The following is a 195,808-nucleotide window of genomic DNA, read 5'->3' on the forward strand; positions in this document are numbered from 1 at the left end:
CACTCATCGTGCTGAGCTAGAGCGGCCGACTCGCGACTTCAGGCGAAGAAGACACGGCCACCTAATCGCCCCGTGCACACATCGCTGACTCAGCCTTGCTCCGGCTCCCGAGTAAGCGAGCCGGCGAGCCAAGCTGATTTGGCGCTCGAAGTAAGTCTTCCGTGCCGAGCTTCTTTAGCTCGGGCCTCACCTCCGGTGGGACCGCCAGTTGTGGCCATAACCAAATGGCACCGTCCCGCGGCGTCGACGTAACCGAGCCCCAAGCTGACGGGCACAGCCGAGTCTCTCGCTATAGCCATGGGGCTGTCCCACGCCGTTCGGCATGCCTACACGGATCCCCGCCGGCTCAACCAGACGTGAGCGCAAAGGCCGCCTCCGGCGCTAGAGCCGCTGTTCGTTTCCGCGCGGCGGAGACCCCGGTTGTTCGACGCCGCAACGGCCGGCCGTGCAATCGCCTACGTCCGGTGGCATCTTCTAGAGCTGAGCCGCGACAGCCCGGCGCCCGGCACAACGTCTGCCTACCGACAAGCCATGCTGTCCGCGTCAGCAAGCGCAGATGCATCACTGCGCCTGGCTCGCACAGGTCGCGGAGAGCGGCCGCGGAACCCGACCAGTTCACTTGGGTCGGCCCGCATAGCTGGATCGTGGCTCGCACAGCAATCGATTGGCCAGGCACATCGGAAGCAGCATGGCCGGTGACGCGTGGGCGAACGACCGCCCCTTGTGCCGTGGCGCCCCCTCCTCTGCGCGGAACGGTTGTTTGCTGAGCGAGCGCTACAAACGAACACTCCACCACAGACCCGTTACCACTCTGTCGTGACCTCGGGTGCGGCGGCAACAAGGCCGGCTGCCTTAGGTGGGCCGGGCTGCTGGAGCTAACCCATCTGACTTTCGGCCGCGGAAGAACCCCTCGGCACCGTTCAGTTGACTGTCTCGCGCACACCTCGGCCTTCGAGGTCATGGCAAGGGGCCGTTGTGGTCTAGGTCGGTCCGCTCGAAACGAGAGCCGATAGAAGTCAGTCCCTCATGGCCGTCGCCTCAAGCAATTCTTCCCTCTGCATGAATGCCTGCGCCGTCAGACGTCGGCCTCACGCACGAGGTAGCTGCGTGAACATACGTCAACGGAACCCAACGGACAGCAGCAAGTGAGCTGCAGGGGCAGGCATCTGCCAATCCGCTCCACCCCTGAGCCTCGCAGCAGATGCAGATCCTGTTGAGCATTCGTCTCTTCGCCGCGGCGACCACATCCGCCTTCCCACAGAGATGTGGCGGCCTTCGGCGTTCGATCACCCCGAACGCCGAAGGCGGGACTTCGACGATCAGGTCATGCCCGCGAGTTTGTCTGCAGCCCTGCCGATAGAGCCCCCGTCGCGGCTCGTCGACGCCGACGCCGACGCCGTTGGTGCTGTCGATGATGCGGGGCCGACCGAACTCGTACCTAGAAGTGAGCTTCGCTTGCCAAGGTGGCGACGTTTCACGTGAAACCGGGCTCCGGGCTCCGGGCTCCGGGCTCCGGGCTCCGGGCTCCGGGCTCCGGGCTCCGGGCGATTTTGGGGACCGTGTTTCACGTGGAACTGAGATGTGCCCGACCGGGTCGTCTGCTTCCAATTCGCCCGACGCGTCGGCCGGCATCAAATGCACCTGGGTCTCTCGGACATCTGTCAGGCCTAGGCGCAGTTGGGCACCCAAGTCCCTGCGTTGCCTGGGCGTGCTGACTTAGACCGTCCGACGCACTGGAAGTCCTGTACCAGACGGCGCCGCACTGCGGCTGATCACCCGTGCTTACTGACCGAGCGGCCATCTTCGCCAAGCCGCTCATTGTCCGTCGGCTGCATCGGAGGTTGTGTGGCGGACAGGTTGCCGGATCTACGCGCTCACGAGATCAGCGCTGTCCTGAGCGACTGACAAGGCATCGCGGGGGAATCTGTCTCAGCAGCCAAGCCATCGTCCCCACACTGCGGCGGTCTGTATCCGCGATTCATCCGCTGCGCTCCGGCCACGTCGCGCTGCGGGTTAGGTCGCTCGGCGACGTCAGTGCGGCCCACGGATGGCGCTGTGTCTGCTCTCGGTTCGGTGGAGCGTTCACGTGGGTCGCTTACTATCGTGCGCTCATTGCCGTTCCACGTGAAACGGCGGAGCCGGTGGGCGTGGTCGTGGGTGACCGCGTGAACAGGAGTTCGTCGTCCCTTCAGTGAGCGCATCGGTATGCCGAGGACGGGGCCTGACCCATCGCCGCTTGCGCCACGAGATCTCGCCATGTGTAGCGAAGTGGTTCCCAAGACACCGGAGCGGATGTTCAAGCGGAACGAGTCGTGTCGTGTCCGTTCTGGCTCGCCGGCCGCTGTGCGCGGCTGCTGGTGCGCAGATCGCATGCAACGGCGGCGCGGTCACCTTGAGGCGACGTCGGCGATCGCTCTTCGAGGAGAGCTGGGGGCGGAGCTGGACCAAGGCGGAATCGAGTCGGCGTTGTGTTTCACGTGAAACGGTGCACCTTCTCTGCGCAACAGACGACAAGAAGGATCCCGCCCCAAATGCGCTTACCGGCGTCCGGGTCATGCCCCTGTCATACAGACGACCGACTGAGGGATTAGGCCTTTCCTGCCAGCAGCAGCCAGCTCCTGGGTGCCGGAATCGGTGGTCGCTGTATCTCTGCTATCTAGAACTCAGCCTTCGCCATGAGACCAACGTGCCCTACGGCAGTCCCAGTCCTAACTTGGCCGGCGCCTCACACTCTGCTGTCTGGACGCGGCGAGGATTTCGGTTGAGGTAGACGCCCGGCCTGCGGCGCTCAGGAATCGGCTTCTCGTGGCTCGGCAACCAATCTTCGGAACTCTGGGCAAGCTGTGATCCGGCGGCCGGCGATCATACATTCGCTTGGAGACGACGCCACCGGTCGATCGAGCTTGCCCGCGCCCTTGCAGTGGCGCTCAGCGCTCGCCCTGTTGGCCCGAGTACCCCTCGGGGCGATGCGGGACGAGCGGATAGGACACCGTTGACAGGCGAAGTACTCGGCAGCTGTGGCACTGAACGGCCCCGGAGAAGATGCGGAGGTCGGCGTAGGAAGCAACGCCATACAGCTAAGACTGGGGACGGCGCCGGTCCAACGGAGCCTGTCTGGGAGCCCGTCCGCCGAAGTGTTACTTCAACGGAGGAGGGGCAGCAGGACCCTCAGTGCGAAGGGGTTCCTCTCGGCTTGGTCTCTTGATTCGGGCCTGAGTGTGCCGCTGCAGCTTTATATGCCGCCCGGAGTAGCCGCGGTGCAGAAGGACAAAACCATGTCCGATGGCCCCTAGGTCGTGCGTTGATGACGCCGCTTGAGCGCCGCGAGACTGAGGCTTCAAACGACTCGAGAATTCGGCAGGTCGAGCGATTTGGAGTCTCGCCCAGCAGTGAGTGGTGAGGTGCGTCGGCGCCAGGGTGATGTAGATGCCACCCACAGAACGGGGACTGTGTGCAAGGGCCGCGATGGGATGGCTTCATGTTCGTCGTCGGGGCTGACAGCGCTTGAGGCCAACACGCGCAAGGCGTACGAGAAGGGTCTGATCTCGGAGGAGGAACTCGGGAAATGCTCGAGCTGGACCTCATACGCGGCGACCGGGCTGCCCTTCTCGACGATCGTCGCTGTAGAGCGAGCGGATCACTGCTCATCCGAAGTCAGTAGCAGGACCGCGCGCTCTTCGTTTCACGTGAAACCTGCGTCCAGAACGCTCGGATCCATTCCCACCGAATTGACCCCCACCGGTTCGCTCTGCATTGCCCGTCGCGGGTGTCGGTCCTGGCGTTGCTGTGCACGGCGGCGCCGTCGCTGAACCCGACGCGCAACGCATCGGCTGGTGTTGCGGCGCTCATAAGGTTGCCGGCTGGCCTCTCGGCGCCGAGACCACGTCCATCAGGCTCTGACCGGGGCCGAGCACGTCGGACGACATCTCCGACGCCTTGGCAGGGTCGACCCCAGATTGCCTTACGGGAACCGGGGGCGATCCACGCACCTTCCCTTGACTCACCGGCAATCGAATCGAGTCGACTTCGAGGACTGGGCCGAGGTCGCGGATGATGGTGTGCCGTTGTGCTAGCGAGATCGAGTACGGGCAACCACAATCGGCTGAGCCGCCGCCCGTTTCTCGGATTGGCGCTTCTCTCACTCGTCAAGGTAAGCCGGACGTCAGAGCTCCGCTTGGCTCCCGCAGGGACGAAGCAAACGGTATCCCCACCCTTAGGCCGAGCACCTGACGCAAGTCTGGGTCCCGTTGAGTCCGTCAAGCCACGAAAGACGACCGGCAACTCGGACAGCATTCGGATGCAGCACAACATCGACCCACAGCTGGCCCACGCTCTCAGCACAGCCTGCTCAGCGTTTAGGCGTGCGGTCGAGGACTTGCATCGAGTCCTGCACGCGCGAGGCGTTAGGCCAGCGCCCAGATGGATCGCTCGGAGGAGGTAGCGCGGCAGGTGACTCGATCACGTCTCGGGCCCTGATCGAGACGGACCAGCCGATGCGTTCGAAACACCAATCCAGATGCCAGCTCAACATCGCGTCTGACGCGGATTACCCGCTGGTGCCTCGTGGCGTCCTACAGATGCGGGTCCTGACGCGACAACTCCGCAGCCGACGGAAAATGCCGCTGCCACACCAACGCCGGCAACACGGGCGGGAAGCTCACCACCGCTGCAGGAGATCATGGGAAACGCTTAATGCAGGTACAGAGTGATGTCCAGCTGACATGAGGTCGTCATCACCATATTGTCGCCGCATCACGGCGGGGAGGGGAGGAAGAGCCTTCAGAGCCCGCAGGCGCGAGAGAAACTCGCAAAATGGCCATAATGAACGGCCCAGAAGGCAAGATCGTGAGGCTGGAAATCCCAGGAGAATGGCTCTGACAGAACCGGATTTGGCCCCACCCGAGGGGAGAGCGCCTCGGTTTCACGCCGGAATCGAAGACGGCTCTTGAAACGACGGCGGGGCACGCGATGACTCGCGTACCCCGGTCTGGTGCTCGATGCGGCGGCTGGTTACTCCTCGCCGCCGGCGCCTTCCTCGTCTACACCGATCATGCCGACTATGCGCTCGAGGTCGTCCACCGTGGCGAACTCGATCGTGATCTTGCCCTTGTTTCGTCCTATGTCGACTCTGACTCGGGTGTCGAAGCGGTCGGACAACCGTTCGGCCAAGTCGTTGAGGGCTGGCGCGTGCACCTTCGGGCGGCGGCTCGGGGCGGCCTTCTTGGCGGGGCCGTCCGAGATGGCCAGCGATACCAGTTCCTCGGTGGCCCGTACGGAAAGGCCCTCGGCAACGATTCGCAGGGCGAGCTTCTCCTGGGCCTCAGCGTCTTCAAGACCGAGCAGCGCCCGTGCGTGGCCAGCCGAGAGGACGCCCGCGGCAACCCGGCGCTGTACGGGCGCCGGCAGGTTCAGCAGACGGATGGTGTTGGAGATCTGCGGGCGGCTGCGGCCGATTCGCTTGGCGAGCTCCTCGTGCGTGGCCCCGAACTCCTCGAGCAGCTGCTGGTAGGCGGCCGCCTCTTCAAGCGGGTTCAGGTTGGCCCGGTGGATGTTCTCAAGCAGCGCGTCCCGCAGCATGTCGTCGTCGCGTGTTTCACGCACGATCGCGGGGATCGACTCGCGGCCGATCGCCTGGGCGGCACGCCAGCGGCGCTCACCCATGACGAGCTCGTAGCGGCCCTCATCCAACTCGCGGACGACGATCGGCTGAAGGAAGCCGACCTCCTGGATCGAGGTCTTGAGTTCGTCGAGCGCTTCCTCGTCGAAGACGTGCCGGGGCTGCTTGGCGTTCGGCTCGATCGACGTGACCGGGATTTCGGCGAACCGCGCGCCCGGCACCGGGGCGAGGTCATCCGACGCTTGCTCCACGACGGGCGGTGCGGGGGGAGCGGCGACGATGTGCGTGGGCCGCTCGGCCGCGGGCGCCGACGTCTGAGGAGCAGGTGCATCCGCCGCCGCGCCGGCGCTGGGAGCGGCCGGTGCGGTCGGGATCAGAGCGCCCAGGCCGCGGCCCAGGCCGCCCCGTGGACGGTTCTTCATGCGGTGCCTCCCGTGTTGACGCCACGCATCGCGATCTCCAGGGCGGCCTCGAAGTAGCTGGTCGCGCCCCGTGAACCCGGATCGTAGGTCATCACGGACTGCCCGTAGCTAGGAGCCTCCGACACCCGCACGTTACGGGGGATGACGGCGTTCAGCACCTTGCTGCCGAAGTGGTTCCGCACGTCCTGCTCGACCGCGTCGGCCAGGCGCGTACGCCGGTCGTACATGGTCAGAAGGATCGTGGAGACATCCAGCGTCGGATTGAGGTGCTGGCGTACCAGATTGATGTTGTTGATCAGTTGGTTCAGGCCTTCCAGCGCGTAGTACTCACACTGGATAGGAATCAGGACCTCTTGCGCCGCACACAACGCGTTGACCGTCAGGAGGCCGAGCGAGGGCGGGCAGTCGATGAAGACGTAGTCGAACTGCTCCGGGTGCGCCGAGATGGCCCGGGCCAGCCGGGACTCGCGCGCGACCACCGAGACGAGCTCGATCTCCGCACCAGCCAGGTCGATCGTTGCCGGTACGCACCACAGGTTCGGAATGCCCTCGACCGCCTGCGCAACCTCCGACAGCGGGACGTTGTCGATCAGGCAGTCGTACACGTCGGGCACGCCGGCGTGGTGCGGCACGTTGAGGCCGGTCGACGCGTTGCCCTGCGGGTCGAGATCGACGACGAGAACCCGATTGCCATGCAGTGCCAGCGCTACGGCAAGGTTCACCGTCGTGGTGGTCTTGCCGACGCCGCCCTTCTGGTTCGCGACGCAGAGCACCCTCGGGTGGTCCGGACGCGGCATCGTAATCTCGCCGCTCGGGTTGAGGATCTGCACAGCTCGCAACGCTTCCATGGCCAAGGGCGGATCGTCTTCATCCCGGCTCGGCGTTTCACGTGAAACGTGTTCGTCCGGCCCCAATGGGGGCTCGACGGGAGCCTTAGGAGTACCAGAAACGGGTGAAGCGGACACTGGTGCCGCCGATATGGGCGACGCTGACGGGGTCCGCGCCGGCGGACTCGATCGGGGAGCGGGCGCCGATCGGCGCGGCTCACCGGTAGTGGGTTGCTGCGCGGGCGAGCCGTAGATCTGGCCCCCGCCGGGATAATTGCCACTCATACGAGGCGATGGCACGCCCTGTTCCCCGGTGTTGAATGCGCCACTATGACCGCCCATGCCTACCCCCGATGCGCGATCGCTGCCGAGAGATGACTTGGTTTCACGTGAAACACCGTACTCATGCACCGTTTTATCCCTGTTAGTGAGGAACGGGTCGGTCGGCGACACGTGCGTTCCGGCGGCAGAAGACCGGTCCACACTATCGACGCCCGGCCAGCCTACGGCCGTCGGCCGAGCCTCGCCATGGCCAACCGCCTGATGAGGCGAGTGCATCGTAGACACTTCCGCCTCCCCAAGCGACTCGATCACCACGGCCTCCGAAGCCACTTCCGCCCCAGCGTCGGCAACCTCACTCTCAGCAATCTTCGGGTCGATGGAATGCGGCCAAACCACCACGACCTCGATCGGTCCCTTGACCACGATGGGCGGCTTTGACGCGGCCGCTCCAGACCCTTTTCCCGTACGCCGAAAAGCCCGCGACAACCGCATCAACGCCGACTTCGCAGCTTCACGCGACGACGGTTCACCGGCGCCGGCCCGCCCTCGCCTCCGCCCGCCGGATTCGTCGCCGTCAAGCCCCGAGTCGGGCGCTGAAGGCTCATCGTCCCGGCCGCGCGTTCCCACGGGTGAGTCGTCTTCGACCTCGCGCATACCGGGACCGCTGGAGCGAGCACCATGCGAGCCGTCGTTGCGCCCCGTGGACGAACGAGCAGCAGGCGCGCGACCCTCATACAGCCCGGAGGACTGCGGATCAGGGTCACGCATCACCCCCGGTCGAAAATCACGCGGGTCGTGCAGGCGCGAAGGACCATCGTCGCCCGGGTAGGCAGGCCGAGAATCGCCATCGCCCGGCACCAGGAAGGAACGAGCGTCGCCCGAGGGTTGAGAGTCGTCGGCATCGTCGAGTCGAGACACCTGAGCGTCGTGCGCGCGGAAGGGCTGAGCGCCGTAGACGTCGTTCACCGCGGACAGTTGAGCGCCGTGGAACTTGTGCACGGGAGACGCCTGAGCATCGCGTACGTCGGAGGGCTGAGCGTCACGGACGAGGTGGACCGCGGACGGCCGAGCGTCTCGCACATCGCCTCGCAGCGGGGACGGCTGAGCATCGGGCACGCGGGACGACTGAGCATCGCGGGTGTCCTGCAAGCGAGAGGACCGAGACTCGCCCGGATGAGAAGGCTCAGCGTCACGTAGCCGGGGATCATCGCCCGAAACGGGAGAGCGGACATCAGCGACAGGTGACGACCGGGCGTCGCGCCTTCCGGCCTGGCGCGCACCGGAGCGAGCGAGCGTTCCGCCTTCGCCCTCAGCGCCCCGATGCCGAACCCGATCCTCACGCGCCCGTGGCTCACGACCGGCCGCCTCGGAAGCATTCGAATTCGGCTCACCGACAGAGGAACGCGTGCCATCCGTAGCGCTCGCGCTTCGGTCGGCCGCCCCAGCACCTGCCGGCCGGCCGTCCGCCTCCGACTGGAAGCGAGGCATCGTCACACTGCCGGCGTCGCCGGGAGATGGGCTGTCGAGGGCGGGACGAGGACCACCGCCCGGGGTGCCCTGGTCGGGACGCCTTGCTCTTGCGTTCCGCTTTCGCGCGCCCCGCCTCGACATCTAACCCCTCCGCGATCCTCCTCGCCCGGGAGCGCGCCTGCCCGGCCGTCCGGCCGTGTCGCGTCCCGGGCCGGCCGCCCGGGTGGACGGCTTCGGCCTCGACAGCACGACGACTTCGAGCACTGTCGTGGGCGGGTCGATCAGACCCTCGCCACACAGCCGGAGAACCGGTTCGGAGCCGCCCAGGGCAGCCACCGCACTCCGATGCTCCGCCGCTTCCTCGGCGGCCGAGGCGCCCTTGAGCGCCAGGAGCCTTCCGCCGACCCGGGCCAGCGGCAGGCACCAACCGGCCAACCGATCGAGCGGGGCGACCGCCCGCGCCGTGACGACATCGGCGCCGGCGGGGGGTCCGTCGACGACGTCCTCGGCGCGGCCCCGGACGACCGTGACGGTCGACTCGAGGCCGAGTGCGGTCACCGCCTCCGACAGGAACGCGGTGCGTCGTGCCAGTGGTTCGACCAGGGTGATGCGTAGATCCGGCCGGGCCACTGCCAGCACGATACCGGGCAAACCGGCACCAGAACCGACATCGACCACCGAAGCGCCGATAGGGATCATCTCGGACAGCACGGCGCAATTGACCAGGTGACGGTCCCAGATGCGGGGCGCCTCCCGAGGCCCGATCAGTCCGCGCACCACGCCGTCGGTGACGAGAAGGCGCGCATAGTCCACCGCCAGCCCGAAGCGGTCCCCGAAAACCTCGACCGCCACGTCCGCGATCTCGGCTGGGGGCTCCGCGTCGGCACCGGAGTCCACCGTTGGGGCAACCGGCGGGTCAGAAAGTGCAGATGCGGGCGGGACGAAGGGCTCGGCAGAAGCGGGCGGCGCTGCCGGAGACGGACGACCAGCGGATCGCGCCTTGCCCGGAAAGGCGATCGGACGACGTACGGGACGACGGGTTGGAAAAGACTGCGGCCCGGGCGATTCCTCACCCGGGCCGGCGTCTCCCGCGCCGTGGCGTGGGTTGGTCATGTCAGTCCGCCGCGCGCACCACGATGCGACGGTTGGGCTCGACGCCCTCCGACTCGCTCTGTACGCCGGTGATCGCGTTGACCACGTCGTGCACGCACTTACGCTCGAACGCCGACATCGGCTCGAGGCGTACGGGGTCGCCGTGCTCCTTGACCTTCTCGACCGCGTTGCGGGCAACCGCGGCCAGCTCCTTGCGGCGCGACGCCCGGTAGCCGCCGATGTCGAGCAGCAGGCGCGAGGGCGAACCGGTCTGCCGGAAGATCGCCAGGCGGGTCAGTTCCTGCAGCGCCTCGAGCGTGGCGCCCCGCTGGCCGACCAGCGGCTGCAGCCGGCCACCGACCACCTCGACCATCGGGCGGCCCGCCGACACGAGCTCGTCGATGTCGCCGTCGTAGTCGAGGATGTCGAGCAGGCCCTCGATGTAGTCGGCGGCGATCTCGCTTTGGCGGAACAGGTCGCCGTCGGAGGCGACGCTCTCGGACGCCTTCGTCTCCTCCGGCGTGGACGATGCCTCGTCGGAGACTGACGATTCGGGCGTGTCGGTGTCGGTCACGGTCTCATCTCCGTATTAATCGGTCCGGACCTGCGCGGTCCGCTGTTTCCCTCGGCGCCGGGAGCGGTGTGCCGGGCCGGGGGGAGGTATAGGCAAGGGGAGCGCTCGGGCGCCGCATAGCAATGACGACACCCGAGCCGCGATCATCCCTTGGGTTTGCTCGCCGGTCGGCCGCCCCGCTTGGGATTCACCGGTTTGGCACCGGGCTTGGGGGCGAGCGCCTTGGTGTCGATCACCGGCGTCTCCGGCTCGGGGGCCGGCTTGTTACGGCCGAACAGGCCACCGCTGCGGCCGGACTGCACCGGGCTCTTGGGGGCGTTGCCGCCGGCTGCGGGCTTCTTGACCGGCGGGCCGGACGGGCGGGCCGGCGACGAACCGGCCCGGCCGGCCATCGGCGGCGGCGGGAACTTGCGCAGCACCCACTGCTGCTGGCCCAGGGTGAACAGGTTGTTCGTGACCCAGTAGATGATCACACCGATGGGGAAGAGCGCGCCGGAGATGAGCAGCGAGGCCGGGATGCCGTAGAGCATCAGGCGCTGGATCATCTTCTGCTGCGGGTCCTCGGCCCAGCCGGTCTTGAGGATCATCTGACGGCTGGTCAGGTACGTCGTCGCCATCATGACCAGCACCAGGATGCCGGCGATGATCTTGACCGTGGTGCCGTTGGCCTGCAGCGCGTTGAGTTCTTCGGCGGTGGAGCCGAACTTGCCCGCGAGCGGCGCGGTGAACAGCGACGCGTGGGTGGCACTCTCGAACTGCTCGACGGTCCACCCGTACAGGGTCTTGCCCTGGTTGTCGGGGTTGAGGCGGCGCAGTGTGTGAAAGAGGCCGAGGAAGACGGGAATCTGCAGGAACATCGGAAGGCAGCCCATGAGGGGGTTGGCCTTCTCCGTCCGGTACAGCTCCATCATTTCTTTCTGGAGCGTCTCCCGGTCACCCTTGTGCTTCTCCTGCAGCTCCTTGACCTTGGGCTGCAGCGCCTGCATGGCCCGCTGGCTCTTGATCTGCTTGACGAAGACGGGGAAGAGGATGACCCGGACCGTCACCACGAGGAAGACGATCGCCAGGATCCAGGACCAGTTCGAGCCGATGAACCGGCCGTCGGGCACGCCGATGAAGTCCCAGAGGGCATGCCAGCGCAGAAGGATCCACGAAATGGCGTAGTAGATCCAGTCGAGACTCATTCAGGCTCCAGTCACATCGGCAGGACGGTGACGGATCGGGTCAGGTACCGGGTCGTACCCGCCAGGGTGGAAGGGGTGGCAGCGCAGGAGCCGCCAGACCGTCAGAGCTGTCCCCTTCACAGCGCCGTGACGCGTCAGCGCCTCCAGGGCGTACGCGCTGCACGAGGGATAGAACCGACAGCGGGCCGGCAGCACCGGACTCAGATAACGACGGTACGCGACCACCATCGCGGTCAGCACACGGGCAAGCAGGCTCATCGCGGCCGCCGGGGCTTGCGAGCCGACGCGACCGCGGCCTCCAGGTCGGTGCCGAGAGTGGCGTACGAGGCGTCGGCCGCGGCGGGAAGGGCCCGGACGACCAGCATCGAACCGTCGGGCAGCTCGCCGAGCACCGGGCGCACCAGATGCCGAAGACGACGCTTGACCTGATTACGGATCACGGCGTTGCCGACGGCTTTGGATACGACGAAGCCGGCGCGCGCCGTGGAGGCTTGCACCGGCTCCTCGAGAAGCAGATGAACGACAACCGTGCCCCGGCCGACTCGTCGACCGCCGCGAATTGCTGCGGCGAAGTCGGCGCTACGCCGCAGTCGCTGGGCCGCGGCCAGCACGACTACCTGGGCATTCCGGCCCGACAGCAGCCGGCTCAGGCCGACAGCTTGTCGCGGCCCTTAGTGCGGCGGGAGGACAGGATGGCGCGACCGGCACGGGTGCGCATGCGCAGCCGGAAGCCGTGGGTCTTGGCACGCCGGCGGTTGTTCGGCTGGTAGGTGCGCTTGCTCACGTCAAAACTCCGTCTTCCTACAACGTCCAGGGGGGCATCAAAGCTGCAAGACGCCACTTTAGCAGAGCGCGGCGGAGCAACCGCTCGACCCTACGCAGGGCGACCACGCCGGTCAACCATATCCTGTCCCGGCACGCCGTCTTGACGATAGCCCGGTCACCTGGACGGTCTTTCTACACAGGTAGTGAATCTTTTCCCGCAGTCGGGCGCTTGCCGGCCGATGGCAGAGTTGATGCTTCGGCGAGATCGCTGTTAGCGTGCCCGTTTGCTGGTCATCAGCGCTGCCCGCATACCACGACGAGTCGGCCAAAACCCGACAAGCAGGTAAATCGTTCGCCTCGGTGAACCTCGGAAAATCTCGGCGGGATCCGCACTTCGGTGTGGCCGTGACGGTCCGGGGAAGGCGGTGAGCCTGTACAACCGCGCCGTACAGGCTCCGGATCGTCTACCGACCATCCGGCCGGGGAACGTCCGCCGAGCGGTGCACAGGTTGTGGATAACCTGTGGACAGCCGGTGGCGCCGAGCGTCTTCAGCACGTTAAATGTGGTGCTGAGTTGGGGGAGCTGTCGAACGCCGGGAGGGTGACGGCGGCAAGGCGATGTGCCGGACAAGGTCCACCGGGGGTCGGTGGCGATGGGGGTGGCGCGGCGGTGGCCGATCAGGTCGACCTGGGCGGTGTGTGGAAGGCGACGCTGGATGAACTGGCCGACGAGATCTCGTCGCGTCAGCAGCGTGCCTATCTGCAGCTGACGCAGCTGCGCGCCATTGTCGAGGACACCGCGCTGCTGGCCGTGCCCGACGCCTTCACGCGCGATGTCATCGAGTCGCGCCTGCGCCCCGCGATCACCGAGACGCTGAGCCGGCGGCTGAACCGCCCCATACAGGTCGCGGTAACGGTCAAGCCTCCGGAGGACGGCACCGGTCTGCCCGGCACCGTCTATGGCACCCCGGTCGAACCGCCGCCCGACGAGGCCGCCGAGTCGCAGCCCCGGCACTACGCCGAGGCGCCCCGCCAGCCCGAACCGCCGCCCTACGACTCCTTTCCTCCCGGCTCGGCGCAGCGCTCCAGCTATCCCCGGAACGTTCCGGCCGCGCGCGGTGGCCAGGAGGCGCTCTTCGGCGACCCGATGCCCCCGTCGCCGGCCCCGATGAGCCGCGGCGGCGCTCCAGTGGCGCATGTCACTGAAAAGAATGAATCCAACGATGCGCCGGTGCATCGGATGGCATCCGATCAGTCCCAGTTGCGGGACAACCAGCGCCGCACCGACGAGCACCAGTCGCCCTACGGCGGCGGCAGCGACCCGCGCGACGACACCCTGCAGATGCGCGGCGGCGACAACGGCCCCGGGCGCTCGCCGCACGACATCCGCCCGTCGAGCAATCCGCGCGGCACCAACGACGGCAATCGCCTCAACCCGAAGTACATGTTCGAGACGTTCGTCATCGGCTCGTCCAACCGCTTCGCGCATGCCGCTTCCGTCGCCGTGGCCGAGTCGCCTGCGAAGGCGTACAACCCGCTGTTCATTTATGGCAGTTCCGGCCTCGGCAAGACGCATCTGCTGCATGCGATCGGCCACTACGCGACCACCCTCGGTCATGCGCGAAGTGTCCGTTACGTCTCCACCGAGGAATTCACCAACGACTTCATCAACAGCCTGCGCGACGACAAGACCCAGGCATTCCAGCGGCGTTACCGGGACGTCGACATCCTGCTGATCGACGACATCCAATTCCTGGAAAATCGCGAGCGGACGCAGGAAGAGTTCTTCCACACCTTCAACACCCTGCACAACGCGAACAAGCAGATCGTCATCAGCTCGGACCGCTCGCCGCGCCAACTGGCCACTTTGGAAGACCGCATGCGCACCCGCTTCGAGTGGGGCCTGCTGGCCGACATCCAGCCGCCCGACCTCGAGACGCGTATCGCGATCCTCCAGAAGAAGGCCGCGCAGGAGCGCATGTACGCGCCCGACGACGTCCTCGAATTCATCGCGTCGCGTGTCTCCAACTCGATCCGCGAACTCGAGGGCGCCCTCATCCGGGTCACCGCCTTCGCCAGCCTCACGCGTTCCCCGGTGCAGCTTTCGCTGGCCGAAGAGGTGCTGCGCGACTTCATGCCCGACGGCGCCGGCCCGGAAATCACCGCCGACCAGATCATGGTCTCCACGGCCGACTATTTCGGCGTCTCCCTCGAGGACCTGCGCGGCCATTCCCGCTCGCGCGTGCTCGTCAATGCCCGCCAGGTCGCCATGTATCTCTGCCGCGAACTCACCGAACTCTCCCTCCCACGAATCGGCCAGGCTTTCGGCGGCCGCGACCACACCACGGTCATGCACGCCGACCGCAAGATCCGCCAGCACATGGCCGAGCGGCGCTCCCTTTACAACCAGATCGCCGAACTGACCAACCGCATCAAACAGAACACCTAGAGCCTTTTCCAGTACGCGGGTGCGTAGCTGACAACCGCACCCGGCCCGTTCCCGCCGCTGGGAACCGGGCCGTCGTACTCCGGGCCGTTCCCCGCTTCCGGCGGCCCGGCCCCACAGCCGCGGCCGGCCCACCTCCGGGCATTGCCAACCGCACACAACTCATGACTCGACGCCGCTCGTACCCGAGTTGTCCACAACCCTCACGGCGATGCGGCCTCGCCGGCGGTCCGATGCTCGTGAAGTCCAGACACAGCCGCAGCTCCAACGGCGACGGTCGCTGATCTGTTCAGCGCAAACCCCGAGGCCGGAACAGGCTTAGCCGCGCCCGTCGCGACGTGGGCGGCGGTTTACCGAGTTCGTCACCGGCAGGACGGGGCCTGTGTACAACTGGCGGCCCGCCGAGGTCGAGTACAGACCGGCCCGTGATGATCGTGGGCGCCACTGCGCTGCTCGCAGCTCCGCGTACGACAGCACCGAACGTTATCCACAGCCGTCGGCTCGACGAACAGGCAGCTCAGGGCACAAATGGCCTGAACGTCGGGAGTAGCCGCCGGCCTCAAGCCCCCAGGCAACCTCGAGTTGCCCTAGTCGTCAACGACGTCGGCTAAACGAACTGCGCGGCTCCGGACACGTGTGGACCGAACGTCGGGCGTCACCGTCGGCGTCAATCCCACAGGCAACCTCGATGTGGCCCTCGTCGTCAACGACGTTGTCCGTCGGCTCAAGGAACTACGCGGCTGCGGACCCGACGGAGTAGACGTTAGGCACAACCGCCCGCACGTCGGCCGGCGATGTCACGTCACCCGGGCGTCGACCAGGCGTGCGGCGGACCGGGGAAGAAGTCCGGCGGTAGGTGCCCGCGGTCAGCCAGCAGCCGCACGAACTAGGCCCCTGCCAGCACGACAGTGTCGAACGCTGTGGATAAGTCCGGCTCGCCATCCGGGCCAGTCTCGTCGCCAACGCTGGAACGTTGTGCACAACCGCCAGCGAGCAGTTGCTGGCGCAAGCCGGCCCGACGTTGTCCACACCCGGCAGCTCAACAACTCGGCCGCCGTATGAGCTGGCTGACCAGGCGGTGCGCACAAGCACCCGCTCCACGCGCTAGGCAGCTGCCGGTTCAACCGGGCCCGGGCGTTGTGCACAATCGGCCGCTCCACGCGCTAGGCAGCTGCCGACGCAACCGGGCCCGGCGTTGTACACAACCGGCAGCTCGGCGAACTGGGCCGCTGCGAGAGCGAGGGATGCCGGGGGCTGTGCACGACCAACGGCTCGCGATTCCGGGGCTGTCGAGTCGGCCGTGACGGCCCTGTGCACAGCTGCGGGCTCATCGAACTGGAGGCCGGACAGGCTGTGTATAACCGCCGACTATGCCGTTGCACGACCTCGAACCGCCTGGTCAGAAGGCTGTGGACAACTGTGGAAAGAGCTTCGTGCCAGGGGCCCGAGGTTCTGTCGCGGGCTGTGTGCAGCCGGCCTGGGGGTGGGCCGGCTCGGTTGTCCACAGACGAACAGCGGGGCTTGGCGGGGGCGGCCGTTCTGTGTCGGGACCGGCGGTCAGAGCTGCGGGTTTCGCTCGCCGTGACAAGAGCTGAGCGGAGCGTTGTCCCCAGGTGCCGGGAGGTTATCCACAGGGTCAGCGGTCGCCCGTAAGCGGTAATTCTCCGAATTCCTCAGCATTTGTCCACAGGCTGTGGGTAACGGCCGTGCTCACGAAGCGGAGTTCTCCACAGGGGCCGGCGGTCGATGGCTCCGAAATGCCGGCTGTTCCGCCCGGAGATCGCCCCCGACGCCGCTCATCCCCAACCGTAGTTTGTCAACGGTGGGACGAGACGGCTTCGTGCCAACGTTGTCCACACCAATCCACAGGCGTTCACAGGGGTTTATCCCCAGCGGTGGACAACGGGTCGCTTCGCTCCCCACAGATGTGGACAAGGCCTGGGGAAATCGATGTGGACAAACACAGAGAGTCATCTGAGTTTCCACCGCCTGTGGACGCGTGTGGATTTCCTGTTGAAGACTCTGGGGACGACGGGCCGTTGGCGTACCGACGTTGTCCACAGACCTGGGTACAAAACCCGTGGATATCCGGTGGATAGCCGGTGGATAACGGTGGACAACCGTCGTTCGGCTCGGTGCCTGTGGACGCGGACGGGGGTTTGTACCCTGGTTGCCCACATGTGAATCACCGGTGGATAACCCTGTGACCTGCAGAAACTCGAGTTCTCCACACTATGCACAGGACCGATGAAGACGACTGTTATCTCTCTAGGAGAAAACTAAAAGCAATCAACGGCGTTGTGGAACTTGTGGATGGTTGCCTGACGGCTCGCCGGTGCTCCGGCTCCTCAAGAGCTCACCGAGGTCCAGAGGTGGTTCAGGCGGTCGATGAGCCCGAGCCCGGAGCAAGTCATGAGACCGAGCAAGTCGTGAAGCTCGAGCAAGTCGTGAAGCTCGAGCAAGTCGTGAAGCTCGAGCAAGCCATGAGACCGAGCACGTCGTGAAGCCGAGCAAGTCATGGGCCAGAGCAACCCACGGGGCAAGCGAGCAACTGAAGACGCGACGAAGGACGGATGTCAGCCGACGACTGACGAGCACTGCCGAGCGACACGACCGGCGTACGGGAACCTCGGTCCCGACGACTGGCACACTGCGACCCACCGGGGCGGGTCGCAGCCGGTCACCATGGTGGACGACACTGATTAGGCCCTGATCGGCTCGACGAATAAGGTTCGTGGGGGTCGACGACGCCCCGACAGAAAGCGACGCGGAGGACAGCATGAAGTTCCGGGTGGAGCGAGACGCACTCGCCGACGCCGTGGCGTGGACGGCGAAGAGCCTGCCCAGCCGGCCGTCGGTGCCGGTGCTCGCCGGCGTCATGCTGCGCGTCACCGACAGCCGCCTTCAGGTCTCCGGCTTCGACTACGAGGTCTCCAGCCAGGTCACCGTCGACGTGCAGGCCGACGCCGACGGCGCCGCCCTCGTGTCCGGCCGGCTGCTCGCCGAGATCACCAAGGCGCTGCCGGCCAAGCCGGTGGACATCGCCGCCGTCGGGGCGCATCTCGAGCTGGTCTGCGGCAGCGCCCGCTTCACCCTGCCGACGATGCCGGTCGAGGACTACCCGAGCCTGCCCGAGATGCCCTCGAGCGCCGGCACGGTCGACGCGGCCGCCTTCGCCGCCGCCGTCGCCCAGGTGGCCATCGCCGCCGGGCGTGACGAGACGCTGCCGATGATGACCGGTGTGCGCATCGAGCTCAACGGGTCGAGCATGGCGATGCTGGCCACCGACCGCTACCGCCTGGCCATGCGCGAGATGGAGTGGAACCCGGACGACCCGGAGATCAGCCTCAACGCGCTCGTCCCGGCCAAGACGCTCAACGACACCGCCAAGACCCTCGGCCCGCTCGGCGGTTCCGTCGTGCTCGCGCTCGCTCAAGGCAATGCGGGCGAGGGCATGATCGGTTTCGCCGGTGGCACCCGCCGCACGACGAGCCGGCTGCTCGACGGCGCGAACTACCCGCCGGTCCGCTCGCTCTTCCCGGCCAGCAGCAACGCGCAGGCCCAGATCGGTGTGGCCGCCCTCGTCGAGGTCGTCCGCCGTGTCGCGCTGGTCGCCGAGCGCACCACCCCGGTGCTGCTGAGCTTCAGTGAGGACGGTCTGGTCGTCGAGGCCGGTGGGACCGAAGAGGCCCGGGCCAGCGAGGCCATGGAGGCCACGTTCACCGGCGAGCCGCTGACCATCGGCTTCAACCCGCAGTACCTGATCGACGGTCTGCAGAACCTCGGCGCCCCCAACGCGCTCTTCTCGTTCGTCGACGCATTCAAGCCCGCTGTGATCTCCCCCGCATCCGAAAACGGCGAAATCGTGCCCGGTTACCGCTATCTGATCATGCCGATCCGGGTAACCCGCTGATACTGAAGGTTGTTCAGGGCCTACCTTGACCGGCGATCTGCCACATGTCACCGCTTTGGTCTCCAACGCCCTGAATAATCTTCAACGGGCAGGAAAGCAACGCTCATCTAGGGGGACACCATGCAGCTCGGCCTCATCGGTCTCGGCCGAATGGGTGGGAACATGCGCGACCGGATCCGCGCAGCCGGACACGAGGTGGTCGGCTACGACCACCACCCGGAGAACAGCGACGTGGCCAACCTGGCCGAACTGGTTTCGAAGCTCGCCGCTCCGCGAGTCATCTGGACCATGGTCCCGGCCGGCCAGATCACCGAAGACGCCATCACCGAGCTCGCCGGGCTGCTCGAGCCGGGCGACATCATCGTCGACGGCGGCAACTCCAAGTTCACCGACGACGGGCCGCGGGCCGAGCGCCTCAAGCCCAAGGGCATCAAGTACCTGGACGTCGGCGTCTCCGGCGGCATCTGGGGCAAGGACAACGGGTACGCCCTGATGGTCGGCGGTGACGCGGAGGACGTCGCCAAGGTGCAGCCGATCTTCGACGCGCTCAAGCCGGCCGGCGAGTTCGGCTTCGCGCACGCCGGCACGCACGGCGCCGGCCACTACGCCAAGATGATCCACAACGGCATCGAGTACGGGATGATGCAGGCGTACGGCGAGGGTTACGAGATCCTCATCGCGTCCGAGCTCGTCCACAACGTGCCCGCCGTGATCAAGAGCTGGCGTGAGGGTTCCGTCGTCAAGTCGTGGCTGCTCGACCTGCTCGACCGGGCGCTCGACGAGGACCCGACGCTGTCCGGCCTCAAGGGCTACGTCGACGACACCGGCGAGGGCCGCTGGACCGTCGACGAGGCGATCCGCCTCGCCGTGCCCGCTCACGTCCTAGCTGCCTCGATCTTCAACCGGTTCGAGTCGCGTCAGGATGACTCGCCCGCGATGAAGGCTGTGGCGGCACTCCGTCAGCAGTTCGGCGGCCACGCCGTCAAGCGCTGAGGCACACGTGTACGTACGCCGGGTCGAGCTGGCCGACTTCCGTTCCTACGAGCGGGTGGCGGTTGATCTCGAGCCCGGCGTGTCCGTGCTGGTCGGTCAGAACGGCATGGGCAAGACCAACCTGATCGAAGCGCTGGGTTATGTGGCCACTCTGGACAGTCACCGGGTGGCCACCGACGCTCCGCTGGTGCGGGCGGGCGCGGCGTCGGCCGTGATCCGGTGCGCGATCGTCCACGAGGGACGTGAGCTGCTCGTCGAGCTCGAGATCGTTCCCGGCAAGGCGAACCGGGCCCGGCTCAACCGTTCGCCGGTGCGCCGCCCCCGCGAGGTGCTGGGCGCGCTGCGCATGGTGCTCTTCGCCCCAGAGGACCTGGAGCTCGTACGCGGTGATCCGTCCGAGCGGCGCCGCTACCTCGACGATCTCCTGGTCGCCCGGCAGCCCCGCTACGCCGGTGTGCGCTCCGACTACGACCGCGTCGTCAAGCAGCGCAACGCCCTGTTGCGTACGGCGTATCTGACCCGCAAGGTCGGTGGCAACCGTGGTCAGGATCTCTCCACCCTCGCAGTCTGGGATCAGCACCTCGCCCATCACGGCGCCGAGCTGCTGGCCGGCCGGCTCGAGCTTGCCGCGTCCCTGGGTCCGCACCTGACCAAGGCGTACGACGCGGTCGCGGCCGGCCGGACCGCGGCGGCCATCGCGTACGCGTCCCGGCTCGGCGACGGCCTCACGCCGGACCGCCCGGCCCTCGAGCAGGCCCTTCTCGACTCGCTGCAGGAGAGGCGCCCGGCCGAGATCGAGCGGGGCACGACCCTGGTCGGCCCGCACCGCGACGACCTGACCCTGGCTCTGGGCGACCTGCCGGCCAAGGGTTACGCCAGCCACGGCGAGTCCTGGTCGTTCGCGCTGGCGCTGCGTCTGGCCGCGTACGATCTGCTGCGTTCGGACGGCATCGAGCCGGTGCTGGTGCTCGACGACGTGTTCGCCGAGCTCGACGGTGGGCGGCGCGAGCGGCTGGCCGCGCTGGTGTCCGACGCCGCTCAGCTGCTGGTGACGTGTGCCGTGCCCGAGGACGTGCCGGCCGCCCTGCGCGGCGCCCGCTTCGACGTGACGACCGGATCGGTGACCCGTGCCTAGCGACAACGACCGCGAGCGTCACGACGAACTCGTGCGCGAACGCCACCAGGGCCTGGCCCGCGAGCGCAACGCCGACCTGTCCCGCGGTCTGCGCGAAGACCTCGTCCGCGAGCAGCGCCCGCCGCGCGCCCGCGGTGACCGCCCCGACGCCCCGTCCACAGCGGAACGGTTTTATCCACAGGACGACCCCGACGGTCTGGCCCGCGAGGTGCTGGGCGCGGCCGACGACGGCTGGTACGCGGCCGAGGGCGCCCGAGATCGCGATGAGAAGCCCGCAGAGCCTTCCCCGGCAGTCGACCATGGTCCCGCCGGGGGAGAGGCCGTCTCGGAGGCTCAGGAGGGCGCTGAGGGCTCCGGGCCGCAGTTGGCGCGGGCCGTGCTCGATGCCGCCCTGGCGAAGCGCCGGGAGGCCGCGCGCAACCCCCGGCGGCGCTCCGGCGGCTCGGGTGAGGGCTCGGGCAAGCGGCTGCGCGGCTATTCGGGGCCCGGGCCCGACCCGCGCGACCCCGCCCTGTTCGGCGACATGCTGCAACGGCTGATGAAGGCACGCGGCTGGGAGCGCCCCCGGGCCGAGGCCACGGTCTTCGGCGCCTGGGAGAAGGTCGTCGGTCCCGACATTGCCAAGCACAGCCGCCCGATCAAACTGGACGCCGGTGTGCTGACCGTCGAGGCCGAGTCGACCGCCTGGGCCACCCAGCTGCGCATGCTCGCGGCCAAGCTGCTGCGCAGCATCGCGGTCGAGGTCGGCCACAACGTCGTCACCAAGCTCAACATCCACGGCCCGGCCGCGCCGTCGTGGGCCAAGGGACCCCGCCGCGTGCAGGGCCGGGGCCCCCGCGACACCTACGGCTGATCGAACGCCGGCGACCGGGTTTTGGGCGTCACCATTTACGCAGGTCGCCCGGGTGGGTCACGCGTCAGCGGCCAGCTCGGCCCGCCCGGGCCCTCGGCGTGAGCGACGGTCTGTACCCACCACCCCGCTACGACCTCCAGCCCTTGACCTTGATCTGGACGCTCTTAATAGTCCGCAAAAACGGCAAACCCTCGTTCGGCGCAGCGGCGGTAGAAGCCGGCCAGGATCGCCAGCTCGGAGCGGGCGAAAGTCCAGTGCGGGGCGTTGCCGGCTTCGTCGCGCAGGGCGGACAGGCGATGGTCGAGCCACCGGAGCTGCTGCTCGGCGAGCCGGCCGGCGGCGACCGCGTCCCGCATGACCTGCGCCACCGTGTCGAAGGTGACCAGGTCGCCGTGCCTTTCGTGGCCTTCGACGAAACGCTCGAGACCGCCGGCGATCCAGGCGCAGCCGTCCGGGTCGATCACCGGGTCCTCGTCCTCGGCCGCGGCGTCGGTGGCATAGAGGACGCCGTCGAGACCCAACAGAAGATCAACCAGTTCCGTGTACGCCGTGGCGCGCACCGTGCCCGTCTTGGCGATGTGCAGCGCCAACGCTCCGGTGGGCGCGGCGATCTCGGGCGCGTCGGCGATCGCCCCGAAGTCGACGAACTCGGCGGGAGCCACCGGGTCGTAGTACTGATTCGTCCGCGGCCAGTGGACCGCGACGTTGTCCAGCCCCTTGTCGTGCGCCATGTGGGGGCCACCCCTCCTCGACCTGCGTCGCGGCTTTCCGGCCACTACCGGCCCGCGCGGGCAGAGGTTACGACACAAACCCCAGCCACTGGGAGGCAGTGTCGCAGTGCGTGGCGGCGACCGGTGGAAGGCGCGCCCCGGTGGCGGGCCGCCGGATCACTTGCCATTGCGCGGGGCCCCCGTTCCGTGTAGGGGGAGACGCGGGAGCGACCCTCGACGCGTCTGTGGCAATCTCAGGCACCCGGAAGGGGTGCCGTACCCTCGCCAACTCGATTCGGCGGAGTAGAATCGATGGAGACCGGGAAAACCTCTGCGTGACGGTCACGGTTCGGGCCTGTCAAGGACGAAACGGACTTGCGTCGTCACGCTGCGCGGTTTTTCCAGCCGATCACGATCCGCGGGCCTGCCGCGGCGACCGGCGTGCACGGTTCCACCGGTGGTCCGCTCGCTCCTCCCCGCGGGTTGTCGCCTGTGGATCACCTTGCGTGCCGCCGCCCGCCGCGCGCCCGCTTACCCCGTGCGGGGGCCCGTCCGGGCCTCATCACGAGAAAGTGGCCGAGGGTGGCAGAGAACAAGGAATACGGTGCTGAATCGATCACCGTGCTGGAGGGCCTGGAGGCGGTACGCAAGCGTCCTGGCATGTACATCGGCTCCACCGGCGAACGCGGTCTGCACCACCTCGTCTGGGAGGTCGTCGACAACGCGGTCGACGAGGCGCTGGCCGGCTACTGCGACACCATCGACGTGGTTCTGCTGGCCGACGGCGGTGTCTCGGTCACCGACAACGGCCGTGGCTTCCCGGTCGACCTGCACCCCAAGCTCAAGAAGCCGGGCGTCGAGGTCGCGCTGACCGTGCTGCACGCCGGCGGCAAGTTCGACGGCAAGGCGTACGCGGTCTCCGGCGGTCTGCACGGCGTCGGCGTGTCGGTCGTGAACGCGCTCTCCCGCAAGATGTTCGTCGAGATCCAGAAGTCCGGCAATGTCTGGCGCCAGCACTACACGGCGTCCAAGCCGGGGCCGCTCGAGAAGGGCGAGACCACCGAGGGCACCGGCTCCATGGTGCAGTTCTGGCCCGACCCGACGATCTTCGAGACGGTCGAGTTCGACTGGCAGACGATCTATCGCCGGCTGCAGGAGATGGCGTTCCTCAACCGCGGGCTCACCATCAAGCTGACCGATCTGCGGCCCGAGTCGACCGACGACAACGGCGAGCCGCGCAAGGTCACCTTCATGTACGCCGGCGGCATCGCCGACTTCGTGCGCCACCTCAACGCCACCAAGAGCCCGATCCACAAGACGGTGGTCGAGTTCCAGGCCGAGGACAACGAGGCCCGCATGGCGGTCGAGGTCGCGATGCAGTGGAACGAGTCGTACGGCGAGTCGGTCTACACCTTCGCCAACCGCATCAACACCCACGAGGGTGGCACGCACGAGGAGGGCTTCCGGGCCGCGCTGACCGGTGTCGTCAACCGGTACGGCAAGGACAAGAAGCTGCTCAAGGGCGACCAGAACCTCTCCGGCGAGGACATCCGCGAGGGTCTGGCCGCGATCATCTCGGTCACCCTGGCCAACCCGCAGTTCGAGGGTCAGACCAAGACCAAGCTCGGCAACACCGACATGAAGAGCTTCGTCCAGAAGGTCGCGAACGAGCAGCTCGCCGACTGGTTCGACCGCAACCCGGCCGAGGCCAAGCAGATCATCACCAAGGCCGACCAGGCGGCCCGGGCCCGCATCGCCGCGCAGCAGGCGCGCAAGCTGGCCCGGCGCAAGTCGCTGCTCGAGTCGGGCTCGATGCCGGGCAAGCTGGCCGACTGCCAGTCGACCGACCCGCGGGAGTCGGAGCTGTTCATCGTCGAGGGTGACTCGGCCGGTGGTTCGGCCAAGCAGGGTCGCAACAGCCGCATCCAGGCCATCCTGCCGATCCGCGGCAAGATCTTGAACGTGGAGAAGGCCCGGATCGACCGGGTGCTCAAGAACAATGAGGTCCAGGCGCTGATCACCGCGCTCGGCACCGGCATCCACGAGGACTTCGACGCCGCCAAGCTGCGCTACCACAAGGTCGTGCTGATGGCCGACGCCGACGTCGACGGCCAGCACATCCAGACGTTGCTGCTCACCCTGCTGTTCCGCTTCATGCGGCCGCTGGTCGAGATGGGCCACGTCTATCTGGCCGCCCCGCCGCTCTACAAGATCAAGTGGAACAAGCGTGGCGACGACGCGCAGTACGCGTACTCCGACCGCGAGCGCGACGGGCTGATCGCCCTGCGTCAGCAGAAGAAGGCGAACGCGAAGCCGGACGACATCCAGCGGTTCAAGGGTCTCGGCGAGATGAACTTCCAGGAGCTGTGGGACACGACGATGGACCCGGCCACCCGGACGCTACGCCAAGTGACGCTCGACGATGCCGCCGTGGCCGACGAGCTCTTCAGCGTGCTGATGGGTGAGGACGTCGAAGCGAGGCGCTCGTTCATCCAGCGCAACGCCAAGGACGTGCGGTTCCTCGACATCTAGATGGCCGCCCGGCGACGCTGTATCCACAGCGTTGCCGGGCTTTCCACAGCGTTATCCACAGCAGGATGCGTAGTTTCGCCGTAACTGTCTGGTTTTACCTTGAGTAAGGGTTAACAGTGACTGACACTCCCGAAGCGCCCGACGGCGACGAGGCCCCGGACATCGGCGGCGTGGCCCAGCGGGTCGAGCCCGTCGGCCTCGAAGTCGAGATGCAGCGGTCGTATCTCGACTACGCGATGAGCGTGATCGTGGGCCGCGCCCTGCCCGACGTCCGCGACGGTCTCAAGCCCGTGCACCGCAAGATCCTCTATGCGATGTACGACTCGGGCTTCCGGCCCGACCGCGGCTACGTCAAGTGCGCCCGCGTCGTCGGCGACGTGATGGGCAACTACCACCCGCACGGCGACTCGTCGATCTACGACGCCCTGGTGCGCATGGGCCAGCCCTGGTCGCTGCGCTATCGGCTGATCGACGGCAACGGCAACTTCGGCTCGCCGGGTAACGACCCGCCGGCCGCCATGCGGTACACCGAGTCGAAGCTCTCGCCTCTCGCCATGGAGATGCTGCGGGACATCGACGAGGACACCGTCGACATGCAGGACAACTACGACGGGCGTACGCAGGAGCCGACGATCCTGCCCGCGCGCTTCCCCAACCTGCTGGTCAACGGCTCCGAGGGCATCGCGGTCGGCATGGCCACCAAGATCCCGCCGCACAACCTGCGCGAGATCGCGGCCGCCGTGCAGTGGGTGCTCGACCACCCCGAGGCCGACGAGCCCGAGACGCTCGAGGCGCTGCTCGAGATCGTCAAGGGCCCCGACTTCCCGACCTACGGCCTGATCGTGGGTCAGCAGGCGATCCAGGACGCGTACCGCACCGGCCGCGGCTCGATCCGCATGCGCGCCGTGGTCGAGATGGAGGAGGACTCGCGCGGCCGGCCGCAGCTGGTCGTCACCGAGCTGCCCTACCAGGTCAACCCGGACAACCTGGCCGAACGCGTGGCCGAGCTGGTCAAGGAGGGCAAGCTCACCGGCATCGCCGACATCCGGGACGAGTCCTCCGGACGTACGGGAATGCGGCTGATCCTGGTCCTCAAGCGGGACGCCGTGGCCAAGGTGGTGCTCAACAACCTCTACAAGCACACCCAGCTGCAGGAGACGTTCGGCGCGAACATGCTGGCGCTGGTCGACGGCGTGCCGCGCACGCTCAACCTCGCCCAGTTCATCCGCTACTACGTCGACCATCAGATGGAGGTCATCCGCAGGCGTACGGCCTTCCGCCTGCGGAAGGCCGAGGAGCGCGCACACATCCTGCGCGGTCTGGTCAAGGCGCTCGACGCGCTCGACGAGGTCATCGCCCTGATCCGGCGCTCGCCGACCGTCGACGACGCCCGCACCGGCCTGATCAACCTGCTCGACATCGACGAGGTGCAGGCCGGCGCCATCCTCGACATGCAGTTGCGCCGGCTGGCCGCCCTCGAACGGCAGCGGATCGTCGACGAGCTGGCGAAGATCGAGATCGAGATCGCCGACCTCAAGGACATCCTGGCCAAGCCCGAGCGGCAGCGGGCGATCGTCTCCGACGAACTCGGCGAGATCGTGCAGAAGTACGGCGACGAGCGGCGCACGCAGATCATCCCGTTCGACGGTGAGGTCTCGATGGAGGATCTCATCACGCGCGAGGACGTTGTGGTGACGATCACACGGACCGGTTATGCGAAGCGGACGAAGGTCGACCTCTACCGCTCGCAGAGGCGCGGCGGCAAGGGCGTCAGCGGCGCCACGCTGCGGCAGGACGACATCGTCTCGCACTTCTTCGTGATCTCCACGCACGACTGGATCCTGTTCTTCACGAACAAGGGCCGGGTGTACCGGGCCAAGGCGTACGAGCTTCCCGAGGCGGCCCGCGTGGCCAAGGGACAGCACGTCGCGAACCTGCTCGCGTTCCAGCCCGACGAGCACATCGCCCAGGTCATCCAGATCCCGAATTACCAGGTGGAGCCGTACCTTGTGCTCGCCACCAAGAATGGTCTCGTGAAGAAGACCCGGCTCGAGGAATTTGACTCCAACCGCAGCGGTGGCATCATCGCCATCAACCTGCGGGAGGACGACGAGTTGGTGGGCGCGACGCTGGCGGCACCGGAGAACGATCTGCTGCTCGTCTCCAAGAACGCTCAGGCGATCCGATTCAACGCAACCGACGAGGCGCTGCGTCCTATGGGCCGGGCCACCTCGGGTGTCATCGGCATGCGGTTCAGCGGCAGCGACGAACTCCTGGCCATGGAAGTGGTGCGGGAGGGTTTGGATGTGTTGGTAGCCACCAACGGTGGGTATGCGAAGCGGACGCCGATCGAGGAGTATCCCGTGCAGGGCCGGGGCGGCAAGGGCGTGCTCACCGCCAAGATCACGGAACGTCGTGGTGGACTGGTGGGCGCACTCGTGATCGACCCGGAGGATGAACTATTTGCCATCACCAGCAATGGTGGTGTCATCCGGACTCCCGTGAAGCCTGTACGGCGCACGCGGGATCGGAACACAATGGGGGTCAAGCTGATGGACCTCCCTGAAGGTGTAACCATCGTGGCGCTTGCTCGCAATGCCGACGAGCCTGACGAACAGGACTAGTTGATGCCGGAGACACAGGCGAAGTCGGGGGCCACGGGAGGCTCAGCGACTCCGAACGAGGCGGCCAAGAAGGACGGCGCCGCCCCGAACGGACGCGAAGCCGCGGCTCGTGCGGCGGCCCCCGCCGAAGCCCCGTCCCCGCCGAAGTTCACCAGGGCGCCGGGGATGGCCCCGCCGCCCGGTGAACCGTCCACCGACCAGGACGGCCCCGACTCGAAGCGGCCCGGAGGGGCCGTGAAGGGTTCGGCCAGCGTGCCCACCGTCACCAAGGGCAAGGGCGCCGCCCCCGGCAGCAGCTCCGGCCGGGTCAGCGTGCCGTCGGCAGCCAGCAAGCCCGGCACCACCACGGGCCCGCAGCAGCGGCCCGGCGGTGACACCGGCAGCGCGGCCAAGGCGGCCCGTCCGGCCGGCGGACCAGCCGGCCCAGGCGCGGCCACCGGCTCGGCCGCGGTCGGCGCGGCCCGGGTCACCGAGGCGGTCCGGTCGGCGCGGTCCACGGTCACGTCGGCGGCGGCGCGCGGACCCCGGCGGGCCCGGCTCAACCTCAAGCGGATCGACCCCTGGTCCGTGATGAAGTTCTCGTTCGCCGTGTCTGTGGTGCTCTTCATCGTGGTCGTCGTGGCCACCTCGGTGCTCTACCTCGCGCTCGACGCCATGGGCGTCTGGACCGAGGTCAACACCAGCCTCAAGGAACTGGTGACCGCCACCGGCAGCGAGAACTCCGGCTCCAGCGGCGGCTTCCAGATCACCGCGTGGGGTGTGATCGGCACGTCGATGCTGATCGGCGCGGTCAACGTGGTGCTGTTCACCGCGCTGGCGACGCTGGGCGCGTTCATCTACAACGTTTGCGCCGACCTGGTGGGCGGGGTCGAGCTGACCCTGGCCGAGCGGGACTGAACGACGCGTACAGGGTTCGGGAGCCACCCCCGTTTTGGTGGCTCCCAGCCCTGTGCGGTAACCTTCGGTGTCGCACTTGAGGGGCTATAGCTCAGTCGGTTAGAGCGCAGAGCTGATAACTCTGAGGTCGCTGGTTCGATTCCAGCTAGCCCCACGAGCAGCGGCGGCCCATGTCCGCACACACCGCGGACCTGGGCCGCTCGTCATATCTGCTCCGGGGGCCGAGCCCCCGGAAACCCCGCGTTACGGTGCCCGCTCTGGGCGAGCCGGTTGCGGTGGGGCGTTGCTCGTGGCCTTCGGCCACATCGGGGTCTGGGTCAAAATCTAGGATCTACTGGTGCGGCTGCTTTGGTTGCGTCGGGGTCTGGGGGTTGTTGTGGTTAAGAAGCTCCTGATTGTGGCTGGTGTGGTGGGGGCGGCTGCCCTTATCTTCAAGAGGGTCAAGGCGTCCAGCGATGAGCGGGCCCTTTGGCATGAGGCGACCACGGCGCCTGACCTGCGGTAAGCGGGCGGGTGCCTGGGGGCCCTAGCTCAACTGGCAGAGCACCGCCTTTGCAAGGCGGGGGTTAGGGGTTCAAGTCCCCTGGGCTCCACCGATACTTTTGCGAATCCCTCCGGGTTGCCGGGGGGATTTTTTGTGTCCTATGCGGACCTGGCCGGGGGCGATTGGGTCCGGGGTCACAGAGGTGGCGGGGGTTTGATCTACTGGCTCGGTGCGACGGCGGGCTTTGTTGACTCTGGTGGCCGGCGGGATGCTGGCGGGGTGTGGGTCCCGGACGGGTGCGCCGCCGACTACTGCCGCGTCCTCGTCGGCGCCGGCTCGGTCGCTGTCGCCGTCTGAGGTTGCCGTGGTCCGGGATGCGGTGGCCGGCGACTATGCGTGGTTCGAAGAAGTGGCTGATCTGCGCAAAGGTTTCTGCTTTGTCTGGGTGCGGGGGCTGCGGACGAATCAGGTGCTCGAGCGGATGGAAGCCAAGGAACTCGAGCGCATCGGGTGGCAGCAGATGGTGGGGGCCGGCGACGGGCAGCGCGGGGCCATCGAGAAGTACTACGTCGGGGTCACGCGGCTCGACGACGACTGGACGCTGATCATCGAGGACAACGGCGGGCTCGGCCGGGCCGACGAACTGCTGCGGTCGCTGTCGGACGGAACCACGATGATCTGCCTGTATCGGGCGGCCGACGGCAGCGGGCGGTTCCTGCTGATGGACGACCGGGCCGTGCAGCTCGACCTCGATCCGGCCTCGCCCGAACGGCGTACAGGAGTGCGGGCGGCCTCGCTGGCGAGCACCGTTTCGGAGGCCGGAATCGGGGGGTCCGGCGATTCCACGGCGGCGGCGTTTGCGCTGGCCGAGCGGCTTACCGGCGTACGGCTCAGCCTGGAATTGCTGCAAGATCGGACGTATCTGTTCAGCGAGGTACCAACCGGTCAGCGAAAGAGTCAATAGCCGTTCGGTTGTTGCAAGCCGGGCGTCGCCACGCCAACATCCACATGTGACGATGCGCACGGGCGACCTGCTCACCATTGGTGAAGCCGCGATCCTGCTGAGGTTCCCGCGGAGGCGAGTGCTGGACCTCTGCGCCCGAGGCCTGCTCCCGTACGTCAGCCTCGGCACGCATCGGAGGGTGCGCCGCGCCGACGTGGAGGCGCTGATCCACCCGGTGCTGACCCGCCTCGAACTCGAGCAGCTGTGGCTGCACCAGGCCATCGCCGCCCGGCTCACCGCCCAGCCGGCCGCGGTGCTGGCCACCGCCGAGATCAACATTCGCCGGCTGCGACGCCTGCACCCCGGCGGCAGCGAATGGGCCTGGCTCGACCGGTGGGAGGTGCTGCTGGCCGGCGACCCGGCGGCGGTGCTCGACGCGCTCACCTCCCCGGCGCAATACGCGATCCGGCTGCGTTCCGCCTCGCCCTTCGCGGGCGTACTGTCCGAAAGAGAGCGTCGCGCCGTGCTGGACGCGCTGGCCGAAAGCCGCCACGACCTGGCCCGGCCCATGCGGATGGACAGCCTCGAGCGGGTCATGCGCGCGGTCTGACCGCCCGTGTCTCGTCGATCACAAAACTAAAAAAGAACCTTATGTAATTCGCCGCGTCGGGCGGATAGTGAATCGGTTCCATGATTCGGTCGCGCGATGCGCCCGGGAGGTTCCGATGGCAATCACGATTCCCCACTTCACCACGACTGCGACCAAGGTCCGGGACGTCCTCGAGGCGATCCTCCAGACCCCGCTTCCCGTACGCCTGCGAGCCTGGGACGGCTCGACCGCCGGCCCTGCCGACGCGCCCGTCCTGGTCATCCGTCACCGCCGTGCGCTGCGCCGGCTGATGTGGCAGCCCAACGAGCTCGGCCTGGCTCGCGCGTACGTCGCCGGTGAGATCGACGTCGAGGGTGATCTCTACGACACGCTCAGCCGGCTGGCCGCGCTGCTCTGGCGCTCGCCCGACGTCAAGGACGTCCCGATCCGATCAATTGCGGGCGACCTCGTACGACTCGGCGTGCTCGGCACCCAGCCCAAGCCCCCGCCGGAGGAGATGATCGTCACCGGCACCCGGCACAGCAAGCGGCGCGACCGGCAGGCGATCAGCCACCACTACGACGTGGGCAACGACTTCTACCGCCTCGTGCTCGGACCGAGCATGGTCTATTCGTGCGCGTACTGGACCTCCGACCGGGTCGGCTACGAGCTCGCGGACGCGCAGCGCGACAAACTCGACCTGATCTGCCGCAAGCTCGGCCTGCGCCCCGGGCAGCGGCTGCTCGACGTCGGATGCGGCTGGGGCAGCCTGGCCATCCACGCCGCCCGCGAGTACGGCGTGCGGGTCGTCGGGATCACGCTGTCCACCGAGCAGGCCGAGTTCGCCCGCAAGCAGGTCGCCGAGGCCGGGCTGACCGAGCAGGTCGAGATCCGGGTCGAGGACTATCGCGATCTCGACGACGGGCCGTACGACGCGATCGCCAGCGTGGGCATGGCCGAGCACGTCGGCACCGGGCCCTACGCGGAATACGCGGCCATCCTCTATGCGCAGCTCAAGCCGGGTGGACGGCTGCTCAACCACCAGATCTCGCGCCTGCACCTGTCGCCGAAACAGCACCGCAGCTTCATCGACGCGTACGTCTTCCCGGACGGCGAACTGGCACCCGTCGGCACGACGATCACCATCCTGGAACAGGCCGGTTTCGAGGTACGCGACGTGCATGCGCTGCGCGAACATTACGGCCGTACGCTGCGCGCCTGGGTCGCCAACCTCGAGTCTGACTGGTCGACGGCCGTCCGGCTGACCTCGCCCGGACGAGCCCGGGTGTGGCGGCTGTACATGGCGGCGTCGGCGCTTGCCTTCGAACAGTCGCGCATCGGCGTCAATCAGGTCCTCGCCGTCAAAGATCACCGGGCCGGGGCGAGCGACATGCCGGCCACACGCAGTGATTACTCGGTCTGATCCGTTTCGGTCGTTTGAGCGGCCAGTCCTCATCGGCCGGTGACGCAACCGTTACGGGGGAACGAAAGCGGACGATATCCACTGACGTCGAGGTTGTCATGCGGAACGTAGGTGGGGCCGGTTACCCTGCGCTTCGTGAGCGAACGAAAACGGGCCGCTGCCGTGATCGTCCGGGACGGCCGTGTACTGATGGTGCACGAACGCAGTCGGCGATCCGGTGGCGGCGAGTGGTGGACCTTGCCCGGCGGCGGCCTCGAACCGGGGGAGACCGCTGAGGAAGCCGTGCGGCGGGAGGTCTTCGAGGAGACCGGCCTGGTGGTGAGCGATGCCCGCCACGTGCTCGAGATGCCGTACCCGTCCGGCATGACGTCGGTGTTCGCGGTGACGGTGGCCGACGGCGAGCCACGCATCGGCGCCGACGACGGTTTCGGGCCAGAGCTGCTGGGCCTGGACTGGTTGCCGGCCCCTGAGCTTCCAACCGAAACAACCGGCGGTGTCCCCGTGCCGCCGATGATCGTCGTCCTGCCGGCTTGATCGCTCGCTGGACGGCCGACGCCTCGGCCGGCCCGGTCCTGGTGTTCAATCCAAGTCGCCGCTCTTATGGGCCTGCGTGGTAGCCGCCAACGGCTTGGGCTGCCGTCGCCGAGGGCATCGAGACCGACGACAGGCCGGGAACGAGTTCGGGGGCGTGCACGGCCAGGCCGCAGCACCGGGGTGGCTCGGGTGGCGGCGTGCCGGGCTGTACATGTCGTAGATCGCCGCGGTGATGGCGGCCGGTCTCTGTTGCGGGGTGCTGTCGCTCCGCAGGCTGGGCTGGGCTGGGCCGGCGGCTGGGCTGGCGCTGGCTGGGCTGGCTGCGTTGTGCTGAGGGTCTTGGTCGGCCGGGCGCCTGGATGGAGGCCGGACCGCCTCGATGGGCTGGACCGCGCGGACGGGCTGACTGCTCAGGTAGGCCCGTTAAGTGCATGCCCGGCTGGATCGGATCCTGGCCCTGTGGATAACTCGGGCTGCCTGTGGATGACGGGGCCGATTGTCAGGCGGCATTGGTAGCGTCTGCAACGTCCGAAGCGCTCGCCAGGACGTGGGCGGCGGGAGCGTGCGCTACCGGACGGTCATGGCCCGCGGGCAGGGACGCGGTGGGACCGTCGGGAGTCGGGGAGAGAGACGCCGGTCGACGCTCGTGGGCTGCTGGAGAGGGCAGCGTGGAGTGGCTACGGACCGGTGGGTGGGCGTGCGTGCCGTGACCGGGAGAAGACGGGCGGGTATGCCCGCCAGTGGCGGAAGGCGCCGCGGTACGGCCGGCCGCGTGCGGTCCGGAGCCGTGCGGTGTGGCGGTGTGCGGTGCGGCGCTGTGCGGTGCGGAGCCGTGCGGTGTGGCGCTGTGCGGTGCGGCGCTGTGCGGTGCGGCGCTGTGCGGTGCGGCGGTGTGCGGTGCGGAGCCGTGCGGTGTGGCGCTGTGCGGTGTCGAACCGGGCGGTGTGGCGCTGTGCGGTGTCGAGCTGAGCGGTGACGCGGTGTGCGGAGCAGTGCCGTGCGGCGGGGCGGCGTGATGTGTCGAGCTGAGCGTTGTCGCGGTCTGCAGTGAGCCGTGCGGTGTGGCGGCGTGATGTGTCGAGCTGAGCGTTGTCGCGGTCTGCAGTGAGCCGTGCGGTGTGGCGGCGTGCTGGCTGATGTTGTGGGCGGCGGCGTGTGGTGGGGCTGCGGGGCGCGGGGTGGAGCGGTGTGCGGCGGTTGGGGCGTGGCCGATGCCGGCGGAGGCGCGCCGGTGCAGGGCTGTGCCGACCAAGTCGTCGGCGTTGGCCGCGGGGGAAGGCACGTGCGGGCTGCGGTCCGGTTGGCCCGAATCGCTGAGATTGGCGGTGGAGGTGGGGGAGGGCGGGGAGATCACGCCCAGTTCGGCTGTTGTGGGGAGGCGATCCTCGAGGCTGCCGCCGGAGAGCGGGGAGGTCTTGGCGTGTTCCGCGACGACGTCCGACGGCTCGGCGTGGCCAATCGCGGGCTGAGCCACGTCGGTGTGTGCCGATCCGGGCGGGTCAACTAACTTGGTGCTCGATTCGCGGTCGGCTGAGTCGGCGGGGGCGGCCGCGCCGGCTTCGCCACGAGACTGGGAAAGGTCGGCGGCGACTGCCCGGCGGCGTTCGGTCACAAAGTATCCGCAGGCGGCGGCGTACGCGACGGCCAGCACCAGACCGACGGCGCGGGTCGCGGACGTGTTCAGCAGCAGGATGCTGGTCAGCAAGGCCGACTCGGCCCACACCCCCAGCAGCACGGCGTTGGTGGTGTCGGAGCGGGACCAGCCGGCCGACGCGCGGCGGGCCTGGCGCTTGATCTCCTCGAGCAGCGAGTGACCGAGGCCGAGCGTCAGCGTGCCCAGCAGCAGCGTCGCGGGCAGGGACTGGTGGTCGCCACCGACGGAGGCGGCCAGGGCCGTGCCGCCGGCGAGTACTGCCAGCCCACTGACGGTTCCGACCCGTCCTTCGCGACGCTCCTTCACAACCTTCGACGGTCGGCAGCTAACGCCGTTTTCTGAGGAAGTGGGCGCGGACACGTCGCGGTCTGCGCTGGATCATGGCGGCACCGGAGGGCCCCGTACGTGGGAGGACTACCTGGCGTCGAGGTATTGAGCGAGGATTGCGGACGTGATGGGAACCCTGAAGCTCGAGCCCGCCCAGTCCCGCCCCGATCTGCTGGCCGCACCGGTCGCCAAGGCGCTGACCGTCTGGCCCGCGGACGCGCCGATCGATGCGGATCAGGTGCTCGTGGCTCCGATCGATGCCGGGCTGGCCGACACCGCCGCGTTCTGTGAGGCGTACGGCGTGGGTCTGGAAGCGTCGGCGAACTGCGTGATTGTCGCCGGCAAGCGGGACGGCGAGACCCGGTACGCGGCCTGCATCGTGCTGGCTACGACGCGCGCCGATGTGAATGGGGTCGTACGTCGGCGGCTGGATGTGCGTAAGTGCAGTTTTGCGCCGATGGACGACGCGGTGCGCCTGACCGGGATGGAGTACGGCGGGATCACGCCGATCGGCCTGCCGGTGGACTGGCCCATTCTGGTCGACGCGCGAGTGGCCGCCACTCCGCACGTGATCATCGGATCGGGCGTACGGCACAGCAAGATCTCGATTGCCGGACCGGCTCTGGGCGCCTTGCCGGAGGCCGAAGTGATCGAGGATCTGGCCAAGCTGATCGGCTGAGGCAGCTACGCCGGTCGATCCTGTTTCACGTGGAACATCATCGCCCGGCGTCGATTGCTTCGCGCCGGGCGATTTCTGTGAACGCCTCGATGAGGGTCGCCGGTTCCTGCGCGCCCTGGACGGCGTACTTTCCGTCGATCATCAGGAACGGGACGCTGGTGATGCCGAGTTCGCGCGCCTCGGCCAGGTCAGCGTTGACCGCGTTCGTGCCGGCCGCGGATGCGAGATAGGCGGCGGCGTCCAGACCGACCGATGCGGCAATCCCGGTCAGCACCGTACGGGATCCGATGTCGAGACCCCCGGTGAAGTGCGCGCGCTGCAGGGCCTCCAGCATCTCGGCCTGGCGGCCCTGACCGGCGGCCCAGGCGATCAAGCGGTGGGCGTCGAACGTATTGGCGGCGATCGCCCGGCCGAAGTCGAGGACCAGCCCGTCCGCCGCCGCGAGCGCCGTGACGTGGGCCAGCATCTGTTCGGCTCGGCCGCGGTCGCCGGTCTCGGCGATCAGCGCGTCCTTGATTGACAGGCCTGGGGGCACCGGCGAGGGGTCGAGCTGGAAGGCCCGGAATGTCACCGAGACCCGGTCGCTGAGCTGGCCGATCGCTCTCTCCAGGCGGCGCTTACCGAGATAGCACCAAGGGCAGACGACATCGGACCAGACCTGAATATCCACGAGGGGCTCCGTCAGAGCGGGCAGTGAAATCGGAACGGCAGGGAAATCGGAACGGGCACGGAAGCCAGCAGTGGTGAGGGGTGAAGCGAAGGAAGGCCGCGTGGTCAGGACTGGGTGGCGAGCTGGGCCGCCACCTGGCGCTTCAATCGACCCAGGATCGCCGTGCCGCCGCGGATCCGCAGGGGGCTGATCGCCTGAGCGAGACCCATGCGGGCGTACAGGTCGTCGGGCACCGCGAGGATCGAGGCGGTCGTCGCGCCCTCCAGACCCTCGGCCAGGATGCCGGCGAAGGCCCGCGTCGTCGGGGCCTCGGGCGGGCAGTCGAAGAACACCTCGACCGTGTCGTCGGGGCGTACGGTCGCTTTGAGGAAGAACTGGGTCTGGCACTCGGGCACCTGCTCCATGCCGTCGTGCCCGTCCAGGTCGGCGGGCAGCGCGGGCATGGCGTCGGCGAATTCGAGCATCATCTCGAGCACCACCTCGCGCGGCGCCGAGGCGAATTCATCGACGATCTCGGCGAGCTTCGGGGGCATGTCGGTCACGGCTCCGACCCTAACGCGTCCAGGAGCGGAGCTCAGGCGGCCGCCGACGTCGGGATCAGGGCCACATCGCTCAGGCTCAGGATGCCGACCACCTTGCGGTCCGAGTCGCAGACGAGCAACCGCCGCACCGACCTCTCTCGCATGGCCTGCACCGCCTCCTCCACGGTGGCCGACTGCTCGACCATGATCAGCTCGTGGGCGGTGATGTCGCCGAGCGAGGTTGTCTTGGGTGGCAGGTTCTCCGCGATCGCCCGCACCACGATGTCCCGGTCGGTGACCACGCCGATCATCGTCGGGCCGCGGGTCACCACCACGTCGCCGATGCCGCGGTCGCGCATCACCTGCGCGGCCTCGTCCAGCATCGTCGCCTCGGGCAGGTAGACCACCTGCCGGGTCATCACCTCGGCGACCGATGCGACAAATGCTCTGGCCATGCGCGTGCACCTCCCGTTGGGTCTGGAGTTACCCGTGTGAAGTAGCGATTACACGTGGTATGTCCGCCCTGTGCAACGACCGAACAAGAGTCGGCACGGGAAAGTGAGCCCACCGTCAGCATTCCCTTTACGGGGTGTCGCCATCGTCACGCTACCCACCACCTTGATCCGGTGGAAATGTGTTCCCCGCGAGAAAAATTGAGGTCGCGTTAAGGGGGCGGCGATGGCTTATCGAAGCTTCGTTGCTATGGGGGACAGCTTCACCGAGGGTCTGAACGACGCCTATCCGGACGGCAGCTTCCGCGGCTGGGCCGATCTGGTCGCGACCAGGCTCGCGGTCGACTCGGGGCCCGATTTCGGGTACGCCAACCTCGCGATCCGCGGCAAGGTGCTGCACGAGGTCGTGGCCGAGCAGCTCGAACCGACCTTGGCCATGCGGCCCGGCCTGGTCAGCATCGCGGCCGGAGGAAACGACGCTCTTCGCGTACGGGTCGACCCGCACGCCCTGGTCCACCAGCTCGACGGCGTGGTGCGGAGGCTGCGCGAGTCGGGCGCCGAGGTGATCGTCTTCCGGTTCGCCGACGTGACCGTCAACCTGCCGGCCATCCTCGGGCGGCGGGCCGCCGTGCTCAACGAAGGCGCGAGCATGCTGGCCCAGCGCCACGGCGCGCACCTGGTCGACCTGTTCGCCGACAAGGCTTTCCACCATCCGCAGATGTGGTCGTCCGACCGCCTGCACCTCTCGCCGGCCGGTCACCGCCGCACGGCGGGGCACGTGCTCAACGCCCTCGGCGTCGGCGTGGACGAGGACTGGATGCTGGTGCCGCCCGCCCCCGAGCCCACGCCGTGGCTGCTTGCCCGCGGCGCCGACCTGCGCTGGGCCCGCGAGCACCTGGCGCCCTGGGTGAGCCGGCACCTGCGCGGGCAGTCGTCGGGCCAGTCGATCTCGGCCAAGCGCCCCGGGCTGGCGCCCATCGGCACCGTCAAATAGGAGCTAGCGTGGCACCCATGTCTGTTGCCAACGATCCCTCGCCTGCGCTCCAGGCGTACGCGCATCCCGACAAGCTCGTCACCACCGCATGGCTGGCGTCCCACCTCGACACGCCCGGCCTCGTGGTCGTCGAGTCGGACGAGGACGTGCTGCTCTACGACTCCGGGCACATCCCGGGCGCGGTCAAGGTCGACTGGCATCTCGAGCTCAACGACCAGACCACCCGCGACTATCTCGATCCGGCCGCCTTCGCCGCGCTGTGCGAGGCCAAGGGCATCGGCCGCGACGACACGATCGTCTTCTACGGCGACAACTTCAACTGGTGGGCCGCGTACGCCCTCTGGGTCTTCAGTCTTTTCGGCCACCGCGACGTGCGCCTGCTCGACGGCGGGCGTCAGAAATGGGCGGCCGAGGGGCGCGAGCTGACCCGCGACCGCACCGAACGCCCGGCCGCGAAATACCCGGTTCCCGTACGCAACGACGCCGAGATCCGGGCCTTCCGTGACCAGGTCATGGCCCACATCAGCAGCGGACGCCCGCTGGTCGACGTGCGCTCGCCGCAGGAGTACACGGGCGAGCTGACCCACATGGCGGCGTACCCGCAGGAGGGTGCGCTGCGCGGCGGGCACATCCCGGGCGCGGTCAGCAAGCCGTGGAAGTCGGCGGCGAACGAGGACGGCACGTTCAAGCCGGCCGACGAGCTCGCCAAGATCTACCGCGCCGAGCTGGGTCTGGAACCGGGCGACGACGTCATCGCCTACTGCCGGATCGGCGAGCGGTCCAGCCACACCTGGTTCGCGCTGCGTTACCTGCTCGGATATTCGCAGGTCCGCAACTACGACGGATCGTGGACCGAGTGGGGCAACCTGGTGCGCGCCCCGATCGCGACGGGTTCGGAGCCGGGCGGCCTGAGCTAAAAAGATCGAAACGGGGCGGCGATGACCGCCCCGTTTTTGTCGCCCGTTCGCGGTACCTTCTCCGCCGTGAGCAACACGTTCCAGGTCGATCTTCGTGGCATCGTCGATCTCCTCAGCCATCATCTGTATGCCAGCCCGCGCGTCTACGTGCGCGAGTTGCTGCAAAACTCGGTCGACGCGATCACCGCCGCCGGTGCGCCCGGGCTGGTGTCCCTCACCACCGGCGCCGGTGAGCTGCGGGTCAGCGACAACGGCATCGGTCTGACCGAGGCTCAGGTGCACGAGCTGCTGGCCACGATCGGGCGCAGCTCCAAGCGCGACGAGCTCGGCTTCGCCCGCCACGAGTTCCTCGGCCAGTTCGGCATCGGCCTGCTCTCCTGTTTCCTGGTGGCCGACGAGATCCGGGTGCACACCCGTCGCGCCGGCGCCGAGCCGGTGCTGTGGACGGGCTATTCCGACGGGCGCTACGACGTCCGCCCCGGTGACGATCGCGAACCGGGCACGACGGTCACCCTGCTGCCACGCCGCGGCTCCGAGCATCTCCTCGCCGCCGAGACGGTGCGCGAGCTGGCCGGGCTCTACGGGTCGCTCCTTCCGGTCCGCGTCGAGGTCGACGGCGTCACGGTCACCACCGGCACGCTGCCCTGGCCGGACGGCGACCTCAACGCGTACGCGCAAGAGATCTTCGGTTTCCGCCCGCTCGACGTGGTGCCGCTCGATGTGCCCGGGGCCGGCCTCACCGGTGTCGCGTTCGTGCTGCCCACCCCGGTCAACCCGGCCGCCCGTGGCGGTCATCGCGTCTATCTGAAGCGGATGCTGCTGGCCGAGAGCGTCGAAGGTCTGCTGCCCGAGTGGGCGTTCTTCGCACGCTGCGTGGTCGACAGCACCGAGCTGCGGCCGACCGCGAGCCGCGAGGCGCTCTACGACGACGGTCTGCTCGCCGACACCCGCGAGGCCATCGCCGATCAGCTGCGCGGCTGGCTGGTCCGGCTGGCCTCGACCGATCCGCGCCGCCTGGGCGAGTTCCTCTCGATCCACCACCTCGGCGTCAAGGCGCTGGCCCTGCACGACGACGAGATGTTGCGCCTGGTCGAGCAGTGGGTGCCGCTCGAGACCAACATGGGTTTCGTCACGCTGGCCGAGTTCCGCGAGCGCCACGGCGTGCTGCGCTACGCGGCCGGAAACGACGAGTTCCGCCAGCTCGCGTCGGTCGCCGCGGCCCAGGATCTCGGGGTGATCAACGGCGGCATCGTCTACAACGCCGACATCGTCGAGCGGCTGGCCACTGTGGATCAAGAGGTGCGCGTCGAGCGCCTCGAGCCGTCCGACGTCGCCGCCCGGTTCTCGGCCGTCGACACCGAGACCGAGCTGCGCCTGCGCCCGTTCCTCACCGCCGCCCAGCGCCGCCTCGACCGGCTCGGCTGCGAGGTGGTGGTGCGCGGCTTCGACCCGGCGACCGTCCCCGCTCTCTATCTGGTGAGTCGCGCGGCCGCGTTCAACGAGCAGTTCACCCAGAGCCGCGACACCGCCGACGACCTGTGGGGCGGCGTGCTCGACGCGCTGTCCCGGGTCACGACGGTCGACCGCCCGCAGCTCGTTCTCAACCACCGCAACGCACTCGTACGCCGGATCACCGCGCTGGGCGACCCCGAGCTGGCCGGCCTGGCCGTCGAGTCGCTCTACGGCCAGGCTCTGATGCTCGGCCAGCATCCGATCCGCCCGGCCGATGCCGCCTTGCTCACCAGTTCGTTCATGGGCCTGCTGGACCGGGCCGTCCCGGGTTCGGAGCAGGGGGAGGCCAAGTGAAGACCGCCGAAGAACTGTGGGACCTCTACGAGCAAGCCCGCACGATGCCGCACGGCGCGGCCCAGATCGCCCTGGTCGAAGAGGTGATGCGGCACGCCGACACGGTCGGCGACCCGCGTCTGGCCTTCACGATCCGGCTGCTGGCGACCAACGCCTACACCTACGGTGGCGAGCCGGCCAAGGCCTTCGTCACGTTCGCCTGGGCACTCGCCGACTTCGACCGCAATCCCGGCAAGCATCACGCCCACGGCAAGCACACCCTGCTGTGGCACTTCAAGACCATGGTCAACGCGATGACCAACTTCCCCGAGATCCCGCTCGACCGCACCCGGGCCGTGCTCGACGACATGGAAAGGCGCTACCGGGAGGACGGCCACAGCCTGCAGGCCGTCTACAAGCACCGCTATCTTGTGGCCGACCACGTCGGCTCGCCCGATGCCGACGAGTGGTTCGCCCGCTGGCAGGCCGCGCCGCGCGACGACCTCTCCGACTGCATCGGCTGCGACCCGTCGTCGGTCGCCGCCTATTACAACGACCGCGACCGATACGACGACGTCGTCGCGACCGCTGAGCCGGTGCTGGCCGGCGAACTGACCTGCAGCGAGCAGCCGCAGGGCATCCTGCGCGAGCTGATGGTGGCCTATCTGCGCACCGGCCGCCCCGACGACGCGTCCGACGCCCACCGCCGGTCGTATCGTCTCGAGCGCGGGAACCTCGCCGACCTGTGGAACCTCGGCACCCACCTGGCGTTCTGCGCGCGCACCGGCAACGAGCACCGCGGTCTCGAGATCCTCCAGCGGCACATCGACTGGCTCGACAAGGCGCCCTCGCCGGCCGCCGAGATGCACTTCTCGGCCGACGCGGCGATGCTGCTGCGACGGCTCACCGAGCTCGGTCACGGCGACACGGTCATCCACCGCCGCGAGCACGGCGACATCACCGCGACCGCCCTCGGCACCCAGCTCGCGGCCCGGGCCACCGAGCTGGCCCGCAAGTTCGACCAGCGCAACGGCACCGACCACAAGAGCCGCTCGATCGCGGACGCCCTGGCCGCCGAGCCCTACGAAACGGTGCTGACCCTCTCACCGACCGCCCGCCGTGCCCCGGCCGCAATGAGCGAGCCGGTGCGAGCGCCGGAGGACAAGCCTGAGGTCCCGGCCGGGGCCGACGCCGCCGAGCTGCTCGACCTGGCCCGCCGTCACTGGCGCGACGACCGTGACGCTGCCCTCACCGCGACCCTCGAAGCGCTCGACGCCCGCTTTCCCACGCTCGACGACCCGCTGCTGCGGGCCCGCCGCGAGCTGATGCTCGGCAACCGGATGCGGGCGGCCGGGGCGAGCGAGCACTGGTCGCGGGCGGTCGAGCTGTTCGACCGGGCCGGCGCGGCCGGGGACGCCAGTGCGCTGCGGGCACGCATCGCCCTCGACCGCGGCTATTCCGGCGAGCCGGTCGACGAGGCGCCGATCCGCGCCGACGTCACCTGGCAGCAGGAGCACGGCGGCCCGTTCGAGCAGGCCAACGCGTGGGCCCGGCTGTCGATCCTGCACCTGATGAACGGTCGTCTCGACGAGGCCAACGAGGCCGGCGACCGCGGCGACGAACTGGCGGCGCGCACCGGCGATCCACGCATGGTCGCGATGCACACCATGCTGCGCGCCCGTAACCGGATGGCCGCCCACCGGCACGACGAGGCGCTGGCCGCGGCCCGCGAAGCGTGGGAGTTCTATCGGGCCCACGGTCCCGGCCGCCGCATCGCCGAGGCCGGCACGATCCTCGGCCACGCGCTCGACGACCCGGCCCAGCAGGTCGAGGTGTTCAGCGCCGTCATCGCCACGGGCGAGGCCGACAAGGCCCTGCCGTCGCGTCTGGGGCGGGGCAACGCGCTCCTGCAGCTGGGCCGGCCCGACGAGGCGATCGTCGACCTGGTCGAGGCCGTGGCCCTGTGCGCCGAGGCCGGTCTCGACGTCGCCGGTGCGTACGCCCGCAACGACCTGGCCAACGCGTACCGCCTGGCCGGCCGTCCGGTCGAGGGCGCCGAGGTGGCCGAGGAGGCGCTCGCGCTCTTCGAGAAGCTGGACGATGACGACGCCGCCGACAACGCGCGTTACCTTCTGGCCGGGCTGTACCGCCAGGTCGGCGATCCGGACGGCGCGCTCACCCTCTATCGCACGCTGATCGAGCGGCTGGCCGGCAATCCGGCGGGCCGCGGCCAGATCGCCGAGGACGCCGCCGGTCTGTTGTTCGACCTCGATCGCGACGCCGAGGCGGCCGAGACGTTCCTGGCCTCGGCCTCGGCCCTGCACGAGGCGGGCGACCTGATCGGCGAGCTGCGCGCGCTGCGCCGGTCGGTCGGCGCCCTGCACTACGCCGACCAGCCGGAACGGGGCGAAGAGGTGATCGCGCGGATCGACGAGAAGTTCGGCGCGCTGCCGGCCGAGCTGGCCGCCGAGCCCAACGCGGTCTTCCAGCATGCGATGACCGCGTACGAGGCCGGTAATCTTCTGATGTCCCGCGGACGCTACGCGGAGGCGGTGCCTCACCTCGGCCGCGCTCCCGAGCGGCTGGCGGCCATCGGCGCGATCGATCAGGCCGACCGTCTCGAGGGCATGCTGGGCGAGGCACTGCTGCGTTCGGGCCGGGCGGCCGAAGCCGAGGCGCTGCTGCGGGCGCTGCTCGAGCGCATGCCCGGCGACTCGTCGAGCCGCGAGGTGGCCCAGCGGGTCCACGAGGAGGCGCTGGCCGCCCTGGACGGCGATTCCACATCCTGAACGCCCGTTAAGGCCCCGGGTTGACAGCGCGTTAAAGTGACCTCGTGACAACGGTTGATCAGCAGCAGCGTCAGGGCCCGCCCGCGCCCCGGCGGCGTTCGCGCCGCGACGAGATCCTCGAGATCGCGGTCGGACTCTTCGCGGCCCGTGGCTATCACGGTGTCTCGATGGACGACATCGGCTCCGCGGCCGGGGTGACCGGGCCGGCGCTCTATCACCACTTCGCCGGCAAGGAGGCGATGCTGGTCGCCGCGCTGATCCCGGTCAGCGAGAGTTTGCTGCACGGCGGTAAGGCCCGCGTCGCTCAGCACCCCGAGGACGCGAGTGCCGCGCTGGCCGACCTGATCGAGTTCCACGTCGAGTTCGCGCTGAACAACCCGGCCGTCATCGCTTTGCACCTGCACGAGCTCGACCGCCTGCCCGAGGAGCCGAGGCGCCAGATCCGCCGTCTCCAGCGCCTCTATGTCGAGGAGTGGGTCGGCGTGCTGGCCACGCTGCGCCCCGAGCTCGACGCCCCCGAGGCGCGGGTGCTCGCCCACTCGGCGTTCGGCCTGATGAACTCGACTCCGTTCCTCGGCGGCGAGGTCGACCGCCGTCGTCGCGCCGCCCTGCTGCGCGAAGCCACCCTGCACGCCCTGATCGGGCGGTAAAGGCCGCGCCCTGATCGGGCGGTAAAGGCCGCCTCGCACGCTCCGACCGGGCTGCAGGCGGCGTAGAGAAGCCCCACAAGGGCGACCCACCCAAGAGAAGAGAAGGTCAACGATGATCGACTCGCTGCTCATCGCCAATCGGGGCGAGATCGCCCGCCGGATCATCCGGACCGCACGACGGCTCGGCATCCGCACGATCGCGGTCCACTCCGACGCCGACGAGGGCATGCCGTTCGTCCTCGAGGCCGACGAGGCGGTCTGCGTCGGCCCGGCCAACCCAGCCCAGAGCTATCGCAACGCCGAGGCGATCCTGGCCGCCGCGAAGTCCACCGGCGCCCAGGCCCTCCATCCCGGCTACGGCTTCCTGAGCGAGAACGCCGGCTTCGCCCGCCTGGTCGAACAGAACGGCCTGATCTGGGTCGGCCCGGGCGCCGACGCGATCGAGGCGATGGGCGACAAGATCAACGCGCGCAACCTGATGGCCGCGGCGGGCGTCCCGGTCGCGCCGGGCACGCAGGAACCGGTGGCCACCGAGGCCGAGGCGATCGAGGCCGCGGCCTCGATCGGCTACCCGGTGATGGTCAAGGCGGCCGCGGGCGGTGGCGGCATGGGCATGGCGGTCGCAAACGACGAGGACGCGCTGCGCCGCGAGCTGGAAAAGGTCCGCACGTTCGCCGAGCGGATGTTCGGCAGCGGCGACGTATTGCTCGAGCGTTACTTCCCCCGCGTGCGCCACGTCGAGGTGCAGATCCTCGGCCTGGCCGACGGCCGCGTGCTAGCCCTTTCCGAGCGCGAGTGCTCGGTGCAGCGCCGCAACCAGAAGCTGGTGGAGGAGGCGCCGAGCCCGGCCGTCGGCCCCGAGCTGCGCGAACGCCTCCTGGCCGCCGCGGTCAAGGCGGGCGAGGCGGTCGGCTATCGCAACGCCGGCACCGTCGAATGCCTGCTCGATCCGGCCACCGGCGAGTTCTTCTTCCTCGAGATGAACACCCGCCTGCAGGTCGAGCATCCGATCACCGAGCTGATCCACGGCATCGACCTGGTCGAGCAGCAGCTGCTCATCGCCTCGGGTCAGGCGACCACCGTCGAGACCACCACCCGCGGTCACGCCATCGAGTTGCGCGTCAACGCCGAGGATCCGAAACGCTTCCTCCCCGGCCCCGGCAAGGTCACCACCTGGGCCGAGCCCACCGGCGACGACATCCGGGTCGACTCCGGTTACGCCGAGGGCACCACGGTCGGCATGTCCTACGACTCCCTGATGGCCAAGCTGATCGTCTTCGGCGCCGACCGCGACGAGGCGATCGCCCGGGCCCGCACCGCGGTGGCCGGCTTCGAGATCGCCGGGCCCAAGAACAACCTGCCGTTCTTCGCCGAGCTGCTCGAGAACGACGAGTTCCTCTCCGGCGACTACGACACCGGCATCGTGTCCCGGATGAGGTGACGAGCCCGATGACATCCGTGAGCATCCGCGAGGTCGCGCCCCGCGACGGCCTGCAGAACGAGGACCCGATCCCGACCGACGCCAAGGTCCGGCTGATCGACGCGCTGAGCGGCACCGGCGTGCGGCGGATCGAGGCGGTCTCCTTCGTCCACCCGAAGGCGATCCCGCAGATGGCCGACGCCGACGAGGTGTGGGCCCGGGTCGACCGTCACCCGCAGATCCGATACTCGGCGCTGATCCCCAACACCCGGGGCGCGCAGCGGGCCCTGGCCGCCGGTTTCCGCGAGATCGAGGTCGTGGTGTCCGCTTCGGACACTCACAACCGCCGCAACCTCAACCGTTCGACCGGCGAGTCGCTCGACGACATCGCCTCGCTCATCCCGCTGATCCACGAGGCCGGGGCGACCGTCGAGGTGATCGTCGCGACCAGCTTCGGCTGCCCGTTCGAGGGTGACATCGACCCCGACCGGGTGGCGGGCATCGTGGCTCGCGTCCGCGCCGACGGCGCCGACCGGATTGCCTTCGGCGACACGACCGGCATGGCGACTCCGCGCCGGGTCCGCGACCTTCTTTCCGCCGTACGCCCGGACCTGCTGCATTTCCACAACACGAGGGGCACCGGTCTGGCCAACATCCTGACCGCTCTCGACCTGGGGATCACCGAGTTCGACGCCAGCCTCGGGGGGATCGGTGGCTGCCCGTACGCCCCGGGCGCCTCGGGCAACGTGGCGACCGAAGAGGTCGTCCACATGCTGCACGACATGGGCATCGACACCGGAATCGACCTCGATCGCCTGATCAGTACGGCCGAGATGGCCGAGAAGCTGCTCGGGCGCACTCTCCCGTCGGGCGTTCTCCGGGCCGGGCCGCGTTCCCGATTGGTGTGACCTCGCCCGAGCCGGCCCGCGATCAATTTTCCTATTTGCCCGCGTGACCCGCTCCCCGTCGTTTCGTTACCAATATCGAGTGGCCGATATCGCCGGTTCGGAAAAAACAACACCGGCGAGGCAAAAAGCGGCCGACACGACGAGGGGCGGATTCATGACGGGACCGGGGGCCGAGCGCGCATCGCGCGTGGCGTACCCGTCGCCGTCGGTTCCGCCTGCCGGTGACCCCACGTCCTTGCCGCCTCACATCCAGGGGGCGGAGCGGCGGCTGGGGAACCGTGCGCGGCACGTCGGATCCCGATGGGGTCTGCGTGTGCTCGTTGTCGGCGGTCTGGCCGGTACGGCCTGGCTGCTCACCGGCTCCGCGGCCCAGGCGGCGGACCGTGCCGACGGGCCGGACGGCTCGTTGCTCGGTTCCGTACTGGGCTCCGACGCCACCTCGCCGGTCTTCGGGCTCCTGCAGGCGGCCGCCCAGCCGCTGGAGATCACCCGACCGGCCTACCACGAACGCCACGTCGTGGCCGACATCCTCGACGTCCCGCGGCAGGTCCTGACCCGCCCGGCGGAGACGCGCGACGACGACGCCGACGACGCACCCCCGACCACTGTGGACGCCCTTCGCGGCGTCGACCGGGTGCGGGGGGAGGTCGACGCCCCCATCCGCCCTACCGGCGACACGGCGCCCGACCGCAACCGCTCTGAACAGCAGAGCAACGACGAGCTCCCGGCCGTCGAGAAGCCGCAGCATGCGGTGGACGAGCCGGTCGTCGTTCCGCGGGAAGAGGAAACTTTCCCGCGCGGACACCGGGAGCAACCGATTCGCCCGGCCCGGCCCGCCGCGGCCGCCGGCCACCACACCGTGGCCACGGCACGGCACGGCAAGGCCTCCTCGGCGCCGTCCGCCCACCGGCACCACCGCACCGCTCACGCGGTGATCGCGGAGCCGGCGACGGAGCCGGAGGACAACACCCCCGGGAACGACCGGCCGGCCGCGCCTCTGCGGCTGCACCTCGGGGACGTCAGCGGCACTCCGGCCAGCGGGCCGGGAGCTCCGACGGAAGGTGGCTCCGCGGCCTTCCTGCCGGCTGCGATCGTGAGCGGAACCATGGCGAGCCATGCGGCCGCGATCGCGTCCGATGTCGAGGCCCGGCGGCACGACGCCGAGGCACCGACCGTCTCACCTGACTGAGTGATGGCGTCCGGCGGTCCGCCCGACCGCCGGTGACACCGGCACGGCACCAGCTTCGGTGTCCGCGTTCCGGCCCCGATTCCCGAACCGCTTGCGAACAAGCGGCGAATCAACCACGCCTGAAATCACACGCACCGCACCGAAGCGCCACTTGGGCGCACGTCGACAAGCGGGGTCAGGGCACACAGAAACAGAGCCAGGGCACCGCTGCGCCCGAATGCAGTTCGAACACCTCCAACTGAATAAGTCACACCACTGCCGAAACATTATTGAAAGGCATTCCTTTTCTCATGAAGACTTGGGTTCGTAAGACTCTGAGCGTCGGTGTCCTGGCCGCCGGCGCCCTGCTGTTCGCCCCGGCCGCCGCGCAGGCCGACAGCAAGCAGGTCACCGGGGCCAACAACGGCATCCTGAACGGCACCCAGATCGCCGTGCCGGTCCGCGTCCCGGTCAACGTCGTCGGCAACTCCCTCGCGATCCTCGGCGCCGCCGACTCGCAGGCGGCCGGCGTCAACTTCACCGAGAGCGGCCGCCGGGGCGACGCCCAGGTCACCGGGGTCAACAACGGCATCGCGAACGGCACCCAGGCGTACCTGCCGGTCAGCGTTCCGGTGAACGTCGTCGGCAACACCGCCGCGGTGCTCGGCGCCGCCGGCTCGCGGAGCGTCGGCGTCAACCGCACCGAGAGCACCCGTACGGCCGAGGGTGGCTGGGGCGGCGACGCTCAGGTCACCGGGGCCAACAACGGCATCGCGAACGGCACGCAGATCTACGCGCCGATCGACGTCCCGATCAACGTCTGCGGCAACTCGCTCGCCATCCTCGGCGGCGCCTACTCCAACGCCATCTGCGCGAACGACGTGCGCGGCGACCGTCACTCCCACCGCGGTGGGCAGTGGCGCGACCGGGAGAGCCTCCAGGGTCACCGCGGTGGCCGGGGCGGCGCCGTCCAGGCGACCGGGGTCAACAACGGCATCCTGAACGGCACCCAGCTGTACGCGCCGATCAGCCTGCCGATCAACCTGTCGGGCAACTCGGCCGCCCTGCTGGGCAGCGCGAGCAGCCGGGCCATCTCCCGCAACGAGTCGGGTCACGACGACGACTTCGTGCAGGCCACCGGGTCCAACAACGGGATCCTGAACGGCAGCCAGGTCGCCGTGCCGATCAACGTTCCGGTCAACGTCTGCGGCAACGCGCTCGGCATCCTCGGTGCCGCGCACTCGGCCGCCGGCTGCGTGAACGACGACCGCGACTTCGGCCGTGACTTCGACGGCGGCGACTGGGACCGCGACCGTGACTGGGACCGCCCGGGTCACGGCCACGGCGACGACGACGAGTTCGACGGTGACCACGGCGACGTCGACGACGACAAGGACGACTACAAGGGTGCCGGTGGCGTGAAGCCGGACACCAACGACGGCTACGGCGACGTCCAGGACGACACCAACGACGAGGAGCCCGCGACCGACGAGGAGCCCGCGACCGACGAGGAGCCGGCGGCGGACGCCAACGACGGTTACACCAAGCCGGCCGCGGCCGGTTCGAACAGCGCCTCGAAGGGTGGCCGTGGTGGCCAGACCGAGGCCTCCCCGATCTCGAGCCTGACCGAGACCGTCGGCGGCGTCGGCAGCCTGGGCCTGCTCAACACCCTGCGCTGAAGCACGCTCTCCCACGGGGGATAGCGATGGACCGGGTCGCACCGGTCCCGGGTGCGACCCGACCGGCGCCACGAGGCGCCGGGTAACAACCGGTGCCCCTCCACGGCGCCGGGAGCAGTGAGAACGGCCGGGAGTCTCCGCATCCAGCGGGGCTCCCGTTCGTCGTTGCCGCGCGCTTTCAGATGGGCTAACCTAACGCTCGTTAAACTTTAACGACCGTTCAGGACGACCCTCGCAGGGAGGCGACGTGGCGACCGACGACGAGGCGCTTGCGCAGGCACGCAAGCGGGTGCTGGCCGGCGGCGCGGAGCGCTACCACGCGGCCAACGCCGCGAAGGGCAAGCTCTTCGCCCGCGAACGGATCGCGTTGCTGGTCGATGAGGGGTCCTTCGTCGAGGACGGCCTCTATGCCAACAGCCTGGCCGACGGACTGCCCGCCGACGGTGTGATCACCGGGATTGCCCGGGTCGACGGCCGCGAGGTCTGTCTGATGGCGAACGACTCCACGGTCAAGGCGGGTTCCTGGGGCGCCCGGACGGTCGAAAAGATCATCTGCATCATCGAGCGGGCCGTGCAGTACGGCGTCCCGATGATCTATCTCGTTGATTCGGCCGGCGCGCGCATCACCGACCAGGTCGACCTGTTCCCCGGTCGCCGCGGGGCCGGCAAGATCTTCCACACTCAGGTCAAGGCGTCCGGGGCCATCCCGCAGGCGTGCGCGCTGTTCGGCCCGTCGGCCGCCGGCGGGGCCTACATCCCGGCCTTCTGCGACATCGTCGCCATGGTCGACGGCAACGCGAGCATGTATCTCGGGTCCGACCGCATGGTCGAGATGGTCACCGGCGAGAAGACGACGCTCGAGGCGATGGGCGGCGCCCGCGTGCACTGCGCCGAGTCGGGTGTCGGCCATTTCCTCTGCAAGACCGAGCAGGACGCGCTCGACACCGTCCGGAGCTACCTCTCCTATCTGCCGTCGAACTGGGAGCACAACCCGCCGGCGGCCGAGGCCAAGGCGTCGCCCGGGACCGATCTGGGCGCCCTGGTCCCGGCCAGCGAGCGGCAGGCCTTCGACATGCGGCGGTACGTCAAGGGCCTGGTCGACGCGGGCTCGTTCTTCGAAATCCAGGCCTTGTGGGCCAAGGAGCTCACGGTCGGGTTCGCCCGCCTGAACGGCGAGGTGCTGGGCATCGTCGCCAACAACTCGATGTTCAAGGGCGGCGTCCTCTTCCCCGACTCGGCCGACAAGGCGTCGCGCTTCGTCCAGCTCTGCGACGCCTTCAACGTCCCGCTGCTGTTCCTCTGCGACGTGCCGGGGTTCATGGTCGGCTCGGTGGTCGAGAAGCAGGGCATCATCCGGCACGGCGCCAAGATGATCACGGCGATCTCCGAGGCCACGGTGCCCAAGATCTGTGTGGTGGTCCGGAAGGCGTACGGGGCCGGCCTCTATGCCATGGCCGGACCGAGCTTCGATCCCGAGGCCACCATCGCCCTGCCCACCGCCAAGATCGCGGTGATGGGCGCCGAGGCGGCCGTGAACGCGGTGTATGCCAACAAGATCGCCGCCATCGCCGACGACGAGGAGCGGGCCGCCTTCGTGGCCGAGCGCCGCGCCGAGTACGAGCAGGACATCGACATCATGCGACTGGCCAGTGAGCTGGTCGTGGACACCGTCGTCGAGCCGGGCGACCTGCGCGACGAACTCATCCGCCGCTACCGCGCCGCCCGCGGCAAGGAGCGCTTCTTCGCCCGCCGCCGCCACGGCGTCACGCCCGTCTGACAGGAGCACACCATGGTCGACTTCCGGCTCGACGACGAGCAGGAGGCGCTGCGCGTCACCGTCGAGGAATTCGCGCGCGAGCAGGTCGCGCCGGTGATCGCCGAGCACTACGAGAACAAGACTTTCCCGTACGACGTCATTCGTCAGATGGGCAAGATGGGCCTTTTCGGACTGCCGTTCCCCGAGGAGTCCGGCGGCATGGGCGGCGACTACTTCGCGCTGTGCATCGCCCTGGAGGAACTGGCCAGAGTGGACAGCTCGGTGGCGGTGACGCTCGAGGCCGCGGTCTCGCTCGGCGCCATGCCGATCCACCGTTTCGGCACGGCCGCCCAGAAGGAGCAGTGGCTGCCCCGGCTCACCTCCGGCGAGGCGCTGGCCGCCTTCGGCCTCACCGAGCCCGGCACCGGGTCGGACGCCGGCGGCACCCAGACCCGCGCGGTCTACGACGAGGCCACCGACGAGTGGGTGATCAACGGCACCAAGGCGTTCATCACGAACTCCGGCACCGACATCACCTGCCTGGTCACGGTCATGGCGGTGACCGGCACCAACCCGGACGGGTCCAAGGAGCTGTCCACGATCATCGTGCCGTCGGGGACCCCGGGCTTCACGGTCGCACCCGGCTACTCCAAGGTCGGCTGGTGTGCGTCGGACACCCACGAGCTGGCCTTCGACGACGTACGCGTTCCGGCCGCCAACCTGCTCGGCGAGCGTGGCCGCGGCTTCGCCCAGTTCCTGCGCATCCTCGACGAGGGCCGGATCGCGATCGCCGCGCTGTCGGTCGGGCTCGCCCAGGGCTGCGTCGACGAGTCGGTCCGGTACGCCCGCCAGCGCGAGGCGTTCGGCCAGCCGATCGGCAACTACCAGGCCGTCCAGTTCATGATCGCCGACATGGAGATGCGGGCGCACACCGCGCGGCTCGGCTACTACGACGCGGCCGCACGCATGCTCGCCGGCCAGGACTTCAAGCGGTACGCGGCGATCGCCAAGCTGAACGCCAGCAACGCCGCCATGGAGAACAGCCGCTGGGCGACCCAGGTGCACGGCGGATACGGCTTCATGAACGAGTCCGCGGTCGGCCGGTTCTATCGGGACGCCAAGATCCTCGAGGTCGGCGAGGGCACGTCCGAGGTGCAGCGCATGCTGATCGCCCGCGGGCTGGGTCTTTAGCGGCATTTGACCGCTGGGTTTGGGTCCGCAATCCGACAAGAGCGGATCTCTGCTCGCCGCGTTCCTGAACCCACCTTAAGTTCGGTGTCGTGGGGGCAAACGAGGGGTCAGGCACCACGCCGGACCAGGGCGGATTCGACGCCGTACTGCGCCGGGAACGCCTGCGGGCCCGGCTGACCCAGGAGGAACTGGCCTCCCGCGCCGCGGTCGGCGTGCGGACGGTCCGCGACCTGGAACGGGGCCGCGCGTCCCGGCCGCAGCGCACCACGGTCGAGTTGCTGGCCGCCGCGCTGGGCCTGGCCGGCGTCGACCGGGAAGTCTTCCTGGCGGCGGCCCGCGGACAGTCCACCGAGGAGCCGTTGCCGCCCACCGGGTTCCTCCGCGTGCTGCCGACCAGCGAGCTGATCGGCCGCGACGACGACCTCGACGAGATGACCGCCCAGCTCCGGGCGCCGGACGGCCCGCGCGGCATCACCCTGGTCGGCCTGGCCGGGGTCGGCAAGACCAGCCTCGCCTTCGTGGCCGCCCACCAGGTGGCGGCGGCCTATCCGGGCGGGGTGGCCGGCATCGTGGTCACCGACGGCTGCACGGTCGGCGAGATGCTCGGCAGCATCTCGGCCGAGTTCGGCGTCGGCCGTCCCGACGACCTGCCCGCGCTGTTCGCCGGCCGGGCCGCGCTGGTCTTCGTCGACGCCGTCGAACGGTCGGCCGACGCGACCGCCGAGATGCTCACCCACCTGCTCGAGCGCCTGCCGACGCTGCGGTTCCTGGCCACCGGCCGGCACCCGATCGGGCTCCCCCTGGAACGGGTCTGGCCGCTCGCGCCGCTCACCGCGCCGCCGCCCGAGACCTCGGACACCCTCGCGGACGTGGCGGCCTACCCGGCGGTGGCTCTGTTCCTGGAACGTCTGAGCCAGGTGCGCCGCACCGAGCCCGAACCCGACGAGGTCGCGCCGCTGGCCACGCTGGTCCGGCGGCTCGGCGGTCTGCCGCTCGCGATCGAGCTGGCAGCGGCCCGCGGCCGGGTGCTGACCATCCCCGAGATCCTCGACCGCTACGGCGACCGCGTGCTCGACCTGCACCGGCCCGGCTCGCGGGAGCCGCTGGTGTCGCTGCGGGACGCCGTGGCGGCCAGCTATCGCCTGCTCAACCCGGCCGAGCAGCGCGCGTTACGACGCCTGGCGATGTTCCGTTACCGCTGGTCGATCGGCCTGGCCGAGCAGCTCATCGCCGAACCCCGCACCGACGTCGTGCACCTGCTCGACCGTCTGCTCGAGCTGGGACTGCTCAGCGTGCGCGGAAGCCGTACGTTCCGGTTCCGCCTGCTCGACGTCGTGCGCGACTACGCCGCCGAGCGCGCGGCGGCCGAGGGCGAGCTGGCCGAGGGCCGGCGGCGGCACGCGCAGGTGCTCGCCGACCTGGCCCACGAGATCTGGCCCGACCTGACCGGCACCCGTCTGCCCGAGGCGGCCGGCCGGCTCGACGACGTGGCCGGCGACTTCGGCACCGCCCTGGCCTATGCGGCGGGGGAGGACCCGCACACCGCCTTGCGTCTCGCGGCCGCTCTTCCGCGCTGGTGGCGGTTCCGCGGGCGCGATGTGACCGGCCGCCAGTGGCTGCGCCGGCTGCTCGACGACCCGCGCACCGCCGACGCCGACCCGTCGATCCGGGCCTGGGCGCGCATCGGCCTGGCCCAGTTGGCCCGCGAGCACGGCGGCAGCGCGGAGGAGATCGAGTCGGCGACCGAGGCGCTGGCCGAGTTCCAGCGGCTCGACGAGGTCGCGGGGCAGCTCACGGCGCATGCCCAGCTGGCCGGACTGTGGATGACCGTCGGCGACTTCGAGCGGGCGCGCGGGCACGGCGAGGCCGCTCTGGAGCTGGCCCGGCGCGGCGGTCAGGCCCGTGACCTCGCCGTCGCCGAGAACAACCTGGTCTGGCACGAGATTCGCCAGGGCAACCTGCCGGCGGCGCGGGAACGGCTGGCCGTGGTCGACAAGCAGGCCGCGCGCTGCGGCGAGAAGCGGCTACGCGCGCTGGCCCAGGCCAACCTGGCCGAGGTGCAGCGCCTGGACGGGCGGCCCGAGGAGGCGGCACGGCTCGGGCGCCGGGCGATGACCAGGCTGATCAAGCTGGGTGACCCGGGGCACCGGCGACGGCTGCTGGCCACGATCGGGCTGGCTCTGGCCGAGGCGGGCCGCGTGGACGAGGCGGCCGTGGTGCTCGAGCAGCTCGGGCCCGAGGAGGACGACGACGCGCAGGACGGCCCGGCCGCGGTGGTCGAGGGGGCCGTCGCGCTGGGCCGAGGTGAGACGAAACGGGCGGCCGAGAGTTTTGCCCGCGCCGCCGAGGCGTACGACGGAACTCATGATCCTCGTGACGTCGTCGAGGCTCTGGTCGGACTGATCGTGAGCACGCCGGACGACGACGAACGGGAATCGGCCGTGCGCCGGCTGGCGGAGATGTGCCGCTCGGGCGGGATCATGCTGCTGCCGCGGGAGCGCGAGAAGCTCGGACCGCAGACGCTGGCCCAAGTGCTGGCCGGTTAGCGTGGGCCGGGCTGGAAGCCAGGGTCCTGGCCGGGCGTGGACGGTCGGCGTAGCGTGCCCCCCACGCGCCGACCGTCGCAACGCCCGCCAGTTAAGCGGCGAGAACGAAGCTCCCCCGTCAAGCCCCGCCGTCGCCTCGGTCGCGCCGCATCCCCCTGCGCCGATCACACTAGCCACATTGCGCATCGAAACTCGGGAGATTTGTCCGTTTGGACCCCCGCGTCGCCCGATTCTGCCGGTAGTTCTGCCGGTTTACCCCAAGCTTTCCGGAGCGGTGCTCACGGACGGCTTTGTGTCGACTTCGCCGGGTTGCCCCTCAGGCGGCGGAGCGCTCCTCATCCGTGCCGGCGGTCGCACAGGGGTTGACCGCATCGCGGATCTTGCGCAGCGAGCCGAGCATGTCGTCGAGCTCGGCCGGGCCCAGCTGACCGATGAACCACTGCTGGAGCAGCTCGAGGTGGCCGGGTAGAACCTCGTCGAGCCGGCGGACACCCTCATCGGTGACGACGGCGAACGAACTGCGCCGGTCGCTGGGACAGGCCTCGCGTCGCACCAGGCCGTCCCGGTCCATGCGGTCGACCACTCGGGTCACACCGCTGGTCGACAGGGAGGTCTGGCCGGCGAGGTCGGTCATCCGGAGGCGACGGCCGGGGGAGCGGGCGAGGCGCATGAGCACCTCGAACTCCACGGCGGAGAGGCGATGTTCCTCGAACTGGGCGGCGAAGCGGTTGGTCAGCCCCGTGAACGCCTCGGCGAAAAGGCCGAACGCGGTGAAACGGGGGTCATCGAGATCCGTACTCACCGGTACAGCTTACACCGAGCTATTGACACGGGGAATATTGCTTGGCATATAGTTGCTCCGTCACACAAACACCGACCACCTGTGTTCGAGAGAAGGAAAAGTCATGACCGAGTCCGTGGCCACCACCCGTGCGTTCGAGGGTCTCCAGATCCCGGCGGCCGGCACGTACGACCTGGACGCCGCGCACAAGCGGGTCGGCTTTGTGGCGCGACACCTCATGGTCAGCAAGGTTCGCGGTCAGTTCGCGGACGCCTCTGCTGTCATCACCATCGGCGAGGACCCGCTGACCTCCTCGGTCGAGGCGACGATCAACACCGCCAGCATCGAGACCGGCCAGGTCGACCGGGACAACCACCTGCGCAGCGGTGACTTCTTCGAGTCCGAGAAGTACCCGGCGATCACCTTCCGCAGCACCGGCATCAAGAGCCACTCGGGCGCCGAGTTCGTCCTCGATGGCGAGCTCACCATCAAGGACGTGACCAAGCCGGTCGAGCTGGTCGTCGAGTTCGAGGGCGCCGGCACCAGCCCGTACGGGCAGTCCGTCTTCGGCTTCAGCGCGACCACCGAGATCGACCGCGAGCAGTGGGGCCTGACCTGGAACATGGCCCTCGAGAGCGGCGGCGTCATGGTCAGCAAGAAGATCAAGATTGAGATCGAGGGCGAGGCCATCCGCCGCGCCTGATCCGCGAGGATCACACAAAGTCCACAGTCGAGCCGCCGCCCGGATTCCGGAGCGGCGGCTCGTCGTTTGTGTGGCGCGACCTCCGGACAAGATGGCAAGGTAGACCGAGCGCACGCATTCGCTCACAGAGTGGTGATCGACGTCCGTTTCGTCCCTGGCCGCCCCGGGAGGGTAAGTGGGCAACGATCTTGCGACCGTCGTCGCCTCCGAGGACCGGGGCACCTATCGGCAGAAGGTGCGCCGATGCCTCGACGTCTTCGGGCAAATGCTCGACCAGCAGGTTTTCGACAACCGCGACGACATGACCGGGCTCGAGATCGAACTCAACCTCATCGACGAGGCCGCCCGGCCCGCCATGCGCAACGCCGAGGTGCTCGATCGTCTCGGCGACCCGCTGTTCCAGACCGAACTCGGCCAGTTCAACCTCGAGCTCAACGCGGCCCCACGGTCGATCGCCGGCTGGGGCCTCGCCGACTACGAGAACGACCTGCTCGAAAGCCTGGGCCGTGCCGCCGCCAAGTCCGACTGCGGCCTTGTGATGATCGGCATGCTGCCCACTCTCACCCCTGGCGACCTCGTGCTCGAAAACCTCAGCGCCAACGCCCGCTACCGCCTGCTCAACGACGAACTGGCCGGCGCCCGGGGCGAGCAGTTCGAACTCGACATCCACGGAACCGAACGGCTACGCAGCGCCAGCGACTCGATCGTTCCCGAGGCCGCGTGCACGAGCGTCCAATGTCATCTGCAGGTGCCGCCCGACCGCTTCGACCGGTTCTGGAACGCGTCCCAGGCGATCGCCGGAATGCAGGTGGCGATCGGGGCGAACTCGCCGTTCCTGCACGGCCGACGGCTGTGGGCCGAAACACGCATCGCGCTGTTCCAACAGGCCACCGACACCCGGTCGGAAGAGCTCAAGGCCCAGGGCGTACGCCCCCGCGTCTGGTTCGGGGAACGCTGGATCACCTCGGTGTCCGACCTCTTCGAGGAGAACGTCCGTTTCTTCGCTCCGCTGCTGCCGTTCCTGGAGGACGAGGACCCGGTCGAGGTGCTGCGGGCGGGTGGCGTACCGCGGCTGGGCGAGCTGCGCCTGCACAACGGCACGGTGTACCGGTGGAACCGGCCCGTCTACGACGTGATGGACGGCCGGCCGCATCTGCGCGTCGAGAACCGGGTGCTGCCGTCCGGGCCGACCGTGGTCGACCTGCTGGCCAACGCGGCCTTCTACTTCGGGCTGGTCCGCGAGCTGGCTGAGGAGGAGCACCCGATCTGGTCGCGCCTGTCGTTCGCGGCCGCCCGCGACAACTTCCACGCCGGGGCGGTCGGGGGCATCGAGGCGACGGTCTTCTGGCCCGGCCTGGGCGAGGTCCCCGTGGCCGAGCTGGTGCGATCGGTGCTGCTTCCCAAGGCGTACGCGGGACTGGACCGTTACGGGGTCGCGCCGGCCGTGCGCGATCGGCTGCTGCGGATCATCGACGAGCGCTGCCGGCTGGGCCGCAACGGCGCGTCGTGGCAGACCGAGGCCGTCCGCGAGGCCGAGCGCCGCGGCTTGTCCCGAGACGAGGCGCTGCGCTCGATGCTGCTCCGATACTGGGAGCTGCACCGCACGAACGACCCGGTGCACACCTGGCCGACGGTCTGACTGCCAGTCCCGCGCCGACGGTCTGACCTAAGGTCCCGCGCCGACGGTCTCACCTAAGGTCCCGCGCCGACGGTCTCACCTAAGGTCCCGCGCCGACGGTCTGGCCTCAGGTCCCGCGCCGACGGGTCTGACCTCTGGTTCCACCGCGGGCTGATCTTGAGCCCGGCTTGATCGGCTGGGGTCAGGCCGGTGGCTCGGAACTCAGTCCTGCGCCGGTGGCTTGGGGGCGGCCGACTTTCGGGCTGGGCGCGGCTTGGACGGCTCGGGGGTGGCCGGAGCCGCCGGGGCCGCGGGCTTCGGGTTGATCTGGGCCACGGTCGGGGCGGTCGGCGGCGGGGTCACTGTGGACCGGCCGGGCTTGGAATCCGCGGCTGCTGAGGTGACCTTCTGGGGGCGTGGCCGGGGGGCCGGTCGTGCGGCCGCGGCGATCTCCGAGTCGATGGGGGCCGGCTTTCCGTTGGTTTGGTCGGCATTGTTCCGGGCGCCGTTGTCCTGGTCGGACGGTGCTGCCGGTTGCGCCGGCACCTTCCGACGGCCGAAAAGGCGGGGCTTGCGCGGCTCCGGCGTGAACGTCGGCCCGGATCGGTCGGTCACCGGCTCGTCCTCGGCCGCCGGCCTCGGGGTTCCGCCCGTCTCCGGGCTCCCGGAGGGCTGATCTGCGGACCCGCGGTTTTCCGGGGCGTGACCAGCGGCTCCACGACTGCCGGTGGGTTGGGCTGCGGACCCGCGGCTGCCGGTGGGTTGGGCTGCGGATCCGCGGCTGCCGGTGGGTTGGGCTGCGGATCCGCGGCTGCCTGTCGGCTGGGCTGTGGATCCACGGCTGCCGGACGGCAGGGCGGCGGTGTCGCTGTCGCTGTCGGGGTCGGTGTCGTGGACCCGGGCGGTGCCGGTGACGGTGGTGCCGGCCCGGCTGGAGCGCTGGTCCTGGATCGTGCGGGTGCCGGCCACCGCGAGCACCGAACCGGCCAGGCCGGCGAGGACGGCGTAGGGGGCGATCAGATAGGCCGACTCGATGGGGCCGAGCGCGCCGGTGAGGCGGGGCGCCAGGGCGAGGAACGCGAACGCGACCAGCAGCGGGCCGGCCAGACCCGAGGTCGCCGCGCCGATGCCGGTGTCGCCGCGGCGGGCGGCGGGCACCGCGGTCAGGGCGCCGACCAGGAAGGCCGCGGCCAGGGTGAGCAGGGCGCTCGGCCAATAGATCGTGCCGTAGAGCCCGCTGTTGGCCACCTCGGCGAACTGCCAGCTGGTCAGATAGGTCGCGGAATCGCGGTTGGCGGTCAGCTCGACCACGATGGCGGCGATCGCCAGGGCCCACAGCCACACGCCGGTGGCCATCAGGTTGGCCGCGACCGGTCTCGACGACACCGCCCAGAACGCGATGATGCCGCCCAGCACCAGCCCGGCCAGGGCGTATCCGCCCGCGATGACCTGCGGGCTGAAGGTGTCGAAGCGTACGGCGGAACGGGCCGGAAGCGCGATGAGCGCGACCGTCACCAGGGCGCCGACCGCCGCGCAGGCGGCCAGGGCGAAACGCCAGGAGCCGCTGGTGCGAGGCCCCGGACCGCCCCGATAGCGGCTGCCCAGCACGGCGCCGAAGACCGTGGCGCTGGCGGTGATCCAGGTGGCCCAGCCGAGACTGCCCAGCCATGCGCTGTCGTCGGCGGTCGGAGTGACCGGCCAGACGACCACGCCCAGGCCGTAGCCCAGGCCCAATTGCGCGGCGCCCGTGCCCGCCGCGGCACCGGCCGCGGTAGCTATGCGCGCTGTCCAGCCCTTGTCGGCCATGCGCCGCACTGTAGCGGTACCCGCCGATGCCTGCGAATCGGTGCTTCGCTGGTCGCGTGTGTTTCTCACCTGTAGCCACCTGGTGTGTTTGTCCTGCGGAGACCAGACATGCCCCGCAAGATTCGATACGTTGACCCATGCGGGTGAACGAGCCGGAGGAGAGGCGATGTCGGACGAGAGCGACGAGACGCGACGTTTCTCGCCTGACGACGCCGAGGACGCTGAGGCGGAACCCGGGAAACCGGGTTCTCCGAGCTCTCCCGACTCTCCGGCGGGATCCGGACGTCAGGACCCGGACGCGACCCAGGCCGGCGGCACTCCCGCCGATCTCGACGCGACCCAGGTCGGAGGCGAGAGGACGGTGGCCCGCGCTTCGGTGCCGCCGCCGGGCGCCGAGGACACGCTGGACGGCGTGCCGCGCCGCGACGACGACACTCTGGACGACGTACGCACCGTGCCGACGATCCGGGACGAGCCGACGGTAGTCGCCAATCAGCCCGGGTCCACCGCGGTCATGCCCCCGGTGGGCGACGACGACTGGGCGCCCAGCCGGGCCAACCCGGCCTGGTCGGGGCGGGCCGAGGTGCGTCCGCCGCAGCCCGGCCGCGGTTATCCCGAGGTCGACTGGGCCGCGGCCACCCCGGCCGGGCCGCGGGACCGCTGGTGGATGCCGATCGTGGTCGGCGTCGTCGCGCTGATCCTGCTCGGCGTGCTGGGCTGGGCGATCTATCTGATCCTGCAGTCGTCGGACGAGGAGACGCCCGCCCCGGTGACGAGCAGTTCGGCGACGCCGGCGGAGACGGTCACGACCCAGACGACGTCACCGAGCGCGACGCCGACCACCACCGCGAGTTCGGCGGAGCCACAGGCGTCCACGACAGATCCGAGCACGAGCGAGATCATCATTCCGGCGCTGCGGGGGCTGGCACTGACCGACGCGCAGGAGGCACTGCGGTCGACCGGGCTGAACTACCGGTTGATCTATCGCCAGGCTCCGGACGTTCCGGCGGACACGGTGATCGACAGTGACCCGGTGGAGGGGCAGGAAGTCCCACCGGACACGACGGTCACCCTGGTGATCGCGGCGGCTCAGCCGACGAACAACCCGACCGGCACGACCGAACCCACGGACGACACCGGGGCGGACGGCAACTAGCCGGTCAGCGGTTGGTCCGGACCGTACGGGCCTGAACAGTGCCGCTGACCAGGCCAGGCTGGCGTCCGTTGCGCGCCCGGGGGTCGGGCGCCTTGCCGACGGCGCGCAGGCCGCTGACCTGGACGAAGATCGATCGGCGCTCGACGGCGTCGCCCGAGGCGTTCAGTTCGTATCCGTCCAGCCAGATCCAGCCCTCGTACGTCGGCCAGTCGTGGACCCGGATGACACGGAACAACATCGGCGCCGCGAACTGGACGCTCGCTGCCTTTGTCACGTGTATCACATCACCGGACCGAGGAAGCACGTCATCTCCTGCCCTGAAACCTTGACACGAAAGCACCAAGTGTGCCCGGCATTAACGTCTTTGCAAGCTTTAGGCGATGCCAATCACCAAAAGCGTTGCGGAACGTCACCGTCACCGATCCCGGCACTGCTCGGAAGTGGATCAGTCCACCTCGGACAGCTTTGGAAATCGGTACCCCGTTGACGGTGGCGTATCGGTACGTTGAGCGGGACTCGGCCCATCGCCCGTTTGGGCTGAGTGACGCGAGCCATACCGAAAAGATTGCACCACGAGTCCGGTCGATGCAAGTTGCATGTCAGCCCTTAGTGATTACCGGTTGGTAGCTCCGGAAAACTTGAATCACTGAAAGATCGACAGGAGACTGGGCTTGTGAATCAACATCGCAGTCCTACCATTCGCCGCCGACGGCTCGGGGTCGAGCTGCGCCGGCATCGGGAGGCCGCCCGCGTCACGATCGACATGGTGGCCGAGCGGCTTGGTTGTTCGACGTCCAAAGTGTCGCGAATCGAGACGGGACATACCAGCGCTAGTCCGAACGATGTGGCTGCCATGTTGGACATTTATCTCGTACCGGACGAGGTCCAGCAAGAGCTTGTCCAAATTGCCCGAGAAGCGCGGCAAAAGGGGTGGTGGCACCCGTTTTCTACGGTTCTCACCGGTGCCTACGTTGGACTCGAGGCCGCCGCCCGGTCGGTGCGGGCGTACGAGTCGCAGGTCATTCCCGGTTTGCTTCAGAGCGAAGAGTATGCAATTGCGATGATTCGGGCCGCTCGACTGGGGGACAGCGACCAGGAAATCGAGCAGCGGGTGCGCGTCCGGATGGAAAGACAGTCGTTATTGATTCTGGACGATCCGATTGATCTTTGGGTGGTGCTCGATGAGGCGGTGGTGAGCCGGCCGGTGGGCGGTGACCAGGTCATGCGTGATCAATTAGCCAGATTGATCACGGCGGCGGAGTTGCCGAACGTCACGTTGCAGATCTTGCCCTTCGCGGCGGGCGCGCACGCCGGGATGGACGGCACGTTCGCCATTCTCGAGTTCGAGGAGGAGGGCGATGCCGACGTGGTGTTCACCGAGAATGCGACCGGCGGCCTCTTTCTCGAGAAGGCCGAGGAGCTCGGCAAGTACATCTCCATCTTCGAGACCATCCAGACGTCGGCCCTCCCACCGGAGGAGTCCATCGGGATGATTCAAAAGCTGGTAGAGGAGCCATTGTGGAAGTCGAAGCGAAGGGTTTCCGGATCGATCTGACCCGGGCGCAGTGGTTCAAGAGCACGCGAAGCGGGCCCAACTCCGACAACTGTGTCGAGGTGGCCTTCGTGGATGAGGCGATCGCGGTACGCGACTCCAAGAACCCGCACGGGCCGGCGCTGATCTTCACAGCAGCCGAGTGGGACGCGTTCGTCGGCGGCGCCAAGGACGGCGAGTTCGACCTGTAGGGCCTCGAGGCCCGTCGCAGTGCGGCCGGTCCTCCCGCATCGGCGCGGGAGGGCCGGCCGTAGTCATTTCTTCGCTCGCCTCGTTGAACGGCAAAAGCGCGGCCCGGACCGCGCAACACCGGCGGGGTCGCTTCCCCCGAGCGAGGCAAGGCAGACAGATGACGATTGGTTCGGAAAACCTCAGCAACTCCTCGACGGCGCAGGACCGCTTCAGCGGTGGAGTCAGCGCCTACCGGCAGAACCGGCGTGAAGCCGCTCTGGCCGCCGAGGCCGCGGACGGCGAACTGGTGTCGCGCAGCAGCTCCTCGGGCCTGCCCACCCGCTCGCCGGGCCGTTCGCACAGCATCGAGCCGACCAGCCCGCTCGACCGTGCCGCCAAGCTGCCGTCGCTGGACCTGCAGGGACTGACCGAGCCGGTGTTCCCGTCGAGCGGCTGGCCGGCCATCGACTCCGGCTCGTCGCAGTCGATGGCGGATCACCCGCTGTTGCGTGGACTTCTGCTCGAGCTGCCCGCCCGGGGCACACTGCCCACTTCGGACTGGCTGGACCGCTGGTTCGAGGCGGCGCGTTCGATCCTCGAGCTGCTCTATGTGCAGGAAGCCAAGAAGGGCTGACGGTCAGCGGGTGTTCACCGGCACCCGCGGCCGGCGCCCGATCGGCGCCAGGGCCTGCACACTGAGCCGGCTGTGCCGCAGCGCGCTCCGGATGCCGATCGCCAGCACGGCCACCCCCACCACCGTGATGGCGATGCCGGCCAGGTCGGCGCCCGGAACCTCCACCACACCGCCGGCGATCGGCAGGCTGAGCAGCGTCGCCAGCCCGGTGACCTGCAGTGGGACCAGGATCAGCGGATGAGCGGCGGCCGCGCGCAGAGCGGGCGGCACCGGGGTCTGCGGCGCGGTGGTGAAGGCGCCCGCACCCCGCCGCACCTGGCCCACCCGGCGCAGGCCGGCGGTCAGCACGATCAGGGCCGGAACGGCCGGGACGAGCGCCGCGGCCGGAGCCGCCGACTCGCCCGGCACCAGGGCGGTGACGATCGGGATGGCGACGAACATCGCCGCACCGGCGGCGATCAGCATGGTGATCAAGCCGGCCCGGCGCCGCAGAGCCGGCGCCGAGGGGGCCGACGGCAGCGCGTCCGCCAGCAGCCCGGCCGTGAGCCAGACCGCCACGAGGGCGCCGGTAAGGATGAGGTCCGCGACGATGTCCACATCGACAGCGTTCACCCGGCGACGGCGGGGGGAAACCGGGTTTCTACCCCACCCGGCCCGTAAGGGGTGACGTCGATTACCCCTGTGGCGACCCCGAGCGGGCCCTTCTGGAAAGTCCTAGACGGCGAAGGTGGTGACCGGTTCGGTGGCCGGCGCGGGCGGGGTGGCCTTCCACAGCCCACTTCGCTGGGCCGCGAGCCGGGCCAGGTAGGCCGGGTTGAGCAGCACGTATCGCTTCCAGAGGCGCTTCGGTTCGAGACCCAGTCGCCACAGCCACTCGAGGGCGTACTTCTGCATCCACGCGGGCGGGTTCTTGAGCAATCCGGCGTGATAGTCGAAGGCGGCTCCGACCGCCAGAAGTGGCATGTCAAGAAGCGGACGCATCGCGTACGTGAAGATTTCCTGCCGCGGACACCCGAGCCCGACGAGCACGATCCGCGCGCCCGAGCTCTTGATCCGCTCCGCGATCTCTTCCGCCTCGCCCGGGTGGTTGGTCCGGAACTTGGACGCCTCCACCCCCGCGATCTTCAGCGCCGGGAACATCTTTTCCAGGGCCGGCACCAACCGGTCGAGCGTCGGCTGGGTGGACCCGTACAGATAGACAGGAAGCCCCTCGGCCGCCGCCGCCTCCACGACCTTGAGCGTCAGCGTGGGCCCGTAGACCCGGTCGCCGAGCCCCGCGTGGTGGACCGTGTTCAGCGCCCACCGAACCGGCTGGCCGTCCGGCGTGACGAGGTCGAAGGAGTTGAGCCGGGCATTGTGCGCCTTGTCCTGCACTCCGGTCATGACCCCGTGCACGGCCAGCGCCGTGACCGCATAGGGCCGCCGCTCGCGGGCCGCCTCCATGATCCGAGCGGTCGCATCCGCATAGTTCGTGACGTCCACCAGCACGCCGAGCACACTGCGCTTGCCGGTCTGGTTAGCGGCCTCATAGGCACTCAAGGGATGCATCCTCGGTCTAGACATCACCGGCAATTTTCCGCCGCCGAGCATAGCCGCCCAACCCCAAGTCACCCGATAGGCGCACACCGAGTGGGCTTTATGAGCCCTTCTGATGTCCCGTTGCTCGCCTGACACATTGTTGGTACCACACCGTGATGATCACGCTAAGCAACCCCAACGCCGCATTTGACGCCCCACGCGAAGCAGACAGTCACCCCCCACGTGACAAACCGCACCCGCCTAATTCCGGCACGCCCAGACGTGGCAGCTGTGGCAGGCGCACCACACCTGGGGGTGTGACCAGCGCACCACCCGTAACCCCTGCCCGCAGCGCGACAGGCGCACTCGGGGTGACCACCGCAACGTGGGGTTCCCGGGGCTCGGCCCCGGGGCAGATATGACGAGGAGCCCCGGTCCGCGCATCTCAGCGGACAGGGGCTCCTGCGACTCGTGGGGATGGGGGGAGTTGAACCCCCACGTCCGTTAGGACACACGGACCTGAACCGTGCGCGTCTGCCATTCCGCCACATCCCCGTGGCTTTATGAAGCTGGCCCGGAGGCCTGCCTTTTTGTTACTGGCTGCGACAGACTACGCTGTCGCACGTCACCAAGCGAGTTGATATCGCCCGTGACGCCAGGGAAGACTAGCACGGCGTCTACGGGTGTCATACGAGGGTCAGAAGTGCCGGTCGCTCTTGCGCAACAGATGCGCAAGCGGCGGCCGGATACCATCATGTCCTCGGAAGCCGAGGAGGAGCCGGTGAGCGTGCTGCAGCGCTTTGAAAAGCGATTGGAAGGCCTGGTTGAAGGGGCCTTCGCCAAGGTGTTCAAGGGTGTCGTGCACCCGGTGGAGATTCTGAATGCCATGCAGCGGGAGGCCGAGGCGCACAAGGCCATCCTTGCCGGTGGCCGGACGCTGGTGCCCAACCGCTATGTGATCGACCTGTCGCCCTATGACCACAGCCGGCTGGCGCCTTATGCCGCCGCGCTGGCCCAGGAGCTCGCGCAGTCTCAGGCCGAGTTCATCGGTGAGCAGGCGTGGACGGTCTACGGCGACGTGATCGTCGAGATCGAGCGTGGTGACGGGCTCGACACGGGCATGTTCCGGGTCACCGCCGAGGTCTACACCGGCGGCGAGGTCGCCCCGGTGCAGCAGCCGGCGTATGACGCGGGGCCGCAGTACCCGCCGTACGAGCCGCAACAGCAGGGTGGCTATCCCCAGCACGGCGGCGGCGCGCCCAACGGCCGCGGCGGTGTGGGCCTGATCTCGGGTGACGGCCGCACCTATCCGTTGCAGATGGGCTCGACGGTGATCGGCCGCGGCGACCAGGCCAACCTGCGCCTGCCCGACGTCGGCATCTCGCGCCGGCACGCCCGGCTCGACTACGACGGCAACCAGGTCGTGCTGACCGATCTGGGTTCGACCAACGGCACCATGGTGAACGGCCAGCGCGTTTCGGCCGTGGCGCTCAACCCGGGCGACATGATCCAGCTGGGCACCACCACGTTGACGTTCCGAGTGGACGGCTAGTCACCTTGCCCGAATTCGTCCTCACCGTCGCCCGGTTCGGCTTCCTCATCCTTCTGTGGATCTTCGTGTTCACGGTGGTAGGAGTGATCCGCCGGGATCTCTTCGCTGGGGTCCGGTCCAAGAGCATCGTCGCCAGCCCTCGGGGGGTGGGTGGCGCGGTGCCCGAGGGCCGGCCCGCGAAGGCGAAGCGCGGTAAGGCGGCGAGGCAACTCGTGGTCACGGCCGGGCAGCTCTCCGGCACTCGCATCACGCTGAGCGAGGCACCGATTACTATTGGTCGTGCCGAGGATTCGACGCTCGTCATCACTGACGACTTCGCCTCGGCGCGGCATGCGCGGCTCGTTCCGCGGGACGGTCAGTGGTTCGTCGAGGATCTCGGCTCGACGAACGGAACCTATCTCGACCGCGGTAAGGTCTCCGGACCTACTCCCGTCCCCCTTGGCGTACCGATCCGTATCGGTCGCACTTCTCTTGAGTTACGGCCATGACCCTGACCCTGCGCTATGCCGCTCAGAGCGACCGCGGTCTGATCCGAGACCTGAACCAGGACTCCCTCTACGCCGGGCCGCGGCTCCTTGCTGTCGCCGACGGCATGGGCGGCATGGCCGCTGGTGACGTCGCGTCCAACATTGTCATCGCCGCGATGGCACCGCTCGACGAGGACGTCCCCGGTGACGCTCTGGTGGATGCGTTACGTCACGCGGTGGGGATCGCCAACCAACAGCTCCGGGACACCGTCGACGCCAATCCGCAGCTCGAGGGCATGGGCACCACGCTGACCGCGGTGCTCTTCTCGGGCAGCAAGTTCGGCATGGTGCACATCGGTGACAGCCGGGCCTATCTGCTGCGCGGGGGCGAGTTCGCCCAGATCACCAAGGACGACACGTACGTCCAGATGCTGGTCGACGAGGGCCGGGTCAGCCCGGAGGAGGCGAGCAGCCACCCGCAGCGGTCGCTGCTCACGCGGGCGCTCGACGGTCGCGACATCGACCCCGAGTACTCCGTGCGCCAGGTGCTCAAGGGCGACCGCTATCTGATCTGCAGCGACGGGCTGTCCGGCGTGGTCAGTTCGGACACCATCGGCCAGACGATGCGCGAGCTCACCGATCCGCAGGCGTGTGTCGAGCGGCTGGTGCAGCTCGCCCTGCGCGGCGGCGGACCCGACAACATCACCGTGGTCATCGCCGACGCGACCGACGCCGACATCGTCGAGCAGGCGCCGATCGTGGGGGGCGCCGCGTCGATCGACCGGGGCAACAACACGGTGGCCGACAGCTCGACCTCGGCCGCGCGGGCCGCCGCACTCCAGGCGCCGCGCCCGGCTCAGCCCCAGCCCGAACGGGACACCTACGCCGAGCCCGAGCCCAAGGGGCACCCGGTGCGGGCCACGCTGCTTGTGCTGTTGCTGCTGGGTGTGCTCGGCGGCGGTCTGTGGCTGGGCTATCAGTACACGCAGAAGCAGTATTACGTCGGCGCGACCGAGGCCGGGCAGCTAGCGATCTTCCGCGGCGTCCCGGGTCAGATCGCCGGCCTCGACCTCTCGAGCGTCAACGAGACCAGCCCGTCCCGCCTCGACGACCTCACCACGGTCGCGCAGGATCGGGTGAAGGAGGGCATTCACGCGGAGGACCGGCCGGACGCCCAGCGCATGCTGGCCGATCTGACCGACGAGACCCCGTCGAACCCGAACCTGAAGCCGCTCTGCACCACCGTCACCACGCCGCCGACGCCGGCGCCGCCGGTCCTGCCCAGCGGCGGCACCGGCAGCCAGACGGCCGTCCCCGGCAGCACGACCGCCAGGGGCCCCGCCACCGGCAGCACGCCCGCCGCCGGCACCCGAAGCGGCAGCACCGTCGCCGGCGCCAACGGGTCGGTGCCCAACTCCGTGCCCGCGACCACGCCGTCCGTTCAGGTTTCCGAGTCTGCGCCCGCTGCCGATCCGGTCGGGTGCCGGACCGTCAACTGAGCTTCGGCTCGACCATGTCTGGGGATCCTTCTTGACCGCGCCCGCCGTGCCTGCCTCGTCGCCCGCCTCCACGGGTGAGATGGCGCGTATCCCGGGAATGAAGACCCAGCGCAATGCCGAGCTGGGTCTGCTCGCGTTCGCCATGGTGCTGGTGGCGGCGTACGGGGCGACCGTGGAGGCCAGCCGCATCGGCGAGATCACCCCGACGTTCTGGGTGCCCGCCGCGCTGCTGAGCGTTCTGTTCGTCGGCCTGCACTTCGTGGTGCGCTACACCGCGCCGTACGCCGATCCGGTTCTCATCCCCGCGGTCGCGCTGATCAACGGGCTGGGCGTGGGCTTCCTGCGCCGGCTGGACATCGGCGACGCGCTCTCCGAGAAGCAGCCGATCCCGGGCATCTTCTCCGGCATCGGCGGCCGCCAGCTGGCTTGGACCCTGATCGCGCTGATCCTGGCGGCGATCCTGTTGCTGGTGGTCCGCGATCACAAGGTCGTCTCCCGGTACGCGTACACCCTGGGCCTGACCGGCATCGTGCTGGTGATGATCCCGGCCGTGCTGCCCGGCAGCATCTCCGAGGTGAACGGCGCGAAGCTGTGGGTCAGGATCGGCTCGTTCTCGATCCAGCCCGGTGAGTTCGCCAAGCTCGCCCTGGTCTCGTTCTTCGCGTACTACCTGGTCCGCAAGCGCGAGGTGCTGTCGCTGGCCAGCCGCCGGTTCCTTGGCATCGACTTCCCGCGCGGCCGTGACCTCGGTCCGGTCGTCACCGTCTGGCTGCTCAGCCTCCTGGTGCTGGTCTTCGAGAAGGACCTGGGCACCGCGCTGCTGTATTTCGGCCTGTTCATCGTGACGCTCTACGTCGCCACCGAGCGGGCCAGCTGGCTGATCATCGGTCTGCTGCTGTTCTTCGGCGGCGTCTACGTGGCCTACCTGCTCGGCGCCTCGGTCGGCGGCCCGTTCGCCAACTTCTACGACCGCGCCCAGGTGTGGCTCGACCCGTTCAACGACGACAACTACGAGCGGCTCGGCGGCAGCTACCAGCTGGTGCAGGGGCTGCTCTCGCTCGGCACCGGCGGCCTGTTCGGCTCCGGCCCGGGCGGCGGCTCGCCCCGGTTCGTGCCCGAGGTGCAGAACGACTTCATCTTCGCCGGCATGGGCGAGGAGATCGGTCTGTTCGGCCTGTCCGCGCTGCTCGTGCTGTACCTGCTGATCGTCCAGCGCGGCCTGCGTTCGGCGCTGGCCGTGCGTGACTCGTTCGGCAAGCTGGTCGCCGGTGGTCTGTCGTTCACCCTCGGTTTGCAGATCTTCGTCATCCTGGGTGGCATCACCGGGCTGATCCCGCTGACCGGTCAGACGACACCGTTCCTCTCGTCCGGCGGCTCGTCCCTGATGGCCAACTGGCTGCTGATCGCCATGCTGCTGCGGATCTCGAACGCGGCACGCGGCCCGGCGGCCAGCAGCGGCGGGGCGGATCGCGCCGGTGGCGGAGGAAAGAAAGCACCAGCTCAACTACACGGCGCCATGACGGAGGTGATCAAGCCGTGAACGCACCACTTCGACGGGCCGGCGTGGTCATCCTCGTCCTGTTCGGTCTGCTCTTCGCCAACTTGAACTGGGTCCAGGCGTACAAGGCGGACGACTACCGCACCAACGACTACAACCGCCGCGTGGTCGTCGCGCAGTACGAGCGCCCGCGCGGCGTGATCGAGGCCGGCGGTCAGGGGGTCGCGACCAACAAGGTCACCGACGACGCCCTGAAATACCTGCGCGTCTACCCGCGCAAGGAGGTCTACGCGCCGGTGCTCGGATACCGGCCCGTCGGCCTGGCCGCGACCGGCATCGAGAACGCCGAGGACGACTTCCTCTCGGGCGAGAGCGACAAGCTGTTCGCCGACCGGGTGAAGGACATGTTCACCGGCAACAACACCGGTGGCGGCAACGTGCTGCTGACGCTCAACACCAAGGCGCAGGAAGCCGCTTGGAAAGAGCTGAACAACAACGAACGCGGCGTCGACAAGGGCGCGGCCATCGCGATCGACCCGCGTACGGGTGCCGTGCAAGCCATGGTGTCGATGCCCAGCTTCGACCCGAACCCGCTGGTCAGCCACGATGAGAAGGCGGCCCAGGCGGCGTACAACAAGCTCAACAAGGACCCGGACCAGCCGCTGCTGAACCGCTCGACCGCCGAGACCAAGCCGCCCGGCTCGGTCTTCAAGGTGATCGTCTCCGCGGCCGCCCTCCAGAACGGTTATCAAACCGATACCCAGATCGAGGCCGGCCGCGAATACCGCGAGAGCGGCGCGGTCATCCGCAACTCCGAGGACGAAGTTTGCCCTGGTGGGCAGATCGATCTGAAGGAAGCGCTGACCGAGAGCTGCAACACCGGCTTCGCCCGGCTGGGCGTGACGCTCGGCCGTGACAAGGTGCTCGCCACGGCCAAGGCGTTCGGTTTCGAGGACGATCAGCTGACCGTCGGCGACCTCGAGGGCAGCGGGCTGCCGGTCGCGATGAGCGACACCGGCAAGATCGCCAACCCGGACGGCAGCGTCGACAAGGGCGCGCTGGCTCAGTCGTCGCTCGGCCAGCGCGACGTGCGGATGACTCCGCTGCAGGGCGCGCTGATCGCCGCGACGGTGGCCAACGACGGCAAGCAGATGCGCCCCTACCTGGTGCAGAAGCTCACCAGCCCGGATCTCCGGACGATCTACACCGCCGACCCGAAGCCGCTGCGCACGCCGATCAACGGCCAGGTCGCCACCGACCTGAAGGACATGATGGTCAGCGTCGTCGAGAACGGCACCGGCCGTCGCGCCCGCATCTCCGGCATGGAGGTCGGCGGCAAGACCGGGACCGCCCAGAACGCCGAGGGCGCCGATCCGCACGGCTGGTTCATCGGCTTCGCCTTCAACGACAAGGGCGAGGCGGTTTCGGCCGCGTGCGTCATGCTTGAGAACGTGCCCGGTGGCCATGCCAGCGCCGAGGCGGCCCGCATCGCCGGGCTCATCATGAAGGCCGCGGCGGGTCAGGGAGGGGACTGAGCATGATCAGCCCTGGGGTGACCCTCGGCGGCCGGTACGTTCTCGACGAGCGGATCGCCGGAGGTGGGATGGGCGATGTCTGGCGTGGCACCGACGAGGTGCTGGGCCGGACGGTCGCCGTCAAGATCCTGCTGCCCGCGCTGCTCGACGAGCCCGGCTTCGCCGAGCGGTTCCGGGGCGAGGCCCGCACCATGGCCACGATCAACCACCCCGGGGTCGTCGACGTCTACGACTACGGCAGCGACCAGCAGCTCGCGTTCCTGGTAATGGAGTACGTGGAGGGCGACGCGCTCTCCCGCACGCTGAGCCGGGTCGGCCGGCTGACCCCGGCGCGCACGATGGCGCTGATCGCCCAGGCCGCCGACGCGCTGCAGGCCGCCCACGCGAACGGCATCGTGCACCGCGACGTCAAGCCCGGCAACCTTCTCGTACGCCCCAACGGCACGCTGGTGCTGACCGACTTCGGCATCGCCCGCTCGGCCCTGGTCGGCCAGCTCACCGTGGCCGGCTCGGTGCTCGGCACGGCGTCGTACATCTCACCCGAGCAGGCCTCGGGCGCGGTCGCGACCCCCGCCTCCGACGTCTACGCGCTCGGCGTCGTGGCCTACCAGTGCCTGTCCGGGCACCGCCCGTTCGACGGCGCGACGCCGATGGAAATCGCGATGAAGCACGTACGGGAGACGCCGCGGCCGCTGCCCGGCGACATCCCGCCGCAGGTCCGCGCGATCGTCGACCGCGCCCTGGCCAAGGACCCGAACGCCCGGTGGCCCTCGGCCTCCGCGCTGGCCGCCGTGGCCCGGCAGGCGGCGGCCTCGCTGGCCAACCCGGCCCAGGCCCAGGCTCCCACCGGCGCACCGACCCGCCCGTCCGGCCCGGTCAGCCCCGCGCCCCACTACCAGTCGAACGGCCGCCCGGCCAGCGGCGTCCCGATGTCGGGCTCGCCGATGGCCGGCACGGCCCGTCCGCCGTATCCGCCGGTGCCCCGGCCCGTCTCGGGCGCGCGCGGCGCGGCTTCAGTACCTTCCGGGCCACCCGTTCAACCGCAGCCGTACCGTCAGCCGTATCAATCACAGCCGGCGCCGTCCGCCAAGCCGGACAGCTCCGGCGGGCGGCAGGTGCTGATTGTGCTGGCCGTTGTCCTGGCGTTGCTCGTCCTGCTCTGCATCGGGGTGATCTCGTTCCTCTACAACCAGCAGAGCGGCGCGCTGGGCAGGGGAAACACGACCGTCGTCGACACGGGCGTCACCGGAGGGGAGCCAACGGTGGCGTCGTACCGTCTAACCACACAGGCGGGCGCGAACCCCGGCTGGATCGAAGCTAACGAAGGACGACAGACGCTATGACGGCGCAGGCCCGCCTGCTCGGTGGCAGGTATCAGGTCGGCGAGCTCTTGGGCTACGGCGGCATGGCCGAGGTGCACCGCGGACGCGACCTCCGGCTCGGCCGTGACGTGGCGATCAAGATGCTGCGCACCGACCTGGCCCGGGACGCGACGTTCCAGGAGCGTTTCCGTCGCGAGGCGCAGAACTCCGCCGCCCTCAACCACCCCGCGATCGTCGCCGTCTACGACACCGGCGAGGAGATCTCGTCGGCCGGCGAGAAGCAGCCGTTCATCGTCATGGAGTTCGTCAACGGGCAGACCCTCAAGGAAGTGCTGGCCCAGGAGCAGCGCCTCCAGCCCCGCCGGGCCCTCGAGATCATCGCCGACATCTGCGCCGCGCTGGAGTTCAGCCACCGGCATGGGATCATCCACCGGGACATCAAGCCCGGCAACGTGATGATCACGCAGAACGGCCAGGTCAAGGTCATGGACTTCGGCATCGCCCGGGCCCTGGCCAGCGGCGCCACGACCATGACGCAGACCAGCGCGGTCATCGGCACCGCGCAATACCTGTCACCCGAGCAGGCCCGCGGCGAGTCCGTCGACGCCCGCTCCGATGTGTACGCCGCCGGCTGTGTGCTGTTCGAGCTGCTCGTCGGCCACCCGCCGTTCGTCGGCGACAGCCCGGTCAGCGTGGCCTACCAGCACGTACGGGAAGAGCCCCGGGCGCCGAGTGACATCAACCACGAGGTCTCGCCGGACCTCGACGCCATCGTGCTCAAGGCGCTGGCCAAGAACCCGATGAACCGCTATCAGAGCGCGCAGGAGATGCGGGCCGACGCGCTGCGCGCCGTCGCGGGCCGTCCGGTGCTGGCCACCCCGGTGATGTCCGAGGCCGAGACGATGGCGATGCAGGGCCCGCCGTCGCGGCAGTGGCAGCCGCAGGCCGCCACCACGATGCAGCGCCCGGTCGCCGGTGGCCCGCGTCCGCCCGAGAGGCGCTCGACGTGGGTGTGGGCTTCGCTGGCTGCTTTGGGCGTGCTGGTGGTGATCGTTCTCGGGGTCGCGCTGGCCAACACCCGCAACAACGCGAACAACACCGACGCCGGCGACATACCCAGTTCGGCCCCCGTGACGACGTACAAGATGCCGGATCTCGAGGGCAAAACCGACGCGGAGGCCACTGCGCTCCTGAAGGCCGCCGGCATCACCCGGGTCTCGACTCCCGACAAGCCGGAGATCCGCGAGGAATGCGACGGCACGGTCATCGTCCAGAACCCGAGGGCGGGCGCCACGGTGACCGCCGACACCACGGTCAGCTATCAGCTCTGCCAGAAGCCGAGCAAGGTCGAGGTGCCCGACAACCTGGTCGGCTCGACCCGCGACTCGGCCAAGACCACGCTCGAGAACCTCGGCTTCAAGGTCGACTTCGAGGAAGTGTCGAGCCTCAAGCAGGAAGGCACCGTGGTCAAGGTCGAGAAGGCCGGCCAGAAGGTCAATCCCGGCCAGACGCTCACCGTGCAGATCTCGAACGCCCGGCAGACCAAGATGCCCGACGTGGTGGGCAAACCGCTGGCGACAGCGCAGGGCGCCCTCGACAACGCCGGCCCGTTCAACGTCAACACCGTCCTCGTCCAGAACCCGGACGCGATCCCGGGCACCGTGGTCGAGCAGAACCCGAAGGCGAACTCGACGGTCACCAAGGGCGACAACGTCACCCTCACGGTGGTCGATGAGCCCGACCCGAACGAGACGCCCAACCCGGACGACACCGAGTCGCCGGGCACCGGCAACGGCGGCGGCACGGGCACCGGCTCGGGCTCCGGGACGGGCTCGGACGGCCTGATCGCCTACCCGCTCGGCCTCGCTGTCCGCCGCGACTGACCACCGACGACAAACGGCCGCTTCCGATATCGGAGGCGGCCGTTTCCTGTGCGGCTGAAGCCGTGCGTGATCGGCTATGCCGTGGCGAAGGCCGACCGGCGGCGGGTCTCGACCCCGGCGGCCAGCGGCGGGGCCTTCTCGAGCGCGGACGGCAGGCCGCAGGCGGCGAGCCAGTTCGCGAGCATGGTGTGGCCGCCCTCGGTCAGCACCGACTCGGGGTGGAACTGCACGCCCTCGATCGGCAGGTCACGGTGCCGCATGGCCATGACCACCCCCGATTCCGTACGCCCGGTCACCTCGATCTCGGCCGGCAGGGTCTCGGGCACGACGGCGAGCGAGTGATAGCGAGTGGCCGTGAACGGCTCGGGCAGCCCGGCCAGCACTCCGCTGCCCTCGTGGTGCACCTCCGAGGTCTTGCCGTGCAGCAGTTCCGGCGCCCGGGTCACGGTCGCCCCGAACGCGGCGCCGATCGCTTGATGGCCGAGGCAGACCCCGAACATCGGAACCTTCCCGGCGTACGCCTTGATGACGTCCATCGTGATGCCGGCGCGCTCCGGCGTCCCAGGGCCGGGCGAGAGCAGGATGCCGGCGGCGCCGAACGTGCCCACGTCGTCCACCGAGATCTCGTCGTTGCGCCGCACCTCGCAGTCGGCGCCGAGCTGACCCAGGTATTGCACCAGGTTGAAGACGAACGAGTCGTAGTTGTCGAGGACCAGGATGCGCACGTCAATCACCAGGGATCTGGCCGCCGGTCGGGGCGGCGTCGGAGGGATGCGGCTCGTTCGACTCGGTGTCGTACGGGATCTCGTCCGGCGCCTCGTGGTCGGGGCCGGTCGTGCTGGTCACGTCGGCGTCCCCGCCGTCCGCCGGGCCCTGCTGCTCGGTGCCGGTGCCGACCTGCACGTCGTCGAACGGCAGCAGCGGAGTGGCCCACGGGAACACCACGAACCAGAGCAGGGCGGTGGTGGCGGCGATCATGCTGAGCGAGCCGGCCAGCTTGCCCCAGAGGCCGCCGGGGAGCTTGCGCCAGATCCAGGCGTACATCGTGGTCAGGCCCCCTTGATCTCGGCCGGCATGCCGGCGTTGGGCAGGGCCTGGTCACGCTTGACGGTCGAGACCAGTTCGGCGTGGATGATGAGCCGCTCGTAGTTGTTGAACTTCGGGTTGCAGGTCGTCAGCGTGAGCAGCGACTGGGACGGCTTGGCCCTGGGCTTGCCGGGCACGGGCGCGACCACCTCGACGGCGCTCGGCTTGACGACCTGCTGCTGGTAGACCTTGTAGACGTACCAGTTGGAGCGGGTCTCGACGCCGATGACGTCGCCGTCCTTGAGCTCGTCGAGCCGCCAGAAGATCTTCTTGATCCGGTGCCCGGCCACCGAGAAGTTGCCGACCTGGCCCGGCTTGGCCGAGTCGGGGTAGTGGCCCGGGGCGTAGCGGATGTCGTCGGGCTGCACGCCGTCGACAACGACCCATTCCTTGTCGAACTTCGGGATGTAGAGGCGGCCGACGAGGTTGGATCCGGGTGCGACCGGGCCCTTGCTGGCGGCGGCCGGGGTCGGGCCCACGGTCGGGTCGTTCCACACGTCGTCGAGCTCGGTGTCGAGCGCGTTCTGCTCGTCCTGCACCTTGGCCGAGTTGCCGAAGACCTCGTAGCCGGCGAACAGCAGGACGATCAGGCCGAACGTGATCATCAGCTCGCCCGAGACCCGGATGCCGCCGCGGATGCGCGAGCCGAGGGTCGGGCGGGTCATCTCGGAGTAGACGCTCTTGTAGCCCTCACCGGTCTGCTCCGGCCGCAGCTTGACGACCTTCTCGCCACGTCTGGGTGCTTCCTGCACGGCCGCTTCCTCTGCCGGGGGCCTCGGACCGTCCGGGCCGGCGGGGGAGACCGAGGCGGCGCCCAGAGCGGCGTCGGGCTCGGCTTTCGCCTTCGCGGCCTGTGCGGCGACGCCGGGGACCGCGGAGAGGAGCGCGGTGGGTTCCTTGATCGGGGAGGACTGGTCGTCGGGCCGGGGCACCGCCGGGAGCAGGCCGGTCGGTGCGTCCGACGTACGGATGACGGCGGTCTCGCGCGCATCCGGCGCCGGGGCCGAGCCTGCGCGGGCGGCCGGTCCGGGGTTGACCGGGATGCTCGGCCGCACGGCATCGCCGAAGCCGGGCCCGTCGAAGCTCGGCCCGCCGGAGGGGTAGCCGCCGGTGTCGGGTCCGGTGGTGGCGGGCGGCCGGAACACCTGCGGCGAAGACCCGCGGTCACCGAAGCCGGATCCACCCTGCGGCGTGCCGTCGAAGAAGCCATTCGTTCCCGTACGCCCGTCAGCCCGCCCATCGTGAGCCGCCGACTCGCCGTAGGAGCCATTGCGGCCCGGCGCGGCGCCATAGGCCCCGCTGGGTTGCTGCGTCGCGTTGAAGGCGCCGCTGGGCTGCTGAGTCGCGTCAAATGCGCCGCTGGGTTGCGTCGTGGCGGTGTAGGCGCCGCTCGGCTGTTGTGTGGCGGTGTAGGCGCCGCTGGGCTCCTGCGCGGCGTTGAAGCTGCCGCTCGGCTGGTGTGTGGCGTTGAAGGCGCCGCTGGGTTGCTGTGTGGCGGTGTAGGCGCCGCTCGGCTGCTGCGTCGCGTTGAAGGCGCCGCTTGGCTGCTGCGCGGCGTTGGAGGAGTCGCCGGGCACCTGCGGGCCGCCGTAAGGACCGCTGGGAGCGGACGGGCTGCCGAACGGCGAGCGGACAGCCTGCCCGCCGGACGCGAAGGCCTGCTTACCGCCGCCGTAGGGCGAGCCCTTGGCCTGCCCATCGCCATAGGGCGACTCCGGGATCAGGCCGGGCGCCCCGGTGCTGTAGGGGCCGTCAGCGGGCTGCGACGGCCCGAAAGTGGAACCGGGAGCCGCGGCACCGGTGAAGGCCACACGAGCGCTCTGAGGGCCACCGAACGGCGTCTCGGCCGAGCGGGCGGCAACCGGAGCTCCGCCGCGGGCGGGGGAGCCGTCGTACGTACCCGAGAACTGCGCGCCGTTGACCGGGACGCCGTGCTCGTGCGGCCAGCCGGTCCCACCCCCGGGCGGAGATGACGCGAGCGACCCGATCGGCGGACGCGGCACGGGCGAGCCGGTCGGAATCGGGGCCGATGCCTTGCCGGTCGGCGGCTGCTGATCGGCCTGGGTGAAGAAGTCGAAATCCTGACGTCCCGGTGGCGCGGAGACCGCGCGCGCGGCGGCGCCCAGGGAACCGCCGGCCGCGATTCGCTGCTGCACCTCTTCGTCGGTGCGCAGCACGGCGGTCTCGGCGGCCGAGGGGGACGGCGGCGGCAGGGTTGGCGGCGGCAGGGTCGGCGGCGCGGACCGTGGCGCCTCGGGCCGGGAACCCAGGCCGATCGGCGGGGCCAGGGGACCGCCGGGCACGCCGTCGGGCGACGCGTCGGTGATGCGCGGGATGTAGGCCGTCTGAGCCTCGGCGTCCGGAGCGCGATGCCGCCCCGAGCCGGGCCCCCCGGCCGGACTGTCGGCCATTACCCGGCAACCCGCGCGGATCGGAGGTCACTCGACCCGTCGTACGCCCGCACTGTCACGTTCCTCTCGACGGTTTCCGTATAGCCGAGGCCGAAGTCCGCGACCGCATCCCTGAACTGTCGGACCCCTTCCGCGGACTCCAACGCGCGATGCATAGCTGTGGGTTCGCCGATAGCTGTGATCTTGAACGGCGGCGAGAAGACTTGGCCGTGAAGCAGCAGCGTGTTGCCGACACAGCGTACCGCGCTGGTCGAGATCACCCGGACATCCATGATCGACATTGCCTCGGCTCCACCGGCCCACAGCGCGTTCACGACGGCCTGCACATCGCCCTGGTGAACAACGAGGTCGTCGTTGTCGGGGGCATTGGCCGCGACGAAATCCTTGCTGCGGCGGGACGAGTCGTCGAGGGTGACGGTCAGCCCGCCGCCCTGCAGGGCGGTGAAGCCCGCGGGGCCGCGCAGGCCGTCGGCGGTCTTGCGGGCCGCTCCGACCGGGCCGTCGACCTCGGCCAGACGAGCCGTGTCCTGGTCGACCGCGGCCCGCAGCTGGGCCGCCGCTTTCTCGCGGGCCTCGAGCCGCACGCGCTTGTCGGCGATCAGCTGGGTGAGCTGGGGGCGGCGGTCGTCGCGCAGTGTCGTGCCGTCGGCCGTCGTGGCCGAGGTGGTGAAAAGCAGGCCCGCAGCGAGGGCGATCAATGGGACGCCGGCCGACCATTTACCCATCCGCAGGGTGGGACGATGGGGCCGCAGACCGCGCCACGCGCGGCGCAGAACAAGCCGCCACGAGGGCGTGCCGGTGGTGTATTCCACGTCCTCGTATCCCCCCGAAATATCCGCGCCGGACATTTTCCTCGCCCGGCGGGTGCCTGTCTGCCCGCTGCCTTGACTACGCTAGCTGTCGAACATTAATCGCCACGGGCAGCATTCGGGGTCTCCGGAGCCGCTCAGCGGTGGGGTTGTTCACCACTTGTTGCCCTTCAGGAGAGCACCGTGCCGAAGTCTCAGGTCCGCAAGAAGAAGGTCTACACACCGCCGACGGACATTCGTCCAGCGGCAGCAGCGGCGTCGAAGAAGCCCAGCCCGATGTGGCTGCCGATCAGTGCTGTGGCGCTGATCGTGATCGGCATCGCTTGGCTGGTCGTGTACTACCTGTCGTCCCAGCAGTACCCAGTGGAGTCGCTGCGGTACTGGAACCTGGCGATCGGTTTCGGGTGCATGGTCGCGTCGCTGGGCATCCTGTCCCGCTGGCGTTAGGCCGCAATGCCCGCTGACGCGCGGGTAGTGTGACTTGTCCGATAAGCGCACCCCGCGCCCTTGGCCGGGGTGCGCTTCGCGCCTATGGGCGTCCCCACTTGACCCGGTGGCGTGCGCCCATCTATTACTCGTGGGTAACATGGGCGCGGCGGACAGCCCGACCGAGGAGGCACATCGCTGATGGGTATCGCGCAGATAGTCGCCACCGTGCTGGCTGGCGCCATCACCGTCGTCGCGGTCGTGCTGGCGGTCCGCGCCGTGCTGACCATCACGGCGGTGATCCGGCTGGGCAAGCCCGACCCGGCCCGCTTCGCCGACAAGCCGACCCGTACGAAGACCATGCTGGTCGAGACCCTGGGTCACACGCGGATGCTCAAGTGGAGCGCGATCGGCGCCGCCCACTGGCTCGTGATGGTCTCCTTCATGATCCTGTTTCTGCTGGTCGTGGAGGCCTACTTCGAGGTCGTCGACCCCGAGGGCGGGCTCCCGATCATCGGGCACTGGGTCGTCTACGGCTTCGTCACCGAGTGGATCGGCATCCTCGGCCTGGCCGGCATCCTCTATCTGATCTTCGTGCGCCAGCGGAACATCCGGCAGAAGCGCAGCCGGTTCCTGGGCTCGACGATGTGGCAGGCGTACTTCGTCGAGGCGGTCATCCTCGGCGTGCTGGCCTGCGGTTTCCTGATCCGCGGCTTCAAGGTCGCCAACGACACCTTCGAATACCCCGGCTGGGCGACCCCGCTGTCGCACGGCGTCGGGTCGCTGCTGCCGGCCGCGCACGACGGGCCGACCTGGGTCGCGCTGGTCAAGCTGTTCATCTCGATGGGCTGGCTGATCACCATCGCGCTCAACCCGACGATGGGCGTGGCCTGGCACCGCTTCCTGGCCTTCTTCAACATCTTCTTCAAGCGCGCGCCCGAGAAGCCGGCCGGTTCCGGGCTGGGCGCGCTGCGGCCGATGATGAGCGAGGGCAAGCCGCTCGACTTCGAAGAGGCCGACCCCGAGAAGGACCAGTTCGGCGTGGCCCAGGTGGAGCAGTTCACCTGGAAGGGTCTGCTCGACTTCTCCACATGCACCGAGTGCGGCCGCTGTCAGTCGCAGTGCCCGGCCTGGAACACGGCCAAGCCGCTGTCGCCCAAGCTCCTCGTGCTGAGTCTGCGCGATCACGCGTACGCGAAAGCGCCTTATCTTCTGGCCGGCGGTGGCAAGGACCTGACCGGTGAGGAGAAGGCGACCGAGGCCCAACTGGCGCACATGGATGTGCTGGCCCTGGCCGAGGGCAACCGCCCGCTGATCGGCACCGAGGAAGAGCAGGGCGTGATCGACCCCGACGTGCTGTGGTCGTGCACCACCTGCGGGGCGTGCGTCGAGCAGTGCCCGGTCGACATCGAGCACGTCGACCACATCGTTGACATGCGCCGCTATCAGGTGCTGATCGAGTCGTCGTTCCCCAGCGAGGCCGGCGTGATGCTGCGCAACCTGGAGAACAAGGGCAACCCGTGGGGCGCGCCGCAGAACACCCGCGAGGACTGGACCAAGGGTCTGGACTTCGAGGTGCCGCGGGTCGGCGAGAAGGAAGACTTCGAATACCTGTTCTGGGTCGGCTGCGCCGGCGCGTTCGAGGACAGGGCCAAGAAGACCACCCGCGCGGTCGCCAAGCTGCTGCACGAGGCCGGTGTCGACTATGCGATTCTCGGCGAGGGCGAGACCTGTACGGGTGACCCCGCGCGGCGCATCGGCAACGAGTTCGTCTTCCAGATGCTGGCCCAGCAGAACGTCGAGACGCTGCAGGAAGCCAAGGTCAAGAAGATCGTCGCCACCTGCCCGCACTGCTTCAACACGCTCGGCAACGAGTACGAGCAGCTCGGCCTGAAGGTCGAGGTCGTGCACCACACGCAGCTGCTGCAGCACCTGGTCGCGACCGGAAAGCTCACCCCGGTCCAGCCGATCGAGGGCGACGTCACCTACCACGACCCGTGCTACCTGGGCCGGCACAACCGGGTGTTCGACGCCCCGCGTGAGGTGCTGGGCGCGGCGGCCAACGTGATCGAGATGCCCCGCAACTCCGAACGGTCCTTCTGCTGCGGCGCCGGCGGCGCGCGCATGTGGATGGAAGAGAAGATCGGCAAGCGGATCAACGTCGAGCGGACCGAGGAGGCCCTGGCGACCGGGGCCAAGACGATCGCCGTGGGCTGCCCGTTCTGCTACACGATGATCGGCGACGGGGTCACCGGCAAGGGCGAGCAGGAGAACGTCGAGGTGGTGGACGTCGCGACGGTCCTCCTGCGCTCGCTCAAGCAGGAGGTCTAGGGCCTTACGAGGGCGTGCCGGCGGTGGCCGCGGTGGTCGACGCGACGATGGCGACCATCACGGCCGCCTGGATCTCGTCGATCGCCTTCTTCACGGCCGTGGCCGCCCAGGCGCCCTCGCCGATCTCGCGCAGCCGGTCCTTGACGACCTTCCGGTCCAGGTCACCGAAGACCTTCTTGTCCAGGTCGGTCGCGGCGACCAGGGCACAGAGCGCAGCCGTACGCGGTTCGACCGCCCCCGTGCCGAGCACAGCCTGCCGCATCCGCTCGCGGGCCGCCGTCTCCTGGACGGGCTCGACGCCGTGAGCGGCGGGATACTTGGTGCGCGGGAAGACCCACAACACCTTGTCCTTCTCCGTACGCAGGATGCCCTCGGCCACCAGCTTGTCGAGCACCTGAGGCCGGGTGTCCTTGGCGAACTTCGACACCCAATGGCCGGGTTTGCGGGCTTTGTCCTCGGCGACGATCCGCATCAGGGCGGCGTCGACCAGAGGGTCACCGGTCGGGCTGATGTCGAGCGCGACCACCCTCTTGTCCACCACGTCGACCCGGCCGGCCAGCGCCAGTTCGAGCAGCAGCCCGCCGCCCAGACCGTGGTCCAGGTGGGTGCCGTCGGTCAGCGGAGTGCCGTCGTCGTCGTACGCCAGCAGCGTGAACTCTTCGACCAGGTTCATTCCCTGACATTTTCCAGATTCGGGTCGTGCCAATCCTCACTTCGGGTGGGCACGCCGGGTTCGCCCCGGTCCGGCACAATGAGGGCGAGGTGAACCGATCATGGACGGCCTGTTCCTGACCGCGGTGCTTCCGCTGGCGGCGTTCGCGCTGCTCACGGCGGGCAACGCGTTCTTCGTGGCTGCCGAGTTCGGGTTGGTCACGGTCGATCGGGCCGAGATCGCCGCCCGGGCCACCTCGGGTGATCGCCGTGCGCGCACGGTCCAGCACGCTCTGCACGAGCTCTCGTTCCAGCTCTCCGGCACCCAGCTCGGCATCACGCTCACCGCGCTGCTCACCGGCTATCTGGCCGAGCCCGCCCTCTCCAGGCTCTTCGACCCGATCATCGAGCCGGTCGCCGGCGACGCCACCGAGGGCGTCACCCACGCGCTGGCGCTGATCGTCGCGACCCTGATCTCGATGCTGTTCGGCGAGCTGGTGCCCAAGAACGCCGCCCTGGCCCGCCCGATGCGCGCGGCGCTGATGACCGCGGCCCCGTTACGTACGTTCTCCAAGCTCTTCAAATGGGTCATCGGTGGTCTCAACGGGTCGGCCAACTGGCTGGTCCGGCGGATCGGCATCGAACCCCAGGAGGAGCTGGCCAGCGCCCGCTCGCCCGAGGAACTGGGGTTGCTGGCCGCGATCAGCGCCGACGCCGGGGCGCTGCCCGCCGAGACCGCCACGCTCCTGCGCCGCACGATCCGCTTCGGCGAGAAACGCGCGGCCAAGGCCATGACCCCGCGCGTCGACGTGGTCGGGCTCAAGACCACGGCCAGCGTGGCCGAGCTGATCGCGGTCGCTCGCGAGACCGGGCACACCCGCTTCCCGGTCTACGAAAACACGATCGACCTGGTCATCGGCGTGGTCGGGGTGCCCGACGCGCTGGGGGTCCCGCCGGAACGCCGCGGCGCCACCCAGGTCGCGACGATCGCCCGCGAGCCGGTGTACGTGCCCGAGAGCCTCGGCCTCGACAAGGTGCTGGCCGCGCTGCGTGAGGCCAACGCCGACCTGGCCATCGTGGTCGACGAGTACGGCGGCACCGACGGCGTCGTCACGGCCGAAGATCTGATCGAGGAACTGGTCGGGGAGATCGCCGACGAGTACGACGTCGAGCCGGCCGAGACCTCGACCCAGGAGCTCACGGCGCCCGGCGGCGAGAAGTCGTACGTGGTCGACGGTCTGCTCCGCGAGGACGAGCTGATGGAGCAGACCGGATTCGCCCTGCCCGAGGGCCCGTACGAGACGCTGGCCGGTTTTCTGCTCTCCCGGCTCGGACACATCCCGACCGTCGGCGAGTCCTACGAAACGCTCGGGTGGGAGTTCACCGTGATGGCCGTCGACCGGCACCGCATCGAACAGGTGCGGGTGTCCGCGCCACCGGAGCCCGCCGATGACTGAGCTCCTGGTCACCTTTGCCCTGCTCATCGGCAACGGGCTGTTCGTGGGCGGCGAGTTCGCCCTCATCGCGTCGCGGCGCACCGCCCTGGAACCGCTGGCCGCGACCAGCAAGCGCGCCCGGTGGGCCTTATCGGCCATGAGTCAGATCCCGCTCATGATCGCGGGGGCCCAGCTCGGCATCACGGTCTGCTCGCTCGGCCTGGGCGCGCTGGCCGAACCCGCGCTGGCGCACTTCCTCGAGGGCCCGTTCCACGCCATCGGCCTGCCCGAGGGCGCCATCCACCCTGTCGCGTTCGTGCTGGCCCTGGGCGTCGTCGTCTTCCTGCACACGGTGATCGGCGAGATGGTGCCCAAGAACATCACGCTGGCCGGGCCGGAACGGGCCGCGCTCATCCTCGGGCCGTTCATGCTGGCCTTCTGCACGGCCACGAAACCACTGCTCAACGCGATGCGCTGGGCGGCCCGGCTGGTCCTGAAGATCTGGTCGATCGAGTCGACGGACTCGGTCAAGACCGTGTTCACGGCCGAGGAACTGGCCGGCATGGTGACGCAGGCGCGCAGCGAGGGACTGCTCGGCACGGAACAGTACGCGCGCATTCACGCGGCGCTCGGGCTGCACGGGCGTACGGCGGCCGACACGTTGCGGCCCTGGTCGAGCGTCACGACGATCGCCGACGACGTGTCCCCGGCCACGGTCGAGGCGGTGGCCACGCGTACGGGCCGGTCGCGATTCCCCGTCGTGCAGCGCGAAACCCGACGGGTGCTGGGCTTCGTGCACGTCAAAGACATTCTCGGGTACTCCGCCGAGCGCCGGACGATGCCGATCCCACCCGAGATCATCCGGCCGCTGGCGGTGGTCGGGCCGGAACGTACGCTGGCCGATCTGCTCCTGACCATGCGGCGCGACCGGTTGCACATCGTCCTCGTCAGCGACGGCCGCCGGCCGCTCGGCGTGATCACATTGGACGACGTGGTGCACGCGGTCGTCGGCGAACCGAGCCACCCGATCCTGCCCACCGCGACGGCACAGCCTCGGGCGGTTGGCTGACCGCGTACGGGTTGTTTATCGGATTTTCGGCGCTCGCATTCGACCGGCGGCCGACCATTTCGGACAATAAACCTATGTCTCGCAAACGGTGGTGGCTGGCTCTGGCGGGGTTGCTGGTCCTTGTCGGCGCGGTGGCGCACGCCCAGCAGCCATCTTCGGACCCGGCCTTCGCGGTGGTGAAGCCGTCGCTCGATCCGGCCCCGCCGGCACCGGACCCCATCTCCCCCCGCCTCGACAAATCGGGCGCGCTCGGGGCGCTGGCCGGCCTGCTTCCGGTGCGCGAGCCCGAGCCGACCCCCGAGCCGACCGGCAAGATCCGGGTCGCGGCCGGCCCGGTGACCGTCCGCTACACCTTCGACGGCGGCGTCGGACGGCCGATCACCGACCACCGCGGCGGGCACGAGCTGCGGCCCCTCGGGCAGAACGGCGGCTCGCTCCGGCTCGTACGGCAGGGCGCGGGTCTGGCCCTTTCCTACCCGACCCGGTGCCGTCTGGCCCGCGAACGGGACTGCCCCCGCGCGATCCTGGAGGGCGTCCGCGACGATTCGCTCAACCCCGGAACAAAGCCGCTCCGGTACGGGGCCTCGGTGCGAATGACCTACGCCGACCTGGCCGACGGCGCCAACGTGGTGCAGAAGGGCTACTCGGTCGGCAACATCAGCCAGTACAAACTGCAGGTCGACCACCGGCAGGGACACCCGAGCTGCGTGCTGGCCGGCGAGGGCCGCATCTATCGCGCCGAGCCCGCCATCGACGTGGCCGACGGCAAATGGCACTCGCTGACGTGCGCCCGAACCCGCGACAAACTGACCCTGGCCGTGGACGGCCACCCGGCCGCGGCGGTCACCGTCCCCGCCGACTTGTCCATCGCCAACGCCGAGCCCCTACGCGTAGGCGGCAAAGGCACAAGCAAAAGCAACGACCAGTTCGCCGGCGAAATCGACGACGTCTTCGTCATGATCGGCTGACGAACCCGGCCCAGCAATACAGCGACAGGGGTGCGCCTGTTCCCGCGCTCTGTCGCCGCAGCGGCCCAGTTCCGCGTTTCCATGCCAGCGACGGGCTGCTTGCGAGACTCGGCCCCGCCCGGCTTGCCGGGGGCCGAGCTCGCGCCCTGGCGGCGTTATCGGCTCGTCTCGGGTCGGTACAGAAAGTTTGCCTACAGTCTGGGGAATCCCATTTCAAGACGGCAAGCTTGATGTAGCCATGACCAAGGTTCTGATACGGATAGCCGCAGTGAGCCGTCGTCGACGGTCGCGTCCACTCGGCTCATTGTCTAGTATTGACAGACTAAAAGACAGAACTCGATCTTCCCGCTGTCAATGCCTCAGTGCGCTCGGTAGCCTGCGTAGATGATTTCTACTGATGCAGCTGGTACGTTTGCGCAGGTAGACGCTGGTCTTTTGGTTGCCGTAATGGTCGATACCAGAATGCGGCGAAATGGCGGCGAAGACGAGAGCCCGTATCGAGACATCACATTCGCTGTAAGTGTGATTTCGCTCTTCGTTTCCATGTCGCTTGCTTTAGGAATAACCCTTGATATAGCTCCAGCAAGTGAGCTGTTCCCCCTTTTCTTGCTGATGTTCACTTTGTTGGGGGCCTGGGTCCTACTGCTCGATGCCTTTTCCGCAGTGACCAAAGGATTGCGCTCTGCTGAACTGATCGCACTCTCTGGCACAGTTCTTGCGCTAGCTATGCCAATCATCTGGATAGCGATTTACAAAATCTAGAGCCCGGCCGAAAGGTCAACGGTTATGCCTACACCCGCGCCGCGTTGATCTATCAGCACACAACCGGGAACGCGGCGGACGCCGCGCCGACAACCTCAGCGGCCAGATCAGAAGGGACGTGATCGGGCACGACGGCCAAGAACAAGCGCTAGATAAGAACGAGGGCCAAGCTGGAGATATCTCCCGACCTGGCCCTCCACGTGGAGCGGGTGACGGGAATCGAACCCGCACTGTCAGCTTGGGAAGCTGATGTTCTGCCATTGAACTACACCCGCGGCGGGCACCACTGTACCTGATGGTGACCGCACGAAGAGCACTCCCCGGGCACTAACTCACCACCGCCAGCGGTCGGGCTAACTCGGCTCGCCAGGTGCGCGTCATGGGGGTCACGATCGGGAGGGCGGCCAAGGGCAGGGCGCCGGCGGGGCCGTGGGTGCGCAGGGTGGCGGTCTCGATTGTCAGCTCGAACAGGCGCCAGTCGACGTCGGGGGACGCGTGCAGCGCCACGGACAGGTCGGCGGTCACCCGTGGGTCGTGCACCCGGATGGCGCGGCCGGTCAGGAAGGCCTCGTCGTCGTTCTCTTCCGGGGGAAACGAGTGCAGGGCGTAGCGGCCGTCGCGTTCCAGGTCGCGACGTTTGGGTGAGTCGACGATGAAGCAGTAGAGGCCCTCGTCGGTGATCACCGGGGAGACCGGGTGGACGCGGGGGCCGCCATCGCCTCGTACGGTGGCCAGGTAGGCCAGGCCGGGACCGTACTGCTGCAGGAGCGCGCGAATGCCCGCCGCGAGCGTGGGCTCGGCGGTGGCGAAATCGGACCAGGAAGCCATGACGGTATTCTATCGAACATACGTTCGACACGCCCACTAAAACACGCCGAACGGGCAGCTAGGTATGGTGTCCCGATGCTGCTCTCCGACCGCGACCTGGTCTCCGAGATCAAGTCTGGTGACCTGTCGCTGGAGCCCTTCGAGCCGGCGCTGCTGCAACCATCCAGCATCGACGTGCGGCTGGATCGATTCTTCCGGGTGTTCAACAACCACCTCTACACCCACATCGACCCGGCCGAACAGCAGGACGACCTCACCGCCGAGCTCGAGGTGAACGACGGTGAGGCCTTCGTGCTTCACCCGGGCGAGTTCGTTCTGGCCTCGACCCTCGAAGTCATCACGCTGGGCGACCAACTCGCGGGCCGGCTCGAGGGCAAGAGCAGCCTGGGCCGCCTGGGGCTGCTCACCCACTCGACCGCGGGCTTCATCGACCCGGGCTTCAGCGGCCACGTGACGCTGGAACTCTCCAACGTGGCCAACCTGCCGATCAAGCTCTGGCCCGGCATGAAGATCGGCCAGCTCTGCATCTTCCGCCTGTCGAGCCCGGCCGAGCACCCGTATGGTTCCGCCGTCTACGGCTCCCGCTACCAGGGGCAGCGCGGCCCGACTCCGAGCCGCTCGGCGCACAATTTCCGCCTCTGGCCAACAAGCTGAAGCGAATTGAAGCGTCAAGTCGGCCAATCGAAGCGTCAAGCCAGCCGATCGAAGCGTCAAGCTGAAGGACGATCACAGCGACAAGCTGAAGGTCAACATCAGGCTGTCGTAGCGGGGTGGGTGGTGACGGACCGTCGCTCCCGCCGAGGGCCCGGGCGATCCGAGCAGGGCGCTGGCGCGCCCAAGACACTCGGCCCACCCGGGCGACGTGCGTAATGGGTGACGCCCAAAAGCCCACAAACCACCCCTACGCCGATGAGCGAAGCCCGAATAAGTTGCGGCCTCCTCGCGGACAGTCCAAATAGGCCTGAACGGGGTCGTTTGATCGCCCACAAATGTGGCCCGACGGTGGTGGATGTTTAGCGCGCCCGGCGTAACCCGTACGAAGTCTTGCGAAAACGATCAAAGCCCCACAAGTTCTAGAATGGACATATGACCCATAATATCCTTCACATCACTCGGCGGCCGGTGGCTGCTGCGGCGGCTGTTGTGGTTGCCGCGCTGACGGTCAACGTGATCAGCGCGCAGCCCGCGAGCGCCTCGTCGCACCGGCCGTGCTCGGTCGTCAAGCACAGCAACACCAACGGCGTGACCAAGGTCGGCACGGCGACGGCGACGGTCGGCACCGACGGCGTCAAGCTGACGACGGCCGTGGGCAAGGACGCGGACAAGGTTTCGTGGCGCGAGAACATGCGTCCGGTGCTCGCCAGCACGGTCAACGAGGTCTCGTACGAGACCGTCAAGCTGGACCAGGCCGGCGCGGGCGTGAACGACGCCGCGCTGCCCGCGTACCACATCTATGTGAAGACGCCGGCGGGCGAAGGCACCCTGATCTTCGAGCCGTACTACTACCTGATGGACCTCGGCGCCGGGAACCCGCAGCGCCAGCTCCGCACCGAGTGGGACGTGCTGCAGGGCAAGCTGTGGACGTCGTCGACGACGATCAACGGCCTGGCCAAGACCGCCGGTGGTCCCGCGACCAAGACGTTCGCGCAGGTCGCGGCCGACAACCCGAAGATGGTCGTCACCGGCATCGGCTTCGGCCTGGGCACGTACAACCCAGGCACGACGGCGATCCTCGACGAGCAGCGTTTCGCCACCAAGCAGTCCTGCTCCGAGCACCAGTGGTCGACCGGTTTCCGCACCGGCCAGTGGTGGCCGGGCTGGCTCCGCTGACGAACACCACCCGTACGGCAAAGGTCTGAAAACGCCACGAGAGCGGCTGAGCGATTCCCGCCCGGCCGCTCTCAGCGAACCGGGACGCCGTTCGCCACCGCGGTGGTCAGCACCTCGTGAATCTGCTGCGGGCTCAGCCCCCGCGTCGGCACCCGCACGATCCCGCCGCCGACCAGGCTGAACACCAGCTGACCGGCCAGGTGCTCGACATGCCGAAAGGCGTTCCACGCGTACGCGTGCCGGCTCTCCAGCGTCGACCAGGCCACCCCGCCGTCGCTGATCTCGACGGTCGCGGGCCCACCGCCGTCCCGAAGCGCTCGCCGAGCCCCGTGGTTGATCAGAAACATCGGCACGACCACCGCCAGAGCCACGCCGGCCAGCAGCAACGTGACGTTGAGGCCGTCCCCGTGCATCTGAAGCAACACGGCCAGCCCGAGCAGCGTCCACCCGCCGGCCCGGGCCAGCATCACGGGCCGTCGCGCCTCATGCCGCGCGGCCGCCGCGGCCAGGTTGGGGTCGCTCTGAGCGGTGATCTGCAAAAACACTCCCAAAAGGTAACTTTGCCGCCGGAGCGCAGCCATCCGTCGCCAGGCTGACCAGCCCCATCCCGCACGGCCGCCCTTGAGAGCTTTTCCGGTACCTTTCGGCTGGCAAGCGACTCGAAGGTGGCGGGTGTGAAGGCACTGAACGGTCCTCTGTTGCTGGATTTCGACGGGCCTACGCCGACGCCGTGATCACGTCGATGCGCGTGATCGTTGAGGCCTGGCTTTAGGGTGTGACGCTATGGGCGCAATCAAACCTTGGCACCTCCTGATCCTGATCAGCTGCTTCATCGCGGTCTCTGGCATAGCCGCCGCCATAGCGTTCGCACTGATCCAGCGACGCCGTAAGTGAGTCACGCCCGGCCGCAGCAAAGGCGGGGGCCCGCTTGCCCGAATGGATAAATCGGCAACAGGGGTGGCGGAGTTGCGCAACGCTGGATGGCGAAACAGTGGCGCCTATCTGTCGTTAGAACGCTAGAGTGCCTGCCATTCCTTGAATCAGCCGCGGGTTGGCCAATTCGATCTTGCCCACACGAGTGGAGTAACGAACGGTGCAGCAGAGGGTCATCTACGACGAGCGGTACCTGGGTTCCGGCTACGACGGGCGATCAGCCGTCCGTGTTCTCACTGCCGAGTCGACCGCTCTGAACCGCTCTGCTGGTTGGGCTCTCGAGTCTCTTCCGGATCGTGATTGCCTGTCGCTGCTCGACTTCGCCTTCGGGACCGGCCGAGTCACCAACGAGTTCGTCGCCGACTACCCGGACCGCTTCGGTCAGCATCGTCGCAACCTGCGGGTTGTCGCCTACGACGTGTCCGCCGTCGGGCTGGAAAAGGCGGCCACGGAACTCAGGGATGTTCACAAATTCACCGGCAAACCGCAGTTCGACACCAAGGCAGATGACGTTTACATCGCCGGCTCGGTCACCCGCCTGGCCGGGGAGATCGAGCTTTCGGTGGTCTTTGTCCACGGCAACGAGGATGCATCAGCGGACGAGGTCCGAATGCTGCTGGAAAAGGCGAATAATGGCGAATCCTTCGCTGTGACCACGTCCTGGTACAGCGGAATCGCCCACATTCCCACTGCGGCCCGCCGCGCCGAATTCTTCCGCATGCTCGGAAGCATCACGCACAGCCGGGGTGAGTTGCTGGTGGCGCCTTCGGTCTCCGGCGACCTCGTCGATCTTCAAGCCGAGTGGGCCGAGCGGCTCCGCACCGGGCAGGTCGGCGAGCTTCCGATCGAACAGCCGGGTGACGTGATCTACGAGACCGAGCTCGGGCAGCAGAACTTCTATCACGTGTTCGGGACCGACCTCTGGGAGCTGCTGTCGGCCAGCTGCGAAACCGGTCAGCGAGCCTGGCTCGAGGCGCTACGCATGCCTGACGACGAGTTCTCCTCGCGAGAAGCCGAGCAGGACAACTACCGGCGAGTGCGGGACTTCAACGCTCGGATCGGCCGCTGCCCGTGGAAGCTCGCGGATTACCAGCAGGTTCACACGGCGCTGGCGATCCGGAGTGGCCACCCGGGCGAGGCAGGCCTCTGAAGGGAAAGCTGAGCTGTGTGGTCAGCCGGCCGGTCGACGGATCGAGCTACGGTGCCAGGAAGTGGACCTCCGGATAGCGGGAGGACGGCCCGTGCAGCAGCGGCTGAGCATGTCCGCGCAGTTGCAGGTCGAGGAAGGCCGTGACGTAGGCGCGGGTGATCTCGCCGGCCCGCTCTCCGGACAGCGTTTGGATCGGCTGCCCGATCTGGTCGGCCAGCGGCGCGAGGTCGGTGAACGAACTGTGCGTAGTGCCGGTGACGCCTAGCCAGCGTTTCCAGCCGCGCAGCTGCTGCCAGGTTTCGGTCCAGCTGGGATCCGTCCCGGGGCCGTGGCCCTCGCTACTGATCATCAGGAACGGACGCCGGAACGGCGTGCTCAACGGCGGAAAGAAGCTCCCGTCCAGGTTCACCCCGGCGTCGACCCGGGGGTCGGTGAGCATGGCGCTCAGGGCGCTCGCTCCGCCGATGGAGTGACCTACCATGGCGATCCGGCGCGGATCGATCGACCGGCCACCGGACCAGGCGGGGGCACGGGCGAGTAGCCGGTCCAGGACGAACGAGACGTCCGCGGCCCGCCCGGCGGTCACCGCGGCACCGTCGACGTCCTGGCTGCAGGCCAGACATTCGGCGACCCGCCCGTCCGGGAAACTGACGCCGGAGGACTCATAGGTGTGGTCGATTCCGGCTACGACGTACCCGTGGCTGGCCAGATCTTCGGCCAGGCCGGTAAGGGTGGCCCGTGGGTCGCCGAGGCCGGGGGACAGCACCACCAAGGGAAGCTTGCGCGCTCCGGGCAGCAGCGGGGAGTCGATGTGGGCGTGCGTCCGGACCGTGGACAGGGCATCCGCCGGCACCCCGTCGATCCCGTCCAGGAAGAGCCGGGATTCCTCAGCCGTCATGTATTGCGCCGGCGCCCCCGCGACCCGGCGGCCCGGTCTTTGGCATTGATGGGGGCGGACGGTTTGTGGAAGTTTTTGCGGGGCGGCGTTACGTCTGTCTGAAATGCACACTGGGGCGGCGCGGGAGTGCATGCGTGTCTATATTTCCTGGTACTTGTCCTGGACTGGGAAGAGGTGTGCATGAACGTGCTTGCGAAGCGGGCTGTGTCGGCGGGTGTGCTGGCGGGGCTGATGACCGTGGTTGGGGTGTTGGCCGGCGCGGGGGTGGCCAACGCTCAGCCGGTTGAGTCGGGGACGTTTGAGATGAGCGGGGATGTGGGGGACTACATCACCGGTGGGCGCAGCTACAGCTATGACGCGGGGGCGGGGGACCAGCTCACTGTGCGGGCCGACAGTGATCTTCGGGGGATCTACCTGTCGATCAATGCGGCCAACGGGGACTGGTGGTCCATGGACCTCAAGGCGCCGCAGGGGAAGCAGCTCGTGGCGGGGGAGTATCCGAACGCCACCCGGGCTCCGTTCAGTGGGGCGGGGGCCGGCATCGACATCGGTGGGAACGGGCGTGGGTGCAACACCATTGAGGGGTCGTTCGTGGTGGCTGACGCCGCGTACGGGCCCAATGGCTATGTGGAGCGGTTCGATGCCACGTTCGAGCAGCACTGTGAGGGTGGGGACGCGGCCCTGCGCGGGCGGGTCGTCATCGGGAATCCGGCGCCGGCCACTCCGCTCGACTACACGGTGACCACGGCCGCGGATGGGCTGTTCAGCAAGCTGAACGGCAAGGCCACTGTGCACGGGACCGTGAACTGCAACGCCAGCACGACGGTGAACCTGACGGGGCTCGTCACGCAGGTGAAGCAGAAGACGATCATTCGTGGGCCGTTCAACGCTCAGGTCAACTGTGTGGCGGGGCAGGACGCGGCCTGGTCCGTGGTGGCCGACCCGACCGGCACCACGCCGTTCCAGAAGGGTAAGGCCGAGGTGACCGGCAGTGCCTGGGCGAACGACCCGAACTACGACGGGGTGACCGTGCGCAAGGAGCTTGCGGCGACGACCGTGACGCTGACGCGGGCGCCGGCGGCCGTCGAAGCGCTGATGTGATCGAGGGCGCGCGGGGGACTGCTGGTCACCCGCGCGCCACCTCGAGCGTCTTCGCGATCTCGCGCCACTCCTCGCGGGGCAGGTGGGCGCTCGGATCGGACGACAGCACCTGCAGGGCCACATGGTCGGCGCCGGCCTCGAGGTGAGCGTCGACCCGGGAGCGCACCGCGTCGGCGTCGCCCCAGGCCACGGCCCAGTCGACCAGGCGGTCGCTGCCCTCGCCGGTCAGGTCGTCGTCGGTGATGCCGTAGCGCCGCCAGCTGTTCGTGTAGTTCGGCAGCGACAAGTACGTCCTCAGGCGGCGCCGGGCGACCGCACGCGCCTGGGCAGGGTCGCTGCCCAGGAAGACCTTCTGCTCGGGGATCAGCAGGCGGCCGGGGCCGAGAATGGCGCGGGCGTCGGCGGTGTGCTCGGGCGGCATCAGGTAGGGCAGGGCGCCGGCCGTCAAGTCGCGGGCCGCGGCCAAGGCCTTCGGGCCCAGCGCGGCGATCATGCGCTCGGACGCAGGCACCCGGTGGAGCTTCTCGGTCAGGAAACCGCGCAACTGGGTCAGCGGCTTGACGTAGCTCTGGCCGACCGACGCCGCGGTGGGGGCGTGACCCGAGCCGACACCCAGATAGAAGCGGCCGGGATATTGGCTGCTCAGGCGCGCGTGGGCGGCGGCCAGGGTCTCGCCGTGGCTGTGCCAGATGTCGACCACGCTCGTGCCCACGACCAGCGACGTACTCGCGGCCAGGATGGCCTCGGGCAGATCGAGGTCGTCGGGCGGGCTGGCGCCGATCCAGACGGAACCGAAGCCGAGCGCCTCCAGTTCCTGCGCCGCCGCGGCGATCACGTTGGCGTCGGCCGGCCAGTCACGACGCGAACTCCAGGTGCCGTACCGCCCGAGATTCTCCACGTTTCCAATCGTACGATCGGGGGTGTGTATCTGATGATCTCGAAGTACCTGGTGCCGCTCGAGCAGGTCGACGCGGTCCGGGACGCGCACCTGGCCTTCCTGGAGGGTCTGGAGGCGCGGAACCTGGTCGTCACGGCCGGCCGCCAGGACCCGCCGAACGGCGGTGTGGTGCTGCTCAACGTCGATGACGAGACGCGCGCCCGCGAGATCATCGGCCAGGACCCGTACGTGCTGGGTCAGGTCGCCGAATACTCGGCCATCGGCTGGATCCCGACCCGCGGCGCTCTCAAGGACTACCCCCGGCCCTGATCGGGGTCGATGTCGTCCGCGGTGAGCAGGCCGCGCAGGGTCAGCTCGCGGGCCACCCCGGGCGGGCACTCGTCGACGATCACCGCCGTGCCCACATAGCCGCCACCGAACAGCGAGCGCAACGCCCGGGCCTGAGCTCCGGTCGCCGCCCAGTCGTCCACCACGAGCACCCGGTCGTCCGGACCGATCAACTCACGGCGTACGCCCAACTGCTGTTTCTGACCTCGATGGTCGGTGGGCACCTCGGCCCAGATCATCGGCTCGGCGATCGGCAGCCGGACCCCGGCCCGATAGGCCTCGACGAAGCCGACCCCGAGGGCCCGCGCCACGAGCGGCCCGATCAGGAACCCGGTGACCTCGGGCGAGACCACCACGGTGGGACGGTCGGCCCGGAAGAGGTCGGCCAGCGCGTCGCCCAGACCGGCGAGGATCGCGGGGGAACGCCACCAGCCCGAGCGGTCGCTGACGAGGTAACCCTGGCCCGGATCGGTCCACCGGAATTCCGCCCTCAGATGATCACGCAGATCGGTTGTCACGCGGACATCCTGTCACCGCGTGGGGGGCTTGTTCGGCCGCGCGGACAGAACCCGCTCAGACTACGGGTCAAGTTAGTGCAGTCTTTCGCCTCGATCGGGCATGCTGTTCCGCGTAGCCATGCCTAACCTGCCGCCGGGCCGACGCCCGCTGAGCCCTGGATCCCGCGCCGGCCTCGGCGCGGCCCTTGTGCTGCTCGCCGTCGTGTCCGCCGTGGAGCTGGCCGACACCAGCGACGCCAACTTCGCCGGGCTGTTCGCTGCCGTTCCGTTCCTGGCCGCGGTCTTCGCGTTCTGGCAGACCGTGATCGTCGTGGGCGTCCTCGCCACGATCGTCGGCATGGTGTTCGTCGGGGCGGCCGGCCCGCTCGACCTGAACGGCACGGTCAACATTCTCGGCATTCTGCTCGCCACCGGCATCGCCGCCGCCGTCGCCACGATGCGGCAGCGCCAGGCCGACAAGATCGCCGAACTGCAGCGGCTGGCCGCGGTCGCCCAGCAGGCGGTGCTGCGCCCGGTCGGCCCCCAGGTGGGCGCACTGGCGGTCGCGGGCCGCTACATCTCGGCCACGGCCGCGGCCGACATCGGCGGCGACCTCTATGAAGCGCTCGACACCCCGTACGGGGTCCGGATCATCATCGGCGACGTGCGCGGCAAGGGTCTGGACGCGGTGCGGCTGGCGAGCATCGTGCTCGGCTCCTACCGTCATGTGGCGTACGAGCGGGCCGATCTCAAGACCATGGTGGCCGACCTGGACCGGGCGGTGGCCCGCAGCGTCGGCGACGAGGACTTCGTGACCGCGGCCCTGGTCGAGGAGCGCGGCGGCACGCTGACGATCGTCAACTGTGGACATCCGGCGCCGTTGTTGTTGCGCCGTGGTCAGGTCATCTCGCTGGAACCGCCGGCCCCGGCGCCGCCGTTGGGCTTCATGCCCGAGGTGAGGCCGCGCGTCGAGCGGCTCGAACCGGGTGACCGGCTGCTGCTGTTCACCGACGGGCTGGGCGAGGCCCGGCGGGACGGTGAGTTCTTCCCGACCGCCGACCGCGCGTGGCGACTGCTGGGCCACGGCACGGTCGGCGACGGGCTGGCCTCGCTCGAGACGGCCCTGGTCGACTGGGTGCACGGCCGTCTCGAGGACGACATCGCGCTGGTGCTGCTGGAATACGCCGGCCGGGACGACGGCGCGACGGTGCCGATCCCGAGCTGGGAGGTCGGCGCCGCCGGAAGTTAGGCGGCGATCTCTTTCGTCTTCTCTTCCGAGGCGGCGGGCTGGGCCGGCTCGTCCTCGGGCGAAGTGGCGATCGGAGCTGGCGAAACCGGGACCGGCACTGGTTCGGGCTGACGATGCCGCCCGACGTAGTGGCGTGGCTGGTTCGCCTGTCGGGGCTCCGGAATGAGGCTCTTGAGCGTAGCGAACATGGCGCGCCCCCTTTGGCGGCTGGCGAAGACGAAAGCTTCGTGTCTATCCGGTGCAACGAGCCGCATCGCGCGCCGATACGTCAGGGGCGCATGGGAGTCGGCAAATAGCCGAACGGCCATCCTGTTGGCCACCCGATCGGAGGCGTTTGATGTTCGAACCGACGGACACACCCCCGCAACTGGGTGGTTGGTCACGAATCAACTCGCGGGTTGTCCCGCTCTACCGATCAGTAATACAGTGGGGTTACTGACGGGTAACTCCAGACCGGCGGCGTTCGGAGAGCGGGGCCAAGCACCATGACTCACTACAAGAGCAACCTTCGGGACCTCCAGTTCAATCTGTTCGAGGTCTTCGGGGCTGACAAGGCGTTCGGTCAGGCGCCGTACGAGGACATTGATGCGGACACCGCACGCGATGTGCTGACCGAGGTCAACCGCCTCGCCACCGAGGATCTGGCCGCCAGCTATGTCGAGGCCGACCGCAATCCGCCGGTCTTCGACCCCGCCACACACACCGCTCCGTTGCCGGAGTCGTTCAAGAAGTCGTTCGAGCAGTGGATGGCCAGCGAGTTCTGGCGCCTCGACCTGCCCAGCTCGCTCGGCGGCACGCTCGCCCCGCGCGCTTTCTGGTGGGCCCTGGCCGAGAACGTGCTCGGCGCCAACGCCCCGGTGTGGATGTACTCCTCCGGCCCCTCCTTCGCGTCCGTCGTCGACGCCGAGGGCACCGAGGAGCAGAAGAAGTGGGCCAAGCTCTTCGTCGAGAAGCTCTGGGGCTCCTCGATGGTGCTGACCGAGCCCGACGCGGGTTCGGACGTCGGGGCCGGCCGCACCCGGGCCATCCCGCAGGCCGACGGTTCGTGGCACATCGAGGGCGTCAAGCGCTTCATCACCTCGGGCGAGCACGACCTGACCGACAACATCATCCACTACGTGCTGGCCCGCCCGGTCGGCGTCGAGGGTGTGGGCGGCCCGGGCACCAAGGGCCTGTCGCTGTTCATCGTGCCGAAGTACCACTTCGACGCCGAGACCGGCGAGCTCGGTGAGCGCAACGGCGTCTACGCCACCAACATCGAGCACAAGATGGGCCTCAAGGTCTCGAACACCTGCGAGCTGACCTTCGGCGAGCACGGCACTCCGGCCAAGGGCTGGCTGCTCGGCGAGAAGCACCAGGGCATCCGCCAGATGTTCATGATCATTGAGTACGCCCGCATGATGGTCGGCACCAAGGCGATCGCCACCCTGTCGACGGGTTACCTCAACGCCCTCGAGTACGCCAAGAACCGCGTACAGGGCGCCGATCTGGTGCAGAACGACGACAAGGCCGCTCCCCGGGTCACGATCACCCACCACCCCGACGTACGCCGCTCGCTGATGCTGCAGAAGTCGTACTCGGAGGCCCTGCGCGCGCTGGTCATCTACACCGCGACGTGGCAGGACAAGGTGGCCATCGCCGAGGCGGCCGGCGACCTCGAGGCCGCGAAGGCCGCGAGCAAGGTCAACGACCTGCTGCTGCCGCTGGTCAAGGGCGTGGGCTCCGAGCGGGCGTACGAGCTGCTCGGACACGAGTCGCTGCAGACGTTCGGCGGCTCCGGCTTCCTGCAGGACTACCCGCTCGAGCAGTACGTGCGGGACGCCAAGATCGACACCCTGTACGAGGGCACGACCGCGATCCAGAGCCTCGACCTGATCTTCCGCAAGATCGTGAAGGACCAGGGTGTCGCGCTGGCCTCGCTGGCCACCGAGATGCAGGCGTTCGTCGAGAGCGAGGCCGGCAACGGTCAGCTCAAGGAGGAGCGGCTCGGGCTGGGCAAGGCGCTCGGTGAGATGCAGCAGATCCTCGGAGCCACGATGGGCTGGCTCGGCGCCGTGCAGGGCGGGGAGACTCGCGAGCTGTACAAGGTGGGCCTGAGCTCGCGGCGCGTGCTGCTCGCGCTGGGCGACGTGGTGCTGGCCTGGCTGCTGCTGCGTCAGGCCGAGGTGGCCCTCAAGGCGCTGGGCGGCGACGTCTCGGCCGCCGACAAGAAGTTCTACGAAGGCAAGGTGGCGGCGGCCCGCTTCTTCGTCCGCGAGGTGCTGCCCCGCGTCGGTTCCGACCGCCGCATCATCGAAAGCACCACTCTGGACCTCATGGACATCTCCGAAGACGTTTTCTGAGGTTGCCCCACGGTGAGGGGGAGCCGCCCCCGCTCCCCCTCACCCTCCATGCTTTACCCACTCTCCTGAAAAACGGCTGAGGCCGGCGGACAAGGGCGTCCGCCGGCCTCAGCCGTTTTTTGTCCGAAACAGAGGTCAGCCCCGGGCGGTATGGCGTTCCGTCAGGCGCATCGCGCGCGGCTCGGTGGCCGACCAGGAGCCGTCGGCGCGGTGCACGGCCAGGCCCGCGGTCTTCATGATCACGTCGATGCCGTCGTACTGCTCGTCGGGGATCAGCAACGCGGACACCTCCGACACCGTCGGGTTGTGACCGACCACGAGCACCGTACGAACCGTGTCCGGCACCTTGCGCAGCAGGTCGAAGACCTCGGTCGGCCCGCCGTGATAGAGGCTTTCCTCGTAGCGCACCTCGGGTGTTCCGCCTCCCTCGCGGGCCTGGGCCATCGCGATCGAGACGCCCTGCCACGTCTGGCGGGTGCGCGCCGCGGCCGAACAGAGCACCAGATCGGGGTAGAGGCGTTCGTCGGCCAGCCACGCCCCGGCGGCATCCGCGTCAGTCTCACCGGTGGTGGTCAGCTTCCGGTCGAAATCGACCTGCCCATCAGGCGTCTCCGCCTTGGCGTGGCGGAGCAGAACGAGCGTCCTCACGGTCATGTGTCCAGCTTGCCTGATTGAGGACGAGAGCGGGTGGGTAAACCCAGAGCGACGTATTGACCGTGGTGATGATCAAGGAGGCCCGGGATGGGCATCGGCGGAAGCATCTTCCTGCTGGCGTTGGGCGCGATCCTGGCGTTCGCCGTCAACGCGAACATCAGCGGGATCGACATCAACATCATCGGGTGGATCCTGATGGCGGCCGGCCTCATCGGCCTGGTCATCACGCTCTGGTTCTGGAACAGCCGCCGCCGCACGGTCGTGACCCGGCAGACCGCCGAGCCGGTGCCGGGCGCTCCCGTCTATCCGAACCAGCAGGTCCGCAGCGAGTACCGGGAGACCCGTCGCGACGACGTTCCCCCGCCCCCGCCGCCCGCTTACCAGTAACCCGCACCAGACTTGCGACGCCGGCAGCCGCTTCCCCCCAGCGGCCGCCGGCGTCGCGCTCGTCTGTCAGGCCTTGAGGGCGGCGCTGATCGACTCCGACAGCGGCGTCGCCGGGCGGCCCAGCAACGACTCCAGGTCGTCGCGGGGCACGAACAGCGCGCCGTTCGACGCGGCCCGGTCGGCGTCCGCGTAGACCGCCGCGGCCGCCTCGGGCAGTCCCACGCCGACGAGCATCTCGCGGTACTTCTCCTCGCCCAGGTCGGTGTAGGTCACCGGTTGCCCGGAGTGCTTGGCGATCTCGGCGGCCAGCTCGGACAGCGTGAACGCCTCGCCGCCCAGCTCGTACACCTTGCCCGCGTGGCCCTCGCCGGTCAGCACGGCCGCGGCGGCCTCGGCGTAGTCGGCCCGGGGCGACGCGCTGATCTTGCCGTCACCGGCCGCACCGAACATGCCGTGGGCCAGCGCCTGCTCGACGCTGTAGTTCTCGACGTACCAGCTGTTGCGCAGGAACACGTACGGGAGACCGGACTCTTTGATCATGTTTTCGGTGGCCAGGTGCTCCCCGGCCAGCGCCATGTCGGTGGTGTCGGCCTTGGGAGCGCTGGTGTAGACGAGGAGGCCCACCTGTGCCGCCTTGGCCGCGTCGACCACGTTGCGGTGCTGCTCGAGCCGCCGACCGACCTCGCTGCCCGAGATGAACAGGACCTTGTCGGCGCCCTCGAACGCCGCCCGCAGCGCCGCCGGATCGTCGTAGGAGACCTGCTTCACGGTGAAACCCAGGTCCGCGATCTTGTCGGTCTGGCGGCCGAGCCCGACGATCTCACTCGCCGGTACGCCCTTGGCGAGCAGCGACTGGATGGTGAGCCGGCCGAGGTGTCCCGTAGCGCCCGTCACGACGATGGTCATTTGTGGTCCTCCTGAATAGTTGATGCTTGAACCAACCTGCCCAACGTCGCAGCTCAGAGATCACTTCCCATTCGATAGAAGGCACCTTGAAGTGCAGTACTTACCCGAGGGATAGTGTCGGGATGGAAGTCAGCGCGTACGCGAAAGACTGCCCGAGCCGGCAGATCCTCGACCGGATCGGCGACACGTGGAGCGTTCTGGTCGTCGTGATGCTGGCCGACGGCCCCCAGCGCTATTCGGCGCTGGCCAGGCGCATCGAGGGGGTCAGCCCCAAGATGCTCACCCAGACCCTGCGCGGGCTGGAACGTGACGGCCTGATCGGGCGTACGGTGCACGCCGAGGTGCCGCCGCGGGTCGACTATGCGCTCACCGAGCTCGGCCGCAGCCTGCTCGACCTGGTCGGGGCGCTCGAGAAGTGGGCCGAGACGCACATCGACGACGTGCAGGCGGCCCGGGTCGCCTACGACAACCCGGGCGTACGGGTGGCTCCGACGGCTCGCGCTGTGCGGGCTCAGGCGTAGAGCGCGAAGTAGATCGCGATGTGGTGGCAGATCGCCGCGATCAGCGTGCATGCGTGGAAGAACTCGTGATGCCCGAACACCTCGGGCCACGGGTTGGGCCGGCGCAGGGCGTAGAAGACCGCGCCCACGCTGTAGATCACCCCGCCCGCCGCCAGCAGCACCAGGGTGGTGACGCCACCACGCTCCAGCACGTCGGGCAGGATCGCCACCGCGGCCCAACCGAGGGCCAGATAGAGCGGGGCCCCGGCCCAGCGCGGCAGGTGCGGCCAGATGGTCTTGAGCGCCACGCCGCCGAGCGCGCCACCCCAGATCAGGCTCAGCATCAGCGTCGCCTTGGCCGGCGACAACAGCTGGATGCAGAACGGCGTGTAGGTGCCCGCGATGAAGATGAAGATCATCGAGTGGTCGGCCCGGCGCATGATCTGGTAGCCACGTTCGCTCCAGGCCCGCCGGTGGTAGAGCGCGCTGATGCCGAACAGCCCGCACACGGTGATGCTGTAGACCAGGACGCTCAGAAAGGGCTCTATGCCCGGCCGGGTGAGGGCGACCGAACAGAGCACGATGCCGCAGACCAGCGCAACGAAGAACGCGTATTGATGAAGCCGGCCGCGCAACCGCGGCTTGCCGAGGTCGGCCGGCTCCATCCGGAACGGAGCGGAAGTCGTCACGACTTTCAGGTTACGGTATCGTAAGTTACTCGTCAGTATTTCCCGGGTGGTGAGCTGCGGCACTGGCAGGATGACGCCATGAGGCTGAGACGGGCCGGCGCCTCCGCGCTGCTGATCGAATGCCGCGACGGCGCCGAGGTCGAAGCCTGGCGACGCGAAGTGTGGGCCCGCCGTGACGCCGGTGACCTGCGGGTGCTCGACATCGTGCCCGGCGCCCGAACTTTGCTGCTCGACGGCGTGGACCCGGGCACGGACGCCCTGCTGGCCAGCTGGCCGCCGCCCGCGCCGCCGGTCGCCGGTGACCTCGCCGGCCCTCTGGTGGAGATCCCGACGGTGTTCGACGGCGACGATCTGGAGGACGTGGCCGCCCTCTGGGACATGTCCACCGACGGCGTGACCACGCGACTGACCGAGACCGAACTCACCGTCGCGTTCTGCGGCTTCGCGCCCGGGTTCGCCTACATGCGCGGTCACGGTCTGGCCGTGCCGCGGCATGACACCCCGCGACCCCGGGTGCCGGCCGGTTCGGTCGGGCTCGCGGGCGAATACTGCGGCATCTATCCCACGGCCTCGCCGGGCGGGTGGCGCCTGATCGGCCGCACTGCTGAAACCCTTTTCGACGTACGCCGCGAGCCCCCGGCCCTCCTCGCCCCCGGCACCCGAGTGCGCCTGGTGGCGGCGTGATCACGGTCGTTCGGGCCGGGCCCCTGACCACCATTCAAGATCAAGGGCGGCCCGCGTACGCGCATCTGGGTGTCCCCCGATCGGGAGCCCTCGACAGGCCGGCGCTACGCCGCGCGAACGCCCTGGTCGGCAACCCGGTCGACGCGGCCGGGTTGGAGACCACGCTGATGGGCTGCGCGCTGCGATTCGAACGTGCGGCCCGGGTCGCCGTGACGGGCGCGGTGGCCGTGGTCAGGGTCGACAAGGTGCCGGTCGAGGGCGTTATCGACGTCCCCGCGGGTGCGGTTCTCGACGTGGGCCGCGCGACCCGGGGCGTCCGGTCCTATGTGGCTGTTGCCGGTGGGCTCGACGTCGAACCCGTGCTGGGCAGCCGGTCGACCGACACGCTCTCGGGGCTCGGACCGCCCAAACTCGTGGACGGGATGACCCTCGCCGTGGGGGACGAATCGGGCACGACTGCGGTTGAGCCGGAGCCGGGCCTAGCTGATCAGCTCGAACTCGGAGTGTGGCTCGGGCCGCGCGACGACTGGTTCGAGGCCGGTGCGCTGTTCGCCAAGCCGTACGAGGTCAGCCCGATGAGCAACCGCGTCGGCTGCCGGCTCGCCGGGGAGCCGCTGCGACGATCCCGCCCCGATGAGCTGCCCTCGGAACCGGTGGTGCTGGGATCGATCCAGGTGCCGGCCGACGGTCAGCCACTGATCTTCCTGGCCGACCACCCGACCACCGGCGGCTATCCCGTGATCGGGGTGGTCGACGACGTGACCCCGCTCGCCCAGGCCCGGCCGGGCAGTACGGTGCGGTTCCATGCGCTCCATTGACCTCAACGCCGACCTCGGCGAGGGCTTCGGCCGCTGGACCCTGGGCGACGACGAGGCCCTGCTCGACATCGTGACCTCGGCCAACGTCGCCTGTGGCTTCCACGCCGGTGATCCGTCCACGATGTATCGCATCTGCGGCGCGGCCGTCGAACGGTCCGTCGCGATCGGCGCGCAGGTGGGCTATCGCGACCTGGCGGGCTTCGGCCGGCGGCGCATCGACTACGACCCCGACGAGCTGCGCGACGACATTTTGTACCAGATCGGGGCGTTGGAGGCTTTCTGCCGGGTTGCCGGGGGAAAGGTGGGCTATGTGAAGCCGCACGGGGCGCTCTACAACACCGCGGCCGTCGACGAAGGGCAGGCCGGAGCGGTGGTGGCGGCGGTTCGGGCGTACGACGCGGGCTTGCCGGTCTTGTGCCAGCCGGGGTCGACGCTGGCCCGTACGGCTGCCGGGGCAGGCCTGACGGTGGTGGGTGAAGGGTTCGCGGATCGGGGCTATCGGGCGGACGGGACATTGATGCCGCGGTCGCTGCCCGGGGCCGTGCTGCATGAACCGGACGTCGTGGTTCCGCGCGCGGTGCGGATGGCCGTGGACGGCGAGGTCGAGATCGGGGACGGCGGGGTGGTGCCTGCGCCGGTGGCCTCGATCTGCGTGCACGGGGACACGGCGGGGGCGGTGCAGTTGGCGTCGCGGGTGCGGGCCGGGTTGGCGGGGGCGGGGCTGAGGGTCGAGCCCTTCATCGCCGCAGCTTGAGCGCCGGTCAGTCCATGCCTCGCAGGATCAGGGGGAGCCGCGCCGGGCCGTCGGTGGTCACCACGATCGGGACGCCCCAGTCCTGGCGGGTCAGGTGGCAGGCGGCGAACTCGACGTCGATGTCGCAGGTCGCGGCCTGGGCCACCACCTGCAGGATGCCCTTGGGCACGTCGGGATTGATCACCAGGGGGCGGGACAGGTCGGTCGTCACGCCGGCGCCGGAAAGCAGCAGCTCGGGCGGGGAGGCCGAGACCTCGAGCCGGGTCGACGGGCCGAACTGGGTGTCCAGTTTCTGCCCGGGCGCGGGCGTGAAGACCACGTCGAGGGTGACCTCGCCCGGCGCGATCGCGGAGGCGGGGCGTTCGGTGCGGTGGCGTTCCCCGGCCACCGTACGCACGGCGCCGGGAGCCAGCCGGGTCAGCCGGTGCGCCGACGACTCGACCACCAGCACGTCACCGGCGGCGGTCACGAGCACGTCGCTCGGCTCGGCCAGCCCGGTGTCGATCGTGGACACCTCGTCGGCCTGCGGGTCGAAGCGGCGGATCGCCCCGTTGTACGTGTCCGCGACCAGCACCGAGCCGTCGGGCAGCGCGGCCACGCCCAGCGGGTGCTGCAGCAGCGCCTCCTTGGCCGCGCCGTCGACGTGACCGAAGTCGAACAGGCCCTGGCCGACGGCCGTGTGCAGGACGCCCGCCTCGATGTAGCGCAGCGCGGAGGTCTCGCTGTCGGCGATCCACAACCGGTCGCCGCCGACCGAGAGACCGGATGGCTGGGCCATCCACACGTCGGGGATCGGGCCGTCACGCAGGGACTCGACCGTCGTGCCGGCGTAGACCCCGACCGTGCGCTTGATCGGGTCGAACCACCACAGCTGGTGGATGCCGGCCATCGCGATGATCACGCGGTCGTCGTACCAGGCCAGGTCCCACGGCGAGGACAAGTCGGCGGCCAGGGCGTCGTGCGAGTGCTCGTCGACGGTCGAACGCCACGGACGACCCGAACCCGCGATCAACGTGATCTCGCCGTCGGCCAGGCGGAGGCCGCGGAGCTGATGGTTGACCGTGTCGGCCACCACCACGTCGTATCCGGCCGTGGACGCCACCTCGGCCGGGAGCAGGAGCAGGCCCTGCGGCTCGCTGAACGGGCCGCCGCGCTCGCCGCTGCCGAAACGGCGGACCAGCGTCTCGCCGTCCGCCTCGACCTCGACGACCGAGTGCCGCGCCGAGTCGCTGACCAGCAGGTGGCCGTCGGGCAGCTCGATCGCCTTGCCGGGGAAGCGGAACACGGTGTCGGCCGGGGCCGGCGGAACGTACGGGCCGTCGCCGCGATGCAGCGTGCCGTCGGTGGTGTGCTTGGCGATCAGCTCGTCGATCAGGCGGGACAGGCCCTCCGCGTGTCCCTCGCCGGCCATCGAGGCGACCAGATAGCCGGTCGGGTCGATCACCGCGAGCGTGGGCCACGCCTTCGCCGCGTACTGCTGCCAGAGATGCATGTCGCCGTCGTCGACGACCGGGTGGTGCACGCCGTAGCGCTCGACCGCGGCGGCCAGCGCCTTCGGGTCACGCTCGTGCTCGAACTTGGGGGAGTGGACTCCGATCACGACGAGGGCGTCGCCGTACTTCTCCTCGAGCGGGCGCAGCTCGTCGAGGACGTGCAGGCAGTTGATGCAGCAGAACGTCCAGAAATCGAGCAGGACGATCTTGCCGCGCAGGTCGGCGAGGGTCAGATCCTTGCCGCCGGTGTTCAACCAGCCACGGCCCCGCAGCTCCGGGGCCCGTACACGTCCAGTCATCGCACCATCGTGCCGCACCGGGGTCCCGGCACGGCACGAAGGTGGTCAGGATGACAACGTCAGGCGTTCGGCTTGAGGCACAGCACCTGGCTCTTGCCGTCCGAGGTCTGGTTGATCACGTACGGCTGACCCGGGTCGGCGCACTGTCCCTTGTCGGCCACGATGGACGACACCTGGTAGGTCCCCGAATCCGAGCACTCGGCCTTGACCGCCGACTCGCCCTCGCGCTTCACGCACTCGCCCTGGATCACCGACAGCGTCTTGTCGCTGCCGCCGGCCACCAGATAGACGATGCCGAACACGATGCCGAGCAGCAGAATTGCGCCCACCACGACCGAGATCAGGATCGGCAGCAAGCGGACGTGCGGCGTCTCCGGCTTGGCCGGCTTCTCCTCGACCTTGAAGCTGTCGAACCGGCCCTGATCGGCCTCGACGCCCGGCCAGCTGGTGGTCTCCTCCGGCGTCGGTGGCGTCACCGTGGCCCGGCTGGACGGACCGGGGAAGCCGCCGTCGTTGCCGGGACCGAAGTTCGGAGGCTGCTGTCCGGGCGGGCCGAAGCTGTTGGGCTGCTGCCCGGGCGGGCCGAAGACGTTCGACCGCGGCTGGGTGGCCGGGTCGAAGCCGTTGAGGCCCGGGGGCATCGGCGGCAGGGCCGGCGCCGGCACGAACGGCTGCTCGCGGCCCGCGATGTCGGTGGTCAGCTCGCTGTACGGCTCGGCGGGCCGCCCACCAGCGGGACGGTCGGAATAGGGCGAGCCGGGAGAGGCGGGCTCGGGTGCCGCACCGGGCAGCGCGGGGGCCGACGCCATGCCGGTGGGCGGGTTGCCGGGACCACCGGGAGCGGGCGGGGCCACCCGGGCACTCGCCGAAGCACGGGCACTGGCGCGCGCCGGCGACTGCGGGGCGACGCCCGGCACACCCGGCTCGCTGCCGGGTCCGTTGGGGTCATTCGAGCGGTTCCCGTACGCCGGGGAGCCGAACGCACCCGGCGAGGCCGGACGGTCGTCGCCGGGGCGACCGCCGAACGGGGAGTCGGACCCGAACGCCGGACGGTCCTCGCCGGGCCGCGGCCCGAACGGGGAGTCGCCACCGGACTGGCCGCCGAACGAGGGCTCCTCGTCACGCGACGACTCGTCCTCCTCGGCCGGGGCCGGACGGCCGTAGACGCGCGCCTGCGGCGCGGCGGCCGGCGGCGGGATTTCGGTGGCCTCGACCGGGCGGCCGCCCGTGGGCACCGAGGCGCTCGCCGTGACCGGCCGGGCCGAGCCGACGGCGCCGGGGTTCTCGGAGGGGTCGCGTGGAGCGGGCACGGAGCCGTTGCGGTCGGCGGCCGCGGGCGAGCCGATCGCCCCGAGCGCGGCGCCGGGCACCCGCTGCGGGTATCCGTTGTCGTCGGCCGGCGCGGGCCGCCTGTACTGCGCGTGGTCGTCGTGGTCGGACTGGTCGTCGCCGCCCTGAGCGAACGGGGACGCGGGCCGCGCCGCGCCATAGGCGGCACCGGGCTCGCGCGGGCCACCGAACGGCGAGGACGGCTGGTCGGACGAGCCCTCCGAACGCGGACCGAACGGCGAAGAGCCGGCGTTGTTGTCGTCGGACTGGCCGCCGCCGAACGCCGGACCGGGCCGGGCCGAACCGAACGCCGAGCCCTGACCGTCACCTTGCGCCGCCCCGAACGGCGAAGCGGAGCCGGAGTCGCCTTCGGGCCGGCCGAAAACGCCACCGGCCGGGCGGGCGGAGCCGCTGGCCGGTGAGGTCGGCCGAGCCGTGCCGAAGGTGTTGGAGTCGTCGTCGCCCCGGCCGAACGAGTCGTCCGGCCGCCCGGTTCCGGAGTCGCCGTCGGCGGAGCCGTACGGACTGCCGTCGGGCGCGCCGAACGGGCTGCCGTCGGGCCGGCCGTACGGGCCGCCGGTCGGACGAGCCGAATTGGGGTCGCCGTCGGGCTGGCCGAAGGGGCCACTTGTGGGGCGTGCGGAGCCGTAAACGGGCGAGTCGGCGTCGGGCCGGCCGTACGGGTCGCTTGCGGAGCGCGCCGAGCCGTAGGCGGGTGAGTCGCCGGTGGGCTGGTCGAACGGGCCGCTTGCGGGGCGCGCCGAGCCGTAGGCGGGTGAGTCGCCGTCGGGCTGCTGGCCGAACTGGCGAGCCGAGTTGGGGTCGCCTTCAGGCCGGCCGTACGGGCCCGAGTCGCCGAAGGGACCGTCGGCCGGGTGCGCGGAGCCGGAGGCGGGTGACGTCGGGCGGGCCGTTCCGAACGAATTGCCGGCGCGGCCGAAGGAGTCGGCCGGGCGGGCCGAACCGTAGGCGCCCGGGTCGGATTCCGATTGGCCCGGCTGGCGGGCCGCGTCGGAGTCGCCGTCGGACTGGCCGAACGGGCCACTCGCGGAGCCGAACGCCGGGGAGTTGCCTTCGGGCTGGCCATACTGGCCGCCGGTGGGGCGCGCGGAGCCGTACGCGGGCGAGTCACCCTCAGGCTGGCCGAACGGGCCGCCGGCAGGGCGCGAGGAGCCGTATGTCGGCGAGTCGCCCTCGGGCTGGCCGCTCGCGGGTGACGTCGGGCGGGCCGTGCCGAACGGGTCGGCCGGGCGCGCGGAACCGAAGGCCCCGGAGTTGTCGTCGGGGCGGGCCGAGCCGAACGCGGGTGACCCGTCGGAGGACGGGCCGAACTGGGCGGCCGGCCGGGCGGTGCCGTAGGACGAGCCGGCCAGCGGTGGCTGGCCCGAGGGCTCGCCGGAGTTGCGGCCGAACGGGTCGGGCAGGCCGCCGCGCTGGGAGTCGCCGGGCGGCGCGGTCTCGGCCGGGCTGCCGTCGGGGCTGCGGCCGAACGGGTCGGCGAAGGGCTCGGGACGACCGTACGGGTGTGGTGCGTTCTCGGGCGACGGAGCGGCCCCGGCGCCGCCGAACGCGCTGAAGTCGCTCGATGCGGTCGGTAGCTGCGGTGTGTCGAACGGGGGCTGCTGGCCGCGGACCGGGAGCTCGCCCGACGAGGGCGCGGTCGGCTGCTGCGGGAAGGGCGGGGCCTGCTCGGGTTCGCTGCCGGGGGTGCCGCGCAGGGGGAAGCCACTGCTGCCACCGCGGGTCGGGAAGGCCGTTGCGCCACCGCGCAGCGGGAAGCCGCCACTGTCGCCGGGACGGGCCGGCTGCGAGTCGTCGGGCGCGTCGGGCAAGCCGGTGGGGGCGTCGGGCAGACCCGTCAGGGTGGCGCCGGGCACGCGGACGCGCTGGGCGCCGAAGACCGAGACTCCGGGCGGGCGACCGGTGGACGGGTCGACCTGAGGGTCGGCCGGCTGCTGCGGCTCGGGCGCGCCACGACCGGCGGGCGCCGCGAAGCCGTTGAAGCCCTCGACGCTGTCGACCGTGCCGGCCGGGTTGGCGTTGCGCTGCGGCAGCGGGGCCCCGGTGCGCTGGATGAAGCTCTGGTCGGCGGGCGTGCGGGCCGGAGGCGCGGGCGGCGGGCCCCACGCGGCCGGAGGCTGCTCGGGCGCGGCCGGAGGCTGCTCGGACGGCGGAGCACCGAAGACGGACGACGGGCCGAACGGGGACGGCGACGCGGCCGGACCGTACGGGCTCTCGGTGCCGGGCGAGACCGACCCGTAGGGCGAGGCGGCGCCGCGCTGCGGCAGACCGTTGCCCTCGGGTGCGGGGGCGGGGTTGCGCTGCGGCAGACCGTTGCCCTCCTCGGGCGCGGGCACGCGTGCGGACCCGTAGGACGTGCCCGTCGCCGGGCGCGGGGCGTCAGGACCTTGGCCGAACGTGGGCACGGCGGGAACGACGAACGGCGATCCGCCGTTCGGGGTGGCTTGCGGCGGCGGCCCGTACGAACTGGGGAAGCCGTCGGCCGGTGGCGGGGCCGAAGCCCGAGCCGAGACCCGCTGACCGTCGGTATCCGGCGGGAAGCCGTCCGACGTAGGTCCGCCCGACGTGGCCTCGGCCGGTTGCGCACCGGCGTAGTGCCCCTCGGACGTCATGAGCGCCTCCTCATTCCATGCGGCCGTGCCAGCTTTGCACTGACGCCGGACAGACTCCGGCGTCGTGCCCAGCTCTGAGGCCAGGCCGTGCGAGGCACCCCGAATTGCTCCGGTCGAGCCCCGGCCTCGCGCCGACCGGCCGAGCCGGCTCGTTGGCCGTGCCCAACCGTACCGGGCGATGGCGGCCTGAGGAATCCCGGTGTACGCCACGAAGGGGACGACAAAAAGATCTTTAAGAGTGTCTTGAAAGTACGAACGGCCCGTCCGGAGGGGGTTCCGGACGGGCCGTGATGCGTAGCTGTCAGAAGCTCTTGCGCTGGGCGAAGATCGCGATCTCGTCACGCATCGACTGCGTGGGCGCGGTCATCCAGGCGCGGTCGATGGCCCGGTGCTGACGGTTGATCATCCGGCGCTGACGAACGCGGTCGGCGATGCTCATCTGTTCTGTCACTTCCCTCGAGCCGGGATCGCCGGCTCATCGTGGTGCACGTTCCGTGTAGGTCCATTGTGCGCCTGCACGGAACGTGCTGCCAACGATTTAGGGGGTGACGCGCAGCACCTGCCTAACGATCGTAGGTCAAGAAAAACTGCCGCCTAATAATTCCTAAGCCCAGGCGAGCAGTGTCCCCTCGGGGTCGGTCAGGAAGTCCCCGATGTCCCGCAGGAACCTGGAGCCCAGTTCGCCGTCGATGATCCGATGGTCGAAGGAGAGCCCGAGCGTGGTGACCTGGCGAATCTTGATCTTGTCTTTGTGCACCCAGGGCATCGGCCGGATCGCGCCGAAGGCCAGGATCGCCGACTCGCCCGGCGGCAGGATCGGGGTGCCGGTATCCACCCCGAACACTCCGACATTAGTGATGGAAAGGGTGCCACCCGCCATATCGGACGGCGGCGTCTTTCCGGACTTCGCCACCTGGACAAGTGTGTTGAGCGCCTCGGCCAGCTCCCGCAAGGTGAGACGTCCGGCGTCCTTCACGTTGGGAACGATCAGACCCCGCTCGGTCGCCGCGGCGATGCCGAGGTTGACGTACTCCTTGACGACGATCTCGTTGGTCGCGGCCGACCAGGTCGAGTTGACCATCGGATGACGCTTGACCGCGAGCAGCACGGCCTTGGCCACCAGGAGCAGCGGGGAGATCCGCACGTCGCGGAAATCACGCCGATCCTTCAGCTTCTCGATCGTCTTCATGGTGCGGGTCACGTCGACCGTCAGGAACTCGGTGACGTGCGGCGCGGTGAAGGCCGACGCGACCATGTTCTCCGCGGTCAGCTTGCGGACACCCTTGACCGGAATCCGCTGCTCCCGGCTCCCGTCGGCCGCGGCCGGAGCGGTGGTCACGGCCGGTGCCGCGACCGCCGGCTGAGTCGCGCCCGCGGCGGCCTGGTGTACGTCCTCCCGGGTCACCGACCCCAACGGCCCGGTGCCCGTGATCGTGGCCAGATCGACGCCGAGATCGCGGGCGAGCTTGCGCACCGGCGGCTTGGCCAGCACGGGCCCACTGATCCGCCCGACCGGAGCCGGCGGAGCGACCGGGACGACGGGCGCCGGCGGGACGACCGGAGGCGGCGGGGGCGGCGGAGCCACCGGTGCGGTTGCCGCGCCGGCTGAGGGCGTACCGACGCGGGGTCGCCTCTTGGCTGTTGTGGTCTTGGGCCCGTAGCCGACGAGCACCGCCGTGCGGCCACCCGGCGCCGGACCCCCGATCATGCCCGGCTCCACCGAGCCCTCGGCCGGCGCCATCTCGACCGCCGCCAGCGACTCGGCCGACGGCGCCGGACCGGAATGATCGGCCGGCAGTGGTCCGGCCGACGGGTCGGTGTCGATGGCCACGATCGGCGCCCCGACCTCGACCGTCGTGCCGGCCTCGACGTAGATGCGTGAGACGACGCCGCCCCACTTGGCCGGGATCTCGACCGCGGCCTTGGCCGTCTCGACCTCGACGATCGGCTGGTTGAGCTCGATCGTGTCGCCCACCTTGACCAGCCAGGCCAGGATCTCGCCCTCGGTCAGGCCCTCGCCCAGGTCGGGCAGCGTGAACTCCTTGATCCGCGACATCGGCGTCACCAGCCGAACGAACGGTCGACGGCATCCAGCACCCGATCGAGGTCGGGCAGGTACTCCTCCTCGACCCGGGCGGCCGGGTAGGGGATGTCGTATCCGGTCACCCGCAGCACGGGCGCCTCGAGCGAGTAGAAGCAGTTCTCGGTGATCCGCGCGGCCAGCTCGGCGCCGAGGCCGATGTTGCCCGGGGCCTCGTGCACGACGACGGCGCGGCCGGTCTTGCGTACGGAGGCATAGATCTTGTCGTAGTCGACCGGGGAGAGCGTGCGCAGGTCGATGACCTCGAGATTGCGCCCGTCCTCGGCGGCCGCGGTGGCCGCCTCGAGGGCCGTGCGGACCATCGGCCCGTACGCGAGAAGGGTCGCGTCACTGCCCTCACGAGCCACCCGGGCCTGGTGCAGCGGGTACGCCCCGGACAGCTCGCCCTCCAGGTCGACCTCGCCCTTCTCCCAGTAGCGCCGCTTGGGCTCGAAGAAGACGATCGGGTCGTCCGAGCGGATCGCCTGCTGGATCATCCAGTACGCGTCGGCCGGGTTGGAGCAGGTCACGACTTTGAGGCCGGGGGTGTGCGAGAAATACGCCTCGGGCGACTCGGAGTGGTGCTCGACCGCGCCGATGCCACCGCCGTACGGGATGCGGATGACGATCGGCAGACGCACCTTGCCCATCGAGCGGTAATACATCTTCGCGACCTGGGCCACGATCTGGTTGTAGGCCGGGAAGACGAACCCGTCGAACTGGATCTCGCAAACCGGGCGGTAGCCGCGGATGGCCAGGCCGACCGCGGTGCCCACGATGCCGGCCTCGGCCAGCGGGGTGTCGATGACGCGGTCCTCGCCGAAGTCCTTCTGCAGGCCGTCGGTGATGCGGAAGACGCCGCCGAGCTTGCCGACGTCCTCGCCCATGATGACGACCTTGGAGTCGTGCTCCAGCGAGCGGCGCAGGCCGTGGTTGAGGGCCTTGCCGATGGTGATCGTCTCGGCCATCAGTGGTCACTCCCCTCGAACGAGGCGTGGTAGTCGGCGAACTGACTGCGCTGCGCGTCGAGCTCGGGCGAACCGTTCGGATAGACGTGGTCGAACATGGAGATCGGCTGCGGGTCGGGCATCGCCAGCACCCGCTCGCGCAGGCTCAGGGCGAGCGTCTTGGCCGATTCGTCGACCTCGTCGAAGAAGCCGTCGTCGCCGAGCTGCTGCTTGGCCAGGAACGCGCGGAGCCGCGAGATCGGGTCCTTGGCCTTCCACGACTCGACCTCGCTCGCGATGCGGTAACGGGTCGGGTCGTCCGAGCTGGTGTGCGCGCCCATGCGGTACGTGTAGGCCTCGATCAGCGTCGGGCCCTGACCGTTGCGGGCGTGGTCGAGCGCGGCCCGGGTGACGGCGAAGCTGGCCAGCACGTCGTTGCCGTCGATGCGTACGCCCGGGAAGCCGTAGCCGGCGGCCCGGCGGTAGAGCGGGATGCGGGTCTGGCGCTCGAGCGGCTCGGAGATCGCGTACTGGTTGTTCTGGCAGAAGAAGACCATCGGGGCGTGGAACACCCCGGCCCAGACGAACGCCTCGTTGACCTCGCCCTGGCTGGTCGCGCCGTCGCCGAAGTAGGCGATCACGGCCTCACCGTCGGGCGTGCCGGTCTTGCCGTCCATGGTCACGCCCATCGCGTAACCCGTCGCGTGCAGGGTCTGCGAACCGATCACGATGGTGTAGCCGTTGAAGCGGTGCTCGTTCGCGTCCCAGCCGCCCTGGTCGACGCCGCGGAACAGGCCGAACGGCATGATCGGGTCGATTCCGCGGGTGTAGAGGACGCCGTGCTCGCGATATGTCGGGAACGCCATGTCCTGGGGTCGCATGGCCCGTCCCGAGCCGACCTGCGCCGCCTCCTGGCCCAGCAGGCTCGCCCAGATCCCCAGCTCGCCCTGGCGCTGCAGGGCGGTCGCCTCGGCGTCGAGCCGGCGGACCGTCACCAGGTCGCGGTACAGCTCGCGGTACTCGTCGTCGGTGAAGTCGACGGAGTACGTCATGCCGTCAGCGGTGGTGACGCTGTCGACACGTTCGCCGTCGGGGGTGAGCAGTTGGACGAAGCCGCCCGCGGGGGCATCGGCCCCCACCGTGCTTTCGCCGTTCGCCATCGAGTCTCCCTGTTCATCTCTGCGCCCGCGACGGGTGTTGCCCGTCCGCGCGGCGGACCGCTGGTCGCCGCGCCTGGCCCGGGTGAGGTTGCCGCGCGACGTATCGGCGCGGGCCTGGACCCCGCCGGGGAGTGACGACCCCCACCGCGCCCCGCTGGATCGGCGAAGCGACGGCGGCGGTGCCGTCGCCCCCATCCTGACAGAGAACGTGAGCCCCGTTACAGGTCAGGTCGATCACAGTCGAGAAATTCGCCCGTCATATCGGTGCCCTTATTTGTCCAAATAAGCGGCTTTCGTACGGTCACTACCGTACGAACGGCTGTTTTGTGCCGCTGCCGATATGCCCATGCGTCGTTCATCGGTTAACCGCGGCGGATCAATGTTGATCATTGCAGCCGGCCGCGCCCGTGGACGCCGACACTTGAGGGGGAGCCCGGCCGTGCCGGACCAGCGCGACGACGACCACCTCGTGCCGCCGATGAAGGTGATGCGCAAGCGGCTCAACGGGGTGTACCGGGCCGACACCGGATTTTCCGGTCCCACCCGTCGTTATGTGCTGATTGTGGCAATGCTGGTGGGGCTGGCCTCGGTGCCGACCCTCGCGGCCATTACCGCGGGCTCGCGCGAGCTTTCCGGCGGGCGCACGGACACGATGGACATTCCGTTCCTGCCGCCGCCCTCGTCCGGACCTGTCCGGCAGTATCCGTCGCAGATGCCGCCGTCGTCGGCGCCCGGTTCGGTGAGCGGCGCCGCTCAGGGGGCGTCCAAGAGCGCGGGTGCCGCCGTACGGGCGGGGGAGCTGCTCGGGCAGGCCGGCGCCCGCGAGCCGGCGCCGTCGGGTGACCGTTCGACCGGCGGCGACCGGGACTCCGGGCGCAGCACCGGCGGCTCCGGCCGCGGCGATGACGACCGCGGGGGCTCGGACCGCAGCGGCGGCCGCAGCAGTGACGGCGACCGTGGCGGCCGCGGTGACGGCGACCGCGGCTCGGGTGACGACCGTGGCAACTCGGGTGACGACCGTGGCAACTCGGGTGGCGACCGTGGCAACTCGGGTGGCGACCGCGGTGGATCTCCCGGGGGTGGGTCGCGTGACGACAAGCCGGGTGACGGTGGATCTTCCGGGGGCGGGTCGCGTGACGACAAGCCCGACGACGGCGGATCTTCCGGGGGCGAGGCGCCCGGAGGCGTACGGGACGGTGATGGTGTTCCCCCGACCGGCGACAAACCCGGCACCGGGCGTGACGACCCCGCGAACTGGGGTAGGAAGCCGTTCGTACCCGACCTGCCCCCGGTGCCCGACGAGTCGTCGCACGGGGACGAGCCGGACGACGACGAGGACGACGACCCGGGCGCGCCGACCGTGCCCGGCCTGCCCGAGGTGCCGGACGACCCGGACGACTCCGAGTTCTCCGGCCATCACGATCGCGAGCCGGCGGATCGGCCCCGCCACCGCCGGTGCGAAGAGAGCAAGCGCAGCAAGCAGACCCGCAGTTCCGAAGCCCGTCACCGGTCGCGTGACCGGTCCGAACACAGCCGGAGGTCAGCTGTGGCCGAACGTTCGAACAACATCCGCCCGTCCAGCATTCTGGATCGCAGCTTCTCCAACCTCGGAGGTGGCCACCACGGCCGCCGGCTCATTCCGGAGGCGCGCTCGGACGAGAACCAGAACCGCTCGTATCGCGGCAGCCACCGGGCGAGCAGCCTGCACCACGCCGACGAACAGACGGCCGAGCAGCAGCGCAGCTCCCGCGTCGGCCGGCACCACGCCGAGCACAGCGAGGATCTCTCCGGGCGCTGGTAGGCGCGCCGGCGAACCTCAGGCGTCGTCGAGCCGGTGGCGGTTGGCCTCGATCCAGGCGTCGATCGCTTCGGTGTCGTTGGGGTCAACGCCCTCGGAGATCAGCTGGGCCACCGCGGCCGTCGCCGGGCTGCGCTTCTCGCCCGTCGCGTAGAGCCGCGCGAACTCGGGGATCATCTCCTCGAGGACGTGGTCGGTCTGCTCGGCCGCGGCTGTGGGCAGGTTGCGCCGCCGGGTCGCATACGCCGACCAGGCGCGCGTCACCCGGGGCAGCATCGCGGCGTCGTCCATGTCGAGGACCGCACGCCGGTGCACCCAGTCGAGCAGGAACAGCCCGGCCACCGCGGGACTCCAGCGCATCGGGTCGGGATCGGGCAGGCTCGCCGCGTGGTCGAGGATCAGGCTCAGGCAGAAGTGCAGCGAGGCCAGTTCGTCGTCGGCCTGCACCCGGTCGAGCCCGAAACGCGCCGCCTCGGGTGAGGACAGGAATTCCCGTACGAGATCGGTGCTGTTGATCGCGGGCGGCTCGGACAGCGGCGGGACGGTGGCCGCGGGCAGCAGGGCCAGCCGCGCGCCGGCCAGGGCCCGGTCGGTGGCCAGCGAGCCCTCACCCGGCAGGTCGGTCAGGGCGTCGGTGATCTCGAGGTGCCGGTCGACCTCGCCGCGCAGGCGTCCCGGGTCTTCCTCGCGGAACCAGGTCAGCTCGTCGTCGTCACACATCTGGCGCACCTGCTCGAGGATGCGCTCGGCCGACGACCCGACGTAAATGTCCTTGGTGATGCCGATGTTGTGGTCGACCAGCGCGACGACCGCGTGCTCGGGACCGCCGGCGTCCTGATCCTCGTACGCGAAAGTCACCAAATAGGACGTCTGATCACCGAAGACATCCCCGTACGCGTAACAGCCCGTGTGCCGGACCCGGCCGAGCTCGACCGTCCACGCCGGCGCCTGTGAGCCCCGGCGCACCTGGGCCGCGCCCTCGGCGTCGGGCACGAGAGCCGCGAAGACCTCGCGGATGGTGGTGGCCGACGCCGTGCGCCGCCGGGAGGTCGCGGACAGGAATTCACCGACGAATCTGCGAACGGCGGACGCGCGGTCGTCGCGGGCCACCGAGTAGACACTGCCGAGCAGGGCGGTCCCCAGCATCTCGGCGTCCAGCGCGCAGTCGAGCTTCGCCACGTCGCGGGCCGCGTGCAGGACCGCCTCGTACGGAGTCTGGGGTGCGGGCATGTCGCGAGCCTACCCGCCACGGTGCGTACCGGGACTACTACGAACGCACGGCAGTGAGAGCTTCACGCGCTTGTGCGTAGGAGTTCAGCACCTCGCGCACCGGCGCCACCACGTACTCCCGTCCGACCTCGTTGACCGACACCCGTAGTCGCTGCTCGGCCCGGCGGCGGGCACGCCGGGCGCCCCACTCCACGGCCGGGCGCAGGATCAGCCAGAACAGCACCCCGAGCAGCAGGCCGCCGAGCAGCATCATGGTCGGCAGCGGCACGATGCCGATCTCCGGATTGTCCATTTCGGGCAGACCGAGCACACGGAGGACGTACCCGAAGATCAGCCAGCCCAGGCCGAACACGGCGGTGGCCAGGAAGAGCCAGTGCAGCGCCCCGACGACCCGCCACCACAGCGGGGTCCGGGCCATGCCCAGGTCGGTCGTGCCGATCGCCCGGTCGAGCGCGTCGGACAGGTCGGCCGACCGGGAGCGTGCGGCGTTGGTCAGGGCCGGCTTCCAGACCTCGGGCAGCGGCGCGGCCGCCCGGTCCGAGACCGCGCGTACGGCCAGGCTGACCGCGGACCGCTGAGCGGCGTCGGCCTCGGGCAGCGAGGTGCGCGGCACCAGCTCGGTCGAGGGGACGCGCGGCTCGGGCTTGTCGCCCGAGGTCTCCGCGGGCGGCTCGTCCAGGTGCAGCCGGCGCAGCGGGTCGGGACGCAGCCGGCGCAGGCCGCGGGTCAGGGGCCAGCCGGTCGCGGCCGCGGCCCGGTGCCGATAGGCGGCCGCGGTGGCGTCGGCGACCGCGCCGACCCCGGCCGAGACGGCGAGCGCGTCGGTGAGCTGGCGGACGGTGGCCCGGTCGACCTCGTCCTCGGCCGCGGGCGGGCCGAGCATGCCGGTCAGCGGCTCGCTCACGGTTTCCAGGTCGCCCGCGACGCGACGCAGCACGGCCTGCCGCTCGGCGACCGTGCTCTCGAGCGATCCGCGCAGGTCGGCCAGCATGCCGGGCTGTTTGGCCGAGGTGGCCAGCACCGGGGCGTCGCCCAGGCCGTCCTCGTCGAGCAGACGCTTCAGGTCGGTCAGCACCAGCTCGGTGTCCGCCGCGGACAGCCGGTCGGCCTGGTTGAGCACCACCACGGTGACCGCGGCGTGCGAGCGGAACTGGGAGAGATAGGCCTGGTGCAGGATCCGGTCGCCGTACTTCTGCGGATCGACCACCCAGACGATCAGGTCGACCAGGCCGAGCAGCCGGTCGACCTCGAGCCGGTGCCCGCGCTCGACCGAGTCGAAGTCGGGCAGGTCGAGCAGCACGAGCCCGCGCAGCGAGGCCTCGTCCTCACCGTCGAGAGCGCTCTCCCGAATGAACCGGTGCCGGGGCAGCACCCCGACCCAGTCGAGCAGCTTGTTGGCCGGCTCGAGCGGGCCCCAGACGCAGGCGTGCGCGACGCCGGTGGTCGGCCGCCGCACGCCGACCGGCGACAGCTTGAGCCGGGCCAGCGCGTTGAACAGGCTGGACTTGCCGCTGCCGGTGCTGCCGGCCAGCGCGACGACGGTGTGGTCGCGCGAGAGGGCCAGGCGGTTGCCGGCCCGCTCGACCAGCGTGTGCGCGGCCACCAGATCGCTGTCCGGAAGATGCGGGTCGACCAGTCGCAGGAACCGGTTCAGCGCGTCGAGCCGCTGCACCAGCCGCTCGGCGTCGACCCGGTCGCCACCCCGTACCTTTTCCACCAGGCTCATGCGCTCCCCGTCAACGCGAGTTCGGTACGGGCAGTCTCCACGTCGGCCGCGGCCTGCCGCAGCCGGGCCCCGGGTTCCTCGTCCACGCCGGCGGCGGCGAGCCGATCGGTGAACCGGGCCGCTTCCTCGTCGAACAACTTGCCCGCCCGCAGCAGCAGATCCTCGCGGGCCTGGGTGGCGAGCGTACGGATGGCCTGATCCCCGAAGATCGCCTCGAGCACCTTCTGGGCGGCGACCGCGCTGCCGGCGCCCGCGGCGAGCTCGAGCCCGGTCGGGATGAACGCGGTCGACGTGAACACGGCGATCATCACGGCCAGGCCCGCGCCATTGACCGCGTACGCCGCCCCGCGCGCCACGACACGCTTTTCCGCGCCCTCGGCCCGCACCAGGCCGAGCACCCAGTGCTGCCAGTCGCGCACCAGGCGGTCGGCCCGTTCGGGCAGGTCGGCCGACGATCGCTGTAGTTCCGGGTCGAGCAGGGCGGCCCCGGCCGGATGCGCCTGCCAGGCCGAATACGCCTGCTCGGCCGCGTCCGCCGCTATCCCGCGCAGCAGCGTGACCAGTTGCGACTCGAGCGCCACCTGGAGGTTGCGCCCCGGGGCGGGACGTCCGGTCAGCGCGGCCACGAACCGGTCGCGCATCCGGCCGACCCGGTTCTCCAGAGTCTTGAGGAACTCGCCGGTGCCGACGAACTCCTGCCAGCGGGCCAGCACCTCGCCGCGCAGCAGCCGGCCGTCGCGCAGGCCGTCGGCCATCGTCTGCCGGCCGGTGCGGTAGGCCGCGGTGACCCGGTCGCCCAGCGCCTTGGCCGCGCGGGCCTGCTCGTCAGCCGCGTCGGCCAGGCCCGCGACGGCCGGGCCGAGCGACATGAGCGCGCCGTCCAGCGTCTGGCGCACCACGGCCGCTCGGGCATCCGAGTCGGCCGCGAGCCGGTCGAACCAGTCGTGCAGCGGGCGGATGACGTCCTCGCCGATCAGGCCCTGGCCGTCGAGTCGCGTCTCGGGCAGCACGAACAGCGGCGCCGCGCCCAGTTCCCGGACGTTCAGCATGTCCTGCAGGTGGGTGGCGATCTCGGAGGCGGCCTCGGCCGGCACCCGGTCGAGCACCAGGGCGATCACCGTGCCGCGCAGGCGGGCGGTGGTCAGCAGCTCCCAGGGCACGGCGTCGGCGTACCGGGCGGCGGTGGTGACGAACAGCCACAGGTCGGCCGCGGCGAGCAGCTGGGCCGCGAGCTTGCGGTTGCGGTCGACCACCGAGTCGATGTCGGGCGCGTCGAGGAAGGCCAGGCCGGCGCCGAGGGCGGGGGCCGAGACGAGCTGGAGGGCGCCGGCGTCGTTGCTGGGCTCGCGGGTTCGCACCAGCCCGGGCAGCAACCGGCCCTGCTGGAACCAGGGCAGGTCGGCCGGGTTGCTGACCAGCACCGGCGACTTGGTCGTCGGGCGCAGCACCCCGGCGCTGCTCACGGGAGCGCGGACCAGGCTGTTGACCAGCGTCGACTTGCCGGCGCCGGTGGAGCCGCCGACGACGACCAGCAGCGGCGCGTCGAGCCGGGCCAGGCGGGGCAGCAGATAGTCGTCGAGCTGGGTGGTCAGCGCCGTGCCGATCCGCTGGGCCTCCTCGGCCGAGGGCATGATCAGCGGATACGCCGTGCCCCCGATCGCCGCGCGCAGGGCGCTGAGGGCCTCGGCGAGCCGGCCGATCGCGGGTGGCGCCTCGGCGATCTTCTGCGCATCGGCCTCACCCAGATCCGCGGGACGGACATCGGTGGTCTCCGATGTTGCTGGCTCGGGCTCAAGCGGCTGACGGGGCACGATGGATTCAGTACCCTCAGAGTGGTCCGCTGAATCGGCGGCCATCGCGCTGACCTGCGCTTTCTCATCCGCAGAGCTGGATTGCTCATCCGCAGAGCCGGCCTGGGGGGCGGTGGCGGGGTCTTTTATGGCGGCGGGTGCGGCGGACAGGGCCGACGGACCGACCGCGTCACCGTGCGTCGTCACGGGTAAAGAGTGCCCGATCTATGCATGCGGGACAACAGCGGCCGGTATGCCGTGACCGGACAGGTATCTACCGAAGTGCTGCTGCCCTGTGAGAACTCTGGCAGTTGCGCCGGGGAGACTCAACTTCACTTGACGATGTGCACGCCCGTGGCATCATTGAGTCCGTTGCACTCAACCTTCTCTGAGCAACCCCGAAGCGAGGAACCACCATGGCACGTGCGGTCGGCATCGACCTCGGCACCACGAACTCCTGCGTCAGCGTTCTGGAAGGAGGCGAGCCCACCGTTATCGCCAACGCGGAGGGCTCCCGGACGACCCCGTCCATCGTCGCCTTCGCCCGCAACGGCGAGGTGCTGGTCGGCGAGGTCGCGAAGCGCCAGGCAGTCACCAACCCCGACCGGACGATCCGTTCGGTCAAGCGGGAGGTCGGCACCAACTGGTCGATCGACATCGACGGCAAGAAGTACAACCCGCAGGAGATCTCGGCGCGGGTCCTGATGAAGCTGAAGCGCGACTCCGAGGCCTACCTCGGTGAGACGGTCACCGACGCGGTCATCACCGTGCCGGCGTACTTCAACGACGCGCAGCGCCAGGCCACCAAGGAGGCGGGCGAGATCGCCGGCCTCAACGTCCTGCGGATCGTCAACGAGCCCACCGCCGCCGCCCTGGCGTACGGGCTCGACAAGGGCTCCAAGGAGCAGACCGTCCTGGTCTTCGACCTCGGCGGCGGCACCTTCGACGTCTCCCTGCTCGAGCTGGGCGACGGTGTCATCGAGGTCAAGTCGACCTCGGGTGACAACCACCTCGGTGGCGACGACTGGGACCAGCGGATCATCGACCACCTGGTCAAGACGTTCCGCGGTGAGCACGGCATCGACCTCGGCTCGGACAAGATGGCCCTGCAGCGTCTGCGCGAGGCCGCCGAGAAGGCGAAGATCGAGCTGTCCGCCGCCACCACCACCAGCATCAACCTGCCGTACATCACGGCCGGCCCCGACGGCCCGCTGCACCTCGACATGTCGCTGAGCCGCGCCGAGTTCCAGCGCATGACCCAGGACCTGCTCGACCGCTGCAAGGGCCCGTTCGAGTCCGCGATCAAGGACGCCGACGTCAAGCTGGCCGACGTCGACCACGTCATCCTGGTCGGTGGCTCGACCCGCATGCCGGCCGTGGCCGAGCTGGTCAAGAGCATGACCGGCAAGGAGCCCAACAAGGGCGTCAACCCGGACGAGGTCGTCGCCGTCGGCGCCGCCCTGCAGGCCGGTGTGCTCCGCGGTGAGGTCAAGGACGTCCTGCTGCTCGATGTGACCCCGCTTTCGCTGGGCATCGAGACCAAGGGCGGCATCATGCACAAGCTGGTGGAGCGCAACACCACCATCCCGGCGCACCGCTCCGAGGTCTACACGACCGCCGAGGACAACCAGCCCTCCGTCCTCATCCAGGTCTTCCAGGGTGAGCGCGAGATGGCGGCGTACAACAAGAAGCTCGGCACCTTCGAGCTCAGCGGCATCGCGCCGGCGCCCCGCGGCGTCCCGCAGATCGAGGTCTCCTTCGACATCGACGCGAACGGCATCGTGCACGTGTCCGCCAAGGACCTGGGCACGGGCAAGGAGCAGAAGATGACGATCACCGGCGGCTCCGCGCTGCCGAAGGAAGACATCGAGCGCATGATGCGCGACGCCCAGGACCACGCGGACGACGACAAGAAGCGCCGTGACGACGCCGAGTCCCGCAACCTGGCCGAGCAGCTGCAGTGGCAGACCGAGAAGTTCCTGGCCGAGAGCGGCGACAAGCTGCCCGAGGAGAGCAAGAACAAGATCGGCGAGGCGCTGGGCGAGCTCCGCGGCGCGCTGGGCGGCACCGACATCGAGAAGATCAAGTCGGCCCACGAGCGGCTGTCGCAGGTCTCGCAGGAGGCCGGCTCGCAGCTGTACTCGCAGGGTGACGGCACGCAGGCGGCTCCCGGCGCCGACGGCACCCAGGGTGCGCCCGGTGGCGCGGCCGGTGCGGCCGGCGCGACCGGCACCCCGAACGCCGGTCCGGCCGCGGGTGGCGCCGACGACGTCGTCGACGCCGAGATCGTGGAGGACGACAAGAAGTGACTGCCACGGACGACGAGAACGACGGTCAGGCGACCGAGCGGGTCGTCATCCGGGACCGCCGCAAGATCGATCAGGCCGAGCCCAAGGCCACCACGGCCAAGGGCAAGGCCTCGGTCGGCGCACACCGCGCAGCCGAGCCCGAAGACGAGGCACCCGTGACGGACGAGAAGCCTGAGACGGTGGAGACGAAGCCGGCCCTGGGCGCCGAACTGGAGGCGCTCCGGTCCGAGCTCGAGGAGCGGACGCACGACCTGCAACGGGTCACCGCCGAGTACGCCAACTACCGCAAGCGGGTCGACCGCGACCGGGGCGCGGCGGCCGAGCAGACCACCGGTGCGGTGCTGACCGGACTGCTGCCGGTGCTGGACGACATCGACCGGGCTCGCGAGCACGGCGATCTGGTCGGCCCGTTCGCCTCGGTGGCCGAGGCGCTGACCACGGTGACCGGCAAGCTCGGGCTGGTGGCCTTCGGCGAGAAGGGCGACCCGTTCGACCCCAACCGCCACGAGGCGGTCGCACACCAGACGTCGGCCGACGTCACCGAGCCGACCTGCGTCGAGGTCATGCGCCGCGGTTACACGCTGGGCGAGCGGCTGCTGCGACCGGCAATGGTCGCGGTGGCCGACCCGGAGTGATCTCACACGTTCGTCCCGCCTGCCGCATCGCGGCAGGCGGGACCTGCCGCAGGAGGGGGGAGGCGGGATGAGCTCGAAGGACTGGCTCGAGAAGGACTTCTATGCCGTTCTCGGCGTGCCCAAGTCCGCTCCGACCGACGAGATCAAAAAGGCGTACCGCAAGCTCGCCCGCGATCTGCACCCGGACCGGAATCCCGGTAACAAGGAGGCGGAGGAGAAGTTCAAGGCCGCTTCCGAGGCGTACGACGTGCTGTCGGACGACAAGAAGCGCAAAGAGTACGACGAGATGCGCTCGTTGTTCGGCTCGGGCGCGTTCCGCCGCGGGGCCCGTTCCGGCGGTGGCGCCCAGTTCGACCCGTCCGACCTGTTCGGCGGGTTCAGCGGAGCCGGTGCGGCGGGAGGCGCCGGCGGCGACCGGCGCTTCGGCGGCGCCGGATTCTCGGACATATTCAGCTCGATATTTTCGGGCGGCGGCCCTGGAGGCGGCGCCGCACGCCGTGGCGGTCCCCGCCGCGGCCGGGATGTCGAAACCGAAGTGACGCTCGACTTTGCGCAGGCTGTGAAGGGCACGACGCTGCCGCTCACGCTGCGCTCGGCGGGCGAGTGCGAGACCTGTCACGGCAGCGGCGCGAAGCCCGGCACATCTCCGCGAACCTGTCCGCAGTGCGCGGGCAGCGGCCTGATCTCGCGTAACCAGGGATCCTTCAGCTTCTCCGAGCCCTGCCGCGACTGTCAGGGCGCGGGGACGATCGTCGACCAGAAGTGCCCGGAGTGCCGCGGCACGGGCGGGGTCACCAAGAACCGCACGATCAACGTCCGGTTCCCGGCCGGGGTCGCCGACGGTCAGCGCATCCGGCTCAGCGGCCGGGGCGAGCCGGGTGACCGGGGCGGGCCCGCGGGCGACCTGTACGTGCAGGTCATGGTGCGACCGGACGAGCTGTTCGGCCGTACCGGCGACGATCTGACCCTGGTCGTGCCGATCACCATCGCCGAGGCGGTGCTCGGCACGGATCTGCGAGTGCCGACGCTGGACGGCCCGGTCACCCTGCGGGTGCCGCCGGGCACGCCGAGCGGCCGCAAGCTGCGGGCGCGCGGCAAGGGAATCACACGTAAGGACGGGCCACCCGGAGACCTGATCGTCACGGTCGACGTGCAGGTGCCGGGCGGTGTCACCGGGGAGGCCCGGGACGCGCTGGAGCGGTTCGCCAAGCTGACCCCGCCCGCCGGGCGGGAGCGGCTGGAGGCTCGGGTGCGCCGGAACGCTGGTTAAGACGGACGGGGATCGGGAGGGAACATGCATGAAGAGATCAGCATCTCGGTCGAGCAGACCTCCGATGCGAAAGTCCTGATCATCTCGGTCGCGGCCCGCCTCGCCGGCATGCACCCGCAGACCCTCCGGCAGTACGACCGGCTCGGGCTGGTTCAGCCGGGCCGGGCCGGTGGCGGTGGGCGCCGCTACAGCGAGCGGGACGTGGCCCTGCTGCGTGAGGTGCAGAAACTCAGCCAGGAGGAAGGCGTCAACCTGGCCGGCATCAAGCGCATCATCGGCCTCGAGCAGCTGGTGGGCGACCTCCAGCAGCGGCTGGCCGAGCTCGAGCACGAGCTGTCCGAGGCGTACGCCCGGATCGCCCAGCTCGAAAGCCCGTACGGCCGACGTGACCTGGTGCGTCAGGAGCGCCCCTCGACCGCGCTGGTCGTCTGGCGTCCCCGCCGCGCTCCCCAGTAAGCGGCCGCGACAATGAGTTCGGGCTCCGAGCGCCGCCGGTGTGAACCGTCGTCGATCGAAGCCCGAACTGATCATCGCTGTCGTTTGCCTACCGCCGGTTGAACAGGCGTTTTGCTACCGCCGGTTGAACAAGCCCAGCCGCCGTGGGTGGCGCACCAGGCCGCCCTCGATCCAGTCCGAGTAGTCGAAGATCTCGGGGCGGCTCAACAGCACGCGGCAGTTGTGCGCCCAGATCGACATCGGCTCGTCGCCGATCTCCTCGGCCCGCTCGACGAACTTCTTGAGCCGGCGCTTGCGCTGACCGGTCGCGTTCTGCCGCACGCCGTCGGCGGCATAGATGTACATACAGTGCTGCGCGAACCGCCGCGCCGGACATTGACGATCCATGGCCAGCTCGAACAGGGTCGGCGCCAGCACATCACCGGAAATCAGAAGATCCCAATCAGGCGGCATGCCGCTCAGCGGCACCGCCTCGGGGTGGTAGGCCCATGCTTGAAGCTCCTCCGGCCGAGGATCGACCGGATTTGCGAACCCGTAGAAAGTCGACTCACGCACTGCCACGTCGCCGCCCGAGAAAATCCGATAACAGTCAGTTGTCGGGAGGGAACGGTAGCGCGAAGTCGATGTTCCGCGAAAGTGTCAAGGGCTCACAATCAGATACTGGCCAGTAGCTTAGTGCAGCCTGAGTGTCATTCCTCGGCCGCCAGGGGTCGCACCGGAGGCGGCAAGGGCGGCCGCCACCTGCGGATAAAGGTCTTGAACCACTCGTAATCGGGCAACCGGGCGAGCATCGGACCGGACACCACGGTGATCAACACGTACGCCGTCGCAAGCGGAGCAAGCCGGGGTTCGACCCCCGAGGCGACGGCCAGTCCGGCGATGACGATCGAGAACTCTCCGCGAGGCATGAGGGCCAGACCGGCGCGCAACCGGCCGGGCAGCGCGATGCCCACCCGCTTGGCCGCGAGATAACCGGTCAGCGCCTTGGTCAGCATCGTGACCACGGCCAGGCCCAGCGCCGGCAGCAGCACGGGCGGCATGGCGGCCGGATCGGTGGAGAGGCCGAAGAAGACGAAGAACACCGCGGCGAACAGGTCGCGCAGCGGCGACAGCATCTCGGTCGCGTGATGGGCCACCGGACCCGAGATCGCGATGCCGACCAGGAAGGCGCCGACCGCGGCCGAGACGTTCAGCTCCTCGGCGACGCCGGCCACGAACAGGGTCAGACCGAACACCCCGAGCAGCAGCGCCTCGGCGTCCCGGGCCGAGATGAGGGCGCTGATCTGCCGGCCGTAGCGGATGGCGACGACCAGGACGGCGAGCACGGTGACCACCGCGACGCCCAGAGCCTTGGCCCCGCTGATCAGCCCCACGCCGGCCAGCACCGCCGTGACCAGGGGCAGATAGAAGGCCATGGCCAGGTCCTCGATGACCAGCACCGAGAGGATCACCGGGGTTTCGCGGTTGCCGAGCCGGCCCAGGTCGCCCAGCACCTTGGCGATCACGCCCGAGGACGAGACCCAGGTGATGCCGGCCAGCACCAGGGCGGCCCGCCAGTCCCAGCCCATCGCGAAGGCGAAGGCGGCGCCGGGCAGCGCGTTCAACAGCGCGTCGATCACCCCGGCCGGGGCCGCGGCGCGCAGGTTGCTGACGAGCTCATCGGCCGAATACTCCAGGCCCAGCATGACCAGCAGCAGGATGACGCCGATGGCCGCGCCGATCTCGATGAACTCCTCGCTCGCCGAGAGCGGCACCAGGCCGCCGTGCCCGAACGCGAGCCCGGCCAGCAGATAGAGCGGGATGGGGGAGAGCCCGAAGCGGCGCCCGAGCCGCCCGAGCATGCCGAGCGCGAAGAGCAGCGCGCCGACCTCGATGAGAAGGAGCGTCGTTCCGTGCACTTACGTACCGAGGCCTAGTTGTCGGTGTCGCCGGCCAGGATGGCGGTGACGCCGTCCAGGCCCGAGCGGGTCCCCACCGCGACCACGACGTCGTTCGCCTCGAAGACGAACTCCGGCCCGGGCGAGGCGATCACCTCGCGATCGCGCATCACAGCCACGATCGAGGCGCCGGTGCGCGTGCGGGCGCGGGTGTCGCCCAGCTTGCGGCGCACGAACGGCGAGGTCGCGGGCAGGCCGATCTGCTCGGTGAGCAGCCCGGACGCCTGCTGCCGCAGCCCGGCCAGCTGGCCCAGCATGAGCGAGGCGCCGAGCACGTCGGCCAGCGCCTCGGCCTCGTCGTCGGTCAGCGGGATCGAGGCGAGGCACGAGTCGGGGTCGTCCACGTCGTAGAGCACCAGGTCACGACGGCCGTTGCGGTGCGAGACGACCCCGACCGTACGCCCCGAGGAAGTGACCAGGTCGTGGCGAACACCGATACCCGGCAGCGGAGTCTGTTCCACCCGTACACGCACGACAACCACGGTAACGCAAGGAAACGGCCGCCCCGCCTCGGCGATCGGTTCAGCGGCGCGTCGAGGGCGAACCCGCTCCGACGGCGACCGCGGCCTCGAGCGAGCCGGGCGTCCTGCGCGGCCGGGCCAGCAGGATCAGCGCGAGACCGAGCACGCAGAGGGCGAGATTGACCCCGTACGCGAGCCGGAAGCCGAAATGCTGGGCCAGGCCGAATGCCGGGGCGGCCAGCATCTGGCCGATCGGGAACGTGTTCGTGATCATCGTGGTGGCCCGTCCCGGATGGCGCGGCATCAGATCCTGCATGTACGTGATGCTCAGGCCGCCGACGGCCGCGATGAAGGCGGCGTTGAGCAGCTGGGCCGCGGCCAGCACCCAGACCGAGCCCGCCGCGGTCGCGATGGCCTGGTACGCGATCGCGCAGACCACCCCGGACAGGATCAGCGCGCGCAGCGGCAGGCGCGTGGACAGCGCGCCGAAACCGAGCATCAGCGGGATCTCGAGCGCGGCGCAGAGCCCCAGGATCAGTCCGGCGTCGCGCACCGAGCCGCCGAGGTCGTCGCTCACGAACAGCGGCATCGCCTGGACGCCCAGCACCATCGCGGTCTGCACGACGGTGAAGCCGGCCACGAGCAGCACGATCGTCCAGCGGCCGACCTCGGGCCCGGACGCCTCGACCCGCTCGGTGTGACCGGCGGGACGGCCCACCTCGGGCAGGAAGCGGAGCACGATCAGCGCGATCACCACGTACATGACCGCGGCCAGCCCGTACGTGTAGGTGAAGCCCCAGTCGGCCAGGATCAGCGCGGCCAGCGGCGGTCCGGCCACCCAGGCCACCGAGAAGAGAGTGCGCAGCGAGCTGATGCCCATGGCCGCCCGCTTCGGGTCGCCCTGCTCGAGCACCTGCCGGGCGTACGCGAAAGCCTGGGGGAAGAGGGTCCCGGCCAGCGCGGTCAACGTGACCGTGAGCGCGAACAGCAGCCAGTAGTCACGGACGAAGGCGGTCGCGGCGGCGCCCGCGAACCCGGCCAGCGCGCCGGTGATCAGCAGCTTGCGGCGGATCGGGCGACGGTCCGACACCCGGCCGACCAGCCACGACACGACGACCCCGGAGAGCGGCGCGACGACCAGGAACACGGTCGTCCGGACCGGGCCGGCGTGGATTGCGTCGCTGAGGAAGAGAGCGAGGTAGGGGCCGACGAACGAGGTGGAGATCCCGACCGCGACGAAGATCAGGGCGAGCGGGAGCAGGCGCCGCGACATGCTGCCGTGCGCCGCGGGTGGAACGGCCATGATTCGCTACGTTACGGGGCTTTCCGTGGTCATCGGGGGTGTCCGTGGCGACCGTCACGACCAGTTCAGCCCTCTGCGTTGTCGAGGTTGCGCCACCGGCATAGAGTTGAGTTGAGTACGCTCAAGTCTTCCGAGCAGGGGAGCACCGAGCAGGGGAGCAGATGAACGCCGAACGCTTGACCACCAAGAGCCGCGACGTCATCACGGGGGCGGTCGCCGACGCCGGTCGGCGCGGTCACGCCACCGTCGAGCCGTGGCACATGTTGCTTTCATTGCTGGACACGGGCGGCTCCACCGCGCCGGCGTTGCTGCGTGCGGTGGGGGCCAACCCCGCCGACGTACGCCGGGTCGCGCTGCGGGCCGTCGAGCAGCTGCCGTCCGCGCGTGGCGCCAGCACGGCCGAGCCCAGCCTCTCCCGCGAGTTCGTCAACGCGATCGGCGAGGCCGAGCTCATCGCCCAGCCGCTGCGCGACGAATACATCTCGACCGAGCACCTGCTGGCCGGCCTGGCCCGGGTCGGCGGCGCCGTGGGCAGCTCGCTCAAGGACGTCGGCGCCACCGAGGAGGCCCTGGTCGCCGCGTTCCCGCAGGTGCGCGGGGGTGAGCGGCGGGTGACCAACGCCGACCCCGAGCAGACCTACAAGGCGCTCGAGAAATACAGCGTCGACCTCACGGCGCTGGCCCGCGAGGGCAAGATCGACCCGGTGATCGGCCGGGACGCCGAAATCCGCCGCGTGGTGCAGGTGCTCTCCCGGCGCACCAAGAACAACCCGGTGCTGATCGGCGAGCCGGGCGTCGGCAAGACCGCGATCGTCGAGGGCCTGGCCCAGCGCATCGTGGCCGGCGACGTGCCCGAGACCCTGCGCGACAAGAAGCTGGTCTCGCTCGACCTGGGCGCGATGGTGGCCGGCGCGCAGTACCGGGGCCAGTTCGAGGAGCGGCTCAAGAGCGTGCTGGAGGAGATCCGCAACTCCAACGGCCAGGTCGTCACGTTCCTCGACGAGCTGCACACGGTCGTCGGCGCCGGCAAGGGCGAGGGCTCGATGGACGCCGGCAACATGCTCAAGCCGATGCTGGCCCGCGGCGAGCTGCGCATGGTCGGCGCGACCACGCTCGACGAATACCGCGAGCACATCGAGAAGGACCCGGCGCTCGAGCGGCGCTTCCAGCCGGTCGTGGTGGGTGAGCCGACGGTCGAGGACACCATCGGCATCCTGCGTGGGCTCAAGGGCCGTTACGAGGCGCACCACCGGGTGCAGATCACCGACGCCGCGCTGGTCGCCGCGGCCTCGCTCTCCGACCGCTACATCAGCGATCGGTTCCTGCCCGACAAGGCGATCGACCTGATCGACGAGGCCGCGTCCCGCCTCCGCATGGAGATCGACTCCCGGCCGGTCGAGCTCGACCAGCTCCAGCGCCAGGTCGACCGGATGCGCGTCGAGAAGCTGGCCCTCGAGAAGGAGACCGATCCGGCCTCCCGCGACCGGCTGGCCCGGATCGAGTTCGACCTGGCCAACCGGGAAGAGGAGCTCACCGCGCTGAACGCGCGGTGGGAGCGCGAGCGCGGCGGCCTCAACCGGGTCGGCGAGCTGAAGCAGAAGCTCGACGAGGCTCAGGCCGAGCTCGACCGCGCCCAGCGCGACACCGAGTGGGAAAAGGCGTCCCGCCTGCAGTACCAGGTGATCCCGGCGCTGGAGCGGGAGATCGAGAGCGCGGCCGCGGCGGAGGAGGAGAAGAGCGAGCCGCCGATGGTCAAGGAGGAGGTCGGCGCGGACGACATCGCCGAGGTGATCTCGTCGTGGACCGGCATCCCGGCCGGCCGGATGATGGAGGGCGAGACCACCAAGCTGCTGCGCATGGAGGAATCCCTGCGCGCCAAGGTGGTCGGTCAGACCGAGGCGGTCGCCGCGGTGGCCGGCGCCGTGCGGCGGGCCCGGGCCGGCATCGCCGACCCCGACCGGCCGACCGGCAGCTTCCTGTTCCTCGGCCCCACCGGCGTCGGCAAGACCGAGCTGGCCAAGGCGCTGGCGGGCTTCCTCTTCGACGACGAGCGGGCCATGGTCCGCATCGACATGAGCGAGTACGGCGAGAAGCACTCGGTCGCGCGGCTCGTCGGGGCGCCTCCCGGCTACGTCGGCTACGAGGAGGGCGGGCAGCTCACCGAGGCGGTGCGGCGCCGGCCGTACAGCGTCGTGCTGCTCGACGAGGTAGAGAAGGCCCACCCCGACGTCTTCGACGTGCTGCTTCAGGTGCTCGACGACGGGCGGCTGACCGACGGCCAGGGTCGTACGGTCGACTTCCGCAACGCGATCCTGGTGCTCACCTCGAACTTGGGCTCGCAGGCGGCCGACATCACGATGGGCGACGAGGAGCGGCGGGACGAGGTGCTCGCGGTCGTGCGGGCGCACTTCAAGCCCGAGTTCATCAACCGGCTCGACGACATGGTCGTGTTCCATGCGCTCACCCGGGACGACCTGGCCGCGATCGTCGACATCCAGCTCGGGCGGCTACGCACCCGGCTCGCCGACCGTCGTCTCACCCTCGAGGTGAGCCCGGCCGCGGTCGACTGGCTGGGGGAGCACGGGTACGACCCGATCTACGGCGCTCGCCCGCTGCGGCGGCTGGTGCAGTCGACGATCGGGGACTCGCTGGCCAAGGCGCTGCTGGGCGGTGAGATCCGGGACGGCGACACGGTCCGGGTCGACCTGGGCGACGCCAAGGACGGGCTGCGCGTTTCGCGCGGCTGACCCCGTACGGGAAAAGGCCCCGGGTTTGATCTCTCGATCGCCCGGGGCCCCTCGCGTGTTCAGTTGTATGGATTAAGTTGTGGCCGGCCGCTGCCGGTAGGCCTGGGTCATCAGGACGTCGGTGACATCCTGCTCTCCCTCGTCGGACCAGATCCGGATGCCGTCTCGGTGGAGCTGATATCGGACATCTTTGAATCGGGTCCTCGTGTCGTCATGGTGAACGACGGTCAGAGTGTCGGCGTGTGGCATGGGACTCACCGGTCCTTAACAGGTCTGGGGCCGCCGCGGTGTGGTCACGCGGCCGGCGTAACGGGACTTTCTCCCGGCTCGAACGGTCTGCCTCGGCTCTCATGGCGGGCGGGCGACTCGTGAATCGGGCAAGTGGCATCGCGGAAGATCGTTGCTGCCGCGTCGGTGCCACGGATGGAAGTGTAGGGACCACCTTCGACCCGTGTCGCCCCCTGAACGAGCGACCTATTTACGGATATTTCGGGCATCGCCGTCCGATGCTGCCATATATCGCTGGGCTGTGCGGCTCGGTCGCGCATATGGCGGCCGCCCGATACCGTGAATGGATCAAGATTTGGGGGCATTGCAAGATTTGGGGACATTGTGAGCTTTCCGAGCTACCCACCGGGTCCAGCGCGTACGCGCCCGACCGTCGTGACCGTGGCGGCCTACCTGCTGTACGGGGTGGCCGCGATCCAAGTGATCAACGCGCTCCTGACCTTCACCATCTCGAGCAGGCTGACCGACGCCGTCCGGGACGCGTACGCGGGCACCGAGGCCGAGGGCGCTGAATCGATCGTGAGCGTCGCCTTCATCGGCGGCGCGGTGATCAACCTGCTGCTCGGCATCGGGTTCGCCGTGCTCGGATACTTCGACTCGCGCGGCAAGAACGCGTCGCGGATCGTCACGTGGGTGATCGGAGGCATCTCGCTCTGCTGCCTCGGAGCCAACCTGGGCGGTACGGCGCTGGTGGGCAGCATGGACGCGGGTGGCACGACAACCGGGGCGCCGTCGCAGGACGAGGTGCAGCGGCGGATCGAGGCGGCCATGCCGTCCTGGTTCACACCGGCGACCACGACTCTGGCGGCCATCGGGCTGCTGGCCATTCTGGCTACGGTCATTCTGCTGGCGCTTCCGGCGGCCAATGAGTTCTTCCGCAAGCCCGCGGCCGCGGCCGCCTGGGATCCGTCGGTGCCTTATCCGCCCTATCCCTCTGGGCCTGGATATGGCGGTCCTCCGCCCGGGCCCGGCTACGGCGCTCCCGGTTACGGTCCCGGTCCCGGCTACGGTCCTGGTCCTGGTCCTGGTTACGGCCCTGGTCCTGGCTCCGGTCCTGGTTACGGTCCCGGGCCTGGCCCCGGGCAGCAGGGGCAGCCGGGGCAGCCCGCTCCCGGGCTGCCGCCCTATCCGGGGTCACCCGCGACTCCGCCGCCGGCTTCGGACCCGTTCGCCCCGCCGCCGGCCGGTGGGGAACAGCCGCCGCCGAAGCCTCCGACCGACCCGGCCTGACCGGGTTCGCACCCCGCTATCCGTTGCGCCCGGGTAGGTTCGGGCGCAACGGATCACCGCGGGGAGTCGTCGATGTCATACCCAGCAGTTCAGCCACCGCCGCCGGCGTCGGCCGTCGTCCCGTCGCCCGCGCCGTCCGGCCGCCCGCCGACGGTCGCGTTTGCCGCCGCCCTGCTCTGGCTGATGGCCGGCATCGGGCTGATCTACGCCATCGCGACCCTGGCCATCGTGCCCGGGACGATCAGCCGCTTCCGTGACGTCACCGGCAACACGCAGGCCTTCCAGCGCTTCGACGGCAACACCGACCCGGAGTATTACGTGGCCGTGGTCTGGCTGGGCGCCGCGATCGCGCTGGCCCTGGCGGTGATCGCCTTCGCGCTGTTCGTAGTGGTCGGGCTCTCCCTGCGCCGGGGCAGCAACGCGGCCCGCATCGCCACGCTGGTGTTCTGCGTGCTCGGCGTCCTGGGCGGCGCGGGCAGCGTGCTGACGCTGGCGGCCCAGCGAAGCGGCGACTCGGCCCCCTGGTCACTGGGCGCCCAGCTCTCGGAGGCGTACCCCGGCGGTTGGATCGGCACCAACGCCGCCCTGTCGGTGGCCCAGATGCTCGGCTACGCCCTGGTCGGAATCCTGATCCTGACCGCGCCGCGAGGCTTCTTCCGCCGGCCGGCCGCCTCCCATCCCGCTTTCGCGGGGCCGCAGCACTCCTCGGACATGTGGGGCAGCGCCCCCGGAATGGCTCAGCCGACGTCCGCTCAGGGTTTCGCGGGTGCGGGCCGGCCGGGATATCCCGCTCCGCCCGGACAACTGGTCGCGCCCGGTTCCGGGCACCCGTCGGGTCCCGGATATTCGGCTTCCGGTGAACCGGCTTCGGGCATCCCCGGGCCCGGTCACCCGGCTTCTGGTTATCCGGCGCCTGACCTCGCGGCCCCGGGCTATCCGGCGCCTGGCTATCCGGCTGCTTCTGGTTATCCGCCTCCGGGCTTCCAGGGGCCGGGCCAGCCGGGTCCGGGCTTCCAGACGCCCGGCCAACCAGGTCCGGGCTTCCAGGGGCCCGGCCAACCGGCAGCGGGCTATCCGGCTCAGGGCGGCTATCCGCCGCCTCCCGGCTATCCGCCCCCCGGCTATGCCCAGCCCCCGCGGGACGTTTCTCCCTACGCTCGTCCCGACGGCCATTCCCCGGACGCGCACTTCACCCCGTCGGCTCCGGCGGGCCAGCCGGTAGCGCCTCTGCCGGACCCCAATTCCCCGTACGCCCGGCCGGCGCAGACCCACCCCGACACGACGCCTCCTGGCCCGCACACGGCCTTCAACCCGGCGCCGCAGCATCCTCCGGCCGACCCCAACTCCCCGTACGCGCGGCCCGCTGACCCGGCCACCGCAGATTCTTCTTCCGCTTCGGTCGACTCGGCTCCGGTCACGCCCGAACCGACGACTAATGGCTCCGATCCGTCCGCGGCTGACCCTAATCAGACAACTTCGGCCGAGCCCCGTCCGCCCGCCTCTGCCTAGCGAGTGCTCCGCTCACCTCCGCCGAGGAGAGCGCCGGCTCTGGCGGCGGCGAGTAAGGCCGACGACCGTCAGCGGAACCCTGGCCGTCTCGGCTGAGCTGGAGCCCGCTCGCCTCGGTCTGGCGGGGCCGACCGCCTCGGTCTGGCGGGGCCGACCGCCTTGGTCTGGCGGGGGCCGACCGCCTTGGTCTGGCGGGGGCCGACCGCCTCGGTCTGGCGGGAGTCCGCTCAACTCGGTCTGCCGGAGTCGACCCCTCAACCCAAGGCGGCGCGCCTCCGCCTCGGGAGGGTGGCCGTCTCTGCCCTCGGGAGCCCGGTTGCCTCCGCCTGGCGGACCCTGACCACTTCGTAGGTGGATGCTGCCTGCTTGCCTGCGCGCGTGGGTGCCTGCTTGCCCGGCGCTGGCGGTGCTTCCTCGTCACCGTCTGGCGGGACCAACTGTCGGCGCCCCCAGGAGTTGGCCGCCTCTGCCTGGCGGGAGCCGGGCCGCTTCGCCGTGGAGCGCCGGCTCCGCGGCTGCGCAGGCCGACCTTGAGGCCCCGGCAGTCTTACTGACCGTGGCATCGAGACCCCCGAGTGGTCCACCGCCTGAGGCCGGCGTCAGAATCGACCGGCTGCCCTTGCCGGGTTGCGCCCGAGCGGGGTCTGTGGCGAGGGATGATGAGTTCCGGACACGGCGGGCTCCGGTTGTTACCGGCCAGTTACCCCTCATATTGATGGAGTGACCCCTCACATTGATGGGTATGGGTCACCCGAACGGGTAGCTTTGTTCTCCGGTGACGTCCCTCTATCGGCTGTCCGGATAGCGCGCCGGGGCCAGTTGGAGGGGGTTTTTCGCTAGATGGGTAAAGGTCCCATCGCACGATTCACAGGAGCTTCTCAGCACCTCGACCGGGTGATCTGTCGGGCACCCGGCATGTGACGCCGGACATAGGCGCTTTGAGCTGCATCGATGTTCCCGGCAACGGGCGAAAGGGACCGCCCGATCTGTAAGGTTTCTTTTTAGATTGACCCAATGCCGTGCGTCAATAGTTACGTTCCGCACCGCCGGGGCGAAAGGTTCCAGTTTCGTTCCAGCCAGTACGCTCGATACATGCAAGCACGCCACGACCTGCGTAAATTCATCACTGAATTGTCCGTCGCGCAGCGTGGCGCCGTGCTTTCATCGGGTCGTGAACTTTCGGTGCCGGGCCGCCCGGTCCGGGGGATCACGCGGGGTCGTTCGATGACGTCGCCAGGGCTGGTGCGGGCCTTGGTCGAAACGGATCAGCGACCCGAAAAAGATCGAGGAATTGACAATGTGGGGCGTCTCACTCCCGGGGCGGGGAGCGAGACCTCGACACGGATGGGCAGCGACCAGACGGCGGCTGAGGCGTTGCAGGAGGCAGAGACCGAAGTCGGTACGGCGGTATCGGTGGGTTCGAGGGCTCGGGTTGCCGGCCACTCCGGACCGGCCGACCCGGTGATCGACGTCGGCCTTACGGCCTGAAAGTTAGCCGGTTCGTTCCTGCGCACATGCAGGAGAATCGATGCAGTTGGTGGAAGGATGGAGATCGTGGGAACTGCGTTGGCGGAAATGACAATGCCTCAGATCTCGCCGCTAGCCGGCGAGCCAATTGAACGTGCCGACGCCGAGCGTCTGGCGGGTGTGCTTAAGGCACTCGCCGACCCGGCAAGGCTGCGGCTTCTCAGCCTTATTCAGTCCGCGACGGACGGTGAGGCCTGCGTCTGCGACCTGACCGCTCCGCTCGGGCTGTCTCAGCCGACGGTGAGTCATCACCTTCGGATCTTGACGGAGGCCGGTCTGCTCGAGCGGGAGAAGAGGGGCGTGTGGGCGTATTACCGTCTCGTGCCCACCGCAATCGCGACGATCGCGGACCTGTTGACCCCGCCTCGCAAGCGGGCCACCAAGAAGGCGCGCTGACCGCTTCGCAGGGAATCGCCTGGCGTCACCGGCATCACGTGGGGCGTGACGCCAGGCAGCAGACCCTCTCCACCTCCAGTCCACCCCCAGGGACCTTCAGGAGTAGCGGGTGAATTACGTCCACGGCGATCTGCGCGACCAGCTCGCGTTCGTGGGTTTCGATGTGGTCCAGGCCGGCCTGGTCGCCGGATCCGGTGGGAACCTTTCCGCCCGGATCCCCGACGAGGACGCCGCCTGGGTCACCGGCAGCGGATCGTGGCTCGGCCGGTTGAGCCGGACCGCATTCGCCGCCGTACGGATCTCGGACGGCTCGCCCGCGACGGTCGGCAGCCTGCCGCCGCCCGCGATCGAGCCGACCAGCGAACTGGCGTTGCACCTGGCGTTGTATCGGGCCCGTCCCGATGTCAATGCCGTCATCCACCTGCATCCGCAGACCGCACTCCTGCTCGATGCGCTGGGTGAGCACATTCGGATCGTCACCACCGACCACGCGTACTACCTGCGCCGGGTCTCGACGGTTCCGTTCCGGTTGCCCGGGACGACGGAACTGGCGGCGTTGACCGCCGCGATGGCCGCCGATGGCACCGACTGTCTCGTGCTGAGTCAGCACGGGTGCGTGGTGCTCGGCGACTCGATCGAGATCGCGCACAAGCGGGCGCGCAACCTCGAGGAAGCAGCGGAACTCACTTACCGGGCGCTCTCCGCGGGCCGTCTGGAAAACCTCCGCGACTGCCCCGAGCAGTTCCTCGGCCGCTTGTACGGCTCCGCAGCCGTCACCGTTTAGCCGCAAGCTCGCTGCCCCGCCCCCGACGGGCACGAGCCGACCAAGCCGGTCCCGATCCGATGGGTACGAGCCGGCCGAGCTGGTGCGGGCCCGATGGGCTCGAGCCAACCGAGCCGGTCCCGACCCGACGGGTACGAGCCGGCCGAGCCGGTCCGGGCCCGATGGGCTCGAGCCAACAGAACCGGTCCGGGCCCGCCCCCGGACCGCCGAGACACATCCCCACCAACGGCCATCAGGCCCACAAACACCGACGCCCGGCCGACCCATCAAGGGTTGGCCGGGCGTTCGTGCGTTGAGAGGGACCCGGCAGCAGGCGGGAGGGTCATTGAGTGAGACCCGGCGGCAGGCGGGAGGGTCGTTGAGCGAGACCCGGCAGCAGGCGGGAGGTCGCTGAGCGGGGCCCGGCAACAGGCGGGAGAGTCGTTGAGAGGGGCCCGGCAGCAGTCCGGGAGGTTGAGAGAGGACCCGGCAGCAGACCGGGGGATCAGTGGCGGCGGTGCGAGCGGGGGGTGCGGTCGTCGTCGTCATCCTCGTTGCGGGCCGCCTCGACCAGGCCGGCGATGCTGGCCGCGGCCACGACGCCGATCGCGGCGGCCGGCTCGGGCGGCGCGGCCGGGCCGGCCGTCTTCTTGTGCCGGCGTTCGCGCAGCACCTCGATGATGATGGGCAGGAGCGAGATCAGCACGATCAGCGCGACCACCGGCAGGATGTACCGGTCGATGTGGTCGCCGATGAGGTCGTAGATCTGCTGCGCCAGCACGCGCCCGACGATGATGATGCCGTCGGTCCACAGGATGGCGCCGACCACGTTCCACACGAAGAACTTGCGCGCCGGCATGCCGAGCGTGCCCGCCACCGGGTTGAGGAAGGTGCGCACGATCGGGATGAAGCGCGCCAGCACCACGGCCTTGGCCGGGCCGAACTTCTCGAAGTAGTACTCGGCCTTCTCGACGTACTCCTTCTTGAAGAGCTTCGACTCCGGCTTGTCGAACATGCGCGTGCCGTAGCGAGCGCCCAGCCAGTGACCGAGCTGGGCGCCCAGGATCGCGCAGACCGGGGCGCCGATCAGCAAGCCCACGAACGAGAGTTGGGTGCCCTGGCCGAAGATCGAGTCGGCCACCGGAGAGGCCGCGACACCGGCGAGGAACAGGAGTGAGTCGCCCGGGAAGAAGAACCCGATCAGCAGGCCCGTCTCCGCGAACATGATCACCCAGACCCCGATGAGGCCGAAGGTGTGCAGCAGATCCTTCGGATCCATGGGGTTGAAGGCGAGGTTCTCGCCGAGCGCGCGGATGTCCACGAGGAGTCAGGGTACCGCCAGTTACCTAAGCCTTTCGTGTCTGAATGTTGTGAGAGAGCTTTCCGGCCATTCGGATGAGGGCGACCTAGAGACGCGGGTCGACCGGCTCCGACTCGGTGGCCAGGATCGCGAACACCACCTCGTGGATGCGCCACAGCGGCGCCCCCTCGGCGAGCCGGTCGAGCGCGGCCAGCCCCATCCCGTGCTCGCGCAGCGCCATGTTGCGCTTGCGCCCGAGGTTGCGACGGCGCAGCCGGTCGAGCTGCTCGGGCCGGGTGTACTCCGGGCCGTAGATGATCCGCAGGTATTCCCGGCCGCGGCACTTGACCCCGGGCTGGATCAGCCGACCCTTGGCGCTCGTCGCCTTGAGCCCGGTCCAAGGCTTGACCACCATGCCCTCGCCGCCGGTCGCGGTCAGCTCGAGCCACCACTCGGTTGCGGCCGTCTCGGACGCCGGGTCACCCAGGTCGACGATCATGCGCCGGGTCGGGGTGAACAGCGCCGGCTCGGTCGCGACGAGGCGGTCGGCCAGAGCCAGATGCCAGCCGTGGTCGCGGTCCGCGTACGAGACCCCGGCCCCGGCCAGCACGGCGAACGGGGCGAGCGTGACCCCGTCGAGCCCGTCGGTCGGCTTCACGTACGCCCGGTACGCCGCCGAGTAGCCGTCGATCTCGGCCGACCGCAGCGACAGCCGGTCGCGCAGCTCCGCCACGTCGAACCCCCGCGCGGCGACCCGGTCGACGACGTCGAGCGCGGCCGGCAACGCGGCCCGTCCGGCGGCGCCGACTCCCGCATACCGGTCGCGGATCAGCCCGGCGGCCTTGGCCGACCAGGGCAGCAGCTCCGCGTCGATCAGCAGCCAGTCGGTCGCGAGGTCGTCGAAGAGCCCCGAGCAGGCGGCGCGCACCCGGGCCAGCAGCGGCCCGTCGAGTTCGGGTCCGAAGAACGGCCTGCCCGTACGGGTCCAGATCGCGTCCCCGTCGCCGGAGCGCGAGACCCGGACGACCGCCCGCGAGCCCATGTGCTTTTCCTCGCACACGACCCGGGTCACGCCGGCCGAACGCATGTCGTCGAACGCCGTCGCCGGATGTTCGAGATAGCCCTCCAGCGTCGACGTCGAGCACGGGGCCATGGTCGGCGGCAGCCACACCAGCGTGGCCGGGTCGAGCGCGAACCGGCTCATCACCTCGAGCGCGGCGGCCGAGTTCTCCGCGGCCACGGTGACCTGCCCATAGCCGTAATCCAGGTGCCGGCGTCCGGTGACGTCGGAAATGTCCAGTTCGGAATCGGGGCGCGGGGCCGGGGCCAGCGGGCGTACCGGCTCGTAGTACTCCCGGGCCGCCGGCACCGACACCAGCTCGCGCGACGGCCAGCGCAGCGCCGTCAGCGAGCCACCGAAGACACAGCCGGTGTCGAGACAGATCGTGTTGTTGATCCACTCTGGCTTCGGTGTCGGGACATGGCCGTAGACCACGGCGGCCGAACCGCGGTAGTCACGAGCCCACGGGTAGCGCACCGGCAGCCCGTACTCGTCGGTCTCGCCGGTCGTCTCCCCGTAGAGCGCGAAGCTGCGCACCCGCCCCGAGGCCCGCCCGTGGTACGCCTCCTTGAGCCCGGCGTGCGCCACCACGAGGTTGCCGCCGTCGAGCACGTAGTGGCTGACCAGGCCCTCGATGAACGCCCGGGCCGAGGCCACGAACTCCGGAGTCTCGGACTCCAGCTGCTCGAGGGTCTCGGGCAGCCCATGGGTGAGCTGCACGTTGCGCCCGTTGAGCTTGCGGGCCAGCTTCTGCTCGTGGTTGCCCGGCACGCACAGCGCGTTCCCGCTCGCGACCATGCCCATCACCAGCCGCAGCACACCCGGGGAGTCGGGCCCACGGTCGACCAGGTCGCCCACGAAGACGGCCTGCCGCCCACCCGGGTGCACGGCGTCGACCGGGCGCGACCCGGCATCGCGTACGAGGGCATAGCCCAGCCGCTCGAGCAGGGTCTCGAGCTCGGCCCGGCAGCCGTGCACGTCGCCGATGATGTCGAACGGGCCGGTCAGCTCGCGCTTGTCGTTGAACAGCCGCTCGTACCGGATCTCGGTGGCCGCGATCGCCTCGGGCCCGCGCAGCACGTGCACCTTGCGGAAGCCCTCACGGGCCAGCGATCCCAGGGATCGTCGCAGGTCACGATGCATGCGGGTGATCACCGGGCGGCCGAAGTCACGGTCGGCCCGCGCCTCGGTGCGTTCCCAGGCCAGGGCCTCGGGCACGTCGAGGACGATGGCCACCGGCAGCACGTCGTGCTCGCGGGCGACCCGCACCAGCTCGGCCCGGCCGTGCGGCTGCAGGTTGGTCGCGTCGACCACGGTGAGACGACCCGCGGCGAGGCGCTTGCCCGCGATGTAGTGCAGCGCGTCGAAGGCGTCGGCCGAGGCGGACTGGTCGTTCTCGTCGTCGGCGATCAGGCCGCGGAAGAAGTCGGACGAGAGCACCTGGGTCGGCCGGAAATGCGTACGGGCGAACGTCGATTTGCCCGAACCGGAAATGCCGACCAGGGCGACGAGCGCGAGCTCCGGAATCTCGATCATGTGGCGGACACCTCCGTCGTGAAGAGTGCGAGCTGGGTGGGGGAGCCGGTGACCTCGTCGACCTCACCGACCGGACGCAGGGACACCGCATAGCCGTACGTCGAAGCGACCCGGGCCGCCCAGTCGGCGAACTCGGCCCGGGTCCACTCGAAGCGGTGATCGGAGTGACGCATGCCGGTCAGGCCCTCGTAGTTGACGTTGTATTCCGCGTTGGGCGTGGTCACGACGACGGAGGCGGGGCGCGCGTGGCCGAACACGCTGGACTCGAGCGCGGGCAGCCGTGGCGGGTCGACGTGCTCGATGACCTCCATGAGCACGGCCGCGTCATAGCCGCGCAGCCGGTCGTCGCGATAGGTCAGCGCGGACTGCCAGAGCCTGAGCCGGGCCCGCTGCCGTTCGGGTATGCGGTCGAGCCGCAGCTTGCGCGCCGCGATCTCGAGCGCCCGGGCCGACACGTCGGTGCCGACGATCTCGGTGTAGCGCTTGTCTTTGAGCAGGGCGGTGAGCAGCGCGCCGCCACCGCAGCCGAGGTCGAGCACCCGGTTGGCGCCGGCCTCGGTCAGGGCGGCCAGCACCGCGTCGCGCCGCTGCTCAGCGAGCGACTGCCGCCGCGCGACGGGAAGCTCAGCATCTTCCTCGGCCGGCGGCTCCTCGGCGTCCTCCCCCTCGAGCTGCTGCAGGGCCGTGGTGGTCAGGGACCGCTTGTGGGCCAGATAGCGCCGGGCGATCAGCACCTTGTCGGGGTGACCGGCGAGCCACCCCGCACCCGAGCGCAGCAGCTTCTCGATCTCGTCGGGCGCCACCCAGTAGTGCTTGGCGTCGTCGAGCACGGGCAGCAGCACGTACAGGTGGTTGAGGGCCGCGGAGAGCGTGAGGTCGCCACTCAGCTCGAGGTCGACATAGCGGCTGTCGCCACCGAGGGCGGGCTCGAGCGGGATCGGGGTGGCCGTGACGGCCCAGCCGAGCGGCTGGAACAGCTGCGCGGCCAGCGAGGCCGAGCCGCGCAGCACCGGCACGCGGATCTGCAGCGGCAGCGGAGTGGCAGCCAGCTCGGGGCGATCCTTGGAAGCCCCGCGCAGCGCGCTGCGGAACACCTTGGCCAGCGCGCCGGCAAGCAGACTGGACGCGGCGTAGGGCCGGTCGTTGACGAACTGGCCCAGCTCGAACGCGTCCTGCCGGCCCCGCAACCGCTGCGGATCGACGTCGAGCAGCAGCGCCGCCGTGCATCGGTCCTCGGTCGCCTCGGGATACATCACATAGGCCGTGCCGGTGGGCACGTCGAACGAGTGCACCCGGTCGGGATGCTTGACCAGCAGGTAACCGAGGTCGGTAGCCGGCCGGCGCGTGGTCGTCAGGGTGAGCAGCACGCCCTAGATGATGGGCGCTCGTCCCGATCTTGGGCGACCTATTTGCCGTCCTGTGGACAACTCCGGTTCGCCGTTCGGGGCCTGTGGACAACGAAAACGCGGCGCCGGGATCTCAGCGATACTCGTCGTCGCCGTGCACGACCTCACTGCGGTCCTGCGCGTCCCACTCCGGTGTCTCGACACTCAACTCGGGAGAAACCTGTGCGTCGTCCGCATAGTCGGGATAGGCCTCGGTCGACTGCTCGGCCGCGTCCTCTGCCGGCGTCTCCAGGTCAACGTCTCGCGGATACGTCATGGGGCTCACCCTCCTGTAGCGATCCGGCCGAACTTGCCCCCTCAGCATGCGCGTAAACCGCCCGCCGGGAACGACGAACCGCGAGCAGGAGTCCGGCGAGCACCAGGGTGGCGCCGGCCAGCGCGGTCCAGCCCGCCCGGGGGCCGGTGATCGGCAGTGCGGCGGCGCACTTCACACCGGGCACGGTCACTGTGAGCGTGGCGTTGTGGTCGGTCCGGTGCGCGGCGGCGGCGTCGTAGTCGTAGAGGCGGTCGGGCACCGCGACGTTGCCGGGGTCGCCGCATCCGTCGCTGACTTCGACGGTGAACGGGAAGCTCGCCCGCTGACCCGGCCCGAGGTCATCGGTGAGCGGGCAGTAATACGTGTCGTCCGAGGCCCCGTCGCATTGGCCGGAGTCGGTCACCTCGACGTTGGCGGGCATCCGGACGGCCACGGGCAGCGCGTTGTTGCGGAACAGGCCGGGGCGGAGCGTGCCCGGCCCGAAGTTCATCAGCCCCGGCATGAACCGCAGCTGGTTGCCGAGGGCCGACTCCCGGGTGGCGCCGACGGCCGACAGATCGGGGAACCCCTTGCCGCCGACCATGAACGTCGTCGTGGTCGAGTTGTTCTCCGGGTGCACCTCGGCCTGGGGTTTGCCGGCCTGCCCGGTGGCCAGCGGCACGAGGGTGAGCGCGGCGCCCGTACCGGGAGTGCCGTAATCGCCGAGATCTTCGTCGTCCCACTCGGTTCTGGTCGTCCACTCGTGGGTCACCTCGGCCGAGCTTCCGGGGACGGTGTCGGCCGGCGACCGCAGCAGGATCGGCCGGCCGAGCGCGTAGGTGCGTCCGGGCGCGAGCTCGGTGTCGAAGGTGCAGACCACGACCAGGCCGTAACGGCAGTTTCGATACGCGGTCGGAACGAGCAGCCGGGATGCCGCCGCCAGCACCAGGACGACGCCCGTGGCCGCGGTCGCGCCCCCGTTGCGTACCTCCGGAATGATCTTGGCGGTGCGGCCCGGTGCGGCCTTGACCTCGCGGTCCTCGCCGGCCACGAGGTCGACTCCCTCGCCCACCCGGATCGTCGAGGTCGCCGTGCCGACTGCGCCGTCGCCGACCTGTGCGGTCACCGTCACGTCCGCGCTGTCGCCGGTCTTGGCGACCGCCTTGGGCGTCACGAGCAGCAGGGCGGCGACGTCGATCGACTCGGCGGTGCGGAACGTCGAGCCGAACGAGCACACGAACTTCGGCCCCGTACGCCGGCAGGGCGGTGCCGGCGGGGCGGAGGATCCCTCGTCCACCGGGTCGACATCGATCAGGTTGAACGTCGAAACGATGTCGACGTCGGCGAACCGGGTCGCGTCACCCAGGTCGACGGTCATTTCGAGGGTCTGCCGGGAGCCGGTCTCGACGTTGCCGGTGTGCACCCAGAGCGGTGTGATCTTCTGGGGGCCTCCCGGGGCCAGCGTGACCTGTGCGAGCCGGGGTTCCGCCGTGGCGTCCGCCGGTGCCGCGGCAGCGGGCGGCGGCAGCAGGACCAGCAGGAGAGCGGCCGCGAACACCCGGAAGAGAGATTGCATAGTCGGAGCGTAAATCGCCCTCTATGTCCCATGCGCCGGATTCCCTGGAAGGTTGCGGGGTCATTTCCCATCGCCGGAACGCCTACGGAATACTTGCGTGCTGGAGGACAGCGCGGTCCTGCCCTCTGTCTCCGGCAGTCAAAGCTAAGCAAAGAGCAAGGAGCGCACCGATGCCCATCGCTTCTCCCGAGGTCTACGCCGAGATGCTGGACCGCGCCAAGGCCGGGGCGTTCGCCTACCCCGCCATCAACGTGACGTCCTCGCAGACCCTCAACGCGGCCCTCCAGGGCTTCGCCGAGGCCGGCAGCGACGGCATCGTCCAGATCTCCACCGGCGGCGCCGAGTACGCGTCCGGCCCGACCATCAAAAACATGATCACCGGTGCGGTCGCGCTCGCCGAGTACGCCACCGAGGTCGCCAAGAACTACCCGATCAACATCGCGCTGCACACCGACCACTGCCCGAAGAACAAGCTCGACGGGTACGTCCGCCCGCTGCTCGCGCTGAGCAAGGAGCGCGTCGCCAACGGCCAGGCGCCGCTTTTCCAGTCGCACATGTGGGACGGCTCGGCCGTGCCGGTCGACGAGAACCTGCAGATCGCCGAGGAGCTCCTCAAGGACGCCGCGGCCGCGCACATCATCCTCGAGATCGAGGTCGGCGTGGTCGGTGGCGAGGAGGACGGCGTCTCGGCCGCGATCGACGACAAGCTGTACTCGACCGTCGAGGACGGCCTGGCCACCGCGGCCGCCCTGGGCCTGGGCGAGAAGGGCCGCTACATGACGGCCCTGACCTTCGGCAACGTGCACGGCGTGTACAAGCCGGGCAACGTCAAGCTGCGCCCCGAGATCCTCAAGGAGATCCAGGACGCGGTCGGCGCCAAGTACGGCAAGGAGAAGCCGTTCGACCTGGTCTTCCACGGTGGTTCGGGCTCGCTGCTGTCCGAGATCCACGGCGCCCTGGACTTCGGCGTGGTCAAGATGAACATCGACACCGACACGCAGTACGCGTTCACCCGTCCGGTCGTCGACCACATGATGAAGAACTACGACGGCGTCCTCAAGATCGACGGCGAGGTCGGCAACAAGAAGGCGTACGACCCGCGCGCCTGGGGCAAGCTGGCCGAGGCCGGCCTGGCCCAGCGTGTCGTCGAGGCCTGCGAGCACCTGCGGTCGAGCGGCACCACTCTCTCGAAGTAATCGAGAAGTAGTCGAACGGTTACGGCCGGTCCCCAAGAGGGGGACCGGCCGTCTTCGTGTTGCCGGGTTACTCAGAGGTATGTATACGATCGATCCTTCCCCGGTGAGGAGGATCAAGATCGTGCTCGGCATCGAGGGTTACGAACCCGAGTGGCACCATGATGCCGACGCGCTCGCGGCCGTTCACCGCACGAGGTTTGTGCGGCTCATCGGGCGAAAATTGCGATCAAGCTGGCTGATGTGGGACATGGCCGAGCGAGGCTGGTTCGCGGACGGCCCGGTGATCCTCGACTTTGGAACCACACACGTAGAGATTACGCATCGTAAGTTCGACGAGTGCGCGATCACCTGGGACCAGATCGACCTCAACGTCCCGATCGACTGGTACGAGCACTTCGACTGGCGCCCCGACCCGACCGCGGCCCTGCGGCACGCCCGCGGGTGCGTCCTGCGCGCGGTCAACATCATCGAGCTGGTCACGGTGGCCGAATGGCGGCCACGCATCCTGCACGCGGTCGAGTTCCTCTTCGACGGCGCCCGGCTCGCGATCTACAACGCGATGGACGAGAACGGCATCAACGACGTGCCCGAGACCGAGCTACCCGTGACCAACTGGCGGCGTGTGCATGTGGCCTGACCCGGCCGCGAGGGCGGCCATGGCCTCGTCGATCGAGTCGGTGACCACAACCAGATTCGACTGATCCCCGTACGGGCTCCGGGCCAGCAACGGACGCAGCAGCTCCTCCACCGGCAGCTGCCGCCAGTGCTCGACGCCGAGGAACACGAACGCACCGGACGGACCGTCGGTCTGGTAGAAGGTCTTCGTCGCGGCCTGGAAGATCTCCTGCACCGTGCCGGCCCACCCGGGCGCGAACACGATGCCGCCCCGCGAAAGTCGAAGGATCGAATCCTCCCGTACGGCGTTGGAGAAGTACTTCCCGATCTGCCCGGCGAACAGGTTGGCCGGCTCGTGACCGTAGAGCCAGGTGGGCAGGGCCAGGCCACCGTGCCGCAGGCGGCCCACCACGTCGGTCGCCGCGGTCGGCGGAGCCGGAAACTTCGCCCGTACGGCCAGAGCAGCGGCGGTGTACGGGTCGTGGTCGGCGAAATGCGGCGCCTCCGACAGCAGCTCGACGGCCGCGTGCAACTCCGTCGCCGGGCGGGTCGAGAAGTACGCGCCCAGGTTGGCCGCCTCCATCACGCCCGGCCCGCCGCCGGTCACCACCAGCCGCCCGACCGCGGCCAGCCGCCACGAGAGGGTCGCCGCCATTCGGTACGCCGCCGAACCGCGCGGCGCCGCGTGTCCGCCCATGATGCCGACCGCGCCGTCCCGGCCGCGCGCCTGCACCCAGGCCGCCAGCGCCTTGCCGAGCGCGTTGTCGACACCCGCGTCGTGCAGCCGCTGGGCGATCGCCTCGCGGATGTCGGGCGCCGCGCCGCCGTGCGCCACGAAATGGTCGTACACCTTGGTGTCGTACATGCCGGCGAAGCCCTCGGAAGCGAACCCGAACGACAGGTCCTCCGGCGTGTAGAGCGCCGCCGGATGGGTCGGGTAGGGCCGCGCGTCGAACGGCGGGATCACATGCGCCCCGCGCCGCATCAGGTCGATCTCGACGTCATCGGCCAGACGGCAACCCACGAACAGGGCGCCGGCCACGTCGACCTCGGTCAGATCGGGCGGATCGAGATCGAGCCGGAGTCCGAGAATCACCAGGTCGGCCAGCGACTTCCCGGCCAGATGGTGATCGAGCTCGGCCCGCGATTCGATCTCGGAGACGGTGGCGTCGAACGGGGCAGGGCCGCCGAACACAGGCTGTAAGGGGTCGCCGGGCATGAACGTAGGGTAGTCACCGTGCAAAACGCTGCGGGATCGCTCTACGGACTGGCCTACGGGGACGCGCTCGGCAAGCCCACCGAGTTCCAGGACTACGACACCATTGTCCGCCGCTACGGCCCGGCCGGCCCCCGCGAGCTGACCGGCCGTCCGGCGCTCGTCACCGACGACACCCAGATGGCCCTGGCGGTCGGCGAGGCGATGCCGGCCGCCCCCGAGATCACTCCGGCGGTGATGGAGCCGCTGCTGCGCCGGGCCTTCCTCGACTGGGCGGCGAGCCCCGACAACAACCGCGCCCCCGGCAACACCTGCCTGCAGGCGTGCGCCGCTCTGTCCGACGGGCGGCCGTGGCAGCAGGCGACGGTGGCCGGCTCGAAGGGCTGCGGGGCCAACATGCGCGTCACCCCGGTCGGCCTGCACCCCACCCTCGACGAGGACCAGCGCGCCGGCCTGGCCCAGCTGCAGGCCGGGCTCACGCACGGACATCCCACCGGGCTGGCGGCGAGCGAACTGACCGCGTACGCGTGCCGGTGGCTGGCCGACGGACTGGCCCCGGGCGACCTGCTCGAGGCGTTGCGCGAGCGTTCCGACAGCCAGCGCAAGATCTATCGCGAGGAGTGGCTGGGCGACCTGTGGCAGCGCTCCGCGATGGCCACGGCGGAAGAGTTCATCGCGCGCGGCTGGGACGAGACGGCCGCCGCCCTCGACCGGGTCCGCGACGCGCTGGCGGCCGGAAACTTCGCGGGTGACCCCTGCCTGGCCACCGGCGAAGGCTGGATCGCCGAGGAAGCGCTGGCCACCGCGCTCTACTGCTATCTGATCTCGCCCGACGAGCCGGTGGCCGTGCTGGGCCGGGGCGCGGCCTCGTCCGGCGACTCCGACTCGATCGCCTGCCTGGCCGGGGCTTTCGCCGGTGCGGCGCTCGGCCTGGACGCGTGGCCGGCCGCGTGGCGGCAGCAGATCGAATACACCGACCGGCTCGCCCGCCTCGCTCGGGCGTGGGACGGAGAACACTCGGCGAAACGTGGGTGATCTGGAGCGCCCCGCCGGAATGCATCGCCACCGGACCGGTTGAATAGGGTCATGCAAAACCTGCTTCCCGAGCCTCCCGCCACCAAGCTGCCCGTCGACGCCGAAGCCGACAAGGCACTAGCGGAGGCCACCGCGACCGGCACCACCGTCGCCCTCAAGACCGTTGCGGCCGCCTACCCGGCCTACAGCGGCGGCTGGGCGGCCCTCGCGGCCGAAGCGCTCGCCGCCGACGAGCCGGTGACCGCGTACGCGTACGCCCGCACCGGTTATCACCGTGGCCTCGACGCTCTGCGCCGCAACGGCTGGAAGGGCCACGGCCCGATCCCGTGGGCGCACGTGCCCAACCAGGGGTTCCTGCGCTGCCTGCACTCGCTGTCGCAGGCCGCGGCCGAGATCGGGGAGGCCGACGAGGCGGCCCGATGCGCGCAGTTCCTCCGGGACAGCGACCCGGCCGCGGCGGACGCTCTTACGTAGGGGAACTCTTTTCGTGGGCTTACTTACGACGTGGACAAGCGCAAACTGAGCCTGATGGCTCCGCTTCGCTTCGCGTGCGATTCGCCTTGTAACCGGTGAGTTGGCTCGCGGTTTCCTGCCACCCGCAAAAACCGACGGGCGTCAGAAAACCGAGAGCCAACTCACCGGCGGCGAATCGCGGGTATCCGACCTGATCTCGCCGTTCGCCGTGGGCGGGGAACTACAGGCCCTCGGCTACGGCGGCCGCGATCTTCAACCAAGCCTCTTTGGTGTTGTTGGAGAGGTGGCCGTAGCGGATGGGCTCGCCGGAATCGATCAGCTTCTCGTACGGGGCCAGCAGCACTGCCCTCGTACGGGCGGCGAAGTGGCGTTGGATGGCCGGCAGGTCGATGTCCTTGCGGGTGGGGGGCATCGAGACCACGCTGACGGCCTGACGCACCAGGCGCTGGCGTCCGCTCTGCTCCAGGTGGTCGAGCATGCGGGCGGCGGTCTCGGCCGAGTCGTTACGGGCCGACATGGTGATCACCAGCTGGTCGGTGGCGTCCATGGCCGCCTGCCAGTTCTGCGCGCGCACGTTGTTGCCGGTGTCCACAAAGATCAGCTTGTAGAACCGGCTCACGATCTCGCGGATCTCACCGAACGCGTCGGCCGTCAGCATCTCGCCCGCGGTCGCCGACTCGTCCGAGGCGAGCACGTCGAACATGCCCTCGCCCTGCGCCCGCACGTATTGCGAAAGGTCGCCGACCCGGCCGTGCGAGCCGCGGAAGAGATGCAGGTCGCGCATCATGTCGCGCACCGTACGGGCGTGGAAGTCCTGCTGGGCCCGCATGCCGAGGGTGCCCTGGGTCTCGTTGTTGTCCCAGGCCAGCACGTAGCCGCCGCGCTTCTGCCCGAACGTCATCGCCAGCAGCAGCACGGCCACGGTCTTGCCGGCGCCGCCCTTGGGGTTGACCACGGTGACCTGCCGCAGCCCGCCGAAGTTGCGCCGGACCATCTCGACGTCCTGCTTGAACTCCTGCTCGCGCTTGCCCGGGGCCAGCTTGACCAGGCCCATCGTGCTCTTGCGGAGGATCGCCCGGGCGCCCTGCGTGGCCACCGGGTCGGCCGGCTTGGCCATGCGGCGGCGGGCGAACTCCTCGGCCGTCGGCGTGCCGTCGGAGACCCACGGAAGATCCTGGAACGGGTCGGTGGACGGCGGCGCGGGGGTGGGCGCCGGCGGGTGGGCCATCGCGCGCGGATCCACGCTCGGCGGGTAGGGACCGGGCCGCTGCGGCGCGGGCTGCGGACCATAGCTCTGCGGCGGGTAAGGCGGCGGGCCCTGCTGCGGATAAGGCGGCGGAGCCGGCTGTGCGGGATAGACAGGCGGAGGCTGTGGATGCGCTTGCGGCGGTACGGCGGCGGCGCCGTGCGCGGCCGGCGCCTGAGAAGCCGGCCGATAAACCGCACCGTTCGACGGCTCGTCGCCGGTCGTCCACCCGTCGTCGGAACTCGGGTCGGAGGCGGCCGGCGGCGGCGCGCTGCGCTGCGTGGGCACCGCGGCGGTGCCCGGCCGGGACCGCTCGACCGGCATCGGGGCGGGGCCGGAGGAACCCGGCTCCGGCGCGACGGCCGGCGGGCCGGGACGGTGTGGCGGCTGCGACCAGGGCGAATCCGGCGAACTGTGCACACCGGACTCGGAACCGTCATCGACCGAAGAGGGGGATGCCGAAGAGGAGGCGCCCGGATGCTCCGCCGCGGCCAAAGGCTCCTGACCGGCGTGCGGTTCAAGATTGGGCCAGGCCTGCGTGGGTGGCGGATGGGCGGCCGGGCGCGGCGACGGCACTTGGATGTGAGCCGGCGGCGGAATCGGCACGGCCTGCGGCGGCGGCACCGGGATGCGGTCGCCCGGCCGATACATGCCCGGCGTGCCGTTCGGGCCCGGGGAGTGCGGCAACGGCACGGCCGGCGGAGCGTCGTGCGGCACGGGCCGCCCGTGCACCGGCGCCTCCAGTTCCTCCGGCGCCCACAACGGCTCCACGTCCCGGTCGGGCGGCGCGGGGTTGTTCGACGTGCCCGGGACGTAGACGCGGTCAGCGTCCTCGTCCTCCACCGGTACCACTGATGCAACCCTCCCCGGATGCTGCTCGTACTTGCGTACTACACAGTAGGTCAGCTCGCGTAGACCGCCCAGGCCCCGGCTTCGGTCCACCACGAGCGCTTGCGGTTCATCGAGCCGCCGACCCCGTCGTCGAGGAACTGGATCTCGCCGTCGCGGGGGAGCACCGACACCGCACGACCGCGCGCCCGGCGCACCTCGACCCGCATCTTGGAGCCGCGGAACCGCTGTTTGACCACCGTGGGCACGGCCACCGCGACCTCGACCTGGCCGTCGACCGCGTCGCCCTCGGCCAGCATGCGCATGCCCGCGAACTCCGCATAGCCCGCGCTGTTGCCGATCGCGCAGGCCAGGATCGGATCGTCGCCGTTGGACAGCACCGCGTCGTCGACCTCGACCCGGCCCCGCCACGGCACCGCGCGCCCGTCGTCGTCCATGCCGCCGACCAGCGCGCCGTCCACGGTGACCGAGCCACCGTCGTTGCGCAGCAGGTCGAGCCGCCGCACCGAGCCGCTCATCACCGCGGCCGCGACGGCTTCCGGCGTACGGGGAAGGCCGAGCTGGGCGGCGAGATCCGTCGTGTCGCCCGCGTCGAGCGGCAGAATCGCCAGCGGCGGCAGGTCGGGCACCGTGCGGCCGGCAACCAGGTCGTCCGGGCGCTTGCTGGGCGGCGGAGCGTAGCGGCGGACCAGCCGGCGCACCACGGCCCGCAGCTGCCCGTCGGTCGCCGAGGCCACCACCAGCCGCAGCTTGCTCTCGGCGTCGGGCCAGGTCAGCCCGTCGGGCCGGGCCGGCGCGTCGAAGCGGGCGATGACGTCGTCGATCTCCTGATCGGAACTCGCGGTGATCGTCTCGACGCGGGCGCCGGCCGCGGTGAGCGCGTCGGCGCACTTGAGCACCGGCACCCGCGGTGCGCACGCCGTGGCCGGGGCGCAGCCGCCGCACTCGTCGCCGCACGCGCCCCCGGAGCCCTGCCCCTCGGCCAGGCTGAGCAGCACCACGTCGTACATGTCAGGCCTCGCTCAGAACCGAGTGACGCTCGATGACCTGGTCGCGCGCGGGGCCGACGCCGACCACCGAGATGCGGGCCCGGATGCGCTCCTCGACATAGAGGACGAAGTCCTGCGCCTCCTTGGGCAGGTCGTCGAACGACCGCGCGCCGGAGATGGTCTGCTTCCAGCCGGGCAGCGTCTCGTAGATCGGGATCGCGTGGTGGAAGTCGGACTGGCTGATCGGCATCTCGTCGTGCCGGACGCCGTTCACCTCGTACGCGACACAGACCGGAATCTCGTCGAGATCGTCGTAATTGTCCAGCTTGGTCAGGACGAAGTCGGTGACACCGTTGATCCGCTGGGCGTACCGGGCCATCACCAGGTCGAGCCAGCCGATCCGGCGCGGGCGGCCGGTGGTCGTGCCGTATTCCTGGCCGACCTCGCGCAGGTGGTCGCCGAACTTGTCGTGCAGCTCGGTCGGGAACGGGCCCTCGCCGACGCGCGACGTGAACGCCTTGAGCACCGCGACCACCCGGTCGATGCGGGTGGGCGGGATGCCGGAGCCGGTGCACGCGCCCCCGGCGGTCGCGTTCGAGCTGGTCACGAACGGGTAGGTGCCGTGGTCGACGTCGAGCAGGGTGGCCTGGCCGGCCTCGCACAGCACGACCTTGCCCTCGTCGAGCGCCTCGGAGAGCTCGAGCGCGGTGTCACCCACGTACGGGCGGAGACGCTCGACGTAGGACAGCAGTTCGTGAACCACGTCGTCGACCTTGACGGCCTGCCGGTTGTAGATCTTGGACAGCACCTGGTTCTTGAACGACAGGGCCGCCTCGACCTTCTGCCGCAGGATCGACTCGTCGAAGAGGTCCTGCACGCGTACGCCGACGCGGTTCATCTTGTCGGCGTAGGTCGGGCCGATGCCGCGACCGGTGGTGCCGATCCGCCGCGCACCCAGGTAACGCTCGCTGACCTTGTCGAGCGAGCGGTTGTACGACGCGATGACGTGCGCGTTCGCGCTGATGCGCAGGCGCGACGTGTCGATGCCGCGCGCCTCGAGCCCGTCGATCTCCTGGAACAGCACCGCCAGGTCGACCACGACCCCGTTGCCGATCACCGGAACCACGCCCGGGGTCAGGATGCCGCTCGGCAGCAGGTGCAGCGCGTACTTCTCGCCCTTGATCACAACGGTGTGACCGGCGTTGTTTCCGCCGTTGAACTTCACCACGTAGTCGAGCCGGTCGCCCAGCAGGTCAGTGGCCTTGCCCTTGCCCTCGTCGCCCCATTGGGCGCCGACCAACACGATCACCGGCACTTGCTTGACGCCTTCCGTCGAACAGGTCGTACTCGGCAGAGGTCCGGGTACTGCCGAAGTTTACGCGACTGCCCTGCTGTGCGATGGGGGGAAGCGGAGCGCCGGTAGGATCGCCCGTCGTGCGCGTACTTCTGATCGGTTCCGGCGGCCGTGAACACGCCCTCGCCGTCGGCCTCGCCGCCGACCCCTCCGTCTCTTTCCTGGCCGCCGCCCCCGGCAACCCCGGCATCGCCCAGGTCGCCGAGCTCTACGAGGTCACGGCGACCGATCCGGCCGGTGTCGCCGCGCTGGCCGTCGAGCTCGCCGCCGACCTGGTGGTGGTCGGTCCGGAGGCGCCGCTGGTGGCCGGGGTGGCCGATGCCGTCCGGGCCAAGGGCATCGCCTGCTTCGGCCCGAGCGCCGCGGCGGCCCAGCTCGAGGGGTCCAAGGCATTCGCCAAGGACGTGATGGCCGCGGCCGGGGTGCCGACCGCTCGCTCGTACGCCTGCACCGACGCGGACGCCGTGAGCCGCGCGCTCGACGACCTCGGCGCCCCGTACGTGGTCAAGAACGACGGTCTCGCCGCCGGCAAGGGCGTGGTGGTGACCGACGACCGCGACGTGGCCGAGCGGCATGCGGCCGAGTGCGGCAAGGTCGTCATCGAGGAGTACCTCTCCGGCCCCGAGGTCTCGCTGTTCGTGGTGACCGACGGCACGACCGCCGTCCCGCTGATGCCGGCGCAGGACTTCAAGCGGCTGGCCGACGGTGACGAGGGTCCCAACACCGGCGGCATGGGCGCGTACGCCCCGCTCGGCTGGACGCCGAAGAACCTGGTGCCCCGGGTGCTGCTCGAGACGGTCGAGCCGACCCTGGCCGAGATGCGCCGCCGCGGCACCCCGTTCGCCGGCTTGCTCTATGTCGGACTCGCGCTCACCCCGGACGGCCCCAAGGTCATCGAGTTCAACGCCCGCTTCGGCGACCCCGAGACGCAGGTGGTGCTGGCCCTGCTCGAGACGCCGCTGGGCGGGCTGCTCAACGCGGCCGCCACGGGCACGCTGGGGGAGCAGCCGCCGCTGCGCTGGCGTGACGGCGCCGCGATCACGGTGGTGGTGGCCAGTCAGAACTATCCGGCCACCCCGCGTACGGGTGATGTGATCGAGGGCGCCGAGGTGCCGGGCGTGATCCACGCGGGAACGGCGCGGCGCGAGGACGGCGCTCTGATCTCCGCCGGTGGGCGTGTGCTCAGCGTGACCGCCACCGGCCCCGATCTGGCCTCGGCTCGTGACGCCGCCTACGCCCTGGTCGGCGGCGTGCGCCTGGACGGCGCCCAGTACCGCACAGACATCGCCCTGGGCGCGGTCGAGGGACGCATCAAGCTGTGACCGGAGGGGGCGCCGTTGGGCGCCCCCTCCGCGAGCGTCAGCCCTTGGGGATGTCGAAGAGCTTGGCCACGTTGGCCGCCAGGCCCAGGTCGCCCTTCGCCTTGATCTTGCCGGTCATGAACAGCATCATCGGGTTCGCGTCGCCCGAGACGACCTTGAGGAACGTGACGGCGTCCATGGTCATGGCCAGCTTCGGGTCACGGACCGGCTGGTTGGTGACCGTGCAGGCGCCGTTCTCGATCACCGTCTCGTAGGTGTCGCTCGAACCGCCGGCGCCGCCCGTGATGATCCAGTGGATCACCGCGGTCGTGTTGCCCGCCTTCTCGGGGCGGAACAGCGTCGGCATGCGGTTGAAGACCTCGTCGAGGATCTTGGTGCGGGAGTCACCGGCCATCACCTCGGCCAGCTTCGCGTCCGGCGTCGCCTTGACGAGCTGCGCGAACTCCTTGGGCCCGATGGAGGCGAGCGAGTCCGGGTTGAAATCAGTCATCGGTGAAGACCTTTCAGGCTGCGTCGACCTACTCGTCAGTAACTTTAGCGGCATTGCCGTCCGCCCGTGCAGTGTGCCACTCCCCAACAATCGTTGGACAGTCGGCTCGCCGCGCCCCTAGACTCCCCAACATGTCTTTGGGAGATGAGGGTGCGGCGCTCCGGGCGATGGCTCATCCCGTGCGGCTGCGCATCCTGTCCTTGCTCACCAGCGGCCCGCTCACGGCGGCCGAGGTGGCCCGTGAGCTGGGGCTGACCCACGCCAACGCGAGTTACCACCTGCGCAACCTGCACTCGGCCGGCATCGTCGTCGCCGCCGGCGAGGAGAAAATCCGGGGTGGTGTCGCCAAGCGTTATCGATACGATCCCGCTCGCGACACCGCGCCCGAGAACCCCGACCAGAGACGGGCGCTGTTCGCGACCCTCGGCAACGAGCTCGTCCGCCGTACGGCGCAGGGCAGCTTCACCTCGAAGGGCCTGCTCGGCGACGGCGAGTTCTGGGTCGACCCCGATCGGTGGCTCGAGCTGCGCTCGCGGTTCGCCGAGCTGGTCGACGAGCTGCATCGGGTGGCCCAGCCGCCTCGCACCCCCGGCACCATCCGTACGAGCACCACCGTCGCGATGTTCGAGATGGAGTCCCCAGAATGAGCGGCACCTTCGCCCCGCTGCGCCACGCCTCGTTCCGCTATCTCATCGCCGGTCGCACGGTCAACGCGCTCGGCAACTCCTTCGCCCCCATCGCGCTGGCCTTCGCCGTCCTCGACCTGACCGGCTCGGCCACCGACCTGGGCCTGGTGGTCGGCGCCCGCACCATCGTGAACGTCGTCTTCCTGCTGTTCGGCGGCGTGCTCGCCGACCGCATGCCGAAGCACTTGCTGATGGTCGGAGCCAGCGCGGCGGCAGCCGTGACCCAGGCCATGGTGGCCGCTCTCGTGCTCACCGGCACGGCCACCATCCCGCTCCTGATGGCGCTGGGCGCGATCAACGGCATGGTCGGCGCCCTCGCCCTGCCGGCGAGCTCCTCGATCCTCCCGCTGACCGTTCCGGCCGACATCCGGCAACAGGCCAACGCGTTCAACCGGCTGTCGCTCAACTCGGCCGCCATCCTGGGCGCGCCGCTGGCCGGGGTGGTCGTCGCGGCCAGCAACCCGGGCTGGGGCATCGCGGTCGACGCCGCCACCTTCGCCCTCGCCGCGCTGCTGTTCCTCCCGTTGCGCAAGGTCACGACGGCGGCCCGGCCATCGGCGCCGGCCGAGGGGGTCATCGGCGGCGAGCAGACGCCCGGCGAGGCGGCCGTCGAACCGTCCCGGCCCAACATCTTCGCCGATCTGCGCACCGGCTGGAGCGAGTTCCGCTCACGCACCTGGCTCTGGGCCGTGGTGGCCGCCTTCGCCGTGATCAACGCGGCCTGGGCCGGCGGCCTCTACGTGCTCGGTCCGGTCGTCGCCGACGACACCATCGGCCGCCGGGCCTGGGGTCTCGTGCTGGCCGCGCAGACCGGCGGCATGATCCTCGGCGCGCTGCTGGCGATGCGCCTGCGGATGCGCCGCCTCCTGCTCTTCGGCGTGATCAGCACCTTCGGCATGGCCCTGCCGCTGTTTCTGCTCGGGCTCTACCCGCAGGTCTGGGTGCTGATCGCCGGCGCGCTCGTGGCCGGTGTGATGTTCGAGCAGTTCGGCATCGCGTGGGAAACGACCATGCAGGAGCACATCCCGCCGGACAAGCTGGCCCGCGTCTATTCGTACGACATGGTGGGCTCGTTCGTGGCCATTCCGATCGGCGAGATCGCGGTCGGCCCGATCGCGCACGCGGCCGGGGTCAAGGCGACTCTGGTCGGCGCGGGCGTGCTGGTGACCCTGGCCGTGATCGGCATGCTGATCAGCCGTGACGTGCGCAGCCTGCGGCACAAGCTGCCGGAACCCGAAACCGGTGCCGTGAAAGAATCGGTCGCGTGAGCATCCCGAACGTCCTCGCCGCCCGTTACGCCTCCGCCGACCTCGTCGCGCTCTGGTCCCCGGAGGAGAAGATCCGGATGGAGCGCCGCCTCTGGCTGGCCGTTCTCCGGGCCCAGCGCGACCTCGGCGTGGCCGTTCCGCCCGGCGCCGTCGAGGCGTACGAGTCGGTGCTCGACCAGGTCGACCTCGAGTCGATCGCGGCCCGCGAGCGGATCACGCGCCACGACGTCAAGGCCCGCATCGAGGAGTTCAGCGCGCTGGCCGGCTTCGAGCAGATCCACAAGGGAATGACGTCGCGCGACCTGACCGAGAACGTCGAGCAGCTGCAGATCAAGGCGTCGCTCGAGCTGGTCCGGGCCCGGGTGATCGCCGCGCTGGCCCGGCTCACCGAGCGCGCGGTCGAATACTCCGACCTCGTCATGACCGGCCGCTCGCACAATGTCGCGGCCCAGGCCACCACGCTGGGCAAGCGCTTCGCCTCGGCCGCGGAAGAGCTGCTCATCGCGTACGAGCGTCTCGACGATCTGATCGCGCGGTATCCGCTGCGCGGGATCAAGGGCCCGGTCGGCACCGCGGCCGATCAGCTCGACCTGCTCGACGGTGACTTCGAGGCGCTGGCCGCGCTCGAGCAGCGCGTCGCTGGGCACCTCGGCTTCGAGCGGGTGCTCAGCAGCGTCGGCCAGGTCTACCCCCGGTCTCTCGACTTCGACGTCGTCTCGGCGCTGGCCCAGATCGTCGCCGGGCCGTCCTCGCTGGCCACCACGATCCGCCTGATGGTCGGTCAGGAGCTGGTCACCGAGGGCTTCAAGCCGGGCCAGGTCGGCTCGTCGGCCATGCCGCACAAGATGAACACGCGCTCGTCCGAGCGGGTCAACGGCCTGGCCGTGATCGTCCGCGGCTATCTGTCGATGGTCGGCGAGCTGGCCGGTGACCAGTGGAACGAGGGTGACGTTTCGTGCTCGGTGGTGCGCCGGGTCGCGCTGCCCGACGCGTTCTTCGCCACCGACGGCCTGTTCCAGACGTTCCTCACGGTGCTCGACGAGTTCGGCGCCTACCCCGCGGTGATCGCGCGCGAGCTCGACCGGTTCCTGCCGTTCCTCGCGACGACCAAGATCCTTGTTGCGGCCGTACGCAAGGGGGTCGGCCGCGAGGTCGCCCATGAGGTGATCAAGGAGCACGCCGTCGCCGTCGCGCTCGCGATGCGGGAAAAGGGCGCCGCCGTCAACGACCTGTTCGACCGGCTCGCCGCGGACGGCCGGCTCGAGCTGGGCCGGGCCGAGATCGACACCCTGGTGGCCGATCGGGCCGCGTTCGTGGGCGCCGCGCCGTCTCAGGTCCGTTCCGTGGCCGACCGCGTCGCGACGATCGTGGCCGCGCACCCCGAGGCGGCCAAGTACGCGCCCGCGCCCATTCTCTGAGAACGTGCCGCTGGGGCGCGGCGGAGATGATCATCACGCCGCGCCCCGGCGGAGCTCGTGCCGTGCGGCGGCGGGGCGGCTGCCGCACGGCCTCGATGGAGATCGATGAGCTGACCGTATGTGCCCACCCCGGCGCCGAACAGAACCCAGTTCGCACCTATCACGATGTGATGACCCCGCGTTTGCTTGAAGTTTCGATCGACACGGTGTCCGAGATCACCGCCGAGTTGGCTGCTCAGCGCCCCCGGCGTCGCGCGGCCGGCACCGGCCGAAAATCCCGTAGCGTGGCCCGCAAGGTAGGCTCCACGTGCTTACACCTATCAGTCAGGAGTGCCCGTGGCTCGCGTCGTGGTCGACGTCATGCTCAAGCCGGAGATCCTCGATCCGCAGGGCCAGGCGGTCGCGAATGCGCTGCCCAGGCTCGGCGTCAACGATGTCTCGTCCGTCCGCATCGGCCGGCGGATCGAGATCGAATTCGCGGGCGAGCCCGATCTCGACCAAACCCGTGAGATCGCCGACAAGCTGCTCGCCAACCCCGTGATCGAGGACTTCACCATCCACGTTCACGAGGACGCTACGGCGGAGGTCGCCTGAGCATGCGCATCGGTGTGGTCACCTTCCCGGGTTCGCTCGACGACGGGGACGCGGCCCGCGCCGCGCGCATCGCCGGCGCCGACGTCGTCCGCCTCTGGCACGGCGATCCCAACCTGCACAATGTCGACGCCGTGGTGCTGCCCGGCGGCTTCTCCTACGGCGACTATCTGCGCTGCGGCGCGATCGCCCGCTTCGCGCCGGCCATGGAGTCGATCATCGACGCCGCCCGGGGCGGTCTGCCGGTGCTCGGCATCTGCAACGGCTTCCAGATCCTCTGCGAGGCGCACCTGCTTCCCGGCGCGCTCACCCGCAACCAGCACCTGCACTTCCGCAACCGCGACCAGCACCTGCGCGTCGAGTCGACCAGCACCGCGTGGACCAACAACTTCACGGCCGGTCAGGAGATCCTGATCCCGGTGAAGAACGGCGAGGGCTGCTACGTCGCCGACGAGCGCACGCTCGACCAGCTCGAGGCCGAGGGCCGCGTGGTCGCGCGTTACATCCGCGGAAACCCGAACGGATCGCAGCGCGACATCGCCGCGATCACCAACGAGGCCGGCAACGTCGTCGGCGTCATGCCGCATCCGGAACACGCCGTGGAGTCGCTGACCGGTCCGTCGCTCGACGGCCTCGGCTTCTTCACCTCCGTCCTGCGGGCCCTGGCCGGGGCGTCCGCGGGCGTGAACGCAGGGGGACACCAGTAATGACGACGCAGCCGGACACGTCCGTCGCCCCGAAGCAGACAGGCTTCGCCGCGACCGATGTGCTGGTCAACGAGTTCGACGGCGGACCGGACACCGTCCAGCGCGCCCACAGCACCCCCGACGAACTGCAGCCACACACCGATCTCGGTCTCAAGGACGACGAGTACGACCGGATCCGGCAGATCCTCGGCCGCCGTCCCACCGCCTCCGAGCTCGCGATGTATTCGATCATGTGGAGCGAGCACTGCTCCTACAAGTCGAGCAAGGTGCACCTGCGCCAGTTCGGCGACAAGGCGCCGCGCGACACGCGCATGCTGGCCGGCATCGGAGAGAACGCCGGTGTCGTGCAGATCTCCGACGAGCTGGCAGTCACCTTCAAGGTCGAGTCGCACAACCACCCGAGCTTCGTCGAGCCCTACCAGGGCGCGGCCACCGGCGTCGGCGGCATCGTGCGCGACATCCTGGCGATGGGCGCCCGCCCGATCGCGGTGATGGACCCGCTGCGTTTCGGCGCGGCCGATCACCCCGACACCGCCCGCGTGCTGCCCGGCGTGGTCGCCGGCATCGGCGGATACGGCAACTGCCTGGGCCTGCCCAACATCGGTGGCGAGATCGTCTTCGACCCCACCTATCAGGGCAACCCGCTGGTCAACGCGCTGAGCATCGGCGTGCTGCCGGTCGAACGCCTGCAGCACAAGGAGGCGGCCGGTGTCGGCAACGTCGTCGTGCTGCTCGGCGCGCGCACCGGCCGTGACGGCATCGGCGGCGTCTCCGTGCTGGCCTCGGCGACCTTCGACGAGGAGGCCGAGCAGCGCCGCCCGTCGGTGCAGGTCGGCGACCCGTTCATGGAGAAACTGCTCATCGAGAGCTGCCTCGAGCTCTACGACGCCGGGCTTGTCGCCGGCATCCAGGACCTCGGCGGCGCGGGTCTGACCTGCGCGCTCACCGAGACGGCGGCCGCGGCCGGCACCGGCATGCGGGTGTGGCTCGAGCGGGTGCCGCTGCGTGAGGCGTCCATGTCGCCCACCGAGATCCTGGCCAGCGAGTCCCAGGAGCGCATGCTCCTGATCGTCACGCCGGAAAACCTCGACCGCGTGCTGGCCGTCGCCGAGAAGTGGGGCGTCTGGGCCACCGCGATCGGCGAGGTCACTCCGGCCGACGAGGACGGCTCGCCCGGCCGCCTGGTGATCACCTGGAACGACCACGTCGTGGTGGACGTGCCCCCGGGCTCGCTCGCCGACGACGGCCCGGTCTACGCCCGGCCGATCCGCGAGCCCGCCGACCTGATTCTGCTGCAGGCCGACAAGGCCGAGACGCTGCCCCGGCCGTCGACCGGCGACGAGCTGCGCGAGACCGTGCTGCGCATGATCTCCTCGCCGAACCTGTGCGACAAGTCGTGGGTCACCGAGCAGTACGACCGCTACGTGCTCGGCAACACCGTGCTGGCCCAGCCCGAAGACTCGGGCGTGCTGCGCATCGACGAGAACACCGGCCTCGGTGTCGCGCTGTCGGTCGACGGCAACGGCCGTTTCGCCCGCCTCGACCCGTACGAGGGTGCACGGCTCGCGCTGGCCGAGGCGTACCGCAACGTGGCGGTCACCGGGGCCGAGCCGGTCGCCGTGACCGACTGCCTCAACTTCGGCTCGCCCGAGGACCCGGCCGTGATGTGGCAGTTCGCCGAGGCCGTCCGCGGTCTGGCCGACGGCTGCCAGCAGCTGGGCACCCCGGTGACCGGCGGCAACGTCAGCTTCTACAACCAGACCGGCGCCGCCGCGATCCACCCGACCCCGGTGGTCGGCGTGCTGGGTGTCTTCGACGACGTCGCCCGGCGCATCCCGATGGGCTTCCCGGCCACCGGCGGCGAAGGTGACCTGCTCTTCCTGCTCGGCGAGACCTCCTGCGAGCTGTCCGGTTCCGAGTGGGCGTGGGTCACCCACGGCCACCTGGGCGGACGCCCGCCGAAGGTCGACCTCGAGGCCGAGCGCCGGTTGGGCCGGCTGATGGCCCACGCCTCGCGTGCCGGTCACGTCAGCGCCGCCCACGACCTCTCCGACGGCGGCCTCTCGCAGGCCCTCGTCGAGAGCTGCCTGCGCCGCAACGTGGGAGCCAGGGTGGCGCTGCCCGAGGACGGTCAGTCCGCGTTCGTGCACCTGTTCAGCGAGTCGGCCGGTCGTGCGCTGGTCGCGGTGCCGCGCGGGCAGGAAACGGCGTTCACGGCTCTGGCCTCCGAGTACGGCGTGCCCTGCGCCCCGCTCGGTGTCACCTCGGCCGAACCGGTTCTCGACGTCCGTGACCAGTTCAGCCTGCCGCTCGACGAGGCTCGCGCGGTCTACGAGGCGACGCTGCCTGCGCTGTTCGGCGGTGTGGCCGAGCTGGCCAACCGGCACGGCGACCCCGAGCACGCGGCCGACCCGACGGCGCCCGCCGGCCCCGACCGCGGTGACGCGGTGCTCGTCGCGGCGGCGTCCGGCGCGGCCATGGAGTCGGCGGCCCCGATCGAGGCCGACGGCATTCCCGCCGCGTCCGTGGCCGAGGTCAAGGAGCCGTCGCCCAACGACGACGCCCCGGCCTGATCTCAGCGCACAAAAGAGCCGGCCAGCGGAAACGCTGGCCGGCTCTTTTGGTGTTGATCAGTAGTCGTGGTTGCCGCGACGCGGGCCGGGAGTGTCCTGCCGGGGCGTCCCGCCGTAGGTGCCGCCGCCGCGCTGGCCCTGGTTGCCGGGCTGCGGCTGCTGGTCGTCGTAGCCGGTCTGCTCGTCGTAGCCACCGCGCTGGTCGTAGCCGGCGTCGTACCCGGCACGCTGGTCACCCTGGTAGCCGCCGGCCTGGTCGTACCCGCCGTACTGCTGGCCACCGGCCGGGCCGCCGTACTGGCCGCCACCTGGCTGACCGCCACCCTGCTGACCGCCGCCGTAGTTGCCGCCGCCGTACTGGCCGCCGCCCTGCGGAGCACCGCCCTGCGGGGCGTAGCCGGTGTTGTCCAGGCCCTCGCCGGGCGCGCCGCCCCACTGTCCGTAACCGCCCTGGTCGGCTTGTTCCTGTCCGTAACCGCCGGACTGGTAGCCGCCCTGGTCGTAGCCGCTGTGGTTGCCGCCCTGGTTCCCGCCGTACGGCTGGCCCTGGTCGTAACCGCCGTAGCCGCCCTCGTCGGGCTGGGCGTCGGGACGGTACATCCCGGTGGCCTCGCTGTACGCGCCGTAACCACCGGCCTGGGCGCCCTGCGCGCCGTAGGCGTCCTCTTCCGGCCGGCCGTACGAAGTGGACTCGCCGTACTGCTGGGTGCCCGCGCCGTACTGCTGGGTTCCTCCGCCGTACTGGTTGCCCTGGTCCCAGCCGCCGGCCGAGTTGCCGGCGAAACCGCCCTGCGGCGGCATCGGAACGCCGTACGGGTCGGGGAACTCGTCCTCGGCGGGCACCGGGCGCTGCAGCACCGTCGGAGCGTCGGCCATGGACGGGCCCCCGGAGAGCGGGGCGATCATGGTCGCGTCGTTGGCGCGGCCGCCACCGACCGGAGCCGCCACCCGGGTGGCGTCGCCGAACCGGCCCTGGCTCGGCGGCACGATCCCGCCGCCGCCGATGAGGCTGCTCGGGTCGTCGTCGTCACCGTCGTCGCTGTTGCGGCGGCGCAGCACCACCAGCACGATCGCGCCGATGCCGGCCGCGACCAGCAGGACGCCGATGATGATGTAGAGCATCGAGCCGCCCTCATCCTCGCCGGCGGCCTGGTCGGTCGCGGGGCCGGTGGTCGCCACCGTCTCCTCTGGGGCCGCTTCGGTGCTGACCTCGCTGGTCGGCGCGGAGGTGACCGTCGGGCTCGGCGAGGGCGTGGCCGACGGGGTGGCCGGGGCCTTGGACTTCAGCGTGAGAGCCACGACCACGCTCTGGCCGGCCTGCGCCTGCCGCTGCACGGTGGCGTCCTCGAAGCCCTCCTTGCCGGCGCCGATCGAAATCGTGCCGGCGGCGATCGGGTTGTTGTCCGACGAACGGAAGGAATACTGACCCGAGCCGTCCGACGTGGTCTGGAACTTGCGTTCGGTGCTGTCCTGCATGCCGACGAGGGCGCCCGCGACAGCCTTGCCGTCCTGGTCCTTGATGCGGCCGGAAACCTGCTGCACGGCCTCGGGCCGGTCGGGGCCCTTGATGGTGATCTGCTGGCTCGCCCGGTTCAGCTCGCCGTTGACCGTGGCGGTGATCGTCACGGTCGCCTGCCGCGTCTCGCCGGCGTTGATGTTGGGAGCCGTCAGCTGCACGGAGAAGTCGCGGCCGCCGTTGTCGACCTCGGCGATGCGCCCGCAGTCCTGGCCGTTGCAGTTGAGGCCGCCGCCGTTGACGCGGATGGTCGCCGCGGCGCGCCGGCCACCGTTGTCGTTGGTGTCGGCGACGCGGAACTTCATCTCGACGCTGGCTCCGGCCACGACGTCGGTCTGAAGGTCGGTGATCTGCACGTCCGGCGGACTGGCGAACGCCAGCGCGGGCGCGGCGAAGACTCCGCCCACGACCACCGCCAGTAACGCACCGGCCTGGGCCGCCCGGGTCCGTAGGTGCGTTCTCACCATCCACCGCCTTCCGGTCGCACGGTTGCCCGACCGCTTCTTCAGTGCCGGTTACATCCCGCGACTAAAACACCGTCGGCCACTATGCCTTGTCACACGTCCATCGCGCGACCCAGGGCCGCGTACCAATCTCGCTGAAGCGAGTCGTATCGTCCCGACGTGTCCCCTGCGCACAATAAATCCGAGTCCGTGATCCAGGCGTTGGACGCGCTGGACCGAGGCGTCGAACCCGAGAGATCAGTGCTGCGTGACGCGGTGCGAGCGCTGCTGACCGAGTTGTCCCGGAAGGCGCCCGGCCGATCGGTGGAGGTCCGGATTCCGCCTTTCGGTGCGATCCAGTGTGTTCCTGGTCCCAGACACACCCGCGGCACACCGCCCAATGTGGTCGAGACCGATCCGGTCACCTGGGTGCTCGTCGCCACGCAGCGTGTGAGCTGGGCCGATGCGCTGAGTGACGGACGCCTGCGCGCGAGCGGCATTCGCACCGACCTGACCGAATACCTTCCGCTCAGCGGAGAAGTCCCGGGCCGGTAAGGCAGGAAACCCCGTCGCTGAGCCCGAGCCGGAGCCCCGTGGCTCGCGTACACTGGGCGGTCGGAGCGGTCCAGCACGTTTTCCAGCAGCTCAGTCGAGCACAGCAGCTTGATCGAGCAGCGGCTTGGTCCAGCAAAGCAGCTCAGTCGAGCAGATCAGCATGAGGGAGCAACAGGTGCCCCGAGGCGACGGCCGGTTGACCGACGATCTCGATCCCCAGGAGCGCGGCCCCCAGGATGCCTGCGGCGTCTTCGGCGTCTGGGCCCCCGAGGAAGAGGTCGCCAAACTCACGTACTTCGGGCTTTTCGCTCTGCAGCACCGTGGCCAGGAGGCCGCGGGGATTGCGGTGAGTGACGGCTCGGGCGTGGTGGTCTACAAGGATCTCGGCCTCGTGTCGCAGGTCTTCGACGAGCCCACCCTGGCCAGTCTGCGGGGCCACCTCGCGATCGGTCACACGCGTTACTCCACCACCGGCGGCTCGAACTGGGAGAACGCCCAGCCGACGATCCGGGCCACCACGGCGGGCACGACGATCGCCCTGGCGCACAACGGCAACCTCGTCAACACGGCCGAGCTGGCCCGTGAGGTCGCCGAGCGGGGCCTGGAAGCCGACGTCGCCACCTCGGACACCGCCCTGGTCACCACGCTGCTGGCCAGCCGTCCCGACCTCTCGGTCGAGGCCGCCGCGCTCGAGGTGCTGCCCGGGCTGCGCGGCGCGTTCAGCTTCGTCTTCATGGACGAGAACACCCTCTACGCCGCCCGCGACGCCCAGGGCGTACGCCCGCTGGTCCTCGGCCGCATGGAGCGGGGCTGGGTGGTCGCCAGCGAGACCGCCGCTCTCGACATCGTCGGCGCCAGCTTCGTGCGTGAGGTCGAGCCGGGCGAGATGCTCGCCGTTGACGAGCACGGCCTGCGGTCCACCCGGTTCGCCGCGCCCGAGCCCAAGGGCTGCCTCTTCGAGTACGTCTACCTGGCCCGCCCCGACACGACGATCGCCGGCCGCAACGTGTATTCGGCCCGTGTCGAGATCGGCCGCCGGCTCGCCAAGGAGCACCCGGTCGAGGCCGACCTGGTCATCCCGGTGCCCGAGTCCGGCACCCCGGCCGCGATCGGCTACGCCGAGGCCTCCGGCATCCCGTACAGCGCCGGTCTGACCAAGAACGCGTACGTGGGCCGCACCTTCATCCAGCCGTCGCAGACGATCCGTCAGCTCGGCATCCGGCTCAAGCTCAACCCGCTGCGCGAGGTCGTGCGGGGCAAGCGCCTGGTCGTGGTGGACGACTCGATCGTCCGCGGCAACACGCAGCGCGCCCTGGTGCGCATGCTGCGTGAGGCCGGCGCGCTCGAGGTGCATGTGCGGATCTCGTCGCCGCCGGTGAAGTGGCCTTGTTTCTACGGCATCGACTTCGCCACCCGGGCCGAGCTCGTGGCCAACGGACTCGAGATCGATGGCATCCGCCGCTCGATCGGAGCCGACAGCCTGGGTTATGTTTCCCTGGACGGTCTGGTGCAGGCGACCGAGCAGCCGAAGTCCCGGCTCTGCATGGCGTGCTTCGATGGGCAGTACCCGATCGAGCTGCCGGCCGGCAACCTGATCGGCAAGCACCTGCTCGAGGGTGTCGGCAAGCGGGCTTCGATGCCGTCGGCCGACGACGAGGCGGCCACCGCGGCCGTGGCCGGGCTCGAGACGGAGTACGACGTGCGCGAGCTGGCCGGCCAGGGTGGCGCGTGACTTTGACGAACGAAGCAGCTTTAAGGGGAGAACCGTGACGCACGTGTCCGAGCGCAACAGTGCCGGGTCCAACGGCGCTGAGGGCGGCGACCGCCGGCCCTGGACGGCCGGTGGCGGCCGCGGGATGCGCAAGCGCACGGCGACGTACGCGGACGCGGGCGTCTCGATCGAGGCCGGCGACCGCGCGGTCGAGCTGCTCAAGTCGAAGGTCAAGAAGACCACCCGCCCCGAGGTCATGGGTGACCTGGGCGGGTTCTCCGGCCTGTTCAAGCTCAACACCGCGAAGTACAAGAGCCCGATCCTGGCCTCGTCGACCGACGGTGTCGGCACCAAGCTGGTGATCGCCCAGCAGCTCGACATCCACGACACGATCGGCATCGACCTGGTTGCCATGGTCGTCGACGACCTGGTGGCCTGTGGCGCCGAGCCGCTGTTCCTGCTCGACTACATCGCCTGCGGCGAGGTCGTGCCGGACAAGGTGGCCGAGATCGGCGCCGGCATCGCGGACGGTTGCCGTTACGCGGGCTGCGCGCTGCTGGGCGGCGAGACGGCCGAGCACCCGGGCGTGCTGCGTCCCGACGAGTACGACGTCTCCGCGACCGGCGTCGGCGTGGTGGAAGAGAGCGAGATCCTCGGCCGCGAGCGGGTCGAGGTGGGCGACGCGGTGATCGCGATGCGTTCCTCGGGTCTGCACTCCAACGGCTACTCGCTCGTGCGCCACGTGCTGCTCGGCGCCGGCCGGATGCGCCTCGACTCGGTGGTCGACGACTTCGGCAGCCAGCGCACGCTGGGCGAGGAACTGCTCACCCCCACCAAGATCTACGCCAAGGACTGCCTGGGCCTGATCGAGGAGACCGACGTCCGGGCCTTCTCGCACGTGACCGGCGGCGGCATCCCCGGCAACCTCAATCGTGTCCTGCCCGGGAACGCCGACGCGGTGGTCGACCGCTCGACCTGGCGCCCGCAGCCCATCTTCGACCTCATCCAGGCCAAGGGCCGGATCGAGGACAACGAGATGGAGGCCACGTTCAACATGGGCGTGGGCATGTTCGCGATCGTCTCTTCCGACGACGCCGACCGTGCGATGGCCTATCTCACCGGCCGCGGCGTCGAGGCGTGGCAGGTCGGCGAGGTCATCGACGGCACCGGTGAGGTGCAGATGATGGGGCAATACACCCGGGGCTGAGGCCTTGCTTCGCTATTGATCCGCATGTGTCGATATATGGCACATGCGGATCATTCGTTTACTCGGCTGGACCGCAGAGCCTAGCCTCTGACGTGAGTTCTTCACGCTTTCCGGTCGACGACGGGGGTACGGCAGTGGCGCACGCCTGGAGTGGGATGCACGGCATCGCGTCCGTTCCCACCTACGTCGTGATGCAGCCGACCACGCTCTGCAATCTCGACTGCGCCTACTGTTATCTGCCGTTCCGCGCCATGGACAAGCGCATGCCCGTCGAGGTGGCCCGGGCCGTGGCCGCCTCGGTCGAGGGCTGGGCCCACGAGGGCCGCTTCTCGGTCGTCTGGCACGGTGGTGAGCCTTTGGCGGCCGGCCGGGAGCATCTGGGCGCCCTGCTGGAGCCGTTCGGCCCGGGCGTCGAGCACCACGTGCAGACCAACGCCACGCTGATCGACGACGCCTGGTGCGAGTTCTTCCGCGACCACGACGTACGCGTCAGCGTGAGCGTGGACGGCCCCGAGGCGCGCAACGGCGAGCGGGTGACCCGGGGCGGCCGTCCGGCGTACGACCGGATCGTGCGCGGAATCGAGGCTCTTCGCCGGCACGACATCCCGTTCTCGGCGCTGTGCGTGGTCGGTGATCCGCGTCCCGGAGCCGCCAGCGAGCTCTACGACTACTTCCTCGGGCTGGGCTGCGACGTCCTCGGCATCAACGTCGAAGAGCAGGAGGGTGTGAACACCCGCGCCAACGGTCACGCCGCGGCCGACGTGACGGCGTTCTGGGCCGAGCTGGTCACCGCCTGGCGGGCCGACCCCCGCATCCACCTGCGCGAGGTCGAGTGGTCGCTGCGCTACGTGGCCGCGGTGCTCGACGGCACGGCCGACGCGCTGCTGCCCCGGCGGCTCGACCCGATTCCCACGATCGCCCACGACGGCTCGGTCGTGCTGCTCTCGCCCGAGCTGGCCGGCTTCTCCGATCCGCGCTACGGCGACTTCACCAGTGGCAACGTTCTGACCACGCCGCTGGGCGAGATCCTGGCCGGTGCCGCGTCCACGCCGTGGATAGCCGAGTTCCTGCGCGGCGTGGAGTCGTGCCGTGCCACCTGTCCGTACTTCGGTTTCTGCGGTGGCGCCCACGCGGCCAACCGCTACTTCGAGCAGGGCCGGTTCGATACCACCGAGACCGACCACTGCCGGAACAGCAAGATTCGCCTACTGGAGGGAGTGCTGGACCATGCCCGAGATTACGAGCCCTCGGCCGTCTGACGACCTGGGGTCAGATCCGGTGACGGCGCGGGTGCACGACACCCGGGCCGGGTTGGCCGCGCTCATCGAGGAGGCGGAGGACGCACGGCGGGCACGCGCGGAGAGCACGGCGGAAGAAGGCTCGGCGGTGTGCGCCTGGAACCACTTCGAGAACATCCCTACGTTCTACAACTGGAACAACCGACCCAGATGAAGGGCTCGACTTGGCTCCGCAGGCCCGGAAGAGGCCGGCAGCCGGCGAGTCACGAGTCCACGTAGGTTGGCTCCAGAATCGAAGCCCACGCGAGCGTCAGCCCGCGTGGGCTTCCATTGAACCGCAGGGTTGTGACCACGACACACATGCGAGCACGCGGAGAGCCGCGTGCTCTATGCGATACGGGTCAGCGCCTTGTAGGCGACCAGGAATCCTGGTCGTCGTCAGCGTCGTCCTCGTCATCGTCGACGAACTCATCTTTATCGTCGTCGAAATGACGGTCGGACTGACCGGCACCCGCCAGTTCGCGCTGCAAGGCGGTGAGGTCGGTGTTCGGGGAGTGGTACTTCAACTCCCGGGCCACCTTCGTCTGCTTGGCCTTAGCACGGCCGCGCCCCATGGCTCGACCCCCTCGCACAGAATTCGGGGCAGCCCGAAGGCGGGCCCCGATGACGTCAGGCATCTCTCGTGGGTCTTACGGTACATGGACGATGCCGTCTTCGGCACCTCGGGTTGCGTGTGACACTGCCGCGCGTCGCGGTTTTCCGTTCCGGAACGCACGGCAGGCACTAAACCGCTCTCTTTTCCGGTCCCGGGGCCCACCGTTCGGGTCCCGGATGCCGTCCGTTCAGCTGAGATAGATGGAGCGCAGCCGGCCGACCTCGGCCATGCGCTGCTCGGCGAGACGGTCGGCGGCGACGGCCGGTGCGACCCCTTCGCTGTCGGCCGTCTGCAGGATCCGGCGGGTCGTGTCGAAGATGCCGGTCGCGCGCAGCTTTGCCCGCTCGAAGTTGAAGCCCTCGATCTCGTCGGCCACCTGGATCACGCCGCCCGCGTTGACCAGATAGTCGGGCGTATAGAGGATGCCCCGCTCGGCCAGCGTCTTCTCGATGCCAGGGTGGGCCAGCTGGTTGTTCGCGCCGCCGGTGACGACCTTGGCCCGCAGCAGCGGCACGGTGTCGTCGTCCAGCGCGCCGCCCAGGGCGCACGGGGCATAGACGTCGAGATCAGAGGTGATCAGCGCCCGGGTGTCGGCCACGAGCTCGATCTGGGGATGGGTGGTGCGGGCCCAGTTCAGGGCGGCCTCGTTGACGTCGGTGGCGATCACGGTGGCGCCGTCCTCGATCAGGTGACCGGCGAGATACTTCCCGACCTTGCCCAGACCGGCGATGCCCACCGTACGGCCGGCCAGCGTGGGACGGCCCCACGTGTGTTCGGCGGCGGCGCGCATGCCCTGGAAGACGCCCCATGCGGTGAGGATCGAGGAGTCGCCGGCGCCGCCGTGCTCGAGGCTGCGACCGGTGACGTAGCTGGTCTCACGGGCGATCAGATCCATGTCGGGGACATAGGTGCCGACGTCGCACGCGGTGTAGTAGCGCCCGTGCAACGACTCGACGAAGCGCCCGTACGCCCGCAGCAGCCCCTCGGACTTGGCGCGGGCCGGGTCGCCCCAGATGACGGCCTTGCCGCCGCCCAGGTCAAGACCGGCCAGGGCGTTCTTGTAGGCCATGCCGCGGGAGAGCTTGAGCACGTCGGCCAGGGCCGCGTCCTCACTCTCGTACGGATAGAAACGGGTGCCGCCGAGTGCGGGCCCGAGGGCCGTGGAGTAGATCCCGATGATCGCCTTGAGGCCGGTCTGCCTGTCCTGGCAGAAGACGACCTGTTCGTGACCGCTGGCGTCGGTGCCGTCGGTGTCGAACACGCCCATGGCTGTTCTCCTGATCCTTGTCGAGGCCCTCGTGGGGCGGCGAGTGCCGGCGGGGGTGTGCCGGACATTTGCGAGCCTAGTCGGGCGTCCGGCGGCGGGATTACGTCCGCGCGGGAAGTTCCACCCGGCCGATTTCGTGAAAGGATCGCGCCGTGCCGTCACTGTTCGCGTCGTACCTGAGGGTTTACGAACCACTGACCGCCTTCGACCGCGACCGTCAGGTTTTCTGGCGCAAGTACGCTCGCGAGGGCCGTGCCCTGGGTCCCGTCGAGGGGCCGGTCCGGCAGCGCTCGGCCGTGCTCGAGGCGCTCGGCGCCGGCTGGACCCGGCTGCCCGACCTGCCCGACGAGGCGTACGTGCTGCAGTGGGGTGATTCGCTGCTGGTCTGCCCGTGGAACCTGCGCCTGCGCGTGGCCGAGGCCGCCCTCAACGCGCGCGACGGCGTGCCCAGCGTGCTGGCCGACGCGTTCGTGCCGCCGGTGCTGGCCGGCCAGGCCAAGGCCATCGTGGAGGACTGGCGCAGCGGGGCCAAGGTGCTCGAGCACGGCGTGCCCCGGGTGCACGAGCAGATCGCCACGTGGGGCGTGCCGTTGCGCTGGTTCGTGTTCGTCGATCTGGAGGAACGCGAGATCAACCTCGCCTCCGGCCAGCGCACGTTGCGTTACCGCACCGAGATCTCCAAGGCCCGCCGGCGTGCGCACCGCGCCGTCGCCGTGCTGCGCAAGTCGCTGGGCGACGCCCCGATCACCGAGGCGGTCGAGGAAGGCACCCGCTGGCTCGAGGAGTTCCATCCGCGCTCGATCGTGGAACTCGACTACGGCGGCCTCGTCAACCTCCTGCCGGATGACGTTCTCGCTGGTGACGATTCACCCGGACTGGTGGCGGCCGGACTTTCGGCACTCTCCCGCGGCGACGCCGACGACGCGTCCGCGGCGTACGAGAAGCTGGTCGATCGCTGGCGGGCCGTTCAGTTGCTGGAGCGGTGCAACTGAGTCGCGGCTGAGCTGCGGAGATGCGGACAGAAGGGCAGTTTTCGCCACCCGTGGGAACGCTCCCGAGGCGAATACTCTTCGTGATCGCCGCTCACCGAAGCGTGATAATCGGACTAAACGAGACACTATCTGGCGTAGAAAACACGCAAAAATCGGGCATGCTTCATCCGTCTATCTGGGGACCTTCGTCCGTTCGGCCCATGTCGGACATCGGGGACTAGCCGGACCATGAGAGACGCACCGGCCGGCGGGACCCCGGCCGTTGTCTATAGGTACCTGTGGAGGAGTGACCGATGGCATCGCGTACGCACGATCCTGAGCCGCTACTAACGCCGGCCGAGGTGGCGTCGATGTTCCGTGTCGACCCGAAGACCGTCACTCGGTGGGCGAAGGCCGGCAAGCTGAGTGCGATCCGCACTCTGGGCGGCCACCGTCGTTACCGGGAGTCGGAGGTTCGCGCCCTGCTGCAGGGGCAGATTCCCACGCAGCGTCAGGGCGACTGACGGACCTGGACTCACGTCGAGGCGAAAAATCGTTGCTAGGGGCGAGCGTCGGGGAAGACGATCGCCCCTTCTTCGTCTCTATCGATGGGCGATTTATGCGGGATCGACGGCAATTACGGTGATCCGATCGCGCCCGCCCAGCAGCTTGTAGCGGAGCATCCCGGCCAGACCGGCGATCCGGTACTTCCGGCCGAGCACCCCGGCGTAGTGATCGCGCTCATCGTCGCCGACGACGCGGGCCCGGCCCTCGACCGTCTCGCCGCGCACGTTGCCGCGGAAGTCGCAGGCGGCCACGGTGACCCGCGGATTGTTGCCGACCCGCTTCACCTTGTACGACTTGGACTCCGTCCAGATCGCCACGCCCTCACCGGCCGGTAGCACCCAGACGGGTGTCGGAACCGCCCGCCCGTCCTTACGAAATGTCGTCAGCAGGACGTACTTCTCGGAACCGAGTTGCCCCAGAGCGGTCATGCGCCAAGGGTAGTGACCATGCAAGAGCCACCGATAGGCGACGTGTTCGGCGAGATGATCCGGGACGCGTACGCCGTCCGCACCGGGGTGGGACCGCGGCCACTGGCCGGTGGACGGGTGCCGCGCCCGGTCATCGAGGTGATCGAGCGCGACGACGGCCTGATCAACGGGGCGCCGGTCGACCACTACCTGGACGAGCCCGGCGACTGGCAGCCGCACGACCACCGCGCGCTGCGGCTGTGCCGGGGTCACGTGCTCGACATCGGCGTCGGCGCCGGTCGCACCGCGATCGAGCTGCAGCGCCGGGGCATGGCGGTGACCGGCCTCGACACGTCGCACGGGGCGATCGAGGTGGCCCGGAAGCGCGGCCTGCGCGACACCGTGATCACCACCGTCGACGCGTACGCCGGGGCCAGCGCCCGGTACGACACCTTCCTGCTGCTCGGCAACAACCTCGGGCTGCTCGAGGGCCCCGAACGGGCGCCGGTCTTCCTGGAGGCGCTGGCCCGCCTGGCCAATCCGCGCGCCCGCATCATCGCGCAGGGCACCGACCCGTACGGCACCACCGATCCCGTGCACGCCGGCTATCACCGGCTCAACCGGGAGCGCGGTCGGCTCGGTGGCCAGCTGCGTCTGCGGCTGCGCTACCGGCTCCTGGCCACCGAGTGGTTCGACTACCTGAACTGCTCGGCCGGCGAACTGAAGTCGCTGCTCGAGGGCACGCGCTGGCGCCTGAAAGCGGTCGATACCGAGGACCATCCCTACTACCTCGCGGTCATGGAGCTGGCGGAGTGACCGGGCTCGGTCGCGACCAGGTGCGGACGAGCCGCCGCATCTCCCTGGTGCTGCGGCATCGTCCAGAGTCGGCCGGGCTGACCCTCGACGCGAACGGCTGGGTGCCGGTGGCCGACCTGCTCGCCGCACTCGGTCTGACCCGGGCCGAGCTGGACGCGATCGTCGAGCACAACGACAAGTCGCGCTTCGCGATCGCCCGCCGCGACGACGGCGCCGACTGGATCCGGGCCAGCCAGGGGCACTCCCGGCGCGTCGAGGTCGACCTGGACCTGCCGCCCGCCGAGCCTCCGGCCGTGCTCTTCCACGGCACGCCCGCGGCCAACCTCGAAGCGATCCTGCGCGAGGGCCTGCGACCGGGCAGTCGTCACCACGTGCACCTCTCCCCGGACGTGCCGACCGCGCTGGTCGTGGGTCGCCGCCGGTCGGCCGACGTGGGAGTGCTGCGAGTGTCCGCGGCCGAGATGGCCGAGGGCGGGCACGTGTTCCACCGCAGCGCGAACGGGGTGTGGCTGACCTCGGCCGTTCCCCCCGACTATCTCGCGATAGAACCGACAAATCGGTAGAACTGCTGGTTGATCAGCACTCCACAGTGGCCGAACGTCACGACTCGGCGTACCCGCCGTTAGCGTGGAAGCATGGCGAGGATCACCCGGCGTCAACTGACGAACCTCCTCGGCGCGCTGGGTCTCGCCGCCACCCTGGCCGGACTGGCCTTCGGGCTGCCGGCGATCGACCGGTCGCTGCCCTCCGAGCGCGCGATCGGCAGCAACGTGCCCTATCCGATCGGAGCCGGGGTGACGGTCGTGCCCCCGCCCGGCGCCACCCTCGACGTGACCGGCACGCGGCCCGGCGACAGCGAGGCAACCGTGCTGTTCCGGCTGGGCCCGGTCAAGTACGCGATCGTCGTGCGTCCCTTCGACGGTGACCTCGGCGCCGCGGCCGAGCGACTACGCAAGCGCATCATCGACACGACCGGCTATCAGGTCACCGGGGCTCAACTGCAGGTGAGCACGGCCGAGGGGCTGGCCGGATTGCAGGGCGGCTACACCGCTCCCGGGCGGGGCGGGCGGTACGCGGTCTTCGTCGCCGACGGTCACACCATCGAGGTGACGATCAGTGGCAACGATCTCGACCTCGGTCGCAGGCTGCCGCAGATAGAAGCCAGCACCCGTACGCTCCGGCAGGCGGGTGAGCGGCGGTGACGGCCTCGGTGGTGCGCCCGGCCCGGAGCCCGCGCGTCTCCGCCCTCGTACGGGTGCCGGCCTTCTGGGTGGTCCTCACGCTGCTGGCCGCGGGTGGCTGGCGGATGGCCGGGATGACCGGGCATTTCTTCGCGGCCTATCCGAAGGCCACCACCACCTCGATCCTGCTGTTCTCGCTGCTCGCCGTGCCGTTCTGGCTGTTCGTCTCGGAGCTCGACTTTCTCGAACGGGAACCGGCCGAACTGCTGGTGCTCGCGTTCGCCTGGGGCGCCCTGGTCGCCACCACAGTCTCGATCCCCGGCGGCGTCGCGCTGGAGAACCTGATGGCCAAGCTGGGCTCGCCGCACCTGGCGGCCGACTGGGGCGTCGCCTTCGCCGGGCCCACGGTCGAGGAGATCGCCAAGACCCTCGGCGTGGTGGCGATCGTGCTGGTTGCCCGATCGCAGGTCAACAGCGTGCTCGACGGGGTGGTCTACGGCGCGATGGTCGGCCTCGGGTTCCAGATCGCCGAGGACATCGTCTTCGCCGTCGGCGCGGTCGCGTTGGCCGGACAGGGCGACCAGGTGCAGCCGGTGATCGCGACGTTTTTGCTGCGCGGGTTTCTGGCCGGCATCTGGAGCCACACGCTCTTCGGCGCGCTGGCCGGGGCGGGCATCGGCTATCTGGTGGTCGGCAGCGGGCGGAGCCGTCCGCACCGGCTCGCGGTGGCGGCGCTGGCCGTGCTCGGGGCCTGGGCCTCGCACGTGCTGTGGAATTCGCCGCTGTTCGTGGACGGGCTGGGCAACGGCGCGCTCGCGCTCCTCGGCGTACTGCTGATCAAGGGTTTGCCGCCGTTGTTGCTGATCCTGCTGCTGGTCCGCCACTTTCAGGACCGGGAGGCCGATTACTACGTCGAGCGGCTGGCCGGCCTGACCGACCCCGAGCTGATCACCGCGGGCGAGTTGACCGTGCTCGGTTCCGGTTCACGGCGGGCGGCGGCCCGCCGGCTCGCGGAGGCTCGAGCCGGTCGAGAGGCTTCCGCCGCCGTACGCCGGTTGCAGCGTGCCCAGGCCCGGCTGGCGGTGGAACTCAGCCGGGCCGACGCCGGTTCGATCGCATCGGCCCGGGCCGCCGTCCGGGAACAGCGCGCGGTGCTGAAACGGCTCGGGCATCCCGAAGCCGTCGCGGGCCCGGTCTCGTGGCGGCACCGGGCCTCGACGATCGCCACCACAGCCGTGGCGATCGCCGTGCTCTGGGTCGCGCTCAGCGCCCTCGGCGGGGCCTGAGGTCAGACCACCGGCGGGTGACCACCATCGCCGTCGACGATCATGTCGGGAGTCCCGTCCTCGTCCAGATCGACCATCGTGATGTCGACCTTGCCGTCGCCGTCGGTGTCGAACTGGAACAGGTCGGGCTTGCCGTCCCCATCGGTGTCGGACACCCAGACGTCGGTCTTGCCGTCCCCGTTGGCGTCCTGCGCGATGAGATCGACACGCTCGTTCCCACGCGTCTCGACGGTCTCCTGCGGCTCGGTCATGCGGCCTCCCTGCATTGCGAACACGGTCGCAGGGAAGAGTAGGGCCCAAGTCACAGGACCGCGAGCCCAGCGTCGCCGGTAACGTTCATCGAATGGACATAGCGGCCGACAGCGTGCAAGACCTGTTCACCACCGGGGGCGGCGGATCGCTGGGCGAGCGCATGGGCATCAAGCTCACCGAGGCCTCGGCCGAGCGGGTCGTGGGCACCATGCCGGTCGAGGGCAACACCCAGCCGTACGGGCTTCTCCACGGCGGCGCCTCCTGCGTGCTGGCCGAGACACTGGGCTCGGTGGGCGCGGTCATGCACGGTCAGAGTGTCGACCGGCCGTTCGCGGTGGGCGTCGACATCAACGCCACGCATCACAAGGCCGCGCGTTCCGGCGTGGTCACCGGCGTCGCCACTCCGGTGCACCGCGGCCGCACCATGGCCACGTACGAGATTGTCATCACCGACGACAGCGGCGAGCGGGTCTGCACGGCCCGCATCACCTGTTTACTGCGCGGGGCTTAGTTTTCGCCTCCCGCCGCGCGAACCTTGACCACCCCACGTACCTTCTTTCACGTGACCGAGGTACCACAGCACGCTATCGACGACGCGGCACTCGTGCTTCAGAGTGCGCTGAGCGGCGACAGTGATGCTGTGGTCGGCACGTTCGACTCGGTGGTCGACCGCTCGGGCATCGTCGGGGCCTACGACGTCGCCTGGTGCCTCGCCGCCACCATGGTCGGCCGGGTGCCGTCGGGCGGGGCGTGGACGCTCGACTTCCCCGGCATCGACGACGCGCGGTACGACAAGCGCTGGGTCGCCCGCTTCATCAGCGCGTACGCCAACGGCGACATCCCGACCGCCGAGGCGCTGTTCGGCGCCGCGATCGCCGATGGGCAACTGCCCGACTGCCTGCTCGCGCTGGCCGGGTCGACCGTGGCGACCCTGCGCCACCGCGCCGCCTAACGCGCTTTGAGATAGAGCGCCTTCGCGTATTGCGCCGTCGCGGCCTCGTTGTACATCGAGGCCTCCTGCATATAGAACTCGTGGTCGGCCAGCGCCGCCTGCGCCTGCGACGTGCTCTTCCAGCGGATGCTCGCATCGATCTCGGAAAGCCCGCGCGCCTTGAACTGCCGGCGCATCGCCATCCGCCCCTTGCGGAACACCTCCTGAGCCTCCTCGGCGTGCTTCATGGCAACGAACGCCTTCTCGCTGAGGGCCTCCGCCATGGTCCAAGCAGCCTGCTCGGCCGCGTTCGTGAAAGTCAGCACGCCGTCCTCCTTGACCCGCGAGTGCTCTGACAAGATCGATGAATGTTGTTGCTGCTCGATCTGGACAACACTCTTATCGACCGCGCTGCCGCCTTCAAGGCCTGGGCACATGCCCGCTTCGGCGAATCCGAGGTGGCGTGGCTGGTCGCGGAGGATCGGGACGGCTACCGGCGGCGGGAGGAACTGGCCGGAGTGATCGCGTCGCGCTACCACCTGGACGCCGCCGACGTGCTGATCGACCTGCGTGCGGGCATGGTCGACCAGCTCGCGCCGGACCCGCTGGTGGCGGCCGCGCTGACCGGGGCCGCGTCGGCCGGGTTCGCGCCGGTCGTCGTCACGAATGGCACGGTCGCCCAGCAGGAGGCCAAGCTGCGCCGCACCGGACTGGACCGTCTGGTGGCCGGGTGGATCGTCTCCGAGGGCGCCGGCGTGCGCAAACCCGACCGGCGCATCTTCGAACTGGCGGCCGCCGCGGTGGGCCGGACCCTGGCCGACGGCGGCTGGATGATCGGCGACCACGCCGAATACGACATCGGCGGGGGGATCGGGGCCGGACTGCGTACGGGCTGGGTCTCGGCCGGTCGGGACTGGCCCGTCACGCTCGCCTATCACCCGACGGTGACCGCCCCCGACTGCGTCACCCTGCTGCGCGGGCTCGTTTAGACCTCGATCGGGACCGGGATCGGGCGGGGCGCCGGGCGCCAGAGGTCGCTGCGGGCCGTGCGGGTGGCGACGACCGTCCAAGCGGTCACCAGAACGACGAAGAACGCCACGGCCAGCACGGTCAGCAGCGCCGAGCCGGTGCGGGCAGCCATGCCGCCGGTCGCGGTCACGACCGTGCCGATGGGAAACGTGAAGCTCCACCACGTCAAGGAAAAGGGCAGACCGGCCCGTACGGTGCGGACTGTGATCGCCGCGGCGAGAGCGGCCCAGAAGAGGGCGAAGCCCAGCGTGGGCACGCCGAACAGCACGGCCAGCATCTGCGCGCCGGAGGCGTACGGGTCGGGCAGCACCCCCTCGGAGGCGCGACCCAGCAGGTGGAACGCGGTGACCGACTGACCGAGCGGCCCCAGCACGATCCACAGGGTCGGCACCATTCGCGCGGCGCCGACCTGGTGGCGCACCAGACGGGCCCAGATCTGCGAGATCACGATCACCGCGGCGAACAGGCTGATCCCGGCGAAGGCGTAGCAGGCCACCAGCAGATCACGACCGAAGGACACGTGCGGCACGAGCAGCGCGCCGGTCGCCGCGGACACCATCGGCGACACCACGGGCATCAGCCAGCCACCGAACGCCGCATCGTCCGCGGCGGCCAGACCGGGCCGGGTCATCATCCGGTACGGGACGGCGACCGCCACGATCAGGCCGAGCAGAGTTCCGGCGCTCCACAGCACGAGGTCGGCCGCGACGGCGAACGAGCCGGGGCCGAGCAGCAGCGTGCCCGCGCCCACGGTCATCAGCGCCATCGGCGGCGCGCCCCAGAACTGCATGAGCACCGGGTCGTCGAGGTGGCTGACCCCGCGCCGGGCGACGGCCGTGACGACGGCGACGAGCAGCAGGGCGGCCAGGAGCCACATCACGGTGGCGAAGGCGTGCAGGCCCGGCACGTGCACGGGCAGGGTGGCGGCCGCGGTGGCGACGATCCCGGTGCCCATGACGGAGGCGAACCAGTTGGGTCCGAACATGCCTCCACCCTGCGCCCCGAAAAGCCAGGCCAGTAGGGGTCGATCTCGCCTGAGGTCATAACCTCTTGTTATGCCTCTGCCGCCGCTCACCGCCGACCTGACCGGGTTCGACCTGCTGCTCAGCGTGGCCCGGCTGGGCAGCGTGGGCCGCGCCGCCGCCGACCACCGCATCTCGCAGCCGGCCGCCAGCGCCCGCCTGCGCGAACTCGAGCGGCGGGCCGGGCTGACCCTGCTGCACCGGACGCCGCGCGGCTCCACGCTGACCGCGACCGGCGCGCTGGTCGCCGACTGGGCCCGGACCGCGATCGACGCGGCCGACGCGCTCGCCGCCGGACTGGCCGCGCTGCGCGCCACGCACGAAAGCCGCCTCACGGTCGCCGCCAGCCAGACCGTCGCCGAATATCTGCTGCCCGCCTGGCTGGTCGCCCTGCGCGCCGCCCACCCCGGGCTGGCCGTCACGCTGCAGGCCGCGAACTCGGCCGACGTCGCCGCCGCGGTGCTCGCCGGCCAGGTCGAGCTGGGTTTCGTCGAAGGCCCCGACCTGCCGTCCGGCCTGCACGACGAGGTGGTGGCGACCGACCGGCTCACCGTCGTGGTCGCGCCGGGCCACCCGTGGGCCAAACGGCGCCGGGCGGTCACGGCGGCCGAACTGGCCGCCACCCCGCTGGTGTCGCGCGAGGCCGGTTCGGGCACGCGGCGCGCGTTCGACCAGGCGCTCGGCGACCTCACGGCGGCGGCCCCGCTGCTCGAACTGTCGTCGACCACGGCGATCAAGCATGCGGTGGCCGCCGGATCCAGCGCGGCCGTGCTCAGCTCGCTGGCGGTCACCGCCGAACTCGCGGCCGGCACTCTGATGGCGGTGCCGACCGCGGTGCCGTTGCAGCGCCGGTTGCGGGCCGTGTGGCGGGCCGCCGACCAGCTGATCGGCCCGGCCAGTGACCTGTACGCGATCGCCCGCCGGGCCTGACGGCTCCCGCTACGGCTTCAGGTCGATGGCGGCCGCGAACGATCCGTCCATCCGGAACGGCACCGACTCGTGCTCGTGGACGACGAGCCAGCGCCCGTCGATGCGGCGCAGACCGAGCGTCACCCGATACCAGAGAGTGAAGTCGTCGGTCGTGCCCTTGGGGCGTCCGCTCATCGAGTCGTAGCTGGTGGCGAACGCGACGTCGCCGTCGGCGGTGATCTCGAGCTGGGTGACCTGGCGGCGCGGCGGCGCCTCGAAGGTGGCCAGCCACTGCTCGACCGGGGCCGGGTCGTTGCCGTCGACGCGCTTGCCCAATGGCGGCGCCAGGTCGAACGTGACCACCTCGGACGCCGAAAAGGCCAGGAACGCCTTCACGTCGCCCTCGCTCAGCCGTGCGGCCCGCTGCTCGATGAGCTCTCGGATCTCCTGCATTGCTGGACTCCTTATTGGTTTCATCAACTTTCGCCCGGGACGTCGAAGCCGGGGCCGTGGTTTCGACATCCTGGTGAGCAAAGGAGATGACGCCGTGAAATATCTGATCCTCATCCAGTCGAACGAGCGCAGCCTCGCGATCTGGGACAAGATGACCGACGACGAGCGGACCGCCTTCGGGGTGGGCCACCTCAAACTGTCCGACGAGATGGGGTCGGCCGGGGTGCTGGTCGCCTCCGAAGGGCTGGCCGATCCGTCGCTGGCCCGGTTCGTCACGATCCGCGACGGCGACCCGGTTGTGTCGGACGGCCCGCTCGCCTCGGACGGCCCGCTTGCCTCTGATGGCCCCTTTGCGGAAGTCAAGGAACACCTTGCCGGCTTCTATCTGATCGACGTGGCCAGCGAGAAGGACGCGTACGAGTGGGCGGCCAAGGTGCCCGACGCGGCCACCATCGGGGTCGAGGTGCGGCCGGTGCTGGACATGAGCGGGTGGGAGTTCTGACCTCTTTCGAGGACGTCTTGCGGACCGCCGCGCCGCAGGTGCTGGGCGCGGTGGTGCGCCGCTACGGCGACTTCGACATGAGCGAGGACGCGGTGCAGGAGGCGCTGCTGGCCGCGGCCGGACAGTGGCCGGTCGAAGGCCTGCCCGACAACCCGCGGGCGTGGCTGATCCGGGTGGCGTCGCGGCGCCGCATCGAGCTGCTGCGCAACGAGGAGGCCCGCCGCCGCCGCGAGACGCTGCCGCCGGACCCCGCTCCGGAGGTGCGCGGCGACGACGAACTCACCTTGCTGCTGCTCTGCTGCCATCCGGCCCTGACCCCGGTCTCCCAGGTGGCGCTGACGCTGCGGGCCGTGGGCGGCCTGACCACAGCCGAGATAGCCCGCGCCCTGCTCGTGCCGGAAAGCACGGTGGGCCAGCGGATCAGCCGCGCGAAGAAGAAGATCCGCGACGCCGGGGCCCGCTTCGTGATGCCGGCCGCCGACGAGCTTTCGAACCGGCTGACCGGCGTACGGCAGGTCCTGTACCTGATCTTCAACGAGGGCTACACGGCCAGCTCAGGCACGTCGCTGCACCGCGTCGAATTGAGCACCGAGGCGATCCGCCTGACCCGCCAGCTGCACGCGGCCCGGCCGGACGACGGCGAGACGGCCGGCCTGCTGGCCCTGATGCTGCTGACCGACGCCCGCCGCCCCGCCCGCACCCGCCCCGACGGAGCCTTGGTGCCGCTGGCCGACCAGGACCGCACCCGCTGGAACCGCGCGGCGATCGCCGAGGGCGTCGAAATCATCACCGCTGCCCTGCGCGACACCGCAATAGGCCCGTTCCAACTGCAGGCGGCCATCGCCGCCGTCCACGACGAGGCCACAACCGCCGCCGACACCGACTGGCCGCAGATCTTGTCCCTCTACCGCCTGCTCAACACCCTGGCCCCCGGCCCGATGGTCACCCTGAACCGAATCGTGGCGCTGTCCGAGGTAGACGGCCCGCTGGTCGGGCTACGAGCCCTGGCGGAAGCCGCCACCGACCCGGCCCTGGCCAACCACCACCGGTTGGCCGCCGTCCGGGCCCACTTGCTCGAACGCGCCGGCGATGTGGTCGCCGCCCGAGACGAATACTTGCAGGCGGCCCGCCTGACCCTGAGCCTGCCGGAACGCCGCTACTTGGAATCCCGGGCCGCCCGGCTGCGCTGACCAACCGAGGCAATCGATCGATGATTCGCTATTGATGTCGGATCGAGGACAGAGTCGGCTCGGCGACACCACTACCTTCGGTAATGAGATCGTCACAAGTCACGACGAGGGCGAGATCATGCCGACCGATACTGCGAACCCCGCAATGACCGTCCGAGGGAAAGCCACACGGCAGCCCCGGCGTTATGTTGCGCCGATGACCGCCAGCGCTCGCACCGTCGCCGCCGCACTGCACGATCGAGTTGCCGGACTCGGCGCGAGTCGGCTCAACAGCCTGCTGTATTTCTGCCAGGGCCACCATCTGAGCGATCTCGGCGAGCCGTTGTACGCCGAGCCCTTGTTCGCGGTGGCCGGCGGTGCCGTTGTCGAAACGTTTGCCAGTGACGAGTCGGACGAGTTGGTGGGGGAGCAGGTGAACTCCGTCGGCTATGTCGTGTCCCGTTACGGCAAGCTCAGTGCCGGCGACCTGCGCACTCTGGTTCGCGCCGGCGACCCGTGGAAGCTTGCTGCTGCCCGGCCGGAGGATCCGCGGATCGAATGGGTCTGGCTGACCGACTGGTTCACCCGGGCTGCGGCCGCGCTGGAGCCCGATGAGCCGCGTCTGAGTCGTGAGCAGATCGAGAAGCTCGCCGAGAGAATTGCCGTGCAACCGGCCGATTCGGCCCCCGGAGCTCCTTTGACCCGCGAAGGAATCCAGGCGCGTATCGATGCGGCGAGGAAACGAGCGGGCGGTGGCTGACAGGCCGGCACCCTGGACGCTGCTCAAGTTCGACACGTGCCTGGACGACTGGGCCGCGCTGGAGAAGCCGCCGCCGGATCTACTCATCATCATCAACACGTGGCTTCTGGACCTGCTGGATGATGCGCTGGTGGGTCAGCGAATGAGCAACATGCCGGGGTGGCGATTCGCTGTCATTCCGGGCAGCTACAACGGAGCCGACATGGTCACCTGCATTTTCCGGGTGGACGAGGCGAAGCGCGTGGCGACCTGTAGCTACTACGGCTACCAGGCGCCGCCGTTCGGCCATGCGTAAGTGCCTATCGGCGGCGCAGGCCGGCTCGGCTTGTGATTACTCGGTAGCCGTTTTCGAATTCGAGCAGGGCGCTGTTTCGGGTGCCTCGGATCAGGATTCGGCAGGGCTGGCCGGAACGGTCGACGCCGTCTCCGAACCAGGGGACCCGGGTCTGGACTCCGGGGTACGTCAGCGTTCGGTGGCGCCACGTCCAGACGTACGGGAAAGGGGTCATGGTCGGCGTGGGGGCTTTTTGCGGGGGGCGGCTGACCGTGGGGGCTCGGTGCGCATGTGGTCGCGTACGCGGGAAAGGGCTTGACCCAGATTGGTGACGTCGGCGTCGGTCAGCTGGTCGAACAGGAGGCGTCGGACCACCTCGACGTGGCCGGGGAACACGCGGTCGATGCGGGACCGGCCGGCGTCGGTGATGGTGACCAGGGTGGCGCGCTCGTCGTCGGGGTGGGGGGCTCGGGTGATCAGGCCGGCCTTTTCCATCTGGGCGGCCTGATAGGTGAGGCCGCTCCGGCTGTAGACGACGCCGTCGGCCAGCTCGGTCATGGTGAGCCGGCCATTCGCGGCCAGGAGGCGCATCAGCAGCTGGAACTGGATGTCGCTGAGGTCGCCGTCGGTGCGGAGCTGCTGCTCGACGGCGTGCTGGAGCAGGTTGACCGATTCGACCAGCGCCAGGTAGGTCCTCAGCTCGTGGGGTTGCAATCCGGGCACGCGATCAGGCTACCGCTGGGGAATCGCCTGATCGGGGGCCCGGCTGACGTGCACCAGAGCGTTTCTTGCGGTAGGACAGGCAACGGCACAAGCGGTAAGAGAACGGGCGCGGGGCCCGCCGACCTCGACGTTATGACGGACGCAACGAGCCGGCGGACCCCGCTGAGACCCGCCCGGGCGTACCGGGCGGGGTCACGGCCGCAGCCACACCGCCTCATCTCGGTGTGACTCGAGCGGCCCCGGGTAGTCGAGGCCACGCCGGACCTCGTCCGGCAGACGCCAGGGTTGGTGCACGGCGCCGCCCTCGACACCCTTGAGTTCGGGTACGTAGCGCCGAACGTACACGCCCTCGGGATCGAATCGTTGTGCTTGGCGAATCGGATTGAACTTCCGGTACGGCCTGGTGTCGTTGCCGGTGCCCGCCACCCACTGCCAGTTGCCCGAGTTGTTGGGCACGTCCCCGTCGAGCAGCCAGCGGAAGAACCACTGCACTCCGGGCCGCCAGTCGACGCCGAGATGCTTGGTCAGGAAGGCCGCGGTGATCAGGCGGGCCCGGTTGTGCATCCAGCCCTCGGCGCGCATCTGACGCATCCCGGCGTCCACGATGGGGACTCCGGTCGTGCCCTCCTGCCAGTGCTGCAGCGCGTCGGCGTCGTCGCGCCACTCGGTGTCGCCGGAGGGCCGGATCGGTTCGGTCGACAGCTTCGGCATCGACAGCGCGACCTGGTAATAGAAGTCACGCCAGCACAGTTGCCGCGCGTACTCCTCGGCGTCGTGCTTGATCGCGGCGTTGGCCAGTTCCAGGGGCGAGAGGCAACCGAAGCGGAGGTACGGGCTGAGCCGGCTGGTGCCGTCGGCGGCCATGTCGTTGTGCAGGTCGGGGTAGGGCCCGATGTGCCGCAGCCAGGTGGCGAACATCCGGCGCGCCTCGGTCTCGCCGCCGTCGGCCGCGTCCGGGGACTCGCCTTCGGGCAGCGGGGGCAGCGGGCCCGGCGTCACGCCGTCCGGCAGGGTGAGCCGGCTCGGGGTGGCTACCTCTTCGCGCCACTGGGCCGCCCGCCAGGAGCGGTGGTATGGGGAGAACACCCGGTACGAGTTGCCGCCTCCGCCCGGCCGCAGCACGCCGGGGTCGACCACGGTCAGGCCGGGGAAGAGCTTGAGCGACATCCGGTGCCGCTCGCACTCCTCCTCGAGCCGCTTCTCGCGACGCCGGGCGTACCGGCTCACGTCGGCCGCCATCCCGATGCCCTCGGCGTTGACCGAGCGGGCCAGCTCGATGGTCTCGCGCACCGGGTCGCCGGTCCGGATCACCAGGTCGCCGCCCAGGCCGCGCAGGGTGGCGCGCAGGTCGGCCAGGGCCTGGTGCAGGAAGCGGGAGCGGTTGGGCGAGAGCCGGCCGAGCGCCGGGTCCAGCACGTACAGCGGCACGACCCGTTCGGCGTTCGCGCAGGCGGCGGCGAGCGCGGGATTGTCGCGTACGCGAAGGTCCCGGGTGAGAAGGACGACGGCGGTCCGCACGTCAGGCCGCCAGCCCGACCGGGGTGCCCGGCTTGGTCAGCAGGCTGCGCACGGCCACCGCGGCGCGTTTGCGGTTGGGGACGGTCGCGCGGCCGGCGAAGAGGTCGTAGTCGTTGGCTTCGATCTCGCCGAGGATGCCGCCGTAGAGCGCGTACGCGGTCCGCATGCAGGCCTGCGAGGCGGGCTCGAGCATCACGATCCCCGGGGCGGCCGCCGCGTAGTGCTCGCGGGCGACCCCGATCTCGTACCGGATGAGCTCTTTGATCTCGGGGGTGGCCTGCCCGCGCTCGAGGTCGGACCGGGTGACGCCGAAGCGGCCGAGATGCGACTCGGGCAGATAGACCCGGCCCCGCTCGAGGTCCTCGGCGACGTCGCGGATGAAGTTGGTGAGCTGGAACGCGAAGCCGAGCTGCCGGGCGGGTTCGCGGGCGGCGGCCGGATCGCGCGACCCGAGGATCGGCAGCATCATCGTGCCGATCACGGCGGCCGAGCCCTCCATGTAGTCGAGCAGGTCGTCGTACGTCCGATACCCGGTCACCGTGAGGTCCATCGCCATGCAGCGCAGGAACGTCGCGAAGTCGTCGACGTCCAGGTCGAACACCGCGATGGTGTGCAGCACCGCCGGCAGCAGCGGGTCGTCGACCGGCTCGCCGCGCAGGCCCGCGACGAACGCGTCGGACCACTCGCTCAGCTGCCGGGCCCGCTCGTCCGCAGGAAGTTCCCAGGTTTGATCGACGATCTCGTCGGCATACCGGGTGAATCCGTAGAGCGCGTGCACGTGCCGTCGTTTCCAGGTCGGGAGAAGTTTGGTGGCCAGGTAGTACGTGCGGCCGTGCCGCTTGTGCAGCACGCGGCAGCGCTCGTAGGCAGCGGCCAGATCGATGTCCACGAGAAAGCCTCCGGAGAAAATCGACGCACGAATCGACGCAACTTCAAAGTAAGGGTACGGTACCTCTCGTGGCCAATGACACGCTCCAGGGAAAACGGCACCGGGGCATCCCCCGACAGGGCGCGTCGCCGCACGCGCTGATGGACGCGATCGAGGGCACGCTGGCCGACTTCCTGGCCGCGCAGACCGGGACGCTCGACTCGATCGATCCCGCCCTCGGCCGTTTCGCCCGCACCGCCCGTGACCTGGTGCTCGCCGGCGGCAAGAGGTTGCGGCCGGTGTTCGCGTACTGGGGCTGGCGTGGCATCGCGGGTCCCGACGCGCCGATCGAGCCGGTGCTGCCGGCCTTCGCGGCCCTCGAGCTCATGCACACGTTCGCGCTGGTGCACGACGACGTCATGGACGAGTCGGACACCCGCCGGGGCATGCCGACCGCGCACCGCATCTTTGCCGGGCAGCACGAGCACGACTTCAGCATCGGTGACCCGGAGCGATTCGGCTCGGCGTCGGCCATCCTGATCGGCGACCTCTGCCTGGTCTGGGCCGACCAGCTGCTGGCCCGTTCCGACGCGCCACCCACCGTCCGCGCTTGCTACGACCGCATGCGGGTCGAGGCGATCGCCGGGCAGTACCTCGACGTCCTGGGCGAGAGTCAGCCCGGCGCCTGGTCGGTCGAGCGCGCGCTGCTGGTCGCCCGGCACAAGACCGCCAGCTATACCGTCCAGCGCCCGCTGCAGCTCGGGCTCGCGTTGTCCGGCCACACCGACGCCGACACCGAATCCGCGTACGGGAAATACGGGCTCGCGGTCGGTGAGGCGTTCCAGCTTCGCGACGATCTGCTCGGCGTGTACGGGGATCCGGCCGTCACCGGCAAGCCGGTGAGCGACGACCTGCGTACCGGAAAGCCCACCACCCTGCTCATGCTCGCCCGCAAGCTCGCCACCCCGGCGCAGCGGGCCGAGCTGACCCTGAACCCCGCCGGAGCCGTCAACCCCGCCGTCGGCTCCGGCGGGCTGAACCCGGCCGAGGTTGAGCGCCGCGCCCAGGTCATCACCGAGACCGGCGCGCCCGCCCGGCTCGAGGCGATGATCCAGGAGCGGGTCGCCGACGGCATCGCCGCCCTGGCCGGTGCCCCGATTTCCGAAGAAGCGCGGGCCGCGCTCATCGAGCTTGCCGTCCGTGTGACGCACCGACCGGCATGATGTCCTTCCGGAGGTGCGATCCATGAGAACCGTGACAGGACCGACCGAGCGGGTGGTCGTCGTCGGCGCCGGGCTCGGCGGGCTCGCCTGCGCCCTGCATCTGGCCGCGGCCGGACGCCAGGTGACGGTGGTCGAACGCGAATCCGTGCCCGGCGGCCGGGCCGGCCGGCTCTCCGTCGACGGGTATGACTTCGACACCGGGCCCACCGTACTGACCATGCCCGAGCTGATCGCCGAACCGCTCGAGGCCGTCGGCGAGAACTTGTCGGACTGGCTCGAGCTCACGCCGCTCGACCCGGCCTACCGGGCCTATTACCCCGACGGGTCCACGCTGGACGTGCGTACGGACACGGTCCGGATGGCGGCCGAGATCGCGCGCGTCTGCGGCGCCCGGGAGGCCGACGGCTACCTGCGGTTCGTCGATTTCGCCCGGCAGCTGTGGAAGCTCGAACGCGATCACTTCATCGATCGCAACCTTGACACCCCGCTCGACCTGGTCAACCTCAACCTGCTCAAGCTGCTCGGCATGGGCGGGTTCCGCCGGCTCCAACCCAAGATTAACCAGTACTTCCGAGACCCTCGTACGCAACGGATCTTCTCGTTCCAGGCGATGTACGCCGGCTTGGCCCCGCAGGACGCGATGGCCATCTACGCCGTGATCGCCTACCTCGACTCGGTCGCCGGGGTCTACTTCCCCAAGGGCGGCATGCACGCCGTCCCGCGGGCCCTGGCCGGCGCGGCCGAGAAACACGGCGTGACTTTCCGGTACGAGACCACGGTCACCGACGTCGAAACGGTGAATGGCCGGGCCACCGCGGTCGTCACCGCCAACGGCGAACGCATCCCGGCCGACGTCGTCGTCCTCAACCCCGACCTGCCGATCGCCAAGCGCGACCTGCTGCCCCCGGCCCGGCAGCGCCGCCTCAAGTACTCGCCGTCGTGCGTGGTTCTGCACATCGGATCCCGGCAGGCCTACACCAAGACCGCCCACCACAACATCCACTTCGGATCGCGCTGGCAGGGCACCTTCGACGAGATCATCGACCGCGGCCAGTTGATGAGCGACCCCTCGTTGCTGGTCACCAACCCGACCTACACCGACCCATCGCTCGCCCCGGCCGGACGGCACAGTTACTACGTGCTCGCTCCCACCCCCAACTTGGTCGCCGGGCCGATGGACTGGCGTGGCGGCCTCGGCGAAAGGTACGCGGCGTCGCTGGTCCGCACCCTGGAACAGCGCGGCTACGTCGGATTCGGCGCCGGCATCGAAGTGCAGCAGATCATCACCCCCGCCGACTGGGAGGATCAGGGCATGGCGGCCGGCACCCCGTTCGCGGCGGCCCACACGTTCGCCCAGACCGGCCCGTTCCGCCCGGCCAACCTGCACCCCGGCCTCGAGAACGTGGTCTTCACCGGCTCGGGCACCCAGCCCGGCGTCGGCGTGCCCATGGTGCTGATCTCCGGCAAGCTCGCGGCGGCCCGCGTCACCCGGGCGACGTCGTGACCGCCCGCGAATCCCACCTGGTCGAACTGGTCGACGCCGAGGGTGTGGCGCTCGGCTCGGCCACCGTCGCCGACGCCCACACGGCGCCCGGCCGGCTGCACCGGGCGTTCTCGGTCTTCCTCCGCGACCCGTCGGGCCGGGTGCTGCTGCAACAGCGCGCGCCGGCCAAGACACGCTTCCCGCTGCGCTGGGCCAACACGTGCTGCGGCCACCCCCAGCCCGACGAGGCGGTGCCGGTCGCGGCCGCCCGGCGTCTGATCGAAGAGGTCGGGGTGGCCGACGTGCCGCTGACCGAGGTGGGCGTGTACGCGTACTACGCCGAAGACCCGGCCACCGGGCGCGTCGAATACGAGTACGACCATGTGCTGGTGGGCGACCTGCCCGTCGGCGTACGCCCCTCGCCCGACCCGGACGAGGTGGCCGACCTGCGCTGGGTGTCGGTGCCGATGCTGCTCGGCGAACTGGAGAGCCAGCCCCGGGCGTACGCACCCTGGCTCCTCGGCGTGACCCAGCGACTCGCCGCCTCCACCGGGGCAGTCGAGGCCAGTCCCGCCCGGCCCGATGGTCGTTGAGGGCCTGACCGCCGGGGCCGTGGCCCGCCGCCTGGGGGTGGCGGTCACGACGTTGCGTACGTGGCACCAGCGCTACGGCCTCGGACCGAGCGAGCACGTGCCCGGCCACCACCGGCGCTACACGGAACAAGACCTCGACCGCCTGCAGGTGATGCGGCGGCTGACCGCCCAGGGGGTCGCGCCCGCCGAGGCCGCCGCCTGGGCCCGCCGTACGCCCCTGGAGAGCATCGACGGCCTGCCGCCCCCCACCGCGCGTCACGGAGGCGGGCACGCCATCCCTCTCGGCCCCGCCGAGGCCGCCACCCGCGGGCTGGCCCGGGCGGCCATGCGCCTGGACGGCGCCGGAATGCGCGACATCCTCGAGATGGTGGTCGCCGAACGCGGGGTGGTCGGCGCCTGGAACGACGTCGTCATGCCCGTCCTGCTCGGCATCGGCGAACGGTACGAGGCCACCAAGCGGTTCATCGAGGTCGAGCACCTGCTGTCCCGCGCGGTCACCGAGGCGCTGGGCGCGGTGCGCCGCCCCGACGGCTCCGTCTCACCTCAGGTCCTGCTGGCCGCGGCCGACGAGGAACAACACACGCTGCCCCTGGAGGCCCTGGCCGCCGCCCTGGCCGAAGCAGGCGTGCCCACCCGCCTGTTCGGCGCCCGCGTGCCCCCCGCAGCCATGGCCGACGCGATCGACCGCATCGGCCCCGCCGTGGTCGTCCTGTGGTCGCAGACCCCCGTCTCCGCCGACCCGAGCCAGCTCGAACGCGTGGCCACCCGCCCCCACCCGCCCCTGCTCGTGGCGGCGGCCGGCCCCGGCTGGCCCGCCGAACTACCCCCCGGCGTGGTCCAGCTCACCGACCTCCCTTCAGCCGTACAAACCATCGCCGCCGCCGTGGCCTGACGTTTCCCCAGGTCAGAGCGCCGCCGCCCGGAAGGGGATACCGGTTTGGTCAGGAGGCGGGGGATCACGTATGCTTTCCAAGCCTCAAGCGGGGGCCCGGTTGGGGTCAAAGCTGCAAAGCATTGCAGACATGCAATACTTGCGGAGTTGCCCTCATCGTCTAGTGGCCCAGGACGCCGCCCTTTCAAGGCGGTAGCACGGGTTCGAATCCCGTTGGGGGTACTGGTAAGTTAGCGGCCAACACGGTTCGCTAGACTGACCGGAGCAGTAAAGAGCACCAAAGCAGTAAAGAGCTAGGTCCTGTGGAGCAGTTGGAGTGCTCGCCGCCCTGTCAAGGCGGAGGTCGCGGGTTCAAGTCCCGTCAGGACCGCAAGCAACACAAGGCCAGGTAGCTCAGTTGGTACGAGCGTCCGACTGAAAATCGGAAGGTCGGCGGTTCGACCCCGCCCCTGGCCACCAGGCTCTTCGCCGGGCACTGAGCACCGTCCACCTGCGGAAACGCACGGTGGACGTTTTGCTTTCCGGGCCATGTTGCCTCAATCGGGGCGGTTGCTCACGAATTGCTCGCAGCGGCTTTCGAGCGGCGCGCGCCGAGACGCAGTCGCCCTTAGAAGCCGCTTGGTTTCCGGCGATGACCGGTCTGCCGGCATTGGTCAGAAGGGCAGTTCGCCGATGGTCCCGTCGGTCACCGTGAAGGGGACGTAGTCTCCCCGCTCGGGGTTGCGGGCGAGGAACTTCGCTGCGCGGCAGCGGCTGACCCAGGCGAGGACTTCGCTGCGTGTTCCGTCTATGTCGATGTGGGCCCCCGGCTGGTCGTCGTCGCCTTGCCAGATCGCCGTGAACTCCCCGGCGTGGAGTTCACGGACAAAGACGGTTCCCGTTCCATCGCGTGGGGCGGATGCACCGTACATTTCTTCATCCTTACGACTGTGCGGTGGTTCCGTGGCCGATTCGGGGCAGCGTCGTGGTCGTTTGCGCCGGGATACGACCATGGATCTGTGAGTGGCGATGACTTCACCCGCGCGTAGAGCGCTTCTGGCGTTGGTCGGCTTCTGGGCGGTCGGCGTTGTGATGTTGGTGGGGTCGTTGTTCGGCTCGGTCGGCCTGGACCGGTTCCGGCACGCCCCTACCTGTTCTCCGAGCCAGGTGTTCACCTCGGCGGACTGCCGGATCACGGTCGACGCGACCGTGACTGCGTTGACGAGCCGGCAGGTCACGGTGGATGTCGACGGCCGCCGGGTTTCCCCTGAGGCAGACCTGCACGGGCCGCTGCCCGACAACGTGGCGGGCCTTCCGGTGCGGGTGACGTTCTACCAGGGCGTCGCCGTTCACATCGAGGGTGGCGAGCTGAACTTCGACACGGCGGGCGCCCCTGTGGATCGTGTCAATGACTTTCGAGCCGCCGGCTTGTTCTTTCTGATCGGCGGCACGGCCCTGGTCGGTGTCGGCGCACTGGCCCGGTCCGTCCGCCGCGCAGCCCCACCGGGGTAATTCACGCGTGCGTCGGGGGCTGCAGAATGCAGAACTCGTTCTCGTCGGGGTCGGCGAAGACGTGCCAGGTCCAGCCGTCTTCGGCGATGGGCTCGGTGGTGACAAGGCGGGCGCCCAGCGCCAGCACTCGAGCGGTTTCTGCCGTCAAGTCGGGGACTCGTAGGTCCAGATGCAGGCGGTTCTTGGTTTGTTTCTGCTCCGGCACTCGCTGCAACAGCAGCTCGAGGCCGTTGCCGTCGGCGGGCAGCAAGGTTCGATACGGGCCGGCCGAGGCGGGCTCCGCCCGGTAGCCGAGCACGTCGCACCAGAAAGTGGCTGACCGATCCAAGTCTTGGCAGTCCAGCACCAGGGCCAGGACTACGTCGGGTCGGCTGCCGAAGCGGGTGGGGCCACTGGTCATGGACGCACGTTACGGGTTCGGCGGCCAAGCGTACGTGCTTGAGGACCTCCGGAATCCCAGCCTTCCGGCGATGCCCGCGGCACCGGCCGAAGCCGATGCCGCGGGCACCGTCAGCGAGGAGGCCGCGAGAACGACAGACACCAGCCCTGTCTGCCACCGCTCCTCACGGCCGCCTCCTTGTGAACCCTCTTCCGCGAAGGCCAGAATCGGCTGGGGGGTGGCGGCGGATAAGGATTTCTACCGGGGCAATGCGGCTTCGATCCGGTCCAGCGCGGCGAAGTCGCCGAGACGCCTGCTCACGTACGCGATGGCCAGTCCCCGGCCCGGATCGGCGTATCCGGCCGAACCGCCCAGCCCGCCGTGACCCCACGTGCCGTCCGGCTCGATCTGCACACCCAGACCCCAGGTCGTGTCCGAGCCGATGAACAGATCCGGGCCGACGAACTGCGGAACCGCGACCGCCGGAAGCGAACCGTCGAGAATCGCCGCGTAGAAACGGGCCACCCCGGTCGCGGTCGCGTGCAGATTGACCGCCGGAACCGCGGCGCGCCGCCACAGATCGCTGTTGATGACGTCCAGATCCCGGGCGCCGGACGGGTTGCTGACCGCGCGCCACTTCATCGACCCCGGCTCGCCGGCGTTGCGGGCGGGCCAGTCGGGGCCGTCGAACTCGAGTTCGGCGCAGCGCGCGATGTCGGCATCGGACAACGCGAACCCGAAATCGAATCCGAGCTCGTCGGCGATGAACTGCGCGGGCGTCCGGCCGTCGACCCGGCGCACCAATTCCCCGAGCAGATGCCCGTACGTCAAGGCGTGCTCGGCGGCCACCGTTCCCGGTTCCCACTCCGGCTCGGCCGCGGCCAGGTCGGCGCAGAGCAGATCCCAGTCGGCGAACGCGGACGACGTACGGGGAACGGGAAAGGAGGGGAGGCCGGAAGTGTGTGACAAGACCTGGCGTACGGAAGCCGGGGTTCGAAAAGACGGCCAGTAAGCGGACATCGGCGCATCGAGGTCGACCAGACCGCGGCCGGCCAGAATCACCACCGCCATGGCGATGACCGGCTTCCCGGTCGAATAGACCTGAACCAGCGTGTGCTGATCCCAGGGCCGGGTGCGGGCCGCGTCGCGCCAGCCCTCGACCACCTCGACCACCGGCTCACCGTCGCGCAGAATCGTCAGCGCCGACCCTCCGCGCGGATCGGTCGCGAACGCGTCGCCGACAGCCTCGAAACCCGGTGCGATCAAGCCATCCATGAGCGGCACGCTAATGCGCTAACGGTCGCGAACCAACAACCTCAGATTCGGTACGCCGTGAGCGCCGGCCACCCGCAGGCTCTGCCCGGCCTGCCGGTCACCGACGACAATCATGTGCCGATTACGGGGCAGCCCCGCCGCGGCCCGCACGATTACCGCGGCCGCGCCGTCGTCCAGCGAGCGCAGAGCGGCGAGATTCAAATGCACATCAGGATCCAGGCGTACGGCCTCGGCCAGCGCGTCCCGCAGAGCGCCGGCCCGGCTCACGTCCAGTTCGCCCGCGACCCGAATACCCGGAGGCACGTGCTGCCGGCAGATTCGCACCATGGCGTCCTCGTGATAAACGGCCGCGGTCACCGTACGGGGATGGGTCCGGGCGGCGTACGCCAAAGTGACCGGATCGAACGCCTCCCGGTCGTACTCGCAAAGCGCGGTGAGCCCGCCGTCCGCGAAAAGCTTGGCCACCTCGTTCTCGAAGGCCAGTAATTGTTCCGCGCCCGCCTGCGGCCGCGCCGCCCAGCACATGTCGAGAGCGACCCGCAGACCGCGGGGCGACCGATCGCGCTCGGAGGCCAACCGGCGCACCATCGCCGAAGCGTCCGGCGCCCCACCCGGACCCCACAGCTCCTGGACCGGCAGCACCAACTCACCTGCCTGCACTCCGCGTTCCCGAAGGTCGGAGGCCACCGGGGCGTCCGTGAAGCAGAGCACCCGCTCGCCGAGCTGCAGACCCCGGTCGGCGAAGGCGGCGAGAAGGTCGAGCCGCTCCTCGGTATCGGTGTAGGTCAGACAGGCGTGGTCGCCGGGCTCGAGCCGATCCACCGTTTCCATCGCCGGGATGTACCCGGGTATCCGAGCCACCATGCTCGGCTCCGAGTTTCGGCGCTCCGGGTGCGGGAACCCGACTGTCATGCAGATCCTCAACCGGCTCGAAGAGGCCCGCTCACTCGACGGCGTCACCGAGAAGCTGCAGGCGGCGGTGAACGCGGTGGCCAAGCCACGCCGGCTGCGTGACCTGCTGCACGGCACCTGGCTGGGTCATGCTCTGCATCCGGTTCTGGTGCAGCTTCCCGCGGGCTCGTTCATATCGGCCGCCGTGCTCGACCTCGTTCCGGGAGGGCACAAGGCGGCGACCACGCTGATCGGCGTGGGCACGGCGAGTGCCGCACCGGCCATCGCCGCCGGCTGGGTCGACTGGTCGGAGCTGACCAAGGACCGTCAGCGCGTGGGGCTGGTGCATGCGGCCGCGAACGCGGTGGGGCTCAGCCTCTACGGTGCGTCCCTCGTCGCCCGCCTCCGCGGACGCTCCGGGCGGTCGCTGAGCTTCGCCGGGCTGACGGTGATCGGGGTGGGTGCCTATCTGGGCGGCCATTTGTCGTACGCCCGTGGTGCCGGTATCAGCCATGCGGCGACGGAGCTGACGCGAGTGCCGTCGTCGTGGACGTCGGTCGGCTCGCTGGCCGAGCTGCCGTCGCGCAAGCCGGTGACACGAACCGTCGGGGATGTACCGATCCTGTTGTGGCGCGACGGCCAAGACGTGACGGCGATGATCGAGCGCTGCAGCCACGAGGGCGGACCCTTGGGCGAAGGCGAGGTCACGCCGGAGGGCTGCGTTGTCTGCCCGTGGCACGGAAGCACCTTCCGCCTTCGCGACGGCGTGGTCGTCCACGGACCGGCCTCGGCCGACCAGCCTCTGCTCCGCGTTCGGGTGCTGGATGGCCTGGTGGAGATCGCTCAGCCCTGAGGATTTTCCGGTTTCCCCGCGCTGAGCTGCTCATATGCGAGACAGTGGTACCCGATTTGGAGGCCAGGCAACGCGCGTGTAATGTTTTGCGAGCCGGCAGGGAAACGGGCGAGGCAGCGGAGAGATCCGCTACGGCCGTCCTGCCAAATCCTTCGAACTGCGGATCGCAGCGATGCTGCGCGCTTCAGGACGTGGGGTACTAGGACGAAGCGGCACCAACCGGGAGAAACCGGTTGACACGGCCAGGAAGACCTAGTAAAGTTGAGCGAGTGCCCCGGAGCGGTTGGCCGGGTGTGGTTGTTCTTTGAGAACTCAACAGGGTGCTTGATAAGCCAGTGCCAATTAGTTATACCCCGGCCGGCTTGCTTCCGCTTTATTGCGGGGGGAGTTTGGTTTGGGATTCCTTTGGCAGCATTTATGTTGCCGGGACAGTTTTTCAACAGTTTTTGTTGGAGAGTTTGATCCTGGCTCAGGACGAACGCTGGCGGCGTGCTTAACACATGCAAGTCGAGCGGAAAGGCCCTTTCGGGGGTACT

General features: G+C 69.7%; 173 protein-coding genes, 7 tRNA genes and 1 rRNA gene. 110 read left to right on the forward strand and 71 right to left on the reverse strand.

Annotated elements, in window-relative coordinates; genetic code table 11:
• Positions 1 to 5,010 precede the first annotated feature (5,010 nt).
• The 8 genes from ACZ3I4_RS27445 to rpmH all read right to left on the reverse strand — a co-directional run bounded on the left by ACZ3I4_RS27445 (position 5,011) and on the right by rpmH (position 12,252).
• Positions 5,011 to 6,039: a ParB/RepB/Spo0J family partition protein gene (locus tag ACZ3I4_RS27445; protein ID WP_465384895.1), complete on the reverse strand. Its 1,029-nt coding sequence runs from the start codon at positions 6,037 to 6,039 to the stop codon at positions 5,011 to 5,013.
• Positions 6,036 to 7,208 (reverse strand): ParA family protein, encoded by a 1,173-nt coding sequence (locus ACZ3I4_RS27450; RefSeq protein ID WP_465385057.1) that lies wholly within the window; start codon positions 7,206 to 7,208, stop codon positions 6,036 to 6,038. The genes ACZ3I4_RS27445 and ACZ3I4_RS27450 overlap by 4 nt, the downstream gene beginning before the upstream one ends.
• 1,551 nt (positions 7,209 to 8,759) lie before the next feature.
• Positions 8,760 to 9,470: a 16S rRNA (guanine(527)-N(7))-methyltransferase RsmG gene (gene rsmG / locus ACZ3I4_RS27455; protein ID WP_465384896.1), complete on the reverse strand. Its 711-nt coding sequence runs from the start codon at positions 9,468 to 9,470 to the stop codon at positions 8,760 to 8,762.
• A 262-nt stretch (positions 9,471 to 9,732) separates the two neighbouring features.
• On the reverse strand, positions 9,733 to 10,284 hold the full coding sequence (locus ACZ3I4_RS27460) for a Jag family protein (RefSeq protein ID WP_465384897.1): 552 nt from the start codon (positions 10,282 to 10,284) through the stop codon (positions 9,733 to 9,735).
• A gap of 143 nt (positions 10,285 to 10,427) precedes the next feature.
• The gene (yidC, locus tag ACZ3I4_RS27465) at positions 10,428 to 11,468 is read right to left on the reverse strand and encodes a membrane protein insertase YidC (RefSeq protein ID WP_465384898.1); all 1,041 of its coding nucleotides are present in this window, start codon (positions 11,466 to 11,468) and stop codon (positions 10,428 to 10,430) included.
• A complete protein-coding gene (yidD, locus tag ACZ3I4_RS27470; protein WP_465384899.1) occupies positions 11,469 to 11,726 on the reverse strand; it encodes a membrane protein insertion efficiency factor YidD in 258 nt (85 codons plus the stop codon).
• Entirely contained in the window at positions 11,723 to 12,079 is a 357-nt protein-coding gene (rnpA, locus tag ACZ3I4_RS27475) for a ribonuclease P protein component (RefSeq protein ID WP_465384900.1), read from the reverse strand. The genes yidD and rnpA overlap by 4 nt, the downstream gene beginning before the upstream one ends.
• A 35-nt stretch (positions 12,080 to 12,114) precedes the next feature.
• Entirely contained in the window at positions 12,115 to 12,252 is a 138-nt protein-coding gene (gene rpmH, locus ACZ3I4_RS27480; RefSeq protein WP_111650962.1) for a 50S ribosomal protein L34, read from the reverse strand.
• 651 nt (positions 12,253 to 12,903) lie between these two features.
• On the opposite strand from rpmH, the gene dnaA reads away from it, so the two are divergent.
• From dnaA to ACZ3I4_RS27505, 5 genes are all read left to right on the forward strand, one after another.
• The gene (gene dnaA / locus ACZ3I4_RS27485; protein WP_465384901.1) at positions 12,904 to 14,682 is read left to right on the forward strand and encodes a chromosomal replication initiator protein DnaA; all 1,779 of its coding nucleotides are present in this window, start codon (positions 12,904 to 12,906) and stop codon (positions 14,680 to 14,682) included.
• A 2,776-nt stretch (positions 14,683 to 17,458) separates the two neighbouring features.
• Positions 17,459 to 18,592: a DNA polymerase III subunit beta gene (dnaN, locus tag ACZ3I4_RS27490; RefSeq protein WP_465384902.1), complete on the forward strand. Its 1,134-nt coding sequence runs from the start codon at positions 17,459 to 17,461 to the stop codon at positions 18,590 to 18,592.
• Positions 18,593 to 18,712: 120 nt separating this feature from the next.
• On the forward strand, positions 18,713 to 19,585 hold the full coding sequence (gene gnd / locus ACZ3I4_RS27495; protein ID WP_465384903.1) for a phosphogluconate dehydrogenase (NAD(+)-dependent, decarboxylating): 873 nt from the start codon (positions 18,713 to 18,715) through the stop codon (positions 19,583 to 19,585).
• A 7-nt stretch (positions 19,586 to 19,592) separates the two neighbouring features.
• On the forward strand, positions 19,593 to 20,720 hold the full coding sequence (gene recF, locus ACZ3I4_RS27500; protein WP_465384904.1) for a DNA replication/repair protein RecF: 1,128 nt from the start codon (positions 19,593 to 19,595) through the stop codon (positions 20,718 to 20,720).
• A 211-nt stretch (positions 20,721 to 20,931) separates the two neighbouring features.
• Positions 20,932 to 21,573 (forward strand): DciA family protein, encoded by a 642-nt coding sequence (locus tag ACZ3I4_RS27505; RefSeq protein WP_465385058.1) that lies wholly within the window; start codon positions 20,932 to 20,934, stop codon positions 21,571 to 21,573.
• Between the two features lie 164 nt (positions 21,574 to 21,737).
• On the opposite strand, the gene ACZ3I4_RS27510 is transcribed toward ACZ3I4_RS27505, so the two are convergent.
• Entirely contained in the window at positions 21,738 to 22,304 is a 567-nt protein-coding gene (locus tag ACZ3I4_RS27510) for a hypothetical protein (protein ID WP_465384905.1), read from the reverse strand.
• 561 nt (positions 22,305 to 22,865) lie between these two features.
• Here ACZ3I4_RS27510 and gyrB point away from each other — a divergent pair.
• The 10 genes from gyrB (at position 22,866) to ACZ3I4_RS27560 (ending at position 32,309) form a co-directional block, all read left to right on the forward strand.
• A complete protein-coding gene (gene gyrB, locus ACZ3I4_RS27515) occupies positions 22,866 to 24,815 on the forward strand; it encodes a DNA topoisomerase (ATP-hydrolyzing) subunit B (protein ID WP_465384906.1) in 1,950 nt (649 codons plus the stop codon).
• 116 nt (positions 24,816 to 24,931) lie between these two features.
• Positions 24,932 to 27,439, forward strand: a complete 2,508-nt coding sequence (gyrA, locus tag ACZ3I4_RS27520; protein WP_465384907.1) for a DNA gyrase subunit A — start codon at positions 24,932 to 24,934, stop codon at positions 27,437 to 27,439.
• 3 nt (positions 27,440 to 27,442) lie between these two features.
• Positions 27,443 to 28,336, forward strand: a complete 894-nt coding sequence (locus ACZ3I4_RS27525) for a DUF3566 domain-containing protein (protein ID WP_465384908.1) — start codon at positions 27,443 to 27,445, stop codon at positions 28,334 to 28,336.
• An 80-nt stretch (positions 28,337 to 28,416) separates the two neighbouring features.
• Positions 28,417 to 28,490, forward strand: a tRNA-Ile gene (locus ACZ3I4_RS27530).
• 222 nt (positions 28,491 to 28,712) lie between these two features.
• Positions 28,713 to 28,841, forward strand: coding sequence for a DLW-39 family protein (locus tag ACZ3I4_RS27535; RefSeq protein WP_465385059.1), 129 nt, complete (start codon positions 28,713 to 28,715; stop codon positions 28,839 to 28,841).
• Positions 28,842 to 28,856: 15 nt separating this feature from the next.
• A tRNA-Ala gene (locus ACZ3I4_RS27540) sits at positions 28,857 to 28,929 on the forward strand.
• Positions 28,930 to 29,184: 255 nt separating this feature from the next.
• Complete coding sequence (locus ACZ3I4_RS27545; RefSeq protein WP_465384909.1) at positions 29,185 to 29,784, forward strand: DUF6461 domain-containing protein; 600 nt, start codon at positions 29,185 to 29,187, stop codon at positions 29,782 to 29,784.
• A 52-nt stretch (positions 29,785 to 29,836) separates the two neighbouring features.
• Positions 29,837 to 30,373 (forward strand): helix-turn-helix domain-containing protein, encoded by a 537-nt coding sequence (locus tag ACZ3I4_RS27550; RefSeq protein ID WP_465385060.1) that lies wholly within the window; start codon positions 29,837 to 29,839, stop codon positions 30,371 to 30,373.
• A gap of 115 nt (positions 30,374 to 30,488) precedes the next feature.
• Positions 30,489 to 31,775: a class I SAM-dependent methyltransferase gene (locus ACZ3I4_RS27555; RefSeq protein ID WP_465384910.1), complete on the forward strand. Its 1,287-nt coding sequence runs from the start codon at positions 30,489 to 30,491 to the stop codon at positions 31,773 to 31,775.
• Positions 31,776 to 31,886: 111 nt separating this feature from the next.
• Positions 31,887 to 32,309 carry an NUDIX domain-containing protein gene (locus ACZ3I4_RS27560; protein ID WP_465384911.1) on the forward strand — a complete coding sequence of 141 codons (423 nt, stop codon included), beginning with the start codon at positions 31,887 to 31,889 and terminating at the stop codon, positions 32,307 to 32,309.
• Between the two features lie 499 nt (positions 32,310 to 32,808).
• Here ACZ3I4_RS27560 and ACZ3I4_RS27565 read toward each other — a convergent pair whose 3' ends face one another.
• A complete protein-coding gene (locus ACZ3I4_RS27565; RefSeq protein ID WP_465384912.1) occupies positions 32,809 to 34,269 on the reverse strand; it encodes a hypothetical protein in 1,461 nt (486 codons plus the stop codon).
• 148 nt (positions 34,270 to 34,417) lie between these two features.
• On the opposite strand from ACZ3I4_RS27565, the gene ACZ3I4_RS27570 reads away from it, so the two are divergent.
• Complete coding sequence (locus ACZ3I4_RS27570; protein WP_465385061.1) at positions 34,418 to 34,969, forward strand: YbaK/EbsC family protein; 552 nt, start codon at positions 34,418 to 34,420, stop codon at positions 34,967 to 34,969.
• Positions 34,970 to 35,006: 37 nt separating this feature from the next.
• Here ACZ3I4_RS27570 and ACZ3I4_RS27575 read toward each other — a convergent pair whose 3' ends face one another.
• The 3 genes from ACZ3I4_RS27575 to ACZ3I4_RS27585 form a co-directional block, all read right to left on the reverse strand.
• Complete coding sequence (locus ACZ3I4_RS27575) at positions 35,007 to 35,639, reverse strand: DsbA family oxidoreductase (protein WP_465384913.1); 633 nt, start codon at positions 35,637 to 35,639, stop codon at positions 35,007 to 35,009.
• A 104-nt stretch (positions 35,640 to 35,743) separates the two neighbouring features.
• Positions 35,744 to 36,181 (reverse strand): SufE family protein, encoded by a 438-nt coding sequence (locus ACZ3I4_RS27580; protein WP_465384914.1) that lies wholly within the window; start codon positions 36,179 to 36,181, stop codon positions 35,744 to 35,746.
• 32 nt (positions 36,182 to 36,213) lie between these two features.
• A complete protein-coding gene (locus tag ACZ3I4_RS27585; protein ID WP_465384915.1) occupies positions 36,214 to 36,615 on the reverse strand; it encodes a CBS domain-containing protein in 402 nt (133 codons plus the stop codon).
• A 223-nt stretch (positions 36,616 to 36,838) separates the two neighbouring features.
• Between ACZ3I4_RS27585 and ACZ3I4_RS27590 the strand changes: the two genes are divergently transcribed.
• From ACZ3I4_RS27590 to ACZ3I4_RS27645, 12 genes are all read left to right on the forward strand, one after another.
• Positions 36,839 to 37,606 (forward strand): SGNH/GDSL hydrolase family protein, encoded by a 768-nt coding sequence (locus tag ACZ3I4_RS27590; protein ID WP_465384916.1) that lies wholly within the window; start codon positions 36,839 to 36,841, stop codon positions 37,604 to 37,606.
• Positions 37,607 to 37,623: 17 nt separating this feature from the next.
• Positions 37,624 to 38,523, forward strand: a complete 900-nt coding sequence (locus ACZ3I4_RS27595; RefSeq protein WP_465384917.1) for a sulfurtransferase — start codon at positions 37,624 to 37,626, stop codon at positions 38,521 to 38,523.
• Positions 38,524 to 38,589: 66 nt separating this feature from the next.
• On the forward strand, positions 38,590 to 40,329 hold the full coding sequence (locus ACZ3I4_RS27600; protein ID WP_465384918.1) for an HSP90 family protein: 1,740 nt from the start codon (positions 38,590 to 38,592) through the stop codon (positions 40,327 to 40,329).
• Positions 40,326 to 43,097 carry a tetratricopeptide repeat protein gene (locus ACZ3I4_RS27605; protein ID WP_465384919.1) on the forward strand — a complete coding sequence of 924 codons (2,772 nt, stop codon included), beginning with the start codon at positions 40,326 to 40,328 and terminating at the stop codon, positions 43,095 to 43,097. The genes ACZ3I4_RS27600 and ACZ3I4_RS27605 overlap by 4 nt, the downstream gene beginning before the upstream one ends.
• Positions 43,098 to 43,141: 44 nt before the next feature.
• Complete coding sequence (locus ACZ3I4_RS27610) at positions 43,142 to 43,747, forward strand: TetR/AcrR family transcriptional regulator (protein ID WP_465384920.1); 606 nt, start codon at positions 43,142 to 43,144, stop codon at positions 43,745 to 43,747.
• A 112-nt stretch (positions 43,748 to 43,859) separates the two neighbouring features.
• Positions 43,860 to 45,188: an acetyl-CoA carboxylase biotin carboxylase subunit gene (locus tag ACZ3I4_RS27615; RefSeq protein WP_465384921.1), complete on the forward strand. Its 1,329-nt coding sequence runs from the start codon at positions 43,860 to 43,862 to the stop codon at positions 45,186 to 45,188.
• 8 nt (positions 45,189 to 45,196) lie between these two features.
• Positions 45,197 to 46,075 carry a hydroxymethylglutaryl-CoA lyase gene (locus ACZ3I4_RS27620; RefSeq protein WP_465384922.1) on the forward strand — a complete coding sequence of 293 codons (879 nt, stop codon included), beginning with the start codon at positions 45,197 to 45,199 and terminating at the stop codon, positions 46,073 to 46,075.
• Between the two features lie 313 nt (positions 46,076 to 46,388).
• Positions 46,389 to 47,264 (forward strand): hypothetical protein, encoded by an 876-nt coding sequence (locus ACZ3I4_RS27625; RefSeq protein ID WP_465384923.1) that lies wholly within the window; start codon positions 46,389 to 46,391, stop codon positions 47,262 to 47,264.
• A gap of 290 nt (positions 47,265 to 47,554) precedes the next feature.
• Positions 47,555 to 48,922, forward strand: a complete 1,368-nt coding sequence (locus tag ACZ3I4_RS27630; protein ID WP_465384924.1) for a chaplin family protein — start codon at positions 47,555 to 47,557, stop codon at positions 48,920 to 48,922.
• A 247-nt stretch (positions 48,923 to 49,169) separates the two neighbouring features.
• Complete coding sequence (locus ACZ3I4_RS27635) at positions 49,170 to 50,699, forward strand: acyl-CoA carboxylase subunit beta (protein ID WP_465384925.1); 1,530 nt, start codon at positions 49,170 to 49,172, stop codon at positions 50,697 to 50,699.
• 12 nt (positions 50,700 to 50,711) lie between these two features.
• Positions 50,712 to 51,869 carry an acyl-CoA dehydrogenase family protein gene (locus ACZ3I4_RS27640; protein WP_465384926.1) on the forward strand — a complete coding sequence of 386 codons (1,158 nt, stop codon included), beginning with the start codon at positions 50,712 to 50,714 and terminating at the stop codon, positions 51,867 to 51,869.
• An 89-nt stretch (positions 51,870 to 51,958) separates the two neighbouring features.
• Positions 51,959 to 54,415 (forward strand): ATP-binding protein, encoded by a 2,457-nt coding sequence (locus tag ACZ3I4_RS27645; RefSeq protein WP_465384927.1) that lies wholly within the window; start codon positions 51,959 to 51,961, stop codon positions 54,413 to 54,415.
• A 316-nt stretch (positions 54,416 to 54,731) separates the two neighbouring features.
• On the opposite strand, the gene ACZ3I4_RS27650 is transcribed toward ACZ3I4_RS27645, so the two are convergent.
• Positions 54,732 to 55,217 (reverse strand): MarR family winged helix-turn-helix transcriptional regulator, encoded by a 486-nt coding sequence (locus ACZ3I4_RS27650; protein WP_465384928.1) that lies wholly within the window; start codon positions 55,215 to 55,217, stop codon positions 54,732 to 54,734.
• 103 nt (positions 55,218 to 55,320) lie between these two features.
• On the opposite strand from ACZ3I4_RS27650, the gene ACZ3I4_RS27655 reads away from it, so the two are divergent.
• Complete coding sequence (locus ACZ3I4_RS27655) at positions 55,321 to 55,899, forward strand: YceI family protein (RefSeq protein WP_465384929.1); 579 nt, start codon at positions 55,321 to 55,323, stop codon at positions 55,897 to 55,899.
• Between the two features lie 175 nt (positions 55,900 to 56,074).
• On the forward strand, positions 56,075 to 57,538 hold the full coding sequence (locus tag ACZ3I4_RS27660; RefSeq protein WP_465384930.1) for a glutamate-cysteine ligase family protein: 1,464 nt from the start codon (positions 56,075 to 56,077) through the stop codon (positions 57,536 to 57,538).
• A 201-nt stretch (positions 57,539 to 57,739) separates the two neighbouring features.
• Here the strand turns inward: ACZ3I4_RS27660 and ACZ3I4_RS27665 are convergent, their stop codons facing one another.
• Positions 57,740 to 59,323 (reverse strand): Hansenula MRAKII killer toxin-resistant protein 1, encoded by a 1,584-nt coding sequence (locus ACZ3I4_RS27665; protein ID WP_465384931.1) that lies wholly within the window; start codon positions 59,321 to 59,323, stop codon positions 57,740 to 57,742.
• 166 nt (positions 59,324 to 59,489) lie between these two features.
• On the opposite strand from ACZ3I4_RS27665, the gene ACZ3I4_RS27670 reads away from it, so the two are divergent.
• A complete protein-coding gene (locus ACZ3I4_RS27670; protein ID WP_465384932.1) occupies positions 59,490 to 60,479 on the forward strand; it encodes a PASTA domain-containing protein in 990 nt (329 codons plus the stop codon).
• A gap of 4 nt (positions 60,480 to 60,483) precedes the next feature.
• On the opposite strand, the gene ACZ3I4_RS27675 is transcribed toward ACZ3I4_RS27670, so the two are convergent.
• The gene (locus ACZ3I4_RS27675) at positions 60,484 to 60,783 is read right to left on the reverse strand and encodes a hypothetical protein (RefSeq protein ID WP_133873763.1); all 300 of its coding nucleotides are present in this window, start codon (positions 60,781 to 60,783) and stop codon (positions 60,484 to 60,486) included.
• 369 nt (positions 60,784 to 61,152) lie between these two features.
• Here ACZ3I4_RS27675 and ACZ3I4_RS27680 point away from each other — a divergent pair, with 369 nt between their 5' ends.
• From ACZ3I4_RS27680 to ACZ3I4_RS27690, 3 genes are all read left to right on the forward strand, one after another.
• Positions 61,153 to 62,034, forward strand: coding sequence for a helix-turn-helix domain-containing protein (locus tag ACZ3I4_RS27680; RefSeq protein WP_465384933.1), 882 nt, complete (start codon positions 61,153 to 61,155; stop codon positions 62,032 to 62,034).
• Positions 61,998 to 62,222: a DUF397 domain-containing protein gene (locus ACZ3I4_RS27685; RefSeq protein ID WP_465384934.1), complete on the forward strand. Its 225-nt coding sequence runs from the start codon at positions 61,998 to 62,000 to the stop codon at positions 62,220 to 62,222. The genes ACZ3I4_RS27680 and ACZ3I4_RS27685 overlap by 37 nt, the downstream gene beginning before the upstream one ends.
• A gap of 158 nt (positions 62,223 to 62,380) precedes the next feature.
• On the forward strand, positions 62,381 to 62,836 hold the full coding sequence (locus ACZ3I4_RS27690; RefSeq protein WP_465384935.1) for a hypothetical protein: 456 nt from the start codon (positions 62,381 to 62,383) through the stop codon (positions 62,834 to 62,836).
• Between the two features lie 3 nt (positions 62,837 to 62,839).
• On the opposite strand, the gene ACZ3I4_RS27695 is transcribed toward ACZ3I4_RS27690, so the two are convergent.
• The 3 genes from ACZ3I4_RS27695 to ACZ3I4_RS27705 all read right to left on the reverse strand — a co-directional run bounded on the left by ACZ3I4_RS27695 (position 62,840) and on the right by ACZ3I4_RS27705 (position 64,909).
• A complete protein-coding gene (locus tag ACZ3I4_RS27695) occupies positions 62,840 to 63,448 on the reverse strand; it encodes a hypothetical protein (RefSeq protein WP_465384936.1) in 609 nt (202 codons plus the stop codon).
• A 102-nt stretch (positions 63,449 to 63,550) separates the two neighbouring features.
• Positions 63,551 to 64,318 carry a WecB/TagA/CpsF family glycosyltransferase gene (locus ACZ3I4_RS27700; RefSeq protein ID WP_465385062.1) on the reverse strand — a complete coding sequence of 256 codons (768 nt, stop codon included), beginning with the start codon at positions 64,316 to 64,318 and terminating at the stop codon, positions 63,551 to 63,553.
• 508 nt (positions 64,319 to 64,826) lie between these two features.
• Positions 64,827 to 64,909: transfer RNA gene (locus tag ACZ3I4_RS27705), tRNA-Leu, on the reverse strand.
• 199 nt (positions 64,910 to 65,108) lie between these two features.
• Between ACZ3I4_RS27705 and ACZ3I4_RS27710 the strand changes: the two genes are divergently transcribed.
• The 7 genes from ACZ3I4_RS27710 (at position 65,109) to pknB (ending at position 74,110) form a co-directional block, all read left to right on the forward strand.
• Positions 65,109 to 65,906, forward strand: a complete 798-nt coding sequence (locus ACZ3I4_RS27710; RefSeq protein ID WP_465385063.1) for an FhaA domain-containing protein — start codon at positions 65,109 to 65,111, stop codon at positions 65,904 to 65,906.
• A gap of 5 nt (positions 65,907 to 65,911) precedes the next feature.
• Entirely contained in the window at positions 65,912 to 66,394 is a 483-nt protein-coding gene (locus tag ACZ3I4_RS27715; protein WP_133873756.1) for an FHA domain-containing protein FhaB/FipA, read from the forward strand.
• Positions 66,391 to 67,872, forward strand: a complete 1,482-nt coding sequence (locus ACZ3I4_RS27720) for a PP2C family protein-serine/threonine phosphatase (protein ID WP_465384937.1) — start codon at positions 66,391 to 66,393, stop codon at positions 67,870 to 67,872. Before ACZ3I4_RS27715 ends, ACZ3I4_RS27720 begins: the two co-directional genes overlap by 4 nt.
• Before the next feature lie 79 nt (positions 67,873 to 67,951).
• Positions 67,952 to 69,412, forward strand: coding sequence for an FtsW/RodA/SpoVE family cell cycle protein (locus ACZ3I4_RS27725; RefSeq protein WP_465385064.1), 1,461 nt, complete (start codon positions 67,952 to 67,954; stop codon positions 69,410 to 69,412).
• Positions 69,409 to 70,905, forward strand: coding sequence for a peptidoglycan D,D-transpeptidase FtsI family protein (locus ACZ3I4_RS27730; RefSeq protein ID WP_465384938.1), 1,497 nt, complete (start codon positions 69,409 to 69,411; stop codon positions 70,903 to 70,905). Before ACZ3I4_RS27725 ends, ACZ3I4_RS27730 begins: the two co-directional genes overlap by 4 nt.
• 2 nt (positions 70,906 to 70,907) lie before the next feature.
• Entirely contained in the window at positions 70,908 to 72,248 is a 1,341-nt protein-coding gene (locus tag ACZ3I4_RS27735) for a serine/threonine-protein kinase (protein ID WP_465384939.1), read from the forward strand.
• Positions 72,245 to 74,110, forward strand: a complete 1,866-nt coding sequence (pknB, locus tag ACZ3I4_RS27740; RefSeq protein WP_465384940.1) for a Stk1 family PASTA domain-containing Ser/Thr kinase — start codon at positions 72,245 to 72,247, stop codon at positions 74,108 to 74,110. Before ACZ3I4_RS27735 ends, pknB begins: the two co-directional genes overlap by 4 nt.
• Before the next feature lie 74 nt (positions 74,111 to 74,184).
• Here the strand turns inward: pknB and ACZ3I4_RS27745 are convergent, their stop codons facing one another.
• The 4 genes from ACZ3I4_RS27745 to ACZ3I4_RS27760 are packed head-to-tail and all read right to left on the reverse strand — an operon-like array spanning position 74,185 to position 78,419.
• Positions 74,185 to 74,835 (reverse strand): aminodeoxychorismate/anthranilate synthase component II, encoded by a 651-nt coding sequence (locus ACZ3I4_RS27745; RefSeq protein WP_465384941.1) that lies wholly within the window; start codon positions 74,833 to 74,835, stop codon positions 74,185 to 74,187.
• A 1-nt stretch (position 74,836) separates the two neighbouring features.
• Complete coding sequence (locus ACZ3I4_RS27750; protein WP_465384942.1) at positions 74,837 to 75,154, reverse strand: hypothetical protein; 318 nt, start codon at positions 75,152 to 75,154, stop codon at positions 74,837 to 74,839.
• 5 nt (positions 75,155 to 75,159) lie between these two features.
• Positions 75,160 to 77,607, reverse strand: coding sequence for a class E sortase (locus ACZ3I4_RS27755; protein WP_465384943.1), 2,448 nt, complete (start codon positions 77,605 to 77,607; stop codon positions 75,160 to 75,162).
• Entirely contained in the window at positions 77,607 to 78,419 is an 813-nt protein-coding gene (locus ACZ3I4_RS27760; RefSeq protein ID WP_465384944.1) for a DUF881 domain-containing protein, read from the reverse strand. The genes ACZ3I4_RS27755 and ACZ3I4_RS27760 overlap by 1 nt, the downstream gene beginning before the upstream one ends.
• A gap of 180 nt (positions 78,420 to 78,599) precedes the next feature.
• On the opposite strand from ACZ3I4_RS27760, the gene ACZ3I4_RS27765 reads away from it, so the two are divergent.
• Both ACZ3I4_RS27765 and ACZ3I4_RS27770 read left to right on the forward strand, forming a co-directional pair.
• Complete coding sequence (locus ACZ3I4_RS27765; protein WP_184954305.1) at positions 78,600 to 78,863, forward strand: cell division protein CrgA; 264 nt, start codon at positions 78,600 to 78,602, stop codon at positions 78,861 to 78,863.
• Positions 78,864 to 79,043: 180 nt separating this feature from the next.
• Complete coding sequence (locus tag ACZ3I4_RS27770; RefSeq protein ID WP_465384945.1) at positions 79,044 to 81,173, forward strand: (Fe-S)-binding protein; 2,130 nt, start codon at positions 79,044 to 79,046, stop codon at positions 81,171 to 81,173.
• 4 nt (positions 81,174 to 81,177) lie between these two features.
• Here ACZ3I4_RS27770 and ACZ3I4_RS27775 read toward each other — a convergent pair whose 3' ends face one another.
• Positions 81,178 to 81,846: a GOLPH3/VPS74 family protein gene (locus tag ACZ3I4_RS27775; protein ID WP_465384946.1), complete on the reverse strand. Its 669-nt coding sequence runs from the start codon at positions 81,844 to 81,846 to the stop codon at positions 81,178 to 81,180.
• A 100-nt stretch (positions 81,847 to 81,946) separates the two neighbouring features.
• Between ACZ3I4_RS27775 and ACZ3I4_RS27780 the strand changes: the two genes are divergently transcribed.
• From ACZ3I4_RS27780 to ACZ3I4_RS27795, 4 genes are all read left to right on the forward strand, one after another.
• Positions 81,947 to 83,281: a hemolysin family protein gene (locus ACZ3I4_RS27780; RefSeq protein WP_465384947.1), complete on the forward strand. Its 1,335-nt coding sequence runs from the start codon at positions 81,947 to 81,949 to the stop codon at positions 83,279 to 83,281.
• Complete coding sequence (locus tag ACZ3I4_RS27785) at positions 83,274 to 84,329, forward strand: hemolysin family protein (protein ID WP_465384948.1); 1,056 nt, start codon at positions 83,274 to 83,276, stop codon at positions 84,327 to 84,329. The genes ACZ3I4_RS27780 and ACZ3I4_RS27785 overlap by 8 nt, the downstream gene beginning before the upstream one ends.
• A gap of 74 nt (positions 84,330 to 84,403) precedes the next feature.
• The gene (locus ACZ3I4_RS27790; protein WP_465384949.1) at positions 84,404 to 85,297 is read left to right on the forward strand and encodes a LamG-like jellyroll fold domain-containing protein; all 894 of its coding nucleotides are present in this window, start codon (positions 84,404 to 84,406) and stop codon (positions 85,295 to 85,297) included.
• Between the two features lie 384 nt (positions 85,298 to 85,681).
• The gene (locus ACZ3I4_RS27795; protein WP_465384950.1) at positions 85,682 to 86,059 is read left to right on the forward strand and encodes a hypothetical protein; all 378 of its coding nucleotides are present in this window, start codon (positions 85,682 to 85,684) and stop codon (positions 86,057 to 86,059) included.
• A 201-nt stretch (positions 86,060 to 86,260) separates the two neighbouring features.
• Here ACZ3I4_RS27795 and ACZ3I4_RS27800 read toward each other — a convergent pair.
• Both ACZ3I4_RS27800 and ACZ3I4_RS27805 read right to left on the reverse strand, forming a co-directional pair.
• A tRNA-Gly gene (locus tag ACZ3I4_RS27800) sits at positions 86,261 to 86,334 on the reverse strand.
• Positions 86,335 to 86,386: 52 nt separating this feature from the next.
• A complete protein-coding gene (locus ACZ3I4_RS27805) occupies positions 86,387 to 86,887 on the reverse strand; it encodes a pyridoxamine 5'-phosphate oxidase family protein (RefSeq protein ID WP_465384951.1) in 501 nt (166 codons plus the stop codon).
• A 75-nt stretch (positions 86,888 to 86,962) separates the two neighbouring features.
• On the opposite strand from ACZ3I4_RS27805, the gene dcd reads away from it, so the two are divergent.
• On the forward strand, positions 86,963 to 87,541 hold the full coding sequence (gene dcd / locus ACZ3I4_RS27810; protein WP_465384952.1) for a dCTP deaminase: 579 nt from the start codon (positions 86,963 to 86,965) through the stop codon (positions 87,539 to 87,541).
• A 432-nt stretch (positions 87,542 to 87,973) separates the two neighbouring features.
• Entirely contained in the window at positions 87,974 to 88,717 is a 744-nt protein-coding gene (locus tag ACZ3I4_RS27815) for a hypothetical protein (protein ID WP_465384953.1), read from the forward strand.
• Between the two features lie 71 nt (positions 88,718 to 88,788).
• On the opposite strand, the gene ACZ3I4_RS27820 is transcribed toward ACZ3I4_RS27815, so the two are convergent.
• Positions 88,789 to 89,262, reverse strand: a complete 474-nt coding sequence (locus tag ACZ3I4_RS27820) for a YcxB family protein (RefSeq protein WP_465384954.1) — start codon at positions 89,260 to 89,262, stop codon at positions 88,789 to 88,791.
• Positions 89,263 to 89,810: 548 nt separating this feature from the next.
• Here ACZ3I4_RS27820 and ACZ3I4_RS27825 point away from each other — a divergent pair.
• Complete coding sequence (locus tag ACZ3I4_RS27825) at positions 89,811 to 90,800, forward strand: hypothetical protein (protein WP_465384955.1); 990 nt, start codon at positions 89,811 to 89,813, stop codon at positions 90,798 to 90,800.
• Positions 90,801 to 90,846: 46 nt separating this feature from the next.
• Here ACZ3I4_RS27825 and ACZ3I4_RS27830 read toward each other — a convergent pair whose 3' ends face one another.
• Positions 90,847 to 91,698 (reverse strand): alpha/beta hydrolase family protein, encoded by an 852-nt coding sequence (locus tag ACZ3I4_RS27830; protein ID WP_465384956.1) that lies wholly within the window; start codon positions 91,696 to 91,698, stop codon positions 90,847 to 90,849.
• Between the two features lie 180 nt (positions 91,699 to 91,878).
• Here ACZ3I4_RS27830 and ACZ3I4_RS27835 point away from each other — a divergent pair, with 180 nt between their 5' ends.
• Entirely contained in the window at positions 91,879 to 92,799 is a 921-nt protein-coding gene (locus tag ACZ3I4_RS27835) for a hypothetical protein (RefSeq protein WP_465384957.1), read from the forward strand.
• Between the two features lie 25 nt (positions 92,800 to 92,824).
• Here ACZ3I4_RS27835 and ACZ3I4_RS27840 read toward each other — a convergent pair whose 3' ends face one another.
• Positions 92,825 to 93,697 carry a TIGR03620 family F420-dependent LLM class oxidoreductase gene (locus ACZ3I4_RS27840; protein ID WP_465384958.1) on the reverse strand — a complete coding sequence of 291 codons (873 nt, stop codon included), beginning with the start codon at positions 93,695 to 93,697 and terminating at the stop codon, positions 92,825 to 92,827.
• Between the two features lie 33 nt (positions 93,698 to 93,730).
• Between ACZ3I4_RS27840 and ACZ3I4_RS27845 the strand changes: the two genes are divergently transcribed.
• Positions 93,731 to 94,006, forward strand: a complete 276-nt coding sequence (locus ACZ3I4_RS27845; RefSeq protein WP_465385065.1) for a YciI family protein — start codon at positions 93,731 to 93,733, stop codon at positions 94,004 to 94,006.
• Here the strand turns inward: ACZ3I4_RS27845 and ACZ3I4_RS27850 are convergent.
• Complete coding sequence (locus ACZ3I4_RS27850; RefSeq protein ID WP_465384959.1) at positions 93,991 to 94,542, reverse strand: phosphoribosyltransferase family protein; 552 nt, start codon at positions 94,540 to 94,542, stop codon at positions 93,991 to 93,993. The two genes, ACZ3I4_RS27845 and ACZ3I4_RS27850, sit on opposite strands and share 16 nt — an antisense overlap.
• Before the next feature lie 100 nt (positions 94,543 to 94,642).
• On the opposite strand from ACZ3I4_RS27850, the gene ACZ3I4_RS27855 reads away from it, so the two are divergent.
• Positions 94,643 to 95,770: a PP2C family protein-serine/threonine phosphatase gene (locus ACZ3I4_RS27855; RefSeq protein ID WP_465384960.1), complete on the forward strand. Its 1,128-nt coding sequence runs from the start codon at positions 94,643 to 94,645 to the stop codon at positions 95,768 to 95,770.
• Positions 95,771 to 96,255: 485 nt separating this feature from the next.
• Positions 96,256 to 98,112 carry an acyl-CoA dehydrogenase gene (locus ACZ3I4_RS27860; protein WP_465384961.1) on the forward strand — a complete coding sequence of 619 codons (1,857 nt, stop codon included), beginning with the start codon at positions 96,256 to 96,258 and terminating at the stop codon, positions 98,110 to 98,112.
• Positions 98,113 to 98,247: 135 nt separating this feature from the next.
• Here ACZ3I4_RS27860 and ACZ3I4_RS27865 read toward each other — a convergent pair whose 3' ends face one another.
• The gene (locus ACZ3I4_RS27865) at positions 98,248 to 98,766 is read right to left on the reverse strand and encodes a SixA phosphatase family protein (protein ID WP_465384962.1); all 519 of its coding nucleotides are present in this window, start codon (positions 98,764 to 98,766) and stop codon (positions 98,248 to 98,250) included.
• An 87-nt stretch (positions 98,767 to 98,853) separates the two neighbouring features.
• Here ACZ3I4_RS27865 and ACZ3I4_RS27870 point away from each other — a divergent pair, with 87 nt between their 5' ends.
• Positions 98,854 to 99,153, forward strand: a complete 300-nt coding sequence (locus ACZ3I4_RS27870; protein WP_465384963.1) for a DUF6458 family protein — start codon at positions 98,854 to 98,856, stop codon at positions 99,151 to 99,153.
• A gap of 66 nt (positions 99,154 to 99,219) precedes the next feature.
• Here the strand turns inward: ACZ3I4_RS27870 and ACZ3I4_RS27875 are convergent, their stop codons facing one another.
• Complete coding sequence (locus ACZ3I4_RS27875; protein WP_465384964.1) at positions 99,220 to 100,059, reverse strand: SDR family oxidoreductase; 840 nt, start codon at positions 100,057 to 100,059, stop codon at positions 99,220 to 99,222.
• A 122-nt stretch (positions 100,060 to 100,181) separates the two neighbouring features.
• Between ACZ3I4_RS27875 and ACZ3I4_RS27880 the strand changes: the two genes are divergently transcribed.
• Positions 100,182 to 100,580 carry a winged helix-turn-helix transcriptional regulator gene (locus tag ACZ3I4_RS27880; RefSeq protein ID WP_465384965.1) on the forward strand — a complete coding sequence of 133 codons (399 nt, stop codon included), beginning with the start codon at positions 100,182 to 100,184 and terminating at the stop codon, positions 100,578 to 100,580.
• On the opposite strand, the gene trhA is transcribed toward ACZ3I4_RS27880, so the two are convergent.
• Positions 100,571 to 101,248 carry a PAQR family membrane homeostasis protein TrhA gene (trhA, locus tag ACZ3I4_RS27885; RefSeq protein WP_465384966.1) on the reverse strand — a complete coding sequence of 226 codons (678 nt, stop codon included), beginning with the start codon at positions 101,246 to 101,248 and terminating at the stop codon, positions 100,571 to 100,573. The two genes, ACZ3I4_RS27880 and trhA, sit on opposite strands and share 10 nt — an antisense overlap.
• A gap of 78 nt (positions 101,249 to 101,326) precedes the next feature.
• Here trhA and ACZ3I4_RS27890 point away from each other — a divergent pair, with 78 nt between their 5' ends.
• From ACZ3I4_RS27890 to ACZ3I4_RS27900, 3 genes are read left to right on the forward strand one after another with little or no spacing between them, the layout of a single operon-like run.
• Positions 101,327 to 101,932 (forward strand): 5-oxoprolinase subunit B family protein, encoded by a 606-nt coding sequence (locus ACZ3I4_RS27890; RefSeq protein WP_465384967.1) that lies wholly within the window; start codon positions 101,327 to 101,329, stop codon positions 101,930 to 101,932.
• A complete protein-coding gene (locus ACZ3I4_RS27895) occupies positions 101,929 to 102,750 on the forward strand; it encodes a 5-oxoprolinase subunit C family protein (RefSeq protein ID WP_465384968.1) in 822 nt (273 codons plus the stop codon). Before ACZ3I4_RS27890 ends, ACZ3I4_RS27895 begins: the two co-directional genes overlap by 4 nt.
• Positions 102,746 to 103,504, forward strand: coding sequence for a LamB/YcsF family protein (locus ACZ3I4_RS27900; protein WP_465385066.1), 759 nt, complete (start codon positions 102,746 to 102,748; stop codon positions 103,502 to 103,504). The genes ACZ3I4_RS27895 and ACZ3I4_RS27900 overlap by 5 nt, the downstream gene beginning before the upstream one ends.
• Before the next feature lie 7 nt (positions 103,505 to 103,511).
• On the opposite strand, the gene ACZ3I4_RS27905 is transcribed toward ACZ3I4_RS27900, so the two are convergent.
• The 6 genes from ACZ3I4_RS27905 to pdhA form a co-directional block, all read right to left on the reverse strand.
• Positions 103,512 to 105,296 carry an NHL domain-containing thioredoxin family protein gene (locus tag ACZ3I4_RS27905; RefSeq protein WP_465384969.1) on the reverse strand — a complete coding sequence of 595 codons (1,785 nt, stop codon included), beginning with the start codon at positions 105,294 to 105,296 and terminating at the stop codon, positions 103,512 to 103,514.
• 59 nt (positions 105,297 to 105,355) lie between these two features.
• Positions 105,356 to 109,258, reverse strand: coding sequence for an LppU/SCO3897 family protein (locus ACZ3I4_RS27910; RefSeq protein WP_465384970.1), 3,903 nt, complete (start codon positions 109,256 to 109,258; stop codon positions 105,356 to 105,358).
• Positions 109,259 to 109,559: 301 nt separating this feature from the next.
• Positions 109,560 to 109,697: a hypothetical protein gene (locus ACZ3I4_RS27915; RefSeq protein ID WP_465384971.1), complete on the reverse strand. Its 138-nt coding sequence runs from the start codon at positions 109,695 to 109,697 to the stop codon at positions 109,560 to 109,562.
• A 165-nt stretch (positions 109,698 to 109,862) separates the two neighbouring features.
• Complete coding sequence (locus ACZ3I4_RS27920; protein ID WP_465384972.1) at positions 109,863 to 111,314, reverse strand: dihydrolipoamide acetyltransferase family protein; 1,452 nt, start codon at positions 111,312 to 111,314, stop codon at positions 109,863 to 109,865.
• Between the two features lie 5 nt (positions 111,315 to 111,319).
• Positions 111,320 to 112,309: an alpha-ketoacid dehydrogenase subunit beta gene (locus ACZ3I4_RS27925; RefSeq protein WP_465385067.1), complete on the reverse strand. Its 990-nt coding sequence runs from the start codon at positions 112,307 to 112,309 to the stop codon at positions 111,320 to 111,322.
• Positions 112,306 to 113,445 carry a pyruvate dehydrogenase (acetyl-transferring) E1 component subunit alpha gene (gene pdhA / locus ACZ3I4_RS27930; protein WP_465384973.1) on the reverse strand — a complete coding sequence of 380 codons (1,140 nt, stop codon included), beginning with the start codon at positions 113,443 to 113,445 and terminating at the stop codon, positions 112,306 to 112,308. Before pdhA ends, ACZ3I4_RS27925 begins: the two co-directional genes overlap by 4 nt.
• A 439-nt stretch (positions 113,446 to 113,884) precedes the next feature.
• Between pdhA and ACZ3I4_RS27935 the strand changes: the two genes are divergently transcribed.
• Entirely contained in the window at positions 113,885 to 115,246 is a 1,362-nt protein-coding gene (locus tag ACZ3I4_RS27935; RefSeq protein ID WP_465384974.1) for a hypothetical protein, read from the forward strand.
• A gap of 15 nt (positions 115,247 to 115,261) precedes the next feature.
• On the opposite strand, the gene ACZ3I4_RS27940 is transcribed toward ACZ3I4_RS27935, so the two are convergent.
• The 3 genes from ACZ3I4_RS27940 to ACZ3I4_RS27950 are packed head-to-tail and all read right to left on the reverse strand — an operon-like array spanning position 115,262 to position 119,830.
• Positions 115,262 to 116,473: a hypothetical protein gene (locus ACZ3I4_RS27940; protein WP_465384975.1), complete on the reverse strand. Its 1,212-nt coding sequence runs from the start codon at positions 116,471 to 116,473 to the stop codon at positions 115,262 to 115,264.
• 37 nt (positions 116,474 to 116,510) lie between these two features.
• Positions 116,511 to 118,199, reverse strand: a complete 1,689-nt coding sequence (locus tag ACZ3I4_RS27945; RefSeq protein WP_465384976.1) for a GTPase — start codon at positions 118,197 to 118,199, stop codon at positions 116,511 to 116,513.
• Positions 118,196 to 119,830 carry a GTPase domain-containing protein gene (locus ACZ3I4_RS27950; RefSeq protein ID WP_465385068.1) on the reverse strand — a complete coding sequence of 545 codons (1,635 nt, stop codon included), beginning with the start codon at positions 119,828 to 119,830 and terminating at the stop codon, positions 118,196 to 118,198. The genes ACZ3I4_RS27945 and ACZ3I4_RS27950 overlap by 4 nt, the downstream gene beginning before the upstream one ends.
• Before the next feature lie 575 nt (positions 119,831 to 120,405).
• On the opposite strand from ACZ3I4_RS27950, the gene dnaK reads away from it, so the two are divergent.
• The 4 genes from dnaK (at position 120,406) to ACZ3I4_RS27970 (ending at position 124,659) form a co-directional block, all read left to right on the forward strand.
• Positions 120,406 to 122,298 carry a molecular chaperone DnaK gene (gene dnaK / locus ACZ3I4_RS27955; RefSeq protein WP_465384977.1) on the forward strand — a complete coding sequence of 631 codons (1,893 nt, stop codon included), beginning with the start codon at positions 120,406 to 120,408 and terminating at the stop codon, positions 122,296 to 122,298.
• Positions 122,295 to 122,933, forward strand: coding sequence for a nucleotide exchange factor GrpE (grpE, locus tag ACZ3I4_RS27960; protein WP_465384978.1), 639 nt, complete (start codon positions 122,295 to 122,297; stop codon positions 122,931 to 122,933). The genes dnaK and grpE overlap by 4 nt, the downstream gene beginning before the upstream one ends.
• Positions 122,934 to 123,000: 67 nt before the next feature.
• Positions 123,001 to 124,203, forward strand: coding sequence for a molecular chaperone DnaJ (gene dnaJ / locus ACZ3I4_RS27965; protein ID WP_465384979.1), 1,203 nt, complete (start codon positions 123,001 to 123,003; stop codon positions 124,201 to 124,203).
• A 24-nt stretch (positions 124,204 to 124,227) separates the two neighbouring features.
• On the forward strand, positions 124,228 to 124,659 hold the full coding sequence (locus ACZ3I4_RS27970) for a heat shock protein transcriptional repressor HspR (RefSeq protein ID WP_465384980.1): 432 nt from the start codon (positions 124,228 to 124,230) through the stop codon (positions 124,657 to 124,659).
• A 114-nt stretch (positions 124,660 to 124,773) separates the two neighbouring features.
• Here ACZ3I4_RS27970 and ACZ3I4_RS27975 read toward each other — a convergent pair whose 3' ends face one another.
• The 4 genes from ACZ3I4_RS27975 to ACZ3I4_RS27990 form a co-directional block, all read right to left on the reverse strand.
• Positions 124,774 to 125,220: a hypothetical protein gene (locus tag ACZ3I4_RS27975; RefSeq protein WP_465384981.1), complete on the reverse strand. Its 447-nt coding sequence runs from the start codon at positions 125,218 to 125,220 to the stop codon at positions 124,774 to 124,776.
• A gap of 128 nt (positions 125,221 to 125,348) precedes the next feature.
• The gene (locus ACZ3I4_RS27980; protein WP_465384982.1) at positions 125,349 to 126,557 is read right to left on the reverse strand and encodes a cation:proton antiporter; all 1,209 of its coding nucleotides are present in this window, start codon (positions 126,555 to 126,557) and stop codon (positions 125,349 to 125,351) included.
• A 14-nt stretch (positions 126,558 to 126,571) separates the two neighbouring features.
• Entirely contained in the window at positions 126,572 to 127,069 is a 498-nt protein-coding gene (locus ACZ3I4_RS27985) for a cation:proton antiporter regulatory subunit (RefSeq protein WP_465384983.1), read from the reverse strand.
• Positions 127,070 to 127,118: 49 nt separating this feature from the next.
• Complete coding sequence (locus ACZ3I4_RS27990; RefSeq protein WP_465384984.1) at positions 127,119 to 128,360, reverse strand: sugar efflux transporter; 1,242 nt, start codon at positions 128,358 to 128,360, stop codon at positions 127,119 to 127,121.
• A 161-nt stretch (positions 128,361 to 128,521) separates the two neighbouring features.
• Between ACZ3I4_RS27990 and clpB the strand changes: the two genes are divergently transcribed.
• The 6 genes from clpB (at position 128,522) to ACZ3I4_RS28020 (ending at position 136,841) form a co-directional block, all read left to right on the forward strand.
• Entirely contained in the window at positions 128,522 to 131,107 is a 2,586-nt protein-coding gene (gene clpB, locus ACZ3I4_RS27995) for an ATP-dependent chaperone ClpB (RefSeq protein WP_465384985.1), read from the forward strand.
• 669 nt (positions 131,108 to 131,776) lie between these two features.
• Complete coding sequence (locus ACZ3I4_RS28000; RefSeq protein ID WP_465384986.1) at positions 131,777 to 132,625, forward strand: hypothetical protein; 849 nt, start codon at positions 131,777 to 131,779, stop codon at positions 132,623 to 132,625.
• Between the two features lie 72 nt (positions 132,626 to 132,697).
• Positions 132,698 to 134,134, forward strand: a complete 1,437-nt coding sequence (locus ACZ3I4_RS28005) for a hypothetical protein (protein ID WP_465384987.1) — start codon at positions 132,698 to 132,700, stop codon at positions 134,132 to 134,134.
• Between the two features lie 1,092 nt (positions 134,135 to 135,226).
• Positions 135,227 to 135,622 carry a hypothetical protein gene (locus tag ACZ3I4_RS28010; protein ID WP_465384988.1) on the forward strand — a complete coding sequence of 132 codons (396 nt, stop codon included), beginning with the start codon at positions 135,227 to 135,229 and terminating at the stop codon, positions 135,620 to 135,622.
• A gap of 57 nt (positions 135,623 to 135,679) precedes the next feature.
• Positions 135,680 to 136,057, forward strand: coding sequence for an ArsR/SmtB family transcription factor (locus ACZ3I4_RS28015; protein ID WP_014440216.1), 378 nt, complete (start codon positions 135,680 to 135,682; stop codon positions 136,055 to 136,057).
• A 109-nt stretch (positions 136,058 to 136,166) separates the two neighbouring features.
• A complete protein-coding gene (locus ACZ3I4_RS28020; protein ID WP_465384989.1) occupies positions 136,167 to 136,841 on the forward strand; it encodes a class II aldolase/adducin family protein in 675 nt (224 codons plus the stop codon).
• 484 nt (positions 136,842 to 137,325) lie between these two features.
• Here ACZ3I4_RS28020 and ACZ3I4_RS28025 read toward each other — a convergent pair whose 3' ends face one another.
• The 5 genes from ACZ3I4_RS28025 to ACZ3I4_RS28045 all read right to left on the reverse strand — a co-directional run bounded on the left by ACZ3I4_RS28025 (position 137,326) and on the right by ACZ3I4_RS28045 (position 143,933).
• Positions 137,326 to 138,141: a DedA family protein gene (locus tag ACZ3I4_RS28025; protein WP_465384990.1), complete on the reverse strand. Its 816-nt coding sequence runs from the start codon at positions 138,139 to 138,141 to the stop codon at positions 137,326 to 137,328.
• 85 nt (positions 138,142 to 138,226) lie between these two features.
• A complete protein-coding gene (locus tag ACZ3I4_RS28030) occupies positions 138,227 to 140,716 on the reverse strand; it encodes a polynucleotide kinase-phosphatase (RefSeq protein ID WP_465384991.1) in 2,490 nt (829 codons plus the stop codon).
• Positions 140,713 to 142,083 carry a 3' terminal RNA ribose 2'-O-methyltransferase Hen1 gene (locus ACZ3I4_RS28035; RefSeq protein WP_465384992.1) on the reverse strand — a complete coding sequence of 457 codons (1,371 nt, stop codon included), beginning with the start codon at positions 142,081 to 142,083 and terminating at the stop codon, positions 140,713 to 140,715. Before ACZ3I4_RS28035 ends, ACZ3I4_RS28030 begins: the two co-directional genes overlap by 4 nt.
• Positions 142,084 to 142,195: 112 nt before the next feature.
• Positions 142,196 to 142,378 carry a hypothetical protein gene (locus ACZ3I4_RS28040; RefSeq protein WP_465384993.1) on the reverse strand — a complete coding sequence of 61 codons (183 nt, stop codon included), beginning with the start codon at positions 142,376 to 142,378 and terminating at the stop codon, positions 142,196 to 142,198.
• Complete coding sequence (locus tag ACZ3I4_RS28045; protein WP_465384994.1) at positions 142,356 to 143,933, reverse strand: hypothetical protein; 1,578 nt, start codon at positions 143,931 to 143,933, stop codon at positions 142,356 to 142,358. The genes ACZ3I4_RS28040 and ACZ3I4_RS28045 overlap by 23 nt, the downstream gene beginning before the upstream one ends.
• 170 nt (positions 143,934 to 144,103) lie before the next feature.
• Between ACZ3I4_RS28045 and fbaA the strand changes: the two genes are divergently transcribed.
• Both fbaA and ACZ3I4_RS28055 read left to right on the forward strand, forming a co-directional pair.
• Complete coding sequence (gene fbaA, locus ACZ3I4_RS28050) at positions 144,104 to 145,129, forward strand: class II fructose-bisphosphate aldolase (RefSeq protein ID WP_465384995.1); 1,026 nt, start codon at positions 144,104 to 144,106, stop codon at positions 145,127 to 145,129.
• Positions 145,130 to 145,232: 103 nt separating this feature from the next.
• Complete coding sequence (locus ACZ3I4_RS28055) at positions 145,233 to 145,766, forward strand: hypothetical protein (RefSeq protein ID WP_465384996.1); 534 nt, start codon at positions 145,233 to 145,235, stop codon at positions 145,764 to 145,766.
• Here ACZ3I4_RS28055 and ACZ3I4_RS28060 read toward each other — a convergent pair.
• Entirely contained in the window at positions 145,728 to 146,963 is a 1,236-nt protein-coding gene (locus ACZ3I4_RS28060) for an LOG family protein (protein WP_465384997.1), read from the reverse strand. The two genes, ACZ3I4_RS28055 and ACZ3I4_RS28060, sit on opposite strands and share 39 nt — an antisense overlap.
• An 18-nt stretch (positions 146,964 to 146,981) precedes the next feature.
• On the opposite strand from ACZ3I4_RS28060, the gene ACZ3I4_RS28065 reads away from it, so the two are divergent.
• On the forward strand, positions 146,982 to 147,995 hold the full coding sequence (locus ACZ3I4_RS28065; protein WP_465384998.1) for an ADP-ribosylglycohydrolase family protein: 1,014 nt from the start codon (positions 146,982 to 146,984) through the stop codon (positions 147,993 to 147,995).
• A 51-nt stretch (positions 147,996 to 148,046) separates the two neighbouring features.
• Positions 148,047 to 148,469 carry a DUF3151 domain-containing protein gene (locus tag ACZ3I4_RS28070; protein ID WP_465384999.1) on the forward strand — a complete coding sequence of 141 codons (423 nt, stop codon included), beginning with the start codon at positions 148,047 to 148,049 and terminating at the stop codon, positions 148,467 to 148,469.
• A gap of 220 nt (positions 148,470 to 148,689) precedes the next feature.
• On the opposite strand, the gene ACZ3I4_RS28075 is transcribed toward ACZ3I4_RS28070, so the two are convergent.
• From ACZ3I4_RS28075 to ACZ3I4_RS28085, 3 genes are read right to left on the reverse strand one after another with little or no spacing between them, the layout of a single operon-like run.
• The gene (locus ACZ3I4_RS28075; protein WP_465385000.1) at positions 148,690 to 150,567 is read right to left on the reverse strand and encodes a MinD/ParA family ATP-binding protein; all 1,878 of its coding nucleotides are present in this window, start codon (positions 150,565 to 150,567) and stop codon (positions 148,690 to 148,692) included.
• A 50-nt stretch (positions 150,568 to 150,617) separates the two neighbouring features.
• Complete coding sequence (locus ACZ3I4_RS28080; RefSeq protein ID WP_465385001.1) at positions 150,618 to 151,574, reverse strand: diacylglycerol kinase family protein; 957 nt, start codon at positions 151,572 to 151,574, stop codon at positions 150,618 to 150,620.
• Between the two features lies 1 nt (position 151,575).
• On the reverse strand, positions 151,576 to 152,868 hold the full coding sequence (locus ACZ3I4_RS28085; protein ID WP_465385002.1) for an adenylosuccinate synthase: 1,293 nt from the start codon (positions 152,866 to 152,868) through the stop codon (positions 151,576 to 151,578).
• Positions 152,869 to 152,987: 119 nt separating this feature from the next.
• On the opposite strand from ACZ3I4_RS28085, the gene purD reads away from it, so the two are divergent.
• Positions 152,988 to 154,229, forward strand: coding sequence for a phosphoribosylamine--glycine ligase (purD, locus tag ACZ3I4_RS28090; protein WP_465385003.1), 1,242 nt, complete (start codon positions 152,988 to 152,990; stop codon positions 154,227 to 154,229).
• 37 nt (positions 154,230 to 154,266) lie between these two features.
• Here the strand turns inward: purD and ACZ3I4_RS28095 are convergent, their stop codons facing one another.
• Complete coding sequence (locus ACZ3I4_RS28095; RefSeq protein WP_465385004.1) at positions 154,267 to 154,719, reverse strand: SCP2 sterol-binding domain-containing protein; 453 nt, start codon at positions 154,717 to 154,719, stop codon at positions 154,267 to 154,269.
• Positions 154,720 to 154,850: 131 nt separating this feature from the next.
• On the opposite strand from ACZ3I4_RS28095, the gene ACZ3I4_RS28100 reads away from it, so the two are divergent.
• The 6 genes from ACZ3I4_RS28100 to purL all read left to right on the forward strand — a co-directional run bounded on the left by ACZ3I4_RS28100 (position 154,851) and on the right by purL (position 161,962).
• On the forward strand, positions 154,851 to 155,366 hold the full coding sequence (locus ACZ3I4_RS28100; protein ID WP_465385005.1) for an ArsR/SmtB family transcription factor: 516 nt from the start codon (positions 154,851 to 154,853) through the stop codon (positions 155,364 to 155,366).
• Entirely contained in the window at positions 155,363 to 156,673 is a 1,311-nt protein-coding gene (locus tag ACZ3I4_RS28105) for an MFS transporter (protein ID WP_465385006.1), read from the forward strand. Before ACZ3I4_RS28100 ends, ACZ3I4_RS28105 begins: the two co-directional genes overlap by 4 nt.
• Positions 156,670 to 158,091 (forward strand): adenylosuccinate lyase, encoded by a 1,422-nt coding sequence (purB, locus tag ACZ3I4_RS28110; protein ID WP_465385007.1) that lies wholly within the window; start codon positions 156,670 to 156,672, stop codon positions 158,089 to 158,091. The genes ACZ3I4_RS28105 and purB overlap by 4 nt, the downstream gene beginning before the upstream one ends.
• Before the next feature lie 336 nt (positions 158,092 to 158,427).
• Entirely contained in the window at positions 158,428 to 158,685 is a 258-nt protein-coding gene (gene purS / locus ACZ3I4_RS28115) for a phosphoribosylformylglycinamidine synthase subunit PurS (protein WP_465385008.1), read from the forward strand.
• Positions 158,682 to 159,389: a phosphoribosylformylglycinamidine synthase subunit PurQ gene (gene purQ / locus ACZ3I4_RS28120; RefSeq protein ID WP_465385069.1), complete on the forward strand. Its 708-nt coding sequence runs from the start codon at positions 158,682 to 158,684 to the stop codon at positions 159,387 to 159,389. The genes purS and purQ overlap by 4 nt, the downstream gene beginning before the upstream one ends.
• On the forward strand, positions 159,389 to 161,962 hold the full coding sequence (purL, locus tag ACZ3I4_RS28125) for a phosphoribosylformylglycinamidine synthase subunit PurL (RefSeq protein WP_465385009.1): 2,574 nt from the start codon (positions 159,389 to 159,391) through the stop codon (positions 161,960 to 161,962). The genes purQ and purL overlap by 1 nt, the downstream gene beginning before the upstream one ends.
• 57 nt (positions 161,963 to 162,019) lie before the next feature.
• Here the strand turns inward: purL and ACZ3I4_RS28130 are convergent, their stop codons facing one another.
• Positions 162,020 to 163,945: a carboxypeptidase regulatory-like domain-containing protein gene (locus ACZ3I4_RS28130; RefSeq protein ID WP_465385010.1), complete on the reverse strand. Its 1,926-nt coding sequence runs from the start codon at positions 163,943 to 163,945 to the stop codon at positions 162,020 to 162,022.
• Between the two features lie 156 nt (positions 163,946 to 164,101).
• On the opposite strand from ACZ3I4_RS28130, the gene ACZ3I4_RS28135 reads away from it, so the two are divergent.
• The 5 genes from ACZ3I4_RS28135 (at position 164,102) to amcA (ending at position 168,846) form a co-directional block, all read left to right on the forward strand.
• Positions 164,102 to 164,476: a sterol carrier family protein gene (locus ACZ3I4_RS28135; protein WP_465385011.1), complete on the forward strand. Its 375-nt coding sequence runs from the start codon at positions 164,102 to 164,104 to the stop codon at positions 164,474 to 164,476.
• Positions 164,477 to 164,651: 175 nt separating this feature from the next.
• On the forward strand, positions 164,652 to 166,208 hold the full coding sequence (purF, locus tag ACZ3I4_RS28140) for an amidophosphoribosyltransferase (RefSeq protein ID WP_465385070.1): 1,557 nt from the start codon (positions 164,652 to 164,654) through the stop codon (positions 166,206 to 166,208).
• A gap of 34 nt (positions 166,209 to 166,242) precedes the next feature.
• Positions 166,243 to 167,394, forward strand: a complete 1,152-nt coding sequence (gene purM, locus ACZ3I4_RS28145) for a phosphoribosylformylglycinamidine cyclo-ligase (RefSeq protein WP_465385012.1) — start codon at positions 166,243 to 166,245, stop codon at positions 167,392 to 167,394.
• 155 nt (positions 167,395 to 167,549) lie between these two features.
• Entirely contained in the window at positions 167,550 to 168,653 is a 1,104-nt protein-coding gene (gene amcB / locus ACZ3I4_RS28150) for a cyclophane-forming radical SAM peptide maturase AmcB (RefSeq protein WP_465385071.1), read from the forward strand.
• Positions 168,622 to 168,846, forward strand: a complete 225-nt coding sequence (amcA, locus tag ACZ3I4_RS28155) for a multiple cyclophane-containing RiPP AmcA (RefSeq protein ID WP_465385013.1) — start codon at positions 168,622 to 168,624, stop codon at positions 168,844 to 168,846. The genes amcB and amcA overlap by 32 nt, the downstream gene beginning before the upstream one ends.
• Before the next feature lie 187 nt (positions 168,847 to 169,033).
• Here the strand turns inward: amcA and ACZ3I4_RS28160 are convergent, their stop codons facing one another.
• Positions 169,034 to 169,246, reverse strand: coding sequence for a DUF3073 domain-containing protein (locus ACZ3I4_RS28160; RefSeq protein ID WP_250032080.1), 213 nt, complete (start codon positions 169,244 to 169,246; stop codon positions 169,034 to 169,036).
• A gap of 228 nt (positions 169,247 to 169,474) precedes the next feature.
• The gene (locus tag ACZ3I4_RS28165; RefSeq protein WP_465385014.1) at positions 169,475 to 170,554 is read right to left on the reverse strand and encodes a Glu/Leu/Phe/Val family dehydrogenase; all 1,080 of its coding nucleotides are present in this window, start codon (positions 170,552 to 170,554) and stop codon (positions 169,475 to 169,477) included.
• Positions 170,555 to 170,706: 152 nt separating this feature from the next.
• Here ACZ3I4_RS28165 and ACZ3I4_RS28170 point away from each other — a divergent pair, with 152 nt between their 5' ends.
• Positions 170,707 to 171,546 carry a DUF8083 family protein gene (locus ACZ3I4_RS28170; protein ID WP_465385015.1) on the forward strand — a complete coding sequence of 280 codons (840 nt, stop codon included), beginning with the start codon at positions 170,707 to 170,709 and terminating at the stop codon, positions 171,544 to 171,546.
• A gap of 293 nt (positions 171,547 to 171,839) precedes the next feature.
• Entirely contained in the window at positions 171,840 to 172,049 is a 210-nt protein-coding gene (locus ACZ3I4_RS28175; protein WP_014687221.1) for a BldC family transcriptional regulator, read from the forward strand.
• A gap of 93 nt (positions 172,050 to 172,142) precedes the next feature.
• On the opposite strand, the gene ACZ3I4_RS28180 is transcribed toward ACZ3I4_RS28175, so the two are convergent.
• Positions 172,143 to 172,520 (reverse strand): PPOX class F420-dependent oxidoreductase, encoded by a 378-nt coding sequence (locus ACZ3I4_RS28180; RefSeq protein ID WP_465385016.1) that lies wholly within the window; start codon positions 172,518 to 172,520, stop codon positions 172,143 to 172,145.
• Positions 172,521 to 172,538: 18 nt separating this feature from the next.
• Between ACZ3I4_RS28180 and ACZ3I4_RS28185 the strand changes: the two genes are divergently transcribed.
• The 4 genes from ACZ3I4_RS28185 (at position 172,539) to ACZ3I4_RS28200 (ending at position 175,782) form a co-directional block, all read left to right on the forward strand.
• Positions 172,539 to 173,315 carry a class I SAM-dependent methyltransferase gene (locus tag ACZ3I4_RS28185; protein WP_465385017.1) on the forward strand — a complete coding sequence of 259 codons (777 nt, stop codon included), beginning with the start codon at positions 172,539 to 172,541 and terminating at the stop codon, positions 173,313 to 173,315.
• Entirely contained in the window at positions 173,312 to 173,878 is a 567-nt protein-coding gene (locus ACZ3I4_RS28190) for an RNA 2'-phosphotransferase (protein WP_465385018.1), read from the forward strand. The genes ACZ3I4_RS28185 and ACZ3I4_RS28190 overlap by 4 nt, the downstream gene beginning before the upstream one ends.
• Before the next feature lie 72 nt (positions 173,879 to 173,950).
• Complete coding sequence (locus tag ACZ3I4_RS28195; RefSeq protein WP_465385019.1) at positions 173,951 to 174,517, forward strand: hypothetical protein; 567 nt, start codon at positions 173,951 to 173,953, stop codon at positions 174,515 to 174,517.
• A complete protein-coding gene (locus ACZ3I4_RS28200; protein ID WP_465385020.1) occupies positions 174,514 to 175,782 on the forward strand; it encodes a PrsW family intramembrane metalloprotease in 1,269 nt (422 codons plus the stop codon). The genes ACZ3I4_RS28195 and ACZ3I4_RS28200 overlap by 4 nt, the downstream gene beginning before the upstream one ends.
• A 2-nt stretch (positions 175,783 to 175,784) precedes the next feature.
• Here ACZ3I4_RS28200 and ACZ3I4_RS28205 read toward each other — a convergent pair whose 3' ends face one another.
• Positions 175,785 to 176,033: a hypothetical protein gene (locus tag ACZ3I4_RS28205; protein ID WP_465385021.1), complete on the reverse strand. Its 249-nt coding sequence runs from the start codon at positions 176,031 to 176,033 to the stop codon at positions 175,785 to 175,787.
• 92 nt (positions 176,034 to 176,125) lie between these two features.
• Between ACZ3I4_RS28205 and ACZ3I4_RS28210 the strand changes: the two genes are divergently transcribed.
• Entirely contained in the window at positions 176,126 to 176,545 is a 420-nt protein-coding gene (locus tag ACZ3I4_RS28210) for a PaaI family thioesterase (RefSeq protein ID WP_465385022.1), read from the forward strand.
• Positions 176,546 to 176,596: 51 nt separating this feature from the next.
• On the forward strand, positions 176,597 to 176,986 hold the full coding sequence (locus ACZ3I4_RS28215) for a hypothetical protein (RefSeq protein WP_465385023.1): 390 nt from the start codon (positions 176,597 to 176,599) through the stop codon (positions 176,984 to 176,986).
• On the opposite strand, the gene ACZ3I4_RS28220 is transcribed toward ACZ3I4_RS28215, so the two are convergent.
• A complete protein-coding gene (locus ACZ3I4_RS28220; protein WP_465385024.1) occupies positions 176,983 to 177,291 on the reverse strand; it encodes a hypothetical protein in 309 nt (102 codons plus the stop codon). The genes ACZ3I4_RS28215 and ACZ3I4_RS28220 overlap by 4 nt on opposite strands.
• A gap of 42 nt (positions 177,292 to 177,333) precedes the next feature.
• Here ACZ3I4_RS28220 and ACZ3I4_RS28225 point away from each other — a divergent pair, with 42 nt between their 5' ends.
• Positions 177,334 to 177,954 (forward strand): HAD family hydrolase, encoded by a 621-nt coding sequence (locus ACZ3I4_RS28225; protein ID WP_465385025.1) that lies wholly within the window; start codon positions 177,334 to 177,336, stop codon positions 177,952 to 177,954.
• On the opposite strand, the gene ACZ3I4_RS28230 is transcribed toward ACZ3I4_RS28225, so the two are convergent.
• A complete protein-coding gene (locus tag ACZ3I4_RS28230; protein ID WP_465385026.1) occupies positions 177,951 to 178,979 on the reverse strand; it encodes a TDT family transporter in 1,029 nt (342 codons plus the stop codon). The two genes, ACZ3I4_RS28225 and ACZ3I4_RS28230, sit on opposite strands and share 4 nt — an antisense overlap.
• A gap of 70 nt (positions 178,980 to 179,049) precedes the next feature.
• Between ACZ3I4_RS28230 and ACZ3I4_RS28235 the strand changes: the two genes are divergently transcribed.
• On the forward strand, positions 179,050 to 179,946 hold the full coding sequence (locus ACZ3I4_RS28235; RefSeq protein ID WP_465385027.1) for a LysR family transcriptional regulator: 897 nt from the start codon (positions 179,050 to 179,052) through the stop codon (positions 179,944 to 179,946).
• Positions 179,947 to 179,955: 9 nt separating this feature from the next.
• Here the strand turns inward: ACZ3I4_RS28235 and ACZ3I4_RS28240 are convergent, their stop codons facing one another.
• Positions 179,956 to 180,378 carry a YybH family protein gene (locus ACZ3I4_RS28240; RefSeq protein WP_465385028.1) on the reverse strand — a complete coding sequence of 141 codons (423 nt, stop codon included), beginning with the start codon at positions 180,376 to 180,378 and terminating at the stop codon, positions 179,956 to 179,958.
• Between the two features lie 94 nt (positions 180,379 to 180,472).
• Between ACZ3I4_RS28240 and ACZ3I4_RS28245 the strand changes: the two genes are divergently transcribed.
• The 4 genes from ACZ3I4_RS28245 to ACZ3I4_RS28260 all read left to right on the forward strand — a co-directional run bounded on the left by ACZ3I4_RS28245 (position 180,473) and on the right by ACZ3I4_RS28260 (position 183,104).
• On the forward strand, positions 180,473 to 180,880 hold the full coding sequence (locus ACZ3I4_RS28245) for a YciI family protein (RefSeq protein WP_465385029.1): 408 nt from the start codon (positions 180,473 to 180,475) through the stop codon (positions 180,878 to 180,880).
• The gene (locus ACZ3I4_RS28250) at positions 180,868 to 182,070 is read left to right on the forward strand and encodes an RNA polymerase sigma factor (protein ID WP_465385030.1); all 1,203 of its coding nucleotides are present in this window, start codon (positions 180,868 to 180,870) and stop codon (positions 182,068 to 182,070) included. The genes ACZ3I4_RS28245 and ACZ3I4_RS28250 overlap by 13 nt, the downstream gene beginning before the upstream one ends.
• A gap of 196 nt (positions 182,071 to 182,266) precedes the next feature.
• A complete protein-coding gene (locus tag ACZ3I4_RS28255) occupies positions 182,267 to 182,809 on the forward strand; it encodes a Panacea domain-containing protein (RefSeq protein WP_465385031.1) in 543 nt (180 codons plus the stop codon).
• Positions 182,802 to 183,104 (forward strand): hypothetical protein, encoded by a 303-nt coding sequence (locus ACZ3I4_RS28260; protein ID WP_465385032.1) that lies wholly within the window; start codon positions 182,802 to 182,804, stop codon positions 183,102 to 183,104. Before ACZ3I4_RS28255 ends, ACZ3I4_RS28260 begins: the two co-directional genes overlap by 8 nt.
• Before the next feature lie 210 nt (positions 183,105 to 183,314).
• On the opposite strand, the gene ACZ3I4_RS28265 is transcribed toward ACZ3I4_RS28260, so the two are convergent.
• From ACZ3I4_RS28265 to ACZ3I4_RS28275, 3 genes are all read right to left on the reverse strand, one after another.
• A complete protein-coding gene (locus ACZ3I4_RS28265) occupies positions 183,315 to 183,806 on the reverse strand; it encodes a MarR family winged helix-turn-helix transcriptional regulator (protein ID WP_465385033.1) in 492 nt (163 codons plus the stop codon).
• Between the two features lie 192 nt (positions 183,807 to 183,998).
• Positions 183,999 to 185,324 carry a cryptochrome/photolyase family protein gene (locus ACZ3I4_RS28270; protein WP_465385034.1) on the reverse strand — a complete coding sequence of 442 codons (1,326 nt, stop codon included), beginning with the start codon at positions 185,322 to 185,324 and terminating at the stop codon, positions 183,999 to 184,001.
• A gap of 1 nt (position 185,325) precedes the next feature.
• A complete protein-coding gene (locus ACZ3I4_RS28275) occupies positions 185,326 to 186,213 on the reverse strand; it encodes a phytoene/squalene synthase family protein (RefSeq protein WP_465385035.1) in 888 nt (295 codons plus the stop codon).
• Between the two features lie 68 nt (positions 186,214 to 186,281).
• On the opposite strand from ACZ3I4_RS28275, the gene ACZ3I4_RS28280 reads away from it, so the two are divergent.
• From ACZ3I4_RS28280 to ACZ3I4_RS28310, 7 genes are all read left to right on the forward strand, one after another.
• The gene (locus ACZ3I4_RS28280; RefSeq protein WP_465385036.1) at positions 186,282 to 187,415 is read left to right on the forward strand and encodes a polyprenyl synthetase family protein; all 1,134 of its coding nucleotides are present in this window, start codon (positions 186,282 to 186,284) and stop codon (positions 187,413 to 187,415) included.
• A gap of 22 nt (positions 187,416 to 187,437) precedes the next feature.
• On the forward strand, positions 187,438 to 188,919 hold the full coding sequence (gene crtI / locus ACZ3I4_RS28285; RefSeq protein ID WP_465385037.1) for a phytoene desaturase family protein: 1,482 nt from the start codon (positions 187,438 to 187,440) through the stop codon (positions 188,917 to 188,919).
• Positions 188,916 to 189,491 carry an isopentenyl-diphosphate Delta-isomerase gene (idi, locus tag ACZ3I4_RS28290; protein ID WP_465385038.1) on the forward strand — a complete coding sequence of 192 codons (576 nt, stop codon included), beginning with the start codon at positions 188,916 to 188,918 and terminating at the stop codon, positions 189,489 to 189,491. Before crtI ends, idi begins: the two co-directional genes overlap by 4 nt.
• Positions 189,481 to 190,383: a MerR family transcriptional regulator gene (locus ACZ3I4_RS28295; protein WP_465385039.1), complete on the forward strand. Its 903-nt coding sequence runs from the start codon at positions 189,481 to 189,483 to the stop codon at positions 190,381 to 190,383. Before idi ends, ACZ3I4_RS28295 begins: the two co-directional genes overlap by 11 nt.
• A gap of 149 nt (positions 190,384 to 190,532) precedes the next feature.
• Positions 190,533 to 190,605: transfer RNA gene (locus ACZ3I4_RS28300), tRNA-Glu, on the forward strand.
• A gap of 74 nt (positions 190,606 to 190,679) precedes the next feature.
• A tRNA-Asp gene (locus ACZ3I4_RS28305) sits at positions 190,680 to 190,753 on the forward strand.
• Positions 190,754 to 190,765: 12 nt separating this feature from the next.
• Positions 190,766 to 190,842, forward strand: a tRNA-Phe gene (locus ACZ3I4_RS28310).
• A 194-nt stretch (positions 190,843 to 191,036) separates the two neighbouring features.
• Here ACZ3I4_RS28310 and ACZ3I4_RS28315 read toward each other — a convergent pair.
• Entirely contained in the window at positions 191,037 to 191,294 is a 258-nt protein-coding gene (locus ACZ3I4_RS28315) for a hypothetical protein (protein WP_465385040.1), read from the reverse strand.
• Positions 191,295 to 191,391: 97 nt separating this feature from the next.
• Between ACZ3I4_RS28315 and ACZ3I4_RS28320 the strand changes: the two genes are divergently transcribed.
• On the forward strand, positions 191,392 to 191,874 hold the full coding sequence (locus ACZ3I4_RS28320; protein ID WP_465385041.1) for a hypothetical protein: 483 nt from the start codon (positions 191,392 to 191,394) through the stop codon (positions 191,872 to 191,874).
• 1 nt (position 191,875) lies between these two features.
• On the opposite strand, the gene ACZ3I4_RS28325 is transcribed toward ACZ3I4_RS28320, so the two are convergent.
• The 3 genes from ACZ3I4_RS28325 to ACZ3I4_RS28335 all read right to left on the reverse strand — a co-directional run bounded on the left by ACZ3I4_RS28325 (position 191,876) and on the right by ACZ3I4_RS28335 (position 194,359).
• Positions 191,876 to 192,274: a VOC family protein gene (locus ACZ3I4_RS28325; RefSeq protein WP_465385042.1), complete on the reverse strand. Its 399-nt coding sequence runs from the start codon at positions 192,272 to 192,274 to the stop codon at positions 191,876 to 191,878.
• A gap of 237 nt (positions 192,275 to 192,511) precedes the next feature.
• A complete protein-coding gene (locus ACZ3I4_RS28330; protein ID WP_465385043.1) occupies positions 192,512 to 193,528 on the reverse strand; it encodes a serine hydrolase domain-containing protein in 1,017 nt (338 codons plus the stop codon).
• Between the two features lie 18 nt (positions 193,529 to 193,546).
• On the reverse strand, positions 193,547 to 194,359 hold the full coding sequence (locus ACZ3I4_RS28335) for an MEDS domain-containing protein (protein ID WP_465385044.1): 813 nt from the start codon (positions 194,357 to 194,359) through the stop codon (positions 193,547 to 193,549).
• 79 nt (positions 194,360 to 194,438) lie between these two features.
• Here ACZ3I4_RS28335 and ACZ3I4_RS28340 point away from each other — a divergent pair, with 79 nt between their 5' ends.
• Positions 194,439 to 195,272, forward strand: a complete 834-nt coding sequence (locus ACZ3I4_RS28340; protein ID WP_465385045.1) for a Rieske 2Fe-2S domain-containing protein — start codon at positions 194,439 to 194,441, stop codon at positions 195,270 to 195,272.
• A gap of 446 nt (positions 195,273 to 195,718) precedes the next feature.
• A 16S ribosomal RNA gene (locus ACZ3I4_RS28345) occupies positions 195,719 to 195,808 on the forward strand; the annotation flags it as partial.

The sequence above is a fragment of the Actinoplanes sp. NPDC021490 genome (genome assembly GCF_055562135.1).

Excerpts from the sequence above, each read along its gene's own strand:
- ACZ3I4_RS27510 (WP_465384905.1), bottom strand. The coding sequence starts at position 22,304 with ATGGCGCACGACAAGGGGCTGGACAACGTCGCGGTCCACTGGCCGCGG.
- ACZ3I4_RS28100 (WP_465385005.1), top strand. The coding sequence starts at position 154,851 with ATGTCTTTGGGAGATGAGGGTGCGGCGCTCCGGGCGATGGCTCATCCC.
- amcA (WP_465385013.1), top strand. The coding sequence starts at position 168,622 with ATGCCCGAGATTACGAGCCCTCGGCCGTCTGACGACCTGGGGTCAGAT.
- amcB (WP_465385071.1), top strand. The coding sequence starts at position 167,550 with ATGCACGGCATCGCGTCCGTTCCCACCTACGTCGTGATGCAGCCGACC.
- ACZ3I4_RS27790 (WP_465384949.1), top strand. The coding sequence starts at position 84,404 with ATGTCTCGCAAACGGTGGTGGCTGGCTCTGGCGGGGTTGCTGGTCCTT.
- ACZ3I4_RS27615 (WP_465384921.1), top strand. The coding sequence starts at position 43,860 with ATGATCGACTCGCTGCTCATCGCCAATCGGGGCGAGATCGCCCGCCGG.
- ACZ3I4_RS27720 (WP_465384937.1), top strand. The coding sequence starts at position 66,391 with ATGACCCTGACCCTGCGCTATGCCGCTCAGAGCGACCGCGGTCTGATC.
- ACZ3I4_RS27890 (WP_465384967.1), top strand. The coding sequence starts at position 101,327 with ATGAGGCTGAGACGGGCCGGCGCCTCCGCGCTGCTGATCGAATGCCGC.
- dcd (WP_465384952.1), top strand. The coding sequence starts at position 86,963 with ATGCTGCTCTCCGACCGCGACCTGGTCTCCGAGATCAAGTCTGGTGAC.
- ACZ3I4_RS28105 (WP_465385006.1), top strand. The coding sequence starts at position 155,363 with ATGAGCGGCACCTTCGCCCCGCTGCGCCACGCCTCGTTCCGCTATCTC.
- gnd (WP_465384903.1), top strand. The coding sequence starts at position 18,713 with ATGCAGCTCGGCCTCATCGGTCTCGGCCGAATGGGTGGGAACATGCGC.
- ACZ3I4_RS27750 (WP_465384942.1), bottom strand. The coding sequence starts at position 75,154 with ATGTACGCCTGGATCTGGCGCAAGCTCCCCGGCGGCCTCTGGGGCAAG.
- ACZ3I4_RS27865 (WP_465384962.1), bottom strand. The coding sequence starts at position 98,766 with ATGACCGTGAGGACGCTCGTTCTGCTCCGCCACGCCAAGGCGGAGACG.
- fbaA (WP_465384995.1), top strand. The coding sequence starts at position 144,104 with ATGCCCATCGCTTCTCCCGAGGTCTACGCCGAGATGCTGGACCGCGCC.
- ACZ3I4_RS27940 (WP_465384975.1), bottom strand. The coding sequence starts at position 116,473 with ATGCCCGCACCCCAGACTCCGTACGAGGCGGTCCTGCACGCGGCCCGC.
- ACZ3I4_RS28225 (WP_465385025.1), top strand. The coding sequence starts at position 177,334 with ATGTTGTTGCTGCTCGATCTGGACAACACTCTTATCGACCGCGCTGCC.
- pdhA (WP_465384973.1), bottom strand. The coding sequence starts at position 113,445 with ATGGCGAACGGCGAAAGCACGGTGGGGGCCGATGCCCCCGCGGGCGGC.
- ACZ3I4_RS27690 (WP_465384935.1), top strand. The coding sequence starts at position 62,381 with ATGACGATTGGTTCGGAAAACCTCAGCAACTCCTCGACGGCGCAGGAC.
- ACZ3I4_RS28165 (WP_465385014.1), bottom strand. The coding sequence starts at position 170,554 with ATGGGCGTGTTCGACACCGACGGCACCGACGCCAGCGGTCACGAACAG.
- ACZ3I4_RS28185 (WP_465385017.1), top strand. The coding sequence starts at position 172,539 with ATGCAAGAGCCACCGATAGGCGACGTGTTCGGCGAGATGATCCGGGAC.
- ACZ3I4_RS27585 (WP_465384915.1), bottom strand. The coding sequence starts at position 36,615 with ATGGCCAGAGCATTTGTCGCATCGGTCGCCGAGGTGATGACCCGGCAG.
- ACZ3I4_RS27755 (WP_465384943.1), bottom strand. The coding sequence starts at position 77,607 with ATGGCCGACAGTCCGGCCGGGGGGCCCGGCTCGGGGCGGCATCGCGCT.
- ACZ3I4_RS28010 (WP_465384988.1), top strand. The coding sequence starts at position 135,227 with ATGCAAGCACGCCACGACCTGCGTAAATTCATCACTGAATTGTCCGTC.
- ACZ3I4_RS28340 (WP_465385045.1), top strand. The coding sequence starts at position 194,439 with ATGCAGATCCTCAACCGGCTCGAAGAGGCCCGCTCACTCGACGGCGTC.
- ACZ3I4_RS27870 (WP_465384963.1), top strand. The coding sequence starts at position 98,854 with ATGGGCATCGGCGGAAGCATCTTCCTGCTGGCGTTGGGCGCGATCCTG.
- ACZ3I4_RS28180 (WP_465385016.1), bottom strand. The coding sequence starts at position 172,520 with ATGACCGCTCTGGGGCAACTCGGTTCCGAGAAGTACGTCCTGCTGACG.
- ACZ3I4_RS28015 (WP_014440216.1), top strand. The coding sequence starts at position 135,680 with ATGGAGATCGTGGGAACTGCGTTGGCGGAAATGACAATGCCTCAGATC.
- crtI (WP_465385037.1), top strand. The coding sequence starts at position 187,438 with ATGAGAACCGTGACAGGACCGACCGAGCGGGTGGTCGTCGTCGGCGCC.
- ACZ3I4_RS28255 (WP_465385031.1), top strand. The coding sequence starts at position 182,267 with ATGACCGCCAGCGCTCGCACCGTCGCCGCCGCACTGCACGATCGAGTT.
- ACZ3I4_RS28130 (WP_465385010.1), bottom strand. The coding sequence starts at position 163,945 with ATGGTGAGAACGCACCTACGGACCCGGGCGGCCCAGGCCGGTGCGTTA.
- ACZ3I4_RS27990 (WP_465384984.1), bottom strand. The coding sequence starts at position 128,360 with ATGGCCGTTCCACCCGCGGCGCACGGCAGCATGTCGCGGCGCCTGCTC.
- ACZ3I4_RS27970 (WP_465384980.1), top strand. The coding sequence starts at position 124,228 with ATGCATGAAGAGATCAGCATCTCGGTCGAGCAGACCTCCGATGCGAAA.
- ACZ3I4_RS27445 (WP_465384895.1), bottom strand. The coding sequence starts at position 6,039 with ATGAAGAACCGTCCACGGGGCGGCCTGGGCCGCGGCCTGGGCGCTCTG.
- ACZ3I4_RS27950 (WP_465385068.1), bottom strand. The coding sequence starts at position 119,830 with ATGCCCTCGGCCGAGGAGGCCCAGCGGATCGGCACGGCGCTGACCACC.
- ACZ3I4_RS27915 (WP_465384971.1), bottom strand. The coding sequence starts at position 109,697 with ATGAGCATCGCCGACCGCGTTCGTCAGCGCCGGATGATCAACCGTCAG.
- ACZ3I4_RS27655 (WP_465384929.1), top strand. The coding sequence starts at position 55,321 with ATGACCGAGTCCGTGGCCACCACCCGTGCGTTCGAGGGTCTCCAGATC.
- ACZ3I4_RS27770 (WP_465384945.1), top strand. The coding sequence starts at position 79,044 with ATGGGTATCGCGCAGATAGTCGCCACCGTGCTGGCTGGCGCCATCACC.
- ACZ3I4_RS28235 (WP_465385027.1), top strand. The coding sequence starts at position 179,050 with ATGCCTCTGCCGCCGCTCACCGCCGACCTGACCGGGTTCGACCTGCTG.
- ACZ3I4_RS27525 (WP_465384908.1), top strand. The coding sequence starts at position 27,443 with ATGCCGGAGACACAGGCGAAGTCGGGGGCCACGGGAGGCTCAGCGACT.
- ACZ3I4_RS28005 (WP_465384987.1), top strand. The coding sequence starts at position 132,698 with ATGTCATACCCAGCAGTTCAGCCACCGCCGCCGGCGTCGGCCGTCGTC.
- ACZ3I4_RS28295 (WP_465385039.1), top strand. The coding sequence starts at position 189,481 with ATGGTCGTTGAGGGCCTGACCGCCGGGGCCGTGGCCCGCCGCCTGGGG.
- ACZ3I4_RS27450 (WP_465385057.1), bottom strand. The coding sequence starts at position 7,208 with ATGGGCGGTCATAGTGGCGCATTCAACACCGGGGAACAGGGCGTGCCA.
- ACZ3I4_RS27775 (WP_465384946.1), bottom strand. The coding sequence starts at position 81,846 with ATGAACCTGGTCGAAGAGTTCACGCTGCTGGCGTACGACGACGACGGC.
- ACZ3I4_RS27905 (WP_465384969.1), bottom strand. The coding sequence starts at position 105,296 with ATGACTGGACGTGTACGGGCCCCGGAGCTGCGGGGCCGTGGCTGGTTG.
- ACZ3I4_RS27875 (WP_465384964.1), bottom strand. The coding sequence starts at position 100,059 with ATGACCATCGTCGTGACGGGCGCTACGGGACACCTCGGCCGGCTCACC.
- ACZ3I4_RS28160 (WP_250032080.1), bottom strand. The coding sequence starts at position 169,246 with ATGGGGCGCGGCCGTGCTAAGGCCAAGCAGACGAAGGTGGCCCGGGAG.
- ACZ3I4_RS27815 (WP_465384953.1), top strand. The coding sequence starts at position 87,974 with ATGACCCATAATATCCTTCACATCACTCGGCGGCCGGTGGCTGCTGCG.
- clpB (WP_465384985.1), top strand. The coding sequence starts at position 128,522 with ATGAACGCCGAACGCTTGACCACCAAGAGCCGCGACGTCATCACGGGG.
- ACZ3I4_RS27910 (WP_465384970.1), bottom strand. The coding sequence starts at position 109,258 with ATGACGTCCGAGGGGCACTACGCCGGTGCGCAACCGGCCGAGGCCACG.
- ACZ3I4_RS27620 (WP_465384922.1), top strand. The coding sequence starts at position 45,197 with ATGACATCCGTGAGCATCCGCGAGGTCGCGCCCCGCGACGGCCTGCAG.
- dnaN (WP_465384902.1), top strand. The coding sequence starts at position 17,459 with ATGAAGTTCCGGGTGGAGCGAGACGCACTCGCCGACGCCGTGGCGTGG.
- ACZ3I4_RS27805 (WP_465384951.1), bottom strand. The coding sequence starts at position 86,887 with ATGGCTTCCTGGTCCGATTTCGCCACCGCCGAGCCCACGCTCGCGGCG.
- ACZ3I4_RS28095 (WP_465385004.1), bottom strand. The coding sequence starts at position 154,719 with ATGACTGATTTCAACCCGGACTCGCTCGCCTCCATCGGGCCCAAGGAG.
- ACZ3I4_RS27630 (WP_465384924.1), top strand. The coding sequence starts at position 47,555 with ATGAAGACTTGGGTTCGTAAGACTCTGAGCGTCGGTGTCCTGGCCGCC.
- ACZ3I4_RS28070 (WP_465384999.1), top strand. The coding sequence starts at position 148,047 with ATGCAAAACCTGCTTCCCGAGCCTCCCGCCACCAAGCTGCCCGTCGAC.
- ACZ3I4_RS27860 (WP_465384961.1), top strand. The coding sequence starts at position 96,256 with ATGACTCACTACAAGAGCAACCTTCGGGACCTCCAGTTCAATCTGTTC.
- ACZ3I4_RS27855 (WP_465384960.1), top strand. The coding sequence starts at position 94,643 with ATGCTGTTCCGCGTAGCCATGCCTAACCTGCCGCCGGGCCGACGCCCG.
- ACZ3I4_RS27920 (WP_465384972.1), bottom strand. The coding sequence starts at position 111,314 with ATGTCGCGGATCAAGGAGTTCACGCTGCCCGACCTGGGCGAGGGCCTG.
- ACZ3I4_RS27590 (WP_465384916.1), top strand. The coding sequence starts at position 36,839 with ATGGCTTATCGAAGCTTCGTTGCTATGGGGGACAGCTTCACCGAGGGT.
- ACZ3I4_RS27795 (WP_465384950.1), top strand. The coding sequence starts at position 85,682 with ATGATTTCTACTGATGCAGCTGGTACGTTTGCGCAGGTAGACGCTGGT.
- ACZ3I4_RS28315 (WP_465385040.1), bottom strand. The coding sequence starts at position 191,294 with ATGTACGGTGCATCCGCCCCACGCGATGGAACGGGAACCGTCTTTGTC.
- ACZ3I4_RS28195 (WP_465385019.1), top strand. The coding sequence starts at position 173,951 with ATGGCGAGGATCACCCGGCGTCAACTGACGAACCTCCTCGGCGCGCTG.
- ACZ3I4_RS28320 (WP_465385041.1), top strand. The coding sequence starts at position 191,392 with ATGACTTCACCCGCGCGTAGAGCGCTTCTGGCGTTGGTCGGCTTCTGG.
- pknB (WP_465384940.1), top strand. The coding sequence starts at position 72,245 with ATGACGGCGCAGGCCCGCCTGCTCGGTGGCAGGTATCAGGTCGGCGAG.
- ACZ3I4_RS27945 (WP_465384976.1), bottom strand. The coding sequence starts at position 118,199 with ATGAGCCTGGTGGAAAAGGTACGGGGTGGCGACCGGGTCGACGCCGAG.
- ACZ3I4_RS28240 (WP_465385028.1), bottom strand. The coding sequence starts at position 180,378 with ATGCAGGAGATCCGAGAGCTCATCGAGCAGCGGGCCGCACGGCTGAGC.
- ACZ3I4_RS27845 (WP_465385065.1), top strand. The coding sequence starts at position 93,731 with ATGATCTCGAAGTACCTGGTGCCGCTCGAGCAGGTCGACGCGGTCCGG.
- ACZ3I4_RS27665 (WP_465384931.1), bottom strand. The coding sequence starts at position 59,323 with ATGGCCGACAAGGGCTGGACAGCGCGCATAGCTACCGCGGCCGGTGCC.
- ACZ3I4_RS27835 (WP_465384957.1), top strand. The coding sequence starts at position 91,879 with ATGAACGTGCTTGCGAAGCGGGCTGTGTCGGCGGGTGTGCTGGCGGGG.
- ACZ3I4_RS27555 (WP_465384910.1), top strand. The coding sequence starts at position 30,489 with ATGGCAATCACGATTCCCCACTTCACCACGACTGCGACCAAGGTCCGG.
- ACZ3I4_RS27710 (WP_465385063.1), top strand. The coding sequence starts at position 65,109 with ATGTCCTCGGAAGCCGAGGAGGAGCCGGTGAGCGTGCTGCAGCGCTTT.
- ACZ3I4_RS28210 (WP_465385022.1), top strand. The coding sequence starts at position 176,126 with ATGGACATAGCGGCCGACAGCGTGCAAGACCTGTTCACCACCGGGGGC.
- ACZ3I4_RS28080 (WP_465385001.1), bottom strand. The coding sequence starts at position 151,574 with ATGTACGACGTGGTGCTGCTCAGCCTGGCCGAGGGGCAGGGCTCCGGG.
- ACZ3I4_RS28335 (WP_465385044.1), bottom strand. The coding sequence starts at position 194,359 with ATGGAAACGGTGGATCGGCTCGAGCCCGGCGACCACGCCTGTCTGACC.
- yidD (WP_465384899.1), bottom strand. The coding sequence starts at position 11,726 with ATGAGCCTGCTTGCCCGTGTGCTGACCGCGATGGTGGTCGCGTACCGT.
- yidC (WP_465384898.1), bottom strand. The coding sequence starts at position 11,468 with ATGAGTCTCGACTGGATCTACTACGCCATTTCGTGGATCCTTCTGCGC.
- ACZ3I4_RS28205 (WP_465385021.1), bottom strand. The coding sequence starts at position 176,033 with ATGACCGAGCCGCAGGAGACCGTCGAGACGCGTGGGAACGAGCGTGTC.
- ACZ3I4_RS28040 (WP_465384993.1), bottom strand. The coding sequence starts at position 142,378 with ATGACGTATCCGCGAGACGTTGACCTGGAGACGCCGGCAGAGGACGCG.
- dnaJ (WP_465384979.1), top strand. The coding sequence starts at position 123,001 with ATGAGCTCGAAGGACTGGCTCGAGAAGGACTTCTATGCCGTTCTCGGC.
- ACZ3I4_RS27735 (WP_465384939.1), top strand. The coding sequence starts at position 70,908 with ATGATCAGCCCTGGGGTGACCCTCGGCGGCCGGTACGTTCTCGACGAG.
- dnaK (WP_465384977.1), top strand. The coding sequence starts at position 120,406 with ATGGCACGTGCGGTCGGCATCGACCTCGGCACCACGAACTCCTGCGTC.
- ACZ3I4_RS27725 (WP_465385064.1), top strand. The coding sequence starts at position 67,952 with ATGGCGCGTATCCCGGGAATGAAGACCCAGCGCAATGCCGAGCTGGGT.
- ACZ3I4_RS28230 (WP_465385026.1), bottom strand. The coding sequence starts at position 178,979 with ATGTTCGGACCCAACTGGTTCGCCTCCGTCATGGGCACCGGGATCGTC.
- ACZ3I4_RS27570 (WP_465385061.1), top strand. The coding sequence starts at position 34,418 with ATGGGAACCCTGAAGCTCGAGCCCGCCCAGTCCCGCCCCGATCTGCTG.
- ACZ3I4_RS27880 (WP_465384965.1), top strand. The coding sequence starts at position 100,182 with ATGGAAGTCAGCGCGTACGCGAAAGACTGCCCGAGCCGGCAGATCCTC.
- purL (WP_465385009.1), top strand. The coding sequence starts at position 159,389 with ATGACGACGCAGCCGGACACGTCCGTCGCCCCGAAGCAGACAGGCTTC.
- ACZ3I4_RS27785 (WP_465384948.1), top strand. The coding sequence starts at position 83,274 with ATGACTGAGCTCCTGGTCACCTTTGCCCTGCTCATCGGCAACGGGCTG.
- ACZ3I4_RS28175 (WP_014687221.1), top strand. The coding sequence starts at position 171,840 with ATGGCATCGCGTACGCACGATCCTGAGCCGCTACTAACGCCGGCCGAG.
- ACZ3I4_RS28060 (WP_465384997.1), bottom strand. The coding sequence starts at position 146,963 with ATGCCCGGCGACCCCTTACAGCCTGTGTTCGGCGGCCCTGCCCCGTTC.
- ACZ3I4_RS27780 (WP_465384947.1), top strand. The coding sequence starts at position 81,947 with ATGGACGGCCTGTTCCTGACCGCGGTGCTTCCGCTGGCGGCGTTCGCG.
- ACZ3I4_RS27595 (WP_465384917.1), top strand. The coding sequence starts at position 37,624 with ATGTCTGTTGCCAACGATCCCTCGCCTGCGCTCCAGGCGTACGCGCAT.
- ACZ3I4_RS27830 (WP_465384956.1), bottom strand. The coding sequence starts at position 91,698 with ATGACGGCTGAGGAATCCCGGCTCTTCCTGGACGGGATCGACGGGGTG.
- ACZ3I4_RS28045 (WP_465384994.1), bottom strand. The coding sequence starts at position 143,933 with ATGCAATCTCTCTTCCGGGTGTTCGCGGCCGCTCTCCTGCTGGTCCTG.
- ACZ3I4_RS28325 (WP_465385042.1), bottom strand. The coding sequence starts at position 192,274 with ATGACCAGTGGCCCCACCCGCTTCGGCAGCCGACCCGACGTAGTCCTG.
- ACZ3I4_RS27640 (WP_465384926.1), top strand. The coding sequence starts at position 50,712 with ATGGTCGACTTCCGGCTCGACGACGAGCAGGAGGCGCTGCGCGTCACC.
- ACZ3I4_RS27670 (WP_465384932.1), top strand. The coding sequence starts at position 59,490 with ATGTCGGACGAGAGCGACGAGACGCGACGTTTCTCGCCTGACGACGCC.
- ACZ3I4_RS27550 (WP_465385060.1), top strand. The coding sequence starts at position 29,837 with ATGCGCACGGGCGACCTGCTCACCATTGGTGAAGCCGCGATCCTGCTG.
- ACZ3I4_RS28330 (WP_465385043.1), bottom strand. The coding sequence starts at position 193,528 with ATGGATGGCTTGATCGCACCGGGTTTCGAGGCTGTCGGCGACGCGTTC.
- ACZ3I4_RS28030 (WP_465384991.1), bottom strand. The coding sequence starts at position 140,716 with ATGATCGAGATTCCGGAGCTCGCGCTCGTCGCCCTGGTCGGCATTTCC.